Source organism: Pantoea sp. (assembly GCF_028283705.1).
Taxonomy (GTDB): Bacteria; Pseudomonadota; Gammaproteobacteria; order Enterobacterales; family Enterobacteriaceae; genus Pantoea.
The window spans coordinates 114,408-336,713 of the sequence record NZ_JAPWKD010000002.1; the positions used below are offsets into that span (position 1 = coordinate 114,408).

Consider the following 222,306-nt stretch of genomic DNA (forward strand, 5'->3'; position numbering starts at 1 on the left):
TCGCAATTTGCTGAGCAACCTGCTGCCAGCCGAGCGCCAATGTGCGCACCAGCGCATCGTAACCGTCTTCCGTTTGCGGCAACGTCAGATTAAAGCCGTGTTTGATAAGCCGTCCTTGATGTTGCAGCACCCATTCACCGCTCACAATCGCCTTGCCATCATAACGTCCCTGGAAACCGGTCACGTTCACCGTCAGCGTGTCGTGCGTTTCACCCAATGGCGTACCGGATACCAGGCGCCCTGGCAATGCGCGGCTCAGATTATTGATCAGCGTTTGCTGCAATTGCTGGTCGAGCGGACTGGCCCACAGATTATTAGCGGCAATAACGTATTTCACGTCGCTGGTCTGGTACACCAGGCCATTACCCGCCAGATAATCCGGAACACTGACCTGTTGCACCCAAAGCATCGGTTGCCCACTGCTGGCATCGGTGCTGACAGGTGCCATACTGGCACCCGCAGGCAGTTGGTAGTAAGTGGTTTCAATGGTGCTGCTGCAACCTGCCAGCAGCAGCATCGCCCCAATCATCAGCCCTTTCTTCACTGTTTCGCCCTCTTCGGCTGTGGATCCTGGCCCGGTTTGGCTTCAAACACCAGCGCGTTGCTTTTGCTATTCAAGGTCTTCAGCACCGGCTGCAATTCACGCAGCACCTGGTCCAGTCGCTGCATATCGCCCACCAGCTTGTCATAGGCTGGCGATCCCGGCTGCAGCCCTTTCATGCTGCGGTTGAGTTCACGCAGCGTTTGCTGCATATCCGCTGGCAGCGTCTTCATCGCCGGACTACCGGTGATCTGATTGAGGTTGTTGAGCGTTTTCTGCAGCTGCTGCAGCGTGCGCTGGCTCTCCTTCAGGGTGCCGGTTGCCTCATTGATCATCGGATTGAGCGGCAGGTTGTTGATCTTATCGAGCGCTGCCAGCAGTTTCTGTTGAATCTGGCTCAGACCACCACTCACCGTTGGGATCACTTCAAGCCCGGCCACTTTTTCCGGCCCCTGATAAGGCGCAACGTTGTCGTAAAAATCCAGATCGACATATAACGCACCCGACAACAGGTTACCGGTTTTGAGGGTGGCACGCAGACCGCGCTTTTTCCCATCCTGCAAATGCTGTTCGATATTGAAATCACCACCAAGACGACTGATAAAGCGATCGGGTTCGATGCGGATCAGTACCGGTACACGATAATCCGTGTTCAGTGCCTGGTTAACACCAGGGATGGTATAAGGCACCTGCGCCACCGTACCGAGACGAATTCCCCGGAACTCCACCGGCGCACCGACTTGCAGGCCACGGATCGAATCCGTAAAGAACATCAGGAAGTCGATATGGTTGGTATACAGCGAATCCTGGATACTGCGCTGATCGTCAAACAGATGATATTCCGCTTTATTCTCCGCCGCCTGCCCCAGTTCCCAGCCATCCGGTACATCAAAGCTGACGCCACCGCTGAATAGCGTCGTGAGTGACCCCATTTCCACACGCATACCCGAAGATGACATATCCACCGCAATCCCGCTGTCCTTCCAGAAACGGACATTGGTGGTGACCAGCCGGTCATAAGGCGCAGAGATAAACAGCTGATAGGTCATCATGCGTTTTTCCGTATCGAAAGTGCTGGTTTCGACCGTACCGACACGATAACCACGGAACAACACCGGATCGCCCGGATTGAGTTGCCCGGCTTTTTTGCTGTCCAGCGTGACACGAATGCCTTTGGCATCCGGTGGAGCCAGTGGCGGCGCATCCAGCAATTGATAGGATTCCGGCTTATCACCCTTAGTACCCGGCTGCAATTCGATATAGGCGCCGGATAGCAACGTACTAAGACCAGTAACCCCCTCACGGCCAATCTGCGGTTTGACCACCCAGAAAGCGCTGTCGCCGTGCAACAGTTTATCCATACCGGAATTCAGCCGCGCTTTGATCTCCACATGATGCAGATCGTCAGTCAGTACCGCGCTCTCCACCACGCCAACATCCACGCTGCGGCTCTTGATGGTGGTTTTACCCGCTTCTATACCCTCGGCATTTTCGGTAATCAGTGTCACTTCCGGCCCCTGATGGCTGAAGTGGTAAAAAAGAATCCATCCGCCGATTAACAGCGTGACAATGGGTACAATCCAGACCGGCGACCAGCGTTTAATCTGATCGACGTTAGCAACTCCCTGATGATTGTCCGTCAAGACGCGGCTCCTTACGTTCGGTTTTCCGTACACGATCCCAGGTCAGACGCGGATCAAAAGCCAGCGCTGCAAACATGGTGAGAATCACCACCATGGCAAATAACAGCGCGCCTGGCGCCGGGTAAACACTCATCAACCGCCCCATCCGCACCAGTGCAGAGAGAACAGCGATAACAAACACATCAATCATTGACCAGCGGCCAACAAACTCCACCACCTCATAAACCAGGTGCATCTTCTCGCTATCATGCTGCCCGCGTCCACTGGCATCCCAGCACAGCCAGCCAATCGCCAGCATTTTGAGCGAAGGCACCATGATACTGGCGATAAAAATCACCAATGCCACCGGCCAGGATCCGTCACTCCACAGCAAAATCACCCCTGCCATGATGTTGGAGGGATACGCCGTGCCCAGCGTCTCCGTCACCATAATCGGCATAATATTTGATGGGAGATACAACAGCAGAGAGGTTACCAGCAACGCCAGCGTCCATTGCAGGCTGTGAGGCCGTCGGGCGTGAGCCACCACACCACAACGGCTGCACGCCTTACGCTCGATGGGCATGATGGCGGTACAACATGGACAGCGGCGCATCCCCTGCTGTATACCGCTGATACCCGCCTTTGGCGCGTGTGGTAAGGCAGGCAATGGCGCAATGCGCTGCCATACCCAGCGGCGGTCCACACACTGGAAGGCTCGCAATTGCAGCACACAAAACAGGCACCACGCCCAGAAGCTGCTGCCGAGACCAATCTCGCCATAGGCCATCAGTTTGACAAAACTGACCAGAACGCCTGCCATGAAGATTTCCGCCATGCCCCAGTTACGTAACTGGAACAAAATGCGCGCCAGCACCAATCGCAGGTGGTGTGGCATTCTGACCTTATTCACCAGCAGAATGATGGTCACCATGCAAAATGCCGGAATGCCCTGAACAAACAGCAGGAACAGGCTGGCGAGGCTGCTGTAGTCCTCGCGCACCATGACATTCGGAATTTCCGGCAGTGAGATCTCACTGCTCAGGCCTGCAACGTGCATATTGACGAAAGGAAACAGATTGGCCAGCACCAGCATAAACAAAGCCGCGATCGCATAACCGGTAGGCCGCTTACGCGGCTCATGCCAGTTCGCCGTTAATGTGGTGTGGCAGCGCGGGCAACGCGCCCGGCTGCCTACCGGCACAACTGGCAGTTTTACCGTTAAATCGCACTGTGGACAGAGTATCCACGACTGCGCATCATCCGCTGCACACATGCCGGTTTCCTTCTGCATTAAGCGCCGTTTTTCAGCGCTTCCAGTTCTTCCCAGCGTTCAAACGCCGTTTCCAGTTCCTGCTCGGTCTGCGCCAGCGCATCCAGCACCGGCTGCGTTTTGTCATGTGGCTGGCTGAAGAAATCCGGATGGCTCATCTGCGTCTGCAACTCGCCAATACGGGTTTCCAACTGTTCCAGCTTTTGCGGTAACTGCTCCAGCTCACGCGTCAGGTTATAGCTTAGCTTGCCTGAACCCCGTTTGTTGGCATCATTTTTCTCAGCCGTTTTTTCAGCGCTGGCGCTGGTTTTCACCGCCGACGCGGTTTTCAGCTGCTTATACGCCGCACGCTGTTGCTGGGCATCATGATAACCGCCCACAAAGGCACCAATCTCACCGTTACCTTCAAAGATCCAGCATTCGGTGACGGTATTATCCACAAACTGACGATCGTGGCTGACCAGCAGCACGGTGCCCTGATAGCCGTCAATCAACTCTTCCAGCAACTCCAGCGTTTCCACATCGAGGTCGTTGGTCGGTTCATCGAGAATCATCAGGTTGCTGGGCTTGAGGAACAGGCGCGCCAGCAGCAGGCGGTTACGCTCACCGCCCGACAGCGCACGCACCGGCGTCATGGCACGTTTTGGGTGGAACAGGAAGTCCTGCAAATAGCCCAGCACATGGCGCGGTTTACCGTTCACCAGCACTTCCTGCTTACCTTCAGCCAGGTTATCCATCACGGTACGGTCCGGATCGAGTTCCGCGCGATGCTGGTCGAAGTACGCCACTTCCAGCTTGGTACCGGAATGCACACGGCCGCTGTCTGCCTTCAGCTGTTGCAGCATCAGGCGCAGCAGCGTGGTTTTCCCGCAGCCGTTAGGGCCAATCAGCGCAATCTTGTCGCCACGCTGCACCTGCGAAGAAAAATCCTTCACCAGCACTTTGCCATCGACGGCGTAGTCAACATTTTCCAGCTCAAAGACGATTTTGCCGGAGCGCGAAGCTTCACCCACCTGCATATTGGCTTTGCCCATCACGTCACGGCGTTCAGAACGCTCACGACGCAGCGCTTTCAGGGCGCGAACACGGCCTTCGTTACGGGTACGACGCGCTTTGATACCCTGGCGAATCCACACTTCTTCCTGCGCCAGTTTGCGGTCGAACTCGGCATTTTGCAGTTCTTCTACACGCAGCGCTTCTTCTTTGCCCAGCAGATACTGATCGTAATCCCCCGGCCACGAGACCAGCTTGCCACGGTCGAGATCGACAATGCGTGTCGCCATATTGCGAATAAAGGAGCGGTCATGCGAAATAAACACGATGCTGCCGGTAAAGGTTTTGAGGAAATTTTCCAGCCAGTCGATGGTTTCAATATCGAGGTGGTTGGTTGGTTCATCCAGCATCAGCACACGCGGATTGCTGACCAGCGCGCGACCCAGCGCCGCTTTACGCAGCCACCCACCCGACAGCGACGACAACTCGGTATCGGCCTGCAAACCAATTTTTTCCAGCACATCATTGATACGGCTTTCCAGCTGCCACAGGTTCTGGTGATCAAGAATCGCCTGCAGACGCGCCATTTCGTTGAGATTTTTCTCGCTGGGATCTTCCATCACCACATGGGAAATGGCGTGGTAAGCCTTCAGATGCTCGGCCTGTTCTTCCACCCCTTCTGCAACAAAGTCATACACCGAGCCGGTAATATTGCGTGGCGGATCCTGTTGCAGGCGCGCCACGACCAGGTCGGTTTCATAAATAATGCGGCCATCATCCAGCGGTTGTTCGCCGTTAATGATTTTCATCAGCGTGGATTTACCGGCACCGTTGCGCCCCACCAGACAGACGCGCTCGCCTTCTTCAATATGCAGTTCGGTATTATCCAACAGCGGCGCATCGCTGAACGACAGGTAAGCGCCATGGATACTGATCAGTGACATAAAACTTATTCCTTACCGGCGTGGCTGACCAGCCAGCAGTTGTGAATGTGACGGTTGCGGGCAAAATCCTGCGACTGGGTTTTCTGGGTGATATCCTGCGCTTGTAAGCCCAGGCGCTGCAACCCGTCGAGATCCATTTTGAAGCCGCGCTTGTTGTTAGAAAACATAATGGTACCGCCGCGACGCAGCAGACGCTTTAGGTTCTGCATCAGCATCAAATGATCGCGCTGCACGTCAAAATCGTCTTCCATCCGTTTCGAGTTGGAGAACGTGGGCGGATCAATAAAGATCAGATCGAACTGTTCATCGCTTTCGCGCAGCCAGCTCAGGCAATCCGCCTGCATCAGGCGATGCTGACGCCCCGTCAGGCCGTTGAGACGCAAATTGCGCTCTGCCCATTCCAGGTAGGTACGGGACATATCCACCGTGGTGGTGGATTTCGCGCCACCCAGACCGGCATGCACACTGGCGCTGCCGGTGTAAGAAAACAGATTGAGGAAATCTTTACCCTGGCTCATTTTACCCAGCATCTGACGTGCGATGCGGTGATCGAGGAACAGGCCGGTGTCGAGATAGTCCGTCAGGTTAACCAGGAAGCGCGCGTTAAATTCCTGAACTTCAAAGAAATCACCCTTCTCACCCAGTTTCTGATACTGGTTTTTGCCTTTCTGACGTTCGCGGGTTTTCAACACCAGACGATTTGCCGGGATCTCCAGCACGCTGAGCGTCGCGCTGATCACATCAAACAGACGCTGACGCGCTTTGCTCGCATCAACGGTTTTTGGCGGCGCATATTCCTGAATCACCACCCAATCGCCGTAGCGATCCACTGCAACGTTATATTCCGGCAGGTCGGCATCGTACAGGCGATAACAATCAATATTTGACTGACGCGCCCACTTCTCCAGCTTTTTCACATTCTTGCGCAGGCGGTTGGCATAATCATCAGCAATCTGTGCCGAACTTTCGCCACTGCTGGCCGCCAGCTGATAATTTTTCTGCACACATTCCAGCGGACCGTTTTTCGCTTTGAACTGGCGATCGGCACGCAATGACAGGCAACTCAGCAGTTCTGGCGAGGCACTGAACAACGACAGGTTCCAGCCACCAAATTGCTGCTTCATGATGCGGCCCAGCTGGCTGTGCAGCGCAATCAGCGCAGGCTCACTTTCCAGACGCTCGCCATATGGCGGGTTGCTCAGCACCGTGCCGGTCACATCGCCTGACAGCGGATTATGCAGCTTCAGGACGTCCTGCTGGGCAAAGGTAAAGAGATCGGCCACACCGGCGCGGCGCGCATTGGCTCGCGCCCACTCCAGCACGCGGCCGTCGTTATCGTAGCCAAAGAAACGGGCACTGGTCGCTTCCGTTCCCAGACGCGCACGTTGCATCGCTTCGCTACGCAGTTCCTGCCACAGAGTTTGATTGTGTTTTTTCCAGCGGTTAAAGCCCCAGCGTGAACGCAGCAAGCCCGGAGCGCGATCGCAGGCGATCAACGCCGCTTCAATCAGCAACGTACCGGAACCGCACATCGGGTCGACAAGCGGGGTGCCGTTTTGCCAGCCAGAACGCAGCACAATCGCCGCCGCCAGATTCTCTTTCAGCGGAGCCTGCCCGGTTTGCTGGCGATAACCACGCTGGTGCAGGGCATCGCCACTCAGATCCAGTGCGATGCTGACGCGATCTTTATTCAGCCAGGCGTTGATACGAATCCCTGGCTGCTCACGATCAACATTCGGACGCGGCAAATTCTGGCGGGTAAAACTGTCCACGATGGCATCTTTGATACGCAACGCGCCAAACTGACTATTACGGATCACCTCGTTGGTGCCGCTGAAATGAATGGCAAAGCTGGTCTCGCTGTCAAAGATGTCGCACCACGGAATGCTCTGGGCGCCGACGTAAAGATCGAGATCGCTCCAGACGCCGAATTCTCCCAGCGGCAGTAAAATACGTGAAGCCAGGCGGCTCCACAGCAGGCTTTGGTACATCACGCGGTCGTCGGCCTCAAAATGGACACCGCCCTGCACCACCTGCAAATCCTGCGCACCCAGCGCGTCCAGCTCAGTTTTAAGCAGTTCTTCAAGCCCGCGCGCCGTACTGGCAAACAGAGAATTCATATCGTCACTTCTACTCCTGATAAAATTGTTGCGCATTATAGCGAATCAGCGTCCTATGTCATAAAGTTAGCTTCTTTTTGTCCAGCATGACGGCTTTCAGGGAGTGGTGATGATTACGTTGTCCCGTCTGTTTATCCATCCGGTAAAATCAATGCGCGGTTTGCAACTGTCGCATGCCCAGGTAATGGAGAGTGGCCTGGCCTTTGACCGCATCTTTATGGTTACCGAAACCGATGGCACCTTTATCACTGCCCGGCAGTATCCGGAAATGGTGCGTTTTACCCCTGCGCTGCTGCCCGATGGCCTGTTTTTGCAGGCACCGGACGGTAGCCAGGCGTTAATCCGCTTTGCTGATTTTGCTGCCGTAGACGCCCCTACTGAAGTCTGGGGTAACCATTTCACCTCACGCATCGCCCCGGCAGAGATCAACCAATGGCTGAGTGGCTTTTTCCCTCGCCCGGTCCAATTGCGCTGGACCGGATCGCAGCCGACCCGCCGGGTAAAACGCTTTGATCAGGTGCCGCTCAGTTTTGCGGATGGTTTTCCTTATCTGCTGGTCAATATGGCTTCATTGCAGGATCTGCAACAACGTTGCCCGGCCAGCGTTCGTGTCGAACAGTTCCGCCCTAACCTGGTGGTCAGCGGCGCGCAGGCGTGGGAAGAAGACAGCTGGAAAAAGTTAACCATTGGCGATATCACTTTTGAGATGCCGAAGCCCTGCAGCCGCTGCGTGTTTACTACCGTCGGCACCGAAAGCGGGCAGAAACATCCCCAGGGTGAACCGCTGGCCACGCTGCAACGCTTCCGTAGCGCCCAGGATGGCAGCGGTGATATCGATTTTGGTCTGAATTTGATCGCCCTGAACAGTGGCGTGATCCGCGTTGGCGATCAGGTCACCATCATTGAAAAACAGTCCGCACGCCGCTACGGTGCCGGTCAGGTAGTGGAAACCCTGGCCCCTGTGACCAGCAATCTGAGCAACGTCACCATTGGCTATCAGGGCACCGAATTTACCGGAGATAATCAGCAAGTGCTGCTGGAACAGCTTGAAATGCAGGGTTTTCGCATTCCCTACTCCTGCCGCGCCGGTATCTGTGGCAGCTGTAAAATGACGCTGGTAGCAGGTGAAGTGAAAGCCTTAAAGAAAAGCGCAGTGCGTCAGGATGGCACCATCCTGAGCTGTAGTTGTATTCCGGCTGGCGATATCGAGCTGGCGTAACGCGTCACACCGCCCGGGCAAACTGGGCGGAAGATTCGGGCTTACAAGGTTGCAGACGATCGTTCATCACTTTGATCGCATCCCCCAGCACCATGCCTTTACCGGCTACGGTCAGCGCATGTTGTGCCAGCAAACAAAGCGCGGCATTTTCTCCGCTTTCCACCACCAGCAATTGCGCCTGTTCACCGCTGTCTGCCAGGGTCACTGCCACCATATCGCCTGTGACGGGTTGCCAGCTGTGGGCATGGCTGGTGAAGTGCCAGCTTTTCGGCATCAGTGGTTTCAGAAAACGGCTGGCGACCAGCGCATTTAATACCAGCTCGGCGCGATGATCGCTTTTTAATCCACTCTGACGACAACGTTCTTCAAAGGTAAAATAAAGCGCGGCGTCATCAACGCAAAAACCGCTTTCATTAAAGGCATCCGGGGTCAGCATTTTGCGTGAGAAGCGCGAGCGAAATAACATGCCATCGGCCAGATCAAGCATCATCCGGTCATGCTCCGCGTCAAAATACCAACGCCAGTTGTCATCGGGTTTGATTTTCATGATGTGCCCTGTGGTTCATCGCTGCGCAAAATTACGCTTCACAGCAAAAGGAAAATAACGCTAAGGAAAAAGCTGAAAAATACACCAGCAGGACAAAATATAAACGAGCCAGAGGGATAAATAAACCCCCTGGCGCGGGAATGTGGGAAATGTCTTAGAGATGGGTCACGATATCTTTAATTAAGCCAGGACCTTTATATATAAATCCGGAGTATATCTGGACCAGCGTGGCACCTGCGGCAATTTTTTCCCGTGCCGCCACCAGCGAATCAATACCACCCACACCAATAATGGGCAGACGTCCCTGCAACTCCTGTGACAGGCGGCGGATGATTTCGGTGCTGCGATTCTGCACCGGGCGACCACTTAAACCACCGGCTTCTTCGCCGTATTTCAGGCCGCTGACCAGTGAACGGTCGAGGGTGGTGTTGGTCGCAATTACACCATCAATTTCGTGGCGAACTAAACTGTCAGCAATCTGGATCAACTCTTCTTCAGAAAGATCCGGCGCGATCTTCACCGCCACGGGAACATATTTAAGATGCCGTTCCTGCAACTCTTTTTGTTTTAATTTGATGGCTGCCAGCAGATCATCCAACGCTTCACCATATTGCAGCGTGCGTAATCCTGGGGTGTTAGGTGAGGAAATATTGATGGCAATATAACCCGCGTGGGCGTACACCTTTTCCATGCAGGTCAGATAATCATCTTTCCCCTGCTCGACCGGCGTATCTTTATTTTTGCCAATATTGATACCAAGAATTCCTTTAAAATGCGCCTTTTTAACGTTCTCAACCAGGTAATCGACACCCTGATTATTAAATCCCATACGGTTGATAATCCCTTCCGCTTGCACCAGGCGGAACATACGCGGCTTATCATTACCGGGTTGCGGGCGCGGTGTGACGGTACCCACTTCGACAAAACCAAAACCCATCGCACCAAAGGCATTAATGCATTCTGCATTTTTGTCGAGGCCGGCTGCCAGTCCAAGGGCATTGGGAAACGTCAGCCCCATGCAGTTAACCGGACGCGCGGGTAAAGACTGGCGGATAAACCCTTCCAGCGGGGTGCCGCTGATAAAACGCAGTTGATGCAAGGTGAGTTCGTGCGCACGCTCTGGATCGAGCTTAAACAGCGCCGGCCGGACGATAGGATATAACATGCACTCTCCTGAATGGCGGAAGCTTCGTGAAAGTCGGGGTGCACGGGAAATTGTGCGCCAGAATGGTAATGGCCTCTGGCACAAAAGTAAATTGCAGCGCGAGGAAACGCAGGCCGAATTGACCTGCATCATCATTAGCTTGCGGCGTCTTTAATTGGTGTGGTGGTGGCAGAGGGATTACGCAGATACTCACGCAGAATCCCGTGGCGAGCCATCACCCAGAAAATCCCGACGCAGACGAGGAATTCGGCAATCACCATCGACCATGCCGCGCCTATGGCACCGTATTTCCACGCCAGAAAGGCACAGACTGGAATATTGATGACACCCGGGCCGAGCATCACCAGCATACGCTGACGCGCCAGGCCATGGGGGATCAACACCTGTAATCCTGCCGGGTAAGCAATGTTGCCAAACAGGAAACACAACACAAACACACGCAGCACGTCAGCCGAGGCAACAAATTCCGGGCCGAGCAGGATACGGACCACTTCATCAGCGAAGAAATACGTGAAGATCACAATCCCAAAGCTGAGCAGAAACGAGATCAGCAAACTTTTGCGTGTCGCCGCGATGGCTGCTGCCTTATCACGCGCAAACAAATAACTGACACGTGGAAAAAACGCGTTGCCAATCTGTTCCGGCACCGAGTTGGCTGCCTTACGCAGGCGATCGGCCCCGTTATAGATCCCGATGGCATAATGCGAGGTAAAGGCGGCCAGAATCACCACGTTGACGCTGTTAAATAAATTCGCACCGGCGATGGCGATAAAGACGTGCACGCTGTCTTTCAGGCGTTGCATGATTTCACTGGGTTCGAAGCGGTAGCGACCAATCACCTTCATCTTCAGCACAAACCGCAGGGTAATCAGCGCGCTGATAATTGACACCACACCCGGAATCATCGCCGCCAGCCAGGTATCGTTCGGGGTTTTCACCAGCAGAAACGTCAGCGGGATGGCGCAGAAATTGCCAAAGGTGGCAATCACCGCCGTTTTACCGAGCTTCTCAAAGCCCTGCATCAGCCAGCCAAAGGAGAACAACGACCCCAGCAGCGTGGTGCAGTTCGCCAGTACTATCCAGAACAGGAAATGCCAGGACGGATTTAACCAGGTAGCGAGTAACAGCACGCCGCTGGTTGAAAGCATCAGCATCAATTTTGCATTGAAAGTTGACCAGAATATCTGCGTCACCCGGACTTTATCCTCACGATGGTGAGCAATGTCCTTGGTGGTATAAACGTTAAAACCCCAGTCTGAAATGGTGCTGCAATAAAGCACGCAGGCGATGGCCAGCGCCAGCACCCCCATTTGATTGACGCCGAGTATTCGCGCCAGATAGGGTAAGGTGACTAAAGGAAAGAGAAATGACGCTCCCCGATAGGCCAGCAAAGATAAAATATTAATTACTAAACTCTTATCGAGTGTTTTTGCCATGACGCAACAACCTTAATGCTTATACCAGTAATGACTTTCGCACTTATCCCAGGTGCAATCAAACCACCGGAACACTTTTCGGAATAAGGCTGTTTTTCTTCAGCTCTTTAATCACTTTGTAATTTTGCAGACGGATAAAAAGTTCCGGATGATTCAACAGCAACCACTCTTTAAAACCGGCTGGTTTGATTTCACGGCCAAGAAAACGAATAGCATTAATCACGTAATAAGGCACTGGCGTGCGGTTATAAAGCGAGAGGTAAATCATCAGGCGGAAAGAATGTAACAAATATTCTTTTTGTAACTGATTGCGCCGGTTATTTTTTTCAAGTGACGTCATTAAATCGTGATACGCCTGCATAAAAGCGTGGTAACGCTGCAGAAAATAATCACTATTTTTATGTCCATGGGTTAATGACCCCTGACGGACACGTTGCTGATAATAACTTTTCTCACTGACCCAGGCATGGCGACTTTTCAGAAAAGCGCCAAGGCTGAAACAGTGATCTTCATGCACCCGGTGCTGGAAGCGTAGCTGATATTTATCGATAACCGAACGTTTCAACAGGTAGTTCCACGCCGCTGAGGTATAGGTTCCATTGCGTAATAAAGAGGAAAACACCTCGGATGCAGGTTGCAGCCCCGTCAGCTCATGTTTCACTTTTGCTGAAACGCGGTGTGGCAGGTCATGGTCGAACGCCACTGAATTAAAACAGAACAACTCTACCTGCGGATGCGTTTGCACCACCTGCTGTAATTCGCTGACCAACCCCGGCGCCACGCGATCATCCGGGTCACAGAAAAACAGAAACTCCCCCTGCGCCAGCTCAATACCTTTATCACGCGCTAACCCAGCCCCGCCGTTGGGCACGGTAATAATCTGAACCTGTGGCAGGTTGGCATAATGCTGGTTAAGAAGATGCAGCGTGTCATCGGTAGAACTGTCGTTAACGATAATGATTTCATTAGGCGCGGATATTTGCTGTAACAGAGAATCCACACATTCAACAATATATTTTTCTACGTTATAAGTCGGGATGATAACGGAAAGTAGTTTCTCTGACATAAGCACTCTCTTTTTTAACAACCTGGTAAAAAGAAAAACAGCAATCACATCCATGTGCGCCAGAACGCACGGAATGCATCATCAAAAGAATCATTTAGCGCTAGCTTAATCAGAGCTCTGGCGTTTTGACAGTTCCGTTTTTTTCCCGTACCTGACAGCAGGCAATTAAATGATTACCAGCCGTGAAGAATGCAGTTTTTATTTTTATTCTGTTGAGTTGTGGTTTACTTCCTGTTTCGGGCTTAAATCTTGCCATTTGTAATTTAAGACAAAAATACGTGAATATTCATCCCAGACACTTTTTTCTCAGACCAGGAAAAAATGGATGAATTTGATACCAGAAGAAACAAAAAGACATAAGTGCAACACAGAAGGTATCAGTTTGATGATTGTTTTTATGGGAGATTCTCACCAGACTCTTTATATTGTCATGTTTCAATCTGGTATGGTGCAGACATCCCTTCTGCGCGGTGCCGATACACTTTTTATCCTTCTGTACACTAATAAAACCGCCAAAGCGCATTTTATTGCTTAAACGGAATGAATCATTTCTATTTTGTGACCGCAGGGTTTTCGGAATAGTCGTATCGCTCCTCTGCCATCCAATGATTGATAACCCGCCCATTTGCAGATTCCGGCTTACCATTACCGGATAAATCATTTAAGCCCCGCCCCCCGCTCTGTCAGGATTAAGTCATCAGTTCTCAATATCAGATAATCAATAACTTTTAGTTATAAGGAGTGACTATGCGGGTTATTACGCTGGCAGGCAGCCCTCGATTCCCTTCCCGTTCTACGGCGTTGCTGAGCCTGTGCCAGCACGCGCTGGAAGCGCGCGGTGTCGAAGTGATTCCCTGGAATATTCACAACTTTCAACCGGAAGATCTGCTCTATGCACGTTTCGATTCCCCGGCACTGCAGGCACTGAAAGAGGACCTGGCGAGTGCCGAGGGCCTGATCGTCGCCACCCCGATTTATAAAGCTTCCTTTTCAGGCGCGCTGAAAACGCTGCTCGATCTACTGCCAGAGCGTGCACTGGAGCACAAAGTGGTGCTGCCACTGGCAAGCGGCGGAAGCGTGGCCCATATGCTGGCGGTGGATTACGCCCTGAAACCGGTACTGAACGCCCTGAAAGCCCAGGAAGTGCTGCACGGCGTCTTCGCCGACGATAACCAGATTAGCCATTATGACCGCCAGCCCGAGCTGGACCAATTGCTGGCCGCACGCATTGATGAAGCGCTGGATACCTTCTGGCATGCGTTGCATCGCCGCCATCAACCTTATGCTCAGGCCGTATAAAAGGAAGAGATATGAAAAGGACGCTATCGCGCTGGCTGGCTGGCCTTGCAATGGTATTGACGCTGAATGTCAGTGTGCATGCCGCAGAGGCACCCGCCCAGTTTCGTATTGGTTATCAAAAAGGTTCGGTCAGCATGGTGCTGGCAAAATCGCACCAGATGCTGGAACAACGTTTTCCGCATACCCAGATCCAATGGATTGAGTTTCCCGCTGGCCCGCAAATGCTGGAAGCGCTGAACGTCGGCAGTATCGATCTTGGCAGTACCGGCGATATCCCGCCGATTTTTGCGCAGGCGGCCGGTGCCGATTTGTTGTATGTCGGAGCGGAACCGCCCAAGCCAAAAGCCGAGGTGATTCTGGTGCCGAAAGATAGCCCGATCCACAGCGTGGCCGAATTGAAGGGCCATAAGGTGGCGTTTCAGAAAGGCTCCAGCTCGCACAACCTTTTATTGCGTGCGCTGGCGCAGGCCGGTCTGAGCTTCAAAGATATCCAGCCCACTTATCTGACACCTGCCGATGCTCGTGCCGCATTTCAGCAGGGTGATGTCGATGCCTGGGCGATCTGGGATCCCTATTACTCAGCCGCGCTGTTGCAGGGCGGCGTGCGCGTGCTGGCGGATGGCAGCAAGCTGAATCAAACCGGCTCGTTCTATCTCGCCACTCGTAAATTTACCGCAGCCAATGGCAATTTTGTGCAGCAGGTACTGCAAACCTTCAGTGACGCCGATGCTCTGACCCGCAGCCAGCGCGAGCAAAGTATTGACCTGCTGGCACAGGCGATGGGGCTGCCAAAACCGGTGATTGCCAGCTATCTCGATCATCGTCCACCCACCACCATTACGCCGGTCAGCGCCCATACGGCGCAGGCCCAACAACAAACCGCTGACCTGTTTTATGCCAATCATTTGATGCCGGTAAAAGTGAACATCGCCGATCGCATCTGGCAGCCACAGTCCGCCCAGCCTTAAGGAGTCAACAATGAGCGTATCCGTATTCTGGTTTCTTCCTACTCACGGTGATGGTCGCTATCTCGGCACGGCCGAAGGTGCACGTGCGGTTGATCATGCTTATCTGCAACAGGTGGCGCAGGCTGCCGACCGCCTTGGTTTTGGTGGCGTCCTGATTCCGACCGGGCGCTCCTGCGAAGACGCCTGGCTGGTCGCGGCGTCACTGATTCCGGTCACGCAGCGTCTGCGTTTTCTGGTCGCGCTGCGCCCAGGGGTGATTTCCCCCACGCAGGCCGCGCGTCAGGCAGCGACCCTCGATCGCCTCTCCAATGGTCGCGTGTTGTTTAACCTGGTGACCGGTGGCGACCCGGAAGAACTGGAAGGTGACGGCGTGTTTCTTGATCACCGCGAGCGTTACGTTGAGTCCGCCGAATTTACCCGTATCTGGCGTCGGGTACTGGAAGGCGAAACCGTCGATTATGACGGCAAACACGTCAAAGTCCGCGGTGCTCGCCTGCTGTTTAAACCGGTGCAACAACCGCGCCCACCGTTGTGGTTTGGTGGCTCCTCCGATGCCGCGCAGGATTTGGCCGCAGAACAGGTTGATGTCTATCTCACCTGGGGTGAACCACCGGCACTGGTGAAAGAGAAAATTGCCCAGGTACGTGCCAAAGCCGAGGCGCAGGGCCGCAAAGTACGTTTTGGCATTCGTTTGCACGTTATCGTGCGTGAAACCAACGAAGAAGCGTGGCGGGCAGCCGATCAGCTGATTTCTCATCTGGATGACGCCACCATCGCCAAAGCACAGGCAGGGTTCGCGCGTTACGATTCTGTCGGCCAGCAACGGATGGCGGCGCTGCACGGTGGCCGCCGTGACAAGCTGGAAGTCAGCCCGAATCTGTGGGCCGGGGTTGGCCTGGCGCGGACCGGTGCCGGTACGGCGTTAGTCGGTGATGGCCCGACAGTGGCCGCACGCATGCAGGAATATAGAGATCTCGGCATCGAGACCTTTATTCTCTCCGGCTATCCGCATCTGGAGGAAGCGTATCGCGTCGGTGAGTTGCTGTTCCCGCATCTTGACCTCGAAGTGCCGCAGATTCCTCAGCCGCGTAACATTCAGCCGCACGGTGAAGCCGTAGGGAATGACTATATGCCGCAGAAAGTCGCGCAGCGTTGAGGAGCACATAATGTCCAGGAAACAGCTCAGTAACGCCTTCCTGCCGTGGTTGCTGCCAGTGCTGCTGGTGGTGGTCTGGCAGCTGGCATCACAAATCGGGCTACTGTCGACGCGTATCCTGCCATCGCCGGAGAATATTTTGATCACTTTCTGGCGTCTCACCGCCAGCGGTGAATTGTGGCAGAACCTCGCCATCAGCAGCTGGCGCGCGGCGATTGGTTTCGGTATCGGCGGATCCATTGGCCTGGTGCTGGGTCTGATTACTGGCACTTCGCGCCTTGGGGAGCGCCTGCTCGATACCTCAGTGCAGATGCTGCGCAACGTGCCGCACCTGGCGTTGATCCCGCTGGTGATCCTGTGGTTCGGCATTGATGAGGCGGCAAAAATTTTCCTCGTCGCGCTCGGCACCATGTTCCCCATTTATCTCAACACCTACCACGGTATCCGTAATATCGATCGTGGTCTGGTGGAAATGGCGCGCAGCTATGGCCTCTCCGGCTGGAGCCTGTTTATTCAGGTGATCCTGCCCGGCGCGCTACCTTCCATCATGGTAGGCGTGCGTTTTGCGCTCGGCCTGATGTGGTTGACGCTGATTGTGGCCGAAACGATTTCCGCCAACTCTGGCATTGGCTATCTGGCGATGAATGCCCGTGAGTTTTTGCAAACCGATGTGGTGGTGGTCGCCATCATTCTGTATGCCCTGCTCGGCAAACTGGCCGATGTCGCGGCACAACTGCTGGAACGCGTATGGCTGCGCTGGCATCCGGCTTATCAACTGAAGGAGGCTAACGCATGAGCACTGCAACCCTCACCCCGGCGCGCCTGAACAGCGGCACACCGGTGGGCGTTAACGGCGTCAGCAAACAATATGGCGACCGTACCATCCTGAATAATATCGACCTGCATATCCCGGCAGGACAATTTGTCGCGGTTGTGGGTCGCAGCGGCTGTGGCAAAAGTACCCTGCTGCGCCTGCTGGCCGGGCTGGAATCCACCACCCGCGGTGAATTGCTGGCGGGAAATGCCCCACTGGCGGCCGCGCGGGAGGATACCCGCCTGATGTTCCAGGACGCCCGACTGCTGCCGTGGAAAAAGGTGATCGATAACGTCGGCCTTGGGCTGAAAGGCCGCGCCTGGCGTGAAAGTGCACGGGAAGCGCTGGAGGCAGTAGGCCTGGCGGAACGCGCCAATGAATGGCCGGCGGCGCTCTCTGGTGGTCAGAAACAGCGGGTGGCGCTGGCGCGTGCGTTGATTCATCGTCCCGGCCTGTTGTTACTGGACGAGCCTCTCGGGGCGCTGGATGCGCTGACGCGTATTGAGATGCAAGGATTGATTGAATCGTTATGGCAGCAACATAATTTCACGGTGCTTTTAGTCACCCACGATGTCAGCGAAGCAGTCGCCATGGCGGATCGGGTGTTGCTGATTGAAGAAGGCCAGATCGGACTGGATTTAACGGTTGATCTACCGCGCCCACGCCGTCGCGGCTCTGCCCGGCTGGCCGAGCTGGAAGCGGAAGTGCTGGATCGGGTAATGAAGCGCAGCGCCACCGAGCAACCGTTGCGGTTTGCGCAGCAACGTTAATGGAACCTGTAGCGGCGCAATTTATTGCGCTGTTTTAAAAGGCGCGCGATAAATCGCGCCGCTACGGTTAATTACGCATTCAGAGCTTTGGTGATCTTCTCGTACAAATCCCCGGACAGTTTATCCAGCCCTTTCAGCGTCTCCAGCGCCTGACGCATCAGCGCCTGGCGGCCTGCATCGTAACGTTTCAGACGAATCAGCGGCTCGATCATGCGCGCAGCAACCTGCGGGTTACGCGTGTTGAGGTCGGTCAGCATCTCCACCAGGAACTGATAACCACTGCCATCTTTGGCATGGAATGCCGCTGGATTCGCCGAAGCAAACGCACCAATCAGTGAACGGATACGGTTCGGGTTGCCCATGGTGAAAGAACGATGATGCAACAGCGCCCGCACTTTGCTCAGGACGTCAGCCGCCGGGCTGGTGGCCTGCAACACGAACCATTTATCCATCACCAGGCCATCCTGATGCCAGCGCTCGTCATACGCCGCCAGTAACGCATCGCGGCACGGTAACTGAGCGGCAACCGCCGCAGACAACGCAGCCAGTGCATCGGTCATATTGGTGGCCTGCTGATATTGCGCCTGCACCAGCTGGTCAGCCTGTTCCGCATCGGCAAACGCCAGATAGCCCAGACACACATTCTTCAGCGCGCGCTTACCGATTTCCGCATGCTCGATGTGGTATGCGCTGCTCTGATTGGCACGATAAACCGCCAGCAACTCATCACTCAGTTCTTTGGCCAGGGTGCGTACCAGCGCTTCACGGACTTCGGCAATCGCCTGTGGATCAATCACCTCAAACAACTCAGCGATTTCATTTTCTGACGGCAGTGACAGGATCAGCGCCATCAACGCCGGGTCACCCTGCTCATCAAGCAGTACCGCACGGAAAGCATCGGCCACATGCAGCGGCAGCGACAGCGGTTGCCCCTGCTGATGACGCGCCACATTCAGACGGATGTAAGTCGCCAGCAGGCTCTGCGCCGCATCCCAGCGCGAGAAATCGTTACGCGCGTGACGCATCAGGAACGTCAGTTGTGCATCGCTCCATTTATAGTCGAGCTTCACCGGCGCAGAGAATTCACGCAGCAGTGATGGCACCGGCTGGAAATAGACGTTATCAAACACGAAGCTCTGGAACTCTTCGGTTACGTTCAGCACATGGTGCACCGGATGGCCATTATGTTGCAGCGGGATAACCTTGCCTTCGCCATCGTAAAGTTCGATATCCAGCGGGATATGCAGCGGCAGCTTTTCTTTCTGCTCGGCGGTGGGCGGCGTGTGCTGGGTCACATGCAGCGTATATTGCTCCAGCTCCGGGTTGTAATCATCACGCACCGTCAGCACCGGCGTACCCGCCTGGCTATACCAGCGGCGGAACTGCGACAGGTCGACATTGGAAGCATCTTCCATCGCCTGAACAAAATCGTCGCAGGTCGCGGCACTGCCATCGTGACGCTCAAAATACAGCTGCATCCCCTTCTGGAAATTCTCTTCGCCCAGCAGGGTGTGCATCATACGGATCACTTCAGAACCTTTTTCATACACCGTCAGGGTGTAGAAGTTGTTCATCTCAATCACCTGATCCGGGCGGATGGGATGTGCCATCGGGCTGGCATCTTCAGCAAACTGCGCACCACGCATCACGCGGACGTTATCAATGCGATTGACCGCTCGCGAGCCAAGGTCAGAGCTGAATTCCTGATCGCGGAACACCGTCAGCCCTTCTTTCAGGCTGAGCTGGAACCAGTCGCGGCAGGTGACACGGTTGCCGGTCCAGTTATGGAAATATTCGTGGCCGATCACCGCTTCAATGCCGAGATAATCTTTGTCGGTGGCGGTTTCTGCTTTCGCCAGCACATATTTAGAGTTAAAGACGTTGAGGCCTTTGTTCTCCATTGCGCCCATATTGAAGAAATCCACCGCGACGATCATAAAGATATCGAGGTCGTATTCGAGGCCAAAACGCTCTTCATCCCACGCCATGCTGTTTTTCAGCGAGGTCATCGCCCAGTCAGCACGATCCAGGTTGCCGCGATCGACGAAGATCTCCAGCGCCACATCACGCCCTGAACGGGTGGTAAAACTGTCGCGCAGTACGTCAAAATCACCGGCCACCAGCGCAAACAGATAGCAGGGTTTTGGGAACGGATCCTGCCATTTCACCCAATGACGGCCATCTTCATGGCGACCGCTGTCCATCTTGTTACCGTTGGACAGCAGGAACGGATAGCGTGCCGCATCCGCAATAATAGTGGTGGTAAAGCGCGCCAGCACGTCCGGGCGATCCAGATACCAGGTAATGTGACGGAAACCTTCCGCTTCGCACTGGGTACACAGCGCTTCACCCGACTGGTACAGCCCTTCCAGGGCAGTATTTTTATCTGGATGGATGTCATTGATGATGGTCAGGGTAAAGTTGTCTGGCAGCTGGCTCAGCACCAGCGCGCCCTCTTCCTCACGATAATGCGACCAGGCATTACCATCTACCGCCAGTGACACCAGCGTGAGGTCTTCTCCGTCCAGACGCAGCTCGGCCTGGCTATTCCCTAAACGCTTCACCTGGCTTACGGCAGTGACGCGCGTGGTGGCCGCATCAAGCTCAAACGTCAGATCGATATCGGTGATGGTGAAATCAGGCGCACGGTAGTCGTGACGATATTTAATTTGCGGCTGTTGCGTCATAAATCCTTCTCGCATCGTTAAAATGTTTACCCGTCAAAGTCTAAGCGTGTTGTGCCTCAGTTGCCACGCACAATGCGTGCCTTAGCAGAAAATGCTACAATTTATTAACAATGGCACAAATGACCCTCGACCCGCTACCCGCAAATATGGTGTGATCGCGGTCTATTACTGTTTTATACTCCTGCGTCTTTATGACTTTGTTGAACACCGGGCTATGCTCCGCGGAAGAGGATGCTGAAACGCACCATGACAGGACACGCTTCCCCGATTTTGACCACGCTGCTTGATACCGATGCCTACAAGCTTCATATGCAGCAGGCCGTATATCATCGTTATTACGATGTCCCGGTCACGGCGGAGTTTCGCTGCCGTGGCGCTGAGTTGCTCGGCGTCTACGCGGACGAACTCCGTACCCATATCGATGCGATGCAATCCCTCGCCCTGAGCGAAGAGGAATATCGTTACCTTTCTGCCCTGCCCTTCTTTGACGCCGACTACCTCAGCTGGCTGCGCGGTTTCCGCTTTAATCCCGGCCAGGTTGTGGTGCGTAATGACCACGGCAAACTCGCCATTCAGATTAGCGGTCCGTGGCGTGAAGTGATTCTGTGGGAAGTGCCGCTGCTGGCGCTGATCAGCGAAGTGGTGCACCATCATCGTACGCCGGACATCGGCGTAGATCAGGCGGTCACGCATCTGCAGCATAAGCTGGCTGATTTTCGGCAGAAAGTGGGCGATCTGGATATGTCCCGATTCCATCTGATGGACTTTGGCACCCGTCGCCGCTTTTCACAACCGGTGCAGGAAGCGATTGTCAGCACGCTGAAACAGGATTTCCCGTGGCTGGTTGGCACCAGTAACTATGACCTGGCGCGCCGTCTGCAGCTCAACCCGGTCGGCACCCAGGCACATGAATGGTTCCAGGCGCATCAGCAGATTAGCCCGGTTCTTGCCAACAGTCAGCGCGCGGCGCTGCAATCCTGGCTGGACGAATATGATGACCAGCTCGGCATCGCCCTCACCGATTGCATCACCATGGATGCATTTCTGCGTGATTTTGGCCCCGGCTTTGCTCACCGCTATCAGGGCTTGCGCCATGATTCGGGCGATCCGGTGGAATGGGGTGAGAAAGCCATTGCGCATTATCAGCGGCTGGATATCGACCCACGCAGCAAAACGCTGGTGTTCTCGGACAACCTCGACCTGGATAAAGCGCTGGCGCTGTACCGTCATTTTGGCCAGCGCGCCAATGTGGTGTTTGGTATCGGCACGCGTCTGACCTGCGATATTCCAGGGGTGACGCCGCTGAATATCGTGATCAAGCTGGTGAGCTGCAATGGCAAACCGGTGGCGAAACTTTCCGACAGCCCAGGTAAAACCATCTGCCAGGATAAAGCCTTCGTACGGGCGTTGCGTAAAGCCTTTGACCTGCCGCTGGTGAAAAGAGCCAGCTGACCTTTATACAGCAGGGTGCCCGCACCCTGCTGTTCTGCAACAAATCTCCCTCTGACCCGGCAATTTTGCTTGTTTCCTGATGGCTCACAAGTAACATAGCAAAACCCCAAATGGGGGATTACATTACTTCATCTATATAAAGAGAGAAATTTATGAGCGTAGTGCCTGTAGCGGATGTACTACACGGCCGTGTCGCGGTTGACAGTGAAGTCACCGTACGTGGTTGGGTGCGTACCCGAAGAGATTCCAAAGCCGGTCTTTCCTTTATCGCCGTTTATGACGGTTCCTGCTTTAATCCCGTTCAGGCTGTCGTCAATAATTCTCTGAATAATTATCAGGACGAAGTGCTGCGTCTGACCACCGGTTGCTCGGTCATCATTACCGGCAAAGTGGTGGAATCACCGGGTGAAGGCCAGGCGTTTGAATTGCAGGCCACCAACGTGGAAGTAGTTGGCTGGGTTGACGATCCGGACACCTACCCGATGGCGGCGAAACGCCACAGCATCGAATACCTGCGTGAAGTGGCGCACCTGCGTCCGCGCACCAACCTGATTGGCGCAGTCGCGCGTGTCCGCCATACCCTGGCCCAGGCACTGCATCGTTTTTTCCATGAGAATGGTTACTTCTGGGTTTCCACGCCGCTGATCACTGCGTCCGATACCGAAGGTGCTGGCGAAATGTTCCGCGTTTCGACGCTGGATCTGGAAAACCTGCCACGCGATCCGCAGGGCAAAATTGACTTCGATAAAGACTTCTTCGGTAAAGAAGCCTTCCTGACGGTATCCGGCCAGCTCAACGGTGAAACCTACGCCTGTGCGCTGTCGAAGGTCTACACCTTTGGCCCGACCTTCCGTGCCGAAAACTCCAATACCAGCCGCCATCTGGCCGAATTCTGGATGCTGGAGCCGGAAGTGGCATTTGCCACCCTGGATGATGCGGCAGCGCTGGCTGAAGCCATGCTGAAGTACGTGTTTAAAGCGGTGCTGGAAGAACGAGCCGACGATCTGGCGTTCTTTGCCGAGCGCGTAGACAAAGATGCGATTTCGCGCCTGGAACGTTTTGTTAATGCAGATTTCGCGCAGGTGGACTACACCGATGCCATCGAGATTCTGCTGAAAAGCGGCCAGAGCTTCGAAAATCCGGTCGCCTGGGGCGTGGATTTGTCGTCAGAACACGAACGTTATCTTGCCGAGCAACACTTCAAGGCTCCGGTGGTGGTGAAAAACTATCCGAAAGATATCAAAGCCTTCTATATGCGTATGAACGAAGATGGCAAAACCGTTGCGGCGATGGATGTGCTGGCGCCTGGCATTGGTGAAATCATCGGGGGTTCACAGCGTGAAGAGCGTCTGGATGTGCTGGATGCCCGCCTCGCTGAGATGGGTCTGAACAAAGAAGATTACTGGTGGTACCGTGACTTACGTCGTTACGGCACCGTGCCGCACTCCGGTTTCGGTTTAGGTTTCGAACGATTAATCGCCTATGTCACCGGCGTACAAAATGTAAGGGATGTTATCCCCTTCCCGCGTACTCCGCGTAACGCCAATTTCTAAAATCCGCGATTAATTATAAGTAATTCATATATATAACGAGGTCGGCTTTGCCGGCCTTTTTTTATTTTTGTAAATTTAGAGTTCTCTCACAAAGTTCCCGATATTTTACATCTTGTAATACATATTTTCTTTTTGATACTTAATTGCGAGATTAGTAGCATTTTCGAGGTAGAATTACCAACCCCGGGATGGAAAGATGCGTGCAGACACAGGAGACACCAAACTTCTTTCAAGGTTCCCGTAAAGGTTTCTTGACGGCAGTGGCAGGTGTCCAAATAACTCCAATGAGGGTAATAAAAAATGATGAAGCGCAACATTCTTGCAGTGGTTATCCCTGCTCTGTTAGCTGCTGGTGCAGCAAACGCAGCAGAAATCTACAACAAAGATGGCAACAAATTAGACCTGTACGGTAAAGTTGATGGTCTGCATTACTTCTCTGACGACTCAGGCAACGATGGCGACCAGTCTTACGTGCGCTTCGGCTTCAAAGGTGAAACTCAGATCACCGACCAGCTGACCGGTTACGGCCAGTGGGAATACAACATCCAGGCTAACAACTCTGAAGGCGGTTCTGACGCGCAGTCAGGCAACAAAACCCGTCTGGGCTTTGCTGGTCTGAAATTCGCTGACGCAGGCTCTTTCGACTACGGTCGTAACTACGGCGTAGTTTACGATGCAATCGGCTGGACCGATATGCTGCCGGAATTCGGTGGCGACTCCGGTTACTCTGACAACTTCATGGCTGGCCGTTCTACCGGTCTGGCAACCTACCGTAACACCAACTTCTTCGGTCTGGTTGATGGTCTGAACTTTGCTCTGCAATACCAGGGTAAAAACGACCGTACTGACGACCCGCGTCGTGCAAACGGTGACGGCTGGGGTACTTCAGTTTCCTATACCTCTCCGATCGGTATTGGCATCGTAGGTGCTTATGCATCCGGCGATCGCACTAATGCGCAGAACACAATGGCTTACGGTAGTGGCGACAAAGCTCAGCAGTGGGCTACTGCGCTGAAATATGACGCGAACAACGTATACCTGGCAGCGATGTACAGCGAAGCACGTAACGCGACCTACATCTCTAACAGCAACATCACCCTGGCTGACGATAGCAACCCGAACGGTTTTGCTAACAAATCTCAGGTTATCGAATTCGTAGCTCAGTACCAGTTCGATTTCGGTCTGCGTCCGTCTGTCGCCTATGTTCAGTCTAAAGGCAAAGACATCGAAGGTATCGGCGATGCTGACCTGTACAAATATGTTGATGTGGGCGCTACCTACTACTTCAACAAAAACATGTCTACCTACGTAGACTACAAAATCAACCTGCTGAACGATGACAACCCGCTGGGTCTGAACACCGACGATATCGTAGCAGTAGGTCTGGTTTACCAGTTCTAATCTGTCGATTAGCACCGTGTAATACCTTAAAACGGAGCCTTATGGCTCCGTTTTGCATTTCAGTGATCCGCTTCAAAATAAGCAGCATTAATCCCCACCATTGTATTATTTCTTTTTCGTCTCAGCGGTTGGCAAGCGTGCCATCTGACGCTAACCTGATAGCTCATTTTGCTAAAGTTCACGCAACTGGACCTCACTCATGTTTGAATCGATCTCTGCCGCACCCGCCGATCCTATCCTTGGTCTGGCCGACCTGTTTCGCGCCGACGACCGCCCGAATAAAATCAACCTTGGCATTGGTGTGTATAAAGATGAAACCGGTAAGACCCCGGTACTCACCAGTGTAAAAAAAGCTGAGCAATATTTGCTGGAAAACGAAACCACCAAAAATTACCTCAGCATTGATGGCCTGGCTGATTTCGCGCGTTGTACCCAGGAACTGCTGTTTGGCAAAGAGAGCACGCTGGTGACCACTGGGCGAGCCTGCACCGCTCAAACACCGGGTGGTACGGGTGCGTTGCGTGTAGCGGCAGATTTCCTCGCGAATCAGACCAGCGTGAAGCGTGTGTGGGTGAGCAATCCAAGCTGGCCGAACCACAAAAATGTGTTTAACGCAGCGGGCCTCGAAGTCTGTGATTATCAGTATTACGATGCGGCCAACCATACGCTGGATTTCGACGGCATGGTCGCATCCCTGCGTGAAGCCAAAGCGGGTGATGTGGTGCTGTTCCACGGCTGCTGCCACAACCCTACCGGTATCGATCCGACAGCAGAACAATGGCAGCAACTGGCTGCGTTGTCTCAGGCTAACGGCTGGCTACCGCTGTTTGACTTCGCCTACCAGGGCTTTGCCCGTGGTCTGGATGAAGATGCAGAAGGCTTACGCATTTTTGCTGCTTCCCATCAGGAGCTGATTGTTGCCAGCTCTTACTCGAAAAACTTTGGTCTGTACAATGAACGTGTCGGTGCGCTGACACTGGTGGCCGCTAGCAGCGATGTGGCAAAAACCGCGTTCAGCCAGGTGAAATACAGCATTCGCGCCAACTACTCCAACCCGCCTGCCCACGGTGCAGCCATCGTGGCGACCATCCTCAGTAACGATGCCCTGCGTACCATCTGGCAGCAGGAGTTGACTGATATGCGCCAGCGTATTCAGCGCATGCGTCAGCTGTTCGTCAACACACTGGCTGCGAGCGGCGCACAGCAGGATTTCAGCTTTATCATTAAGCAGAACGGCATGTTCTCGTTCAGCGGCCTGACAAAAGATCAGGTGGTGCGTCTGCGTGAAGAGTTCGGCGTGTATGCGGTGAATTCCGGTCGCGTTAACGTCGCCGGGATGACGCCAGACAATATGTCGGCGTTGTGCGAAGCGATTGTGGCAGTGCTGTAAAGATTAACCCGTAGCGGCGCGATTTATCGCGCATGTTTTACCAACATCGCGTGATGAATCAGGCCGCTACGGTAATTTTATTGCAGGAACGGATTACTGATACGTTCGCGGCCCAGCGTGGAAATCGGTCCATGCCCCGGTACGAAGGTCACATCATCGCCCAGCGGCAGAAGTTTGGTTTTAATCGCCGCGATCAAATCGCTATGGCTTCCCTGGGGGAAATCGGTCCGGCCAACGCCACCGTTAAAGATCACATCCCCGGAGATCAGCAGACGACCGGCGCGATCGAAAAATACGATATGGCCCGGCGTATGACCAGGGCAATGCAGCACTTCCAGCGTTACCTCACCGACCTGCACCGTTTCACCCTCTTCCAGCCAGCGATCGGGTGTCAGGGGCGCACATTCCGGCAAACCGAACATCTGGCTCTGCACCGGCAATCCATCCAGCCAGTATTTATCGCGTAACTGTGGTCCGATAATCGGCACCTGAAAATGGGCCGCCAGCTCGGCCGCAGCGCCGACATGATCGAGATGTCCATGCGTCAGCAGTATCTGTTGCGGGGTAATGCCACGCTCTGCCAGCACCGCGATAATGGTGGCGGCGTCGCCACCCGGGTCCACCAGCGCGGCCTGCTGGGTATCATCTCCCCAGATAACTGAACAGTTCTGGGAAAATGCCGTGACCGGAATAATGAGGTAGTTCATAGCGCTCCATGACCGACACACGCAGCGCTGCCGGTATCAGGACCAGTGCCTTACAGGACCAGTGTCAATGTGAACAAAGTTGCTGCGCGGGTAATATCCTACACCACCTGCACGCAGAGATAACGCCGCTTTGCGAACATTGTTCAGGGCAATGCCTTCGATATGAAAATCCATCGCCTGGCCTTTGGTGTGATAACTGTGTTTCGCCACCCCCGGACCGGATTCGCGCAGCATATTGTTGGTGGCGATGGTGCGGTAACCCGACACCAGCTGAATCGGTTTACGGGTACCCAGCAGCGCCTGCAGGCGATAAATCTGGTCAAACAGATGCGGGTCAATCTTTCTCATCTGATTGGCACGGTAGTCACGGAAAAAGTGATTTAAGCGAGCTAACTCATCCTTGTCATAACTCTTGCCGTTAAAAAACTCTGTTTTAAGGCTTTCACCGGTGTGAAGGTTATTGAGCGTCAGAATTCGCGGACGGGAGGTGGAAAGCGAGGCCAGTGCTGAGCCAGGCAGCAGTGACAGGCCTGCGGCTGCCCCTCCGATCAGGAGCAATTTACGACGCTGAGAATCAAAATTAGCCATTAAGCGGGTTTACCTGAGATTAAAGCGATAAAAAATGTGTAAAAAGCACACAAGGCCGAACATTAACCGCAGCAGTAAACTCAGTCAACCCGTGGCCGGGAACAGAAAGGCCAAAACCAGCCCGACATCACTTATTCGGAACTGGTTTTGAAATTTTTAGATAGCGGGGAGTATTGATAAATCAATCACTAGAGCAGCAACTGCCCGGCTTTCACCAATACCTGGCTGCCAGAACGCGCTGGATTATCATAATTGTAAATATCTGTACGATACTGCGGTTGACCATCATCCGCCACCCAGGCCGTCAGATAGTAAAGGTTAACCGGGATCCGGTGGCGAATCGGCACATATCGCGTGTTGCCCTCCTTCAGGGTGTCGGAGATGCGACTGTCATTCCAGCCCGCGTCCTGCAACAACAAATCAGCCAGCTCCGACGCCTTATTCACGCGAACACAGCCGGAACTGAGGGCGCGGATATCACGCTGGAACAGGTTATGGTTTGGTGTATCGTGCAGATAAATCGCATCCGAACTGGGCATATTGAATTTGTAGCGACCCAGCGAATTCATCGCCCCGGGCGACTGCCGTATGCGATACGGAAAGCTGGCAGCCGATACCATTCTCCAGTCGATCATCGACGGATCGATCACCTCAGCATCCTCACTCCAGCCAGACAGCAAGATAAAGCCATGCTTGTAGAGATAGCTCGGATCCTGTTTAACCTTCGGCACAATGTCCTGACGCACCAGTGAGGTTGGCACATTCCACGGCGGATTCAGTACCACGTTATTCAGCGCGCTGCGCATCAGTGGGGTTTTACGATCGGGACGGCCGACAATCACCCGTGATGACAGGATGGTGGCACCGTTGTTGTAGTAGGTCAGCGAATAGTTGGGGATATTCACCATGATGCCGTTATGCATATCATCCGGCAGCAGGCGTAAACGCTGGATATTCAGCGCCAGCAGCGCAGCGCGCATTTGCGGCGACACATTGAGCCATTCACGGGTACGTGGACCAATCGCCCCATCATCAGCCAGTCCCTGCCAGTGCTGGAAACGTTTTACGCCGTCTACCAGCGCCGTATCATAGACATTATTGGTGGACTGCCCCGGGTTTGCCGCTACATTGCCCAACGGCTGCGGTGCCTGGGCGGGCAAATCATTGACGCTGGTAGCCGAAGGGCTGACAGCGACCGGCTGCTCGCTCTGGCTCACCGGCACTGGTGCAGTAGGCACCGCATCGTCTGCTGGCGTTGGCGTCGCGCTATGGCCGGTCAGCATACCGGTACGTTGCAAAATCTCGCGCAGCGCAGGGATATCATTGCTGATCTGGCCGGGACGCAGCGTGCCGCTATCGCGCAACTGCGGCCACGGGCGATTGTCAGTCAGCAGGGTTTTCAGCGCAGCATGCATCGGCCGGTATTGCGGATGCTGTGGCTCCAGCGACGTCACAAAGCTGCGGCTACCACCACCGTTCACCGCATTCTGCCATTGATTAATTACCGCCACCGTCGGCATGGCCATTTTGTAAGGCACGTTGCTGTATAACCAGGTCTCACCCTGGGTGGGGACATTCGAGACAAATTGCAGATAGCCCAGCATGGCATCGCTTAACACAATATCACGCGCCATCCCTTTGATTTCCGGGTTGGTTAACAGTCCCACCCAGCGGGTAAACTGCGGCTGCACGCCGGAAAGTGCCACTTCCGCCAGCTGCTGCTGGAACGCCTGCACGGCAGCCCGGTCCTGCCACAGCGGCGCCATATTACGCGCTGCATAAATGCCTGCCAGACCGGGCAGATAGAACGGTTGTTCGCTGGGGCTGAAAGCCTGCTGAATCTGATGCTGACTGGCCGCAACGGTCATGGTGCGATGCGTTGTGCCGGGCAGCGCCGCGATAATCGCCGCGTGGCTGGTAGCCAGTGGCGACAATACCAGTGACAAACTGAGTGCTATTGCAGCACGATTGAATCTGCTTTTATTATTCAGCAACATCCCTGCCCCCTTCTCGCCTAAGTCACAGCCGACTCGCTTATGCTGTGTACGACCTTATACATATTTTTGAGTATACAAATAAAAACGGCATTTGCATCAGGCTGCAAATGCCGTTTACACATTAACCGTAGCGATGAATTTTAACCAGATTCAACGTTAGGAATTTTCTGTTTCCAGGTCGATATCACTGTTCTCGCGTTTTACCGGTGCCGGATCAGCCGAGAAACCGCGCAGGCCCACCACATGGACATGCTCGGTGTTGTTGAACACCTTACGCACCAGTTTATAGGTAGTCCCTTTTTCCGGGCTGATATTTTCCGGCGCAGCGATCACCAGCTGCATCTCCAGACGCTCACACAGCTCAAACAGAGTGGCGATGGATCGTGCATCGAGACGTGCCGCTTCATCAAGGAACAGCAGACGGCACGGCGAGATATCTTTACCGCGCAGACGGCGAGATTCCTCTTCCCAGCTCTGCACCACCATCACCAGAATCGACATCCCGGTACCGATGGCTTCACCGGTAGAAAGCGCGCCACTTTCCGCACGTAACCAGCCATCGGAGCCACGGTTAACCTCAACTTCCATCTCCAGATAGTTGCGATAGTCGAGCAGCTCTTCACCGATGGTTTGCGGCGTACGCTGGCCCATATCGATCTGCGGATTCAGACGCTGGTACAACTTCGCCAGCGCTTCTGAGAAGGTCAGGCGATTGCTGTTGAACAGATCCTGATGCTGTTCGTGTTCTTCCGACAGCGTATCCAGCAGCATGGAATGGGTTTCGCGCACGTTAACGTTAAGACGCACGCTGCGCACCTGACCGAAGCTGACCGCCTGCAGACCCTGGTTAAGCTGACGAATACGGTTCTGTTCACGCTGAATGGTTTTACGGATGATATTGGCGACGCTGCGCGAACTGATCGCCAGCGTCTGCTCACGCGCCATCAGTTCTTCCGTCAGACGATTCAGCTCAATCTCCATCTGCTCGATGGCTTCCACCGGATCATCAGTACGAATGATGTCCTGACGGATACGCTCGCGCAGATGCTGATACACTGCAATAAAGAACTGAATTTTACGTTCCGGGCGTTTGGGGTCTTCCGACATGCGCAAAACATCGCGCAGATGTTCGTTATCCGCCACCGCCAGACGCAGCGCACCCAACGCTTTATCCGACATGGAACGCAGCTCATCACCGCTCAGGTAGGCCAGTTCACGACGATGCAGACGGCGCTCGACGCCATTTTCTTTCACCAGACGCAATACGGTACACCAGCCCGCTTTGGCGCTCACTACCTGCTCGCGCATCTGATGATAATCGCGCTCCAGCTTACGCAGTTTCTTCTGCAGTCCGTCCATTTCGGCTTCGCAGAACGTCAGCTGTTTTTCCAGCTGATTACGACGCGCACGGTTATGGCTCAGCGCGGTATACAGTTCATCGCGACGGGCGCGGGCGCGTTCTTCCGCGCTGGCATCCGCATGAACACCGATGTCCTGCATCTCCTGTTGCAACTCTTTCAGCATGTCGCGCTTGGCGTCATAAGAGCTTTTCAGTGATGCCAGCACCTGAGAGTACTGCGTCAGCTGCGTCTGATGCTCGCGCAGACGTTCACGGGCGCGGCTGCGCTCGCCTTCCGCCTGCTCAAGACGCTGACGCAATTTCTCGTTCAGGTCGCTGTTGCCGGTCAGCATGCCCGCTGAATCGACATAACTGAAGTGAGCACGACGCTGCACCACTTCGGTCAGCGCAAATGCCTGCTGGCGTGTTTCGCGCTGCAACTGCTGCGCCTGCTGATAGTCGCGCTCCAGCTGATCGTGCTGCTGCGGATCGCTCTGCAACACCGCCACCAGCGGTTCCAGCTTCGCCAGTTTATTACCGTGCTGATGCAGGAAACGTGCGGCCTCCTGGGCTTCATCAACGCGCTCACGGATCTCTTCACAGCGGTCAGCCAGCGTATCGTCCAGCAACAGCGTAACGCGCGGCAACAGGCGATTCAGCTGGGCCACGCCCTCGCGCGCCTGCTCGTACTGCATACGTTGCTGCTGGTTGTTGTTTTCATGCTGACTCAGCGCGCGTTCCAGTTCGCCACGACGGCTATTGAGCTGGCGAATCAGCGCTTCCGGGTCTTCATCAAACGCCACCGCCAGATGGCTGCCGATAAAGCGACTGAAGGATTGGTGCAGACGCTGGGTTTTCTGTACATCAAACGACAGCGTGGCATAGCGTTCCGCCAGCTGATCGCGTTCGTTATTCAGCAGTTCCAGCTGGTTTTCACGCGCAGCGCGGCCAAATAACGGCACTTTCGGGAAGCGAGAGTAGCGCCACTGACGTTCCGCCACCTTCACCACTACCGCGTTTTCCAGCTCATCAACGCCGAATACGCTGTCATCAAATGACTGCGGGTCCCCTTCGATCAGATAGAGATCTTCCGGGCAATCTTCCAGACCATTCAGCAACTCGCGTACCAGTGACAAATCCGGTACCACGATGGCATGGCGTGACGGACCATACAGCGCTGAGAAGTAAGGCGCATCATCCAGCGTCACATCATCATAAATTTCCGACAGCAACACGCCGCCAAAACGCTCGGCCAGCTGGGTCAGACGCGCATCTTCCGCACCGCCAGGCTGGCTTAAGCGTTCGATTTGTTTCTCGATTTCACGCTTACGCGCCGCCACTTCATCACGTTCAACGGTGGTTTCACGCTCGCGCTCCAGCAGTTGCTGCATAAATTCGGTGATTTGCTGGCTGCTGGTCAGCTGCTGGCCGGTTTGTTCGCTGAGCTGGGTCAGGATCTCCTGCGCTGCCAGCCAGTGCGGCGCACGAGCGGTTAACGCGGTGATGCGTTCACGCAGTTGCTCCAGCTCCTGACGCATCAGCATGCGGCGTTCACCGGCATCGGCGACACTGGTACTCAGCTGTTCAATCTGCGCTTCCAGCTCACGCTGCAAGCCTTCCAGCGCATCAGCATCATATTGCTGGCCCTGCCGCTTACAGAATTCCGCCAGCAAACGCTCCGCTTCATTCTGCTCACGCAGGCGCTGCTCCAGTTCATTGAGGCGCAAACGCAGCGACGAAAGTTGTTCCGCATGATGGCGCTGGTTAGCGGCATCACGCAGCAATTCACGGCCAACCTGCCAGGCATCCTGACGGTTTACCTCACCGGCAATGCTGGCGACCAGCGTCAGCGCCTGCTCAAACTGGCTGTGCGCCGCTTCGGCAACGTTCAGCTTCTGTTCCAGGCGCAGCAGTTGTTCCGTCGCTTCTTCTTCACGCGCCTGGAAGGTTTCCTGCCATTCAGCGGCATTGTCGATGGTCAAATCGGCAAGCTGGCATTGCGCACGCGCTTTTTCCAGCGCCTGCAAGGCCTGCTGATACTGAATGGCACGGGTTTGCTGCACATCAAGCGCCTGCTGGAAATCGGCCAGCTGGCTTTTCAGCTCATCGACTTCCACTTCCGCTGCTTCGGCACGCGCTTCATTTTCTTCATGCACTTCACGTGCTTCGGCCACCACCTCATTCTGTTCTTCGAGGCGGTAAGTCAGCTCTTCCAGATCGGCATCGTAGCGCTCGATCTTTTCCTGCTGACGCATCGCCGTCTGTACCAGATTCAGGTGATCGCTGGCAGCCTGATAATCGGTTTCCAGATCGCTTTCGGCACCCGTGTGTTCCGACAACTCGCGCGCCATTTCAATGTGGCGATACTGTTCCGAAGCCAGCTGGTTACGGCTGGTAAACAACTCGTTACGCAGCTGCAAGGCACCATCAAGATGGATGCGACGTTCGTTGGCGTGACGCATGTAGTCCGCTGAAACGTAGCTGGTGGCTTCCGAGATCAGATGCTTAAACAGGTCGCGGTCAGATTGGGTGACGCGAATCGCTTCCAGCGTCATGCGGTTTTCACGCAGTGCGGCTTCCATATCCTGGAAGGCCTTACGCACCCCGCTGTTTTCCGGCAGCAGGTAATCACGCAGCGAGCGGGTAATGGCGCTGGAGATACCGCCGTACAGCGAGGCCTCAATCAGACGATAGAACTTGCTGCGATCGCCAGCAGTACGCAGGCGACGCGGCACCACGCCAAGCTCAAACAGCGTGGCGTGGTAATCGGTTACCGAGCTGTATTGACGGAACTGCACACCTTCCTGCGCTTCCACCCGATCTTTCACTTCCGCCAGCGGCAGGACACGCGCCTGACGGCTACCGAGGATCTCGGTGAGCATATCGGTCGGCTGAGTATCGGTGGGTAAGCCATGAATGCTGAACGGCTTGATATCCACCTTCTTATCACGCCCGGCCACCTGTTGCAGACGCACCCCAACCACCACGCGCTGATGGCGTGAATTGACCACATCCAGCACCGCATAGCAGACACCGGCCCGCAACTTACCGTGCAGACCTTTATCACGCGAACCGGAGGTTGCACCGGCCTCGGTGGTGTTACGGAAATGCAGCAGCGTCAGGTCCGGGATCAACGCCGTGACAAACGCCGCCATGGTGGTCGATTTACCGGCACCGTTACCGCCCGATAGGGTGGTCACCAGCTCATCAAGATCAAAGGTACGGGCAAAGAAGCCGTTCCAGTTAATCAGGGTTAGCGAACGAAATTTACCGCGTTCAATCATGCCTGCTCATCCTCCGCGTTATCACTCGCTTCGCTCTCGGCGTCGTTATCGTTTTCATCGCTGTCCGGGGTGGCGCTGGCGTTTTCCAGCGTCATGGCTTCGCCATCGCGAATCAGACGCAGCTGCGCTTCGCGGGCATCATCACCACTGCGCACATCGGCACCGAAGCGAAACACCGATTCGGTAATGCGAAATTTGCTGCTGTCATTGCCCATAAACCACACCATGCCGAGACGGCGCAGGCGGTTGAGCGATGCGCGCATCTTCTCCTGCAATTTTGCACGGTCAAGGTCAGAGCCGGTGGATCGCTGGTTAACCAGCTTGAGCAATTTGCTCTCGTCCGCCAGCGACAGTAGTTCGTCGTACAATTCCTGCTGGGTGAAGATGCCTTCATTCGCCAGACGTTCCGGGCTGAGATAGAGGAAACAGAGGATTTTCCCCACCATCATATCCAGCTCGGACAGCACCGAACGCGGGATCAGCGTGGTCGAACGCGGGCGCAGGTAGAAAAATCCTTCCGGCGCACGAATCAGTTCCACGTTATAACGCGCGTAAAACTCTTCCAGATATTCCTGGTAATCCATCAGGAATGCATGATTATCCAGCTCTTCGATGCCAATGTGGCGTCCCGCGCGTAACTGGCTATCGAGCGCGGGGAAAATGGGATTTGCCAGTGCCTGAGCCAGTTTGACTGGCATCACTTGTTCAATATTTGTCGATGACATGTGCCTGCACCTTGGCTCCGTATTCATTAATGGTCTGCCATTCCGCAGGCAGACCGGCTAAATCGGCTTCGGCCACGCCGAGGCGAACCGCCTGATCAATCACGATGCGCGCCAGATCAAAGTGGCGGGCACGCGGATATTGCGACAGATAATCGCGCATCACCGTGGCGAGGTTGAGTGGTCGCTGCTCCTGCCGGTACACCTGCAGAGCTTCTTCAATCATTGCGGCCAATTGCTCACGAATTTCGTTAAATTCTTCGTATTCCAGCTCGGGCGGTAGTTCCCCCATCACCTCGTCGTTGCGCAGCGTCATCTCTTCATCACGCATATCAAACAGACGGTCGGCGTTGGCGTAGGTCAGCGCCCACGGCTGGTCGAAATAGTTTTGCACCGACAGACGCAAACGCTGCGCAAATACGCGGTTTTTGTCCATGTCGATGGCAGTACGAATAAATTTATGGACGTGGCGATCATAGCCAATCCACAGGTCAATAGCCTGCTGGCCCCAGCTGATAATACGGTCCAGCTTACTTTGCAGATCAAATACCAGCTTATCGACAAAGCCCAGGTCCGGGCTGCTCAGGGTGGCGTCCTGAATACGCAGCAGATTGGCCTGTAACTTATCGCCCGCCGCTTCCAGCGTATCCTGCAATTCACGCAGCGTGCCGGAGGTTTCTGACAGCAGCATTTCACAGCTGGAAATCGCCGCACGCCAGTCTTTGTTCAGCAGATCGGCGATATCGGTTTTCACCGCCTGCTGCTGTTCATCCATCAGGCGCTGCGTCATATCGATGCTGTCGAAAATTTCCGCCACCGAATATTTCAGTGGCGCAAATACGTTACGGTGCCAGTGAAATTCATCACCATCCTCTTCCGCAGCATCGGCAGCGCGTTTCAGCTCCTGCGCCACAATCGACAGCTGCATCGAAAGACGCAGAGTCGAAAATTCGCGCTGGCGGATGTAATAGTCGGTGATGCCGATGGCCAGTGGCGTCAGACGGTAAATAGCATTACCTTCCGTCAGTTCGCTGGTAAAACGGTTAAGCAGACGCTGCCGCACCATATCGTTGATGGCGTTGTTGGCACGCACCTGTACGGTTTCGTGGGTTTGTTCGAACGCTTTGCTGACATGACGAAATGCGTCAATCAACTCACCTTCACTCATTTCGCCATCCATCCGCTCACCGTTTAAGGTGGCGATAGCCAGCAAAAAGGCCAGACGTTCTACCGGCAGCGCAAGTGAAAAATCGTTCTTGCGCGCCCATGCCACCAGTTCGGGCACCGTCTGGGAAAATTCGCTCATAGTTGGTCCTTCTACCTGGGTTTGCGCGCGGTCACGTGGATATAGCGCCCTAAACTCAAAAAGGGCTCCTGGCGACAGTAGCGCCGTTCCATCTCAATAATGGACTCAACGTCTTTCAGGGCGGCGGCCTGCTCTTTCATGTAGTCACAAAAGACGCGAATGCCAGCGCGCTGTTCAATCTCAAAGCCGCAGTCTGTCAGCCAGCGATACACTTCTTCAGGATCGCGGGGATAATCAGGCGACAGCGTGCGCTTTTTGCGTTTGGACATATTGGCCTGCAGATAGCCAAAATTGCCGAGGGTGAGCAGGCGCAGAGTTAAGGCATGGCGATTAAAAAACATCAGCGACAATACCCCACCCGGCTTCAGGGTGCGCCATAACGCCTGTAATACTTCCTCGGGCTGCGCGACCCATTCCAGCACAGCGTGAAACAATACCAGATCAACTGGCTTATCCAAATGTTCGCCGACCTGTTGTGCGCTAATTTGTTTGAATTGCATGTTGTGGCTCACACCCTCGGCAAGTGCGTGCGCCTCAGCCAGCTTCAGCATCTCGGCAGAAAGGTCGCACAGGACTACCTGATGCCCGCGTGCGGCCAGCCCGCTGGAGATTTGCCCTACACCACCACCCGCATCCAGCACCGACAGCGGCCCAGCGCGCAGCGTCGGCAGTAGCGCATCCAGCTCATCCCACAGGATCGCCTGGCGCACCATGCCTTTTTTGGTGCCATAAATATTCTTTGAAAATCTCTCCGCGAGATCGTCAAAGTTACGATCCTGCATGCTGGTCGCTCCGCTCTGCTGCATTCAACTTGTGCTATTTTGTCACAGGCTCAACAAGAATGAACCTTTCATCCCGTGGTTAGTGTCTGGCTGCTGTTTTTTCGGCCAAAAGGAGCAATTTTCGATGTTTTTCACGTTAAAAAAAGTGATCGGTGGGATGTTACTGCCCTTGCCGCTGCTGCTGTCATTCATGGCAGCTGGACTTTTATTGCTCTGGTTCAGCCGCTGGCAGAAAAGCGGCAAAATACTGATATCAATCAGCTGGCTTCTGCTGCTGTTACTCAGCCTGCAACCGGTGGCCGATCGCCTGTTGCTGCCGCTGGAAAACCAGTATCCGACCTGGAACCGCAGTGAACACGTCGATTATATCGTGGTGTTGGGCGGTGGATACACCTTTAATCCTGCATGGGCACCCAGTTCGAACCTGATTGGGAATAGTCTGCCTCGCGTGGCCGAAGGAGTACGCCAGTGGCGACGTTATCCGCAGGCGAAGATGATCTTTACTGGTGCGGCGGCAGGAGATAATCCGATGAGTAACGCCCGCGTCGCGGCGCAGGTGGCGGAGAGTCTCGGCGTTCCGGCTGATGCCATTATGGTGCTGGATCAACCCAAAGACACCCGAGAGGAAGCACAGGCGGTAAAAATCGCCGTGGGACAGCATCCGTTCCTGCTGGTCACCTCAGCGAATCATCTGCCGCGCGCCATGCATTTCTTCCAGGCCGCCGGTCTAAATCCCCTGGCAGCACCGGCGAACCAACTGGCTATCACCTCACCACTAAATTGGTGGGAGCGAGCCATCCCCTCTCCCTTATGGCTGAGCCATAGCGAACGGGCGATTTATGAAACGCTGGGACAGGCGTGGCAGGCAGTCCGCGGAGATGATATGACCTCACCCCAGCCAGGGGAGTAGCTGTTCCCGTGCACGATCGAAACGCGGGCGATCAAATTGCCCGGTATTTACCAGCGTTTCGATGCAGTCCCATAATTGATACAGCCAGCGCCGCCAGAGGAAACCTTCCGCCACTGGCGCGCGCTGCAAATAGTGTTGCAGCAGTGACGCCTCAGCACCGTTATCCCCCAGCCGCATCAGCTCAAACTCACGTGGTGCCCACAGCACATTGCCGGGCTGGGTCATCGCCACCAGTTGATCGCTATGCACATCCTTCATAATGCTCGCGAGGCGCAGGTTGCCATGAATCAGCACACAGGGATCGTCAAATCCTTCCAGCAGGCGGGGCAACTGCTGACGACTGCGGAACAGAATTTGCCGATCGTCGAGAGTAAAAGACGGGGGTGACAGATACCCCAGGGTTGACCACAGCACTTCAACCCGCTGCTGATACCAGGCGGGCCAGCTGTTTTCCTGAATGCTGTCGATATTACCCACCAGGCCGTGGCTATCAATACGATGCCAGGCCAGCAAGCCCTCAATCACCTGTTCACACAACTGCTCCCAGCGTGCGGCGGTGCGCGATGGCGCTTCGGCAGAAACACCATTGAGGCGGGCCATCAGTAACATTTCATGCACCGGTTTTTGCTGACTCAGCACCAGGCCAAACACCGCAGGAACGGCAATCAAACCATCACGGCCCAGCATCGCCAGCTTTTTGGCTTCCAGCGCGGCGCGCCCCTGATGACGGAAATACTTCGCCACCACCGGCATCGGTTTATCGGCGGCATCGTACAGGGCGTAAAGCCGCGATTGTGATTGTTCACTAATGGTTTCGAGACGGCCGACGCTTTCTCCAAGCACCAGCGCGAGTTCTGAACGGAGCTGTTCCATGCGTCATCCTCCCCAGTCAAAGTGACTTGATTATCCTGGAGGTCACTGCAGCGCAGAGTGATGCGCCAGATCAAAGAACGGCAGAGCCAGCTCGTAACAAGCTGGCCTCTGCGGGATTACCCCTGCATCGCTACGCGCACGCGTTGCAGGTCTTCCGGGGTATCAACACCCACGCTCGGCACGGTTTCCGCCACCGCAACGTGGATTTTTTCGCCGTACCACAACACACGCAGCTGCTCGAGCAGCTCAATCTGCTCAAGCGGGCAAGGTGCCCAGGCAATGTAGCGACGTATAAAGCCTGCACGATAAGCATAGATGCCAATATGACGCAGCAGCGTATCGCCAGCCTGTTCACGCGATTTCGCGTAACGTTCACGATCCCAGGGAATAGTGGCGCGTGAGAAATAGAGCGCATAACCCCGTGCATCAGTCACCACTTTTACCGCATTGGGATTGAAGGCTTCTTCTGCATCGTGAATCGGCACTGCCAGGGTCGCCATCCCCGCTTCAGCCTGAGCGAGATTTGCCGCAACCTGACGCACAATGGCAGGCGGGATCATCGGCTCATCGCCCTGGACATTGACGATAATAGTGTCATCCGGGAACTGATATTTTTCAATCACTTCCGCCAGACGCTCGGTACCTGAATGATGGTCAGGGCTGGTCATGCAGACCTCACCACCAGCGGCTTCGACAGCGGCTGCCACGTCCGGATGGTCGGTGGCAACAATGACACGATCCGCACCGGATTCGCGTGCACGCTCCATCACATGCACCACCATCGGTTTACCGAGAATATCCACCAGCGGTTTACCCGGCAGACGCGTTGAAGCATAACGCGCCGGAATAATGGCGACGAAACTCATGGATGAATCTCTTCAACAGACAAGGTGCGTGCTTCGGTTTCCAGTAATACCGGAATGCCATCCCGCACCGGGAACGCCAGCCCATCAGGTTTGCAGATCAACTCCTGCTGCTCTTTGTTGTAGTACAGTTTTCCATTGCAAACCGGGCAAGCCACAATCTCAAGTAAACGGTGATCCATAATATCCTCCAGTGGATCGATGCGTCAGGCGGTTAGCATACCATAGCGCAGCGCCAGGCAACGTGCCGCAATCCACTACTCGGTTAATATCCAGCGATCTGACCAGGCGGCGCGTAACGCTGCCGGAGCCTGCTCGATCACCACTTCACTGGCACCCTGCCAGTGCGCAAACCGCGAGATGGCGCGCTTTACATCGCTGATAAAGCCAGCCGTCACACGCACACCCTCTTCCAGCCAAAATGATCGGATCACCAGTTGCTGCGCCTGGCGGTCCATTTTTGCATCCAGCCGCCCTTTCAGGCTGCCGCGATGCAAAATAGGCAACACGAAATAACCGTATTTACGCTTTTCTGCCGGGGTATAGCATTCGATACGGTAGTCAAAATTGAACAGTTCCAGCGCCCGACGGCGATCCCATACCACCGGATCAAAGGGTGACAACAGCGCGGTATGGGTCGCAGGCTGCGGTTTCTCCAGTTGTGGCAAGAGATCACGATGCAACCACATGTCGCCCAGTTGCTCAACCTGTACTGGCACGATATCGCCTCGAGCCTCAGCCTCCGCCAGCCAGGGTTGTAGCGCTACGCGTTTCAGACGGTAATAATCGGCCAGCCACGCGGGACGGAAAATCCCCAGGCTGCGCGCGCTGTGGTTCAGCATACTTACCACGGCATCGTCTTCACTCAATGCATGCTGTCCATCATCCCAGTCCGGCATCACGCGCTGGTGCAGGTCATACACCCGCTGAAAATTACGCCGTTCCACCACCATCAGTTCACCGGCGCTGAACAAATTTTCCAGATGGCGTTTATGCGGTTTCCACGCCCACCAGCCCGGTTTACTCTGCTTATCCGCCACAAAATCGGCGGCGCGTACGGGCCCGTTGGCATTGATATGCTCCAGCAAGTCCGAAATTTCCTGCTGATGATCCGCTACCCACTGCGCATTGTATTTCCAGCCCAGACGTGAAGGATCAAGCATGCGATGGCGCAATAGCGAATAATCTTCGCGGGGAATAAAACAGGCTTCATGCGCCCAGTATTCAAATAGCGCCCCCGCAGCCAGCGTCTCTTCCAGCCAATTAATCGGGTAATCGCCCAGCCGGCTAAACAACACCAGATACGGGCTGCGCGCCACGACATTGATGGTATCGATTTGCAGCAGCGACATCTGCCGAATGGTGGCGTGAATATCGGCAAAACGCGCCCGGCGTTTCGGCGGCCTTAGCAGGCCCTGGGCGGCAAGATGAAGGTGACGGGCAGTGGCTAAAGAAAGGGAGTCCGCGTGGGTCATAACTCAGTTTCCCTCCAGAAACTAGCGCGGCTGTGAATGACGCGCTGTGAGACAAAGCTGCGTAATGTCATCCAGCAGCGCGGGCAGCGCCGCGCCGGACAGATGGGCATCAACGGGTAAATACCACCAGTTTTCACCGGCAAAAGTCCGGCACTTAACGGCATCTTTCTCCGTCATCAACAGACATTGCCCTTTCTGGATCAAACTGTTCAGTTCCGCCTGGCTATAGGCATGATGATCGGCAAAGGCCACTTCGGCAATCGGCTGTAGCCCCTGTTGTTTCAGGGTAGTGAAGAAACGCGGCGGATGTCCGATACCGGCCATCGCCACCACCGGAGGTAACTGATCCAGCGTGGCGCTTTGTCCCGTGACCAGATTAATGGCCATGCCGGGTTGCAGCGTCATGGCAATTTCCCGCCCTGTGGCTTCTCCACCATTGACGATAACCGCATCAACCTGCTCAAGACGCGAAGCGCGCTCCCGCATCGGCCCGGCCGGTAACCACCAGCCGTTACCAAAGCGGCGCACACCATCGACCACCACCACCTCACGATCGCGCTGCAAGGCGTAGTGCTGCAAACCATCATCGGTGATGATCACATCCAGCGATTGTTGGGCCAGTAACGCTTCAACGGCAGCACGCCGCTGCGGGGCTACCGCCACCGGTACCTGGGTGCGTTGCGCAATCAAAACCGGCTCATCACCCGCCTGCCCGGTGGGCGTTTCTGCGCTGACCAGCAATGGATAGCTTTCTGCTTTACCACCGTAACCACGGGAGACTACACCCGGACGCAGGCCACGTTGTTGCAATGCCTGCACCAGCCAGATAACCACCGGTGTTTTGCCGTTGCCTCCTGCCGTCAGGTTGCCAACCACAATCACCGGACAGGGCGCACGCCAGCTTTTACGCCAGCCGCGCTGGAAACTGAGGCGAATCAGCCAGCTGATGGCCCCATACAACAGACTGAGCGGCCATAACAGCAGCCATAATGGCGATCGCCCACTCCAGATGCGTTCAATCATTGGCCAAACTGGAGCTTGTGAAGTTGGGCATAAGCACCTTTCTGCGCCAGCAGCACCTCGTGCGTACCACGCTCAACGATACGGCCATCTTCAACCACCACAATTTCATCGGCTTTTTCGATGGTAGAAAGGCGGTGGGCAATCACCAGTGAAGTGCGATTTTTCTGCAACTCGTCCAGTGCCGATTGAATCGCGCGTTCGGACTCGGTATCCAGTGCCGAGGTGGCCTCATCGAGGATCAGGATCGGACAATCACGCAGCAAAGCACGGGCAATGGCGATACGCTGACGCTGACCACCGGAAAGCAGCACCCCATTTTCACCGATAACTGTATCGAGACCGTTATCCATTTTCTTAATGAAATCCATGGCATGGGCCATCGTCGCCGCACGCTCAATCTCTTCACGGCTGTATTGTTCATTGCGCGCATAAGCAATGTTGTTGGCGATGGTGTCATTGAACAGATGGACATTTTGCGACACCAGCGCCACCTGATTACGTAATGAACTCAAGGTGTACTCCCGCAAATCGTGACCATCCAGCAGGATTTCACCTTGCTGAATATCGTAAAAACGGGTCAACAGGCTTGCCATGGTGGATTTACCAGACCCAGAGCGGCCAACCAGCGCCACCGTTTTTCCCGCAGGCAGCGACAGATTGATATCGCGTAACGCCGGAATATCACGGCCTGGATAAGTAAAGGTCACGTTGCGGAACTCGACATCACCTTTAGCACGACCCAGTTCACGCTTGCCGTTATCACATTCCTGCTCGCTATCGAGAATGCTGAATAATGTCTGGCAGGCTGCCATACCACGCTGGAACTGCGCATTGACGTTAGTCAGTGATTTCAGCGGACGCATCAGCGCGATCATCGAGGAGAACACCACGGTGATGGTACCGGCGGTTAACGTCGCCATGACGCTTGGGAAGCTGGCGGCATACAGCACGAATGCCAGAGCCAGAGAAGCAATCAGCTGAATAACCGGATCAGAAATAGATGAAGCGGATACCAGTTTCATGCCCTGCTGACGCATCTTATTGCTGACACGGCCGAAACGCTCTGACTCCACTTCCTGACCACCGAAAATCAGCACTTCTTTGTGCCCTTTGAGCATCTGTTCTGCACTGGTCGTCACCTGCCCCATGGTGTTCTGCATGGTTTTGCTGATATTACGGAAGCGTTTTGAGACGTTACGAATCGCGAATGACACAATCGGCGCCAGCAGGATGAGGATCAAAGACAGCTGCCAGCTGTAGTAGAACATCATAATGAACAGGCCAATGATTGACGCCCCTTCACGCACCACCGTGACCAGCGCACTGGATGATGATGAAGCGACCTGCTCAGAATCATAGGTAATACGGGACAACAGCGTACCGGTGGATTGCTGGTCGAAGAAGGCAACCGGCATCCCCATCATATGGCTAAACAGGCGACGGCGCATATTCATCACCACATTGCCTGAAACCCATGAAATACAGTAGCTTGAAATATAGCTGGTCACGCCGCGGATAAGCATTAAGCCAATTACCGCCAGCGGCATCCACAGCAGTACGGATTTGTCAGCTTTACCGAAGCCATCATCCAGTAAAGGTTTCAACAGGGAGAGCATTAAAGTATCGCCTGCCGCATTGAGTATCAGCGCCACAGCAGACACGAATAAGCCAGCTTTGTGGGGCGCAATCATCGGCCAGAGTCGGCGAAATGTCTGCCACGTTGAGAGATCTTTGTCTTGATGCATCATTTATTCACGCTGTTTGAAATAGCCGCTCATTCTACCTGGATTCACGTTTGACGCCAAACCACTGATGATACCAGCGGGGCATTATTTGCTCTCTTAAACCCTTAATCTGCCAATCACCTGCATTAATCGCGATGTGAATCTGTCCTGATTGCGCAGTGTCATACCAAAGATATCCATTCTGGCGGTAAGCATCGACTACCGTTTTGGCTGGCATTCGCCAGGCGTTGTAGCGCGCCACCGAGGCAATCGCTACCCTGCCTGCGACATTGCGTAACAGCAACGCACTGGAGGATGTGCGGCTGCCATGATGCGGCACTTGCAGGATGGTCGAGGCCAGCGCCTGCTTTTGCTGCGTCACCAATTGTCTTTCCGCTTCCAGCTCAATATCCCCGGTTAACAACAGGCTGACTTTGCCATCATCAACGCGCACCACACAGGAATCATTATTTTCCCCCCGGGTGGCCCCCCGGGGTGGCCATAACACGTTAAAACGTAACTTACCCCAAAGCCACGTCTCCCCCTGAAAACAGGGGAGATGGTGAGTCTCGGGCAGAGCGCTGCGCACCGATGTCTCAGGCATAGCGGCAACAATCGAGTCCAGTCCACCACGATGGTCCAGATGCTTATGACTCAGCATCACTGCACGGAGCGTTTTGTTTTTACGCTGCAGCCAGGGAAGTATGACACGATTACCGGCATCGCCCTGGTTCCAGCGTGGTCCGGTGTCATACAGCACCGCTTCATCCCCCTGGGTGATAACCACCGCCAGCCCATGCCCTACGTCGATCATGTCAATTTGCCATTCTTCACGCGGCGTATTGCTACGCCAGATCAATAGAGCAACCGCGATGCTGCAACACTGTACAGGTGCGCGATAAAGGATCCCGCTACGCCAGGCTAATGTCCCGCCCCATAGCAAACCCATCGCTGGCAATGCCTCTCCCCAGGCCAGCCAGCCCGGAGGAAGCCACGCCAGCCCCTGCATCACCTTATGAACCGACTGGTCAGCCAGCCACCACAAACTACTGGATAACGGTACTACTGGTACCAGCATCGCCAGCAATATCAGCGGCACAGAGATAAAAGAGATGACTGGTACAGCTAGCAGATTTGCCAGCAATGCACTGATACTGATGCCCTGAAACAGAAATATTTGCAATGGTGCCATCAGCAACATCATGCCCAACTGCAAATGCAGCAGCTGCAACACTATCCAGCGACGCCGGGTGCGGAAACCCACCGGTAATGCGAACCAGTGATACCAGATGAGCAATACCGCTACCGCCAGTGCTGAAAGCCAAAAACTCTCGGATAAGACGGTGAGAGGATCAACAAAGAGCAGCAGCCCAACGCATAATGTCCATACCTGCCAGCCATTTAACTGCCAGCCTACAATACGTAATACTATCCAAAGTGTGAGAGCCAGCATCGCTCGTTGTGCAGGGGGATGACTGCCGGATACCCAGCAGTAAATTGCCGCCGTTAACCCACTCGCTATCAAAGGAAACATATAGTTAATGCGTCTGGCGGGGAAAAAAATCTGCAGCATGCGTGCAAGTATCCAGCCGACACTCGCCGCCAGCGCGATATGCATACCCGAAATAGCCATCAGGTGCGCAGTTCCCGTCTCGCGCAATAACCGCCGCTGTTCTTCGGTCATCGCATCGCGCATACCAAATGCCAGAGCCTGCACAATGGCTGGGGACTTCATCTGCGCGAATGCGGGCAAGTGGTATTGAATCAGGCGTGATCGCCAGCTACATGCCTTGTTCATTTCCTGACGCCGAATGATGGTTCCCTGCAACGGCGTATGTTGTGCTACGGCAAAACGTTGTAAATCAAACTCTCCCTCATTGAGCCGGGCATGAACAGGGCGTAAGCGAAGCTGCATCTGCCAGCGCTGTCCTGCACAGAACGGCTCTCCCTCGCCATTATCGTTAAGTGTGGCGAATATCGGGGGAAACTGATAGCGCCCATCAATTTGCAGCAATTGGATCTTCAGCTGTTTGTTGTCTTCACGCACATCGGTGACCCGCACAATAGCATTCACCGGTGCCCTGGTCAGAAGGTCAATACTGGCAGTCATCTGACGGGCTTCGGCCAGCGCCCACAGCATCAGTAGCAAAACGGGTGCAGCAATGCGCAATGAAGGGAGCGGCTGCAACCTTAGCAGCAAAGCAGCCATGGCTATCACCAACAGGATGCCATCACCTGGCAGTTGTGGCAGAAAACCTAAAGGCAACGCAGCAGGGATCATTAACCCTGCCAACACAATCCATGTGGTCGGCATCTTTCTTCTCCGTGAAAGGAGAAAAGAGTGTGCCAGAACTGGCGGTTTTTCTATTGAAGTGAATGGGTGTTTTCTGCGTCAGCTTCCGGGAAATCGTCGAGTTTGCAGCGGTATGACATCTTTTCTGAAGCGCGCTCGCCGGAGCTATTCAGGCAAAAAAAAAACGACACCAGAAGGTGTCGTTTTCAATGTTCGGTAACGGCTTAGCCGTAAATGTTCGCACGGTCACGCAATTCTTTGCCCGGCTTGAAGTGAGGAACGTATTTACCTTCCAGATCAACTTTGTCACCCGTTTTCGGGTTACGTCCGGTGCGCGGTGCGCGGTAGTGCAAAGAAAAGCTGCCGAATCCCCGGATTTCAATGCGCTCGCCCTGTGCCAACGTTGTGGCCATATGCTCGAGCATCTCTTTGACCGCATCCTCAACGACTTTCGCCGGAATATGAGTATGCTGGCCAGCAAGTCTTTCAATCAGTTCTGACTTGGTCATGTAACCTCCGGTTAATCCCTGTTTGGAAAGGTATGACAGCTTTTACCGAAACCGGGTAGCTTACGCCACCCGGTGCCTCGGGTCGATTACTCGCCTTTAGCCGCTTTGAACGCTTCAGCCATAGCGTTAGAGAAGTTGCCTTCTTCCTGTTTGGTGTTAACAGTGTTGATAGCTTCTTTCTCATCAGCCTGGTCTTTCGCACGGACAGACAGACTTACAACGCGGTTCTTACGGTCAACGCCGGTGAATTTAGCTTCAACGTCGTCACCAACACTCAGAACCAGAGTTGCGTCTTCGATACGGTCCAGTGAAGCTTCAGAAGCGCGCAGGTAACCTTCTACGCCATCAGCTAATTCTACTGTAGCACCTTTCGCGTCAACTGCAGTGACTTTACCAGTCACGATAGCGCCTTTCTTGTTCAGGGTGATGTAGTTGTTGAACGGATCTTCAGCCAACTGTTTCACGCCCAGAGAGATGCGCTCACGCTCTGCATCAACCTGCAGTACAACGGCAGCGATTTCGTCGCCTTTTTTGTACTCACGAACGGCTTCTTCGCCAGTCGCGTTCCAGGAGATGTCAGACAGGTGAACCAGACCGTCGATGCCGCCGTCCAGGCCGATGAAGATACCGAAGTCAGTGATTGACTTGATTTTACCTTCAACGCGGTCACCCTTGTTGTGGGTCTCAGCGAACTGCTGCCATGGGTTAGATTTGCACTGCTTCAGACCCAGGGAGATACGACGACGCTCTTCGTCGATGTCCAGAACCATAACTTCAACCACGTCGCCCACGTTAACAACTTTAGACGGGTGGATGTTTTTGTTGGTCCAGTCCATTTCAGAAACGTGTACCAGACCTTCAACGCCTTCTTCGATTTCTACGAAGCAGCCGTAATCAGTCAGGTTGGTTACACGACCGGTCAGCTTGGTGCCTTCCGGATAGCGCTTAGCGATAGCTACCCACGGATCTTCGCCCAGCTGTTTCAGGCCCAGAGATACACGGGTACGTTCGCGGTCGAACTTCAGCACTTTAACAGTGATTTCGTCGCCCACGTTGACGATTTCGCTCGGATGCTTAACGCGTTTCCAGGCCATGTCAGTGATGTGCAGCAGGCCGTCAACGCCGCCCAGGTCCACGAATGCGCCGTAGTCAGTGAGGTTCTTAACGATACCTTTGACTTCCATGCCTTCCTGCAGGTTTTCCAGCAGCTGATCACGTTCAGCGCTGTTTTCAGATTCGATAACTGCGCGGCGAGAAACCACCACGTTGTTACGTTTCTGATCAAGCTTGATTACTTTGAATTCAAGCTCTTTGCCTTCCAGGTGCAGAGTGTCGCGAACCGGACGTACGTCTACCAGTGAACCCGGCAGGAACGCACGAATACCATTCAGCTCAACAGTGAAGCCACCTTTAACTTTGCCGTTGATAACACCGGTAACAGTTTCAGCGTCTTCGTAAGCTTTTTCCAGCGTGATCCAAGCTTCGTGACGTTTAGCTTTTTCACGGGACAGCAGGGTTTCACCGAAGCCGTCTTCTACTGCGTCCAGAGCAACGTCAACTTCGTCGCCCACCTGGATTTCCAGTTCGCCAGCTGCGTTCTTGAACTGCTCTGCAGGGATTGCAGATTCAGATTTCAGACCCGCATCAACCAGGACTACGTCTTTGTCGATAGAAACAACGACGCCACGAACGATGGAACCCGGACGGGTTTCGATTTCTTTCAGGGACTCTTCAAAGAGTTGAGCAAAAGATTCAGTCATATTGATAATCTTCAGGATTCTTCAATTTAACGTCCACCTGACGTCATTGTCGGATGGGGTTGTTTCACATGCCCGGCACCGGATCCGTGGTACAGGGTTATAACAATTCGGTTGCCGAAAAGATTAAATGCCCAGCTTCTGGCGGGCATAATCAAGTGCTTTTTCAATCACTTGCTCAATGGACATACTGGTTGAATCCAGCACCAGAGCATCATTTGCAGGCACTAAAGGGGCGATGGCGCGGTTACGATCGCGGTCGTCGCGTTCCTTTATCTCGGCTAAAAGGCGATCAAAGTTAACACTAAAGCCCTTCTCCTGCAACTGTAGCATACGGCGATGAGCACGCTCTTCTGAACTGGCATCAAGAAAGATTTTTACTGGTGCATCCGGGAAGACAACGGTTCCCATATCGCGACCATCAGCAATTAATCCAGGTTCCTCACGGAACGCCCGTTGACGACGCAACAGCGCCTCACGCACACGCGGAAATGCCGCCACACGTGATGCCGTGTTGCTGACTTCCTGGGTGCGGATTTCCCCGGTGACATCTTCCCCTTCAAGGATCACTTGCATCTCACCCTCAACGGAGAGAAAGCGCACATCAAGATGCGCAGCCATCGGTACCAGCGCTTCTTCAGACTCAATATTCACCTGGTGGTGAAGCGCAGCCAATGCCAGTACGCGGTAAATAGCGCCAGAATCCAGCAAGTGCCACTGCAACGACTCCGCCATCGCTTTGCACAAGGTCCCCTTCCCTGCACCACTGGGCCCATCGATGGTAATAACCGGGGCGATTGCCGTCATTGTCTTCTCCTGTTGCTGGATGCGTATTTTCAGCCTGCACGGCTGTCTGGATTGCGCGGCATTATACGCTGCCCGCGCGAGGTTCGTTACCCCTTAGCGCAGACAGTGTTATAAATTTGAACAGAATCGGAGGAATTTGTGGCAACTCAGGGCCAGCAGAAAGCAGAGTGACCCGGTACATGATGTACCGGGTTGCTACGCATCAGGCCTTGTGACTGATTTTCGCCAGTTGCTGAAAATAGTCGGGGAAGGTTTTCGCCGTACACCCCGGATCCAGGATGGTCACTGGCGTGTCCGACAACGCCACCAGCGAGAAACACATCGCCATACGGTGGTCGTTGTAAGTCCCAATGTCCGCGTGCTGCAACTGAGACGGCGGCGTGATACGAATAAAATCGTGGCCTTCTTCAACTTCAGCACCGACTTTACGCAATTCAGTCGCCATCGCTGCCAGACGATCCGTCTCTTTCACCCGCCAGTTGTAGATGTTACGCATCAGGGTGGTGCCCTGCGCAAACAGCGCCGTTGTAGCGATAGTCATGGCGGCATCGGGGATATGGTTCATATCCATATCGATGGCATTTAATGCACCGCGCGTGCAGGCGATGTAATCATCCCCCCACTCAACCACCGCGCCCATTTTCTCCAGCACATCCGCAAAGCGAATATCGCCCTGCACACTATTACGACCAATGCCGGTGACACGCACAGTGCCGCCTTTAATCGCGGCTGCCGCGAGGAAATAAGATGCGGATGATGCATCGCCTTCCACCAGGTAATCACCCGGTGACTGATACTGTTGTTGACCTTTAACGACAAAGCGCTGGTAATTCTGGTTATCGACTTCAACACCAAAGCAACGCATCAGATGCAAGGTAATGTCGATATACGGCTTCGATACCAGTTCACCTTTAATGGTGATCGTGGTGTCCTGCTGGGCCAGCGGGGCCGTCATCAATAACGCCGTCAGGAACTGGCTTGAAACGCTGCCATCGACACTGACTTCACCGCCATTGAAACCACCATTAAGGCGCAAAGGTGGATAGTCCGTCTGCTCCAGATAATCAATTTTCGCTCCGCCCTGACGCAGTGCATCAACCAGATGTCCAATCGGACGTTCCTTCATGCGCGGTTCACCGGTCAACACAATGGATTGCTGACCCAGGCACAATGCCGCCGCCAGCGGGCGCATAGCCGTACCTGCGTTGCCGAGAAACAGCTCCAGGGGTTGGTCTGAATGCAAAGGGCCTGCGTTGCCGGTCACGATGCAGACCGTGCGATCCGCAGACAGCGTGTAGCTCACACCCAGCGCTTTCAGCGCGTTAAGCATATGCTTAACATCATCGCTATCCAGCAGGTTGGTGAGGCGCGTGGTGCCTTTAGCCAGCGCAGCCAGCAGCAGCGCGCGGTTAGAAACGCTTTTTGAACCCGGTAAATTTACCGTGCCATCAACGCGGGCAATCGGTTGTAAAGTCAGGGAGTCCTGCATGTGAAACCAAATCTCCAGAAAAGACGAAACCCCGTCCGAAAACGGGGCCTGAAACCAGTCAGACTGGTACTAATAAATCATCAGCCGTGGCGACGTTCAAAATCGACCATAAAGTCGGTCAGAACTTTAACACCTTCCAGCGGCATCGCATTGTAGATGGAGGCACGCATACCGCCAACCACGCGGTGGCCTTTCAGCGCATGCAGACCCGCTTTCAGTGACTCTTCAAGAAATACTTTGTCCAGCGCCGCATCAGCCAGCTGGAAAGGTACGTTCATACGTGAACGGTTTTCAGCGGCAACATCGTTACGATAGAAGTTGCTGTTATCGATCACGCCGTAAAGCAGGTCCGCTTTCGCCTGGTTCAGCTTGTCCATTTCCGCAACGCCACCCTTCTCTTTCAGCCATTTGAACACCAGGCCGGAGAGATACCACGCGAAGGTCGGTGGGGTGTTAAACATGGAATCGTTTTCTGCCAGCACCTTGTAATCAAGGATGGAAGGCACATAACTGTGAGCTTTGCCAAGCAAATCTTCACGCACGATAACCAGAGTCAGGCCAGCCGGTCCGATATTTTTCTGTGCGCCGGCATAAATCACACCATAACGGCTGACATCAATCGGACGAGACAGGATGGTTGACGAGTAGTCAGCCACGACAACTTTGTCACCAAAATCCGGCTGTTCATCAATCGCGATACCGTCAATGGTTTCGTTCGGGCAAAAGTGGACATAAGCCGCATCATCGCTCAACTGCCATTCACGCATTGGCAGAATGGCACGTTTGCCGTCGCGGGTGGTTTTTACATCGATGGTATTCGGCGAGCAGAATTTCTCAGCCTCTTTGATGGCGCTGTGCGCCCAGTAACCGCCATCGATGTAATCTGCGCTTTTCGCTGCACCAAGCAGGTTGCCGGGGATGGCAGCAAACTGTGCACGCGCACCGCCATGACAGAATAAAACTTTGTAGTTGGCGGGGATTTTCAGCAGATCGCGAAAGTCCTTCTCAGCCTCTTCCGCGACCTGAATAAACTCTTTACTACGGTGACTGATTTCCATCACCGAGGTGCCTAACCCGTGCCAGTTTGTCAGTTCTTGTTCTGCACGACGGAGCACTTCAACCGGCAGCATCGCTGGACCGGAGCTAAAATTGTAAACCTGCGTCATTTCCCCTCACCACTGTCATATCGAACGGTTATGAATACCCTACCGGTTTTATCATTGCCTCCGGGTGGCTGCAATCACTAATCCATCCGCGATCACATTTCCAGAGCCAGCCCGGCGACAGCTTATGTCATAAATGCAATCCGCAATGGAATATTGTGAGGTTTATCGGCGAACTAAAATCGGATGACAGCCAGCACACCTGAAGCCTGTAATATGCGGGTATAGCGCTGGCCGCGCAAAACCCGTACTATTGCGCGCTTTACGCCCACCTCATTGACTTAGAGAGCGCCATCATGACGCAAACTTTTATTCCAGGTAAAGACGCCGCACTGGAAGACTCCATTTCACGCTTCCAGCACAAATTGCAGGATTTAGGATTCAACATCGAAGAAGCTTCGTGGCTGAACCCGGTCCCGCATGTATGGTCAGTACATATTCGCGATCGCGACTGCCCGCTGTGCTTTACCAACGGTAAAGGTGCCAGTAAAAAGGCAGCGCTGGCTTCCGCGCTGGGCGAATACTTCGAGCGCCTCTCAACCAACTACTTTTTTGCTGACTTCTGGCTGGGTGAATCCATCGCCAACGGCGAATTTGTTCACTACCCAAACGAGAAGTGGTTCGCGCTGCCAGATGACGATAGCCTGCCAGAAGGTATTCTCGACGCCCGTCTGCGCAAATTCTATGATCCTGACGATAGCCTGAGCGCCAGCGAACTGATCGATCTGCAATCCGGTAATGCGGAACGGGGTATTTGTGGGCTGCCCTTTACCCGTCAGTCGGATCAGCAAACGGTCTATATCCCGATGAATATTATCGGCAACCTGTATGTTTCAAACGGCATGTCAGCGGGTAATACCGCAAACGAAGCCCGCGTACAGGGTTTGTCAGAAGTTTTTGAGCGTCATATCAAAAACCGCATCATTGCTGAGTCCATCAGCCTGCCGGAAATTCCTGACGCAGTGATGCAGCGTTATCCTGGTGTGATCGAGGCCATCGCGCGCCTGGAAGCAGAAGGCTTCCCGATCTTCGCCTATGATGCGTCACTCGGCGGTAACTATCCGGTTATTTGTGTCGTATTGTTCAACCCGGAGAATGGCACCTGTTTCGCTTCTTTTGGTGCACATCCTGATTTTGGCGTCGCGCTGGAGCGTACCGTTACCGAACTGTTGCAGGGCCGCAGCCTGAAGGATCTCGACGTCTTCACTCCGCCGACCTTTGATGACGAAGAAGTGGCGGAACATGCCAACCTGGAAACCCACTTTATCGATTCCAGTGGTCTGATCTCCTGGGATATGTTCAAAGACGAAGCGGATTATCCGTTTGTTGACTGGAGCTTCGCCGGTACCACGCAGGAAGAATTTGACACCCTGATGGCGATTTTCCGCGCTGAAGATAAAGAAGTGTACATCGCGGACTACGAACATCTGAGCGTCTATGCCTGCCGCATCATCGTACCGGGCATGTCGGATATCTATCCGGCTGAAGACCTGCTGCTGGCCAACAATAGTATGGGCGCTCCGCTGCGTGAAACGCTGCTGGCACTGCCGGAAAGCCAGTGGGAACCTGAAGCCTATCTGGAGCTGATCACCCAGCTGGATGATGAAGGCCATGATGACTTCACCCGTGTGCGCGAACTGCTGGGTCTGGCGACCGGTAAAGATAACGGCTGGTATACGCTGCGTATTGGCGAACTGAAAGCCATGCTGGCACTGGCCGGTGGTGACCTGGATCAGGCGCTGATCTGGACGGAATGGACGATGGAATTCAACCAATCCATCTTCAGCGCAGAGCGTGCTAACTACTACCGCTGCCTGCAAACGCTATTGCTGCTGGCGATGGAAGATGAACGCGATCCTGTGCAGTACCATCGTGCATTCATTCGTATGTATGGCGAAGCTGCCGTCGACGCTGCTTCTGCTGCCATCAGCGGTGAGGCACCTTTCTATGGCCTGCAGGCAGTAGACCTGGATTTGAAAGCCTTCCCGGCGCACCAATCCCTGCTTGCTGCCTATGAAAAATTACAGGCTGCTAAGCGTCGTTACTGGTCGGCAAAATAAATATCATTATTTTGCAATAAACACCGGCTAACAGATAAAAAGGCACTGAATGAAATCAGTGCCTTTTTTGTAACCGTCGACAACGGTTAATTTCTCTCCATCACCAAGTCACATTTTCGTATCCCTGCAGAGGCTCAGCGATAACAATTTCGTATCATTCCAGATGTCATCTTCAACAATAGTTGTATATTTTAAAAAAAATTTAAACAAATAAATTCAATAAGTTATCTTAATTTTCATCGTTAAAAATCACTTCAGGTTGCCTGGTCTCCAGGCAAATATGATCCACATCAATTCCTGACCTATACTCCTTTGTTAGTATTAATCCCAGATAATTCCTGGAGAGCGTTAGTGTGAAAACTGACAACCCGTTTAATTCATTATTACCGGCTGCAATGGCAAAGGTTGCTGAAGATGCCGGGGTCTACAAAGCAACAAAACACCCCCTAACCACCTTCTTTCTTGCCATTACCGCTGGCGTATTCATTTCTATCGCTTTTGTGTTCTATATCACCGCCACCACCGGCAGTGGTGCTATGCCTTATGGCATGGCAAAACTGATTGGCGGTATCTGCTTCTCTCTGGGATTGATGCTGGTGGTCGTTTGTGGTGCGGACCTCTTCACCTCAACCGTGCTGATTGTGGTGGCGAAAGCCAGTGGTCGTATCACCTGGGGCCAGCTGGCCCGTAACTGGCTGAATGTGTATGTCGGCAACCTGATCGGTGCGATATTTTTTGTGGTTCTTATCTGGCTCTCTGGTGAGCACATGGTTGCTAACGGTGCCTGGGGTCTGAATGTGCTGCAAACTGCCGACCATAAAATGCACCATACCTTTATTGAAGCAGTCAGCCTTGGCACCCTTGCCAACCTGATGGTCTGCCTGGCCGTGTGGATGAGTTATTCCGGCCGCAGCCTGCTGGACAAAATGGTGGCGATGATTTTGCCGGTAGCCATGTTCGTTGCCAGCGGCTTTGAGCACAGCATCGCTAACATGTTTTTAATCCCGATGGCTATCGTCATCCGTGATTTCGCCAGTCCTGAGTTCTGGCAGATGGCGGGCGCCAGTGCATCACAATTCCCGGCGCTCAGTGTCGGTAACTTTATTGTCGACAACCTTATTCCTGTAACCATTGGCAACATCATAGGTGGTGGGTTGTTAGTCGGTTTGACCTACTGGGTTATCTATCTGCGTGGTGATGACCCGGTGCATTAAGCAAGAAATTAGTACGGGCGCGCATCGCGCGCTGAACGTCAAAGTCTCCCTAAATAAGGCAGGTATATCATGACCGAACTGAATGAAAAAATGGCGTCAGCCTGGGAAGGATTTAGCGCGGGCGAATGGCAGAACAATGTCAACGTACGCGACTTCATCCAGAAAAACTACACCCCCTATGAAGGCGACGAGTCATTCCTCGCAGGTGCAACTCCGGCAACCACTAAACTGTGGGATAACGTGCTGGAAGGCATCAAAATCGAAAACCGCACTCACGCACCTGTCGACTTTGATACCGACCTCGCTTCAACCATCACTGCGCACGATGCTGGTTACATCAACAAGTCACTGGAAAAAATCGTTGGTCTGCAAACTGAAGCGCCGCTGAAACGTGCCATTATTCCGTTTGGCGGCATCAAAATGGTGGAAGGCTCCTGTAAGGTTTATGGCCGCGAACTGGATCCATCACTGAAAAAAATCTTCACTGATTACCGTAAAACCCATAACCAGGGCGTGTTTGATGTCTATACCCCCGACATTCTGCGCTGCCGTAAATCTGGTGTTCTGACCGGTCTGCCGGATGCCTATGGTCGTGGCCGTATCATTGGTGACTATCGTCGTGTCGCACTTTACGGCATCGACTATCTGATGAAAGACAAAGTTGCACAGTTCAACTCTCTGCAAAGCGATATGGAAAACGGCGTCAATCTGGAAGCCACTATCCGTCTGCGTGAAGAGATTTCTGAACAGCATCGTGCGCTGGGTCAGATTAAAGAGATGGCAGCGAAATATGGTTGCGACATCTCTGTGCCTGCCACTAATGCGCAGGAAGCCGTACAGTGGACCTATTTTGGCTACCTGGCTGCGGTTAAATCACAGAACGGTGCCGCCATGTCGTTTGGCCGTGTGTCTACCTTCCTCGATGTGTACATTGAACGTGACATCAAAGCTGGCAAACTGACCGAAGATGAAGCTCAGGAACTGATTGACCATCTGGTCATGAAACTGCGTATGGTGCGTTTCCTGCGTACTCCGGAATACGATGAACTGTTCTCTGGTGACCCAATCTGGGCAACTGAGTCTCTGGCTGGTATGGGCGTTGATGGTCGTACTCTGGTGACCAAAAGCACCTTCCGTTTCCTGAACACGCTGTACACCATGGGTCCATCACCGGAACCTAACATGACCATTCTGTGGTCAGAAAAACTGCCGATTAACTTTAAAAAATACGCGGCCAAAGTTTCCATCGATACCTCATCACTGCAATATGAAAATGATGACCTGATGCGCCCTGACTTCAACAACGATGACTATGCCATCGCCTGTTGTGTTAGCCCGATGGTTATCGGTAAACAAATGCAGTTCTTCGGTGCCCGTGCTAACCTGGCAAAAACCCTGCTGTACGCAATCAACGGCGGCGTTGATGAAAAACTGAAAATGCAGGTTGGCCCGAAAGAAACGCCAATCACTGATGACGTGCTGGAATTCGATACCGTAATGGCGCGCATGGATCACTTCATGGACTGGCTGGCAAAACAGTATGTCACCGCCCTGAACATCATCCATTTCATGCACGACAAATACAGCTACGAAGCCTCACTGATGGCACTGCATGACCGCGATGTTTACCGTACTATGGCATGTGGTATCGCTGGTCTGTCTGTGGCTGCTGACTCCCTGTCTGCCATCAAATACGCCAAAGTAAAACCGGTGCGTGATGCTGACGGCCTGGCTGTTGATTTCGAAATCGAAGGTGAGTATCCGCAGTTCGGTAACAACGATGCCCGCGTCGATGACATGGCCTGTGACCTGGTTGAACGTTTCATGAAAAAAATTCAGAAACTGGCAACCTATCGCAACGCCGTACCGACTCAGTCTGTGCTGACCATTACCTCTAACGTGGTTTATGGTAAGAAAACCGGTAACACCCCGGATGGTCGTCGTGCCGGTGCACCGTTCGGACCGGGTGCTAACCCGATGCACGGACGTGACCAGAAAGGTGCAGTGGCTTCACTGACTTCCGTCGCGAAACTGCCGTTCGCCTACGCCAAAGATGGTATCTCTTATACCTTCTCCATCGTGCCGAATGCGCTGGGCAAAGACGACAACGTACGTAAAGCTAACCTTGCTGGCCTGATGGATGGTTACTTCCATCATGAAGCCAACACCATTGAGGGCGGCCAGCACCTGAACGTTAACGTGATGAACCGCGAAATGTTGCTGGATGCGATGGATCATCCGGAGAAATATCCGCAGCTGACCATCCGTGTTTCAGGTTACGCAGTACGTTTTAACTCGCTGACTAAAGAGCAGCAACAGGATGTGATTACCCGTACTTTCACCAAGTCCCTGTAATTCAATCCCGGTAATAAAAGGCTCCTGCGGGAGCCTTTTCTCCAGGTCGTTTTGCCAGAAGGCTTATCTCAGGCACGCTGGCAAAACCGACTTAAACCTCAGAGCACAACAAAGATTGTGCCGCCTGATTTCAGGCTAACCGGAGAACTCATCGCAATGTCAGCCATCGGTCGTATCCACTCCTTTGAATCCTGCGGCACCGTTGACGGCCCAGGCATCCGCTTTATTACCTTCTTCCAGGGCTGCCTGATGCGCTGCCTTTACTGCCACAATCGTGATACCTGGGATACTCACGGTGGTAAAGAGGTGACCGTTGAGGAGCTGATGAAAGACGTGCTGGCGTACCGGCACTTCATGAACGCCTCTGGCGGCGGTGTCACGGCATCCGGCGGCGAGGCTATCCTGCAGGCAGAGTTCGTGCGTGACTGGTTCCGCGCCTGTCGGGCCGAGGGAATAAATACCTGTCTGGATACCAATGGTTTTGTGCGTCGCTACGATCCGATCATCGACGAGTTACTCGAAGTGACCGATCTGGTGATGCTCGACCTGAAACAAATCAATGACGATATTCATCAGATTCTGGTCGGCGTTTCCAACCACCGTACGCTGGATTTTGCCCACTATTTGCAGAAGAAAGGAATCCGCACCTGGATTCGCTTTGTGGTGGTTCCCGGCTATTCCGATGATGACGATTCAGTCCATCGGCTGGGAGAATTTACCAAAGACATGGATAACATTGAAAAGATCGAACTGTTGCCTTACCACGAATTAGGTAAGCATAAATGGATTGCCATGGGTGAAGAGTACAAACTGGAAGGGGTAAAACCGCCCAGCAAAGAGACCATGGAACGGGTGAAGAATATTCTCACCGGCTATGGGCACCAAGTGATGTATTAAATCGTAGCGGCGCAGTCAATTGCGCCGCCACAACGTATGCTTTAGGCGTGGGCCACCGGCGTGGCATGATGATCCGCCTTACGCAGCAACATCACCAGATAAACCAGCGCGACCACTGCAATCATCACAAACAGCAGACGGTCAGAGTAGCTTTGCATCAGCATCGCCGTCATACCCGGCCCCACCAGGCTGCCAATGGTGTAGCTGAATAACAGCGCCTGGTTCATTGCCACCAGTTCATGATGCGGGACCGTTTCACACGCCCAGGACATTGCCACCGGATACAGCGTAAATCCAGCCAGACCCAACACGAACAACGCCGGAGCCATGGCGGCATCGCTGAGCATGGCAATCGCGCCCAGAATCACCACAAACACCTGAACACGCAGCACCAGCAGACGACCGAAGCGGTCGGCCAGACGGCCAACCGGCCACTGCCCCACAATGCCTGAACTCACCAGCAACGCCATCCAGTACCCGACGGTTGCATCGCTCATGCCCTGATGAGCAAGATACAGCGGCATCAGGCCGTAAAGTGAACCCAGCACAATACCGGAAATAATGCAGCCGTTAATACCGAGGCGGGAGCTGCGGCGACGCAACATTGGCCAGATGCGACCCGGTGAAGCGTCTTCGCTGGCAGCACCGGCATTGACGCGCACAAACACCACCGGCAGCACCGCACACAACACCAGCGCCGTGACCCACGGAATGACATGCAGCAGTTCGGTCGATACCCGGCTGACCAGCAATTGTCCGGCAACGGTGCCAAGATAATAAATGATCATATACGCAGCCAGCAGCTGGCCGCGATTGCGCACCGTGCCGCTGCACAACAAGGCGCTTTCAACCACTACCCACATCAGCGCACAGCCAACACCCGCGACAAAACGCAGCAGAGTCCAGCTGTAGAAACCATCCAACAGTACCATCCCCACCGTCGCAACGGCAAACAGCACGGTCGCCAGATAGTAACAACGGTTAAAACCGTAATGCGTGATCAACAAGCCAGCGAGCAGAGTGCCCGCCAGATTACCGGTATAATACGATGAACTGACCATCCCCACCTGCCAGGTCGGCAGTTGATCATGCGTCAGCCATAACGGCACCAGCGTATTAAGCACAGCAATAGACACCGTCAGAAGCAGCAAACCGCAAAGCAGTAGCAGGACGGGGCGCGACCAGGTTGACATAGGGATAAAAACCAAAGAATTGGAGAGAATTGCGCGCAGTTTGCCATTCGCTATTTTAAAGTCAATGTGCAAAAAAAAACCGCCGCACATTTTGCTGCTGAACAATTTAATTTTTTTATCTTCAGTTAGTTAGAGTACGAAAGAACATTCTCTACCGTTTGGCTATCTCTATGAATTTGCATATTTTTAGGCAACAGAGGCGGGATAGTATCGATAACGTTTATTTCTGATTAATCCGCGGCAAAGATTAAACCGCTTTGTACTTAAGAAATAAAAAAACCCGGCATAACCGGGTTTTTAAATACAGCGGAAGATTAACCAATAAATTCAATGCCGCCCATATAAGGACGCAGAACTTCAGGCACTTCAATACGACCATCCGCCTGCTGGTAGTTTTCCAGCACCGCGACCAGCGTACGACCTACCGCCAGGCCAGAACCGTTCAGGGTATGGACCAGACGAGGTTTCTTCTCTGTCTTACTGCGGCAACGTGCTTGCATACGACGCGCCTGGAAATCCCACATATTGGAGCAGGAGGAGATCTCACGGTAGGTATTCTGAGCCGGTAACCACACTTCGAGATCATAGGTTTTGGTGGAACCAAAGCCCATATCACCGGTGCACAGCAGCACTTTACGGTATGGCAGATTCAGCAGTTGCAGCACTTTCTCGGCATGACCGACCAGTTCTTCCAGCGCCTGCATGGAGGTTTCCGGTGCCACAATCTGCACCATCTCCACTTTGTCGAACTGGTGCATACGGATCAAACCACGCGTATCACGGCCATAGGAACCCGCTTCAGAACGGAAGCATGGCGTATGTGCAGTCAGTTTAAGCGGCAGGTTTTCTTCTTCGACGATTTCATCGCGGACCAGGTTGGTCAGCGGCACTTCCGCCGTCGGAATCAGCGCGTAGTTGCTGCTGCCCGCTTCTTCATCCAGCGGTTTGGTATGGAACAGGTCTCCACCAAACTTCGGCAGCTGACCAGTGCCATACAGCGTGTCCTGGTTAACCAGGTAAGGCACATAGGTCTCAAGATAACCGTGCTGCTGGGTATGCAGATCAAGCATAAACTGGCTCAGGGCGCGATGCAGACGGGCAATCTGACCCTGCATGACCACAAAACGTGAGCCGGTCAGTTTCACCGCCGACGCGAAATCTAATCCTTTCGCCTGCTCACCCAGCTCCACATGATCTTTGACCTGGAAATCAAACTTGCGTGGTTCACCCCAGCGTGCAACTTCGAGGTTTTCGGTGTCATCTTTACCCAGCGGGACTTCGTCTGCCGGCAGGTTTGGCAGTGCCAGCGCAAAATCACGGATTTCGTTCTGCAGGGCATCCAGTTCTGCTTTAGCAGCATCCAGGCGTTCGCCCAGCGCGTTCACTTCCTGACGCAGCGGCTCGATGTCTTCCCCACGGGCTTTGGCCTGACCGATGGATTTGGATCGGGAGTTACGCTCAGCCTGCAGATTTTCTGTTTCGACCTGCAATACTTTACGACGCTCTTCATGGGAGCGCAGCGTTTCCAAATCCAGTTTAAATCCCCGGCGTGCCAGTTTTTCTGCGACTGCGTCTGGCTCGTTACGCAGCAGATTGGGATCGAGCATGCTTATCCTGTGTAATTAAGGTTGATTGAACGAATGAAGGGATGCATCCCTCTGGAATGCATTGAATTCCTTGCTCACCTTACCGTAACGTCTTTAGGAGCGGTAGCGTTTTATCGGGCTATTTTGATCCTGTTCAGCCAGCCAGGCGAGTTTTTCGCCAATTTTCCCTTCAAGCCCACGGTTGGTGGGATGATAGTAGCGTGTTTGTGCCATTTCCGGTGGGAAGTAAACTTCACCTGCGGCGAACGCATTCGGTTCGTCATGGGCGTAGCGATACTCTTTACCCAGCCCCATCTCTTTCATCAGCCTGGTGGGTGCGTTGCGCAGATGCTCAGGAACATCGTAATCAGGGAACTCACGCGCATCATGCATCGCCGCTTTGAAGGCGGTATAGACAGCATTACTTTTGGGCGCACTCGCCAGATAAACAATGGCCTGGGCGATGGCCCGCTCGCCTTCGGCTGGTCCTACGCGGGTAAAACAATCCCAGGCAGCAATCGCCACTTGCATCCCTCGTGGATCGGCATTACCGACATCCTCTGAGGCGATCGCCAGCAGGCGACGCGCCACATACAGCGGATCACCACCGGCGGTGATAATCCGCGCATACCAATACAATGCCGCATCCGGCGCGGAACCCCGTACCGACTTATGCAAGGCGGAAATCAGATCATAAAAACGGTCGCCTTTATTATCAAAGCGCGCAGCCCGCTCACCCGAGACCTCATTAAGTAGCTGTGGCGTCAGCTCGCGTTGGCCCTGAGCATTGATCTCCGCCATATCGGACATCATCTCCAGCGTGTTCAGAGCCCGACGTGCATCACCATTCACCAGCTCGGCAATCATGCGCCGGGTATTGTCCGGCAGCAAAATGTCGCTGTTGCCATAGCCTCGTTCCTTGTCCTGCATTGCCTGCTGCAGAACCTGCTCAATATCCGCCGTGGTTAACGATTTCAGCAGATAAACACGCGCCCGCGACAGCAGCGCCGAGTTCAGTTCAAACGATGGGTTTTCCGTGGTGGCACCAATAAAGGTGATGGTGCCATCTTCGATATGCGGTAAAAACGCATCCTGCTGGCTTTTATTAAAGCGATGCACCTCATCCACGAACAGGATAGTGCGACGACCGACCTGACGATTTTGCCGGGCACGTTCAATCGCTTCGCGAATCTCTTTCACCCCGGAGGTCACCGCAGAGATACGCTCGACATCGGCTTTGCCGTAATGTCCGATAATCTCTGCCAGTGTCGTTTTCCCCGTCCCTGGCGGCCCCCACAGAATCATCGAATGCAGATGGCCCGCTTCAATCGCGCGCGGCAGCGGTTTACCGGGTGCCAGTAAATGTTGCTGACCGATGTATTGCTGCAACGTCACCGGCCGCATACGCGCGGCCAGTGGCTGAAATTCATTACTGGAGGAGAAATCCAGGGAAAGGTTACTCACCGTGACCTCACTGACGTTGATCGTCTACCGTTACCCCTTTAGGCGGCGTAAAGGTGAATTTGTCCGGGCTGATAGCACCATTGGTCTGGCTTTTGAGCTGATAGCTGCTGCGCTGGCCATCCTGCTCAATCGCGCTGAACTGATTAATAGTGCCTGACGGCGTTACCGTAATGGTGAATTGCTTGAGATTACCGTCGCTGCTTTTTGGCGTCAGCTCAAAATTATCGCCCTGCTGCTTAATGTTATATTGCTTCCAGTCACTCGGCTGGTTACGGGCAATCAGCATAAACGGCGTGTTGCTGGTGGCATTCTTCAACCAGCTGGCACTGACCTGTTCCACAAAGGGATTATAGAACCACAGCGTTTTACCATCGGAAATGATCACGCTCTCATCCGGAGCCGTCATATGCCAGTTAAACAGGCTCGGACGTTTGACCCACAGTTCGCCTTCTCCATCCTGCACATTCGCACCGCTACCATCGGTGACTTTCTGGCTGAAACTGGCATGGAAGCTGCTCACTTTATTCAGACGCTGCTGCAAATCACTGGACGCATCCGCCAGCACGGAAGCAGAAAGAAAAGAGGCCAGCAGACCACAGGCAATAACGCGTAATTTCATCTGATTCGATTCCTTATTCATTGTTTCCCGACACTTACTGCATAAACGTAGTTGCCGCACTGTCTGTTCGACAGGAGAAAAAGCCGAAAACTCCCGTTGATATGGGGATCGACTGCCAGATAAACAATGGGCCAGTAAATACTGGCCCGGGATTAACGCTGGTACTGCATCGGGTTACATCTCATGCGGTGGTGGCGACAGCACCTCACGGTTACCGTTATGTCCAGGTTCGGACACAATGCCCTGCGCTTCCATCTGTTCGATAATGCGCGCAGCACGGTTATAACCGATACGGAACTGGCGCTGGACACCCGAGATCGAGGCACGGCGTTTCTCCACCACAAAAGCCACCGCCTGATCGAACAGCGGATCCAGCTCTTCGTCACCTTCCAGACCAGCCCCACCACCTTCACTCTCTTCGCCCGCGGTAATGCTATCGATATACTGCGGTCGTCCACGCGCTTTCCAGTCCTGCACGACAGCATGCACTTCCTGGTCGCGCACAAACGCGCCGTGGACACGCATCGGCAGCGACGAGTTAGGCGGCATATACAGCATGTCACCCATCCCCAGCAGCGATTCTGCACCGCCCTGATCGAGGATGGTACGCGAGTCAATTTTACTCGATACGGTAAAGGCGATACGTGTCGGGATGTTAGCTTTGATTAACCCGGTAATCACATCCACCGACGGACGCTGGGTTGCCAGCACTAAGTGGATGCCTGCCGCACGCGCTTTCTGAGCCAGACGGGCGATCAGTTCTTCCACTTTCTTGCCAACCGCCATCATCAGGTCAGCAAATTCATCGACCATCACCACGATGTAAGGCAGTTTTTCCAGAACCGGAGGCGTGATATCCATGCTGTCGCCCGGTTTCCAGAACGGATCGGGAATCGGACGCCCCATCGCTTCAGCCTGCTCGACTTTTTCGTTGTAACCGGCAAGGTTACGCACGCCAAGCGCCGACATCAGCTTATAACGCCGTTCCATCTCACCCACACTCCAGCGCAGCGCATTGGCGGCGTCTTTCATGTCGGTGACCACTTCCGTCAGCAGATGTGGAATACCTTCGTATACGGAAAGCTCCAGCATTTTCGGGTCGATCATGATAAAGCGCACTTCTTCTGGCGTGGCTTTATACAGCATGCTGATGATCATGGCGTTAACGCCGACGGATTTACCCGAACCGGTAGTACCGGCTACCAGCAAATGCGGCATTTTAGCCAGATCGGCCACCACCGGCTGGCCGGCAATGTCTTTCCCCAACACCACCGCCAGTGGCGAAGGATTGTCGCGGAATTTGGCACAATCCAGCACTTCGCGCAGATAAACCGTCTGACGATGTTTGTTCGGCAGTTCCAGACCCACATAGGGCTTGCCAGGAATCACTTCCACCACACGCACTGCCACAGCGGAAAGCGAACGGGCCAGATCGCGCGACAAGTTGGAGATACGCGCGGCTTTAACGCCCGGTGCCAGATCCAGTTCAAAACGGGTGATAACCGGGCCAGGAGAGATCCCCACCACTTCCGCTTTGACGCGATAATCGGCCAGACGGGCTTCCACCAGGCGCGCCGTCTGTTCCAGCGCAAACATATCCACCGGCTCCTCTTCCGCTGGCGGCTGCGTCAGCAGATCGAGGGTCGGCAGCGGCGTAGAAGGACGCTCCAGCGGCTGTTCATGGCGAACCAGGAACGGATGGAACAAGCTATCCTGCACCGGTTTCGCGGGTTTTTCTTCCACAGTGGGTTCAGGCTCAGCAGCGGACCACGGGCTGCTTTCCTCATCAAAGGAAGTCTCCACCTGTGGCTGCGGCGCAACCGGTTGTTGCCACTGTGTGGGCGCAGGAACTTCGGGTTCCGGTGTCGCCGCGATGGTGAACAACGGCTCAGTTGGGCTGTCATCCACCAGATCTTTCATCGGTGAGAAATCAAACGCTGACGAGGTATCGAGGTTAAATACCGGTCCGTCATCAGGCTCAGGCGCTTTTTCTTCCCCATAACGCTGTTGCTGCTGCTCAGCAAACTGGCGCGCCAGCTGTGCCTGTTGCAACGCTTCTTCGTCTTCCGCTGCGGCTTCCGTGTGCCAGCTTTCGCCATAACGCTGCTGTTGCTGCGACTGGAAAGCATCACGCAACTGCGCCTGCTGCAAAGCTTCTGCATCATCAGCCGCAAGCTGATCCAGCACAGGTGACGACACCGGCTGCTCTGTCTCTCTGGCTTTCTCTTCCGCCATCCGCTGCGACGGCAGTTTGATACCATAGGATGCCAGTTCACGTCGTGTCGGCAGTTTCACCGGATTCGGACGAGGCAGTTCCGGGCCAATACCCTGTTTAACCTGCGGATTGTAATCACGCTCCGGCACCACATCGAACGCTGGCATGTAAGGCGCACTGGATGATGCGGCCTTGACCGCTCCGGCAGCCAGGGCGGCGCTGGCCGTGGTGTTCAGCGCTGACGGGACCTGCGCAGCATCCTGCCAGTTACCCATCTGTGGACCATCATCGTCATCCACCGGGGAGAATGCGGGTGTCTCAGCAGGAACCTCAAACCGATACAACGGCGGCTGAGGTGCTGCAACGGGGACGACCGGAGCAGGCTGCGTCGGCTGCACGGGTTGCGTCACAGGCTGCGGCGCAGCTGTTTCTGCTGGCTGGAGCGGAGCCGCTGGCGCAACCTGCGGCTCCTGCAAAGCGGCTTCACTGCTCACGGCAATGGCGGCAGCCGTCGCGGCACTGGCTTTCGCCAGCAACGGATCATCCTGCACATCGGCCAGTGGCGCTTCATTCACCTTACGGGGTTTAGCCAGCAGAACATCATCGTCATCAGACGCAGCGGCACGCAGCGGGGGAACAACGTCATCCGCCTGCTGATGTTCATCTTCGTCCTCATACTCATCATCTTCCTGCCAGGGTTCATCATGACGGGAGCGATTGCTGGCAAACGTCAGCACCCCCATCACCACGCCACCAATTCTTTCGGCAATCGTCAGCCATGACCATCCGGTATAGAGCGTAATGCCCGCAGCCCACACGCACAGCAGCGTTAAGGTGCCGCCTGCCGAGCTGAACCAGGGCGCCATGGCGTTGCTGATCAGACTGCCGATCACGCCACCGGAGGCGAAATACCAGATATCGTCAGCATTTAGTGCCGCCAGACCACAGGTGGTGACCACCAGCGCCAGCACGCCAATCAGACGTAGCCCAACGGCAAAGTAGTCGATGTAGTCGTGGCGATCGCGCTGGCGGAAGGTTATCCAGCATAAGCCGATGATCACCGGAGGAATGGCATAGGCCATCACGCCGAAGATAAACAGCAAGGTATCAGCCAGCCATGCCCCCACGCTGCCACCCAAATTATGGATAGGCTCGTGCCAGGCCGTCTGCGACCAACTGGGATCGGAAGGGTTAAAACTGACCAAAGAAACCATCAGATAGATGGCGAACAAGGCCACAAGGATGAGCAACGCTTCAAGCAGCCGACGTCCGCTGCTCAGCGGTTGTAATGAAACGTCTTTGTCTTCTGTATATTCCTGGCTCAAGAGAACTCTCCAGGTGCCTGTAAATTAAGAAGGCAACAGCGTCGGGCACGCCCGACGCTGGTCCTGTATGAATTCACAGGAGTGTACCGAAATCCTGCAAGTTTTGCACCTGCCCTGCGTTAACGGGTTTTGATCACCAGACGATTGCTCTGTTTGACCTCTTCCATTACCACATAGGTGCGGGTGTCGTTCACGCCTGGCAGGCGCAGCAAGGTTTCGCCCAACAGTTTACGATACGCTGACATATCCGGCACACGGGTTTTCAGCAGATAGTCAAAGTCACCGGAAACGAGGTGACACTCTTGAGTTTCCTCAAGTTTTTGCACGGCGGCGTTAAATTGCTCAAACACATCGGGCGCACCACGATTCAGAGTAATCTCAACAAACACCAGCAGTGAAGCATCGAGATAATGCGGGTTGAGCTGTGCAGTATAACCAAGAATGAAACCCTGACGTTCCAGGCGGCGAACACGCTCAAGACACGGCGTCGGCGATAAGCCCACACGTTTCGAAAGCTCAACATTGGAAATACGACCATCCTTTTGCAATTCGTTGAGGATGTTGCGGTCGATTCGGTCCAGATCTTTTCCGGGGCGCTTCTTATTGTCTACCATTATTATTGTCTCTCTTAATTCCTTCCCTTAACCTGCCACACCCTGAAAACGTTCATTGTTCAGGGCCTTACTCGAAGTGAAGACCATAAGCCTGTGCAGTAATGCGACCATCCGTATGACGCATGTTGTCTGTCCACATCATGCGTCATTACCAATGTCAGGCTGAGTTTATTTGGCGAAACAAACCAAAACAGGCATGAAATTCTGTTTCGAATCGCTAAATCTTCTCTGCTTCTGATAATGTTTTCGCAAATGCGCAGGCGATTGTCAAAGTAAAACATCCAAATTCAGTACAAGATGCCATACAGAGTGCTGGGTTCCTGTTTTCTAATGAGATTTTTTATACAGCTGCACCACAAATTACCGAGCATTGCCCCCTTTTGGCGCAATCGGCGTGCAGAATCACCACTCATCGTCTACGCCGCTTGCAGCGATTGTTAACAAAATCGCTCAAGACTTTTTTTGCGCCGGTAATTTCCCTACAATCATTCGCTATGTTGTCAGACAAGAAACTGAGGAACACATGAGTACGGCCAAACACAGTAAGCTGCTCATTCTGGGCTCCGGCCCTGCCGGTTACACTGCGGCAGTCTATGCCGCACGCGCCAACCTGAATCCGGTCTTGATTACCGGTCTGGAAAAAGGTGGTCAGCTCACCACCACCACTGAAGTGGAAAACTGGCCGGGCGACCCGCACGATCTGACAGGTCCATCGCTGATGGAACGTATGCATGAGCATGCGGAGAAGTTCAACACCGAGATCATTTTCGATCATATTCACACCGTTGATTTGCAGAACCGTCCGTTCCGCCTGACCGGTGACAGCGGCGAATACACCGCGGACGCACTGATCATCGCCACCGGTGCTTCTGCCCGTTACCTTGGCCTGCCTTCTGAAGAAGCGTTTAAAGGCAAAGGCGTATCGGCCTGCGCCACCTGTGACGGTTTCTTCTACCGCAACCAGAAAGTCGCGGTAATTGGCGGGGGTAACACCGCCGTGGAAGAAGCGCTGTACCTGGCGAATATCGCTGCTGAAGTTCACCTGATTCACCGCCGTGACAACTTCCGCGCCGAGAAGATCCTTATCGATCGTCTGATGGAAAAAGTGCGCAACGGCAATATCGTGTTGCATACCGATCGCACCCTGGATGAAGTGGTGGGTGATCAGATGGGTGTGACCGGTTTGAAACTGCTGTCAACCAAAGGTGAAGAGCCAGCATCGCTGGAAGTTGCCGGTCTGTTCGTCGCTATCGGCCATAGCCCTAACACGGCGATCTTCGAAGGTCAGCTGGCGCTGGAAAATGGTTACATCAAAGTTCAGTCCGGTCTGCACGGCAACGCCACCCAAACCAGCATCCCGGGTGTCTTTGCCGCCGGTGACGTCATGGACCATATCTATCGTCAGGCGATCACCTCCGCCGGTACCGGTTGTATGGCAGCGTTGGATGCTGAACGTTACCTTGATGGTCTGGTTAAAAACGATAAGTAAGTTGTTAATAACTTGATCATAATTGCCGGAGGCGACCTGTTTTGGTCGCCTTTTTTATTACCTGCGTGCTACAGTTCATGCGCCTGACCTTGCAGAGGTTTTCCCCTCTCCACGGCTTCTTATCTGGATCATCGAACGGCTTCGCATGAACAAATCGCGACAACAGGAACTTATCCGCTGGCTTCGCCAGCAACGTCATCACGGTGCACGCAGCCTGCGTCTGGTTTCTCTGCTGGGCTTTGCCAGCGCCCTGGTGATCATTGCCCAGGCATGGCTGCTCGCCACGCTGTTACAGGCGCTGATCATCACTCATCTACCCCGCGCTGAACTTATCAGCCAGTTTGCCCTGCTGCTGCTGTGTTTTGTACTGCGCGCCGCACTGAACTATGGCCGTGAGATGGCTGGTCAGCGCGCGGGGATGGCGATCCGCCGGGCGCTGCGGCAGCAAGTGCTGGACCGACTGAATGCGCTGGGTCCGGCCTGGATTCAGGGTAAACCCGCCGGCAGCTGGGCGACGCTACTGCTGGAGCAGATTGAGGAGATGCAGGAATATTACGCCCGCTATCTGCCGCAAATGTCGCTGGCGGTTTTTATTCCCTGCGCCATTCTGGTGGCGATTTTCCCGATTAACTGGGCAGCCGGATTGATTTTGCTGGTCACCGCCCCACTCATTCCGCTGTTTATGGCGATGGTCGGTATGGGCGCTGCCGATGCCAACCGACGTAATTTCCTCGCGCTGGCCAGACTCAGCGGGGATTTTTACGATCGCCTGCGTGGCCGCGAGACGCTGCGCCTGTTTGATCGTGCCAGTGCCGAACAACAGGCCATCAGCCGTACCACCACCGATTTTCGTCAACGCACCATGGAGGTGTTACGTCTGGCCTTCCTCTCGTCAGCGGTGCTGGAGTTTTTCGCTTCACTGGCGATTGCCGTAGTGGCGGTGTATTTCGGCTTCTCCTACCTTGGCGAGCTGAATTTTGGTCATTACCACAGCGGCGTCACGTTGTTTGCCGGTTTCCTTGCATTAATCCTCGCCCCGGAATTCTTCCAGCCACTGCGTGATTTAGGCACCTTTTACCATGCCAAAGCCCAGGCCGTGGGCGGGGCAGATGCACTGGATCGTTTTCTTCAGGACAGCCCCGACACACCCGCATCAGCAGGCGCAGTAGTCACGTTTTCCGCGCCTCTTGAGCTGGAAGCCAGCGATCTGGTGGTGATGACCGCCCGCGGCGAAGCGCTATCTCAGCCGCTGACCTTCCGCCTCGCAGCAGGAAAACGCGTGGCGCTGGTAGGGCAAAGTGGCGCGGGCAAAACTGCCCTGATGAATGTGTTGCTCGGCTTTCTGCCTTATGCGGGATCGCTGAAAATCAACGGTACGGAGTTGCGTGACATCGATCGCGCCAGCTGGCAGCAACAACTGGCCTGGGTGGGGCAAAACCCGCACTTACCTGCTGCCACTCTGCGTGAAAACGTGTTGATGGGACGCAGCGTCACTGAGGCAGAGCTGGAGCGCACGCTGGATGATGCTGGCGTCGCGGAATTTCTGCCACGGCTGCCCCAGGGGCTGGATACGCCTCTCGGTGATAGCGCGACAGGCTTATCCGTCGGCCAGGCTCAGCGTGTGGCGGTGGCCCGTGCGCTGCTGAAACCGGCGCAACTGCTGTTGCTGGATGAGCCGGGATCAGGACTGGATAGTCAGAGCGAACAACGGGTGATGGCGGCCCTGAAACAAGCCGCGACACGACAAACCACCCTGATGATTACCCATCAGCTCAGCGACCTCGCCAGCTGGGATGAAATCTGGGTGATGCAAAACGGTCAGTTGGTGCAGCAAGGTCACTGGCAACAGCTGCATCAGCAGGAAGGGCCATTACGCGAGATGGTGCAGCATCGTCAGAAGGAGATTGCCTGATGCATAGCCTGATGCCTTTTTTACGTTTATGGCGACGTCATCCGTGGCGTCTTGGCCTGGGAATGGTGCTGGCGATTGCCACCCTGCTGGCGAGCATTGGTTTGCTGACCCTGTCCGGCTGGTTCCTGGCTGCCTCTTCGGTGGCGGGCGTTGCCGGTCTGTACAGCTTCAACTATATGTTACCCGCCGCCGGAGTACGAGGTGCAGCGATCATTCGCACCGCAGCGCGTTATTTCGAACGTCTGGTCAGCCACGATGCCACCTTCCGCGTGCTGCAACATTTACGCGTCTTCACCTTCAGCAAATTAATCGCGCTGGCCCCGCAACAGCTGGCGCAGTTTCGCCAGGGGGACCTGCTCAACCGTTTTGTTGGCGATGTCGATACGCTCGATCACCTTTATTTGCGCGTGATCTCACCTCTGGTGGGGGCTGCCGTGGTGATCGTTGCTGTGACCCTCGGCTTAGCCTGGCTGGATGTGCCGCTGGCGCTATTGCTTGGCGGCATCATGCTGGCAACGCTGTTAGTGATACCGCCGCTGTTCTGGCGTTTTGGCGCCAGTGCGGGCCAGCAGATCGCGCAGCATCAGGCTAACTGGCGTTTACAACTCACGAACTGGCTCACCGGACTGGCTGAACTGCAAATCTATGGCGCGGCCCCGCGCTGGCGGGCACAGCTTGACAGTGAGGAGGTCGACTGGCAACAGGCCCAGCGCAAGCAACATCGTTTGCAGGCTGTGGCGCAAAGTCTGTTGTTACTGATTACCGGTGTCACCGTGACGCTGCTGCTGTGGATTGCGGCTGCCGGTGTCGGCGGGGACAGCGCCCCAGGGGCATTTCTCGCCCTGTTCGTCTTTTGTGGCCTGGCGGCGTTTGAAGCGCTGGCTCCGGTTGCCGGGGCATTTTTGCCGCTCACGCAGGTCACCAGCGCGGCACAACGGGTGCAGGAAATTATCGATCAACCTCCGGCTATTCGTTTTCCACCAGCCAGGGTCAACACGCCAGCGGGCATTAGCCTGACGCTGGAAAATATTCAGTTCAGCTACCCGCAGCGTCCGGAAGCCGTGCTGCATAACTTTTCCCTGAGCCTGCAGACGGGTGAACACCTGGCGTTGCTTGGGCCTACCGGATGCGGCAAATCCAGCCTGCTGGCATTGATCACCCGCGGCTGGGAGGCGCAGCAGGGTAGCATCGCGCTGAACGGGATCCCGCTGGCGAACTGGGACGAAACCTCGCTGCGCCAGCGCATCAGCGTCGTCACACAGCGGGTTCATCTGTTCAGTCAGACGTTACGGGATAACCTGCTGCTGGCCTGCCCCGCTGCCAGTGATCAAGAACTTACCGCCGCCCTGCATCAGGTGGGGCTTAGCCATCTGGCTGAACACAGCGAGGGGCTGAATGCCTGGATGGGAGAAGGTGGTCGTCCCCTTTCCGGTGGCGAGATGCGCCGTCTGGCGATTGCACGGGCCTTGCTGCACGGTGGAGACCTCTGGCTGCTTGATGAGCCAACCGAAGGGCTGGATGCCACCACCGAACAGCAAATTCTGATGCTGTTGCAGCAAGTCACCCAGGGGAAAACACTGATAATGGTGACACATCGCCTGAGTGGGCTGGCGCAAATGGACCGTATTTGTGTGATGGATCAGGGACAGATTATTGAATCTGGTTCTCATGACGAATTAATCTCAAAAGAAGGACGTTACTGGCGTTTCCACCAACGCTTTGCGCTATAGTCTTAGCGAACTGCCGTAAGGGTAATTAACGCAATGAGACTGGTACAACTGTCACGCGATTCGCTGCATTTTCCGCCTCCGGAAATGGCGCTACGTGAGCCGAACGGCTTGCTGGCGATGGGTGGAGATCTTTCCCCTGCCCGTTTGATGAATGCGTACCAGCGTGGCATTTTTCCCTGGTTCTCACCGGGCGATCCGATTCTCTGGTGGTCGCCCGATCCCCGCGCCATTATGTTGCCGGAATCTTTCCACCTCAGTCGCAGCATGGCGCGTTTTCACCGTAGCTCCCCCTATCGCGTCACCATGAATCAGGCGTTCGCCCAGGTACTGGAAGGCTGCGCCAGTCATCGTCAGGAAGGTACCTGGATCACTTTCGAGGTGAAGCGTGCCTGGCTGCGCTTGTATGAACTGGGCCATGCCCATTCGGTCGAGGTATGGCATGAACAACGGCTGGTTGGGGGATTATATGGTCTGGCACTGGGCCAGATTTTTTGTGGCGAGTCGATGTTTAGCCGTGAAGAAAATGCCTCAAAAACCGCGCTGTGGGTCTTCAGCCAGCACTTTCTCGGCCACAACGGACGGCTGATTGATTGCCAGGTACTCAATCCCCACACTGCCTCTTTAGGTGCAGTCGAAATTCCGCGTGTCGATTATTTGCAGTATGTACAAACACTGGCGTGGCAACCGGTTTTACCCGGTTGCTGGCAAACACAAACCCTTTTTTGACGGCCCGCGCAGATGTTTTGCACACAATACGCGGCAAAAGTGATATAATAAGCGAGTTTGGTATGTCGTCCGCGCTTCGCTGTGGCGAGCCGGAATTGCCAGGCTGGGAAAGTGACTGTTTTCCCGAAGCTGTTTCAGTTGTGCGCCCGATGCCGATTGCTACAGATTCTTAGCCCGCTAATCCCCCGCAGACGTCAAAAACACCCGAATTTAATCCGTAATGCACGCGCATTGGCGCGACGCACGGCGAAGTGTTGGCAAAATCACCAACGTTTCTTTACATAAATCATGGAATTCGGCATTATCTTGCCGGTTCAACAGTTTGGTAGTTCACCCAGAGGATTCGATGGCCAAAGAAGACAATATTGAAATGCAAGGTACCGTACTGGATACGTTACCTAACACCATGTTCCGCGTAGAACTTGAAAACGGGCACGTGGTTACCGCTCATATCTCCGGTAAAATGCGCAAAAACTACATCCGCATCCTGACGGGCGACAAAGTGACTGTCGAGTTGACCCCGTACGACCTGAGCAAAGGCCGCATTGTCTTCCGTAGTCGCTAAGACGCTACTCATCTCACGCGTTTTCTGAACGCGATAAAAGGCCGGATTCGCATCCGGCCTTTTTCATTTGGTAACGATAAAAAAAACCCCGGTGCAATGCACCAGGGCTTCTAAGACTATACAAAGGGTTTAACCACAACCTGATTAATGCACAGTCCCTTCGGTTTTACGTTTTTCCGCACTGAGGAAATGGTAGGTCAGCTGGTTTTTCTCTTTATCCAGCGCGACGGACACTGAACCCCCATCCACCAGTGAACCAAACAGCAGTTCGTTGGCGAGCGGTTTTTTCAGGTTTTCCTGCACGGTACGCGCCATCGGACGCGCGCCCATCGCTTTGTCATACCCTTTCTCAGCCAGCCAGTCACGCGCATCATCGCTAACTTCCAGCGACACGCCTTTCGCATCCAGCTGTGCCTGCAACTCGACAATAAATTTATCCACCACCTGATGAATCACCTCCGCAGACAGGTGACGGAACCAGATAATGTTGTCGAGACGGTTACGGAACTCCGGCGTGAAGATTTTTTTGATCTCTTCCATCGCGTCGGTGCTGTTGTCCTGCTGAATCAGGCCAATCGACTTACGTTCAGTCTCACGCACACCGGCGTTAGTGGTCATCACCAGCACCACGTTTCGGAAATCCGCTTTACGGCCGTTGTTATCCGTCAGCATGCCGTTGTCCATCACCTGCAGCAGCAGGTTGAACACATCCGGGTGAGCTTTCTCGATTTCATCGAGCAGCACCACAGCGTGCGGATGTTTGATCACCGCATCGGTGAGCAAGCCCCCCTGGTCAAAGCCCACATACCCCGGAGGCGCACCGATCAGACGGCTCACCGTATGACGTTCCATATATTCCGACATATCAAAACGCAGCAACTCAATGCCCAGCGCTTTCGCCAGCTGCACCGTCACCTCGGTTTTACCGACACCGGTTGGACCGGCAAACAGGAAAGAACCAACCGGTTTACGATCCTGGCCGAGGCCTGCACGGCTCATCTTGATGGCTTCAGTCAGAGCTTCAATCGCATTGTCCTGACCAAACACCAGCATTTTCAGACGATCGCCAAGGTTTTTCAGCGTATCGCGATCGGTCGCCGAAACGCTTTGTTCCGGAATACGAGCGATACGTGCTACCACCGTTTCGATGTCAGACACATTGACGGTTTTTTTACGTTTGCTGGCTGGAACCAGACGCGCACGTGCACCGGCTTCATCAATCACATCAATCGCCTTATCGGGCAGATGACGATCGTTGATGTATTTCACCGCCAGCTCCACCGCCGCACGTACCGCTTTGGCAGTGTAACGGACATCATGGTGCGCTTCGTATTTCGGTTTCAGACCATTGAGGATCTGCACCGTTTCTTCCACCGACGGTTCAGTGATGTCGATTTTCTGGAAACGACGCGCCAGCGCCCGGTCTTTCTCGAAGATATTGCTGAATTCCTGATAGGTTGTGGAACCCATCACGCGGATTTTACCGCTGGAAAGCAATGGCTTAATCAGGTTTGCCGCATCCACCTGGCCACCCGACGCCGCACCCGCACCGATAATGGTGTGGATTTCGTCGATGAACAGAATGCTGCTGTTATCCTGCTCCAGCTGTTTCAGCAGCGCTTTGAAACGTTTTTCAAAGTCACCACGATACTTGGTGCCTGCCAGCAGTGAACCGATATCCAGCGAGTAGATGGTGCAATCTTTCATCACTTCCGGCACATCGCCCTGCACAATACGCCAGGCGAGGCCTTCTGCGATGGCGGTCTTACCTACGCCCGATTCACCCACCAGCAGCGGGTTATTCTTACGGCGACGGCACAAGACCTGAATGGCACGCTCCAGCTCTTTCTCGCGGCCGATCAACGGGTCGATCCCGCCGACGCGAGCAAGCTGATTAAGATTGGTGGTGAAGTTTTCCATACGTTCCTCCCCGCCTGCCTGCTCTTCGTTAACCGGATTTTCCGTATTCTGTGCCTGACCAGGCTCGTCTTTACGCGTACCGTGGGAGATAAAGTTCACCACATCGAGGCGGCTCACTTCATGTTTGCGCAACAGGTAAGCCGCTTGCGACTCCTGCTCGCTGAAGATGGCGACCAGCACGTTTGCGCCAGAAACTTCACTGCGCCCGGATGACTGGACATGGAAAACCGCACGCTGCAGCACACGCTGGAAGCTGAGCGTTGGTTGGGTATCACGCTCCTCTTCACTGGTGGGCAACACCGGTGTGGTTTGTTCGATGAAGGCTTCGAGTTCCTGCCGCAGAGCCACTATATCCACCGTACAGGCTTCCAGTGCCTCTCTGGCCGACGGGTTGCTGAGCAGAGCCAGCAACAGATGCTCGACGGTCATAAACTCATGACGGTGCTCACGCGCTCTGGCGAAAGCCATGTTTAAACTGAGTTCCAGTTCTTGATTGAGCATTAGGCACCTCCCCCAATTATCGCTCTGACGACCTTTCCCCTATATGGAGACGGTTTCAGGCTTTTTCCAGCGTACACAGCAACGGATGTTCATTATCTCGTGCGTAATTGTTCACCTGGGCAACTTTGGTTTCCGCCACTTCTGCAGTAAATACACCACAGATTGCCTTTCCCTGGTAGTGAACTTTCAACATCAGTTGCGTTGCACGTTCAACATCATAAGAAAAGAACTTTTGCAGAACGTCAATAACAAATTCCATAGGTGTATAATCGTCATTATTCAGAATGACTTTATACATCGAAGGCGGCTTTAACCCTTCGCGTACTTTGTCTTCGGCCAGATGCTCAAAGTTAAGCCAGTCGTTTGTGTTTGCCATAATGTTCCGTCGAAATTCTGCGTTACGGTTGCGCGCAATTCTGCGCCCACACCTAAAGTTTAACATGCCTGTCAAGCCACTTTTCCCTCATGAAAAACTGGACCTGAAAGCGCATGCGCGACCTGTATCACAAAATTTGCAATAGCGTTAACTGCCTCAAATTTTGATGAATTTCCCCCTGCGCGCTCGGGTCGTTTGCTTGACGATAAGGACCGTTTCTCTACATTCTACTTACACAAGCTGATTGAGTTTTAAACAAGCTCGACTCACAGCTTCAATGACCTCACCTACTTATCAAAATGTCTTGCGAGGGAAGTAAAAGCATGGAGACGGGTACTGTTAAATGGTTCAACAACGCCAAAGGCTTCGGTTTTATCTGTCCGATTGGCGGCGGCGACGATATCTTCGCACACTACTCCACGATTCAGATGGAGGGATACAGAACGCTGAAAGCCGGCCAGCAGGTTCAGTTCGATGTCCATGAAGGGCCGAAAGGCAACCATGCCAGTTTGATCGTGCCGGTGGAAACATCGGTCCAGGCATAACCCTGCGCTTCTTCATCCATTCTGACCACTCCCGAAAAAAAATGCCAGCCAGTGATGCTGGCATTTTTCTTTTGAGAATTTTACGTCCTTTGGCGGCAAGATTTTTCTATAAAATCAATCGGCCTTACCACGCGCCAGCCACATCACCCGCGAGAACAACGTATCCAGCAGTGGCGGAACCGCCCCGGGCCCACGTTCAGCGGCGGCCAGGGCTATGGCAATCGCCAGTTCCGGCTTCGAACTGTGATGAATGGCTTTGGTTATAATACGCCTGGCATTCATCGGTACGTTTAACGGCAGGTGCGCCACCTGATGATAGACATCACTAAATCCCTGCTTATAGAAGAAATTCTCAATATCCAGCGCGGGTAATTGTGTCAGATGATCGTTTTCATGTTCGTGCGGCTGTAACTGGCTACGCGCGGTGGCGGCATACTTCTTACCGGCATCGTCGCCGTCAGTCAGCACATGCCAGGCGATGCCCATACGCCGGGCGAATTTCAGCAGAGGTTTCAGTCCCGACTGGGCAAACTCAATCACTTTGACCCCTTCAGCGGCAAAGTGATGACCGCGCTGACGCGCCAGTTCGTTAATGATCCACACCTCGGTCTCCCCTTCCACCAGCAACCAGCAGCGGGCAAACAGGGCCGACGGACGATTGACGCGAATGTGGAAACCAATGCGACGGCTCTCCTCGGCGCTTAACCCTTCCGGACCAATGCGCCAGGCAGCAAACCCGGCTCGGCTCACGTACCAGACGACACACATGCTCCACCGGCACCTGCGACAGAAGTTCACCCGAGTTGGTGGTGGCAATCTTTTGTACCGGCATCAGATCCAGCAAATTCCACGCCACCGCCAGCATGATGGGATGCAGACGGGTTTCCGGGTCTTCCACCAGCAACAGCGGCCGCGCCCCCGGCGGCAAAGGGGCGCTACCATGCGCCTGAATCAGCAGGGAGAACATACGCAACAAAATCACCTGACGGCTACGTGATTCGGTACCAGCGATAAGATGATTGAGCTGATCCAGCGAACGCCAGCCCTCGCTGCCGTCCCGGACCTCTGGTGCCACCCGCGCCACACTGCCCCCCGGTTGTTGCACCAGAAAATAGTGTTCCAGCAATTGCTGCATGGTGTGCAACCCCTGGCGTAGCAATTCGTCGCTGAGCATTTGCGGCCGCGCGACCAAATCGCGCGTCAGTTTATCCACTTCCAGCGCCAGTTCACTCATAGTGCTGGCGCGCCGCGCCGGATCGTTTTCTGTCTGACGCGCCCGCCGGCTAAAACGGGCATCGCGCACGCGCAACACCGGGTACCAGGTACGCAAATGGGCCAGCGCCTGTGCCGTCCCTTCCAGCGGCAGCACATCCCCCTGGGCATCGATAAAGCGGTGGGTGGTTTTTACCCCCTGCTCCCTGCGCTTGCCGCGTGCGCTGAAGCTGATGTAACGCCCGGCGTTATCACGCTGCCAGAAGGGCTCCAGTAAAGGTTCGTCTTCATGATTTTCGGCACGAAAGCGGAACACCAGTTGAAGCTGATGCATACGCGCTTCAAGGTCGCCGGGGGGAAAATGGAAATCATGTTCGGTGAATAAATAGGATTCGGTCGCGGGTGCCAGCAGTAACGTGAGCGCATCGAGCAGGCTCGATTTACCCCAGGCATTTTCCCCGATCAGCAGATTGGTGGTGGTCAGCGGTAACGAGAGCTGATTAATCCCACGAAAACCATGAATATCGATATGTTCCAGAATCATCGCAGCGTTCTTCCTCTTCTTTGCCTGAGCATGGTCGCCCGCGTTACGTTGGTCAAGTTATCTGGCGGGGAAAAGGTTTACACTTCAGATGTTTTTGGTTAGCGTGACGCCTCTTTTCTCAGGGACGAACTGCCTCATGATGTATACCGGACTGATCATTATCCTGCTGCCGCTGATTATCGGCTGGTTGCTGCCGTTCCATAGCCCGCGTTTGCTGAAGTCGGTCAACCGTCTGCTCGGTAATATCGTTTACCTGATTCTGTTTTTGATGGGGGTAAGCCTGGCGTTTCTCGACAACCTCGGCAGCAATCTGCTGACCATCTTCCACACCGCGTTGATCAGCATGTTGTGTATTCTCGCCTGCTCGCTGGGCGCACTGTGGCTGCTGGAAAAACGCTACCCGTGGCAACACAACCATCGTCCACAAACGCTGCCCTCCCGCTGGCAGATGGCGCTGGAATCGGTGAAGCTGTGCGCGACCGTAGCGGCCGGTTTTCTGCTGGGCCTGACCCATGCCTCGCCGTTGCGACACGCCGCCACCGCCAGCGAGTACGCGCTGATCCTGATGCTGTTTCTGGTGGGCATTCAGTTACGCGGCAGCGGCATGACACTGCGCCAGGTGATGCTGAATCGCCGTGGCATGCTGGTGGCGGCGGTCTCACTGGTAAGCGCGCTGGCAGGCGGCGCACTGGCTGCCACGCTGCTCGGCCTGCCGCTGAAAACCGGGCTGGCACTGGCGAGCGGTTTCGGCTGGTACTCCCTCTCCGGCATCCTGATGACGGAAGCCTTCGGCCCGGTGATGGGCAGTGCTGCTTTCTTCAATGATCTGCTGCGTGAATTATTTGCCATCATGCTGATCCCGCTGCTGGTCACCCGCCATCGCTGTACCGCATTAGGGCTGAGCGGCGCCACCTCGATGGATTTTACCCTGCCGATTCTGCAACGCGCAGGCGGGATGGAAATTGTCCCGGCCGCTATTGTGCATGGCTTTATCATGAGCCTGCTGGCACCGATCCTGATCGCCCTGTTCTCAGCCTGATCCCTTCCCCTGCGGCGTAGCGCATTTTTTCACGGCTACGCCCGGATTCCATCGTCTACCCTTTCTCACTGACGTTAAATTCCCGGAAAGGAGTGTTCGATGAAGCAAACTGTTGCGGCGCTGCTGGCGAAAACGCTGGAAAATGCAGGTGTGAAGCGCATCTGGGGCGTTACCGGTGATTCACTGAATGGATTAAACGATAGCCTCAATCGTATGGGCACCATTAAATGGATGCCCACGCGTCACGAGGAGGTCGCCGCCTTTGCCGCGGGTGCCGAAGCGCAAATTACCGGCGAGCTGGCCGTTTGTGCCGGTTCCTGTGGGCCGGGCAACTTGCACCTGATCAACGGCCTGTTTGATTGCCATCGTAACCACGTACCTGTGCTGGCGATCGCCGCCCATATCCCTTCCAGCGAGATTGGCAGCGGCTACTTCCAGGAAACCCATCCGCAGGAGTTGTTCCGCGAATGCAGCCATTATTGCGAACTGGTGTCGAACCCGGAGCAGTTGCCGCAGGTGCTGGGCATCGCGATGCGCAAAGCGATTCTGAATCGTGGCGTGTCGGTGGTGGTGTTGCCGGGCGATGTAGCACTCAAACCGGCACCAGAAGGCGCACGCGCCGAGTGGTATCCACCGCAGCTGCCGCAGGTGCTGCCCTCCGCCAGTGAAATCAGCCGTCTGGCCGCCACGCTGAACGAGGCCAAAAACATTACCCTGCTGTGCGGCAGCGGTTGTGCTGGCGCACATACTGAAGTGGTGAAGCTGGCTGAGACGCTGAAAGCGCCGGTGGTGCATGCGATGCGTGGCAAAGAACATATTGAGTATGACAATCCCTACGATGTCGGCATGACCGGCCTGATTGGTTTTTCATCCGGTTTTCACGCCATGATGAATGCCAGCACTCTGGTGCTGCTCGGGACACAATTCCCTTATCGACCGTTCTATCCCGCTTCCGCCAACATCATTCAGATTGATATCAATCCTGCCAGCCTCGGCGCGCACAGCCACGTCGATATGGCGCTGGTGGGCGATATCAAAGCGACATTGCAGGCATTGCTGCCACAGCTCAGCAGCAAGAGCGATCGCCACCATCTTGATAGTGCGCTGGAACATTATGCAGAAGCGCGCAAAGGGCTGGACGAGCTGGCCAGCGCCAATGATAAACAGGCGATTCATCCGCAATACCTGGCGCAGCAAATCAGCCATTTCGCTGCTGACGATGCCATCTTTACCTGCGATGTCGGCACCCCGACCGTATGGGCAGCGCGTTATCTGAAGATGAACGGTAAGCGGCGGCTGCTCGGTTCGTTCAACCACGGTTCGATGGCCAATGCCATGCCGCAGGCGCTGGGGGCGCAGGCGATCGATCGTAATCGTCAGGTGGTGGCGCTGTGTGGCGATGGCGGTTTCAGTATGCTGATGGGCGATTTCATCTCGGTGGCGCAACTCAAGCTGCCGGTGAAGCTGGTGATTTTCAATAATAGCGTGCTGGGCTTTGTGGCGATGGAGATGAAAGCCGGGGGTTATCTGACCGATGGCACCGAACTGGAGAACCCGGATTTCGCTGCCATCGCCACCGCCTGCGGCATTAAAGGCATTCGGGTCGAAAAGGCTTCGGAGCTGGATAACGCGCTGGAGCAGGCGTTCGCCCACGACGGCCCGGTGCTGCTGGACGTGATTACCGCCAAAGAAGAACTGGCCATCCCGCCACAAATCAAACTGGAACAAGCCAAAGGCTTCAGCCTGTATATGCTGCGGGCGATTCTGAATGGCCGCGGCGATGAGATCGTGGAGCTGGCGAAAACCAACTGGCTGAGGTAAAACGGGACAGGCAAAAAAATGCGATGCGGGCGCTCAGCCCGCTTTTTCTTTCAGGAGAGCGACGTGATCGATTTACGCAGTGATACCGTAACCCGCCCAAGTTCCGCCATGCTCGACGCCATGATGGCTGCCGAAACTGGTGATGATGTCTACCGTGACGATCCCACCGTCAATGCGCTGGAAGCCGAAGCCGCCTGTATGAGCGGCAAAGAAGCAGCGTTGTTCTTCCCCACCGGCACCCAGGCCAACCTGGTGGCGCTGCTGAGCCATTGTCAGCGTGGCGATGAATATATCGTTGGGCAGCAGGCACATAACTACAAATATGAAGCCGGTGGCGCCGCCGTGCTGGGCAGCATTCAGCCGCAGCCGATCCTTGCCGCAGAAGACGGCACTCTGCCGCTGGCTGATGTGGCTGCCGCGATTAAACCGGACGACATCCACTTTGCGCGCACCCGTCTGCTCAGCCTGGAAAACACCCATCACGGTAAAGTGTTGCCGATCGGCTATCTGGAACAGGCATATCAATTCACGCGTCAGCACCAGCTGGCGTTGCATATCGATGGCGCACGTATTTTTAACGCCGTGGTGGCGCAAAATACCACGCTGGAAGGCATTGCCCGCTACTGCGATACCCTGACCATCTGTCTGTCCAAAGGCCTGGGTACGCCAGTGGGTTCGCTGCTGTGCGGCCCGGCAGCCTACATCGAACAGGCGCGCCGCTGGCGTAAAATGGTGGGTGGTGGAATGCGTCAGGCAGGCATTCTGGCTGCGGCGGGCTTATATGCCCTGCAACATAACGTGACGCGTTTGCAGCAGGATCACGACAACGCCGCCTGGCTTGGTGAACAGCTGAAGAGTCTCGGTGTGGCAGTAGTGAGTCAGCAGACCAACATGTTGTTTGTTAAGGTGCCCGCGCAGCAGATTGACGGGTTGAAAGCATGGCTGAGCGCACGTGATGTGTTGATTAGCGTCGGTCCGGTAACGCGTATCGTGACCCATCTGGATGTCAGTCGTGAGGACCTCACCCAACTGGTCGCACACTGGCAGGCATTCCTGCAACAGGCATGACGGAACGGCGCTATTGCGCCGCGCCGTATTTCGCCAGCAGGGCGCGGGCAATCGCCAGCGTCTCCGCATCCGCCAGGCCACGGTAATCCCGTGGCCTGAAATGCATCTGAAACGCCGTAATAACCTTACGCTGCATCGCTGGAGTACTCGCCGCTGCAACGTCATAACCATAGCGTTGCAGAGCATCCAGCAATTCATCCTGATCAACCGGTGCATCTGCCGCCTCGTTACCCAGATAACGTTGTACCGTTGCGTCATCAGGCCAGGCGCCTAACCCCGCCAGCGCCAGCTGCCGCCAGGGAAACAACGGCCCCGGATCCTGTTTGCGTTGCGGCGCGATATCGCTATGCCCCACCACATTTTCCGCTGGGATGTCGTAACGCGCGCTGATGTCTTTGACTAACGCCTCCAGCGCCGCGATTTGCGTCGGGGTAAACGGCTGCCAGTGCAGCCCCGTCAGGGTACGCTGATAACCGCTGTTCACCAGCTCAATACCAATTGAGGTGTCATTGATCCGTGTGGCTCCGCGCCAAAAACTCGGCCCGGCATGCCACGCCAGCTGGCTTTCCGGCACCAGTTGCCAGACGACGCCCTGCCTCCGGTGCTGCGGCGGTTGTGCCGGAATCAGATAATGGGCGCTGACCTCACGATCGGTGAGCGTCGCCAGCGAGGAAGGAAAATCTTCCGCAGTGTAATGGATCACCACAACTTTGATACGCGGCCTGGCGCCCTGCGCCGGATGCGCGGTATCGACCCAATAACCGTGGCGCGCTTCAAGGGTTGACTGGCAGCCGCTCAGCAACAATAACCCCAGCAACAGCCCACCACGCAGCAAACGAAACGCCATTGCTCTCTCCTTTAGCTCGTACGGCGTAAATGCAAGGCTATACTTTATGCTAAAAATGGTCCTTTGCCAGTGAACAACAAGGAAATAGAGATGAGAAACAAAGCCTTTGCGCTGCTTGTTCCCGCTGCTCTGCTGCTCAGCGCCTGCACCACCGTTGAGCCAGTGATTAAGGATAATGGTCCGCGAACCGCGGCCTGCGTCGATGGCGGTCCGGACAGTGTAGCTCAGCAGTTCTACGATTTACGCGTCAGCCAGCCATTGCAGGGATTGCCGGATAATTCGACGCTGGCAAAATACCGCCCTTATCTCAGCGATCGTCTATATCAGAAACTGTTGCAGGCTAACGGGCTGAGCAATAAACCCGCCGACTGGCGCACTGGCGACCTGTTCTCCAGCCTGGCCCAGGGTCCGACTGCTGCCGAGGTGGCAAGTGCCTCCAGTATCCCAAATCGCGATGCACGCAATATTCCGCTGCGCGTCGATTTAACCCGTGGTGACCGCAAATGGCAGGACGAAGTGTTGATGATCCGCGAAGGCACCTGCTGGGTAGTGGATGATGTGCGCTACGTCGGTGACTGGCCGCGTGCGGGGGGCGGTTCGCTGCGCCAATTGCTGGAAGAGAGTAATTAATTGGAACAGCGCCGCCTGGGCGGCGCTGTTTGTTAATTTCGTATGAAGAATTTGCATCCCATCGGCCACATCGGCCTTGCCTGCCGCGATATTGTGCTACGCTTTTGAGGTTTAACTGCTCTTTAATAAATTTTAACCCACCTCAATTGCATAACTATTCTGGTGACGTTAAGATTCGCGGCATCAATTGCTATTCATTTATTGCGCATGAGTATTCAACTAACCGGCATTAACTGTTTTTACGGTGCCCACCAGGCGCTGTTCGATATCAACCTGGCCTGCCCGCAGGGGGAAACGCTGGTGTTGCTCGGTCCGAGCGGCGCGGGTAAGAGTTCACTCCTGCGCGTGCTCAATCTGCTGGAGCAACCGCGTTCCGGCAGTTTGCAGATCGCCGGTAATCATTTTGACTTCAGCAAAACCCCGTCAGACAGTGCGATCCGCGAATTGCGGCAGAACGTTGGCATGGTGTTCCAGCAATACAACCTGTGGCCGCACCTGACGGTGTTGCAGAACCTGATGGAAGCGCCCTGCCGTGTGCTGGGGTTAAGCAAAGATCAGGCCCGTGCCCGGGCAGACAAACTGCTGGATCGTCTGCGTCTGACGCCCTATGCCGACCGTTTCCCGCTGCACCTTTCCGGCGGCCAGCAGCAACGCGTGGCGATTGCCCGCGCCCTGATGATGGAACCGCAGGTGTTGTTGTTTGATGAACCGACTGCGGCGCTCGACCCGGAAATTACCGCGCAAATCGTCAGCATTATTCGTGAGCTGGCGCAGACGCAGATTACCCAGGTGATCGTCACCCATGAAGTGGAAGTCGCGCGTAAAACCGCCAGCCGTGTGGTGTACATGGAAAACGGCCACATTGTGGAACAGGGCGACGCCAGCCACTTTACACAGCCGCAAACCGAAGCGTTTGCCAACTATCTTTCGCACTAAGTCAGGATGTCTCTAATGAAAAAAGTCGTACTTGCTGCACTGCTTGCCGGTTTAAGCCTGAGCGCTTCCGCTGCGCAGACCCTGCGTTTTGCTACTGAGGCTTCTTACCCGCCGTTTGAGTTTGTCGATTCGGACAACAAAATTCAGGGCTTCGATGTCGACCTGGCAAATGCGTTGTGTAAAGAGATTGATGCAACCTGTACCTTCACCAATCAGGCCTTTGACAGCCTGATCCCGAGCCTGAAATTCCGTCGTTTTGATGCGGTGATGGCCGGCATGGACATCACACCGGAACGTGAAAAACAGGTCCTGTTCACTAAGCCTTACTACGACAACTCCGCGATTTTCATCGCGCAGAAAGGCAAACTGGCGGATGTGGCAGCGCTGAAAGGCAAACGTGTTGGCGTGCAGAACGGGACGACCCACCAGAAATACCTGTCTGACAAACATAGCGACATCACCGTGGTGCCGTACGATAGCTATCAAAACGCCATCCTCGACCTGAAAAATGGCCGTATCGATGCGGTGTTTGGTGACACCGCTGTGGTAAACGAATGGCTGAAGCAGAACCCGAACCTGGCCGCGCTGGGTGACAAAGTGACCGACAAAGCCTACTTCGGCACCGGTCTGGGTATTGCGGTGCGCATGGGCAACACCGAGCTGCAGGAAAAATTCAACACTGCACTGGATAAAGTGAAAGCCGACGGCACCTACAAAACCATCTACAACAAATGGTTTCAGCAGTAATTCCTGATGAATGAAATAATTCCGCTCGCAAGCGCCGCCGGTATGACCGTCGGCCTTGCCGTTTGTGCCCTGATCGCCGGCCTTGCGCTGGCGATGATTTTTGCTGGCTGGGAATCGGTGCGCTGGCAACCGCTCGCCTGGGTCGGCACCGCGCTGGTCACGCTGATCCGTGGCCTGCCGGAAATCCTCGTGGTGCTGTTTATCTATTTTGGCGCATCGCAACTGTTGCTGACGCTATCGGATGGCTTCCATATCAATCTCGGCCTGTTCAGCATCCCGGTGCAGGTACAGATTGAGAATTTCGATGTCAGCCCGTTTTTGTGCGGGGTGATTGCGCTGGCGATGCTCTATTCCGCTTATGCATCACAAACTCTGCGCGGCGCGCTGAAAGCGGTGCCCGTTGGACAGTGGGAATCCGGCCAGGCGCTTGGGATGAAAAAATCGGCGATTTTCTTCCGTCTGATCATGCCGCAAATGTGGCGTCACGCCTTGCCAGGTCTGGGTAACCAGTGGCTGGTGCTGCTGAAAGATACCGCGCTGGTGTCGTTGATTAGCGTTAACGATCTGATGCTGCAAACCAAAAGTATCGCGACCCGGACCCAGGAGCCGTTTACCTGGTATCTGGCGGCAGCCGCCATCTATCTGATTATCACGCTGTTCAGTCAGGCGGTGCTGCGTCGTATTGAATTGCGCACCACGCGTTTCGAGCGGGGGGCCTGATATGCTGCAATATTTACCTGAGCTGCTGAAAGGGCTGCACACCAGCCTGACGCTCACCATCGCCTCGCTGATTGCCGCGCTGGTGCTGTCGCTGCTGTTCACCGTGTTGCTGGCACTGAAAGTCCCGGTGCTGAACACCATCGTGAAAGTGTACATCACGATATTTACCGGTACGCCGCTGCTGGTGCAGATCTTTTTGATCTACTATGGACCCGGGCAGTTTCCCAGCATCCAGCACGTGCCGTGGTTATGGCATCTGCTGTCTCAGCCCTGGCTGTGCGCCATGCTGGCACTGTCGCTCAACAGCGCGGCGTATACCACCCAGCTGTTCTTTGGCGCGGTGCGAGCCATTCCCTCCGGCCAGTGGCAGTCCTGCGCGGCGCTGGGGATGAATCGCAAAGATACGCTGCGCATTCTGCTGCCTTATGCATTTAAACGCGCGCTTTCCTCGTACTCCAATGAGGTGGTGCTGGTGTTCAAAAGTACCTCGCTGGCCTACACCATCACCCTGATGGAAGTGATGGGCCACGGTCAGCTGCTGTATGGCCGTACTTATGATGTCACGGTGTTTGCCGCTGCCGGGCTGGTTTACCTGTGCGTCAACGGCCTGCTGACGCTGATGATGCGTCTGATTGAACGCCGCGCGCTGGCATTTGAACGCAGAAATTAATATCCAGGCGGGTCATCCCGCCTTTTTTAATTATTTATCCAATAATGTTGCATAAAGATTCATTCGATGGCATCTTGTCACGCGTTCGTCCTCAGAGCGTTAGTGATTTACAGGAGTCTCAAAATGAAAAAATGGATCGTTGCTGCGGCACTGGCAACTCTGGCAATGAATGCCTCGGCAGCGGAAAAAATCCGCTTCGCTTCCTCTGCGACTTACCCTCCGTTTGAATCTCTGGATCGTGAAAATCAAATCGTCGGTTTTGATATCGACCTGGCGAAAGCGTTATGCCAGCAGCTGAAAGCCGAATGTACCTTCACCAACAACGCGTTTGACAGCCTGATCCCATCGCTGAAATTCCGCCGCTATGACGCCATCATCTCGGGTATGGATATCACCGACGATCGCAGCAAGCAGGTGGATTTCACCCAGGCTTATTACGCCAATTCGGCAGTGGTGATCGCCCGCAAAGGCCAGTTCAGTGATTTTGCCCAGCTGAAGGGCAAACGCATTGGCATGGAAAACGGCACCACGCACCAGAAGTACCTGCTGGAACAGCATCCGGAAGTGGTCGCGGTGGCCTATGACAGCTATCAGAACGCGATTCTCGACCTGAAAAACGGTCGCCTGGATGGCGTGTTTGGTGATACCGCAGTGGTCAACCAATGGCTGAAGACCAATGCCGATCTGGCACCGGTCGGCGCGCATGTCACCGACGCCCGCTATTTTGGCACCGGGTTGGGGATTGCGGTACGTAAAGGCAACACCGAATTACGTGATCAGCTGAACAGCGCGCTGGTGGCGATCAAAGCCAATGGCACGTACCAGCAAATCAATCAGAAGTGGTTCCCGGAATAAAATAATGGGTCGGCGCAGTGCGAAGCCTGACAGGTTCTGCACTGTCCTCAGTTCAGGATGAACGCTGCGCCGCCCCACCCTGCCCGCGTTTAGTCAGTAGCGTCAGTACTTCAAAATGGGCGGTATGCGGGAACATATCGAACAACTGCACCCGGCTGACATCGTAGTCGCTGAGACGCGCAATATCCTGCGCCATACTCTGCGGATTACAGCTGGAGTAGAGGATGTAATCCGGTGCCATCTGGCTCAGATAATCACATAACTCCGCACCAATCCCACGACGTGGCGGATTCACCAGCACCAGCTGCGGCACCTGATCGCGCCCAGTAGCGAACTGCGTGGAATCCAGCGCGGCAAAACTGACCTTATCCAACCCCAGCTGCTGTGCCGACTGACGCGCACAGGCAATGGCTTCGGCGCTGATTTCAATACCGGTGAGCTGCATCTCCGGGGTGGCGCAGTGCAGGCCAAACCCACCGACACCACAAAACAGATCCCACATGCTGTGCACATCCAGCTGCGCCACCCAGTCGCGCGCCGTGGCGTACAGCGCGGCAGCCACCTGAGGGTTTGTCTGGAAAAAACTTTGCGGACGGATATACAACGGCACGTTGTTGAAGCTTTCCGCTAATGCCTGGTCGGGCGTCAGCGCAATTTCTTCATCACCTTCCAGAATCGCCATATGCACCGGCTGGATATTGGCAGAAATCACCGTCAGCTGCGGCAGCTGCTGTTGCAGCCACGGCAGCGCCGCGCGCAACTGTTCCAGCTTGGCGCTGGAACGCAGTACAAAACGCAGCATCATGCCGCCCTGGGTGCTTTCGGTAAGCAGCAGAAACTTCAGTTCACCACGCTTGCGCGCCACGTTGTACGGCGTTAAACCGGCACGGGCGATAAAGGGTTTCAGCACCGCAAACACCGGGGCAAAGCTGGCGGGATACAGCGGGCAGGCACAGAGGTCGACAGCATCGCCCTCGCGCGACAGCATACCTAATACCGGACGCTCCACGCTGCCACTGACTACCATTTTGGCTTTATTACGAAACCCCTGCTCGGGCGAGGTCACCGGCGGACACCACTCGCTCACCGCCTGTTGCGCCAGCAGTTGTTCCAGCAGCGATTGTTTCTCGTTCAGCTGTTGTGGGTAGGGTTTTTCCAGCCACTGGCAGGAACGGCAGCGACCGGCATCATAAAGCGCGCAATGCATTGTGGAGCCTGTATTCAGAATCGGGAGAAAAAACGGGGGCTGATTGTATCACCGGCGACGGAAAAAAGCGCGGCTGCTGGCCGGGACAAACAACAGCAGCAGCACCATCGCATCCGGCAGTTTCTGAAGCAGCGTATGATGGATGATCTGAGCATTGCTCTCACCGTGGATGCTGAAGATTTCCGGGTATATCCACCCCATCGACGCCAGCAGCATATAGCCCAGCACCACAACCTGGGTGGCGACATAGCCCCAACGGCCCCGGTTACTGCCACGCATCAGGGTAAAGGCGCAACGCAGCTCAAATAAGAAAATCAGTTGGCTGGCGACGAAGATGAGGGTGGAATCCCAGGCCTGGGCACTGCGGTGCACAAAGTTGACCAGCTCGTCATAACCCAGCTCATTGGCGAGCATCAGCACGCTGATGCAGCGGGTGGCGATAATGGCGATCCCTGCCACCGTGACCGGCGCTGGGGTTATAACGGGGACATGCTTCAGGGTTTCCGACATCGACCAGACTCCAAAAGAAAAGCTGGCATCGCCAGCTTTTCTTATATTGGCAAATGTTATGGATTTCAGCCACGTCTTGCTTTCTGAATATCACGCAAACGTTGTTTTTCTTCGTGTGCCATAAAGCGCCAGGCAATAAAGCCCACCAGCCCGACCACAAACAAAATCAGCGACGCCAGGGCGTTGATCTCCGGGTTCACCCCACGACGCACGGTGGCAAAAATTGCCATCGGCAGCGTCGTTGCCCCTGGGCCGGTGACAAAGCTGGCAATCACCAGGTCATCCAGCGACAGGGTAAACGCCAGCAGCCAGCCGGTAATAATCGCGGGTGCGATCATCGGCACGGTGATGACAAAAAACACCTTGAGTGGCGTAGCCCCGAGGTCCATCGCCGCTTCTTCGATGGAGCGATCCAGTTCACGCAGACGTGAGTTGATCACCACCGCCACATAAGCAGTACAGAAGGTCACGTGCGCCAGCCAAATGGTCAGCATGCCACGATCGCTCGGCCAGCCGAGGGTATTCCCCATTGCCACAAACAGCAGCAGCAGCGACAAACCGGTGATCACATCGGGCATGACCAGCGGGGCGGTGAGCATAAACGCAAAACCGTTATGGCCCCGGAAGCGACCAAAACGCACGATAATCACCGCCGCAATGGTACCCAGCACCACCGCCATGGTCGCAGACAACGCCGCGATGGTCAGACTAAGCACCACCGCATCGATCATCGCGTCATCCTGGAACAACACGTGATACCAGTGGAACGAGAAGCCTTCCCACACCGTTACCAGCTGTGAGCTGTTAAACGAGTAGGCCACCAGCAGTAACATCGGCGCATACAGGAACATAAAACCCAGCACCAGGATCGCGGTGCGCCACGGAGAGCGGATTGCAGGTAACTGATTCATTCCTTCTCTCCCAGCTCACGGTTTTGATGTTTGTGGAACCAGACAATCGGCAGGATCAGGATCAACAGAATGATCACCGCCAGCGCTGAAGCCACCGGCCAATCGCGGTTGTTAAAGAATTCCTGCCACAGAATACGACCAATCATGATGCTATCCGGGCCACCCAGCAGTTCCGGGATCACGTACTCCCCTACTGCCGGGATAAACACCAGCATCGAACCGGCAATAATCCCGCCTTTGGTCAGCGGCACAATGACGCTGAAGAAGGTCTTCAGCGGACGCGCGCCGAGATCAAGCGAGGCTTCAACCAGCGAGTAGTCGATACGCGTCAGCGCGGTATAGATTGGCAGCACCATAAATGGCAGATAACAGTAAACAATACCGATATACACCGCAGTGTTGGTGTAGAGGATCACCAGGGGATGATCGATGACCCCCAGCCACATCAGGAAACGGTTCAGGATGCCGTTATTGTTCAGCAGCCCCATCCAGGCATACACGCGTACCAGGAACGAAGTCCATGACGGCAGGATCACCAGCAGCAGCAAAATGGAACGCATCGACGGCTTACTGTGTGCCACCGCCCAGGCGAGCGGATAGCCAATCATCAGACAGATGATGGTGGAAATGGCCGCCACTTTCAGCGATTGCAGATACGCATCGGCATATAACGGATCGTCCGTCAGTTGCAGATAATTCCCCAGATTGAGCACCAGATTGAGCTGATCGTCAGCCCAGGTGATCAAATCAGTGTATGGCGGGATCGCACGCGCAATATCGGCGAAACTAATTTTCAGCACAATCAGGAACGGCAGCAAAAAGAACAGCACCAGCCACACATAAGGCAGTGCGATCACCAGCTTGCGACCATGCTGCATCTTGATGCGCGTGGCCCAGCGTTGCAGCGGCGTGCCCGGCTGTTCGGCTTCCGGGGTGCCGGGTTGAGAAATCTGGCTCATTCCGCCTCCTTAAACCGTCAGAACCACACAGCTGTCAGCATCCCAGCACAAACGCACTTCGTCGCCCCAGGTTGGCGCACCTTTGCGGTAGCGATGGGCATTTTGCAACTGCGCACTGATCATCTGGCCACTCTTCAGACGCACGTGATAAATCGACAAATCACCGAGATAAGCGATATGCACCACTTCGCCCACGGCAAAGTTGCAGCCGTCGGCAGGCACGTCTTCACACAGCATCACTTTTTCCGGACGCAGCGCAACGTGGACCGGGACGTTATCGACGATGGAGACATCGGTCTGCACTTTCAGCGGATGGACCAGGCCAGGGCAGTCAAGTACCAGACCGTCTTCACGCCGCTCACGCAGCAGCCCCTCAAACACATTCACCGAACCGATAAACTCCGCGCTGAAGCGATTGGTCGGATGCTCGTAGATCTCCTCCGGCTCGCCAATCTGCGCGAATTTTCCGCGATTCATAATCGCGATACGGCCCGCCATGGTCATCGCTTCTTCCTGGTCGTGGGTCACCATCACGCAGGTCACACCGACGCGTTCAAGGATATCCACCACCTCCAGTTGCATACGGTCGCGCAGCTTTTTATCCAGCGCCCCCATCGGTTCATCCAGCAGCAGCAGCTTCGGACGTTTTGCCAGGCTACGTGCCAGCGCCACACGCTGACGCTGGCCGCCAGAAAGCTGATGCGGCTTACGTTTGGCAAATTCCTGCATATGCACCAGGGCCAGCATTTCCGCTACGCGGCTGGTGATTTCGTCTTTTGGCAGTTTGTCCTGCTTCAGGCCAAACGCGATGTTCTGCTCCACCGTCATGTGCGGGAACAGGGCATAAGACTGGAACATCATATTGATTGGCCGCTGATACGGCGGCACATGGGAGAGATCCTGCCCATCCAGCACAATTTGACCGCTACTCGGCACCTCGAAGCCCGCCAGCATACGCAGCAGCGTCGATTTGCCGCAGCCCGAAGGGCCCAGCAGAGCAAAAATCTCACCTTTGTAAATGGTCAGACTGACATCATCCACGGCGTGCTGGCCGTCAAAGGACTTGGTCAGATTGCGGATTTCCAGCAAAGGCGTTAACGCCTTTGCATTTTTATTTTGGGGGCGGGGAATCGCGTCGCTCACTAACATATCTCCAACGCTTAACGGCCTTAACCTCAGCCGCTAAAAATGGCACAACAGAGGCCATCACCGCGCCTCTGTTGTCGTCCTAATACAAGTGAATCCGTTCAGAACGAATTACTTACCACTTTTAACTTTAGTCCACGCACGGGTGCGTACACGATCCAGCTTCGGATCCTGGACTTTCAGTACAAACAGCTTGGACATAATATCCGCAGGCGGGAAGATGCCCGGGTTGTTACGTACATCCGCATTGATCAGCGGCAGTGACGCCTTGTTGCCGTTGGCATAGTTCATCTTGTTAGAGATGTCGGCGATCACTTTCGGATCCATGATGTAGTTCAGCCACTGATAGGCTTCGTCGAGATTTTTAGCATCTTTCGGAATCGCCATCATGTCGAAGAACGCCAGAGCGCCCTGCTTCGGTACGCTGTACGCCAGGTTCACGCCGTTTTTCGCCTGTGCCGCACGATCTTTCGCTTGCAGGATGTCACCAGACCAGCCGATCGCCACACAGATGTTGCCGTTAGCGAGGTCATTGATGTACTGCGAAGAGTGGAAATATCGAATGCTCGGACGCAATTTCAGCAGCAGATCGGTGGCAGCGCCGGAATAGTCTTTCGGATCAGAGCTGTTCGGATCTTTGCCTAGATAGTTCAGCACGGTGGCAAAAATCTCTTCCGGCGCATCGAGGAAGGAAACACCACAGCTTTTCAGTTTTTCCAGGTTTTCTGGTTTCAGCACCAGATCCCAGCTATCCACTGGCGCATCTTTGCCGAGGATCGCTTTCACTTTATCGACGTTATAGCCGATGCCAGTGGTACCCCACAGATAAGGGATGGCGAACTTGTTGCCTGGATCGTGCTGTGCCACTTTGGCCATCAGCGCCGGATCGAGGTTTTTGTAGTTTGGCAGCTTGCTCTTATCCAGTTCCTGGAACACGCCGGATTGCAGCTGACGCGCGAGGAAGCTGGAAGATGGCACCACCACGTCATAACCGGTGCTGCCTGCCATCAGTTTGCCTTCCAGCACTTCGTTGGAATCAAACACGTCGTAAACGACTTTAATACCCGTCTCTTTCTCGAAATTCGGGACCGTATCCGCCGAGATATAATCAGACCAGTTATAAACGTGCAGCGTTTTATCTGCGGCCAGCGTACCAGCTGAAGCTGTCATCAGCACACCAGCAACCACACCTGACAACCATTTTTTACGTTGGTTGAACATGTTTTCCTTCCTCCTGAGCGGGTCATCACAACGCTGCATACACGCGATCCGGTCGTTGTGTTTTCTGTTAATACACAGACACACAATGAATCAATATTCAGCGGGAGTTTAATAGTAAAAACCTATACCTGCGCTGAGGTTGCACGTCTCAAGCAGCCCCGCAAGAATAGCCGCCCCGCTTCACCTGCACCAGATCCCAGCGTAAAAAACGCCTTTTAGCGATAAGTATTGCATGTTTCTGCTATGGGGTTCGGCAAAGACGGCATAAAGCACGAGAAATATCTGGCAATAAAGGGCAAAATGCAGAATAAAAAGTGGTGGGGACAAAATGAAAACTGCCGCAAAAAGCGGCAGTTAAGAAAGCGGAAAAATCAGTGCAGCATGGCGCGGCCAACCGAGCTGGGTTGCCGGTCCTCTTCCTCGCCCATCATCAGCAAATTATTGGCGAACGCTTCCATAATCACCATGGAAACCTGTTCCTCGCTTTGCTTCATAAAATACGAGAACTGACCAAAGGTTAACCCTGCGCTGGTACTGAGGGACTGACACACAATCAGCTTCGGCAGATTGTCATCCTGAATGTCGATAAAGGCCTTTACTGTCAGGGAACTGGCGTTGATTTGCGATAAGTCCCCCACCAGCGGAATCAAAGCCGTCGGCTTGACTTCAGCCAGCGCGGAAAACAGGATCACGCCATCCACAAGGTCGATTTTTGCATCAAACACCCCGTCAAAATTCTGCATATGCGGCAGATGCAAAGCCTGGCAGGCATCGCATTCGAACCAGGTGATATTTTGTTGATCCAGCCAGCGACGCAGCACGTCGATGTCAGGAACGACCAGTGAATCCATCGTCATGTCCCGTGGGGTGAAGAAATAAGCGCCTTAGCTTACGGAAAAAATGCAAGCGATGCCATGAAAAACGCTGAAAAGCGCGCCTCAGCCGCCAGTTTTAAGCTTAAAGCCAGGCAGTGCGTGCTGTTCTATCCAGTCAATCATCATGGAGGCGATATTCAACCCGGTGGTGCACTCGATGCCTTCAAGGCCAGGGGAAGCATTGACCTCCATCACCAGTGGTCCGCGTCCGGCACGCAGGATATCGACCCCCGCAACCTCCAGCCCGAGCGTACTGGCCGCTTTCACCGCGATTTCGCGCTCCTGATCGGTGATGGTTACCGGGTGCGCCTTGCCGCCGCGATGCAGGTTGGAACGAAAATCCCCCTCCTTCGCATGGCGCTCAATCGCCGCCACGACCTCACCGCCAATCACCAGGCAACGAACATCGCGTCCCTGCGCTTCCTTGATAAACTCCTGCACCAGAATATGTGCATTGAGACCGCGAAACGCGTCGATCACACTCTCTGCCGCCTGACGCGTTTCCGCCAGCACCACACCAATGCCCTGCGTGCCTTCAACCAGTTTCACCACCAGCGGCGCTCCGCCCACCATGGCAATCAGGTCATCGGTGTCATCCGGGGATGAAGCAAAGCCAGTGACCGGCATATCGATCCCTTCCCGCGCCAGCAGTTGCAGGGAACGCAGTTTGTCGCGCGCGCGGGTGATCGCCACCGATTCATTCAGCGGATAGCTGCCACACAGTTCGAACTGGCGCAGCACCGCGGTACCGTAAAACGTAATGGCGGATCCAATACGCGGGATCACCGCATCAAAGTGCCCCAGCGGTTCACCACGATAATGTATCGCCGGAGATGCCGGGTTGATGTTCATATAACAGGAGAGCGGATCAATAATCTGCACCTGATGGCCACGCGCTTCCGCTGCTTCACGCAGGCGTTTACACGAGTAGAGCTGCCCATCACGGGAGAGAATGGCCATTTTCATCGCAGAGTTCCTTGTGCTTAACGGGTTGCCCAGCCCTGCTGATGCAGGTAGTCCAGCATAAACGGGCGCGTTTCTTTAATGATCAGGCGTTGAATCAGTTCGCTCCAGGTTTCCGCGCGCTGATTGGTATCACGTTGCTGATAATAGATGCTGGTGCGGCTGTCATATTCCGCCAGCACCGCAGCATCGACCGGCTGATAACGGTTCTCATGCACCAGCATCGCCTGTGGAATACGCGGTTTCACATCCGGCTGCGCCGCAGGATGTCCGATACAGAAGCCAAACAGGGGCAGCACAAATTTCGGCAGGCCAAGCAGCGTGGTAACGTCGGCGATATTGTTACGAATACCGCCAATAAATACCCCACCGAGACCGAGTGACTCCGCCGCGATCATGGCATTCTGCGCCATTAATGCCGTATCCACGCAGCCCAGCAATAGTTGCTCCGCGCGCCCAAGTTGCGCATCCGGGCAGATTTGCAGATGGCGATTAAAGTCCGCGCAGAACACCCAGAACTCAGCCGCCTCTCCGACCCACGGTTGGCCGCCAGTCAGTTTAACCAGTTGCTCACGTTTTTCCCGGTCGGTGATACGAATAATAGAGGAGCATTGCAAAAAGCTGGAGGTGGATGCCGCCTGAGCCGCAGCAATAATGGCGTTGCGCTGCGCCTCATCAATGCCCTGTTCGGTAAATGCGCGAATGGAACGGTGGCTGCAAAGTAAATCAATGGTCGGCGTCATAATCCTCTCCGGTTACTTCTTTTTGTCGTGTTGATTGAACAACTGTGGGGCCATCGCTTTGGCCGTTCGCCACATCATCAGCCAGGCAGCAGGCAACATCATCACAATGCCGGTAAAAAACAGCACCGTCGCCAGCCGTTTGGCGCTAATCGCCGCAGGTGCGTCGATCCAGCCATTAATCAGCAACAACGCGCCAATCACAGCAATAACGCCCACTGCCTCCAGCAGTAATACCGGTTTCGGTAATCTGGCCAGGTTATTCATGCGATGGCGTTCCCCCCTGTTCAATCCGTTAAGCCGTCTGTTATAGCGAACCCTGTCGCACTTGCCTAGCTGTGATCCGATTTCCTGACCTTTTTCCATCGAATGATGGCCCCGGTGCCACTCACCCCCGATCTCGGCAGCTTCTTATACTGGCTCAACAATATTACCGGAGGAGTTAAAAAATGAATCTGACGCAAATTCGTAACGCGACCCTGAGGCTGGATTTTGCCGGCACCCGTTTTCTGATCGACCCGATGCTATCGGAGCAGCATGCCTGGCCAGGCTTTGCCGGTACGCCGCGCTCGCATCTGCGTAATCCGCTGGTGCCGCTGCCGGTTGCCATCGACGCACTGCTGGATGTGGATGTCATCATCGTTACCCATACTCATGAGGATCATTGGGATGAAGCAGCCCAGCGCCTGATCCGCAAAGACCAGGTGATCTATACCCAGCATGATCGGGACGCCGCGTTGCTGCGTTCACAGGGCTTCACCCAGGTTCACGTACTGGCAGAGAAAAATAGCATGGGTGGCATCACCGTCAGCAAAACGGAGGGCCAGCACGGCAGTGATGAGGCTTACGCCATTCCGCAAGTGGCCGAGCGGCTGGGGGACGCCTGTGGCCTGGTGTTCAGCCACGCACAGGAAAAAACGCTCTATATTGCTGGCGATACCATCTGGGTTAAACCTTACGAAGATAGCCTGAAAACCTATACGCCCGAGGTGATTGTGCTGAATATGGGTTACGCCAATATTGACGGACTCGGTGCCATTATTATGGGCAAAGAGGATGCGCTGCGGACGCATCAACTACTCCCTTCGGCTGCCATCGTCGCCTCGCATATGGAAGCCATTAACCACTGTCTGCTGAGCCGTGCAGAGCTGCGCGCTTTCGCCGCTGAGAACGCTCTTGAACAACAGCTGTGGGTGCCGGAAGATGGTGAAACGCTGCGCTTTTGACCAGGGTAAGAAACGATGTCCGCTTTACAGGTTGTGGTAATTGCTACCGAAGGTTTCAGCCCCTTCCACTTTTCGGTGCCATTAATGGTATTCGGCAAAGCGATGCCGCAGGATGGATTTTTCCGGGTGACGATTGCCGCTGAGCAGCCGGGGATGATTGCCTCTGACAGCGGACTTTCCATCAGCGTGGAGCACGGTCTGGAGTGCCTGACCGGAGCCGATATCGTGATTGTCCCGTTCTGGCAACATCCCTCACAACAGCCATCAGCCGCATTATCAGACGCGTTGACCCAAGCCTGGCAACGCGGTGCGGAAGTGGTGGGATTATGTCTCGGGGCCTATGTGCTGGCGTATAGCGGATTGCTGAATCGTCGCCGCGCCGCAACGCACTGGGAGTTTGAAAAGGATTTTGCCGCACGTTTTCCGCAGATTCATCTCGACAGTAACGCCCTGTATACCAGTGACGAACGTTTGATTACATCCGCGGGGACGGCGGCCGGTATTGATTGCTGCCTGAACATCGTTCGCGAGCATTACGGTTCCGCACTGGCGAACCGGGTCGCCAGAAGGATGGTGATGCCGCCCTACCGCGAAGGCGGCCAGGCGCAGTTTATTGAGCGCGCAGTGCCCGACACCACGCGTGACAGCCAGATTAACGACCTGATCGATTATCTGCGGCGCAATCTGGATAAACGCCACGATCTGGCTTCGCTGGCTGGCATGGTTAACATGAGCCGACGCACCCTCACCCGTCATTTCTCCCGCGCCACCGGCATGACGCCAGGGGAATGGCTGAGCGCCGAGCGACTGCAACGCAGTCAGGAGCTGCTGGAAACCACCGACCACAGTATCGAAGCAGTGGCAACGTTGACGGGTTATCAATCCCCTATCTCATTCCGGCAGAGTTTTAAGGCACGTTTTAACGTCAGTCCCAGCGAATGGCGTCGCACCTTCCGTGGACCGGCAACGCTGCTTTAAGCCTGCGCACATCGAAGCAACAGGTAATTCCTTCTTTATTTAGCGGGCATGCCCGGGCATCATGTGTGGCATTATTCACGCTGTGATGTGACATTCATCACAAAACAGCAGCGGAAAGGAGAGAAGCAATGTTTGCAGTGATTTTTGGTCGTCCCGGCTGCCCTTACTGCGTGCGCGCCCAGGAACTGGCCGCCAAACTGACCACCGAGCGTGACGATTTTAATTATCAATACGTTGATATTCAGGTGGAAGGCATTACCAAAGCCGATCTGGAAGCCCGCGCGGGTAAACCGGTTACTACCGTACCGCAGATTTTCCTCGACCAGCAGCATATCGGCGGTTACACCGATTTTGCCGCCTGGACCAAAGAGAATCTGGATTTCGCCGTATAAAACATGGGCCGCTCTGGCCCATTTTTCATTTCACGATCGCATTGCCAGCATGATGCGCAGCAGACGCACCAGTAAGGCGCCGCAACCCGCCCAGAACAGCGCACTCAAACCCCAGATAATCAGCCAGCCGCTATGGCTCAGGTTCAGTGCCAGCACTACCCACAACGTCCCCAGCACAGTGCCCGCCACGGCGACCCACAGCGTGCTTTTTAACGGGCTCTCCGGGCGCAGCAACGCTACGACGATCCCCGGCAGTAAAAACAGCAACAACTCCGGTTGACCGCCCACAGCCTGCGCGCCTGATGAGGCCCAGAAGTGATGAGCAAAAATAAACATCAGCGTATATAGCATCACACTCAGCACCGATGCTGGCCAGCGATTAGTACGCTGCGACATAACCATCCTCAACTTCACCGTTAACAATATTGAAACTTTTACCGACCCTGGACACCTGAGTGGAAATAAAAAGAAACAGCTGAATGCGGAAGGAATGAAAACTGCCGATAGCTGAGGGTGCTAATTATGATTAGAATGACGCCGCTTCAAAATTCAGTCCCTGCCATCCCGGCAAAACGGGCACCTGCGGTCGGCACAAGATAGCGAAAAACAACCTTTTCATCAACATGTTACAGGTAAATAAGAAGTTAAAGCGTGAATATTAACGTCGCAGAATTGTTAAGCGGAAATGACGTCCTGTTATTATTTGTTGTTTTAGCACTCGGCCTCTGCCTGGGTAAATTACGTCTTGGTTCTGTCCAGCTGGGAAATTCTATTGGCGTATTAGTCGTATCGCTAATTTTAGGTGACCAACATTTCGCCATTAATACCGCAGCACTGAGCCTGGGTTTTATGCTGTTTATTTTTTGTGTTGGCGTCGAAGCCGGTCCTAACTTTTTTTCGATCTTTTTCCGCGACGGTAAAAACTATTTTATCCTCGCCATCGTCATGGTCGGCAGCGCCCTGCTGCTGGCATTGCTACTCGGCAAAGTGTTTGGCTGGGATATCGGCTTAACCGCAGGCATGCTGGCGGGAGCCATGACTTCTACGCCAGTGCTGGTGGGCGCCGGTGACACGCTCCGGCATAGCATCGCTGACAGCCAGCACCTTACCCTGATGCAGGATCATCTCAGCCTGGGTTACGCCATTACCTATCTGGTGGGACTGGTCAGCCTGATTTTTGGCGCACGCTACCTGCCACGCCTGCAACATCAGGATCTGCCAACCTGCGCACAGCAAATCGCCCGTGAACGGGGTCTGGATGCCGATAGCCAGCGCAAAGTGTTCCTGCCGGTGATTCGTGCCTACCGCGTCGGACCGGAACTGGTGGAGTGGAGCGGCGGCAAAAATCTGCGCGAGCTGGGCATTCATCGCCAGACCGGTTGTTATATTGAGCGCCTGCGCCGTAACGGCATTCTCGCCAGCCCGGATGGTGATGCTCAGCTGCAACTGGGTGATGAAATTTCGTTGGTGGGCTATCCCGATGCCCATGCGCGCCTCGATCCCAGCTTCCGCAACGGCAAAGAAGTCTTCGACCGCGATCTGCTGGATATGCGCATCGTCACTGAAGAGATTGTGGTGAAGAACCATAACGCAGTGAATAAACGTCTCAACCACCTGAAGCTGACGGATCACGGCTGTTTCCTCAACCGCGTGATCCGCAGCCAGATTGAGATGCCGATTGATGACAGCATCATGCTGAATAAAGGTGATGTACTCCAGGTGAGCGGCGAAGCGCGTCGCGTGAAAAGCCTGGCTGACCGCATCGGCTTTATCGCCATCCACAGTCAGATGACCGACCTGCTGGCCTTTTGTGCCTTCTTCATTATTGGTTTGATGATCGGCATGATCACTTTCCAGTTCAGCAATTTTAGCTTTGGCATTGGTAACGCTGCCGGACTGCTGTTCGCCGGGATCATGTTGGGTTTCCTGCGCGCCAACCACCCGACCTTTGGTTATATTCCGCAGGGTGCGCTGACCATGGTAAAAGAATTCGGCCTGATGGTGTTTATGGCGGGCGTCGGCCTGAGTGCCGGTAGTGGCCTGCAACACGGGCTGGGTAGCGAAGGTGCGCTGATGTTGCTGAGCGGCTTGCTGGTCAGCCTGGTGCCGGTGGTGATTTGCTATTTGTTTGGTGCCTATGTGCTGCGTATGAACCGTGCATTATTGTTCGGCGCGATTATGGGTGCTCGCACCTGCGCACCGGCGATGGAAATTATCAGTGACACGGCGCGCAGCAATATTCCGGCGCTGGGCTATGCCGGAACCTACGCCATTGCCAACGTTTTACTGACCCTCGCGGGTACGTTGATCGTCATTATCTGGCCGATTTTGCCTTTATAAAAATTTTTTGGCGGAGTCCAGAACTTTTTTTCCGGGGTGCAGTCTGAATTATTGCCACTGCTTTTCTTTGAAATCCCCAAATTGAGGAGCCCGCCAGTCTCTGACTGACGGGTTTTTTTATGCCTGTCGATCGTGGCTTAAGGTTCTCTTAAGCGCAGACTGACACCCTGCCACCCTGGTTTCGCTCTGTGCAAAAAATCATGCAACTGTCATCCAAATTAAACAATTCAACAACCCACCTCATGATTAAGAACCCTGCTATTTACCCGCTGTCACGACGCTTTTACGCTATCAACTTTATTTTGCTGGCATTTTTAGCGTCTGTGTTCCTGCTGTGGTCGCGCCATGAAAGCCTCGATATCGCCATCAGCCAGTTTTGGTTTGATCCGCTGACGCAGCGCTTCCCGTGGCAGCACAACCGCTGGCTGGACCTGATCAACCATCGCCTGTTGAAGGATGTGATCATCGTCGGTGCCGTGCTGATGCTGTTACGTGGGATTCAGCGCCGCGATGGACGCCGGGTGCTGGTGGCCTTGCTGTTCGGTCTGGGGCCACTGGTGGTCGGAATTCTGAAGGCGCACAGCGCGCACTCCTGTCCATGGGATCTGGCGATGTTTGGCGGCAAAGCGGTGAGCTTTCCCTTACTGGATGCCGTTCCGGCGGATAGCGGTCCCGGTCAGTGTTTCCCCGGCGGGCATGCTTCAAGCGGTTTTGCGGTAATGGGACTGTTTTTCCTGTGGTGGCCGGAGAAGCCACGCCGTGCCCTGCTGGCACTGCTGGCTGGCATCGCGCTGGGCTTGCTAATGGGTTATGGCCAGGTGATGCGCGGTGCGCACTTTTTCTCCCACAACCTGTGGGCGGGCTGGTGGGTCTGGCTGACTCAGATGCTGATTTTTGCTGGCGTTTCTTTTTGGGTAAACAAGACGAGGAACCAGAGAGCGTAATGGAAGAACTCAACCGCACCCTCTTTTTATGGATTAACGCCACACCGGATTCTCCGCAGTGGCTGATAAAACTGGCGACCTTTATCGCCCAGGACCTGATCGCCATTGTGCCGCTCCTGATCGTCGCGTTGTGGCTGTGGGGACCGCGTGAGCAGGTCAGTTCGCAGCGCGCGCTGGTATTGAAAACCGGGATGGCACTGATTTATGCCCTCAGCATTGCCTGGTGCATCAGCCAGCTGCTGCCTCATCCCCGCCCGTTTGTCATCGGCCTGGGACATCAGTTTCTGGTGCATGTCGCTGACGATTCCTATCCCAGCGATCATGGCACTACGATTTTCACCTTTGCCCTGGCGTTTATTTGCTGGCACCGTCTGTGGTCGGGGGTGATTTTACTGCTGGTCGGCAGCGCCATCGCCTGGTCGCGCGTCTACCTCGGCGTGCACTGGCCGCTGGATATGCTCGGCGGTTTCCTGGTGGGTATGCTCGGCTGTCTGGCGTCGCATCTCGCCTGGCAGTTGTATGGAGAGCGCATGCTGGCACTGACGCATCAGATTTACCGCGTCTTGTTTGCGATGCCGATTCGTAAAGGATGGATTCGCGAGTAACGGCGACAACGATAACGGCGCACTAAACCGCGCCGTTATCGCCGCAGATGTGACAATTAGCTAAACCACTTTCCAAACCAGCCGTTGAATTTCATCATAATGAAATCCCAGATACGGCCAATGAAGCCCCCTTCCGCAACATCCTCCATCGCCACCAGCGGACGTTGTTCCACCGTTTTGCCATCCAGCTGAAAATCGATGGTTCCCACCACCTGATTTTTCTTTAGTGGTGCTTCCAGCTGCGGCGAGGTGAGCGTGAAACTGGCTTTCAGGTTTTTCATCTGCCCTTTGGGAAGGGTGATGGCGGCATCCTGGGCGACACCGAGATTGACCAGGCTGCGATCGCCAAACCAGACACGTTGCTGCGCAAAAGGTTTATCCGACTTGATCGGCGTGACCGTTTCATAAAAACGAAAACCCCAGGTGAGAAGCTTTTCACTCTCGCGGAAGCGGATGGCATCGGTCTGCGCCCCGAGCACCACCGAAATCAGACGCATATCGCCGTCAGTGGCGGACGCCACCAGGTTATTGCCTGCTCCCGAGGTGTGACCGGTTTTGATACCGTCCACGTTGAGATTGGTGCTCCACAACAGCCGATTGCGGTTCATCTGCTTGATGTGGTTAAAGGTGAACTCTTTTTCTTTATTCAGCGCATATTCATCCGGCACATCGCGGATCAGCCGCTGACCAATAATCGCCATATCACGCGCAGTACTGTACTGCCCGTCGGCATCCAGCCCATGCACCGTCATAAAATGGGTATTTTGCAGGCCAAAGGCTTTGGCGTAGTTATTCATCAAACCGATAAACGCATCCTGACTGCCCGCCACATAATCGGCCAGCGCGATACAGGCATCGTTACCGGATTGAATCACGACGCCTTTATTTAGCTCGGATACCGGAATGCGATCGCCAGGTTTCAGGAACATCAGCGATGAACCGCGCAGTTTCGGGTTACCGGTGGCCCAGGCATCCTGACCAATGGTCACCAGATCGTTATTGGTGATTTTGCCCGCTTTCAGCGCCTGGCCCACCACATAGCTGGTCATCATTTTGGTCAGACTGGCGGGGTCGAGGCGTTGATCGGCATTCGATTCGGCCAGAACCTTGCCACTGTTATAGTCCATCAAAATCCAGGCTTTGGCATCCAACTGCGGCGCGGCGGGTGCGTCTTCAGCCAGAACGGTAACCGGAACGAGCAGTAATAATAAGGAGGATGCAGCCAAAGGCCGCCAGGCAGGGGTGATAGCGAATTTTCTCATGAGCATGACCAGATGTTTGTCCTTGTTAAATATCGTGGTTCTTTGCCAGCAAGACGCACGTAAACCAGAACGCTAACGGTTCGCGCCGGCGAAAAAAACCGTCTGACCGTAAAGTTTTATAGAGTTTATTAGAGTAACCCTGGCACCAACGCCGCCTCGCTGCCAGCATTGATCTGTCGCCATCTGTGAAAAATTGCGAGAAATTCCGATTTTTCGCAGATCAGTTAAGCCAGTCACAAATTTCCGCTAACCTGATTTCAGTCAGCCTGAGGAGAATCATGATGGACTTAGCCGTGTTCGATCTGGACGAAACCCTGATTTGTGAAGACAGCACCAGCCTGTGGCTACGCTGGCTGGTTTCACAGGGTTTTGCCCCCGCCGATCTGATTAGCGAAGAACAATCGCTAATGACCCAATATCACGCCGGTACGCTATCAATAGAAGAATATATGAACACCACCCTCGCCCCGTTAGCCGGTATGGCCACCATGACGGTATCCGGCTGGGTGCGCCGTTTTATCCACCGCGACATTCTGCCGCGGGTCTTTCCCGCCGCGCGCGAACGCATCAACTGGCATCAGCAGCGTGGCGACACGGTGATGATCATTACCGCCAGCGGTGAACATCTGGCCATCCCGATTGCTGAACGCCTTGGCGTCCACGGTGCGCTGGCGATTGGTGTCGAAATTGTCGATGACCGCTACAGCGGCCAGACCTACGGCACCATGACCTACAAAGAAGGTAAAGTGGCGCGGCTGGGCGACTGGAAAGCGCTACAGCAGGACCATCGTTTCGATCGTACCTGGGCGTACAGCGACTCAATGAATGATTTGCCGCTGCTGGCCCATGCCGATCATGCTTATGTGATTAACCCGGACGCACTGTTGCAACAGGAAGCACAGCAGCGCGGCTGGGAAGTGTGTAACTGGGTACGTTAATTACCCGCGTGGTGCGCTGGCGCTCTCCGCCAGCCCCACTTTCAGCAGCTTGCCGTTGGCCTCATCGGTCAGCACATACAGAAAGCCATCCGGTCCCTGGCGGACATCGCGAATACGTTCACCGCGATCGGTCAGCAAACGCTGTTCTTCCACCACTTTCTCGCCATTCACCTGTAAGCGAATCAGGCTTTTTTCCTTCAATGCGCCAATAAATAACGAATTCTTCCATTGCGGAAAACGTGCGCTGTTGTAAAACGCCATACCGCTAATAGCCGGTGAAACTTTCCAGTAAAACACCGGTTGTTCGGTACCCGGAACCTCGCCACCTTTGGCTTCCGGGACTTTTTGCCCGCTGTAATCTATGCCCCAGGTCGCCAGCGGCCAGCCGTAGTTTTTGCCTTTTTCCGGGATATTCACTTCATCGCCGCCGCGCGGGCCATGCTCACTCTCCCACATCTGCTGCGTCCAGGGATTGAGCGCCAGCCCCTGTGGATTACGCACGCCATAGGCCCAGATTTCACCACGCGCCCCCTGGCGTCCGACAAACGGATTATCCGCCGGAATATTGCCATCGGCAGTCAGACGCACAATTTTTCCCGAGAGTTTATCGAGGTCCTGCGCACTGCTGCTGGCGAAATTGTCACCGAAGGCAATCCACAAAAAGCCCTGCCTGTCGAACGCCAGCCGCGTTCCCAGGTTGGCCCCACTGGAGAGCTTCGGGGTTTGCTCCAGCACCACCTTAAAATCGCTCAGCTGCCGGTTATCGTCGCTCAGGCGACCAAACCCCACTACGCTCCCGGCACGTCCGCCAGCGTCGGCAGTGGTGTAGCTGAGCCACACGCGGCGACTTTGTGCGAAGTCCGGTGCCAGCACCACATCAAGCAGACCGCCTTGTCGATGTGCCCACACGCTGGGTACGCCGCTGATAGGGGCAGATAAGCCTTTGCCCGGCTGCCAGCTACGTAACTGGCCCGATCGTTCGGTCATTAACAGGGTGTGATTATCGGGCAGAAAGGCCACCGACCAGGGGTGATCCAGTTTATCCTGCAAAACCTGAACCTGGACATCCGCCGCCAGTGTCGGCAGGGAACAGCTCAGCGCACCACCGAACAGCAGCGCAGCTTGCAACAATCGCATAGGATTCTCCTTTTTAACCGTCTGCCGTTAAGGGTAGTCAGTTGGTAAAAAAGGATGTGCAGGATTTACAAAACATTAAGCCCGGCGCACCGGGCAGCGTTTTACGGGGCGGAAAAGGAAACTGCATCACGCACCATCTCATCAATGCCTGGGCGGATGTCATTAAGGGTGATAGGGGTTTCACTGTTCGGCAGCGTGCGGCCAAAGGCTTTACGTACCACCTTGATCAGAGGCTTGCCGGTTTGCGCATCGGTGGCTTCCACCTCAAGGTACAAGGCGCTGTTCTGGGTACGATGCCCGGTCGCCGCCATGGTTCCGGCAATCACTGCCCCAACCGGTATGACTTCATAGAACTGTACGCCCTCGTTTTCACCCGCCACAGCGGTGATAGCCGCCCTCACCACCATGGTATTGGGGCCTTTCTGCGTGACGAGATTTTTATGTACGGCTATCCCGTCTTTCAGCTTCTGGTCGGCATATTGTCGTATCTGATCCAGCGTCTGCTGGCTGATACGCTGCGTGGGATGCGCAGCCGGGTAATAAACGATGGGGGTATAAACGACGTTCGGATACTTCGCGCCATGATAGTCCGGCGATATCCAGCGCATCGTCGGTTTACCACTGGCCGACTCCGCCATGGTTAGCTGGCTATAATCGCCGAGAAACCCGGAATATTGTTTAGTATCAGTAACATGAGAGGTACAGCCCGCCGCCAGAAAAGCCAGCGTCACTAATGGAATACCTAGATGTGATCGCATACGAGAGCCCTTATGTTTAGTCATTGCTTTTCAAGCATAGTTAGGGCAATTACGAGCAGTAAGAAAAATTGAAGAAATGTGAATAGCCACCGCCTGGGTTACTGGCGCAACACAGGCGGGCTGAGGGATTATTCGAAGCAGGTTTCAGGATTATCTGACAGGGAAATGAACTCGTCCCCCCCTTTGGTCAGCGCCATAATTTTGCCACTCTCAATATCATAAACCCAGCCATGCAGGCGCAGCGTTTTCTTACGTAACGCCACTGCAACAGACGGATGTGTTTTGATATTGTGCAGCTGCGCGATGACGTTCTCTTTTACCATCTCGGTCAGCTTGGTTTCCGGCGTATCGTACTTTTTGTTTTCCACTACCGCACGTGCGGCATCGGCATAACGCAGCCAGTGCTCCACCGCAGGCATGGTATCCATGCACGAACATTCGGCGATCGCTTTCATCGCACCACAGTTGGAGTGGCCGCAAATGATGATTTCGCTGACACCCAGCGCCACGACCGCATATTCAATCGTCGCAGAAACACCACCCGGCTCCGGTCCGAACGACGGCACAATATTACCGGCATTACGGATAACGAACAGCTGGCCTGGCTCCTGCTGCGTAACCAGTTCCGGCACCAGACGGCTGTCTGAGCAGGAGATAAACAGGGCTTTGGGATTTTGGTTGGACGCCAGGCTTTTGAAAAGATCCTTCCTTTCAGGGAACACATTCTGTTGAAAACTCAGAAAACCTTTGATGATCTCTTTCATTTCTCTGCTCTCACATTATCCACTTCGGCCCTGGCAGTGAGGGATTCACCGTCAGCGACGCACATTTTTTCTAATATCGATAATCACTTATAAATTCCAACCGGGGATTTAAGCAAAATAGCCTGGGGAAGACAACCCCGCCAGCGCTGCGGTTACCCTCGCCCAGCCCGCGACATTGCCCACATCCCGCGTGGTAAGCCGCTTACATAGCCTGGCAAAAAGCCTGACAACTGGCTATACAATTTCCCCGCAGACACCTGTACAATCGCCCCCCTATCCACACTAATGATGATGAATTTTTATTCTTATGAGCCATGTCACCAATCCTCCACGCGTGGGCTTTGTCTCACTCGGCTGCCCAAAAAACCTTGTCGATTCAGAGCGCATCCTGACGGAGCTGCGTACTGAAGGCTATGACGTGGTCCCACGTTACGATGATGCGGAGATCGTCATCGTCAACACCTGTGGATTTATCGACAGCGCCGTGCAGGAATCACTGGAAGCGATTGGTGAAGCGCTGAACGAAAACGGCAAAGTGATCGTGACCGGCTGCCTGGGTGCCAAAGTGGATCAGATCCGCGAAGTTCACCCGAAAGTGCTGGAAATCACCGGACCGCACAGCTATGAGCAGGTGCTGTCGCATGTGCATCACTATGTGCCAAAGCCGGAACACAACCCGTTCCTGAGCCTGGTGCCGCAGCAGGGTGTCAAGCTGACACCGCGCCATTACGCTTACCTGAAAATTTCTGAAGGCTGTAATCATCGCTGCACCTTCTGCATCATTCCGTCCATGCGTGGCGATCTTGATAGCCGCCCGATTGGTTCGGTTCTTGATGAAGCCAAACGTCTGGTGGAAGCGGGTGTGAAAGAGCTGCTGGTAATCTCCCAGGATACCTCCGCTTACGGCGTGGATGTCAAGCACCGTACCGGTTTCTGGAATGGCTCACCGGTGAAAACCAGCATGGTTAGCCTGTGTGAGCAGCTGGCAAAACTCGGCGTCTGGGTACGTTTGCATTATGTCTATCCTTACCCGCACGTAGATGACGTCATCCCACTGATGGCGGAAGGTAAACTCCTGCCATACCTGGATATTCCGCTGCAACACGCCAGCCCGCGCATTCTTAAGCTGATGAAGCGCCCGGGAGCGGTAGAACGCACGCTGGAACGCATTAAACGCTGGCGTGAAATTTGCCCGGAACTGACGCTGCGTTCGACCTTTATCGTCGGTTTCCCTGGTGAAACAGAAGAAGATTTCCAGATGCTGCTCGACTTCCTGAAGGAAGCACGCCTTGACCGCGTCGGATGCTTCCAGTACAGCCCGGTTGAAGGAGCCACTGCCAACCAGTTGCCGGACCCGGTACCGGACGATGTGAAGCAGGAACGTTTCGATCGCTTTATGCAGCTACAGCAGAAGATTTCTGCGGAACGTCTGCAAGAGAAAATGGGTCGCGAAATTCTGGTGATCATCGATGAAGTGGATGAAGAAGGTGCCGTGGGCCGCAGCATGGCCGATGCACCGGAAATCGACGGCGCGGTGTACCTGAATGGTGAGCGTCAGGTGAAAGTCGGTGATGTGGTGCGCGTCAAAGTCGAGCACGCTGATGAGTACGACCTGTGGGGTAGCCGCATCTAACCTCCCCCTCCTCCCCCATGCCCGTCATGGGGGAATCATTTTCCGCCGAAATTATTTTCTGCCGACAGTAAAGCGCCTTTCTTTTACACCGATAACCTCTGTACACGCCCCTTTTTGCGCAGAGATACCAGGATGCTTAAAAGAATGAAAGTCGTGACCGCCATCATCATGATTCTGGTGGTGTTCACAGCCATGCAGGCCGTTTCCGGCTCCCTGTTTTTAACCTCATTAATTTCAGGACAGCGAAACTTCACCACCAGCGATCAACTCTCTCACCAGCAACGCGAACTGGCCGACGGCTGGCAAACGCTGGTCAAAACCCGTGTCACCATTAACCGCGTCGCCATTCGTATTCTGAAGAAGCAAACCGATGCCGCCTCACTGGCTGCCATCGACAAGTTGTTAACCGCCGCCGGGGCGTCACTGGATGAAGCGCAGCAGCACTTCACCCAATACAAGAATCTGCCACGCATCGCCGGGCAAAGTGATGCCGCAGCGACGCTGGTGGACGCGAAGTTCACCGCAATGGCCAATCTGTTGCAGCAGTCCGCGGTATTCCTGAAAGCTAACGATTATCCTTCCTATGGCAATCTGGATGCCCAGCAGGCGCAGGACGATCTCGAAGACGCCTACAAACAGTGGCGGGCGCAGAATGTCGAGCTGCTGGCGCAAGGCAATGCCCAGAATGAAAGCACTTATCACCGTATGATGACCATGGTTGGCGTGATGACACTGGTGGTGCTGCTGATGCTGGTGGCCGTATGGGTGCTGGTGCGCCGCATCCTGCTGACACCGATGAAGTTGCTGCAACAGCAGATGGAACGCTTCGCTGAAGGCGATCTTTCCGGCTCCTTGCAGGTGGAGGGACGCAGCGAAATGGCCGCGCTCGCCACCAGCCTGAACCATATGCAGCAGGCGTTGCTGAGTACCGTCAGCAACGTGCGTGACAGCGCCGACGCGATTTTCAGCAGTGTGACCGAAATCGCCACCGGTAATAACGATCTCTCGGCGCGTACCGAGCAGCAGGCCGCTTCACTGGAAGAAACCGCCGCCAGTATGGAGCAGCTCACTGCCACGGTGAAACAGAACGCCGATAATGCCCGTCAGGCTTCACAGCTGGCGAAAACCGCCTCCGACACCGCTGATAAAGGCGGTAACGTGGTCGAGGGTGTGGTGAAGACCATGCGTGATATCGCGGATAGCTCGAAAAAGATCGCCGATATCACCAGCGTGATCGATGGCATTGCTTTCCAGACCAATATTCTGGCGCTGAACGCGGCGGTTGAAGCAGCGCGTGCCGGAGAGCAGGGACGCGGTTTTGCTGTGGTCGCCGGTGAAGTGCGCAACCTTGCCCAGCGCAGTGCGCAGGCGGCGAAGGAGATCAAGCTGTTGATTGAGAACTCCGTGCAGCGCGTCGATCTCGGTTCGCAGCAGGTCAGCAGCGCCGGTGACACCATGCAGGAAATTGTCAGCGCGGTTACCCGCGTCACCGACATCATGGGCGAGATCGCCTCCGCCTCGGATGAGCAGAGCCGTGGTATTGATCAGATCGGTCAGGCGGTGAATGAGATGGATCGCGTGACGCAGCAGAATGCCACGCTGGTACAGGAATCGGCCAATGCGTCGGCGTCGCTGGAGCAGCAGGCCAGCCGTCTGTCAGCCGCCGTGGCACGCTTCAATACCGGCGCTCGCCAGGTGGCTGCTGCGGTGCTGGTACGTCCGACAGCGCCTGTTATTGCCCCACGTGCTGCGTTGAAAGCACCCACCACCAGCAACGATAACTGGGAAACCTTCTAAGCTGAAAAACGCGCGATAAATCGCGCCGCTACAAACCGCATCCGACCGTAGCGGCGCGATTTATCGCGCTGTTGTGATGCGGTGCGCATTTATACGCACCGGCTTACATTTTCAGTTTCGGATCCAGCGCGTCGCGCAGTCCGTCACCCAGCAGATTAAACGCCAGCACGGTGAGGAAAATCGCCAGGCTGGGGAAAATCGCCACATGCGGGGCAATCACCATATCGGCACGGGCTTCGTTTAACATCGCGCCCCATTCCGGCGTCGGCGGTTGTGCCCCCAGACCGAGAAAGGACAGGCTGGCGGCGGTGATAATTGACGTACCAATACGCATGGTGAAATAGACCACAATCGAGGAAACCGTACCCGGCAGGATATGGCGCAGGATGATGGTCCCGTCCGATGCGCCGATGCTGCGCGCCGATTCGATATAAGTCTGATGCTTCAGGACCAGGGTGTTGCCACGCACCAGCCGCGCAAACGCCGGAATACTGAAAATGGCTACCGCGACAATCACGTTACTCATGCCGCTACCCATAATCGCCACCACGGCAATCGCCAGCAGTATGCCCGGAAAGGCAAACAACACATCACATACGCGCATGGTGATACGATCCCACCAGCCTTCGTAGTAACCCGCCAGCAGGCCCAGCACGGTACCGATCACCGTGCCGATCGCCACCGAGAAGAAACCGGCAATCAGCGAAATACGCGTCCCGACCAGCACCCGGCTAAAAATGTCGCGCCCGAGCGAATCCACGCCAAACCAGTGCACCAGCGACGGGCCTTCATTCAGCCGGTCGTAATCAAAATAGTTTTCCGCATCGAACGGAGCAATCCACGGGGCGATAAACGCCACCACGATCAGCAGCAGCACAAACAATCCGGCTAGCATCGCCACGTGCTGACGACGAAAACGCCGCCAGAATTCGCGCCACGGCGTGCGTACCCGATTCTCCGTCATCGTCGGCATGATTTTCAATGCCGCTTCGCGTCGCCAGTTTTTCATTGCGACTCCTTACCTGTAGCGAATAGCCGGGTTGATCGCCGCGTACAGCATATCGACAATCAGGTTAATCAGAATGAACTCCAGCGAAAACAGCAATACCTCGGCCTGAATCACCGGATAATCACGCATCTCCACCGAATCCACCAGCAGACGGCCCAGACCGGGCCAGTTGAACACCACTTCCACCACAATTGAGCCGCCGAGCAAAAAGCCAAATTGCAGGCCCATCATGGTCACCACCGGGATCATGGCATTGCGCAGCCCATGTTTGACCACCACCAGCGATTCGCGCACTCCTTTGGCACGCGCGGTGCGCATATAATCTTCCTGCATCACCTCGACGAAAGAGGCGCGGGTAAAGCGAGCCATCACTGCCGCCACCGCCGCGCCGAGGGTGATGGAAGGCAAAATATAATGCTGCCAGCTGTCGGCACCGACCGTGGGCAACCAACCGAGATCGACGGAAAAGATTTGCATCAGCAGCATGCCGAGGGCAAACGCCGGAAAGGAGATGCCAGATACCGCCAGCGTCATACCCAGACGGTCCGGCCAGCGATTACGCCAGACGGCCGAGACGATGCCAATCGCCATACCAAACACCACCGCCCATACCATGCTGCTCAGCGTCAGCCACAGCGTGGGGAGAAAACGCGTGGCGATCTCCTCGGAAACCGGGCGTTTCGACACCATCGACTGACCAAAATCCCCCTGCAACGCATTCCAGATAAAATGCCAGAATTGCTGGATCAGCGGTTGATCCAGCCCCAGTTCCTGGCGCACCAGCGCCACCACCGAGGCATCTGCTTCCGGTCCGGCAATCAGCCGTGCCGGATCACCCGGCAGCAGATGGACAAACAGGAACACCAGCACCGCCACAATCAGCAGCGTGGGAATCAGTCCCAGTAATCGTTTGAGAAAATAATTCAGCATGCGAAATCCTGCACGGTATGGCCAGCCGTTACAGGCTGGCCATAAGGGTTACTTCAGGTCGGCCTCATCAAAATTAAATGAGGTATCAGGCATGACGTAAAAACCGCTCAGGTTTTTGTTATTGGCAGAAAGCAGCTGTTCCACCACCAGCGGGATCCACGGATGATCGTTCCAGATGCGGTCCTGGGCATCTTTATACAGTTTGGCTTTCTGGGAGCGATCGGTGGTTTTCAGCGCATCGGCCAGGTCTTTATCCACCTGCGGATTACTGTAAAACGCAGTGTTGAAGATTGCTGGCGGCCATGAGCTGGTAGCAAACAGCGGCGTCAGCGCCCAATCTGCTTCACCGGTAGAGGCTGACCAGCCGGTGTAGAACATGCGTACCCCACTCTCTTTCTGGCCTTTGCTTTCCACTTCCGCCGCACGCTGACCGGCATCCATCGCCAGCAGTTTCACCTTCACACCCACCTGTGCCAGCTGCTGCTGCGTGAACTGCAACACTTTCTGCGCGGTACTGTGGTTGTGTGAAGACCACAGCGTGGTCTCGAAACCGTTGGGATAGCCCGCCTCTTTCAGCAATTCACGCGCTTTGGCCGGATTGTAGGCGATCGCGGGATAGGTCTGCGCGAAGTCGATAGCCGGGGGCACAATGCCGGTCGCCGGGGTGGCATAACCGGCAAATGCCACTTTCGCCAGTGCCTGACGGTTGATGGCGTATTCCAGCGCCTCACGCACCTTCGGGTTGTCGAACGGTTTTTGTGTCACGTTCAGGCTGATATAACGCTGCATAATCGAAGGCGTGGTGACCACATCGAGTTTGCTGTTTTTCTCCAGCAGTTTGGCCTGCTCAAACGGCACCGGGAACGCAAAGGTGGCTTCGCCGGTCTGCAGCATCGCCGCGCGGGTGTTGTTATCCACCACCGGACGCCAGGTGATGCTGTCGAGCTTCGGATAACCTTTTTTCCAGTAGCCATCCCACTTCTTCACTTTCACGAAGTCGGTCTGATTCCAGGTGACAAATTCAAACGGACCGGTGCCCACCGGATGGAAACCGATGTCCTTGCCATATTTCTGCAACGCAGCAGGAGAAATCATCACCGCCGCCGGATGGGCAAGGTTGTTGATAAAGGCGGAGAACGGTTGCTTCAGCGTGATTTTTACCGTCAGCGGGTCGACCACTTCGGTTGAAGCCACGTATTTAAACAGGTTGTAGCGCTTGAGGTGATTATCCGGGTTGCTGGCGCGATCGAGGTTGACCTTCACCGCTGCGGCATTGAAATCGGTGCCGTCCTGGAACTTCACGTTGGGACGCAGTTTGATGGTGTACGTCAGGCCATCACTGCTGGTTTGATAACTTTCAGCCAGTACATTGGTCAGCTTCATATCTTTATCGAAGCCGAACAATCCCTGATAGAAGGATTTCGCTACCGCCTGCGACAAGGTATCGTTGGCATCGTAGGGGTCGAGGGTGGTGAAGGTGGAGGCCACGGCAATCACTGCATCTTTAGCCGCCCAGGCCGGTAACGCCAGCGCCGAACTTAACAACCCGGCAGTGATAACCCCTTTACGCATAATATTGTGCATCGTTATCGTTCTCCTGTAGTCCCTGTCTTAACGCGACACCGCCCGGTGACGCGGATGAGTTGCTGCTGTTCAGGTGCCGCTGATGGCGTGCCGGGCAACAAAATGTCCCGGAGCCACTTCCTGTAAGGGTGCCACTTCCGGCTCTGCACCGAGCGGGCGAATCGGGCTGGGGATCTCATCCACCATTAACGCCCGCTCACGGCGACGGTGTGCCGGATCGGCAACCGGCACCGCGGCCATCAGTTTTTTGGTGTACGGATGACGTGGCTGCTCAAACACTGCCTGACGCGGCCCCATTTCCACGATCTGTCCCAGATACATCACTGCCACGCGATGGCTGATGCGTTCCACCACCGCCATATCGTGCGAAATAAACAGAAACGCGATGCCAAACTCGCGTTGTAAATCGAGCATCAGGTTGATGATCTGGGCCTGAATCGACACATCCAGCGCTGAGACCGACTCATCAGCAATCACCACTTTGGGGTTGAGCGCCAGCGCACGCGCAATACAAATGCGCTGACGCTGGCCGCCGGAAAATTCGTGCGGATAACGCTGCGCATGTTCCGGCAGCAAGCCGACGCGCTCCAGCAACCAGGCAACGCGCTGCTCTGCCTGGCGTCGGCTCATCGTCTGATGCACCAGCAGCGGTTCTATGATGGAAAAACCCACCGTCAGACGGGGATCGAGCGACGCATACGGATCCTGAAAAATGAATTGAATATCGCGACGCAACGCAGCCAGCGCCCGCCCTTCGAGGGCATCAATGCGCTGACCATCAAAGGTGATGGTGCCGCCCTGGCTGGCAACCAGCCGCAGCAGGGAACGGCCCGTGGTCGATTTACCACAGCCGGACTCACCCACCAGCGCCAGGGTTTCTCCGGCATACAGATCGAAGCTCACCTTCTCCACCGCATGCACGCGTCGTTTCACCCGGTTCAGCAAGCCGCCGCGAATATCGAAACGTGTCACCAGGTCGCGCACCTGCAAAATCGGTGGCACATCCAGCCGTACCGTGTCCTGCGGCGTTTCCACTTCGGCACGACCATCACGGTGAATTAACGGAAATTTGGCAGGCAGCGGCTGACCGTGCATCGCCCCCAGTTTGGGTACAGCGGAGAGCAACGCGCGGGTATAGGGTTGTTGGGGATGGTCGAATAACTGTTGTACCGGTGCACGCTCCACCACATCACCGCGATACATCACCTGCACCCGGTCCGCCATTTCCGCCACCACCCCCATATCGTGGGTGATAAAAATCACCCCCATCTGCATCTCTTTTTGCAGCACACGGATCAATTGCAGGATCTGCGCCTGGATGGTGACGTCCAGCGCCGTGGTCGGTTCATCGGCAATCAACAGCGCCGGTTTGCAGGACAACGCCATCGCAATCATCACACGCTGACGCATCCCGCCGGAAAGCTGATGGGGATAGCGTCCCAGCACGTTTTGCGCTTCCGGTATGCGCACCAGATCCAGCATGTGCCGCGCTTCAGCCAGCGCCTGCTGATGGCTTTTTCCCTGATGCAGACGGATCGATTCGGCGATTTGCTCCCCCACCGTGAACACCGGGTTGAGCGAAGTCATCGGTTCCTGGAAGATCATCGCCATATCGGCACCGCGTACCCGCCGCATCTGACTGGCGGAGGCGCGCATCACGTCCAGTAATTCGCCGTTACGCCGCCGCAGGGTGATCTCACCACTCACGTCTCCCCCCGCCTGCTGAATCAACCGCATCAGCGCCAGCGAGGTGACCGATTTCCCCGAACCGGATTCCCCGACCAGCGCCAGGGTTTCACCGCGATGCAGATCCAGCGACAACTGACGCACCGCTTCGGTGATGCGTCCTTCATGCTGAAAACTCACGTTCAGGTCACGTACCGCCAGAACCTGCTCTGGCGTTAACTGCAGCTGCCGATCCGTCATGCCTGCTCCTTAGCTGTCGCGGTAAATGGCTACCTCAACTTCACCACCAACGTAAGCGAATCCCCGGTACATCCCTTCGCTGTTAAATGGCAGGGCCACGTTGCCGTCACAATCCACCGCAATCAGCCCGCCACTACCATCCAGCTCCTGCACTTTATCGTGTATCACGTTGGCGCTGGCCTGTTGTAACGTACGTCCGGCGTAACGCATCTGCGCTGCCACGTCATAGGCCGCCAGCGTGCGAATAAACACTTCGCCGGTGCCGGTACAGGAAACGGCTACGCTGTCGTTGCTGGCGTAGCAGCCCGCTCCCACCAGCGGTGAGTCACCCACACGTCCGGCCTGTTTGTTGGTCATGCCGCCAGTGGAGGTGGCCGCCGCCAGGTTGCCGTGAAGATCGAGGGCTACAGCGCCCACCGTGCCGAATTTACGATCGGGGTCGAGCGGATCGTCGCTGTGACTCTGCGCCGCACCGTCATGATCCAGCACCGCCTGCTGGCTACTCAGCGCACGCTGTAACTGTTCCCAGCGTTCTGGCGTCGAGAAAAAGTCGGCTGCCACCATTTCCAGCCCCTGCTGCGTCGCAAACGCCTCAGCACCCGCGCCGATAAACAACACATGCGGGCTGACTTCCAGCACCGCGCGCGCCGCAAGGATCGGATTGCGGATATGGTTAACACCGGCCACCGCCCCCACTTCCAGCGTTTTGCCGTCCATAATGCTGGCGTCCAGTTCGTGCGTACCCTGGTGGGTAAACACTGCCCCTTTACCGGCATTAAACAACGGACACTCCTCCAGCAGACGGACCGCTTCGGTAACCGCATCCATCGCGCTGCCGCCGTCGGCGAGAATTTGCTGACCGGCTGCGACAATCGCCGTCAGCTGCTGACGATAATATTGCTCTTTTTCGGCGCTCATCGCCGCGCGGGTGATCGCGCCCGCTCCGCCGTGAATGGCGATAACTGCTTTAGTCATACCCGTTACCCTGTCAAGGAATCAGAACCAAAAACACTGATTTAGAATGGTTTTCATTATTTTTTGGCAACTTTCGACTATAGAAAGGCCGTCCAGCCTTGTAAAGCAGAAACTGTGCTGCCGGGTCATAACCTTTTATTGTGGTTTATGCCTTTAAGTTTGACAAAAGCGTGAGCCGCGCCCGGTAAACCGATGGTGGAACACTATACTCACAGCAACGAGGCTACGGGAATCAAGCATGAACACCTATACCCACGCCCTGGTGCTGGTTCAGGGTCACGAAGATGGCTCCCTGCTGCTCCACCAGGCGGTGGTACTGGCGGAGGCGCTGGCGATGAAAATCACGCTGGCGCACATTAGCGACGACTTCAGGGAGATGAACTACGTTTCTGACAGCCTGATGAATGATGTGGTATCCGAAGATATTATCCGGGTGAAATCGCTGATGAGTAAGCTGTCAGCCAGCGTTACTCTGCCTATCAAATGCCATCAGCTGGTCACCGTGCGTCGCTTCGAAGATGTTGAAAAATGTATCGCTGAACAGCACATCGATTTACTGATTGCCGGACATCGCAACCGCTTTATGGGCGTGCTCACCTCCAGTTCGCTGGAGTACATCAATCGCTTAAACATTGATGTACTGATCAAACATTTGCCACAATAATCTGACCAGCCGCATGTGACTCGACAGCTATTTGCCACCATAATAGGCAGCATCTGACACAACCAGGCTGATATGGACATGGAACCCTTTACCGCAGGCTTAATCTCCCTCGAAGACGCACAGCAAAAAATGCTGGCACAACTCTCCCCGATTACCGACTCCTTGCAGGTATCCTTATTTGAAGCTGCTGGACGCATCACCGCCGCGCCGGTGTTATCCCCGCTGGATGTGCCGCCGTTCGATAACGCCGCGATGGACGGTTACGCGGTTCGGCTGGCGGATCTCGCCTCAGATCGCGTGTTGCCGGTGGCGGGTAAAGCCTTTGCAGGTGTGCCTTTCAACGGTGAATGGCCCGCAGGCAGCGTGATCCGCATTATGACCGGCGCGCCGGTTCCCGCTGGCTGCGACGCGGTGGTGATGCAGGAAGAGACCGAACAACGTGATGGTGGCATTGTGATTACCGCGCCGGTGAAGGACGGACAACATATCCGTCGCAGCGGTGAAGATATCCAGACCGGCAAACAGGTACTGGATGTCGGCGTACGCCTCGGGGCGGCCGAGCTGCCGTTACTGGCCTCACTCGGTATCGCCGAGGTCAGCGTGCTGCGCAAACTGCGGGTAGCGATCTTCTCCACCGGCGACGAGTTACAGGCCGTGGGCACGCCGCTGGCGGCAGGACAGATTTACGATACCAACCGCTTCACCGTTTCCCTGATGCTGAAACGCCTCGGCTGTGAAGTCATCGATCTCGGCGTGATTGCGGATGACCCGGAGCAGTTACGCCAGGCATTTAGCGAAGCGGATCGCCAGGCCGATGTGGTGATCAGCACCGGTGGCGTCTCAGTGGGTGAGGCTGATTTCACCAAAGCGATGCTGGAAGAATTGGGTGCCATCACCTTCTGGAAGCTGGCCATCAAACCGGGCAAACCTTTTGCCTTTGGCCGCCTGGCAAACAGCTGGTTCTGTGGCCTGCCGGGTAACCCGGTCTCTGCGGCGGTGACCTTCTATCAACTGGTACAGCCGCTGCTGGCGACCCTCACCGGGCAGAAAACGGCGGTGATGCCACCGCGCCTGCGCGCCAGAGCCGCACAGCGCCTGAAAAAATCACCGGGCCGCCTCGATTTTCAGCGTGGCGTGTTCAGCCGTGGCGCAGACGGTACGCTGGAAGTGCACAGTACCGGACCGCAGGGCTCACATGTCTTCAGTTCATTCGCGCTGGCGAACTGCTTTATCGTGCTGGAACGCGAACGCGGTAATGTTGAAGCGGGTGAATGGGTGGATGTTGAACCCTTTAACAGCCTGCTGGAGGGATAAATGCACGCTGAGCTGAGCGATGAGGAGATGCTGCGTTACAACCGGCAGATCGTGCTGCGTGGCTTCGATTTTGACGGCCAGGAAAAGCTGAAAGCCGCGCGCGTGCTGGTCATCGGTCTGGGTGGTCTGGGTTGTGCCGCCGCCCCTTATCTGGCCGCGTCAGGTGTGGGACATCTCACCCTGCTCGACTTCGATACCGTGGCGCTCAGTAATCTGCAACGTCAGATTCTGCATCGCGACAGCACCATCGGCATGGCAAAAGTGGATTCCGCCGCGCTTCAGTTGGCAGCCATCAACCCGCATTGTTTGCTGGAACCCCTCAATGAGCAGCTCGATGACGATGCGTTGTCAGCGCTGATTGCGCGCCATGATGCAGTGCTGGATTGCAGCGATAATGTCGGCACACGGGAACAGGTCAATCGCTTGTGCTGGCAGCACCAGGTGCCGCTGATTTCCGCTGCCGCCATTCGCATGGAAGGCCAGCTCAGCGTCTTTACCTGGCAGCCCGGTACGCCCTGCTATCGCTGTATCAGCCGTTTGTTTGGCGAGCAGGCGCTCAGCTGCGTCGAAGCCGGAGTGATGTCACCGCTGGTTGGGGTGATGGGTGCCATGCAGGCAATGGAAACGCTGAAAGTATTGACGGCTTTTGGTACACCGGCCAGCTCACGGTTGCTGATGTACGATGCGTTAAGCGCTGAGTTTCGCAGTATGAAAGTGGCGCAGGACGCGCATTGTGAGGTGTGCGGTAAGGGATAATGGGCACATCAACGTCGCGGCGCGATTTATCCTTTGCTGCGGGTAAAAAAACAGCGCGATAAATCGCGCCGCTACACTCAAGGCCAGGTGCGCAAAATGCGCACCTGGTTTTATACAATACCCTGACTACGCAGATAATCTTCGTAGTTGCCGGTGAAGTCCACCACGCGGTCGCCTTTAAATTCCAGCACGCGGGTCGCCAGCGAGCTAACAAACTCACGGTCATGCGACACAAAAATCAGTGTGCCTTCATACATTTCCAGCGCCATATTGAGCGATTCGATCGATTCCATATCGAGGTGGTTGGTCGGTTCGTCCATGATCAGGATGTTCGGCTTCTGCATCATCAGCTTACCAAACAGCATGCGCCCCTTCTCACCACCGGAAAGAACTTTGGCTGGCTTTTTGATATCGTCCTGGCTAAACAGCAGACGGCCCAGAATGCTACGCACCGCCTGCTCATCGTCGCTTTCCTGCTTCCACTGGCTCATCCAGTCAAACACCGTCAGGTCATCGGCAAAATCGGCAGCGTGATCCTGCGCGTAATAACCAATGCGCGCATTTTCTGACCACTTCACCGTACCGCTTTCCGGCGTCAGTTCACCCACCAGCGTTTTCAGCAAGGTGGTTTTACCAATACCGTTGGCACCCAGCACCGCCATTTTCTCTCCCACTTCTAACAGCAGGTTGAGATTTTTAAATAACGGACCGTTATCAAAACCTTTGGTGATGGCTTCCACTTCCAGCGCATTACGGAACAGTTTCTTATCCTGGTCAAAACGGATATAGGGGTTCTGACGGCTGGAGGCTTTCACTTCATCCAGTTTGATTTTATCAATCTGTTTCGCGCGTGAAGTTGCCTGACGTGATTTTGAGGCGTTAGCGCTAAAACGACTGACAAAAGATTGCAGCTCGGCAATTTGCGCTTTCTTTTTCGCGTTATCCGATAATAAACGATCACGCACCTGGGTCGCTGCGGTCATATATTCGTCGTAATTACCCGGATAAACCCGTAGCTCACCGTAATCCAGATCTGCCATATGGGTGCAAACCATATTCAGAAAATGACGGTCATGCGAAATGATGATCATGGTACTGTTGCGTTCGTTCAGTACCTGCTCCAGCCAGCGAATCGTATCAATATCCAGGTTGTTGGTCGGTTCATCGAGCAACAGAATATCCGGATTAGCAAACAGCGCCTGCGCCAGCAGCACACGTAATTTCCAGCCGGGAGCAATTTCACTCATCGGTCCGTAATGCTGCTCCACCGGAATACCCACACCCAGTAATAATTCCCCTGCGCGGGATTCGGCACTGTAACCATCCATTTCACCGTATAGCACTTCGAGGTCGGCCACTTTATAGCCCTCCTCTTCGCTCATTTCCGGCAGAGCATATATCCGATCACGCTCCTGTTTGACGGTCCATAATTCCTGGTGACCCATAATCACGGTATCGAGCACGCTATATTGCTCAAACGCAAACTGGTCCTGACGCAGCTTACCGATACGTTCGTTAGGATCGAGGGAAACATTTCCCGCCGATGGCACCAGGTCGCCGCCCAGTATTTTCATGAAGGTCGATTTACCGCTGCCGTTTGCACCGATTAAACCGTAACGATTACCACCGCCAAACTTAACGGAGATATTCTCAAACAGCGGCTTACTGCCGAACTGCATGGTGATATTGCTGGAAACTAACACGGCATTGACCTTTGTTACGCAGTGGAGGAAAAAACAGCGGGCATTATGCCAGAAGCAGGCCCCAGGACGCCACCACTGAGCCTGTCAGCTTGTGCGGTTGGCCGGTAGCGTATTGTTGCTACGACAGAAATAAAAAAGCCGAAGGTGCATGCCACCTTCGGCTCCCATCGACAAGGATTGTGCAGATTATTTGATCAGGAAGCTGTCGAGGCTTTTGCCAGCATCCAGCGCCTTTTTAATCGCTGCCGGAGTACGACCCTGACCTGTCCAGGATTTCTCTTCACCGTTCTCATCAGTGTAAGAATATTTTGCCGGACGCGGTGCGCGCTTAGCGCGTTTTTTACCGGTATCCAGCGCACCCAGTAATTCGTTCGGATCGATACCATCAGCCAGCAGCATTTCGCGGTATTTAGACAGTTTCTCTTCTTTTTCGCGATTCTGTGCTTCTTCCGCTTCAACTTCGTCACGACGCTCAGTCACTACCACGGTTAATTTTTCCAGAATCTCTTCCAGATCGGTCAGCGGCAGTTCACGAGCCTGCGCACGTAATGTACGAATGTTGTTCAGAACTTTAAATGCGTCACTCATCACAATGTCCTTGCTTAAGGGGTTTAAATAAACTGTAGCGGCAAGACTACCCAATTCAAATAAAAAAACAAATTAATTTTACATCGCGGATAATTCTTAAGTGATGACAATATTGATCACGCGGTTGATTAAATCTGTGAAGCCGCTTTTATTAAACCTGAATTAACCCTATAACTTGTACCACCTGCTGGAACTTGCATCGATTTTAAGCCAGCACGTTGTCTGCTGCAGAAGTGAACACAAAGGTAAACAAAGATTAATAGCCTGACAAAAACATGTTTTACGACGGCATTTTTTATTTATGTAATGGTAACGTCGCCCCAGTCACCTCCGGTTAATTTGCCAGGACAATGTCAGCGATGTTATTTCATCGGAGAGAATACCGCAGATAAAAACCCGCGGTCAGCAGGAGTTATTTCACCGTGGTTGCCGGACCAAACACTGAATAGTCCGGCAAGTTGATGTTCTGATAAGGCTCCCAGCCCCCGCCGAGGGCTTTATACAGCGCCACCAGATCCAGTGCCGTTTGCATCCGCGCCTGGGTTAATTGTGCCTGCGCCTGCGCCAGCTGACGTTGCGCATCCAGCACGTCAAGGAAAGTCGAAATGCCCTGACGATAGCTGTCGGTGGCAAGGTCAAAAGCATGTTGCAACGCATCGGCGGTTTCAGTCAGCGCGGTGACCTGCTGCTGATCGGCGCGGTAACTGACCAGCGCATTTTCCACGTCCTGCAATGCGGTAAGCACCGTCTGACGATACGCCAGCGCCGCATTGGCCTGCTCTGCACGCGCCAGTTTCACGTTCGCCACCAGCTGTCCGCCCTGGAAAATCGGTATCGATAACGAGGGGCCGATGCTGTAAAAGTGGCTGCTCCAGTTATCGAGATAGCTGGCATCGGTGTTGCGTACCCCGAGTTGTCCGGTGAGAGACAGACTGGGGAAAAGTTCGGCCACCGAGACGCCAATGTTGGCCGTTTGCGCGTGTAAGGTGGCTTCAGCCTGACGGATATCCGGGCGACGGCGCGCCAGCGTGGAAGGAATGCCGACCGATACCAATTTGGGCAGCACCGGCAGCGGCTTATCGTTCGCCAGTTCGTTATCCAGCGATCCCGGCGTTTTACCCAGTAACACCGCCAGACCATTCATCGCCTGATGTTCCTGCGCCTGATACTGCGGCAGCTGCGCATTAAGCGAAGCCAGTTGCGCACGGGCATTCTCCACATCGGTGAGCGGAGCCATACCATTGCGCTGCTGGCTTTGCGTCAGCTCAGAGGTTTGCTGTGCGATAGCGATTTGCTGTTGCAGCGTTTGCAGCACCGCCTGCGCGCCGCGCAGTTGCAGATAAGCCCGCGCCACTTCCGCCTGTAGCGACACCAGCGCATCATTGCGTTGCTCAATCGCCGCCTGCTGCTGCGCATTGGCCATTTCCATCTGCCGCCGTACTTTGCCCCACAGATCCAGTTCCCAGCTGGCATCGAAACTGCCCTGATACAAATTCACCGAGTGAGTCAGGCCATTAAGCTGATCTGCCACATCGCTGTCTACCTGATTGTAAACTCCGTTCGATTCCAGCAACCCTTTCAGCCCAAGCTGCTGACGCGTCACCTTCGCGGAACCGCTTAAACTGGGAAATAATCCTCCACGTGCCTGCGCCAGCTGTTCACGCGCCCCGGCAATGCGCAGTACCGCCTGTTGTAGCGTCAGGTTATCGGCGATGGCACGCGTAATCAGACTGTCGAGCTGCGGGTCATTAAAGGTTTTCCACCACAGCGGATTGGTGGCGGCGGATAGCGGTTTTGATACTTCCTGTGACGCTAAATCGTGGTAACTGCCCGGCGTTTGCGCATGGGGTGGCTGATAATCGGGACCGACCGCACATCCCGCCAGCAGCAGCGCCAGAGCAGTCAGTGACGGTGCGAAGCGCAACGGCTTGTTCATTTTAATGTGCTCCTGCACTGCCTTCGCTCTTGATCGGCGAAAGCAACCAACAAAAAGGAATCAACAGCAACGCCACGATACTCAGCCCCATAAACACGTCGATATAGGCAAGAATGCGCGCCTGGGCAATCATCTCCTGATAAAGCTGACCGCTGGCAAGTTGCAGCGGATCACCCACCGCAGTGGTGTAATCACGGATGGCCTGCGCCCAGTGTTGCAGCGTCAGGTTAAAGGGTTCGTTCAGTGGCGTCATGTTATGCACCATATTGGCCGACTGCGTCTGCATACGCTCGGTGATCGCGGCGGTCGAGAGCGAAATGCCAATCGATCCCGCGACGTTACGGAACATGGTAAACAACGCCGCCGCATCAGCATTGAGACGCTGCGGTATGGTGACAAAAGCGATGGTGGTCAGCGGCACAAACAGGAAACCGAGGCCAATCGACTGTGCGCTGCGCATCATTACCAGGGTGGTGAAGTCCACATTCGGAGTCAGTCGGGTGGAATAGAGAAACGCCAGCGTCAGACAGGTGAAGCCAAAGGCGATGATGTAACGCGTCTGCACGATTGGCATCAGCTTTAGCACCAGCGGAATGGTGAGCACAATCAACACCGCCCCGGGCGACAGTACTAATCCCGACCAGGTGGCGGTATATCCCAGATCCTGCTGTGCCAGCTGTGGCAACACCACCGAACTGCCGTACAGAATCATCGCCATACCCGCCATCAGCAGCCCGGCAACCCAGAAGTTGCGATCCTTCATCACCGTCAGATCCACCACCGGTTTGCGCACGTACAACAGCCAGTACACAGCCCCGACAATGCCGACCACCGCCAGCCCGGCGAACAACCGGATAAAGTGGGAAGCGAACCAGTCTTCATCTTCGCCACGATCCAGCATCACCTGCAAACAGCCCAGCCCGATGGTGATCAACCCGATACCGATATAGTCGATCTTCAGGCGACCTTTGCTCCACTTGCTTTCCCACGGTGGATCTTCCAGCAGCTGGTAAATCGCCAGCACCGTCAGAATCCCCACCGGAATATTGATAAAGAACACCCAGCGCCAGCTGTAGTTGTCGGTGATCCAGCCGCCCAGCGTCGGGCCAATCACCGGTGCCACGATGATCGCAATGGAGGAGAGGCCAAACGCCTTGCCGCGATCGGATGGTTTGAAATAGTCGAGCAGCACCGATTGCTGCGTCGGCTGCAAGCCCCCGCCGAAGAAGCCCTGTAGCACCCGGAACAGAATGATTTGCCACAGTTCAGTGGCGATACCGCACAGGAATGAACAGACGGTGAACATCACGATGCAGATCATAAAAAACTGCTTGCGGCCAAACAGGCGGGTAAAGAAGGCCGAGATCGGCAGTACGATGCCATTCGCCACCAGGTACGAGGTCAGTACCCAGGTAGATTCGTCATAACTGGAGGAGAGCGATCCCGCGATATGCGGCAACGCGACGTTAACGATAGTGGTGTCGAGGATCTCCATAAACACCGCCAGCGTGACCATGATTGCGACCAGCCAGGGATTGCTGGCCGGTTTCCAGCTCTGGCTGGCACTCATTCCACCGTCACCCTGGGTTCAACCGACAGCCCAAGCGGCAGCGGGTGATTGGCATCAAGACCTTTATCGATGACAATTTTCACCGGGACGCGCTGGACAATCTTGACGTAATTCCCGGTCGCGTTCTCAGCCGGGAAGGTCGAGAAACGTGAGCCGGTGCCCATTTGAATGCTGTCCACATGCCCCTCCAGCTTCAGGCTCGGCCAGGCATCGACACTGATAGCCACTTTATCGCCCGGATTCATGCGTTCAAGCTGCGACTCTTTAAAGTTGGCAATAATCCAGATATCCGGTGACACCAGCGAGAACAACGCCGTCCCTGCCTGCACCAGCGAGCCAATATGGACGTTACGTTTGGTGACGAACCCATCATAGGGCGCACGCACCTGGGTATAGGAAAGATTCAGCTCTGCGGTGTTCAGCTGCGCCTGCGCCTGTTCCACCTGCTGCTGACGCGCTTCAACGTTGGTTTCCTGTGCTCGGATCTGCAAAGCCACCTGTGACGCCACTTCTACCTGCGCTTTCGCGCTCTGCAGCTGTGCCTCAGCAGAACGTAATTGCACCGTGGCGGTATCGATATTGCGCTGTGAGGTAGCACGCGGATCGACGCCGCGCTGGCGACGATAATCAGCCTGCGCATTGAGCAAATTCGCCTGAGCTTTGGCCTGATCGGCCAACGCCTGGTCGCGTTGCGCCGGGTACTGCACGCGTGACAGCGCCAGCTGCGCCTGGGCCTGATGCAGTTGCGCCTGCGCCAGTCCGAGCTGCGCCTTAGCCTGATCGCGCTGCGCGATGTTATCCCGTGGGTCGATTTCCACCAGCAAATCCCCCTGCTTCACCCGCTGGTTATCCCGTACCAGCAGTTTCACCACATAACCGGCGGCTTTGGGCGCGATCGTGACCGCATTGCCTTCGGTAAAGGCATCATCGGTGGTTTCAATATTGCGGTTGCTGAACCAGAACCAGAAAATCACCAGCAGCATGATTACCGCGACAATCGCGAGGATGATCAGTGGCTTTTTGCCGGGGCGTTTACGTTCCGACTCATTGTTTTCTGACGATTGGGAGTTGGTTTCTGCTGCCTGATGCGGATCCTGCGTGTTGCGCGCTGTCGGCTGATTTTCGTTATCACTCATAAGTTGTCATCTTAATCCTGGCCCCGATCCCCGGGCGTAAACGGTCAAGTTAACCTTAGATAAGAAATTGACAAATTCCAGTGTTTCTTTACAAAACGGCGAACGCGCGCATTTTCGGCAAAAATGCGCGATAACATACTGAATATGCGACGGCTAACCGCGCTATGGGAAGAGAATTCGCTGGGTTAGCGCAGCCACTGGAGCAACAACCAGCCACTCAGCATCGACCACGCCAGCATTGGCAGTGAGAACAGATGGAAGCGCCACCAGACGCGGCTATCCTGCGCCATACGCAACGCGATCAGATTTGCCAGCGAGCCAGGCAATAAACCAAAGCCACCGATATTCACCGCCCAGGCCAGAACGTCAGAAGGCGGCACTTTCTGTAGCAGCAAAATGGTTGAGGGGACATTGCTGATGATTTGCGACAGGCCAATCGCCAGCAGGTATAACCCGCCTTCGCCCAGTTGACCAATTTCCGCGAAATACGACTGTAACCACGGCAGGTGCATCAGCAGAAAGACGTCGATAAACATGGCGACAAACACCAGCAGCAGGCTCCAGTCGATGCTGACCAGCACCTGGCGTGCCAGCAGCAGGAAACATCCCGCCACCAGCAGCAATGCCCAGCCGGTGAGTTTGAGTTCCAGCGCCACCACAAACACCAGATACAGCACCACGCTGAGGATAAACAGCGGCTTTTGCCACTGATGTGCCTCAGTCTGGGCATGTTTCTGGATAGTCCGCGCGGAAAAACTCCACCATGTCAGCGCCATCAGCGTCAGCATCAGCCAGGCCGCAAGTGGCAGCATTTGCAGAATAAACCCCGACACGCTCAGCGTGCCGTGGCTCCACAACAAAATATTTTGCGGGTTGCCCACCGGAGTCAGCAGCGAACCGGCATTCACCGCCAGCGCTTCAAAGATGATCAGGCGCGAAATCGGCAGGCGGGAGAACTTACGTAAAGTCAGCGTCAGTGGCACCAGAATAAACAGCGCGACATCATTGGTGAGAAAGGTGGAGAGCAATGCGGCAGCGCATACCATAAACAACGCCAGCGCACGTTCATGGGAAAAGCGCTGGATCAGGCGCGCGCCTAACACATCAAAATAACCGCTGTTTTCCAGGCCTTTGGTCAACATCAATAGCCCGGTAAGCGTCATGATGGTATGCCAGTCAACGGCACCGGGTAACTGCTGCCAGTGGAAATCCGCCATTGGCAGCAAAATCACGCCCAGCAACAACAGCAAATGCAAAATGCGATCACACATTAACGAGCGAAGCACGATGGGCATGGTGGCGGAAGGCCTTAAAAAAAGTTAGCGACTCTCGTAAAACTTCTGGAAAACAGCGAGGGTTTCATCACTGACATGATGTTCAATACCTTCCGAATCACGACGAGCCGTTTCCGGGCTGATGCCCAGCGCCAGCAGGAAAGTTTCCACAATATGATGGCGTGCACGGCTCTCTTCTGCCAGTTTTTCGCCTTCACGCGTCAGGAAAACCCCCCGGTACGGCACCTGTTCCACCAAGCCGGCACTGCCAAGACGTTTCAGCATTTTCGCCACGGTGGGTTGCGAAACACCGAGGCGGGCAGCCATATCGACCTGACGAGCTTCGCCAAATTCACGAATTAAATCAGAGATTAACTCAACGTAGTCATCAATTAATTCACGACGATGCGCTTCGCGCACCTGGCGAAATCCTTCGACATGCTCCTCAATATCTTTAAGCGGTCCCTGTGGCGGGGTGATGGCGCTCTTGGCACGACGACTCATTCAGCTTCCTCTTTATTATTTGCCGTACCAGAACTGCGGTACGGGCTGGCTGCGCTCATTGTAAACCAGGCACAAATAAGCACAAAATTTTCCTAAATAGCATTGGCTAAAGGGTATAGCCGATGCTATATTCGCTGATAATGTAAGCAGCAATGCTCACAAAGGAGGCAAAAAATGCATGAACCCTATTTGCTGTTGCTCCTTTTCCTGCTGTTCATCGCAGGGCTGTGCTTACTGTTACGTCGTCAATAATCGGGAGGTGAACATGACCACCATGAAAAGCTGCCTCGACTGTGGCAAATGCTTCCAGGCGGAAAAAAGCACATCGGCTTTCGAGCTGAAGTCACTGCTGTGCCTGTTGAGCCGCTCACCGTTTGCGCTGCGTCTGATGCTGATCGAAAAGCTCACCGGCAAAAAAATCGCTGAACGTCCCTGCCCGAATCTGATCTGGCGCGGTTAAGCACTCCCACTGACGTACATTTTCCGACGGCGCGATTATCGCGCCGTTTTTGTTTATCAGCTGAAAAATGCCGGATTAATCGCACCGCGACAAGCATAAAAAAACGGCCCATCGGGCCGTTTTTGTTTGCAACTCTGGTCTAAGCAAAAACTTAGAAGCTGTAACCTACGCCAGCAATCCAGGTGCCTACGTCGACGCTGCGGATGCGGCTCTGCTCGTAGCCCACGTCCAGTGCAACGTTCTGAATCGGGTTGAACTGCAGACCGGCACCGTAAGAGAAACCTACGTCGCTGGTGTCAGACTTCTGACGGTCAACACCGTTAGCCTGGAATTTACCGTAGCCGATACCGACAACACCGTAGATGCTCGCCCAGTCATTCAGACGGTAAGCAGGACCACCGGTAATGCCGTAGTACTGGCCTTTGTTGTACACGCCAGCGTCAGTACGGTTTTTCTCGGTATAGGTGAAAGAACCGATCCAACCCAGCGGGTTAGTACCATCTTCGTAACGGTATTTCAGGTTGAAGCCGTTAGCTTTGTTGGCAACACCCTGCATATCGCTCTGAGCGTAACCACCGGTAACGGTGCTCTGAGCCATGGCAGAACCTGCGGATACTGCCAGTACACAAGCCAGTGCTGAAAGACATGCAATTTTTTTCATAACCACCTCAAATGTGATAAAACTTCTCTCCTGACAACGCTGAAAATATAACAAAAAATAGCGCGAAACTCTGCCGCTATTTTGTTGTCTAACAGATTGTTTGGTGTAACAGAAAGTTAATGAAGTTTCCTATGTCATTCATTTTTCTTATAAAAAACGTCATCTTTTTGCAATGAATTTTCTGTCTCCCAGTTACACCTTTAAGTAAATTCCTAAACTAATCTGACATTTCTTTACTTAACTGGCCCTGGATTTGGCTATTTTCGCATCAGTCGTTTCGCTTATTTTTACCTGCTGTGCGCCTCCTTATTTGCCCTCAATTCCTTTACACTGCTGGCTGTTACTTTGATGTTAATAACAGCAGGAATTGATTCCAGGATGTCCGCACCTCTGACTGCCAAAAAACTGACGCCGGTGTTTTTCCCCATCGCGGTGTTGCTGATTGCTATGCTCTCCCTGCAAGGCGGCGCATCTTTGGCAAAATCGCTGTTCCCCACCGTAGGCGCACCGGGTATCACCGCGCTGCGTCTCGGGCTAGGCACCCTGATCCTCTGCGCCATCTTTAAACCCTGGCGTTTGCGCTTCACGCGTGAGCAGCGCATGCCGTTGCTGATGTATGGACTGGCGCTCGGCTGTATGAACTATCTGTTCTATCTCTCTATCCGCACCGTGCCGCTTGGCGTGGCGGTTGGCCTGGAATTTACCGGCCCGCTGACGCTGGCGCTGCTGGGGTCACGCCGCCCGCTGGATTTCCTCTGGGTGCTGCTGGCGGTAACCGGTCTGTGGTTTCTGTTGCCGATAGGCGAAGGGATGAGCCACATTGATCCGCTCGGTGCGTTGCTGGCCGTCGGTGCCGGGGCCTGCTGGGCGATTTATATTCTGGCGGGACAACGCGCCGGGGCCGAGCATGGCCCGGCTACGGTAGCGATGGGTTCACTCGTCGCCTCGATCATTTTTGTCCCACTCGGATTGACCTTTGCGCATAGTGGCATCTGGCATTGGGAAATTTTACCACTGGCGCTGGTGATTGCCCTGCTCTCCAGCGCTATTCCCTATTCGCTGGAGATGATGGCGTTAACCCGCCTCCCTGCGCGCATTTTTGGCACGCTGATGAGTCTGGAACCCGCCATGGCGGCATTATCCGGCATGTTGTTCCTTGGCGAATTGCTGACGCTAAAACAGTGGGTTGCTTTGCTGGCGATCATTATCGCCTCAGCCGGTTCCACTCTGACCATGAAACAAAAAGCAGCGCAAATTAATGAAGTCGATTTAAATCCGCCACAGTGATCGGCCCTATATTCAGCTGGTCGACGGGTCAGCTGAATATATAAACCGTTCTCATTATCACTTTTTAATTGTTACTTCGACCATTCTGTTATTATTTTGCAACATTGATGAACGATAATTAACAGCCATATTTTATCTGACTGATAAAATTGAATTTTTCCACAAACCCTTCTCGCCAGCGTTTTATCCATTGCCGATGATCAATTTGTGTTTACCTATTCCTGATATTGACTGAATCAATCCTGCATCACAGAGAAGTGCTGCTATACTTAGTCCCGTGCTTGATTAGGACAACCCATCAACGAGAGGACTTTAATGATGAGTACCGCAAAACTGGTTAAAACAAAATCTTCCGATCTGATTTACACCCGCAACGACGTGGCTGATAGTGAGAAGAAAGCCACCATTGAGGTTCTCAACCGTCTGGTCGTGGAGTTTATTGACCTGTCGCTGATCACCAAACAGGCGCACTGGAACATGCGCGGAGCGAACTTTATTGCGGTGCATGAAATGCTGGATGGCTTCCGTACCGCAATTACCGATCATCAGGACACCATCGCAGAGCGCGTGGTACAGCTGGGTGGCGTTGCCCTGGGTACGACCCAGGTTGTCAATGACAAGACACCGCTGAAAAGCTACCCGCTTAACATTCACAGCGTGCAGGATCACCTAAAAGCGTTAGCCGACCGTTATGCCATCGTCGCCAACGACGTACGCAAGGCGATCAGCGAAGTGAGTGACGAAGACAGTGCGGATATTTTCACCGCGGCTTCACGTGATCTCGATAAGTTCCTGTGGTTTATCGAATCCAATATCGAATAATCAGCAAATTCCTAATAAGGCGGGTTCTCCCGCCTTTTTTTATGTCTGTGTAACATTCTGGTGCTTTTTTTGACACCGTTAACAATTTCTTCATCCTTGCTTTCCCTGCCCTGCGCTCTGGTGCAAACTGAGATCTGCACCACAACAGCACTGCGCACTATTTTGGTGCCTCACATTGGTGCAAATTCTTCTATACAAGCAAAATCGTGTCAGCCATGCTATGCAAGCTGCTGATTTCGCGACAAATGAAAAGTTGGCATAGTTTTTTCATATGATTAGCCGCAAATCAGGCCAGCTGGTCTGGAAGGTAATAAGGAAAAATGATGAAGTCACTGATTAAAGTCTCCGTGGCAGCCCTGGCGCTGGCCTTCTCCCTTTCATCCACCGCAGCAGACAAAAAACTGGTTGTCGCCACTGACACCGCTTTCGTTCCGTTCGAATTTAAGCAGGGCGACCAGTACGTCGGCTTTGATATCGATCTGTGGGCAGCTATCGCTAAAGAGCTGAAACTGGATTACACCCTGAAGCCAATGGATTTCAGCGGCATCATCCCGGCACTGCAAACCCGTAACGTGGATCTGGCGCTGGCGGGTATCACCATTACCGATGAGCGTAAGAAAGCCATTGAATTCTCAGACGGCTACTACAAAAGTGGTCTGCTGGTGATGGTGCGTGAAAACGAAAACAACATCAAAAGTATCGATGATCTGAACGGCAAAGTCGTGGCAGTGAAAAGCGGTACCGGTTCTGTTGATTACGCGAAAGCGCACATCAAATCGAAAGATCTGCGTCAGTTCCCGAACATTGACAATGCTTACATGGAGTTAGGCACCAACCGTGCTGACGCTGTGCTGCACGATACCCCGAACATCCTGTACTTCATCCACACTGCGGGCAAAGGTCGCTTCAAAGCGGTTGGCGAATCTATCGAAGCTCAGCAGTACGGCATCGCTTTCCCGAAAGGCAGCGACGACCTGCGTGAAAAAGTGAACGGCGCGCTGAAAACCCTGCGTGAAAACGGCACTTACAACACCATCTATAAAAAATGGTTCGGCAGCGAGCCTAAATAATTCGCATTTTGCTCTATTTTTATCTTTGAAGCAGGGCTGATTCCGCCCTGCTTTTTCCATCGCAACAGATTCTGGAGTTCCACCATGGAGTTTGACTGGAGCGTCATTTGGCCTGCCATCCCGATTTTGCTGGAAGGCGCCAAAATGACCCTGATTATTTCGGTCCTCGGCTTGATCGGCGGTTTGATTATCGGCCTGGTCGCCGGTTTCGCCCGCGCTTACGGCGGCTGGATCGCTAACAACATCGCACTGGTTTTCATTGAATTAATTCGCGGTACGCCGATTGTGGTGCAGGTGATGTTTATCTACTTTGCCCTGCCGATGGCTTTCCCGGATTTACGTATTGATCCGTTCACTGCTGCGGTGGTGACCATCATGATCAACTCCGGTGCCTATATCGCGGAAATCACCCGTGGCGCAGTGCTGTCGATCAACAAAGGCTTCCGTGAGGCCGGTCTGGCGCTGGGTCTGTCGCGCCGCGAAACGCTGCGCTATGTGATCATGCCGCTGGCGCTGCGCCGTATGCTGCCGCCGCTGGGTAACCAGTGGATTGTCAGCATCAAAGACACCTCGCTGTTTATCGTCATTGGCGTGGCAGAGCTGACCCGTCAGGGCCAGGAGATCATCGCCGGTAACTTCCGCGCGCTGGAGATCTGGAGCGCCGTTGCCGTTATCTATCTGATTATTACGCTGGTGTTGAGCTTTGTGCTGCGCCGTATTGAGAAAAGGGTGAAAATCCTGTGATTGAATTTAAAAACGTCTCTAAAAATTTCGGCCAGACGCAGGTACTGCACGACATCAACCTGAAGATTAATCAGGGCGAAGTGGTGGTGATTATCGGCCCTTCAGGTTCCGGTAAATCGACGTTGCTGCGTTGCATCAACAAGCTGGAAGAGATCACCACTGGCGATCTGATCGTTGATGGCATGAAAGTTAACGACCCGAAAGTCGATGAACGCCTGATTCGTCAGGAAGCAGGCATGGTGTTCCAGCAGTTCCACCTGTTCCCACAAATGAGCGCGCTGGATAACGTGGCCTTTGGTCCGATCCGCGTGCGCGGTGCAAAGAAAGAAGATGCGCAAAAACTGGCGCGTGAACTGCTGGGTAAAGTGGGGCTGGCGGAACGCGCGCACCACTTTCCGTCAGAATTGTCCGGTGGTCAGCAGCAGCGCGTGGCGATTGCCCGCGCACTGGCAGTGAAGCCAAAAATGATGCTGTTCGATGAGCCAACCTCGGCGCTTGACCCGGAACTGCGTCATGAAGTGCTGAAAGTGATGCAGGATCTGGCCGAAGAAGGCATGACCATGGTGATCGTGACACACGAAGTGGGCTTCGCCCAGAAAGTGGCTTCACGCCTGATCTTCATCGACAAAGGCACCATCGCCGAAGATGGCAACCCAGACGAGTTGATCACCAACCCGCCGAGCGACCGTCTGCGCGAGTTTTTGCAGCACGTGTCTTAAACCGGCCATTATCGTAGCGGCGCGATTTATCGCGCCGCTACATGCTGGTATACATCCCCCCTTTCAGACTCATCTCCCTCCTGCGCTGTCTATACTTTTCCCTTGTGCCAAAATCAGGGAGAAAGCCATGTCGTTTGCCAGCCCACCATGGCGTCGTGCCATCAGCTGGAGTCTGGGTGTTATTTTCCTGTTGCTGATCACGGCTGCCCAGGCCGTCACCCTGCCACAGGCCGCTGTTGCCGCGCAGCAGTCACCGCCACCCGCCGCAACCACCAGCACCGCGCCAACGCTGGAGGATAAAAAAGCCGCCTATGCCGCGCTGGCTAATATTCTGGAAAATAACGATTCCCGTCAGGAGCTGATTGATCAGCTGCGTCAGGCAGCCAATAGTCCCTCCACCAGCCAGCAACCGATACTGGCCCCGCCGCAGGCGGAAGCAGAAGATCCGACGGTGCTGGAAAGCGTCACCAGCGTCACCCGTGAATATGGCGGAGCCGTCGCATCCCAGTTTGTCCGGCTGCACGACAGCATTGCCAACGCACCACACAAGGCCTTCAACCAGCAAACTTTCCTCAATGCCCTGAAGCATTTTGCCGGACTGGCCGCCGCCGTGTTTGCTTTTTACTGGCTGGCGCGACGCCTGATGGGGCCCATCTGGCAACGTATGGGGCGCTGGGGCCGTAACCACAATCTGGAACGCAGCAAATGGCTGCATCTGCCCGCCACCATTGTGCTGGCTTTTATCATTGATTTACTGCTGCTGGCGTTGACGCTGTTTCTCGGCCAGATCATCAGCGACAATTACCACGGTGATAATCGCACCATCGCCTATCAGCAGGGCCTGTTCCTGAATGCCTTCGCGCTGATTGAGTTCTTCAAAGCGGTGCTGCGCCTGATTTTTTGCCCACGCTTCCCTGCCCTGCGCTTTTTTCATTTGTCCGATGCGCGCGCCCGCTACTGGAACACCCGCCTGAGCTGGCTGAGCGGCATCATTGGTTATGGCTTGCTGGTGGTGGTGCCGATTGTGTCCAATCAGGTGAATATGCAGGTCGCTGCGCTGGTTAACATGCTGGTGATGGGGATCATGACGGTGTGGGCGCTGTGGCTGATTTTTCGTAACAAGCGCAATATCCATGAAGAATTATCGCGGCTGGCTGACCGCAGCCTGAGCTTCTTCGCGCTGTTTATCCGCGCCTTTGGCATGGTGTGGCACTGGCTGGCGAGCGCGTATTTTATCGCGCTGTTCCTGTTCTCCATTTTCAATCCCGGCGACAGCCTGAAATTTATGATGTCCGCCACGGTCCGCAGCCTGGCGATCATCGGTATCGCCGCGTTGATTTCCGGCATGCTGACGCGCTGGATTGGCAAAACCCTGACCCTGTCACCGGACATGCGGCGCAACTACCCTGAACTGCAAAAACGCGTCAACGATTGGGTCAAGGCGCTGCTGAAGCTGGCGCGGGTGATCACCGTATTTGCCACGCTGCTAATGCTACTCAATGCGTGGAATCTGTTTGATCTCTGGCACTGGCTGACGTTCGGTGCCGGACAGAAGATGGTCGATGTAATGATCCGCATCGTGATGATCGTGCTGCTTTCGGCGATTGGCTGGACGCTGCTCGCCAGCCTGATTGAAAGCCGTCTGGCTTCCGATTCTCATGGCCGTCCGATGCCCAGCGCCCGTACCCGCACGCTGCTGACACTGTTCCGTAATGCGCTGGCAGTGGTGATCAGCACCATTACCATCATGATTTTACTGTCCGAAGTGGGGGTGAATATCGCCCCGTTGCTGGCTGGTGCCGGGGCGCTGGGGCTGGCGGTGTCGTTTGGTTCGCAAACGCTGGTTAAAGACATCATCACCGGCATCTTTATCCAGTTTGAGAACGGCATGAATACTGGCGATCTGGTGACCATTGGCAGCATCACCGGCACTGTGGAGCGAATGTCGATTCGATCGGTCGGGGTGCGTCAGGATACCGGTGCGCTGAATATTATTCCGTGGTCATCCATCACCACCTTCGCCAACTTTGTGCGCGGTATCGGCTCGTTTGTTGCCAACTATGATGTCGATCGCAGCGAAGACACGGCGAGAGTGAACGCTACCTTGCAGGCCGCAGTGAAGGAGTTACTGGAAAACCCAGAAATTCGTGGCATGGTAATTGGCGAGCCGAGTTTCGCCGGGCTGGTCGGGCTGACCAGCCAATCCTTTACCGTCCGTGTCTCCTTCACCACCCAGCCCCTGAAGCAGTGGTCGGTGAGGTTTGCGCTGGACGACAAAGTGAAGAAACATTTTGACGCGGCGGGAATCAAAGCGCCGCACCAAACGGTAGAGGTGATGCAAACCGGCAACGACGTGGCATCCGCCGCCAGCTTTCCGGCGCTGCCACCGACGCCGTGAGTTTAGCGTTTCAGCCGCTGGGCACGTCCGGCCTCCGGCAGGAAGGTCCAGGCGAGGAAACGGCTCTGTTTCTGGCCCTGCGCCATTTCGATGATGCGGACCTCGTACGCCTCCGCATCACGCAGCTGGTCGCGCAGCGCGGGTAGATTCTCTTTGCGTGAAACCAGCGAGGTGAACCACACAATGCGGTCAGCAAAAGCGACGCTTTCATCGATCATCCGGCCAATAAACCGTCGTTCGCCGCCGTCACACCACAATTCGTTATGCTGACCACCGAAGTTCAGCGGCGTATTTTTCTTTAAACCGAGGTTGCGCACTTTACGCTGGCTGCCCGCCGCCGCTTCTTCTGCCGATGCATGGAACGGTGGGTTACACAGCACCGCCTGGTAGCGTTCATTTTTGTGCACCACACCGGCGAAGATCGCCTCAGCCTGCTTCTGCCGACGCAGACGAATCCCGCGCTGCAAACCCGGATTGCTGGCAACGATATGGTTAGCCGCCGTGATGGCTTCCGCCGTGATCTCGGTGCCGGTAAAGCGCCAGCCGTATTCCGCGTGACCAATCAGCGGATAGATGCAGTTGGCACCGCAACCTATATCCATCACATCCACATCGCGCGGGATCACGCCGCCATTATCGGTGGCCAGCAAATCAGCCAGCGCATGGATATAATCCGCTCGCCCCGGCACTGGCGGCGTCAGATAGCCTTCCGGCAGCTGCCAGTTAAGGTTGTAGAACAGCTTCAGCAGTGCCTGATTGAGCAACATCACCGCCTGCGGATCGGCAAAATCTACCGACAGCTCGCCATAACCGTTCGGGCGCACTTTGTCCGCCAGCGGCGGATGCGCTGCGGTGAGGGCAGCAAAATCATAACGGCCCTGATGGCGATTGCGGGGATGAAAGGGATTGGCGGCTGGCTTGTTCATAGGATCTCCGATAAATAACGCGGCGTAAGATACCCTTTGCCGGACAAAAAAGAAAATCTCTGCTGATGTAGAGTCAGGATGCTAAATTTGTCGCTGCGCAATTTATTGCGCACTTACCCACGCCAGGAGAGGTTATGACGCGTCAACGCTATTCTTATCAACCGCGTGCCGGTCACGGTTTGCCGCACGATCCCCTCAATGCCATCGTCGGCCCACGCCCGATTGGCTGGATCAGTTCGCAAAGCACCAGCGGCCTGCGCAACCTTGCGCCTTACAGTTTTTTTAACTGCTTCAACTATCATCCGCCGATTATCGGCTTTGCCAGCAGCGGCTGGAAAGACAGCGTGCAAAATATCAGCGAGAGCAAAGAGTTTGTCTGGAACCTGGCGACCCGTCCATTGGCGGAAGCGATGAACGAAAGCTCCGCCTCAATACCGCCGGAGCAGGATGAATTCGCGCTGGCGGGGTTAACCCCGATCCCGGCCTCACAGGTAAAGGTCAGCATGGTGGCGGAAAGTCCGGTCAATTTCGAATGCCGCCTGACGCAGCTGATCCGCCTGCAGGATGTACACGGCAGTGAACTGGAGAGCTGGCTGGTGCTGGGGGAAGTGGTGGCGATTCATATTGATGAGCATCTGCTGGAGGACGGCATCTATCAAACCGCCAAAGCGCAACCCATCCTGCGTGCCGGTGGCCCGTCGGCCTATTACGGTATCAGTGAAGCGTCGCGCTTTGATCTGGTGCGGCCGGATGCGCGTCGTGGTTAAAAACGGGTCGCTTTGAGGACCTGCACGGCTTGCGCCATTTCCGGTGCCAGCCAGCGGTCCTCCTGCCAGTTGGCTACTACCGCCCGCAGGCGACGCAATGCCTGCTTTGTGCCGTCTGCCAGCTGGTTTTCCCCGTGGAAATCCAGCGCCTGCGCCGCCAGCAGATACTCAATCGCCAGAATCTGCCACACATTGCCCGTAAGCTTCAGCAGCTTCAATGCCGCGCCGGTGCCCAGGCTGAGATGATCTTCCTGCAAACCGGAAGTGACAAAGTTATCCAGCACCGCCGGTTGCGCCAGCTGGCGGTTTTCCGCACACAGCGAAGCCGCGACATATTGCGCAATCATCATGCCGGAATTCACCCCCGGCTGGGCCACCAAAAACGCCGGTAGTCCGCTGACCAGCGGATTGACCAGCCGATCCAGCCGACGCTCAGCAATGCTGCCCAGCTCCGCCATGGCTATCGCCAGCAGGTCGCAGGCCATGGCTACGGATTCACCGTGGGGATTAGCCTGTGACACCACGCGCCAGTTATCCGCCGTGCCGAGTACCAGCGGGTTATCCGTACAGGCGTTGAGTTCAGTATTCACCTGGCGCTGCGCATGTTCGAACTGATCCCGGCAGGCACCGTGCACCTGTGGCATTGAACGCAGGCTGAGAGCGTCCTGGGTGCGCACGCCGAGGCTGCTCTGCAACAACGGGCTGTCGCTCAGGAGCTGACGCAGCCGTTCACCGCTGCGCTGCATACCCGGGCTGGCTTTCAGCGCGATGATCTCTGCATCGAACGCCGCCAGTTGCCCACGCAGGGCTTCAAAACTCATCGCTCCGGTCATATCGGCACAATCCAGCAGGCGTGCCGCATCGTCCAGCGCCAGCGAGGCCATGCCGGTCATGCAGGGAGTGCCGTTCACCAGGCTCAACCCTTCTTTTGCTCCTGGGCGGAACGGGGCCAGACCGGCCAGCGCCAGTGCCTGTTCGGCAGGCATCGTTTGCTGCTGATACGTCACCTCGCCTATACCCATCAACGCCAGACCGATATGCGCCATATGGGTGAGATAACCGACCGATCCCTGTGACGGGACCTGAGGAATAATCTGTTGATTGAGTAGCGCCAGCAGTTGCTGCACCAGCGCTACCGATACGCCAGATTTACCGTGGCTGTAGTTGGCGATGGCGGCACAGATAATGGCGCGCACTTCATCCGCTGGCAGCAACGGCCCGACACCACAGGCGTGGCTCAGCAGCGTATTGCGCGAGAGCTGGCTGAGTTGCTCCTCCGGCAAGGTGATGTTGCACAAGGCGCCCAGACCGGTGTTGATACCGTAGGCGATATGGCCGCTGGCGACAATATCATCGACGATTTCACGTCCGCACGCGATACGCTGCCAGGCAGCGACGCTCAGGCTGAGCTCAGCGCCGTGGCGCGCCACCTGTACCACATCCTGCCAGCTAAGGGGGCTGTCGCCCCAAATCACCGTTCCGCTCATGCCGGTTGCTCCGTGCGTTGATGGCTGGAGATAAATTGTTTAAAGCGCAGCGAGCCTTGCTCGCCAAACATCGCTTCCGGGGGACCTTCGCAATCAATGGTGCCCTGGTGCATAAACACCACGCGGTTCGATACGTTGCGGGCAAACCCCATTTCGTGGGTAACCACCAGCATGGTGCGCCCTTCCTCCGCGAGGCTGCGCATCACCTTCAGCACCTCCCCCACCAGCTCCGGGTCAAGCGCGGAGGTGGGTTCATCAAACAGCATCACTTCCGGGTCCATCGCCAGCGCGCGCGCAATGGCAACGCGCTGCTGCTGACCACCCGATAGCTGCGCCGGATAGAAATCTTTGCGATTCAGCAGTCCAACCCGATCCAGCAGCTGTTCCGCCTGGGCAATGCAGCTTTTTTTATCGCGCTTCAGGACATAATGCGGCCCTTCAATCACGTTCTGTAGCACCGTCATATGCGACCACAGGTTGAAACTCTGGAACACCATGCCAAGCCGGGAGCGCAGGCGTTCAATCTGTTTCGGATTCGCCGCCAGCTGATGCCCGTGGGCATGGCGCTTCATTTCAATGGTTTCACCGCCCACGCTGACCACACCGGCATCCGGCGTTTCCAGCAGGTTGATGCAGCGCAGCAGCGTACTTTTGCCGGAACCGCTGGCACCGAGAATCGAAATCACATCGCCTTTGCGTGCCTGTAAATTGATGCCTTTCAGCACCTCCATCGCCCCAAAAGATTTATGGATGTCGGTGGCGGATAAGGTAATCGGGGGTAAATCGTGCATATCACTCTCCGGCAATCGGTTTAACGGCGGGCAACGGCTTTTTTTCGACGCGATGCACCGGGGTCAGGCGGCGCTCAAGCAGCGCATACAACTGGACGATAATAAAGTTCAGAATCAGATAGATAGCCGCTGCACACAGAAACACTTCCATGGTGCGATACGTACGCTGAATAATCTGCTGCGCCACGCCGGTGACATCCCACACCGTCACCAGGCTGGCGAGCGCGGTGGATTTCACCAGCAGAATCGCTTCGGTGGAGTACGCCGGTAAGGCATAGCGCAGCATGATGGGTGCGATAATGCGCCGCAGTAACAGGCCGCGAGACATACCACAGGCCAGCCCGGCTTCAACCTGGCCCGGCGGCACCGCCAGCAACGCACCACGCAGAATCTCAGCGGTGTACGCGGCAGTACACAGCGCCAGCGCCAGCACCGCGCAGGTAAAGGGTTCGCGCAGAAACGGCCAGACAAAACTGTGGCGAATCACACCAAACTGGCCGAGCCCGTAATAAATCAAAAACAGCTGGATCAGCAGCGGTGAGCCGCGAAACACCAGGATGTAGCCGCGCGCAAAACCACTCAGTAGCCGCCAGCGGCTCATACGCAGCGTCAGAATGCCCAGCGCCAGCACCCCGCCGCACAGGAATGAACTGATAAACAGGCCGAGCGTAACCGGCAGCGCGGCGCTCAGCTTGAGAAAGGTGTCAGTGAGAAAGGTAAAATCGAACATCGCGCTGCTCCTTAATGCTGTGCCGCAGTGCGACTTTGCCAGGCACGGCCGAGGCGCGATTCCGCGCGACGAAATGCATGGTTGGAAAGCAGAGTCAGTACCAGATAACAGGCACCGCCCACCATATAGAAGGTGAAGTAGTCACGGGTAGATCCGGCAGCCACCTGGCTGGCTCGCATCAGTTCGACGATGCCGGTGACGGACACCAGCGCCGAGTCCTTCAGGCTCATCTGCCAGACATTCGACATGCCGGGCAGCGCATAGCGCACCACCTGCGGCAGCAGAATGCGCTGGGCGATGCGAAGCCGAGGCATCCCGATGGCGACAGCAGCTTCGATCTCGCCTTTCGCCAGCGCCAGCCGCGCCGCCCGATACACTTCCCCCTGGTAAGAACCTGAGATAAGCCCGATAGCCAGTGCCCCAATCAGAAACGGCGGCGCTTCAATAAAGCCATCCGCCCCGAACATCTGACCGACGAGGGTGATCAAACCGGAGCCACCGAAGTAAAACAGGTAGATCACCAGCAGTTCCGGGATGCCACGAAACACCGTGGAATACGCCTCTCCCAGCCAGCGCAGCCAGCGTTGCGTGGAGAGTTTAGCCGCCGCAACACCCGCACCGACCAGCGCGCCGATCATCAATGCCGCCAGCGAGAGCAGCAACGTGGTTAACGTGGCGCTCAGGATCAGGCGGCCCCAGCCGTCTGCAACAAAACTCAGCAGGCTCATCATGGTTGACCTCACTTACGGGGTTACGTCAGTTTTAAACCACTTCTCACTCAGGGTTTTCACCGTGCCGTCAGCCAGCGCAGCCTGAATGGCGGCGTCGAGTTTGGCTTTCAGATCACTATCGGCCATGCGCACGCCCAGCGCTTCCCCTTCACCCCAGATCGGGCCGCCAAGCTGCGGGCCACTGAAGGTCAGGTTGCTGTTCTCTTTCCGCGCCAGCATCGATTGCGCGAAGGTGACGTCATCAAACACCGCATCGATACGACCGGCCTGCAAATCGAGGATCGCATCGGCAGAGGTGGTGTACTCACGCACATCGGCGACATCTTTGAAGTATTTATCGATAAACGGGGTATAGACGGTGCCGGAGGCGATGCCGATGGTTTTACCTTTCAGCGCGGCCTTCAGCTGCGCAATCGCCGGTTCGATCTCTTTGGCATCATCGTGCAGCTTGATGATCTTGCTATCCGGCGGCAGCAGCGAATCTTTCACGGTGATAAAGGTGGCAGGGGTGGATGCATACGGCGTGGTGAAGCTGACCACTTTTTTGCGATCCGGGGTGATGACGATGGCATCCATGATCACATCATATTTGCCGGCATTCAGTCCGGCGATCATCCCATCCCAGTTCTGCACCACCAGCTTGCACTGAATGCCCATGCGTTTGCACAGATCGGCCATCAGCTCAGGTTCAAAACCGCCCAGTTTGCCGCCCGGCAGGGTCAGGTTCCAGGGTTCATAACTGCCTTCGGTGGCAATGGTGATCGATTTCCATTCTTTAGCCTGGGCAGTCACACCGCAAAGCAACAGGCTGGAAAACAGGGTCGTGAGGCAAAAACGGCGTACTGTGGTGCGGTGCGTCATGCGGCTTCTCCTGGTCGATAATCGTTGTGTGCTGTCTCGGCGATTTTTCGCAGATGACATTTCATGTATATACAAGTTAGCCTGCGCCAGATCATTGTCGGCTTGAGTTTTTTGTGAGCCAGACAGAATAAATCATTAAAATTGCCACGCGGTCTGTACTTGTACATACAACCTAGCAAAGGCTGTGCCAGCTCGAGGTGACGGGGAGAATCAGGGGGATACAAGGGAAGCGGTGCCGGATTGCACCAGAAGGTGGCAGCGAACGCACCAGGTTGTAGCGGCGCAGTTTATTGCGCAGGGTTTACCCGCACCCTGCACCGAATGGCGCGATAAATCGCGCCGTTACGGGTCACTGCGGTTTACCCTGCTGCAAATACGCCTGGAGCAGTGGTTTCAGCACCTGCTGCAACTGCGCAGCACGTTCCTGCTGCCACGCGAATGGCGGCGTTTCGTCCATGTAATTAATCTGTGCCAACTCCAGCTGTACCGCCTGTACGCCCTGTTGTGGCTGACCATAGGCGCGAGTGATATAGCCGCCCTTAAAGCGCCCGTTAATCACCCAGCTGTAATCATCCTGCGCTTCACAGACCGCCTGAATCGCCGCCGTCACCGCTGGCGTGCAGCTGCCGCCGTCGTTGGTGCCGATATTCAAATCCGGTAGCTGGCCCTCAAACAGACGCGGGATTACCGAAGCGATGGAGTGCGCATCAAACAGCAGTGCATAACCATGCTGCGCTTTCAGACGCGCCAGTTCCTGCTGAAGCTGCTGATGGTAAGGGTGCCAGATGTGATCCAGATAGCCCTGACGCTGCTCTGCCGTCGGCGTTTTGTCGGGTGCGAAGGTCGGCGTGCCATCAAACAACGTTTCCGGGTACAGCCCGGTGGTGGCGGTGGTGTACAACGGCTGGTTGTCCGGCGGACGGTTGAGGTCGATAACAAAACGTGAGTAATGCCCGATCAGCACGCTGGCCCCCAAATCGCGTACAAAATCATACAGTAACGGAATATGCCAGTCAGTGTCCGGCAGACCACGGGCCGCATCGCTTAATCCGGCATCGACTTCTGGTGTCAGTTGCGTTCCGGCGTGCGGAATGCTGACCAGTAACGGCAGCGTCCCCTGGGTAAAATGAAACGGTGTCATTGCGCTTCTCCACGATAGATAACCTGGCACGGCAACTCGCCGCCCAGCCAGTAAACCAGTTCCGCCGGACGTGCCAGCGGCCAGTGCACAAAATTTGCCACTTTACCCGGCTCCAGCGAGCCGTGTGTATGCTGTAAACCCAGGGCCTGTGCACCCCATAAGGTCACACCCGCCAGCGCCTCTTCCGGTGTCATGCCAAACAACGTGCAACCCATATTCAGCATCAGACGCAGCGACAGCGCCGGTGACGTGCCCGGATTGGCATCACTGGCAAGCGCCATCGGCACGCCGTACTGGCGGAACAACGCCACCGGCGGCCGCTGGGTTTCACGCAGCAGATAAAACGCCCCCGGCAGCAGGACCGCAACGGTGCCATGCTGTGCCATCGCCTGTGCATCGCTTTCGGTGGCGTATTCCAGATGGTCAGCCGACAGCGCGCCATAACTGGCCGCCAGCGCTGCGCCACCCAGCGAGGAAAGCTGCTCGGCATGCAGTTTGATCGGCATGCCCAGCGCTTTGGCTTTATCAAACACCTGGCTCACCTGCTCCGGAGAGAACGCCAGATGTTCACAGAACGCATCCACCGCATCCGCCAGACCGGCGGCATGCACCTGCGGCAGCAGACGCTCACAGATGATATCCACCCAGCCCTGCGGGTTGTCTTTAAACTCAGGCGGGAAACTATGCGCTGCCAGACAGGTTGCCACTACATCAGCAGGCACGTTTTGTGCCAGTTCGCGGATGGCACGCAGCATGGTCAGCTCGCTGGCTTCATCCAGCCCATAGCCGGATTTGATCTCTACCGTCGTCACCCCTTCCGCCAACAGACGATCCAGCCGCCAGCGTGCCGACGCCACCAGTTCTTCCTGCGTGGCCGCGCGGGTAGCGCGTACTGTGGAAAGAATGCCACCGCCCTGCGCAGCGATTTCGGCATAGCTGACACCGTTCAGACGCTGCTCAAATTCCGCGCTGCGATCGCCGCCAAAGACCAGATGGGTATGGCAATCCACCAGCCCCGGGGTGATGATGCCGCCATCGAAATGATGCTGCTCACGCGCGTGAAATTCCGGCAGTTCACTGCGTGGCCCCACCCACACCAGCTGGCCCTGATCGACTGCCAGCGCGCCGTCGGCAATCAGGTTGTAACGGCCTTCGCGCATGGTCACGATATCCGCGCCCAGCCACAGGCTGTCGATCTGCTTCACTTCTGCCATCCCCAAATCCCCTTACCTTTCGCGATTTACACTGCTCATCAAAGTATGTATATGTATATACAACCAACCGCCGCTAAGGATCAACCATGGCAACTTTTTTTGCCCCACGGGCACTGCTGGCCGATGGCTGGCATGACCAGGTGCTGATAACTATCAACTCTGCCGGGGTGATAACCGCGTTAACCCCCAACAGCGAACCTGGCGAAGCGATTCGTCTGGCAGGATCGGTGATCCCGGCGATTGCCAACCTGCATTCCCATGCGTTTCAACGTGCCATGGCCGGACTGGCCGAAGTGGCGGGTGATCCCCAGGACAGTTTCTGGACCTGGCGCGATCTGATGTACCGCATGGTGCAGCGCCTCTCACCGCAGCAGGTGGGTGATATCGCCGCAATGTTGTATATCGGGATGCTGAAAGGCGGCTATACCCAGGTGGCGGAGTTCCACTATCTGCATCATGACCCCCAGGGCAAGGCCTATCCGCACGATGACATGCTGCAACAGCTGATGGCAGCGGCGGACACCGCCGGGATCGGCCAGACGCTGCTGCCGGTGCTGTACAGTTACAGTGGCTTCGGCTCGCAACCCGCCAGTGACGGTCAGCGCCGTTTTATCCAGCAGACCGAAGCTTACCTGCAACAACAGCAGCGACTGAACCACTGGGTGGCCGACAAACCGCTGTTCAATCACGGCCTTTGCTTCCACTCGCTGCGCGCGGTGAATGAGGCACAGATGCGTGAGGTGCTGGCGGCCAGCCCGGACCATTTGCCGGTGCATATTCATGTGGCCGAACAGGAGAAAGAGGTCAACGATAGCCTGGCATGGAGCGGCGAGCGCCCGGTGGCCTGGCTGATGAATCGTTTTGATGTTGATGCCCGCTGGTGCCTGATCCACGCGACCCACCTTGATGAAGACGAAATTGCCCGTCTCGCAACCAGTGGTGCCGTGGCCGGATTGTGTCCAACCACCGAGGCTAATCTCGGCGACGGCATCTTCCCGGCAGTGGAATATATCGCCCGTGGTGGACGCTGGGGCATCGGTTCCGACAGCCATGTCTCCCTGAGCACGCTGGAAGAGCTGCGCTGGCTGGAGTACGGCCAGCGTCTGCGCGATCGCCGTCGCAATCGCATCACCACCGCTGATCAACCCTCCGTCGGTGACCTGCTGTGGCAACAAGCAGCCCAGGGTGGCGCGCAGGCCTGTGGTATCCAGAGCGGCGAACTGGCCGTGGGTAAACGCGCTGACTGGCTGGTATTGCAGGAGGATGCCTGGTTAAGCAGCGTGGACAGCGCATCGTTGCTCAATCGCTGGCTATTTGCCGGTCAGCGTGAACAAATTCGCGATGTTTACGTCGCCGGTCAGGCAGTGATCGAGCAAGGGCAGCATCCGGCAGAAGAAGCCTGTGCGGCACGCTTCGCTGCTGCTATGAGGGCGCTGCGATGAGAACCCGTTTCGACTACGACGCTTTACCCGTCAGCCGCTGGCGTAACGGTGGCGGCGAAACCCGTGAAATCGTCAGTTATCCGCCGGGGGCGGCGGATTTCGCCTGGCGCGCCAGTATCGCCACCATCGCCGCTGACGGCCCCTTTTCCCCCTTCCCCGGTATCGACCGGGTGATCACCCTGCTGCATGGCGATAGCGTGCTGTTGCGCCACGCGCAGGGCGAACAGCAGCTGCAACCGCATCAGCCCTGGCCGTTTCCGGGCGAATGGGCGATCGATGCAAAAATTGGCGACAGCGCCTGTCAGGATTTCAACATCATGACACGACGCGACAGCTGGCAGGCGCAGGTCGCGGTGCATAAACAGCCGATCGGCAGCGAACATGGCGTCGCCTGGGTGCTGGCGGGCAGCTGGCAAACGGCGGGAGGTGAGGTCTTCACGGTAAATCAGGGGATGTGGTGGCTGGATGAGGTGACGCAGCTGGCACCGCGCTCTGCCGATGCCAGCCTGTTGTTTACCACGCTTAGCCGTGTCCTCTGAAGCGGCCCAGCAACTTGTAGCGTGAGCCGGGATAGAGCAGGCGCGCATAGGTCACGATTTTGTTGTCGCTCCACGTCTGGCGACGGATCAGCAGACAGGGTTCGTGCTCATCCAGCGCCAGATGCTTACGCTGGCGCAGGTCCGGCAGCACCGCTTCGACAATATGCTCACCGGCGGTTAACGGCGCAACCCGCATCAGATAGGTGTAAGGCGTCAGCTGATGGTAATCCTGGCTAAGGTAATCCGGTGCCACCAGCGGGTTTACCAGACGATCTTCCAGCTGCACCGGCAAATCATTCTCGTAATGCACGATCAGCGAATGGAACAGCATCTGCCCGGTGGATAACCCCAGCACCGCCGCCTGCTCCGGGTCCGCCTTCATCTGCCCGAGGGAGAGAATTTTACAGCTGTGGCGATGACCACGCTGGGCGATTTCATCCGCAATGTTGTGCACTTCCAGCATCGCGGTGTAGCCCTTCATCTCAGCGACAAAGGTGCCGACACCCTGCATACGCACCAGAAAGCCTTCGCTGGTCAGTTCACGCAGCGCACGGTTGATGGTCATGCGGCTGACGCCGAGTTCATTCACCAGTTCGCTTTCCGAGGGTACACGTTGATTGGCCTTCCAGTGACCTTCACGGATCTGGCTGATAATCGCCTGTTTCACGCGCTGATAAATCGGCGCAGGCTCATCACCCATGGCCGCGGCCAGTTGTGCTATTGCCGTCTGCTCAACCATATCCTGTTCCTTTTCCTGATAGTGCCCAAAGTTTACTGTCTCAACGCGTAAATGTATATACATCCCGCTGTGCAACAGTCCCGCTTCCTGTGCAGCATTTGCCTTATTACAGTGCAATGCCAGCGGCGATCCGAAGGCCAGGAGGCTCTGCCGCGCCCTGCAAAGAATGTGATCAATCTGGCACAGTGCTTGCTACTTGTATAGACAAGAATAGACACTTATGCTTCACTCGCATTATTCATGGCATCTCCCGCAGCACTTCCACATGCCAGCATCATCCGGGATTGCCGTTTTACTTGTATAGACAGGAGTAGACTATGTCAGGTTCGGTTCAGAATATTCGCCTCGTTCCCGGTGAAGTGGACCTCGCCACACTGCGCGCGATTTACCAGGGTGGCGTCGCATTGACGCTGGCTGATGAGGCACGTGCCGCCATCGATCGTGCCAGCGCAACTGTTGATGCCATCGTCGCCTCAGGCAACGTGGTGTACGGCATCAATACCGGCTTTGGCAAACTGGCGCAGACGCAGATTCCGGCTGGCCGCCTCGCCGAACTGCAACGTAACCTGGTGCTGTCGCACAGCGTCGGTCTCGGTGAGTTGCTGCCTGATAACGTCACTCGCCTGGTGGTCGCCACCAAAATCATCAGCCTGGCGCGTGGCCATTCCGGGATTCGTATTTCCCTGATCGAAGCGCTGCTGGCGCTGTTCAATGCCGGTGTGATGCCATGCATTCCTGAAAAAGGTTCAGTTGGCGCATCCGGCGACCTCGCCCCGCTGGCGCATCTCTCGCTGATGCTACTGGGTGAAGGCAATGTCCGTGTTGATGGTGCATTGATCCCCGCCACTGAGGGCCTGGCACGCGTTGGTCTGACACCGTTTGTATTGGGTCCGAAGGAAGGTCTGGCGCTGCTGAACGGCACCCAGGTTTCTACCGCGCTGGCGCTGCGGGGCCTGTTCGAAGGGGAAAACCTGTTCGCTGCCGGACTGATGGCCGGTGCGCTGTCGCTGGAAGCCATCAAAGGCTCGATCAAACCCTTTGACGCCCGTATCCACCTGGCGCGCGGTCAGCAGGGGCAAATCGCGGTAGCAGCTGCGGTCAGCTCGCTGCTGGAAGGCAGTGAGATCCTCAGCTCACACGCCAACTGTGGCCGGGTGCAGGACCCCTACTCCATCCGCTGTGTACCGCAGGTGATGGGTGCCTGTCTTGATAACCTCAGCCACGCCGCCCGCGTATTGCAGATTGAGGCCAACGCCGCCTCGGACAACCCGCTGGTGTTTAGCGACACGGGCGACGTAATTTCCGGTGGTAATTTCCACGCCGAACCGGTGGCGTTTGCCGCCGATATCATCGCCCTGGCCGTGGCCGAAGTTGGCGCGATTTCCGAACGTCGTCTGGCACTGCTGCTGGATACCGGACTCTCCGGCCTGCCGCCTTTCCTGGTACGTGACGGAGGCGTCAACTCCGGCTTTATGATCGCGCAGGTCACCGCCGCAGCACTGGCCTCAGAAAACAAATCGCTGGCGCATCCGGGCAGCGTCGATAGCCTGCCGACGTCCGCCAACCAGGAAGACCATGTATCGATGGCGACCTACGCTGCGCGCCGTCTAGGCAGTATGTGTTTCAATACCGCCGCCGTGGTGGGTATTGAAGCCATGGCCGCTGCCCAGGGGATCGAATTCCACCGTCCTCTGCAAAGTTCCACCACTATCGAGCAGGAGATGAGCCGCATTCGCGCTCAGGTCGCCTTCCTCGATCAGGATCGTTTACTGGCACCGGATATCGACACCATGCGCCAGTGGGCCAGCAGCAATGCCTGGCCGGAAGCCCTTTCTGCGCTGCTGCCGAGCATGCGCACCACCCAATGTTGAATAAAGGAACTGATGATGAGCGAAACTCTGACCCAGGCAGTTGCCCGTGAAATCCGTGCTCCGCACGGTTCTGAACTCCACTGCGCCAACTGGTTGATTGAAGCGGCTTACCGCATGATCCAGAACAACCTCGATCCCGACGTGGCTGAACGCCCGGAAGATCTGGTGGTGTACGGTGGCATCGGTAAAGCGGCACGTAACTGGGAATGCTTCGAGCAGATTCTGCGTTCACTGCGCGCCCTGCAACCGGAAGAAACGTTACTGATCCAGTCAGGTAAACCGGTTGGTGTATTCCGTACCCATGCTGACGCGCCCCGCGTGCTGCTGGCGAACTCCAACCTGGTGCCACATTGGGCCACCTGGGATCATTTCCATGAGCTGGATAAAGCGGGCCTGATGATGTACGGCCAGATGACCGCCGGTTCCTGGATCTACATCGGCGCTCAGGGCATTGTGCAGGGCACGTTCGAAACCTTCGTGGAAGCCGGTCGTCAGCATTACGATAACGATCTAAGCGGACGCTGGATCCTCACCGCTGGTCTGGGCGGCATGGGCGGCGCACAACCGCTGGCAGGCGTGCTGGCCGGTGCCTGCGTACTGGCGATTGAGTGCCAGGAATCGCGTATCGATTTCCGTCTGCGCACCCGTTATGTCGATCACAAAGCCTATACCCTCGATGAAGCGTTACAGCTGATCGACGAAGCCACCAAAGCGAAGAAAGCCATTTCTGTCGGCCTGCTGGGCAATGCAGCGGAAATTCTGCCAGAGCTGGTGAAGCGCGCCAAAGCGGGCGGCATGAAGCCGGATATCGTCACTGACCAGACTTCAGCCCACGATCCGGTGAACGGTTATCTGCCGATTGGCTGGGATCTCGATCGCTGGCAGGCTGAGAAAGTCAGCAATCCGAAAGCGGTAGAAAAAGCGGCGCGCGCGTCAATGGCGACCCACGTTCAGGCGATGCTCGATTTCTGCCATATGGGTATTCCGACGGTGGATTACGGCAACAACATCCGTCAGGTGGCGCTGGATGAAGGCATAACGAATGCTTTTGATTTCCCGGGCTTTGTTCCGGCTTATATCCGTCCGCTGTTCTGCGAAGGTAAAGGTCCGTTCCGCTGGGTGGCGCTGTCAGGCGATCCGGAAGATATCTATAAAACCGATGCCAAACTGAAAGAATTGTTCCCGGAGCACAAGAACCTGCATCGCTGGCTGGATATGGCGCAGGAGCGTATTGCATTCCAGGGATTACCGGCGCGTATCTGCTGGCTGGGTCTGGGCGAGCGTCATAAAGCCGCGCTGGCATTCAACGAGATGGTACGCAACGGCGAGCTGAAAGCCCCGATTGTCATTGGTCGTGATCATCTCGACTGTGGCTCAGTAGCCTCACCGAACCGTGAAACCGAAGCGATGAAAGATGGTTCGGATGCGGTGTCTGACTGGCCGCTGCTCAACGCCCTGCTGAACACCGCAGGCGGCGCGACCTGGGTGAGCCTGCATCACGGCGGTGGCGTGGGCATGGGCTTCTCGCAGCATGCCGGAGTGGTGATCGTCTGTGACGGCAGCGCCGAAGCGGATGTGCGTCTGGCACGCGTATTGTGGAACGATCCGGCCACCGGGGTGATGCGTCATGCTGATGCCGGTTACGAGCAGGCACAGGCTTGTGCGAAAGAGCACGGACTGAATCTGCCGATGCTGAAATAACCTGTATGGCGGGCGTCAGGCCCGCCATTTCCCTGACCGAGATTGCGTAATTTATCGCTTAGCCAGACCCGCTAAAATTGGCGTGACTCAGGAATTGAGCTGTTGTAAATCGCCTTCGCTCAGACCGGTGAATTTCATGATGGTTTTAACATCTATGTTATCCCGCAGCATACGCTGCGCCACCTGTAATTTAGCCTCCTGAATCCCCTGCTGAAGACCTTCCTGACGCCCTTCCTGACGTCCTTCCTGACGTCCTTGCAGATGAGATTCCTGCCGCCACTGCTGTTCAATCGTCATAATCTGTTCCTTAAGTTGTGGTCTGGCTTGCATCAGTATCTCAACAACCTTATCCCGATCATCAGTATCTCCATGTCGCAGCAGATAGAAGATGACGTCGATGGAAAGATTATCATTGTAATCCACCGACAGTAACGTGGCTATCGGGTCTATGTTTTCCAGTAGATCGCGCAGGCGTATGGCTTTGTGTGCCATTTCCATGCGCGCGATATCACGATGCGCCATGATCTCCTCGTCCGGGATCACCGTGACATCGACGAGCGGAAAAGGATGACAGTAGATCTGCTTTGCCAGCGCCGGAGCACGGAATGAATCAAGCCAGTTCATTGAGTAAGGATAGGGACTGATTTTTCCCTGATAGAACAATACAGGTACCACAATCGGTATTTCTTTATGACCCTCGTCGAGGTGACGCTGCATGGCAGCAATGGTATAGCGCATCATGCGTAAAGTCATATGCCTATCAGGCGTGCTTTGGTGTTCAATCAGGGTATAGATGTACCCTTCGCCGCAGTCCGTCCTCATTGAAAACAACACGTCGGAATAAAATGCGCTGAGGTCCCGTTCAATAAAGGAGGTCGGCACCAGTTGCAACGTATCCAGATCACAGTGCTGGCGTATTGTTGACGGCAAGTGAATGTCCAGAAACTGCCTGGCGAGAGGGGGCTGGCTCATAAATTTTTTGAATAGGGCATCATGTGGCGTTGCGGTGGCGCGCATTAAGCTTACCTGCCATGGGATGAGAGTGCCCGAACGTTACCACAGAGGCTATCCATCTGATATATAAGGAAAGAAAACATCAGAAAACATTAAGAAATTCATGATATTTTGATAAAACAATCAGATTTCGCCGTGCATTGCTGCCTGCAACGAAGGTCTTCACCCCCAGGAATACAATTTGTCTTACAATGGATAAACCTCTTTATTCCATTTAGCTATACGCTATAGCCAAATTCTCCCGTTCTGCGATAGACGCCACCCCGCGCTTGCCACTACAGTGATAACTCAATTTCCTGCGGTATCGGTTTACGGAGGTACTGCTGCTGATGGAGAATTCTGCCTTATGACCCTGCCTGCCGCCCTGCTCGACAACGCCCTGCGCTGGCGTCGTCAGCTACACCAACATCCGGAACTGGGTTACCAGGAACAACGCACCAGCGAAATGGTGGCGCAGGTCCTCAGCGATGCCGGTTTGCAGGTGTTTCGCGGCCTGGCAGGCACCGGGGTGATTGGCACGCTGGAGAACGGTCCGGGGCCGGTGATTGGTCTGCGCGCCGATATGGATGCGCTGCCGATTACCGAAAAAGGCAACCCAGTGTGGAAATCCAGCCAGCCCGGCGTGATGCACGCCTGCGGACACGATGGTCACACCGCAGTGCTGCTGGCGGCTGCCTGTCTGCTGGCCGCCACGCGTCAGTTCAGCGGCACGGTGCATTTTATCTTCCAGCCCGCCGAAGAAAATCTGGGCGGCGCGCGCAAAATGGTGGAAGAAGGCCTGTTCCAGCGTTTCCCAATGGATGCGGTCTATGCCATGCATAACTGGCCCGGTTTGCCGGTCGGCTCACTGGCGGTCAATGCCGGGGCAATGATGGCCTCGCTCGATTCGTTTGAAATCACCCTCAACGGCAAAAGCTGCCATGCGGCGATGCCGGAAAGTGGTGCGGATCCGATGGTGGTGGCGGCTGAACTGATTCTGGCGCTGCAAACCATTCCGTCACGTCGCTTATCGCCTCTCGCGTCGGCGGTGGTGAGCGTCACGCAAATCCACGGCGGCGAAGCGATTAACGTCATCCCGGAGCAGATCGTGTTACGCGGCACGGTGCGCTGCCTGCAAACTGACGTGCGCGATCGGGTACGTGGGTTGATTGAGGATTTTGTCACGACGCTACCGCGCCCGTTCGGCGTCAGCGGCGAGATTCACTGGTATCCGGGCTATCCGGTCACCGCCAATCATGCTGAACAGGCAGATCTGGTGCGCCAGGCCGCCGTCCAGTTACTGGGTGAACAGCAGGTACACTGGCAGGTCAATCCGTCGATGGCCTCGGAAGACTTCGCCTGTATGCTGGAAGCCTGTCCGGGGGCTTATTTCTGGCTGGGTGCCGATGGTGCTACGCCTTCCGCACCGCTGCATAACGCCGGTTACGACTTCAATGATGAGCTGCTGCCGATTGGCATCACCTTCTGGCAGCAGTTAGTGGAAAGCACGCTGGCGAAAGCCTGATCCCTCAGAGCCCAGCCTGGCTGAGACGCGTTTCGGCCGCTGCCAGGCTGGCACTTTCCCCGCTCGCCACCAGGCAACAGGCCAGTTGCAAGCGCAACGCCTGCGGCACCGCACGTTCCCCTGCCAGCACTGCACGAATCCAGCCCGCTGTATCACTGGCGCTTTTTGACGCAGGAAGCTCGACTTCACACTCGGGCTGGCGATCAATCCACACCTCAGACTCACCACCTGCGCCCTGAATATAGTTAATCGCCGGGCAGCGCTGCGGACTGGCGTACACCTCGCCCTCAGTGCCATTAAGCAAAATCGCCGGGGCATCAATATCCTGAAAGAATTTACCCACCCGCGCGACGTATTCGGGATGAGAGACGCTGGCAAGGCGCAGCGCCGCACGTTCGGCAAAGGGTGTCGCCAGTTTTGCCAGCGTGTGGGCGCTATTCCGCACCCCCATACGCCAGCGCAGCGACAGTTGTTTCGCCATCGGCGGGCACAAATTATCGATGGTGATAAACGCCAGGACGCCGCTGTCTAGCGCGGCCTGCGCCTGCTGCGCGCTGGTGACCGGTTGGATCCCCAGCGCCGCCAGCACTTCTTCGCTGGTGACGCGCGTCGGGTCGTCACTGACGCCGTGCATCAGCACCGGAAAGCCGAGTTTTACCAGCAACAGTGCCAGCAGCGGTGTCAGGTTGCCCTGACGGCGTGCGCCGTTGTAGCTGGGGATTACCATCGGCATCGGACGCCCGACCGGGGGTTGCAAACGCATCATTTGCTGCTGCATCGCCTGATAGAAGCCGAGCATCTCCGCTTCCCCTTCCCCTTTGATGCGCAACGCAATCAGCACACCACCCAGTTCCAGGTCCGGCACGTCACCCGCCAGTATGGCGCTGTACAGCGCCACGGCGGTGTCGAAATCGATATCACGCGCGTGATTTTTACCACGCCCGATCTCTTTGATGATTTTATTCAGTTCCATCAGGAGTTTCCGCTTCCAGTGTGCGCCGCATCTCGGCGGCCAAAGAGGTGTTCTGCTGTTGCTGCAAACCGTCTGCCACCTGCTGGCGATCCGTCAGGCTGCGGTTTTGATTGAGTTTCCACTTACCTTCGCGTTGGGTCACGCGAATCTCGATACCCACAATAGCTTTGATCATGCTGTCGATATACGGCGCTGGCGCATCGTTGACCGCCCACGGCTGCGGCATACCCTGCTCCTGCTGTGCGGTCAGTCGCCCGACCTGTTCCCGCAGCCAGTCAGCATTATCGTGGCGCGTCAGCGCGCCACGGCAGTGCAGCGTCAGGTAGTTCCAGGTCGGCACCGCTTTGCCGCTGCGCGCTTTTTCTTCATACCAGGCCGGGGTGATGTAACCCTGCTCCCCCTGGAATACCACCAGCACGGGGGCGTCCTGTTCCAGCGCCTTCAGGTGGGGATTAGCCCGCGACAGATGCCCCTGCAACACCCATTCGCCCTGCGCATCAACCTGCAATAAAAACGGTAACGGGGTGGCGAGCGGGCCGGCTTCGCCATTGGAAATCAGCAATCCCAGCGGATGGCGCAACACCAGTTGACGTTGCGCTTCGGCATCCGGCTGGTTAAACGCCCGGGGCGTGTACAACATGCTCAACTCCTTCTGCTGGCACGCCGTTTGCGCGGCGTGGCCGGTTCAGTGGTGGCCTCGGGCATTGGCGGTTGTTCAATCGGGAACACCGGTAATGCCGCCAGCAGGCGGCTGCCATACGGCTTGCTGATTAAGCGTCGATCATAAATGACGATCTCACCGAAGCATTGATGGCTGCGAATCAGACGCCCTACCTGCTGGATCAGGGTAAAGGAGGCACTGGGTAAACTTTGCACCTCAAATGGGTAGCGTCTGAGGCTCTTCAGCCACTCCCCTTCAGTCAAAATTACCGGACTGTCCACCGGGGGAAAAGCAATTTTGTGGATATGCACCTGCGACAGCAAATCCCCTTTCAAATCCAGCCCTTCGGCAAAGGATTGCAGCCCCACCAGGATGCTGGTTTTACCCTGTTCGACGCGCTGACGATGTAGCTCCACCAGCCGGTAACGCGGCTGATCGCCCTGCACCAGCATCGACAAACGCAGGTCGGTGACATGGGTGAGAAACTGCTGCATGGCACGCCCGCTGGCAAACAGCACCAGCACCCCTTTGTGTTTTTCCTGCGCCATTTGCGCGCGGAAGAAACGTGCCATCTCGGCGATATGCTCCGTCTCACTGTTCATCAGCGGTTCATAACGCATCTGCGGGATCACCAGCTTGCCCTGATCGACATGCTGGAAAGGCGAGTCGAGCGCCACGAAGCGGTCGCCGGCTTTTTCATTCAGCCCCGACATCTCCTGCAAGCGGTTAAAGCTGTTGAGCGAACGCAGCGTAGCGGACGTCACCACCACATGGGGGACTTTGCGCCACAGCAATTTTTCCAGCTGATCGCTGACGCGAATGCCCGCGCAGTGAAACAGCAAATGTGCCTGACCATCGCGCAGTTCGCGCGTTATCCATTTGGATACCGGGGCGTTGGAGGCTTTTTCCAGCGCTGCCAGCCGCCATAATTTACTGATGGATTCGAACCAGCCAAAGTGGCGATTAAGTTGCAAAATCGCTTTATGCAGCCGCATGATATCGGCCTTGCCGGTCTGATCGCCAAGCTCATTCAGCAAGCCTTCCGCCAGGCCTCGCAGCGCGTCGCTGAGTTTGAACAGCCGCGCGCACATCGTCAGCAACTCTTCCGGCAGCTCCCCCAAAACAAAGCGGAATTCGCCCGGCAGGTTTTCGGCAGGCAGCAGCGGATTGAGTGCATCGCACAGTATCTGCAACAGTTCACGCATCTCGTCGCAGTGGCCTTTCAGCCGTTCGGGATTGGTGAGCGGAGGCGGTGATTTCGGACGGAACTGCGCCATGATGGTTTCCACCAGCCGCACAAACAGATCGAGTTGCAGACTGCTCCAGCCAGGGGTGATCTCGGCACTCATCTCCAGTGCGTCGCGCGCCACTTCCGGCAGATGATGGCCTTCATCCAGCACCAGCATCAGGTGTTTGGCGGGAGGTAGCACCGATTCGTTCTCCATCGCCGCCATCACCAGCGCATGGTTAGCCACCACCACATCCGCCTGTTCAATCTCGCGCCGCGCCACAAAGAACGGGCATTCACGATACCAGCGGCAGTGATGCCCCAGGCAATTGGCTTTGTCGGTGGAAAGGCGCTGCCACAGGCTGTCATTGATGGCGACATCGGTGTGGTCGCGCAGCCCATCCCACTGGTAGCGGCTGAGCTGCTTTTCCAGCCCGGCGCATAATTTCTGTTCCTCTTTGGAACCAGTCACCGTCTCATCATCGAGATACAGCAGCAGATCGCCCTGCTGATCTTCGCTCGCCGCCAGTGCCGCGAGGTTGCGCGGGCAAACATAGCGTCCGCGCCCAAAGGCAGCGGTAAAGGTGAGGTCGGGAATGATTTTCTTCAGCAACGGCAGGTCCTTGCTGAAGATTTGATCCTGTAACGCCACGTTGGCGGTACTGATCACCAGCCGCTTCTCTTCCGCGCGGCTGACGGCAATGCCGGGGATCAGATACGACAGGGTTTTCCCCACGCCGGTGGGGGCTTCGATCGCCAGATGGCGGCCTTCATCACCGGCAAGGCTTTTCGCCACTTCGGCGATCATCTGCCGTTGCGGCGCGCGTGGGATAAAGTCAGGAACCTGCTGTTGCAGCGCCTTATACCATTGCGCAATCTGGCTTTTTATCGCTGCTGTCAGGGCCATTATCGTTACTGTTTCCGGGAAAATGGCCTGTATTTTTACACAGTATCGCCACAGCGTCAGCTTTCGCTGCTATTTTTTCGCGCTGGATTCAGGATTTCGCGCATCGCGCGGATCAGCGTTTCACGGGCGCGTCCCCGCCGGAAGGCAAAGGAAAACGGCGCGCGGAACTGAAAATGTTGCGGCAACAGACGACACAGCACCCCCTGCTGTTCCCAGCTGCGCGCGTAATGTTCTGGCAGATATCCAATAAAGCGTCCGCTGAGGATCAACGTCAACTGCGCTTCGATACTCTCCACCGAGGCGTTGCTCTGGCGAAAGCCCCGTTTGTTGAGCTCCTGCTGATTCCAGTAGCCGCGGGTGACCATCCCGGTTTGTTGCACAGTGCGCATATCAGGCGCACCCTGCGCCAGCGGATGCTGCGGGCTGCAATACAGCCAATGCTGCTCCTCATACAGCGGGATGGTGACCAGATTGCTGGCGCGCAGCGGAAAGTGTCCAATCGCCAGGTCGAGTCGATCCTCCAGCAGTTGCTGCTGTAATTCGTTCGGGTCGCGCACGCTGAGGTTAAAAAACACCGCCGGAAAACGCTGATTAAAACGCGCAATGGCGGCAGGCAAATCCAGCGTGCCGTCGGTGACGGTCGCGTCTACCACCCCCAGCGAGAAGGTGCCGCCCTGTGCGCTTTTCAGCGTCTCCACCTGTTCCTGCCAGCCCGCCAGCGTCGCCAACATCTGCTGACTGTAGCGATAAAACTGTTCCCCTTTGCTGGTGAGGCTAAACCCGCCGCGCCCACGCTGGCACAGGATAAACCCGAGCTGGGTTTCCAGCTCACTCATATAGGCGCTGATGGCGGGTGTGGTCATGTTCAGCGCCTGCTGAGCGCGTGAATAGCCCTGATTTTCCACCACGCTAGCAAACACCTGTAGCAGTTTGAGATTGGGTAAAGGTTGCACCGTTTTCCTTCAGAGATTGCTGGCTAAAGTTAAGTAATCTCTGAAGTGATTATCTGCTGTCAAGGATTTTTCCCGCAGGCGAGGCGGGTAATGATGTCAGTCTATTCAGTTTAAGGAGCCGGTAATGACCCAATTTCCCCAACCGCAGGGCGGCAATGAGATGCCGCGTTTCGCCGGACGTGGCACCATGATGCGTTTACCGGCTGCCGAGTCCCCCGCCGATCTGGATGTTGCCTTTGTCGGCATCCCGCTGGATATCGGCACTTCGCAGCGCAGCGGCACCCGTTACGGACCACGAGCGATTCGCGCCGATTCAGTGATGATTCGCCCCTACAACATGGCGACCGGTGCCGCACCGTTCGATTCCCTGCGCGTGGGCGATCTTGGTGATGTGCCGATCAACACTTACAGCCTGCTGAAATCGGTAGATATTATCGAGGATTACTACAGCGAGCTGAATCGCTGGCCACTGATCCCGCTGACCCTCGGTGGCGATCATACCCTCACGCTGCCGATTTTGCGGGCACTGGCGAAGAAACATGGCCCGATGGGGTTGATCCATGTCGATGCCCATACCGATACCAACGACGACATGTTTGGCGAGAAGATCGCGCATGGCACCACCTTCCGCCGTGCAGTAGAAGAAGGTTTGCTGGATTGTCAGCGCGTGGTACAGGTAGGACAGCGCGCGCAGGGGTATGCCGCCGATGATTTTCAGTGGGGCGTCGATCAGGGTTTCCATCTGATCCCCGCCGAGCAGTGCTGGCACCGATCGCTGACGCCGTTAATGGCCGAGGTGCGCCAGCGTATCGGCAGCGGGCCGGTCTATCTTTCCTACGATATCGACAGCTTCGATCCCGCCTGGGCACCTGGCACCGGAACCCCGGAAGTGGGTGGCCTGACCTCCATGCAGGGGCTGGAGATCGTGCGCGGCTGTCGTGGGTTAAATCTGGTGGGAGGCGATTTGGTGGAAGTGTCACCGCCCTATGATCACAGTGGCATGACCTCACAGCTGGCGGCCAATATCCTTTATGAGATGCTGTGCGTGTTGCCTGGCGTCCGTTATACAGAGAAGAAGCAATGACACAAATGAATCTGGTGTTTCCGGCGCGCGTACTGCGTGGTGCGGGCGTAATCAATCAACTGGGTGAGGTATGCGCCAGTCTTGGTAAACGCGCGTTGTTGATCGGTGGTCATCAGGCGCTGCATACGGTAGAAAGCCAGGTCCGCGCCCAATTGCTGGCGGCCGAAGTGACGCTGCTGGCGCAGGAGTGGTTTGGTGGAGAGACCTCAATCAACCATATCAACCGGCTGGCAGCGCTGGCGACCGAGTTGCAGGCGGATGTGATTATCGGGGTTGGCGGTGGTAAATCTCTGGATACCTGCAAAGCGGTTGCTGCACAGCTGGGCCTGCCTATCGTCACCATTCCAACTATCGCCGCCACCTGTTCAGCGGTGACGCCGCTGAGTATCCGTTACGACGATAATGGCAACTTCTTTGACATTTACCCGCTGCCGCAGGCTCCGGCAGCAGTGGTGATCGACAGTGCCCTGCTGGCAAAAGCGCCGCCGCGCTGGCTGGCTGCCGGGCTGGGCGATACCCTGGCGAAATGGTATGAGTTCCGCGCCGTCAGCACGCGTCACCCGGCACGGGAAGGCAATGCCCTGTCGTCACTGGCGCACAGCAAGATTTGTTATGACGTGATTGCTGAACATGGCCCGGCTGCCTATGCCGCCGTGCTGCGCAGCGAGAGCAGCGCCTCACTGGATCAGGTGCTGGATGCGATCTTCACCTGGGCGGGGTTAACCTCGCTGATGAGCAACGGTGCACATGCCGCAGCCTCCCATGCAATCTATGAAGGTTTTACCTTCTGCGATAAAACCCGCGAGTTTGGCCATGGTCTGCTGGTTGGCTTTGGTAACCTGTGTCTGCTGGCGCTGGAGCATCGCAGTGATGAAGAAGTGCTGGAAGAGATGCGTCTGGCACGCGATTGCGGCGTACCGCTGCGGTTGTCTGAAATTGCCGAACTGGATGCGGCCGAACTGGCGCTGATTGTGCGCGAATCGGTTCATGCGCCGGATATGGAGAATATGGCAGAGGCGGTTACCGAAGCACGTTTGCTGGCGGCAATCGCACGGGTTGAGGCGCTGGCCGGGCGGGTATAAAAAAAAGGTCGCCAGCAATGGCGACCCTACAACCTATGACGAGCGGGTCGCTAATAACGCCGTCATCTCACTCACATCAATGATCTCATCCAGCCCCAGACACAACGTCTCCAACAGTACCACCTGTTCAGCCGGCAGCACACGCACGGCCAGGCTGCGGTACTTCGCGACCAGTGCTTCCAGGCTCAGCGGATTGGCAGGTGCACCGGACGGCACTGGCACATGTTGCTGCCATTGCGCCCCCTGCACCGTCTCCAGCCGTACCCAGGGTTCGGCATCCCGGCTCTGTTCAGGATCGATCACCAGTTCGATGCGCGCCATCAGCGCTTCGGCATCCGGATGCCGGCGTTTCGCATCATCATAACTGTCCAGATCCGCTGCGCCATACAGCGCCCGTGCGGTCAGCGCATAAGGCAAACTCATCTGCGCGGCAGCGAGGCTGGCAACGTCACGGGTGCCGCACATTTCCAGCAGGAACGGATTCAGTCCCACCACAATGCGGGCGATATCCGCCGTCGCCACCGCCTGCTGTTGCAGCATGATGCCAAGCGCATCAACCGCCGCATGAGTACCACGACAGGCAGCATAAGGTTTAATCGAACAGCGAGCCAGTTTCCACACCACGCCAAGATCGGCGACCAGCGCCTCTGGCTGCTGCGTCTCAGCCGCCAGGGTTTGCAGGAAACCACCCCAGCGCGCTTCAAATACCGCCGAAGGACCGCTGATACCGCGTTGCGCCAGCAATGCCGCCTGCACGCCGCCTTCTGCCGCCCGCGCCGCATGCAGTTTCTTGGTGTGGGAACCGTCGTGAATAAAGCCCCACAACCCGCCGCTGAAACTGGCCGCGATACCCAGTGCCGACGCACACTGCGCCGGGCTAAGTTGCAACAACGCGCACACCGCCGCCGCCGCGCCGAATACTCCGCAGCTGGCTGTCGAGTGCCAGCCCGCGCCGTTATGTGCTGAATAGCCGCCACAGGCTTCCAGTACGCGGCGGCCAATGTCATAGCCGATGACCATTGCGGTGAGTAGCGCTTTGCCACTCACCGGCGTTGCTGCCAGCGGTAGCACCGCCAACAGCGCCGGGATCACCACCGCACCGGAGTGATCGCAACCGCCGGTATCATCCAGCTCATACATATGCGCCGCCACACCGTTCAGCCACGCCGCCTGACGCGCGTTGACCTGCCCGGCACTACCCCACACCTGTGCCTGCGCGTATCCACCCTCTTCCTTTACCAGTGCCAGACACTCACGCCAGATCGGACTGTCGCTGCCAGCCAGTGCCGCACCGAGCGTATCCAGAAAGTGACGTCTGGCCTGATCCACCAGCGCCTCCGGCAGTTGCTCGAAGCGGGTATCGGCGATAAAACTCGCCAGCTGATTAAGCATTGATCTCTCCGGTAACACGGGTGAACACCTCTGCCGGATGATCCGGCCCATTGTCCGGCTGGCTTTGCCAGTGCGCGGCCACCTGTTGCGCGGTGGCGATCCAGACGTTGTGTTGTTGCAGCGTTTCCAGCAGCGTTCGCAGCAAGCCGATACGTCCGGCGGTGCCGATGATTTCCGGGTGCAGCCGCAGCAGGTAGCACAGACCAAAGCGATGAAAACCGTGGAAATCCTGCGTCAGGTTGGCCAGGGTTTCAGCATAAGGGGCGATACGGGATTGCCCCGGCGGAATGGCCGGGCTGAGGTTAAAGGCAAAATAAGGTTCATCTTCCAGCGTGTAGTGCATCGGCAGTTCCACCAGCCGGGTGCCGGGGTGGAAATACGGCAGATCGTCACCGCGCCAGCTCGATGACCAGCGGATGCCCAGTTCGATCAACGCCTGTGCCAGCCCGGGTTTCCATTGCCCCGCCGGGGTGCGAAAGCCGGTAACCGGCTGGCCGGTTACCGGCGCCAGTTTGTCGCAGCCGCGCGTAACGCTGGCGATCTGCTGTTCCAGCGTCAGGCTGGAGAAATCTTCATGGCGATCGCCGCTACAGGCAATTTCATGGCCGTCGGCGACCATACGTTGCACCAGCTCCGGCTGCTCTTCCGCGACTATCGCCGGTAAGCACCAGCTGGCTTTCAGCTGTTTTTCCGCCAGCAAATTCAGCAGACGATCGACCCCGCGCAGCGTGCCATAGCGCCACACCGACAGGGTTTTATCCCTTCCGGCCACCGCCGGTGCCTGGGTGAGAATGCCGTGAATATCGTTAAAATCGATGGTGAGGATCGCCGCCGACTGGAATCCCAGCGGCCAGCGGGAAGATTCAGTCATGTTGCTGCTCCTGCAAATACCACTGCGCCACCGCATCACAGCGCGCAAACCACACATCATCACGCGCCATCATATGTTCAAACAGCTGCTCCAGCAGCAGCAGACGTCCCGGCTGGCCGGAGATTTTTGGATGGAACAAGGTGGTCAGGCAAAGCCCCTCATCCATCGCCCCATCAAATTCCCGCTGCCAGTTATCACGCGTATGGGCATAGCTGCTGATACGGTCGCCACCTTTCGGGAAGTCAGGCTGGCGCGTATAGGCCAGCGAAGCGTAATCATCCATCTCCCATTTGCCCGGGATCTCCACCAGTGGCGTGTGCCCTGCCACCGCAATGCTGTAGGGACGATCGTCGCCACGCATACTGCTGGAGTAAATCACTCCGGCTTCACGCAGGATCTGCGGGGTTTCCGCATGCCAGTCGCCTGATGGCGTGCGGAAGCCACAGGCGGTGATGCCGAGATATTGTTTAAAAATCGCGGCCGATTGCGCCATCACCGCCCGTTGCTCCTCGGGGGAAATCGCCCAGAAGGATTCGTGGCGGTAACCGTGATAGGCCACTTCATGGCCCTGCTCAACAATCGCCTGACACTGCTGCGGCCACTGCTCCACCACCCACGCGGGAACAAAAAAGGTGGCGGGCAGTTGAAACGCCCGCAGCATATCGAGCAAACGCCCGAGCGCACGGTACGGACCGTAAGCGCCAAAAGTAAAATACTCTGGCGTGGACCACAGGCTGCCATTTAACATGGCATCGCCGGTGGGACCGTCAAGGTCAAATGCCAGCGCCATACAGCCGCGCTTCCCCTGCGGCCAGCGCACTGCGCCCGGTTGTTGCATCGAAGGCCTCCTGTTAGCCCTGGTTCACCGTGGCCTGTGCCACGCCATTGTCGTTCAGACCCCATTTGCTGAGGATCTTCTGGTAGCTGCCATCGGCGATCATCGCATCCAGCGCAGCCTGTACCGCTTTGGTCAGATCCCCGGCATCTTTGCCGATCGCCATGCCGGTGTACTGGAAGGAGAAGGCTTTATCGAGTGGCTTAAAGGTGCCTTTTTCCAGGTTCATGATGTACGGCAGGGTTTCGCTGCCCTGCACCGCGCCATCCAGACGACGCTGACGCAGCTGGGTACGCGCATCCGCCGTCCCTTCTGCACCCACCACGATGATGGCAGGCTTACCAGCGGCTTCGCAGTGCGCCTTGCTCCAGTTGGCGATCTCCTGCGGAAAGGTAGTCCGACGGCTGGTCCCGACGCGTTTGCCGCACAGATCCATTGCGCTGTTGATGTCGTTACGCGCGGATAAGGTGTAGAACTGTGGGCCGGTTTTGAAGTAATCGATAAAGTTGACCACTTTCTGGCGTTCTTTGGTGTCGGTCATGCCGGACATCACCATATCAACACGTTTGGTGACGACCGCATTGACCATCTGTTCAAAGGCAATTTCCTGCCAGTTGACCTTCACGCCCAGCTTCTGCCCAATCGCCATACCGAGGTCGTAATCGACGCCGGTCAGCTGGTTGCTGGCCGGATCTTTGAAGTCCATTGGCGGGTAGTTCGGCATAATCGCCACGGTCAAACCTTTCTCTTTAATTGCCGCTGGTACGGCGATGTCGGCAGCCCAGGCCGTCGATTGCAGCAACAGCGCGGCGCTGATGGCGCTCAGTAACAACTTTTTCATTTATTTCACCCCGGTAGTTAAAGAAGAATCGCGTTGATAAAGTTTTTCATCCGTGGGTTTTGCGGGTTCAGCAGAATGTCTTCTGGCGCGCCCTGCTCGATAATGCGTCCCTCATCCATAAACACCACCTGGTTCGCCACCTCACGGGCAAAGCCCATCTCATGAGTGACCACCAGCATGGTGGTGCCTTCTTTTGCCAGTTGACGCATCACCGCCAGCACTTCACCGACCATTTCCGGGTCGAGCGCCGAGGTGGGCTCATCAAACAGCATTAATTTCGGTTTCATCGCCAGCGCACGGGCAATCGCCACGCGCTGCTGCTGACCACCGGATAACGACTGCGGGTAGTCATGGGCCTTGTGTGCCAGACCAACCCGATCCAGCAGCGCCATGGCTTCTTCGCTGGCTTCACGCTTCGGACGCAGCAGCACCCGGCATGGCCCTTCGATAATGTTTTCCAACGCGGTTTTATGCGGGAACAGGTTGAAGCGCTGGAACACCATGCCGGTTTGCAGGCGCTGACGGGCAATCTGCTTGTCGCTCAGCGGATAGAGTTTGTTGCCATTAATGCGGTACCCCGCCAGTTCGTTATCGACCCAGATACCGCCCTGATCGACCTTCTCCAGCTGGTTAATACAGCGCAAAAAGGTGCTTTTACCGGAGCCGGATGGGCCGAGGATGCACATCACCTCGCCGTAATTCACTTCGAGGCTGACATCCTTCAGCGCGTGGAACTGGTCGAAATATTTGTTCACCTTGACGGCGCGCACGATGTTTCTCATCTCGGACTCTCTTAGTGATGACGGCGGTGGCCGCGTGAGAAGTAGCGTTCCAGCTGGCTCTGGCCGAACGACAGCACCGTCACCACGATCAGGTACCAGATACCCGCCACGAACAGCAGTTCCATGACGCGCGCATTGGCGAAGTAGATGTTCTGGGTGTTGTAGAGCAGTTCGGAGTACTGAATCATGCTCGCCAGACTGGTGGTTTTGATCATGCTGATAAATTCATTGCCGACCGGCGGCAGGATGACGCGCATCGCCTGCGGCAGGATGATGCGTTGCAGCGCCTGCAAGCGCGGCATGCCGATGGCTTTCGCCGCTTCGTACTGGCCGGTGTCCACCGACAGCAATCCGGCGCGCACCACTTCAGAGGTGTAAGCCCCCTGATTGATACTCAGACCCAGTAATGCCGCGAGGAACGGTGTCATAACCGTGACGGTCTGCACGCTAAACACACCCGGTATGCTGATGGTGGGAAAGACCAGCGCGAGGTTAAACCACAGCAGCAGTTGCAGAATCAGCGGCGTGCCACGAAAGATCCAGGCGTAACCGACCGCGATGTAATGCAGCACCGGGTTGGGCGACATATACATGATGGCAGTGATCACCCCAAACAGGATGCCAAAGCCCATCGCCAGCACGGACATGATCAGAGTGTTTACCACCCCGTCGAGAATCGCTTTGGCGGTAAAGAACTGGCCAACGAACGACCATTCAATATTGCCGTGGGCGAACGCATTCACCAGCAACGCCAGCAGGATCAGGATCACCGCCGAAGCGGTGATACGGCCGTAATAACGACGCGGCACCACCTGGTAGCGATCCAGATCGTAATGTGGCTGGCTACTGCTGTTGTTAAGTACAGTCGGTGTCGATTGCGACATAAGCGTCTCCTCAGGCACGCGGGCCAGCATAATCATCAGCCCACTGCTGCTGGGCCTGCATCAGGGTTTGCAGACGCGCCAGTTGCTCGCGCACGCGTTCTGGGGCCGTACCGCCGTAACCGTTACGCACCGCCAGCGCCGACTCCAGCGTTAACGCGCCGCGTACTTCGGCGGTGAGACGACTATCCACCGCCTGAAGTTGTGCGTCGCTGAGGTCCGACAGACCACAACCTTCATGCTCACACAGCTGCACCAGCTGGCCGGTGATTTCGTGGGCTTCACGGAACGGTACGCCGCGCATCGCCAGCCAGTCGGCCACTTCAGTTGCCAGCGTAAAGCCATCCGGTGCCTGCTCGCGCATCACGTCGGTATTGAATTTCAGTGTTGCCATCATGCCCGCCATCGCTGGCAGCACCAGCAGCAGGGTATCAACCGCATCAATCACGTTGCGTTTGTCATCGCTCAGATCACGGTTGTAGGAAAGCGGCATGGCTTTCATGGTGGTAAGCAGCGCCATCAGGTTACCGACCAGACGACCGGAACGACCACGCGTCAGCTCGGCAATATCCGGGTTCTTTTTCTGCGGCATGATCGAGCTGCCGGTGGCGTAGCTGTCGTGCAGCTCCACCCAGCGGAACTGGCGCGAGGCCCACATGCATACTTCTTCGCACAGGCGCGACAGGTTGATGCCAATCATGCTGGTGACAAACAGGAATTCCGCGGCGTAGTCACGGCTGGCAACGGCATCAATCGAGTTCTCGCACGGTGCGAGGTAGGCCAGATCCACCGCCGCCAGTTCCGGCTGGCGCGCAATCGCCGAACCGGCCATTGCGGCTGCGCCAAGCGGGCAGCGTGCGCTGCGACGATCCCAGTCCTGCATACGTTCGATATCGCGGGCGAAGGATTGCGCATGGGCCAGCAACTGATGACCAAACACAATTGGCTGCGCCTGTTGCAGATGGGTAAAGCCCGGTGCCACACTTTCGGTGTGCTGCGCTGCCTGCTCAACCAGCGCCTGTTGCAAACCCAGCAGCGCGGTCACCACCTTACGTCCGTTGTCGCGCAGATAGAGGCGCAAATCGTTGACGGTCTGATCGTTACGTGAACGACCGGCACGCAGCTTGCCACCCAGCGGCCCCAGGCGCTCCGTCAGCGCACGTTCGATAAAGGTATGCACATCTTCGTCAGCGGCGATGGGATGCAGCTGGCCGGCGCGGAAGTCAGCATCCAGTTGATCAATCGCGGCCAGCATGGTGCTCAGTTCTGCGTCGCTCAGCAGGTCACCACGCATCAGTTCGCGAGCATGGGCGCGACAGCCCGCTAAATCGTAAGGAGCCAGGGCAAAGTAGTAATCCGGGCTACGAGACAGCGCAGTTAAACTGGCGGCAGGAGCCGCTTTAAAACGCGCACCCCATAACAGTTCGGCTTTATCAGACATGCAATTTCCCCTTACAGATAATCAATAGCGAGATGAATGGCGTGCCAGCGATAATAAAAACTTATTTTATTTCCGTACTGGTAAACGTGGCACATTTCAGGTTCACTACACTTTCACCGCAATAATTCCGGAGTTGAATAGCAAAGATGGAAAGTAAAGTTTCCCAGTCTGGAAACAATGCAATCAATCGCAGCGATAATGCGGTGCTGGCATTAAGTAATATCGATTTAAAATTGTTGCGTGTATTTAAATGCGTGGTGGAAGCCGGTGGATTAACCGCGGCCAGCCATGAGCTGAATATTGGTCTGGCGGCGATCAGTAAGCAGGTTTCCGATTTGGAAATTCGTCTGGGTATGACACTGTGCAGCCGCGGGCGAGAAGGCTTTGAACTGACGCAGTACGGCATCAATGTCTATCAGGCGACGCTGGAGCTGTTTGTCTCCCTCAATCTGTTCCGTGAACGCCTGCACAACAGCCGCAACGAGCTGCTGGGCGACATCGCCATTTGCGTGGTGGATAACACCATTTCCGATCCACAATCGCCGGTCACCAGCGCGGTGCAGCAGTTGCACCAGAATGCACCAAAGGTGCAAATCCGGCTGCAAACGGCGCAATTAGATGATATTGAACGCGGTATTAGCGAAGGACGATTTCATTGCGGCATCGCGCCAGTTTATGAAATGAAAAGTGATTTCGATTACTTCCCGTTATATAAAGAATATTCGAAATTATATTGTTCCGCGAGTCACCCGCTTTATTCCGGCAGTCGTGATCATAAAATACCAGTGGAATTATTACGTGAACAAAAAGTCATAAATCATTTATATGTCACACCACGTGATGCACGCCGCCTGATTCCATTACACGACAGCGGGGTACAGGCCGTTCAGGTTGAATCCGTTGCCATGCTGATTCTGACCGGACACTTTATTGGTTATTTACCTGAACACTACGCGGCTGCGTTTATTGCGCGCGGTCAGCTGTGTGAATTGGGTGATGAATCGATACGCATGGAAAATCCGTTCTGCCTGATGATGAAGAAAGGCCGCAAAATAAACCCGATTATCCGGCTGTTTATGCAGGCACTGGCGATCCCGGAGACGGAAGCGACGCACTGAAATGGTGCAAAAGCGCGCGATAAATCGCGCCGCCAGGGTATGAGCAGCCCTTTATGACCCCGTAAAAACCTTGCCGAGACACTGCGCCATCTCGTTGCCGACATAATGTCCGAAAGGGGCAATCGGCTGATAACCCTGACGGGCATAAAACGCCAGCGCACGCTGATTCACTTTGCGCGTTTCCAGCCACATCGCCTGATAACCCTGCGCCCGCGCCTGCTGTTCCAGAAACTGCAAAACCGCTACACCGATGCCCTGCCCGCCACTTAACGCATACATCCGCTTCAGTTCGGCGATACCCGGTTGCAGCGGACGAAACGCGCCACAACCCACCGGCCTGCGCTGAGCATCGCGCGCAATGGCAAAGCAACTGCCGGGTTGCTGCATCGCGTCCGGGTCAAAACTGGCGCGCCCGCTGCTGCCAGTGAGCTGCGCCAGCGTAGTGGATAAGCGATCCAGCAGCCAGTCGGCATCCGGCTGTTGAATCGACTCCTGCGCCACCACAATCATGCGGGTGCCCGCAGCGTCTTAAACATCACGGTAGTGGCATCCAGTACGCCTTCCGTGGACTCGGCATAGTACGGAATGGAACCGGCAATCTGCCAGTCAAGCGACAGATAGAGGGCCGTCGCCACATCACCGCTACGCGTATCCAGCACCAGCAAGGTTTTCCCTTTATCTGCCGCCAGTTGTTCTGCCTGCTGCATCAGGCGTCGGGCAATCCCCTGACGACGAGCACGCGGATGCACCAGCAATTTGCTGATCTCGGCACGGTGACGACCATTGGGCATCGCGCTATAGCCCACCATCACCGTCGCCACGATCTCTCCGTGCAGACGCGCCACCAGCAGCTGATTATCGCCACTGGCAAGGCTGAAAATTTTGTCCTGCCAGAAACGCTCAATCACCGCCCGATCGCTGGCGTCGATAAAACCCACGCTGGCCCCATCTGCCACGCAGCCCTGCAAAACATCACACAACGCGCCAATTAAGGGTTGCGCCTGGCTGGCACTAAGCTGTTCGATCTCAATCATGGTTTGCACACCACCAGAATGTAACGTGCCCCGCCCTGCGGGTGCGCGGTAAAGGAAGATTTGCCGTTCAGATGGAAACGCAGGCAGTCACCGGCCTGTAAGGTCCAGCTTTGCGATTCCATGGTGATGGTCAGTTCACCGGATTGTAACCAGATATGCTGCTCCAGCCCCTGCACCGGCGGCGCGTCATAATCGATACGCGACCCCGGTTGCAGCACCGCTTCCACCATTTCTGCTCTAAAATGAGAAGCAGGTGGCGAAACGTTACGGCGCTGAAAGCCGCTCTGCTCATCCACCCATACCGGCTGCTGTTCGGCTGTCAGCAGCAGCAGCGCGTCCTCCTCGACCTCACTCAGTAAACGCGACATGGTGAGACCGTAGGCAACACAGAGCCGGTTAAGCAACGCTGCCGTTGGGCTGGTCTCCGCGCGCTCAATGCGCGACAATGTCGCCCGACTGATGCCGGTGGCCATCGCCAGTTCATCCAGCGACCAGCCGCGTTGCAGGCGTAATTCCGCCAGACGTGCGGCCAGACGGTCTTCGGTATCCGGTTCAGACATGATAACCTCTCATATGTGGATTTTATTTCTCATATGTGAGATAAAGCCTGAAAACATGACCCGCGTCAACTTGTACAATAAAAAATTCATTGTACAAGTTTGCAACCACAGTTATGGTGAGGTATCGCAGGTCAGTAGATTGAGGAAGATATGGCCTTATACAGTATCGGTGACGTTGCCGAACGCTGTGGAATCAATCCGGTAACACTTCGCGCATGGCAGCGACGTTACGGTCTGTTAAAGCCCCAGCGCACCGAAGGCGGTCACCGACAGTTTGATGATGAAGATGTTCAGCGCATTGAAGAGATCAAGCGCTGGATAGAAAGTGGTGTGCCCGTAGGTAAGGTGAAAGCCTTGCTGGAAGGGGAAAGCGTCAATGTGCATGATGGCTGGAACACGCTGCAGGAAGAACTGATGAGCGTGTTGCGCCATGTCAGACCTTCCAAGCTGCGGGCCAAAATCGCTACCATCGGGCGTGAACATCCGGTGGATGCGCTGATCGATCACGTCATTGTGCCGGTGCGCCAGCGTCTCGGGCTGGATCAGAATACCGCACGTACCATGTGCAGCCTGCTGGATGGCGCGTTAATTGACTACGTGACGTTTTGCCTGACCGGCTCACGTAAAAAAGCCGGGAAAGATGCGCTGATGATCGGCTGGGGCGTGGAAGATCGCACACGCATCTGGCTGGAAGCCTGGCGGCTGTCGCAGCTGGGATGGCGGATGGATGTGCTGGCAGAACCGTTGGAACTGCCGCGCCCGGAGTTGTTTCCCGGTCAGAATCTGTTTGTCTGGACAGGAAAAAAACTGACCCGCCGTCAGCATGAGCAACTGGAACACTGGCAGGCGCAGGGCTTTAATATCCACCTGCACGATCCGACGCAGTAAAAACGCACACATCGGCCTTTGCCTCAGCGGATGTGCGCGTTATCATGCCGCCCTCCATGACTTTTTTCAGGTTTCGACATGAACTGGCAAAAAATCTTCATCTCCACCCTGTTTGCCGTGATGGCGCTCGGTGGTATGGGCGGCCTGATGCTGGTTGGCTACAGCCTTATCCTTCACGCCAACTAAGCCAGCGCTGCAACCGCTCCAGCGCGCGATCGCACACCAGCGCCAGCAACGCCACCAGCACCGCCCCCTGAATGATGTAGGCGGTGTTGAATCCGCTCAGGCCGATTATCACCGGCGATCCCAGACTTTCCGCACCAACCGTTGACGCAATCGCCGCCGTACCGATGTTGATCATCACCGAAGTACGAATCCCGGCCATGATCACAGGCGCAGCCAGGGCCAGCTCAATTTGCCATAAACGCCGCCATGGCCCCATGCCAAGACCGGTGGCGATTTCGCGATTGCTGGCGGGTACGCTATCCAGCCCGGCGAGGGTACCCTGCAAAATCGGCAGCAAACCATACAGAAACAACGCGATCACCGCAGGCAGCGTGCCAAATCCCATCACCGGCACCGCGATAGCCAGTACCGCCACTGGCGGAAAAGTTTGACCGGCGGCGGCCAGTGTTTCCAGCAATGGGCGAAAGGGCCGTCCGCTCTGGCGCGTGGCAAACACCGCGCAACTCACCCCGACCACCATCGCCAGTACGCTGGCGCTGACCACCAGCCACAAATGCGCCAGCGCCAGTCGCCAGAAACTGTCCTGCTGATATAAAGGCCGCTCCAGCTGCGGAAACCAGGCGCTAAACAGCGGCGCGCTGTATGGCAATCCCCACAGCAGCAACAGAAATAGCGCCAGCAGCCAGCTCAGCGGATCTTTGAGCCAGCGCATCAGCCCGCCTCGCGCTGGTGCAGCAGATCGCTAAAATGCAGCACCCCAAGCGGTTGCTGATGCTGATCGACCACCGGCAGCTTGTCGGTACGTCGGGCAATGAACTGCGACAGCGCCTCGCGCAGCGTGAGCGCTGCGGCGATCGGCTCCGCCTCCAACCATTCCCCGCGCCGTACTGCGTTCCCGGCCCGCCCCAGTGCCAGCAAACGCACACCCAGTTCACTGTGACCAAAAAATTCGCGCGCAAAATCGCTGGCGGGCTGAGTCAGCAGTTCGATCGGTTTGCCCTGCTGCACAATCTCCCCGCCATCCATCAGCACCAGATGATCTGCCAGCGTCAGCGCCTCGTCGATATCGTGCGTCACCAGCACGATAGTGCGGCCGGACAGCCGATGGATGCGCAGCATCTCCTGTTGCAACGCCTGCCGGTTCACCGGGTCGAGCGCACCGAACGGCTCATCCATCAGCAATAATTCGGGATCGGCGGCCAGCGCACGTGCCACGCCGACACGCTGCTGCTGCCCGCCAGATAGCTGATGCGGATAGCGGGTGGACAGATGCGGGTCCAGATTCAGCAGCGCCAGCAGTTCCGCCACGCGCTCGCGAATGCGCGCCTGCGGCCAGCCCAGCAACGACGGCACGGTAGCGATGTTTTTCGCCACGCTCCAGTGCGGAAACAAGCCGATGGACTGAATGGCATAGCCGATGCGCCGCCGTAACGCGCGCGCATCCATGCGTTCAATCGCCTCACCGGCGAAGCGAATTTCACCGCTATCATGCTCTACCAGCCGGTTGATCATTTTTAGCGTGGTGGATTTACCGGAACCAGAGGTGCCAATCAGCACCGTAAAGCTTCCCTTTGCAATCTGCAGCGACAGGTTGCGCACCGCCGCTTTACCGTCGAAGATTTTATTTACCTGATGAAATTCAATCATGTTGCCTCTCCAGCAGTGCCGCCACTAAACGTAGCAGCGTATCGGCGATGACCGCCAGCGCAACGACCGGGATCACCCCCAGCAGCACCAAATCCAGGGCGCTACTCAGCAACCCCTGAAACAGAATGGCACCAAACCCCCCCGCGCCAATCAGCGCCGCAACCACCGCCAGCCCCAGCGTCTGTACCACCACCACCCGCAACCCGGACAGCCACACCGGCAGCGCCAGCGGCAGTTCCGCATGCCAGAACTGTTGCCAGCGGCTCATCCCCATACCGCGCGCCGTTTCCCGTACCTCTGGCGGCACCTGCTGCAAACCCGCCACCACGCTGCGCACCAGCGGCAGCAACGCGTACAGCACCAGCGCAATCAGCGCCGGTGCCATGCCAATACCGGCAATGCCCCAGCGCCCGAGAACCGGGAAATGGGCAGCCAGCCCGGCCAATGGCGCAATCAGCAGGCCAAACAACGCTACCGAGGGGATGGTTTGAATCAGGTTCAGCACGCTAAAAGCCGCCTGCTGCCCGCGTGTGCGTCGGGCAATGAGGATGCCGAGCGGCAGGCCAATCAGCAGCGTTGGCAGCAGCGTGCCACCGAGCAAGGCCAGATGCTGGCTGAAAGCCGCGTCAAAGGTCGCGCTACGGTTGGCATACTCTTTTAACAGGGAAAGTTGATTGAGATGGCCGCTCAGCAACAGGCCAAGTGGTAACAACCACATTTGCAGATTGAGCAGGATGCGCCATGTGGTTTGCGGGCTGAGCTGACGAATCGCCTCTGCCGCCAGCAGCAGTGCCAGTGCCGCCACGCTCCAGAAACCGCTACCAAAAGCGGTGCGCGCCAGCCGGCTGCCACTCTGCGCCAGGATCGTCGCATGATGTCCACCCAGCCAGATCAGCAACGTAAACAGGCATTCGGCACTCACCAGCAGCAGCAATGCGGTGCGGCGGCCGGGCTGGCACCACAACAACAGCCAGAGTGCCAGCAAAGGAAGCAGCAGCCCTCCCCCCAATGGAATCTGCCACAGCAACAGCGGCTGGCCTGACACCAGCCGATTGGCGGCATAACTGAGCAGCGGCAGCGTGGCAAACGTCAGGCTTAGCAGCACCACCAGCAGCAGAATCACCGGTTGCTGGCGTGGCCTTTGCGTGATCAATGCCACGCGTTACAGCAACTTATTCTGCTGTAGCCACGTTTTAGCCACCTGACTGGCATCCTGACCCTCCACCGCGATCTGCGCGTTAAGCTGTTGCAGCGTCTTTTCGTCGAGTTTGCTGAACACCGGCTGTAGCCAGCTGGCAATCTCAGGATATTGCTTCAGCACGACATCGCGGATCACCGGGGTGGGCGCGTAAATCGGCTGTACTCCTTTCGGATCGGTCAACGTTTGCAGCCCCAGCGCCGCGACCGGGCCATCAGTACCGTAAGCCATCGCCGCATTCACCCCGGAAGTTTGCTGCGCCGCCGCTTTGATGGTCACCGCCGTATCGCCGCCCGCCAGCGACAGTAGCTGTGACTGATCAAGTTTGAAATCATAGGCTTTTTCAAACGCCGGTAACGCATCGCTGCGCTCAATAAATTCTGCCGAAGCCGCCAGTTTGAAGGTGCCACCTTTTTTCAGATACTGGCTCAAATCCGCCAGCGAGGTGAGTTTGTTTTTCTCAGCGACATCGCTGCGTACCGCGATGGTCCAGGTGTTGTTGGCGGGTGCAGGGGTCAGCCAGACCAGATGATTTTTCTCCGCATCCAGGGTTTTGACCTTCTCATAACCCTGCTGCGCATTCTTCCACGCCGGATCTTTCTCATCATTAAAGAAAAATGCCCCGTTACCGGTGTATTCAGGATAGATATCCAGCGCTCCGGCGGTAATGGCACCGCGTACCACCTGGGTGGTGCCAAGCTGAATTTTGTTAACCGTGGGCACCCCGTGCTTGTTCAGCACCTGTAAAATAATATTGCCGAGCAGCGAACCTTCCGTATCAATCTTTGAACCCACCCGCACCGGATCCGCCGCCTGCGCTGCGCCAACACTCATTGCCAATGCTATCAGTCCCAGTAAACCCTGCTTAATCATGCCGTTCACCCTCGGTATTGTTATCGTATGTTGAGTTACAAGCGTAGCCTGGCGAACCGGGATGGGCGCGGTCAAGTGCGCCAGGGGCTTTCACTTCGCTCAATTTCTGCTAGCCATTTCAAATCAGTTATAATCAATTCGCAGTTCATATAACCAAATGGAATTTTTCAGCAGCGAACTGAGGATGTTCGGCATCAAAGATGTTGCACGCGAGTTAAGCTCATGCTCACCAGCACCGGAATGGTGGTGGTAGCGCATTTAGAGGTGATTAGGCCGTGATCTGAAAAGCGTTCAGCGTGGCGGGAATACGCGCGAAGGTGTAGAGAAACCATGGAGTGAACTGAGCCGGTTGCTGGGCGATTTCCTGCTGGATTTGCGCCACGGAACGGTAGCACCAGGCGTCGGCTTCTTCCGGGTTTAGCTCGGGCTGCTCATCGCTGATAGCAAAAAACACGTGACCATATTCATGTTCTGTCAGGCCATTGCTGAGTGGCAGGTTGTAGCTCAGTTCAAATACCGGGGTCAGCGTCAGCGTCAGCCCCATCTCTTCGCGCAAGCGGCGTTCCGCGGCAGCGCGCGTCGATTCCTGTGGATAGGGATGACCGCAACAGGTGTTGCTCCACAATCCACCGCAGTGATATTTACCACTGGCACGTCGTTGCAGTAGCAGTTCATGCCGCGAGTTAAATACGTAAACCGTTACCGCACGATGCAGTAATCCTTTTTCATGAACTTCCAGCTTTTCCATCTTGCCGGTGGGACGATCGAGGTGGTCAACGAGAATAACTTCTATAGCGGACATGACAACTCCTTCAGAAAAATCTCAACCATTGTACACAATCACCACGCAGCGAGCGGCAAAAATTGCGTACATTCCGTGCGTTTCCGTAACGGAACGTTAATCTTAGCAGCCAGCATAAAAAATGGGGAATTTCTGCTTCGAAAGGAGAATCGGCAGCCCGGAATGAGCTGCCGTGCCAGGTAAGGTTAGAGTTTAAAGCTATGCACCACCTGCTCCAGTTGCACGCTCTGTTCTTCCATCGCACGCGCCGCAGCGGAAACCTGTTCAACCAACGCGGCATTTTGCTGGGTGCTGCCATCAAGCTGGGTAATAGCGACGTTAACCTGATCGATGCCCAGGCTTTGCTCGCGGCTGGCAGACATGATTTCAGCCATCAGGGTGGTCACGCTGCTGACGCCCTGCATCAGTTCATCCATGGTCTGCCCGGCCTGTTCCACCAGCTGGCTGCCGGTATCGATATTGGCGACTGATTCCTCAATTAGCTTTTTAATCTCACGCGCCGAGTTCGCCGAGCGTTGCGCCAGATTGCGCACTTCCGATGCCACCACGGCGAAACCACGTCCCTGCTCTCCAGCGCGCGCAGCCTCCACCGCAGCGTTCAGCGCAAGGATATTGGTCTGGAAAGCGATGCTGTCAATGACGCTAATGATATCCACCACTTTGCGCGAGGAGTGGTGAATCTCGCCCATGGTACTTACCACCTGACGCACCACGTCGGTACCGCGTGCCGCCACCTGCGAGGCCCCATCAGCCAGCTGATTGGCATGGGTGGCATTATCGGCGTTCTGACGTACCGTACCGGTTAACTCTTCCATCGAGGCAGCCGTTTCAACTATCGAGCTAGCCTGCGATTCGGTACGCGCGGAGAGATCCGCATTGCCACTGGCAATCTCGCGCGAAGCCGCGGTGATGGCCAGCGCACTGTCGCCCACCTGGCGCATCAGTCCCTGCAAATAGGCGATAAACTGGTTGAAACTCTGCGCTACCGCGTTGAATTCCGGGCTGTTGCTGGCCGGCAAACGCTGGGTCAGATCGGCCCCCCCGGTTGATAACGCTTCGATATTGCGGTTCAGCAGGCTGAGGCGCTTCATCATGGCGCGCACAAAACCGAGCAGCACCAGCAGCAGGATCACCGCCAGCGGGATTTGCACCAGACCAAGGCGCGTCAACATGCTATGGGTTTGAGCATCCAGCAGGCTCGACGGAACATCACTGGCCAGATACCAGGGGCTGCCAGGAATCGCTTGCAGGAACAGGGTATGTTCTCCGTCATCACCTTTGTAGCTGGCCTGGGTCGGCTGCGCCCCCGCTTGCGCCAGTAAGGTTTTCAGGGTCGCTGCCAGCGGCAGTTGAGTGTCTGCCAGATTTTCCAGTTTTGGCGTCCCCTCTACCAGCGCGGCATTACCCACTACTTTGCCATCAGCCTCGACGATCAGCACGCGCCCCTGGATTGCTTCGCCCATTTGCTTCGCCAGCTGGTTGAAAAAGCCGAGAGTGACGTCAATGGTTGCGACGCCCCAGGCCGTGCCATTGCGATAAATCGCCATCGCACAGTTGGTACGCGGCTGCGGGCTGGCTGCATCCTGGTAGGCTTTCGCCCAGGCGCACTGCCCTTTGGCCGCAGCCATGCCATCTTTGTACCACGGCTGCTCCCAGTATTTATCGGCAGCATCGGAGTTCCAGTAGGTATTCACCTGCAGCTGATTACTGGCGTTGCGCGCAAAGAACGAGCTGTCTTTTTCTTTGGCGGGATCGCGGCGATTGGGTAACGGCCAGATGCCGCCGCCAAACACGTTGCTATCCTGATATTGGTTCACCAGCGCGGGCAGCAGCGTATCAATGCTGGCGCTGTCCATCACTCCGGCTGCTTCGGTAATGGCGCGTTGCTGCGCCTGTACGCGGTTCATCTGCTCAACGATGCGTCCGGCCAGGCCGTCCACTTCGTAACGTACCAGTCGGCTCTCATTGTGCGTGAGTTGCGGCGCAATAAACTGGTTGATCACCATCACGGTGACCAGCATCAGGACAACGAAAAACGCGATGAGGGTCGCGGTGAAACGTGATTGTGTGGTTTTTAACATTGGAGTGCCCTTACCCTGGAGTGGCGAGATGCCTGATCCGGGTTAACGGCTTGTTAAGAAGGAACTTGAGGTGCGCGCGATCACAAAGCAATAAAATAGTTGATGCGGGTAATGATCCAGCGGCGCGACGTCTCACGCCGTCAAAGAGGAAGGGGCAAAACTTGTGGTATTCAGGCATTCAGCTGCTGAACGTCACTCTCGCTCAGGCCAGTGAATTTCATGATGGTTGCAACGTCTATTTTGTCCAAAAGCATGCGCTGAGCCACCTGCAATTTACCCTCCAGGAGTCCTTCCTGACGCCCTTCCTGACGCCATTGCTGTTCAACAGTCATAATCTGTTCCTTTAACTGAGGTTTGGTTTGTATCAATGTCGCAACGAGCTTTTCCCGATCATCGGTGTCTCCATGCCGTAGAATATAGTAGATCACGTCGATAGAGAGATCATCATCGTAATCTACCGACAATAGCGTGGCTATCGGGTCAATGTTTTCCAGTATGTCGCGCAGACGAATGATCTTATGTGCCATCTCCAGCCGCGCCACGGCGCGGTGCGCCATGATCTCCTCATCCGGAATTACCGTGACATCAATCAATGGGAAGGGATGGCAGTAAATCTGCTCAGCCAGTTCCTGGTTGCGGAATGAAGCCAGCCAGTTCATAGAGTAAGGATAGGGACTGGTTTTTCCCTGATAGAACAGCATTGGCACCACAATCGGTAATTCGTTATGGCCTTCATCAAGATGGCGCTGCATGGCAGCAATAGCGTAGCGCATCATGCGTAAGGTCATATGTTTATCAGGGGAACTTTGGTGCTCAATCAGCGTATAGATATACCCATCACCACAGTCAGTTTTCATTGAAAGTAAAACATCGGAATAAAAAGCGCTGAGATCCCGTTCAATAAACGTGGTTGGTATCAGTTGCAACGTATCCAGGTCGCAGTGGCAGCGTATTGTTGACGGCAGGTGAATTTCCAGGAACTGCCTGGCAAGAGGGAGCTGACTCATAAATTTTTTGAACAGGGCATCGTGCGGTGTCACTGTGGCGCTCATGAAAACTACCGGCCAGGTTAATGGGAAAGCCCTGACGCTACCATAGAGGCTATATCACTGATATCTAAGGAATGAAATTATCAGGAGGATTTAAGATATTCAGAATAACGTGATAAAACCATCAGCTTTAAACCCTCTCCATCTGCTCTGGCTACGTAAGTTATCTGTGCCTGATGGGGGCTCTCGCCCCCAGACGGTAGCTACCTGACACGCGGGGAAGGTTCTACCACTTCCTGACGAGGGCGAAAAACGTGGTCATTCCCTTCAGCCAGCAGGCGTTGCACCAGCTGCTGGCCGCCGCGTTCGTCGGCTTGTGCGAACTGGCGCTCAGCCTCGGTAATCGGCGTGGACCACAGTAAATTCACCCGATCGCCTTCGCGCTTTGGCAGACGGAACTGCGCGGGTTCCGGGGCCAGTCCATTTGCCAGCAGGAAACTTTCAAACCCCACCGGGGCCACTTCCGACGCCAGCGTATGCCCTTCTCCCAGCCAGGTCAGGCGCGCCCACGGCAGATGGGCAAACTCCGCCAGCGCGCTAGCCATCTGCACCGCGTTGGCTTCGTCCATCACTTCGCCGTCCACCGCCATCGCCAGTTCGATCCGCCGATACTGCGGGGCCAGCTCATCAAACAGGTAATCCACCTGCGGCATCGGACGGATGCACATCCCCAGGGTGAGAAAATACCAGACGCCCTGATGCCAGTGCTGCGAAATCGCCATCGGCGGCCAGTTGCCCTGATCGATGGCGTAATACTTCACTGACTCGCCAAATTGCGCCTGATAGCACTGCATCAGCTCACGCTGCACCGCATCCCACTGATGGCCGTCGTGCCAGTCTCGCCAGAAATGACGCTGTTGTTCTGCGCGCGCGTAGTAATCATTGGTTGATGCGGAACCGAGCGGTGCCGTCAGGCGATTGGCTTTGATGCAACCTGCCGAGAAGCTGACCTGTTTGTCCTGATACAGACTCCAGCCGGGGATCACCGCCAGCAGCTGGCCGTAATACCACAGCGCCGCACCCTCATCGCCCGGCTCCCATATCACCTGTAAACCCGCCGGATCGAGCATCGGCTCGGCTTCCAGCGTGCGGCAATACTCAGCGCTGAGCAGCGGCGCGATACCCTGCTCCATCGCAGCACGATCTTCACTGGCTGGTGCGGGCAGCAGGTTGCGTAGCCAGCACCCGCGCACCGCATATTGGCTGCGGAACAGGTCACTCGGCCAGATGTAAAAATAGGCCGTGCGCGCGTCCTGCTCGACGATGGCCGTTAATGTGTGTTGCTGATTAGGCACCTCAGCAATCAGAGGTTGGTGTGTCATAACGCCTCAACAATGCCTGGAGGGATCCATTTCCCCCGAGAATAGAGCAGGATCGGCACTCGCGCCATGTGACACAAGGGTAAAACTCTCAAAGTGATGCCGGGAAAGGTTGAGGATTGTTGATGTTTCGCTACGGGCATCGCACTCAGACATCAAATTATTTCGCGATTCATTTACTGCTGCGCATGCTATTGTCGCCCCATTCGCATCAAAGGAGTCGCCGTTATGGTGCTGCAAAATCTGGATTTGAACCTGCGTGATGTGGTGATTTTCGCCCTGCTGGTATGGTTGTTTATCCGCTACACCTGGGTGATGTCAGCGCTGACGTTGATCGTTGGCGGCATTGCCTTGCTGGTGATCCTGCCTGCCGATCTTTACTACAGCCTGATACCGCTGGCGCTGATCGGCTTCGGGCTGGGCATGTTGATCCACCACTATCAGTTGCGGCAGTTAACCCTGCGCCGCGAAGCCAGAACGCCACGTACTTACACCAAAACCGGAGATGGGTTTCATCCGTGATGAATCAGCGGCCCATACGTTTCATGGCGCGCGCATAAGCTCCACGCTGGATGGACCAGCGCAACAACCCGGCAATCAGATGAATTTGTCCATCCACCAGCCGTTGCTGCACAGGAGTGATGGTTAGGCCTGCTTGCTGCTGCGCCCAGTCGGGCAGCAGACCCGTCCCCGCTTTCAGCATCACCTTCATCACCGGTTTCGCCTGCCAGCTGGGTGCTGGCGCGTTCATCAGCAGTTGCGTTACTTCACGTGTGCGTTCATCGCACACCAGCTGTGGACGCATCGCCTGCAAATAGTCTTCCACCGCCGCGACACTTTGCGGCACCTGCTCTGCCCCCAGAGATTCAGCAATCAGCGCCGCTTCCTGATAATAACGATCCTGCTCCGCCAGGCTGAGATGGGGATTTTTGTAGCGCAGGTGGGCAGCAAGGAAGCGGCTGGTTTCCGCCACGTGCACCCAGGTCAGCAACTGCGGGTCGCTGGCGGCATACGGATGTCCGGCATTATCAACGCCAGTCACGCGCAGATGAATCCGTTTGACGCGTTCAATCAGCGTATGGGCATCCTGCCGGTTACCAAAGGTGGTGACGGCGATAAACTGACTGGTGCGTCGTAGCCGCCCCATCATGTCTTCGCGGAAGTTGGAGTGATCCCATACACCGGCCAGCGCCGCCGGATGTAGCATCTGCAACAGTAAGGCACTGATGCCGCCGCACATCATGGATGCAAAATCACCGTGCACACGCCAGATAACGCTGTCTGGCCCGAACAGGCCCGGGTCGCCTGGTGGTTGCGAGATGTCGAATTCATTGAGCGAGAGGCCATTCAGGCGAAAGACTTGTTGTTCGATGCGGTTGCGGATGTTCATGTTTTTGTGGTTGTACAGTGGATAACCAGGTCAGCATGAATGCTGCCCCTACGAACGCATAAGCATAACATCGCAGGGGCGGCATTTATGTCAACCTGGTGCGGAACAACAGCTAATCAGAGATAATCGAAACTTGCGTCCTGGGTGCGCACCGAATCCAGCCCAATCATCACATTGAACTTACCTGGCTCTGCCACCTGCTGCATTTTTTGATTCCAGAACTTCAGCGCATCCACATCAATCTTAAAGCTCACCGTCTGCGATTCACCCGCCTTCAGCATGATGCGTTTAAAACCGCGTAGCTCCTCAACCGGGCGGCTGATGCTGGCAACCGGATCGTTAAGATACATCTGCACCACAGTGGCACCGTCGCGCTTGCCGGTGTTGGTTACCGTCACGCTGGCTTCTACCGATCCGTTACGCGGCATGGTTTTCGCGGACATTTTCACCGGCGAGACGCTAAAAGTGGTGTAGCTCTGACCATAGCCAAATGGATAAAGCGGCCCATTGATGGCATCGTAGTAATGCGAGGTATATTTGTTTGGCTTCTCGAAGTTATACGGGCGACCCGTCGGCAGATGGTTGTAATAAATCGGGATCTGCCCCACTGAACGGGGGAAGGAAACCGGCAGCTTACCGGATGGGTTGTAGTCGCCAAACAGCACATCGGAAATCGCGTTACCGCCTTCCGTGCCGCTAAACCAGGTTTCCAGCATCGCATCCGCCTGGCGATCTTCGTTCACCACATTAAGCGGACGGCCGTTCATCAGCACAATCACCAGCGGTTTGCCGGTGGCTTTCAGCGCCGCCAGCAATTTCTGCTGGCTTTCCGGTATCACCAGATCGCTCCGGCTGGAGGCTTCGTGCGCCATACCCTGCGCCTCACCAACCGCCGCTACCACCACATCGGCCTTCTTCGCGATAGCGACGGCTTCATCGATCATCTGCTGTGGACTACGTGGATCGACGGTCACCGCTTTTTCATACAAATTCAGGAAGTTCTGAATGCCTTTGTTATCGGTGATATTCGCCCCTTTGGTGTATAGCAGCGTGCCTTTGCCAGCCATCGCGTTGCGCATGCCCTGCAACAGGGTGATGGATTGACTGGCGACCCCGGCTGCGGACCAGCTGCCCATAATGTCACGCTGGCTATCGGCCAGCGGGCCGACCAGCGCCACCGTGGCATTGCGCTTCAGTGGCAGCGTCTCATGCCAGTTCTTCAGCAGGACGATACTCTTGCGCGCCACGTCACGCGCTTCAGCACGGTGTAACCGGCTTTCGGCGTTGGTATCCTGCGGATCGCTGCCTTTTGGCCCGAGATGGCTGTAGGGATCGTTAAACAGCCCCATATCGTATTTGACGTTCAGCACATGGCGCACCGCATCATCAATTTCCTCCATGCTCACGACACCGCGTTTCACCAGCCCCGGCAAATATTTGCTGTAATATTCATCGCTCATACTCATATCGATGCCGGATTTCAGCGCAATGCGCACCGCGTCCTGCGGATCGCTGGCTACACCATGTTTGATCAGCTCTTTGATCGCGCCATGATCGCTGATGGTGATGCCTTTGAATTTCCACTCGCCACGCAGCAGATCTTTTAACAGCCAGCTATCTGCCGTCGCCGGGGTACCGTTAATTGAGTTGAGCGCCACCATCACACCACCGCTGCCCGCATCCAGCGAGGCTTTATACGGCGGCATATAATCCTGGAACATGCGCTGCGGGCTCATATCCACGGTGTTGTAATCACGCCCCCCTTCCACTGCGCCATACAGGGCGAAATGTTTTACGCTGGTCATGATCGAGTAGCGATCCGCCGGGCTTTTGCCCTGCATCGCTTTCACCAGGGTGCTGCCCATTTGTGAGGTCAGAAAGGTGTCTTCACCAAAGCCTTCGGAGACGCGCCCCCAGCGCGGTTCACGACTGACATCCACCATCGGTGCCCAGGTCATGTTCAGACCATCATCGGCCGCTTCATAGGCAGAAACCCGTCCGACTTCCGCCACCGCATCCAGATCCCAGCTTGATGCCAGCCCCAGCGGAATCGGGAACACAGTGCGCTGACCGTGTACCACGTCATAAGCAAAGAATAAGGGAATTTTCAGGCGGCTGAGCTGCATCACCTGATCCTGCATGGCGCGAATATCCGGACGCGTCACGGTATTGAAAATCGCCCCGACCTGCCCGTGCTGAATCATGTCACGGATGGCTTCTTTTGGGTTATCCGGCCCCACGCTGATTAAACGCAGCTGACCAATTTTTTCATCCAGCGTCATCTTGCCGAGCAGTTGGTTAACGAAGGCGTCACGCGCCTGTTCCGTCATCGGATGGTTACCAAACATGTCGTCCGCCAGCGCGGGTTGAATGGCGAGGGATACAGCGAGGCTAATAGAGCAAATCCATTTCATCAGGTCAGGTTCTCTTAAGTGACTGCGCAATATAAAAATAGCCAAGGAAGTGTGCCATAAGATGAGGATAGCAGGTAGCCACCGATGTCACATCGCCACCGCTTCGCCCCAGGCGTGCTACAGTATTTTTCGCAACGTTAATGACAAGGATAAGCCAATGACCCTCTCTGATTCGAACCTGCTGGGTGAGCTGCGCCGCCTGGTCGGCTCTGCACAACTGCTGACCGACGCCGAACAAACGGCGCGCTACCGCAAAGGCTTTCGCTCTGGCGAGGGTGAAGCGCTGGCGGTGGTGTTCCCTGGTACACTGCTGGAGTTATGGCGGGTATTGCAGGCGCTGGTGGCGGCCGATGCCGTCATTCTGATGCAGGCCGCCAATACCGGGCTGACGGAAGGTTCGACGCCAAACGGTAACGATTATGAGCGTCCGGTGGTGATCATCAGCACGCTACGCCTGGACAAGCTGCAATTGATTGAAAGCGGCAAACAGATCCTGGCGTTCCCCGGCAGTACCCTGTATCAGCTGGAGAAAGCGCTTAAACCGCTGGGACGTGAGCCTCACTCGGTCATTGGTTCCTCCTGCATTGGCGCGTCGGTGATGGGAGGGATCTGCAACAATTCCGGTGGCTCCCTGATTAAACGCGGTCCGGCTTACAGCGAGATGGCGCTGTATGCGCAGATTGATGCCGAAGGAAAGCTGCATCTGGTGAATCATCTGGGTATCGAACTCGGTCATTCGCCGGAAGAGATGCTGGGACGCCTGGATGACGATCGCTGGCAGCAAAGTGATGTTATCTGGGACGATCGCCACGCATCGGATCATGAATATGCCGATCGCGTACGCGATATCCACGCCGATACCCCGGCACGTTTCAATGCCGATGCACGTCGCCTGTTTGAAGCCTCTGGCTGTGCCGGCAAGCTGGCGGTGTTTGCCGTGCGTCTCGATACCTTCACCAGCGAACCGAAACAGCAGGTGTTCTATATCGGCAGTAACGATCCCGCTGAACTGGGGGAAATTCGCCGTCATATCCTCGAGAATTTCCACAACTTACCGGTGGCCGGGGAATATATGCATCGCGATATTTTTGATATCGCCGAAGTGTATGGCAAAGATACCTTCCTGATGATCGACCGGCTTGGTACCGACAAGATGCCGCTGTTTTTCACCCTCAAGGGACGCCTTGATGCCTGGCTGGCGAAGCGTAACTGGATCAAGCCGCACTTTACCGATCGCCTGTTGCAGCGCCTGAGTACCCTCTTCCCAGCCCATCTGCCGAAACGTCTGAAACAGTATCGCGACAGGTATGAACATCATCTGATGCTGAAAATGTCCGGCGATGGCGTGGCCGAGGCGCAGGAATATCTGCACGACTTTTTCCGTGAAGGTGGCGGGGAGTTTTTTGCCTGCGATGCCAAAGAAGGCGCGCATGCGTTTCTGCATCGTTTTGCCGCCGCCGGTGCCGCCGTGCGGTATCACGCGGTCCATGCGGAGGAAGTGGAAGATATTCTGGCGCTGGATATTGCGCTGCGCCGTAATGACCACGACTGGTTTGAGCGTCTGCCACCGGAATTCGATAACGATCTGAGCCATCGTCTCTACTACGGTCACTTTTTCTGTCACGTATTCCACCAGGATTACATCGTGAAGAAAGGCGTGGATGCCCATGCGCTGAAGGAGAAAATGCTGGCGATTCTCAACCAGCGTGGCGCGGAATACCCGGCGGAGCATAACGTCGGGCATTTGTATGCCGCGAAGCCGCAGCTCCAGGCGTTCTATCGCCGCCTGGACCCCACCAACAGTTTTAATCCGGGGATTGGCAAAACCAGTAAGCAGAAAGGCTGGGCAGTGAAGGTGTAGAGAGACAAGCGGTGGCCATAAATGGCCACCCTACGGGATTGTAAGGTCGGGATTCATCCCGACCAGGGTTAAGACAACGGTTCGCTATCACCTGCGGCGGCCTGCTGCGCGCGGCGTTCGATGATCATCGTCTGCGGCGTTGACAGCACAATGCCCTCTTTGCGCAGACGCGTGAGAATATCGAACAGCAAATCACTTTTGGCACCGGAGATCTGACGCTGGCTGGCAACGTTACCGGTTACGCTCAGCACGATTCCATTAGGTGACAGCTCCTTAAACGACACCGACGGCGCGGGCGATTCCAGGATGCGCTCATTCTCCTCATAGACTTCCAGCAGCAGTTCCCGTACCCGCACCGGATCAATATCCAGCGGGAAGGTCAGCGGAATGGTGACCACGCCCTGCGCGTTACCCATGGTAGCGTTGCGCACGTTTTGTGAGATGAATTGCGAGTTTGGCACAATCACCGTCGACTTATCGCTGAGCTGGATCTCAGTGGCGCGCACATTGATGCGGCGGATATCCCCTTCAATGCCGCTGATGGTCACCAGATCGCCCACTTTAACCGGACGCTCGGTCAGCAGAATCAGGCCGGAGATAAAGTTTTTCACTATCTCCTGCAAGCCAAAACCGATACCTACCGACAAGGCGCTGACGATCCACGCCAGTTTGTTCCATTGCAGGCCCATAATCGACAGCGTCAGCAGGATAATCAGTACATAACCGACATTGCTGAACAGCGTCACCAGCGACACGCGCATGCCGGCGTCCATGGTGGTCTTCGGCAGGAACTCTTTATCCAGCCAACGGCGCACCGCGCGCAGCACGTAAATGCCCACCACCAGACACAGAATGGCGTTGACCAGATGAGCAGGAACAATGTTCAGCGACTCCAGCCCTTTACCACCCCAGAACTCAATGACTTTCTGGATCAGTTCAATCGGTGTCGACGAAGCAAAGGTACCGTTAAGCAACGCCAGGGCGACAATGCCAATCAGCGCAGTTTTACCCAGCGCACCGAGCAACGTGGCCGCCTGTTGCAGGTGACGCTCATCAATATTGAGTGAACTCTGAATACGTTTGCCACTGCTGTTTTGCGTCGAAAACAGCGTGTCACAACCGTCGGTGATCAGCTGGCTGAGGAAATAGAACGAACCAAACAGAATTCCACACCAGATCAATTCATAGCTGAGGAAACGCGCCAGTGCGACATAGCCAATAACCAGGAATACCAGGATGGCGAGCGCCGTCAGCGTCAGCCCCATCTGAATCAGGCCTACCAGGGTGGAACGTGCTTCCGGCGGGTTACCCGCCTGCACCATACGGCGACGCACCCGGTTGGTACGCATGCTGATCGCCAGTCCGGTACCACCAATCAGCAGCGCCGTCAGGCCGTTAGCAAAGATGGTGGTATTGAGGCTGGTGCCCACGCTGTAGTTGAATGACTCAACCGTCTGGAAAATAAACACCAGCGCTGCGGTGATCGGCGGGAAGGGTTTCAGCGCCTGCGCCACTTCATTCGAGATGCTGGGTAAACGCCAGCTGGGACGACGCGTTGACAGGAAAGCCCGTCCTAAGCCAGCAATCAGGCCGCAGTAAACGCTGAGCTGTACCAGGCGCAAGATAAAATCCTGCACATCAGCCGACACTTCATCACGGCGGGCAAACGCCAGCGCAAAGAAGTTGAAGGTCAACACCACTGCCGCCAGGGTAGTCAGCGCAATGGCGGTGGCGAGGAAGCTCCGACGCAGACGCCCTTCCGGCATTTTGTGGATACTCACCCACGCGAGAAACTCTTCACCGTAACGACGACCGAGGGTCATGACCAGCATCGCGGCGATCAGCCAGCTAATGGTGCCGAAGCGCCAGCCTGGTTCCCATGACAGCGCAGCGGTATCCTGCAATTCACTCAGGAAGTCGCTGATTTTCTCGCCATCGAGATCCTGAGTGCTGACCAGCGGTGACCAGAAACGCGGGCCGAAAATACTGCCGGAATTCAGCGCCAGCTGACTTTTCAACTGGTCACGGCGCAGGTTAACGATTTGCGACGACAACACCAGCGCACCGTTTTTGATGCCTTCCGCCTGCTTGATTTGATCGTCCAGCTTACTTTTCTGACTCTCAAGCGTGCTGCGCTTACGCGTCACTTCCGGCGTTTCTTTCACACCACTATCGGGCTTCGGTGCCGGACCAAGTACCGCCAGCTGGGCATCCAATTGCTGACGCTGAGGAATCAACGCCTGTCCGAGCGTATCGGCATTGCCGGAGAGTTCCAGCGCCATCTCGTTGAGTTGGTTGAGCTGGTTTTCATTGGTATTTCCCGACACCTGACCTTTTATCTTGTCGAGAATTTTCTGCATTTTAGGCAGCTCGACCGAGGCGTTAACCTTCGGCGTCGTATCCTCTTGCGCAGGCGCGGCAGCACTGTCATCAGCCAGTGCCATCGCCGGTACGGCCAGGGCCATTAACAGCAGGAAAGGAGCAAACAGAGATCGAAACGTAAACATAAGAGTGAGATTCCAGCGCAATAACAGTCTGCAGACGCATCTGATTGTGAGTCTGTGGCGGCTAGTGTAGGCCTTTGGCAATCGTGAAACTATAGGAATGAATGCGTAAAACATGGGTCATAACGATAAGATTTTTTGCAGATGCCACCCGGTCGGATGGCATCTGCGACAGATTATTCGACGTTCTGTCCCTGAGCGCCGTTGCTCGCGGTTTGGGAGGCTTTCTGTTTTTTATACGCCAGCGCCGCCGCCGGTACTGGTGCGGCTTTGCCGGTTTCCAGCCAGTCGCGCAGACGATTGGCATCCGCGAAGTGGGTGTATTTGCCAAAGGCATCCAGCACCACCAGCGCAACCGGGCGATTGTTAATAAAGGTGCGCATCACCAGGCAGTGGCCCGCTTCGTCGGTATAACCGGTTTTGGTGAGCTGAATACGCCAGTCATTTTTGTACACCAGGTGGTTGGTGTTACGGAACGGCAGCGCATAGTTCGGATGTTTAAACACCGCGGTATCTTCTTTGGTGGTACTCAGTTCACCAATCAACGGATACTGACGCGTGGCTTTTACCAGCTTGATCAAATCTTCCGCGCTGGAAACGTTTTGAATCGAGAGCCCTGTCGGTTCCACATAGCGGGTATGGGTCATGCCAAGGGAGCGTGCTTTGGCATTCATCGCGCGGATAAAGGCATCGTAGCCACCCGGATAGTGGTGCGCCAGGCTGGCAGCAGCACGGTTTTCCGATGACATCAGCGCCAGCAACAGCATGTTACGACGGCTGATTTCGCTGTTCAGCTTGACGCGGGAAAACACGCCGCGCATCTCCGGGGTATGGCTGATATCAACCGACAGCATTTCATCCAGCGGTTGTTTGGCATCCAGCACCACCATCGCCGTCATCAGCTTGGTGAGTGAGGCGATCGGACGGACGCGATCGGGATGGCTGGAATACAGCACTTTGCCGCTATCCAGATCGACAATCATCGCACTGCCAGAGGCAATTTGCGGTTGTGCGACAGGTGCCAGATTTGACAGCGCAGCAGGCGCGGCCAGAACAGGTGTAGTCACTGCCGGTGCGCCGATCATCAGCGCCAGCGACAGTAAAGGAATACGCATTTTTACAGACATCGTGTCAAAAAAATCCGGTGAGGAGTTTTGTGCTGTGCTATCGCACAGGCCGCGCGCATCAGGCCAGATGGAATGCGGGCTGGCGACAGCATAATACGTGGTTCTCTGCGAAATTTCCTGGAGAGATTGTTTCCGGGCGTTAAAAATCAGGATGGGATCAAAAAGGGCGGCACAAGGCCGCCCAGGTATGCAAGTCAGAACAACTTCGGTCCGTAGCCCCACAGAATCACGGTTAACGCCAGCAGCACTTCAAACACCAGCACCCCAATCGCCAGCGTCGAGCCGGAGAAACGCAGGCTCTCTTCTTTATCGATATTGAGGAATACCGGGATACCGACGAATAACAGATAGCCGGTGTACACCAGCGCCAGCGTCCCTACCAGCAGGCAGAGCCAGACCAGCGGATAAAGCGCCACCAGGCCGCTCATAAACAGCGGTGTCGCTACATAGCCCGCAAACACGGTACAACGCTGGATGCTGGGGCGTTGCGGATAATTACGCGCCATCCAGTGGATAACACGTCCCATTACCGCCACCCCACCGAGGATGACGAGATAAAACAGAATGCCGAGACCAATACCGGTCAGCATGTTGAGTTGTACAAATTGCCCCTCGCCCAGATTCCAGCCCAACTGTGTGGTGCCGATAAAGGCGCAGATCACCGGGATCGCCGCCATTAGCAGAACATGGTGGGTGTAATGGTGCGAGACGCTCTCGTTTTCCTGCTTGATGTCGCGCATTTCCTGATTAGGATGCGCGATAAGTCCCCAGACATGATTCATAAAATCACTCCTCTGATGCGACGGGCTGCCCCCAACGCTCAGGCTGACCAGCGCAGGCAGCTTCACTTCAAGTATAATCGGCGCTGTCGTTTTTGCGGCAAGCGGCACAAAAAATCACCTGCGGGTGTAGACTGTTACAAGGGTTGATAACAACAGGGAGGACGATTTGCATCTTGATATCAACGGATTAATTAGCCAGTACGGCTACCTGGCGCTGCTGATTGGCTGTATCGCCGAAGGGGAAACCTTTACCCTGCTGGGGGGGGTGGCAGCTCATGAAGGCTTGTTGCACTTCGGCGGCGTGGTATTGGCCGCGATGGGGGGCGGCATTATCGGTGACCAGCTGCTGTTCTGGCTCGGCCGTCGTTTTGGCACCCGTATCCTGCGCCGTTTTAAAAAGCATCAGGACACCATCCACAAAGCCAGCCACCTGATTCAGCGTCACCCCAGCCTGTTTGTGATTGGCGTGCGTTTTATGTACGGTTTCCGCATTGTCGGGCCGATTATCATCGGCACCAGCCGTCTGAAACCCCTGCGCTTTCTGGTGCTGAATGTGATTGGGGCCGCGCTCTGGGCGCTGATCTTTGTCACCCTTGGCTATTTTGCCGGGGAGATCATCACCCCGTGGCTACATAAACTCGATCAGCATTTCAAACATCTGTTGTGGCTGGTGGCGGCGGTGGGATTTGCCATCCTGTTGCGCTACGTCATCCGTCGCTGGAACCGCCGCCGTGTCGATTAATTGTGATACCCCTTAAACTGCGGATTCGCCAGCATAAAGCCACCATCGACAATAAACGATTGTCCGGTAGTGTAGGTGGCCCATTCCGAGCACAGCCAGGCCACTAAACTCGCCACTTCGCGCGTGTCTCCCGGTCGCCCGATGGGGATTTCTGGCATGCGCGTACTGCGCGCCTCCTCGTTCCGCAGGTGATTCATCGGTGTCGCTATCGCGCCCGGTGCCACCGCGTTGACCAGGATATGGTGCGGTAGCAGGCTGAGGGCCATCGATTTGGTCAGGCCGCCAAGGGCATGTTTTGCTGCGGTGTAGGCCGCCGCATCGGGCAATGGCGTGTGTTCATGCACCGAGGTGATGTTGATGATGCGCCCCCCATTACCCTGATCCACCATATAGCGGGCGGCAATCTGACCACAGACAAACGCCCCGTCGACGTCGACACTGAAAACCTTGCGCCAGTCTTCAAAGGTGACATCGAGAAAATCCGCTTTGGTCATCACCCCAGCGTTGTTAACCAGCACATCAATCCGTCCGAGCGATGCAATCAGCTGCACCAGCTGCTGCCCACCGGCCTGGGGATCGGAAAGATCCAGCTGCCGTACCTGTGCCTGCTGACCACGGCTTTCAACCTGCCGCGCGGTCTCATGCGCCCCCTCTTCGTCCGAACGCCAGGTGATACCGAGGGTATAGCCCGCCTCGGCCAGCATGAGTGCACAGCTGCGCCCAATGCCTGAATCGGAAGCGGTCACCACCGCCACTTTCTGTTTTACCAGCGCCATCATGTTCTCCTTTTTGTCGGGTGTCTCCTCAGTATAGAAGTTATCCTTCTGTGCCTCGCCGCAGCCATAAATACCGCTTCGGCTATAGTTAACAACGGAATAGCGTAAAGGAGGCAGGATGAGCGAGATCAAACGCAAAATTGATGACCACGGCGTAATTGGCGATTTACGTACCTGTGCTCTGGTCGCCAGCGATGGCACCATCGACTATCTGTGCTGGCCGGAACTCGATAGCCCGTCCGTGTTTAGCGCCCTGCTCGACAGCGACGAAGCGGGTCTGTTTTCGCTGGCACCGCAGTGGAAAAATGCGCGCCAGCAGCAACTCTATCTGCCTGATACCAATATCCTGCAAACCCGTTGGCTCGGCGATGAGGGCGTGGCGGAGATCACCGATTACATGCCGATCTGCGACGACAGCAGCAAGCTGCCGCGCGTGGTACGCCGGGTGAAAATGGTACGCGGTTCCGCGCGTTTCAAATTGCTGTGCTCACCACGCCACGATTACGCCCGTGCAGAAATCCGGACCGAAGTACGCCCCGGTGGTATCGCCTTCCATGCCGAAGGCCAGCCTTCGCTGCGTCTGAGCGCCAGCGTAGTGATGACGCGGGAAACCCACGCGGCCACCGCCGATTTCACCTTACAGGCGGGCGAGCACGCCGAATTTGTGTTTGGCAGCGATGAAGATCCGCATCTGGACAAGATTGCCACCGAGCACTGCTTCCGTGACACCCTGCACTACTGGCGGCGCTGGAGCCGCCACAGCTCCTATCGCGGACGCTGGCAGGAGATGGTGACGCGTTCCGCGCTGGCGCTGAAAATGCTGACCTCCCACCAGCATGGTTCAATTGCCGCTGCCGCCACCTTTGGCCTGCCGGAAGAACTGGGCGGTGAGCGCAACTGGGATTATCGCGCCTCCTGGATCCGTGATGCGTCATTCAGCATGTATGCCCTGATGCGCCTCGGTTACGTCGAAGAAGCGAAACACTTTACCCACTGGGTAGGCCGCTGTGTTGAACATAGCCATGACGACAGATCGCATTTGCAGGTGATGTATCGCCTGGACAGCAGCACCGAACTGCACGAAACCGAGCTGCTGAATCTCTCCGGCTATGCCAACTCGCGCCCGGTGCGCATCGGCAACGATGCCTGGCGGCAGACGCAGCTGGACATTTATGGCGAACTGATGGATGCCATCTATCTCGCCAACAAATATGGCGAGGCGATTTCCCAGCGCGGCTGGCAGCATGTGGTCAACATGATCAATTACGTGTGCGATCACTGGCAGCAACCCGATGCTGGGATCTGGGAGATGCGCGGCGAGCCGGAGCATTTTCTCCATTCGCGTCTGATGTGCTGGGTGGCGCTGGATCGCGCTTTACGCCTTGGCCTGAAACGTTCACTGCCCATGCCCTACGAGCGCTGGGATCGGGAACGCAGCGCCATCCGCGCCGATATCTGGCAAAACTTCTGGAACCCGGCGCTGGGCCACTTTACCGCCACGCGTGGAGGCCGCTTTCTTGATGCGTCGATGCTGCTGATGCCGCTGGTACGTTTTGTCGGTGCCACCGATCCCGACTGGATCGCGACTCTGGATGCCATCAAAGTCCAGCTGGTGAGCGACGGACTGGTACGGCGCTACAACATCAGCGAAACGCCCGCCGATGCATTGAAGGGTGGCGAAGGTTCTTTTGCCGCTTGTTCGTTCTGGTATGTGGAGTGTCTGGCGCGCGCGGGACGGGTGCACGAAGCGCATTTCGAGTTTGAAAAGTTGCTGAGCTATGCCAATCCGCTGGGGTTGTATGCCGAGGAATTCACCCCGCACGGCATGGCGCTGGGCAATATGCCACAGGCGCTGACCCATCTGGCGCTGATCAGCGCGGCGTTCTTTCTCAACCGCAAACTCAGCGGGGAAGTGACGCTATGGCAGCCCTGAATGCAGGCCAGCGAAAAATAACACAGAAGGGTTATTACAGCTTTTTACGTAAAGTATCATCAACCTGTTAAAATCGTGATTCCCATCACCGCTTCTATGCACATATAATGCGCAGCGGGTCAATAAGACCAAGATGGGTTCGACACACTGACATGCCTGAAACACGGCTATAACGACTTGAAAAACATGAAAAAGAGCATTCGCGCGTTCGCTTCACTCGCCCTCGTACTGGCGGCGTTCAGCCAGTCGGCCTTTGCGGTGGTTTATCCGCTACCGCCTGCTAACAGCCGTCTGATCGGCGAAAACATCCAAATCACCGTGCCTCAGGACAGCAGACTTCCGCTGGAAGCCTTTGCGGCGCAATACCAGATGGGCCTCAGCAACATGCTGGAAGCCAATCCGGGTGTTGACGTCTATCTGCCGAAAGCCGGTACTAACATGGTGATCCCGCAGCAGCTGATTCTGCCTGACGCTCCGCGCGAAGGTATTGTGATCAACAGTGCTGAAATGCGTCTTTATTACTATCCGAAAGGCACCAAAACCGTGGTAGTGCTGCCAATCGGTATCGGTGAGCTGGGTAAAGATACCCCGATCAACTGGACCACCAGCGTACAGCGCAAAAAAGCAGGCCCGACCTGGACACCGACCAAAGCGATGCACGCCGAATACGCGTCACGTGGTGAAATTATCCCTGAAGTGTTCCCGGCAGGCCCGGATAACCCGATGGGCCTCTACGCGCTGTACATCGGTCGCCTGTATGCCGTCCACGGCACCAACGCCAACTTTGGTATCGGCCTGCGCGTCAGCCACGGTTGCGTGCGCCTGCGTGCGGATGACATCAAATGGCTGTTCGACAACGTGCCAGTCGGTACGCGCGTACAGTTTGTTGACCAGCCGGTGAAAGCCTCCGTCGAGCCAGACGGTTCACGCTACATCGAGGTTCACAACCCGCTGTCAACCACTGAAGAACAGTTCAACTCGCGCGAAATCGTGCCGATCACCCTGACTGCTGCGGTGACCAAAGTGATTGCCGATGCCAGCACCAATCAGGATGCAGTGAACAACGCGATCCAGGCCCGTAGCGGCATGCCGACCAAAATTAATGGTCCGGCAGGTGAAGCGCAGCCTGCACCGATCCCGGTACAGGAAACGCCAGACGCGATGCCGAAAGAGGAGCCGATGACGCCGCAGGGCGCCGTGATCCCGACTCCGGCTGCGGCCAATACCGCCACTGCCAATAATAATTCTTAATCCTGACGGATAAGATCAAGCCAGCCTGCGGGCTGGCTTTTTTTTGCCCGCTGCCAAAAAACGCGCGATAAATCGCGCCGCTACGGTTGTGTGCGGTCTGTAGCGGCGCGATTTATCGCGCAAATCCTGCTATCACCGCGGCCGTCGCAGCGCCAGCCAGCCGGCCACCAGGGTAAATGCCAGCACCACCAGCACCAGCAGCAAAAAACCGTGCGGATTACTCGCCAGCGGGATACCGCCGACATTCATACCAAAGAATCCCGCCACGATATTGATTGGCAGCGCCAGTACGGTAATCACCGTCAGCAAAAACAGCGTGCGGTTGCTCTGCTCCATCAAACGGGCGGCAATCTCCTCCTGCAACAGGCGAATACGCTCCATCAGGCTGGCGAGATCGTTTAACGCCACGCTGAACTCTTCGGTAAAAATTCGCAGCTCGCTCAACTGCTCCCGCTTCAGCCAACCCGGTGGCCGGTTGAGCAAACGAAACAATGCCGCCGGTTCCGGTGCCAGCAAGCGCTGAATACGCAGCAACATCCGCCGCAGACGTCCCAGCTCGCTGCGGTTGGCTTTGATCGCCGGACTGAGCAGACGTTCTTCTATGGCATCCACCGCCGCGCTGGAACGGCGCACCACTTGCTCCAGCTGTGCCTCCTGTTCGCCCAGCAACCACAGCAGCAGCGCATCAGGCTGGCGGAACTGCAAGCGATCCAGTTGCTGGTGCATACGTTCAATCATCCCCACCGGCCGGTAACGCGCGCTGACAATAATCTGCTCACGACACCAGATCCACAGGGTGGCGTTCTGCGCACTGCGCTCTTCCTTGCTAAAAGTCACATCATTGAGTACCGCCAGCAGCGCATCATTTTGCTGTGCCAGCCGGGTGCGAGGCGAGGCGGAATGGATCTCATCGAAGAAATCGCTGTCTACTGCAAAATGGACCTGAACCCAGCGCTCAGCCCGGGCGTGGTTAAGGTTGATATGCAGCCAGAGAAAGTGGGCTTCCGGTAACGTCTGACGTGCCAGTTGCGCCGCTTCGCGTGCACTGAGTCGCTGGGGTGGCAGGTCAGGGGTGAACAGGTAACCATGAATCAGCCCGGCCACTTCATTATTGAAGTCGGGCAACGTAGTGAGCGGCAGAACAGGCTGGAGCATAGCGATCAAAAAATCCGGCTGCGGACAGACCCACAGCCTGCGTCAGCAATATGACAGAACGATGACAGCCAGCCCGCGACATCATCATTCTGTCATACAAAGCAGGTATCACACTGCGGGTAACGGTTGCCATTCGGCACCGTCATCCACCATCGGGGTGTGTTATGAGTGATAACAGTTTACCTGCATCAGCGTCATCAGGCGCTGGACGCCCGAATCTGCATCAACGCGGCGGTCGTTTTTCCCGCTCGCTGTTTCTGCTGCTGGTGCTCGCCGGTCTGGCTTTCACCGCCGTCAACCTGTTTAACGATGTTTCCGATACCGGCGCGCCGGTCACAAGTTATACCCCTTTTCTGCTGCTTGGGCTGGCGCTGCTGATCGCCCTTGGATTTGAGTTCGTCAATGGCTTTCACGATACTGCCAACGCGGTGGCTACAGTGATTTATACCCATTCGCTCACACCTGGCGTGGCGGTGGTCTGGTCCGGTTTATGTAACTTTCTTGGCGTACTGCTCTCCAGCGGCGTGGTGGCGTTCGGCATTATCTCGCTGCTGCCGGTGGAGCTGATTTTGCAGGCCGGGAGCGGCAACGGCTTTGCCATGGTATATGCGCTGTTGTTCTCAGCGATTATCTGGAACCTCGGCACCTGGTATTTTGGCCTGCCCTCTTCCTCCTCGCATACGCTGATTGGTTCGATTATCGGCGTCGGCGTGGCCAATGCCCTGCTGCATGGCCGCAGTGGCACCAGCGGTGTTGACTGGGATCAGGCGCTGAAAGTCGGCTACTCGCTGTTGCTGTCACCCGTTGTCGGTTTTCTCTGTGCCGCCCTGCTGATGCTGGCGATGAAGGCGTTAATTCGTAACCGTCAGCTGTATGAAGCGCCGAAGAATGACCAGCCGCCGCCGGTCTGGATTCGTGGCTTGCTGATCCTCACCTGCACTGGCGTGTCCTTTGCTCACGGCTCAAATGATGGGCAGAAAGGCATGGGGCTGATTATGCTGATTCTGGTCGGCACTATGCCCATCGCCTACGCCCTGAACCGGTCGCTGCCGCCTGATCAGATCCCACGCGTCGCTGCTTTAACTCAGGTAACCGAGCAACAACTTCTGTCCCTGCAACCGACGCCCGCGACCATGCCAGCACCGCGTGACGTGCTGACCGAGTTTGTGCGCACCGGACAATCGCGCCCGCAGGTACTTCCGGCGCTGGGCATGATGCTGGGAGATATTGGCGATCAAATCCGGCGCTACGGTTCGATGGAAAACATCCCGGCGCAGGCGGTCACCAACACGCGTAATGACATGTATCTGGCATCCGAGTCCATCAAGCATCTGCAAACCGCCAAAGTCGCGCTGCCGGAAGAGACCGAGCGCAATCTGACGGCGGTGAAACGTGAGCTGGACAGTGCCACCCGCTTTATCCCGATGTGGGTGAAAGTGGTGGTCGCCATCGCGTTGGGTCTCGGCACCATGGTGGGCTGGCGGCGCATTGTGGTGACGGTGGGCGAACGTATTGGCAAAACTCACCTCAACTACGCCCAGGGGGCCAGCGCCGAACTGGTGGCGATGGCGACTATCGGGGCTGCCGACGGCTTTGGTCTGCCGGTTTCCACCACCCATGTGCTCTCGTCAGGCGTGGCGGGCACCATGGCGGCCAACCGTTCGGGCTTACAGCTCGCAACCCTGCGCAACCTGGCGATCGCCTGGGTGCTGACGCTGCCGGTTTCTATTCTTCTTTCGGGCTTGCTTTACGCCCTGTTTATCCATCTTTAACGGTGACTGGATATGGCCACACACGACAATACTTTTCAAAGCGAGACCTTCCACCAACGCCTGCTCCAGGAGTTCTACGATAGCTACGACGAAGAACTCGAAATGGAACTGGACGACCTGCGTTTTGGCGACGGCCAGCCACAGGCCGATGACGAAAAGACCTGGCGACGCCAGTATTTCCGCGAACTGCTGCATTTGCAGGGCGAACTGGTGAAGATGCAGGATTGGGTGATGCGCACCGGGCATCGCATGGTGATTCTATTTGAAGGACGCGATGCTGCCGGTAAAGGCGGGGTGATTAAACGCATCACCCAGCGCCTTAATCCGCGCACCTGCCGGGTCGCGGCGCTGCCTGCCCCAAACGATCGTGAGAAAACCCAATGGTATTTTCAGCGCTATATCGCCCATCTGCCTGCCGCGGGTGAAATGGTGCTGTTCGACCGCAGCTGGTACAACCGTGCCGGGGTGGAGCGCGTGATGGGTTTTTGCAACGATGATGAAGTCGAAGAGTTTTATCGCAGCGTGCCGGAGTTTGAAAAAATGCTGACACGCAGCGGGATTCAGATCGTCAAATACTGGTTTTCCATCACCGATGAGGAGCAGGAGCTGCGCTTCCTCAGCCGTATTCACGATCCGCTAAAGCAATGGAAACTCAGCCCGATGGATCTGGAGAGCCGCCGCCGCTGGGAAGAATATACCGAGGCGAAAGAAGAGATGCTGGCACGTACCCACATCGACGAAGCGCCGTGGTGGGTGGTACAGGGTGTGGATAAGAAGCGTGCTCGTCTCAATTGCATTAGCCATCTGCTGCAACAGGTGCCTTACGAAGAAAGCGAGCAAAAGGCGATTGTGTTACCGGTGCGCGAGCGTCATGAAGACTATCGTCGGGCACCGGTGCCGGATCATATGATCGTACCGGAAAAGTATTAACCCGAAGTTGGCACGGTCGTGCGGCGACCGTGCTGCTGTTGCAGACGGAGCGTAATCAGAAATGCGCCGAGCACCATCAGCGCTGCCGCCAGGTAGACCGATTGCATCCCCCAGTGACTGATCAGCAACCCCGCCACCGGGCCGGTCAACCCCAGTCCCAAATCCAGAAAGGCGGAATAGGTGCCGAGCGCCGACCCCTGATCCTGCTGCTGCACCCGTTTGACCGCCTCCACCCCCAGCGCCGGGAAGATCAGCGAGAAGCCTGCCCCGGTGAGGAAAGCCCCCAGATCCACCAGCCAGGCACTGTCTGCCTGCCAGATCAACAGCAGACCGGCACATTCCAGTACAAAGGAGACCAGCGACACTTTCAGGCCACCGAAACGCGTGATGTAACGGCCAAAGCCAAGACGCACAATGACAAAGCCGAGGCTGAACACCGTCAGCGCAAAGGCTGCCCCGCTCCAGTCACGGCTGGCAAAATAAAGGGTGATAAAGGTGGAGATCACCCCAAAGCCGATAGTGCCGAAACCGAGCGCCAGACCGAACAACCATACGCGGCTGACCACGCGATGGAACGGAATACGCACGCCCGCCGTCACGCTGACCGGAGGTTTTTGATACGCCAGCACAAAACCTACGATGCCCATCAGCACCACCAGACCGGCAAAACCGCTGATACCAAACCATTGATTCAGCAGCACACCGAGCGGCGCACCAATCGCCATAGCAAAATAGGTGGCGACCCCGTTCCAGGAAATCACCCGCGCCGTCTGCAACGGCCCGACAATATTCATTCCCCACAGCGTCGAACCGGTGCTGCTGAAGCTCTCCCCGACGCCGAGAAACACCCGTCCCAGTGCCAGCAGCAGCAGGCTAAGCACCGGCAGGTCACGGCATAACGCGGCGACAATCGACAGCACACCACTCATGCCACAGCAAATCAAGCCAAGCATCACCACACGTTTCGGACCAAAGCGATCCGCCAGGCGACCAGAATGCGGACGGCTCATCAGGGTGGCGAAATACTGAACGCTGATGATCAACCCCGCCATAAAGGAGCTGAAACCGAGCTGGTTATGCACAAATCCCGGCAGCACCGCCAGCGGCAGCCCCACGGAGAGATAGCAAAAAAAGGTGAAAATCAGGACGGAGACAATACGTTTATTTAACTGAGCATTACTCAGTACGGCGGCGTCAGACATGAGCGGTGGCGTAGCGTAACTGGGTGAAGTTGAAGCACTACTATACCCTTAGCCTGCTAATGGGTCGCGCTTTTTTTACCCTGGATTAACCAGTGGTTACTGTTTCCATTTGATAGAAACAGTCGCTGCGCTCTGACGAGTTAATCGAACGATGAATTACCCTCACTTAGCCAAACATGCAAGTTGCTGAGCTAAAGTGTGGCTCATCTCATAAAAACAAAATCCTCCTCCTTCCGGCGATAAAAAAATCCATCCTCCGTGTTATTGTCACCATGAGAAACAAATGGACATTCGTACTTATGCGACATGGAAGGGTAAATATGAACAGTTTATTTTTAAAAGTAGAGGGTGTTGCTGGTGAATCAAAAGATGCATCCCATCCAGGTTGGATCGACATAAAGAATTACAGCTGGGGTGCATGGCGTTCCGGTAATGGTCCGGGGATGGGAAATTACCGGAATCTTATCGTACATACACAAATCGATAAAGCGACACCCGCATTGATTCTGATGACAACCAACGGAAAAAAAATACGCAAAGTTGAGATGTCTGCCTGCAAAGCCGGTTTTAATCAGGCCGAGTATTATCGCATCACTCTGGAAAATGTTCTGGTCTTTGAAGCCCAGCTTCGGGATGACAGCCACACGACCCATGTTGAGTATGAGTTTCAGGCCGACATCGTCAAAATTCAATATTGGGAACAAACATCGGCAGGAATTAAGGGCGCTGAAACCCGTTCTGGCTGGAATATTAAGGAAAACAGGTCAGAATTTTAACAGGGAAGTTAAATGATGGAAATGCTAAGCAGCCCCATCGGACTGTTCAGTTCGAGAAATAAGCGCAATGATTATCGCGCTGACGATATGTTTTGCGGAGATTTAACCACCGAAGATTGCATCAAAAAATATAATCTGCGGGATATTTCTGTTCATCTGAACCCTTATACTCGTCAGCGGATCGGTGCACTCGCTAACACCCCACTACCAAAAGATGAAGTGAATCGGATTCTGTTTAATGAGTTTAGGGAGTTGTCAAAATTATATGCATTTTACGGACCTTATAAGGAAATAATCATTAGGTTGATTGATCATATGCAGGAGAACAGCGGCAGACCCTATGAATCATCACTGTTAAACTCAGCGTTTCGGGAGTTGATTTTGGATGAGCAGGGAGAAAAAAGCATGTACCAGGCAATAAAAAAAGAATTAGTTGATAATTTTCGCGACCTCAACCGTCAAAGAATTAATAGTTTAAAGGGAGAAATTATGGACAGAAGGATGCCAATGTTTGCCAGAAAAATTGACGCATTTAATGGCATGGGCATCAGTATTCATCAAATACACTCAGTCAACATCACATTAGAGTCAGTCAAAATTTCCGCTCAGCGTTTCAATGCAATATTAAAATTCAGAGCTCAGGACCACTTTGGTCTTGATGAAAGAGACATAATCCATCCATTCTATAAGCAATTTAGAATATTCAGAATTTGGTTTATATTACAGCGCCATAGAGATTATGCGTTTAAACCGTTCCTTACCAATATGGATGCCACTATTCATGTTAATGAACAGTAAGAAAAAGAAAACCCTCCTCTGTACAGCGTTGCTTTTTTGTGTTTATAAATTCGTACAGCCATTTTTTCTGACACCCGTAATAATCGACAGCTTTTACGTTGAGGGCGTTCTGAGAATCATTATTAAAAACCCACCACCTACAGCTAAAACCTTCGTTTCATGGTGGATGAAAAATAAAGACTCAACCCTAAAAAAACACGCCATTTCTGAAATTAAGCAATTGAGATATATAGTATTTATTGATTATGGAGAAGGATTTGTTGAACTTCCTGGCACTGAAAACTTTTTTACCGGAGCAAGCGATAACGACTATTTCTGTTTTGATGAAATTAAAAATAAGAAAAATTGTTTATATCGAGATTTCCCTTTGAGAATTCATATTGAAAAACAACAATATCGTATAATATATCAGGGTGATAAAAATTATCTTATTGATTTAAAATCAGAAAAAATCGAAAGGGATGATAAGTAACCTCCCCCCTTTAATCATATTTTACCCAGCGTCCTGGCATGACGCTCAATCGCCGTGGCAATCTCTGCCGAGACTTTCAATGTGCGAATTTCGCTGAACAGCCCATCGGCCTCGTGATACGCCTTACGCAGATAGCCCAGCCATTGCTTAATTCGTGCCACATGATACAAACCGGTATCGCCCTGCTTTTCCAGCTGAGTGTATTTCTGTAACAGCGTCACCACATCCGGCCACGCCATTGGGGCTTCGTTATACTTCACCACCCGGCTCAGGTTCGGCACGTTGAGCGCGCCGCGTCCCAGCATCACTGCATCGCAACCGGTGATACGCAGACAATCCTGCGCATCCTGCCAGTTCCAGATTTCACCATTGGCGATCACCGGAATGCGCAGACGCTGACGAATTTCGCCAATCGCCTGCCAGTTGATGCTTTCGGCCCGGTAGCCTTCTTCTTTGGTACGGCCATGCACCACCAGTTCGCTGGCACCCGCCTGCTGCACCGCATCGGCGATTTCGAAACAGCGCTCGCTGGAGTCCCAGCCGAGACGCACTTTGACCGTCACCGGCAGATGATCCGGCACGGCTTCCCGCATCGCTTTAGCTCCGCGGTAAATCAGTTCCGGATCTTTCAGCAGCGTAGCGCCACCGCCGCTGCCGTTAACCAGCTTTGACGGGCAGCCACAGTTGAGATCAACCCCCCAGGAACCCAGCTCCACCGCACGCGCGGCGTTTTCTGCCAGCCACTCGGGATATTGTCCCAGCAATTGCAGCCGCACGCGCGTACCAGACGGCGTACGGCTGTGGTATTGCAGTTCCGGACAGAGACGATAGAAGGATTTTACCGGCAGCAGCTGATCGACCACGCGCAAAAACTCGGTGATGCAAAGGTCATAATCATTCACTTCCGAGAGCAGCTCGCGCACCAGCGAATCGAGCACGCCCTCCATCGGCGCCAGTAACACCCTCATGGTCTTAGACGTTTCCGCTTTTCTTCGCTGCCGGGCGACGTGAACGAGCCGGTCCCTGACCCTGGCCTGCGCTCTGTCCCTGACGACGCGGTCCACGGTTTTCACCCTGCGGACGCGGCGGACGGCCTTCGCCCTGCGGACGTGGGTTACCACCCTGCCCCGGACCACGGCCACGACCGCGCTGCTGTTGCTGCTGACGACCATTCTGGATCGGCTCCGCTTTGATGTTCGGATCCGGTTCAAAGCCTGGCAGCGCAATGCGCGGAATTTCGCGCTTCAGCAAACGTTCGATATCACGCAGCAGTTTGTGCTCGTCAACGCAGACCAGCGACAACGCCGCGCCGGTTGCCGCCGCACGGCCGGTACGGCCAATACGGTGCACATAATCTTCCGCTACGTTAGGCAGCTCGTAGTTCACCACGTGCGGCAGTTCTTCGATATCAAGACCACGCGCCGCAATATCGGTCGCTACCAGCACACGAATGCCGCCGGTTTTAAAATCGGCCAGCGCGCGGGTACGTGCGCCCTGGCTTTTGTTGCCGTGGATCGCCGCAGCGGTGATGCCATCTTTATTCAGCTGTTCTGCCAGATGGTTAGCACCGTGTTTGGTACGGGTGAACACCAGCACCTGCTGCCAATTATCGCGACCGATCATCAGCGACAGCAGCTCGCGCTTGCGTTTCTTATCAACAAAATGAACCTGCTGCGAAACCTGCTCAGAAGCGGTATTGCGGCGTGCCACTTCCACCTGCTCCGGGTTGTTGAGCAGTTTTTCTGCCAGGGCTTTGATCTCGTCCGAGAAGGTGGCGGAGAACAGCAGGTTCTGACGTTTAGCCGGCAGTTTTGCCAGTACACGACGAATATCGTGGATAAAGCCCATATCCAGCATGCGGTCCGCTTCGTCCAGTACCAGGATTTCCACCTGGGACAGATCAACCGCATTCTGGTGCGCCAGGTCGAGCAGACGGCCCGGTGTCGCCACCAGCACATCTACGCCGCCGCGCAGTTTCATCATTTGTGGGTTAATGCTGACGCCACCAAATACCACCAGCGAACGCAGGTCAAGGTACTGGCTGTAATCACGTACGTTTTCACCGACCTGAGCAGCCAGCTCACGGGTAGGTGTCAGGATCAGGGCGCGTACCGGACGACGTCCGCGTGCCGGAGCCGCTTTCGCGGACAGACGCTGTAACAATGGCAGCGTAAAACCAGCTGTTTTACCGGTGCCGGTCTGGGCGCTCGCCAGCAGGTCACGACCAGCCAGCACCACGGGAATTGCCTGACGCTGAATTGGCGTCGGTTCGCGATAGCCCTGTTCTGCTACCGCACGCAAAATATCGGCGCTCAGGCCGAGAGAGTCAAAAGACATGCAGGTGTATTACTCCGAACCGCCCTGATCGCCGCAGGCGATGTAGTTTTCAGGGGGGATATGACGCAAGCCTGAGGCTCACGTGTGAAAAGGGCACAAACTACCATGCGTAAGGGCGCGAGTGTAGCAGCTTTGCGCCAGCAGCGCGACCCGCAAATAGCCATACATCATCGGCATAAAAAAAGGAGCCATCAGGCTCCTTTTCGTCAGAAGTGCGCAGTTAGCTGCGTTTCTTCTCCACGTGCTGCGCGGGCTCTTTGGCCAGTAGCGATACCAGCGCCGGTCCCACCAGCATCACCACACCCAGGCAACCCAGCAACAGGTTGTTATGGATGATGCGTGAAACCAGGAACAACGTCAGCATGGCTGCGCCGAAGTAGTAAGTGGTAGTCACCTCTTCCAGAGAATCGCCAAGCATACGCAAACGGGCACTACGCTGCGTGACCAGCATGGTGATAAACACCACAACATAAGCCGCCACCAGGGTACTGCTCACTTCAACCAGCGCCTTATGTTTCCAGCCCCAAACCAGCGCAGCAATGACCAGCAGATGCATGGCAATATGAACACAGGTTTGTCCGGTAACAATCTGAACACGATTAGACCATTTCATTCTCTTCTCCTGGCAGACCCAACAGGTCGCCCAAGTGTATCTGGCGCTAGCCAGACGGATTTCCTCAATGTAAAGCAAATTTCGGATAACGCCCTAATTTTCTGCTCTTTTCGCCACCCATTTGTGACAAAGACTACACTTTATTCTGTTGATGAAGAAAAGGAGCGCGTCCGAGTATGCCACAAAATGCGCACAGATTTTCATTTAAAGTCCTGACGATCAATACCCATAAAGGGTTCACCAGCTTTAACCGCCGCTTTATCCTGCCGGAATTACGCGACGCGGTACGTGCCACCTCGGCGGATATTGTCTTCCTGCAGGAGGTGATGGGCACCCATGCCATCCATTCATTACATATTGAAAACTGGCCGGAAACCTCACATTACGAGTTTATCGCCGACAGCATGTGGCACGATTATGCCTATGGTCGCAACGCCGTCTATCCCGAAGGACATCATGGGAACGCGATATTGTCACGTTTTCCGATTATTGCGTACGAAAATCGCGATATTTCCGTTGCTGGTGGTGAAAATCGCGGCATGTTGCACTGCAAAATCAGCCTGCCAGGGCAACCGCTGCCACTGCACGTCATCTGCGTCCACCTTGGCCTGCGTGAACCGCATCGCCGGGCGCAGATGCGTATGATGAGTGAGATGATCGCCTCGTTGCCGCCCGATACCCCGCTGGTGGTGGCCGGTGATTTTAACGACTGGCAGGTTCGCGCCAATAAGTTTCTCAAACGCCACGCCGGACTGGACGAGGTATTCAGCATTAAACATGGCCGTCCGGCGCGGACTTTCCCGGCGCGTTTCCCGCTGCTGCGGCTGGATCGTATTTATGTGCGCAATGCTTCCATCAGCCAGCCGTGGGCGTTACCAGTGCGGCCCTGGTCGCATCTTTCCGATCATGCACCGCTGGCCGTGGAGATCTCCCTGTGAATTTCAACTGGCGTGATGGCAATCAGCTACGCCTGCTGGAGAACGGCGAAGCCTTCTTTCCCCGCGTGATGGCAGCGATTCAGCGTGCTGAACGCACCTTGCTGCTGGAGACGTTTATCCTGTTTGAAGATCAGGTGGGTACGGCGCTCCATCGCGAACTGCTGGCGGCGGCCCAGCGCGGGGTCAGGGTCGAGGTGATGGTGGACGGCTATGGTTCGCACGAACTTTCCGCCAGCTACATCAATAGTCTGACCGCTGCTGGTGTGCGTTTTATCTTTTATGATCCCCGCCCGCTGGTGCTGGGGATGCGTACCAACGTGTTTCGCCGTCTGCACCGCAAAACCGTGGTGATTGATGAAACCATCGCCTTCGTCGGGGGGATCAATTTCTCCGCCGAGCACAATAGTGACTATGGACCGGAAGCCAAACAAGATTACGCCGTCGAAGTGAAAGGACCGGTGGTGCTGGATATTGCCCGCTATGTACAACAGGCTATCGGCAGCAAGCAGGTGACCCGGCGCTGGTGGGGAACGCGCTCGCATCGTCCGGCTTTGAATGCCCTGCCCGGCGATGCGCAGGTGTTGTTTGTCTTTCGCGACAACGATGACCACCGCGATGATATCGAACAGCATTACCTCGATATGCTGCGCAAAGCGAAACAAGACGTGATCATCGCCAACGCCTACTTCTTCCCGGGTTATCGCCTGCTGCGCGAGATGCGTCACGCGGCACAACGTGGCGTGCGCGTGCGGCTGGTGGTGCAGGGAGAGCCGGATATGCCGATTGTGAAAGTCGGCGCCGAGCTGCTTTACAACTATCTGGTCGATGCTGGCGTGGAGGTGTACGAATATTGCCGCCGCCCGCTGCATGCCAAGATTGCAGTGCAGGACAGCCAATGGTCAACGGTGGGGTCCAGCAATCTCGACCCGCTCAGCCTGTCGCTGAATCTGGAAGCCAATCTAATGATCCACGATCGCCGTTTCAATCAGACGTTGCGCGACAACCTGGAACAGTTGCTGCAACAGGATTGCGAGCGGGTACGCGATGATAAGCTGCCGCCGCGTACCTGGTGGCAACTGACCAAAAGCGTGATGGCGTTTCACTTTTTGCGCCACTTCCCGGCGATTGCTGGCTGGTTGCCCGCCCATACGCCACGTCTGGCGCAGGTTGCTCCCCCGGTACAACCGGAGCTGGAAACCCAGGATCGGGTAGAAACCGATAACGAAGGAGCCAAGCCCTGATGAGTAAAAAACATTCTCGCTGGCAGCGGGTGAAGAAAATTCTCACCTGGCTATTTTTCATCGCGGTGATCGTGCTGCTGGTGGTGTACGCGCGCAAAGTGAACTGGGACGACGTTATTGATGTGATCGTCAATTACAACCGCACGGTGATCCTCACTGCCGTCGGGCTGGTGGTGGTCAGTTACCTGACCTACGGCGTTTATGATTTGATTGGTCGCGCTTACTGCGGGCACAAGCTGGCCAAACGCCAGGTGATGCTGGTGTCGTTTATCTGTTATGCCTTCAATCTGACGCTCAGTACCTGGGTCGGTGGCGTGGCGATGCGCTATCGCCTTTACTCGCGGCTGGGTTTACCGGGCGGCACCATCACGCGGATTTTCTCGCTGAGCATCGCCACCAACTGGCTGGGTTATATCCTGCTGGCGGGTGTGGTATTTGTCGCAGGGATGGTTCCGATTCCCCAGGGCTGGTTTATTGGCGGCCAGACGCTGCGCATCATTGGCGGTTGTCTGCTGACTGGTGTCGCGCTGTATCTGTGGGCCTGTGCCTTTGCCAAACGACGTCGCTGGACGGTAAAAGGTCAGCACCTGCAACTGCCTTCACTGCGTATGGCGCTGTTTCAGTTCGCGGTATCCTGCGCCAACTGGATGGTGATGGGGGCGATTATCTGGCTGCTGCTGGCGCAACGGGTTGACTATCCGGTGGTGCTGGGTGTGCTGCTGATTAGCAGTATCGCGGGGGTGATTATCCATATTCCGGCCGGGATTGGCGTCCTGGAGGCGGTCTTCCTCGCGCTGCTCAGCGGACAACATGTGTCGCACGGCACCATTATCGCGGCGCTGCTGGCTTATCGCGTGTTGTATTTTATTTTACCGCTGCTGCTGGCACTGGTGTTGTATCTGTGGCTGGAGAGTCGCGCCCGGCATTTACGCCAGCAGAATGAACGTCGGATGGCGGAATCGACACCCTCGGAGAACGGCACCTGAACCCAGGTGCCGTTTTTGCCTAGCGGCGGTTACCGAAAATCCGTAGCAGCATCAGGAACAGGTTGATGAAGTCGAGATATAACGTCAGCGCGCCCATAATTGAGAAACGACGCAGGTTCTCTTTATCATCCACGTTGACCGTCTCACCAATCGCTTTCAACTTCTGGGTATCGTAAGCAGTCAGGCCAACAAACACCACCACGCCGATATAGGTGATGGCCCACATCAACGCCGGGCTTTTCAGCCAGAAGTTAACCAGCGACGCCAGCAAAATACCAATCAGCGCCATAAACAGCAGGCTACCAAAACGGCTGAGGTCACGTTTGGTGGTGTAGCCATAAAAACTCATGGCACCAAACATCCCGGCAGTCACAAAGAAGGTGCTGGCGATAGACGAATAAGTATAAACAAGGAAAATGCTGGCGATCGTCAGGCCGGTAAGCGCCGAATACAGCATAAACAACGCGGTTGCCACCGCGCCGCTCAGACGATGCACCATCCCGGACAGCACAAACACCACTGCCAGCTGCACAATGATCAGGCCAAAGAAGGTGATGCGGTTAGCAAACACCAGCTCCATCACTGCGGGTGTGCGAGCGGCGAACCAGGAAACAAACGCCGTCAGCAGCAAACCACAGGTCATCCAGCCATACACCTGCGCCATATAGGTTTGCAGCCCGGCCGAGGCCTGCTGCACGATTGAATCGTTACGTGGATATCGGTCCATGATGCACCTCTTAGTAGTTAGACAAACTCTGTAAGTGTGGAGCTTACGCCCCGCCGCGTCAACGGCGCGTCAAACACTGTTGATAACGGCTATCTACGCGCTGGGCAAACCAGGCGGTGGTGAGATTACGGGTAATTTTCGGGCTTTCCAGTTTAATGCCTGGCAGCATTTCACGCGGCAGACGTTTGCCCGCCATTTTGTCCGCCAGGGTGAAGAGCTGTTGCCACAGCACGCTGTCGCTGAAGTCGGGTTGCTCCCCCTTCTCCAGGTCGCGGCGAATTTCGCGGTTGCTCATATCCAGCTGCTTACTCAGCGTGCGCACCGCCAGCTCGGTTGATCCGGCCGCATCGCTACCGTATTGAATCAAATCACCGTCCAGCGCCAGTTTGATGCCGCTGGCGCGTGCCACTGCTGCCTGGAAAGCCGCGTTGCGGCTGGCGTACCATCCGGCATTGAAATCGGCAAAGCGGTACAGTGGCGCGGAGTAATCCGCCGGATAGCCCAGCAGATGCATGATGCCAAAATACATGCCACCGTGCCGGGTAAAGACTTCGCGACGAATTGTGCCATCCACCGGCCACGGATAACCTTTGGCGTGCGCCTCGGCAAAGGCGATGCTGACCTGCATCGGCCCTCCGGTGTGAATCGGGTTGAGGTTGCCAAACAATTTCTGGCCCATCGGCACCATATCGATAAAGTCATCAAAAATAGCGCTGAGCTCTTTCTCGCTGCGGACTTTGTCGAGACGCGCGGCATAGCTTTCACCGCTGGGGGATTTAATCAATAACGCGGTACGCACCACAAAGGCCGGAATATGTAGCTTCGCCGCGCGGCGATCGATTTCGCCCCAGGCGATTTTCGGCAGCCCCGGAACATTGGCATCCGCGCTAAAGTTGGATTCCTGATCGGCGATGGCGATCACCGCACACAGGTTACTGACGCTGGGATCCAGTTGCTGCGTGCGAAAGGCCGTATAGATATCGTCAGCCCAGTCGGCTTTCTGCGTGACATGACTGGGCAGCAGCTGGCGGATTTGCGCCTTGACGTCCGTTGGCTGGCGTACCGGTGCCTGCGGTGGCTTTTTGGTGCTACAACCCGCCAGCACCAGCAAGGCCAGTAACGCGGCGCGGTTGAGGATCACAGTGGTTTTCATCTCGTTCCCTGACGCAAACAAAAACCTTACCTTAACGTTTTCAGTGGCCTGCCGCCATCAGAGCCGGATGGTTTTGCGCGTTACTTCCAGCGCTCCGCTGCCTGATGGTCGCTATCACGCGCATCCACCCAGCGCTCACCTTCGGTAGTGGCTTCCCGCTTCCAGAATGGCGCGCGGGTTTTCAGGTAATCCATGATGAATTCTGCCGCCGCAAAGGCGGTGCTACGATGCGCACTGCTGACACCGACAAACACGATTTCGTCGCCAGGGAAGAGCGCGCCGACGCGATGAATCACCGATACCTGTTGCAGCGCCCAGCGCTGACGGGCCTCATCGACGATTTCCTTCAGCGCTTTTTCCGTCATGCCCGGATAATGCTCCAGCGTCAGTGCTGCCACGCTGTCGCCGAGATTGTGATTGCGGACTTTGCCGGTGAAGGTCACCACGGCGCCATCGCTGTCATGCGCCGACAACCAGGCATACTCCTGTGCCACGCTAAATGCCTCGTGACCGACACGAATGCGGGTTTCCATCATTAACCTCCGGTCACCGGCGGGAAAAAGGCCACTTCATCACCGGCGCGCAGCGGGTGGCTCATCGGCACCAAGGTTTGATTGACCGCCGCCAGCAATTTGCCGGATTCCAGCGCCAGCGCCCAGCGATCATTTTTCGTCGCCAGCGCATGGCGCAAAGCCGCCACATCAGCATATTCAGGCGTCAGTTCCAGCGCGCTGGTGCCGGTCAGCTCACGGACCTGAGCAAAAAACAGCACCTTAATCATGCTGCACCGCCTGAAAATCACCGGATTTGCCGCCGCTTTTGCTCAGCAGGCGCAGCTGGTCGATGACGATATCTTTTTGTACCGCTTTGCACATGTCATAGATGGTCAGGGCCGCGACCGACGCAGCGGTCAGCGCTTCCATTTCGACACCGGTTTTACCGGTGAGACGGCAGCGCGAAGTGACGCGCACCCGGCTGTGTTCCGACTCAGCCACCAGCGTCACCTCGACTTTGCTTAGCATCAGCGGATGGCACAGCGGGATCAGTTCCCAGGTGCGCTTGGCGGCCTGAATACCTGCGATGCGCGCAGTCGCGAACACATCGCCTTTATGGTGGCTGCCATCGATGATCATTTGCAGCGTTTCCGGTTTCATCAGCACCAGCGCTTCCGCCTGAGCTTCACGCACCGTTTCGGATTTGCCGGAGACATCCACCATATGGGCTTCGCCAGCGGCATTGATATGAGTTAACGAGGACATGCTTACAACTTCTTCAAATGAGAGACAAAATTACAGGGACGGGTACGTGCATCCAGTTGATCGACAATGATGCGTTCCCAGGCACTGCGGCAGGCGTTGCTGGAACCGGGTACGGCAAAGATCAGCGTTTGATTTGCCATACCCGCCACCGCGCGTGACTGTAAAGTGGCGCTGCCGATCTCTTCGTATGAGATCATGCGGAACAGCTCGCCAAATCCTTCGATTTCGCGATCAAACAGCGGCAGCAGCGCTTCTGGCGTACTGTTTTTGCTGTTAAAACCGGTGCCACCGTTGACGATCACCAACTGGACATCGTCGCTGGCAATCCAGCGCGACACCGTGGCGCGAATACGATAACGGTTATCCGGTACGATCGCGTGATCAACCACCTGATGCCCAGCTTCAGTTAGTGCTTCACGCAAATAATCACCTGAGGTGTCGGAACCCGCATCACGGCTGTCAGAAACGGTCAGCACCGCAGCGTTGATGGCAACAAAGTCGCCGGAAGATTTACCCATGGCCATAACTCCTTTGTTAGCCACCAATGAAGGAAAGATTTTGCGTAATACCGGTGTTGCCCTGATGCAGAAAATGCGTCTGTTTTTTCTGCCCAAGGCTGTAGGCGATGCGTGCCTGTAGCTCGTCCTGCTGATCGTCGGATGCCAGCAGATCACGCAGCGGGACCCCGCCGTCGCCAAACAGGCACAGATGCAGGTTACCGATCGCCGACACACGCAGGCGATTGCAGCTGGCACAAAAATCTTTGGCGTACGGCATGATCAGACCGATCTCGCCCTGATAATCGGGATGGCGAAACACCTGCGCCGGGCCATCGCTCCGACCGCGCGGCTGGCGCTGCCAGCCCTGCATAATCAGCTGGTCGCGGATCACCTCGCCCGAGATATGATGACGGCGGAACAGATCGCCGCCCTCGCCGGTTTCCATCAGCTCGATAAAACGTAGCTGGATCGGTCGGGTACGAATCCACTGCAAAAAGGTGTCAAGGCTGTGGCTGTTGACATCGCGCATCAGCACGCTGTTGACTTTCACCTGCGCAAAACCGGCCTCAAAGGCGGCATCAATGCCCGCCATGACCTGATGAAACTTGTCCTGCCCGGTGATGGCGTGAAACTGGCGGGCATCAAGGCTATCGACGCTGACATTAAGGGCCGTCAGCCCGGCAGCACGCCATTCGCGAACATCACGCGCCAGACGATAGCCGTTAGTGGTAACGGCTATCTGACGAATGGCGTCATTTTCGCGCACTGCGGCAATGATGTCGGTGAAATCACGACGTAAGGAGGGTTCGCCACCCGTCAGGCGCACTTTTTCAGTGCCCGCGGCCGCAAAGGCACGCGTCACGCGACGGATTTCATCAAGCGAGAGAAAACTTTTATTGCGCGTCCCCTGAGGTTTGTAGCCCTCGGGCAGGCAATAGGTACAACGGAAGTTACACACGTCCGTGACCGACAAGCGCAGATAATAAAAGCTGCGCGCGTAGCTATCTGTAAGTTGTGACACCTGAACACCTTTCCAAATACGGGAGATGCAGTCATTTCTTTCTGCACCCTGGCAGCTCTGGGCTGCGGCCTGGGCACCGTATCCGAAGACTTAGGTACACAGGCTAGAGTGTATGTTGCGACTCAAAGCAACACGGTTGCATGAATGTTAGCGCGATTTGTTGTTCGCTTCCATCAAGGATTTTCGCTATATATATTGATACATAACGTTTTTTCACCGCATTTTCGCGACAGGATACGTTAAAATAGCCGACAGATTTTGATACATATCAGTTTAACTGCTGCTCAACGGTTGAGCGTCAGTCATAAGGAGCAACATGAATCGTACCCTGGCAGATTTGGATCGTGTGGTGGCGCTGGGCGGCGGCCACGGTCTGGGTCGTGTGATGTCGGCGCTGGCACCGCTTGGCTCGCGTCTGACTGGTATTGTTACCACCACCGACAACGGCGGTTCGACCGGACGCATCCGCCGTTCAGAAGGCGGTATTGCCTGGGGCGATATGCGTAACTGCATCAACCAGTTGATCACCGAACCGAGCGTCGCTTCGGCGATGTTTGAATATCGCTTTACCGGCAATGGCGAACTGGCCGGTCACAACCTCGGCAACCTGATCCTGAAAGCGCTTGACCATCTCAGCGTTCGTCCGCTGGAAGCCATCAATATCATCCGCAACCTGCTGAAAGTGGATGCATTTTTGATTCCAATGTCCGAGCAACCCGTCGATCTGGTAGCCCAGGATAACGAAGGCAATATGGTGTACGGCGAAACCGCAGTTGATGAGATGAAGCAAGCCCCGCAGGAGTTGATGCTGCATCCCAACGTCATACCCACTCGTGAAGCGCTGGATGCGATTGGCGAAGCGGATTTGATCCTGATTGGTCCCGGCAGTTTCTACACCAGCCTGATGCCGATTCTGCTGATGGAAGAGATGGCGCGCGCATTGCGTCGCACCCCGGCAACCATGGTGTTTATCGGCAACCTGGGCCGGGAACTCAGCCCGGCCGCCGCCAGCCTGACCGTGGCGGACAAACTGGTGATCATGGAAAAAGCGATTGGTAAACGGGTGATTGATGCAGTGATCGTCAGCCCGGCGGCGGATATTCGCGGCGTAGAGGAGCGTTTAATCGTGCGCGAACCGCTGGAGGCCGCCGACATTAAATACCGACATGACCGCCAGCTGCTGCGCGTGGCGCTGGAGCATGCCATCCAGGCATTTTGACCTGAAAATTGCGCGACAAAAGGGGGCTCCGGTTATCAGGAGGCAGCGATAAACAGCTCGCGTAGTTCATGCAACTGGTCGCGTACCCGCGCTGCCTCTTCAAACTCCAGATTCTGCGCGTGCTGCTGCATCTGCCCTTCCAGCTCATGAATTTTCTTCTGCATCGCCTGCGGCGTGAGCGCCAGATAGCTGGCCTCGGCTTCAGCGGCGGTGCGCGATGCCGTTTTACCCTTGCCACGGGTTTTGACCACGTTTTTACCCAGTTCGAGAATATCGGTGATCTTTTTGTTCAGCCCCTGCGGCACGATGCCGTTTTCTTCATTGTAGCGCTGCTGTTTCTCGCGACGGCGTTCTGTCTCCCCAATGGCGCGAGCCATCGACGGCGTGATCTTATCAGCGTACAGAATTGCTTTACCATTGATGTTACGCGCAGCACGGCCAATGGTCTGAATCAGTGAACGTTCGGAGCGCAGGAAGCCTTCTTTATCGGCATCAAGAATCGCCACCAGCGACACTTCCGGCATATCCAGCCCTTCACGCAGCAGGTTAATCCCTACCAGCACGTCAAACTCACCCAGGCGCAGGTCGCGAATGATCTCCATACGCTCCACCGTGTCGATATCCGAGTGCAGATAACGCACCTTTTCGCCGTGCTCTTCCAGATACTCGGTCAAATCTTCCGCCATGCGCTTGGTCAGGGTGGTGACCAGCACACGTTCATTGATCTCTACGCGCTTGCGGATTTCCGACAGCAGGTCATCCACCTGGGTGGTCACCGGACGCACTTCGAGGATCGGATCGAGCAGGCCGGTCGGACGCACCACCTGATCAATCACTTCATTACCGGATTTCTCCAGCTCGTAGTTACCCGGCGTGGCCGAAACATAGATGGTTTGCGGGGCCAGCGCTTCAAATTCTTCAAAGCGTAGCGGACGGTTATCCAGCGCTGACGGCAGGCGAAAGCCATATTCCACCAGCGTCTCTTTACGCGCGCGGTCACCGCGATACATGCCACCAATCTGCGGAATGGTGACGTGGGATTCATCAACCACCAGCAGGCCATCGGCCGGGAGGTAGTCAAACAGCGTCGGCGGTGGCTCGCCCGGCCCACGTCCGGAGAGATAGCGCGAATAGTTTTCGATACCTGAGCAGTAACCCAGCTCGTTCATCATCTCGAGGTCAAACTGGGTACGCTGGGTAATGCGCTGTTCTTCCAGTAATTTATTGTTTTCCAGCAGCACCTGACGGCGTACCACCAGCTCCTTTTTGATCTCTTCCATGGATTGCAGGATGCGTTCGCGCGGTGTGACATAGTGGGTTTTGGGATAGACGGTAAAACGCGGCACCACCGAAACCACCTGGCCGGTGAGCGGGTCAAACAGTGACAGCCGCTCCACTTCTTCATCAAACAGCTCCACGCGCAGCGCGATATCGTCAGATTCGGCCGGGAAGACATCAATCACCTCGCCGCGCACGCGGAAGGTGCCACGCTGGAACACCTGGTCGTTGCGGCTATATTGCAATTCCGCCAGGCGGCGCAGAATACTGCGTTGATCAATGATCATGCCGCGCGTCAGATGCAGCATCATTTTCAGGTAAAGATCGGGATCGCCCAGGCCGTAGATCGCCGAAACCGACGCCACCACAATCACGTCACGCCGTTCCAGCAGCGCTTTGGTGGCCGACAGACGCATCTGCTCAATATGCTCATTCACCGACGCATCTTTTTCTATAAAGGTGTCGGAGCTGGGCACATAAGCTTCTGGCTGATAGTAGTCGTAGTAGGAGACGAAAAACTCCACCGCGTTATCCGGGAAGAACTCCTTCATCTCGCCGTAAAGCTGAGCCGCCAGCGTCTTGTTAGGAGCCAGTACCATGGTAGGCCGGTTAAGATCGGCAATCACATTGGCCACGGTAAAGGTTTTTCCCGAACCGGTCACCCCCAGCAGCGTCTGATGCGCCAGGCCATCCTCCAGCCCCTCTTCCAGACGACGAATCGCCTCAGGCTGGTCCCCTGATGGTTTAAAAGCGGAGTTGAGTTTAAAGGCTTTACTCATGGTTTTGCGGTTCCTGCTGGAGAAGTCGGCGGGCAGGCTGCTAATTCTACTCTGCCAGCGCGAATTTGCCAGTAAAAAATACTGGATATATTTACATATATGCTGCACGATTACGGGGAGGCGTGGCGACTCGCCGCAGTGCAATTTTAACAAGGACAGGTAACACCTTGTGGTACAAGGTTATCCCCAGAAAGGAGATGCTTTTAACATTTGTCAATAGAGCGTCATAAAATTGCAGTCTGATGACGAGCAAGATAATTCTCAGGCTTGATTTTAACTAACATGTTGATTTGTCAAATAATCGCTAAAAAGCCCAGTTTCTCAGCATAATGTATGCAGGCCGCGTATTTCCTCGCTTGCGCTCTGTTTTCAGTCTCTAATACACAAGGTTATCCACAGGAATAGTGGATAACTGATGGCAGCCCCGCCCCCATCGCCTGTGCATAATTTTCTCCGGCTTGTCCTGACGTGCGAAAAATTTTTTTTTGCGTTTATTTTTCTCACAACCCGCGCGGCATTAACTATTCTTTTTCCGTGCTGTGGGGGGGCTGCTGGATGAAATTTCCAGTAAATAAGGCCACTTATTCCTGCCGGTTCTGCCTTATGCCAGATCGGCTGCACCAGAATCGTTAAGCATTCAGCACCGCTAAAGTGCAGCCTTTTTATCACTCCGTGGAATTGTTAAGCGTTACTCAACTTTTAAGCCTGATTTTTGCCCGCCATTGATGCATTTTTCATCGCATCGGCAACCTGGCCTGAGAATTGCAGGTTTATCGATAGAGCATTTGTAACAACTCACTGATGGTGAGAGTGGCAATGATGAATCGTGTTTGACTGTTTGCCAGACGACACAGAGCGGAAGCATTCAGGCTAATTATCTGGAAGGAGAATGTCAGATGCTGAGTTTACGTTCGGTGAATCAGTTTTACGGTCAAAACCATATTCTGTGGGATGTGGATCTGGATCTGCCGCCCGGCACCTGCACTGGCGTGCTGGGGAGTCCGGGGATGGGGAAAACCACGCTGGTCAACTGCATTATGGGGCGGCTGCCAATCAACAGCGGCTCGATGACATGGCAGGAAGATGGCTCGCCACCCGAAGACTTATTGCTGCAACCGGCGGAGCAACGTGCACGCATGGGCATAGGCTATGTGCCTCAAGGACGTCATATTTTCTCGCAGATGAGCGTAGAAGATAACCTGCTGATTGCGTTGATGGCGGCGCAGGATGAGCGCAGCCGCGCTATCCCGGAAATGGTGTTTGATTTGTTCCCGGCGCTCTACTCACTGCGTCACCAGCGCAGTGGCGAGCTGCCGATGGATCAACAACAGCAGCTGGCTTTGGCACGTGCGCTGGTACTGCAACCGAAGCTGTTAATCCTCGACGAACCCACTGAAGGGATGTCACCCTGGCTCGAAGAGGAGATGGGTAACTTAATCCGCCGTCTGAACCGTGATTATGGCCTGACCATCCTGCTGCTGGAGCAACACGTCTCCTTTATTCGCCGCGTCGCTGACTACTTTCTGTTGCTGCATCGGGGTCGTAATGTGGCACAGGGCAAAGTGGCACAGCTGGATGATGTCACCATCAACAAATGGCTGACGGTGACCTGAGGGTTTTACTGTGGCAGTGTCAGGAAACGTCCGCACTCTGCCTGCTGAGCGTCATCCGTCAGGTACGGAATTTCGCCCAGGCAGGGTGCATCAATACGCTGACGCAGGGTTGCCAGATACTCCTGGTGACGTTTGCCCGGTGGCTGAATATCATTAGCGATCCAGCCGGCCAGCGATAAGCCACTGGCGCGCACGGCTGCGGCTGTCAGCATCGCATGGTTGATGCAGCCCAGTTTGATTCCGACCACCAGAATGACCGGCAGTTGTTCAGCGATCACCCAGTCGGCATAAGTCTGGGTGGCGGACAACGGGGTAAACCAGCCGCCAGCTCCCTCTACCAGCACCCATTCAGCCTGCTGCTCCAGCTGGCGCAATCCCGCTGACAGCTGAGCGAATTCGATGGGTCGCCCCTCTTCCGCACTGACGATATGCGGCGACGTTGGCTCGATAAAGGCCAGCGGATTGACCTGCTCATAACGCAGCGCCAGCGAACTGTAACGCTGCAAAGCCAGCGCATCGCTGTTACGAATCCCCTCGGCGGTGACCTCGCAGCCGGAAGCCACTGGCTTGTAGCCTGCGGTGTTCAATCCGGCTGCACTGGCCGCCTGCAACAGCGCCCCACTGGCCACCGTTTTTCCTACTTCGGTATCGGTGCCCGTAATAAACCAGCGTTTCATGGTGTTAATACTCCAAACATCAGGTGATAGCTGAGGCGATAACCCGCCTCATCTTGCGGCCAGCCCTGCTCCAGCCGGGCCAGTTGCGTGCGCGTCAGCAATCCTCCCGGCCGCCCGTCATGCAAATGGGTTGCGCCGATGCCCTTCAGTGAACGCATCGCGCTGAGCGCGCTGGGAAAGTGCAGCGTGATGGTCTGCTGCTGGCGTTTAAGCGAGAGATCGTGAGTGGCAGCGGCAATCTGCGTTGCACTGAGGAAACGGTTGGCATGCTGACGCCCATCCAGCTGCGCCCACGCCTGATGCACCTCGTGCAATGAACCGGACAACAGCGTGGAAAACAACACCGTGCCGCCCGGTCGGGTGACGCGTAAAAATTGCTGCAAAGCGGTGCGCAAATCGCTGCTCCACTGCACCGCAAGATTGCTCCACACGCCATCAACACAGGCATCCGGCAGCGGTAACGCATCAATATCGCCCTGCACATAATGCTGCGCCGAGTGCTGCTGTGCAGCGCTATCCAGCATGGCTTGCGACAAATCAAGCGCGGTCACTTCGCGCCCACGGTCACGCCAGTACCGGCTGTACCAGCCGGTGCCACATCCGGCATCCAGCAGGTGCGGACCAAACCCGGCCGGGGCCAGTGCCAGCAACGCATCGCCGCTCTGGCGTTGCAGTTCAGCATGCTGTTCATAATGCTGCGCTGCACGACCAAACGCCTGCGCAACCGCCTGTTTATTGACCTGTAGCGTCATACAGCGCCTCCAGCAGACGATCGATATCATCCGGGTGATGCGCGGCGGTTAACGTGATACGCAGCCGTGCGGTGCCCGGTGGTACGGTTGGCGGACGAATGGCGCTAACCCAGCACCCCGCCGCCTTCAGTCGTTGTGATAACGCCAGGGCTGCGCTGTTCTCACCCACCACCAGCGGTTGGATAGCGCTGGCCGAAGGCATCAGCTGCCACGGTAAATCGGCTGCACCGGCGCGGAAGCGAGCGATGTTGGCGTGCAGACGCGCGCGTAGTTCATCACCCTGTCGAATTTGCTGCAATGCGGCCTGCAACGCGCAACATTGCGCCGGAGGCATCGCCGTGGAATAGATCAGATGGCGGGCAAACTGTTCAACATAATCGGCAGTGGCGTCATCGCATAGCAACGCCGCGCCGCTGACGCCGAAGCCTTTGCCAAAGGTGACGATCAACAGTTCCGGTCGCACCTGCTGCTGCCAGCAGCTGCCGCGCCCCTGTTCGCCGGTGACGCCGATACCATGCGCATCATCCACCAGCAACCAACCGTTGCCACGCCGCGTTTCCGCTGCAATCTCTGCCAGCGGCGCGCTGTCACCATCCATGCTGAACACCCCCTCCGTCACCACCAGCGTGTTGCCCCCAACCGGCGTTGCCAGCATTTTTGCCAGGCTTTGCGGCTGGTTATGGGCGAAACGACGCAACAGCGCCGGGCTGTGGCTGGCAGCATCCAGCAATGACGCGTGCGCCAGCTTGTCGGCAAGGATGCGATCCGGTTTTTCCGCCAGCAAATGGATCACCGCCTGATTCGCGGCAAAACCGGAGATAAACAGCAACGCACGCCGATAGCCCAGCCAGTCGGCCAGCTCCTCTTCCAGCTGCGCATGATGGCGGCTGTAACCGGTCACATGGCCTGATGCCCCTGCTCCCGCACCCGACTCCGCCGCCCCCTGCTGCCACGCGGCAATCACCGCCGGATGCTGGCTCAGGCCGAGATAATCGTTACTGGAAAAGTGACAATAGCGCTGTCCGGCGACCGTCAGTTCGCGCACGCTGTTGTGCTCAACGCGCACGCGCTGACGCCAGCCATCAGCGGCGCGTCGCTCTGCCAGCGCCTGTTCGATGCGTTGCAACCAGCTCATTACACCGCCGCGTTGTAGAACTGTGGGGTATCAGCGTGCAGCAGTTGCTCACTCAGCTGAGACTGCTGTTCGTTATCACCGGCAGTGGTGGCGGTATGCTCCGGATTCAGCCCCAGTTTACGGAACAGAATCAGGTCTTTGTCTTCTTCCGGGTTCGGCGTGGTGAGCAGCTTGCAGCCGTAGAAAATCGAGTTCGCCCCGGCCATAAAGCACATCGCCTGGGTCTGTTCGCTCATCTGCTCACGGCCTGCCGACAGGCGTACGTGAGAAGATGGCATCATGATGCGCGCC

At 55.6% G+C, this 222,306-nt stretch carries 195 protein-coding genes, 2 pseudogenes and 1 riboswitch (1 of these 198 cut by a window edge); of the genes and pseudogenes, 75 read left to right on the plus strand and 122 right to left on the minus strand.

The features are described 5' to 3' along the window. The 5 genes in view from pqiC to rlmKL are tightly spaced (at most 17 nt apart) and all read right to left on the minus strand, a layout consistent with a single transcriptional unit that may run on beyond the window. Positions 1 to 544, minus strand: partial view of a membrane integrity-associated transporter subunit PqiC gene (gene pqiC / locus PW844_RS01620; RefSeq protein WP_299446046.1) — the 5' portion only. It extends 23 nt beyond the left edge of the window; 544 of the gene's 567 nt are visible here — the first part of the coding sequence; its start codon is at positions 542 to 544; its stop codon lies off the left edge, out of view. Beyond that, positions 541 to 2,184: an intermembrane transport protein PqiB gene (gene pqiB / locus PW844_RS01625; protein ID WP_299446048.1), complete on the minus strand. Its 1,644-nt coding sequence runs from the start codon at positions 2,182 to 2,184 to the stop codon at positions 541 to 543. Before pqiB ends, pqiC begins: the two co-directional genes overlap by 4 nt. Continuing rightward, positions 2,156 to 3,439: a membrane integrity-associated transporter subunit PqiA gene (pqiA, locus tag PW844_RS01630; protein ID WP_299446784.1), complete on the minus strand. Its 1,284-nt coding sequence runs from the start codon at positions 3,437 to 3,439 to the stop codon at positions 2,156 to 2,158. The genes pqiB and pqiA overlap by 29 nt, the downstream gene beginning before the upstream one ends. Positions 3,440 to 3,456: 17 nt before the next feature. Next, the gene (locus tag PW844_RS01635; RefSeq protein ID WP_299446051.1) at positions 3,457 to 5,373 is read right to left on the minus strand and encodes an ABC transporter ATP-binding protein; all 1,917 of its coding nucleotides are present in this window, start codon (positions 5,371 to 5,373) and stop codon (positions 3,457 to 3,459) included. A gap of 5 nt (positions 5,374 to 5,378) precedes the next feature. Next, positions 5,379 to 7,493, minus strand: a complete 2,115-nt coding sequence (gene rlmKL, locus PW844_RS01640) for a bifunctional 23S rRNA (guanine(2069)-N(7))-methyltransferase RlmK/23S rRNA (guanine(2445)-N(2))-methyltransferase RlmL (protein ID WP_299446054.1) — start codon at positions 7,491 to 7,493, stop codon at positions 5,379 to 5,381. Between the two features lie 109 nt (positions 7,494 to 7,602). Here rlmKL and PW844_RS01645 point away from each other — a divergent pair, with 109 nt between their 5' ends. Further along, the gene (locus PW844_RS01645) at positions 7,603 to 8,712 is read left to right on the plus strand and encodes an MOSC N-terminal beta barrel domain-containing protein (RefSeq protein ID WP_299446058.1); all 1,110 of its coding nucleotides are present in this window, start codon (positions 7,603 to 7,605) and stop codon (positions 8,710 to 8,712) included. A gap of 4 nt (positions 8,713 to 8,716) precedes the next feature. Here the strand turns inward: PW844_RS01645 and PW844_RS01650 are convergent, their stop codons facing one another. The 4 genes from PW844_RS01650 to PW844_RS01665 all read right to left on the minus strand — a co-directional run bounded on the left by PW844_RS01650 (position 8,717) and on the right by PW844_RS01665 (position 12,926). Beyond that, positions 8,717 to 9,259, minus strand: a complete 543-nt coding sequence (locus PW844_RS01650) for a cell division protein ZapC (protein WP_299446061.1) — start codon at positions 9,257 to 9,259, stop codon at positions 8,717 to 8,719. A gap of 154 nt (positions 9,260 to 9,413) precedes the next feature. After that, a complete protein-coding gene (pyrD, locus tag PW844_RS01655; RefSeq protein ID WP_299446064.1) occupies positions 9,414 to 10,424 on the minus strand; it encodes a quinone-dependent dihydroorotate dehydrogenase in 1,011 nt (336 codons plus the stop codon). Between the two features lie 134 nt (positions 10,425 to 10,558). Beyond that, the gene (locus tag PW844_RS01660; RefSeq protein WP_299446067.1) at positions 10,559 to 11,860 is read right to left on the minus strand and encodes a flippase; all 1,302 of its coding nucleotides are present in this window, start codon (positions 11,858 to 11,860) and stop codon (positions 10,559 to 10,561) included. Between the two features lie 58 nt (positions 11,861 to 11,918). After that, positions 11,919 to 12,926 (minus strand): glycosyltransferase family 2 protein, encoded by a 1,008-nt coding sequence (locus tag PW844_RS01665; protein WP_299446070.1) that lies wholly within the window; start codon positions 12,924 to 12,926, stop codon positions 11,919 to 11,921. A 325-nt stretch (positions 12,927 to 13,251) separates the two neighbouring features. Between PW844_RS01665 and PW844_RS01670 the strand changes: the two genes are divergently transcribed. The 6 genes from PW844_RS01670 (at position 13,252) to ssuB (ending at position 17,933) form a co-directional block, all read left to right on the plus strand. After that, positions 13,252 to 13,461, plus strand: coding sequence for a hypothetical protein (locus tag PW844_RS01670; protein WP_299446073.1), 210 nt, complete (start codon positions 13,252 to 13,254; stop codon positions 13,459 to 13,461). A gap of 212 nt (positions 13,462 to 13,673) precedes the next feature. Further along, on the plus strand, positions 13,674 to 14,225 hold the full coding sequence (ssuE, locus tag PW844_RS01675) for an NADPH-dependent FMN reductase (protein WP_299446075.1): 552 nt from the start codon (positions 13,674 to 13,676) through the stop codon (positions 14,223 to 14,225). 11 nt (positions 14,226 to 14,236) lie between these two features. Beyond that, positions 14,237 to 15,193 (plus strand): sulfonate ABC transporter substrate-binding protein, encoded by a 957-nt coding sequence (locus tag PW844_RS01680; RefSeq protein ID WP_299446078.1) that lies wholly within the window; start codon positions 14,237 to 14,239, stop codon positions 15,191 to 15,193. 10 nt (positions 15,194 to 15,203) lie between these two features. Further along, entirely contained in the window at positions 15,204 to 16,349 is a 1,146-nt protein-coding gene (gene ssuD / locus PW844_RS01685; RefSeq protein WP_299446081.1) for an FMNH2-dependent alkanesulfonate monooxygenase, read from the plus strand. Between the two features lie 10 nt (positions 16,350 to 16,359). After that, a complete protein-coding gene (gene ssuC / locus PW844_RS01690) occupies positions 16,360 to 17,145 on the plus strand; it encodes an aliphatic sulfonate ABC transporter permease SsuC (protein WP_299446084.1) in 786 nt (261 codons plus the stop codon). Further along, the gene (gene ssuB / locus PW844_RS01695; protein ID WP_299446087.1) at positions 17,142 to 17,933 is read left to right on the plus strand and encodes an aliphatic sulfonates ABC transporter ATP-binding protein; all 792 of its coding nucleotides are present in this window, start codon (positions 17,142 to 17,144) and stop codon (positions 17,931 to 17,933) included. Before ssuC ends, ssuB begins: the two co-directional genes overlap by 4 nt. A 71-nt stretch (positions 17,934 to 18,004) precedes the next feature. On the opposite strand, the gene pepN is transcribed toward ssuB, so the two are convergent. Next, a complete protein-coding gene (gene pepN, locus PW844_RS01700) occupies positions 18,005 to 20,620 on the minus strand; it encodes an aminopeptidase N (protein ID WP_299446090.1) in 2,616 nt (871 codons plus the stop codon). A gap of 231 nt (positions 20,621 to 20,851) precedes the next feature. Here pepN and pncB point away from each other — a divergent pair, with 231 nt between their 5' ends. From pncB to PW844_RS01720, 4 genes are all read left to right on the plus strand, one after another. Further along, complete coding sequence (gene pncB / locus PW844_RS01705) at positions 20,852 to 22,072, plus strand: nicotinate phosphoribosyltransferase (protein ID WP_299446093.1); 1,221 nt, start codon at positions 20,852 to 20,854, stop codon at positions 22,070 to 22,072. A gap of 152 nt (positions 22,073 to 22,224) precedes the next feature. After that, positions 22,225 to 23,625 (plus strand): asparagine--tRNA ligase, encoded by a 1,401-nt coding sequence (gene asnS / locus PW844_RS01710; RefSeq protein ID WP_084873720.1) that lies wholly within the window; start codon positions 22,225 to 22,227, stop codon positions 23,623 to 23,625. A 300-nt stretch (positions 23,626 to 23,925) separates the two neighbouring features. Further along, on the plus strand, positions 23,926 to 25,026 hold the full coding sequence (ompF, locus tag PW844_RS01715; protein ID WP_299446100.1) for a porin OmpF: 1,101 nt from the start codon (positions 23,926 to 23,928) through the stop codon (positions 25,024 to 25,026). Between the two features lie 199 nt (positions 25,027 to 25,225). Beyond that, positions 25,226 to 26,416 carry an amino acid aminotransferase gene (locus PW844_RS01720; RefSeq protein WP_299446103.1) on the plus strand — a complete coding sequence of 397 codons (1,191 nt, stop codon included), beginning with the start codon at positions 25,226 to 25,228 and terminating at the stop codon, positions 26,414 to 26,416. A gap of 77 nt (positions 26,417 to 26,493) precedes the next feature. On the opposite strand, the gene PW844_RS01725 is transcribed toward PW844_RS01720, so the two are convergent. The 7 genes from PW844_RS01725 to cmoM form a co-directional block, all read right to left on the minus strand. Continuing rightward, positions 26,494 to 27,123, minus strand: a complete 630-nt coding sequence (locus PW844_RS01725) for an MBL fold metallo-hydrolase (RefSeq protein WP_084873717.1) — start codon at positions 27,121 to 27,123, stop codon at positions 26,494 to 26,496. Between the two features lie 36 nt (positions 27,124 to 27,159). Beyond that, positions 27,160 to 27,711 (minus strand): YcbK family protein, encoded by a 552-nt coding sequence (locus PW844_RS01730; protein ID WP_299446108.1) that lies wholly within the window; start codon positions 27,709 to 27,711, stop codon positions 27,160 to 27,162. 188 nt (positions 27,712 to 27,899) lie between these two features. Then, positions 27,900 to 29,708, minus strand: coding sequence for a L,D-transpeptidase (ldtD, locus tag PW844_RS01735; RefSeq protein ID WP_299446111.1), 1,809 nt, complete (start codon positions 29,706 to 29,708; stop codon positions 27,900 to 27,902). 156 nt (positions 29,709 to 29,864) lie between these two features. Then, entirely contained in the window at positions 29,865 to 34,331 is a 4,467-nt protein-coding gene (gene mukB / locus PW844_RS01740; protein WP_299446114.1) for a chromosome partition protein MukB, read from the minus strand. Further along, the gene (mukE, locus tag PW844_RS01745) at positions 34,328 to 35,056 is read right to left on the minus strand and encodes a chromosome partition protein MukE (protein WP_084873713.1); all 729 of its coding nucleotides are present in this window, start codon (positions 35,054 to 35,056) and stop codon (positions 34,328 to 34,330) included. The genes mukB and mukE overlap by 4 nt, the downstream gene beginning before the upstream one ends. Then, entirely contained in the window at positions 35,037 to 36,359 is a 1,323-nt protein-coding gene (gene mukF / locus PW844_RS01750; RefSeq protein ID WP_084873712.1) for a chromosome partition protein MukF, read from the minus strand. Before mukF ends, mukE begins: the two co-directional genes overlap by 20 nt. Before the next feature lie 11 nt (positions 36,360 to 36,370). After that, entirely contained in the window at positions 36,371 to 37,141 is a 771-nt protein-coding gene (gene cmoM / locus PW844_RS01755) for a tRNA uridine 5-oxyacetic acid(34) methyltransferase CmoM (RefSeq protein ID WP_299446123.1), read from the minus strand. A gap of 124 nt (positions 37,142 to 37,265) precedes the next feature. Between cmoM and elyC the strand changes: the two genes are divergently transcribed. Continuing rightward, positions 37,266 to 38,051, plus strand: a complete 786-nt coding sequence (elyC, locus tag PW844_RS01760) for an envelope biogenesis factor ElyC (RefSeq protein WP_299446126.1) — start codon at positions 37,266 to 37,268, stop codon at positions 38,049 to 38,051. On the opposite strand, the gene PW844_RS01765 is transcribed toward elyC, so the two are convergent. The 12 genes from PW844_RS01765 to serC all read right to left on the minus strand — a co-directional run bounded on the left by PW844_RS01765 (position 38,031) and on the right by serC (position 52,030). Further along, positions 38,031 to 38,924, minus strand: coding sequence for a YcbJ family phosphotransferase (locus tag PW844_RS01765; protein WP_299446129.1), 894 nt, complete (start codon positions 38,922 to 38,924; stop codon positions 38,031 to 38,033). The two genes, elyC and PW844_RS01765, sit on opposite strands and share 21 nt — an antisense overlap. A 116-nt stretch (positions 38,925 to 39,040) precedes the next feature. Further along, positions 39,041 to 39,790 (minus strand): 3-deoxy-manno-octulosonate cytidylyltransferase, encoded by a 750-nt coding sequence (gene kdsB / locus PW844_RS01770; RefSeq protein ID WP_084873708.1) that lies wholly within the window; start codon positions 39,788 to 39,790, stop codon positions 39,041 to 39,043. Then, on the minus strand, positions 39,787 to 39,969 hold the full coding sequence (locus PW844_RS01775) for a Trm112 family protein (RefSeq protein ID WP_084873707.1): 183 nt from the start codon (positions 39,967 to 39,969) through the stop codon (positions 39,787 to 39,789). Before PW844_RS01775 ends, kdsB begins: the two co-directional genes overlap by 4 nt. 75 nt (positions 39,970 to 40,044) lie before the next feature. Then, positions 40,045 to 41,262 carry a winged helix-turn-helix domain-containing protein gene (locus PW844_RS01780; RefSeq protein ID WP_299446141.1) on the minus strand — a complete coding sequence of 406 codons (1,218 nt, stop codon included), beginning with the start codon at positions 41,260 to 41,262 and terminating at the stop codon, positions 40,045 to 40,047. 21 nt (positions 41,263 to 41,283) lie between these two features. Then, positions 41,284 to 42,285 carry a tetraacyldisaccharide 4'-kinase gene (lpxK, locus tag PW844_RS01785; RefSeq protein WP_299446144.1) on the minus strand — a complete coding sequence of 334 codons (1,002 nt, stop codon included), beginning with the start codon at positions 42,283 to 42,285 and terminating at the stop codon, positions 41,284 to 41,286. Continuing rightward, complete coding sequence (msbA, locus tag PW844_RS01790) at positions 42,282 to 44,030, minus strand: lipid A ABC transporter ATP-binding protein/permease MsbA (protein ID WP_299446786.1); 1,749 nt, start codon at positions 44,028 to 44,030, stop codon at positions 42,282 to 42,284. Before msbA ends, lpxK begins: the two co-directional genes overlap by 4 nt. A 34-nt stretch (positions 44,031 to 44,064) precedes the next feature. Further along, positions 44,065 to 46,323 carry a DNA internalization-related competence protein ComEC/Rec2 gene (locus PW844_RS01795; protein ID WP_299446147.1) on the minus strand — a complete coding sequence of 753 codons (2,259 nt, stop codon included), beginning with the start codon at positions 46,321 to 46,323 and terminating at the stop codon, positions 44,065 to 44,067. 203 nt (positions 46,324 to 46,526) lie between these two features. Then, on the minus strand, positions 46,527 to 46,811 hold the full coding sequence (ihfB, locus tag PW844_RS01800; RefSeq protein ID WP_003849360.1) for an integration host factor subunit beta: 285 nt from the start codon (positions 46,809 to 46,811) through the stop codon (positions 46,527 to 46,529). A gap of 86 nt (positions 46,812 to 46,897) precedes the next feature. After that, positions 46,898 to 48,571 carry a 30S ribosomal protein S1 gene (rpsA, locus tag PW844_RS01805; protein WP_208714512.1) on the minus strand — a complete coding sequence of 558 codons (1,674 nt, stop codon included), beginning with the start codon at positions 48,569 to 48,571 and terminating at the stop codon, positions 46,898 to 46,900. A 123-nt stretch (positions 48,572 to 48,694) separates the two neighbouring features. Then, the gene (gene cmk, locus PW844_RS01810; RefSeq protein WP_299446179.1) at positions 48,695 to 49,375 is read right to left on the minus strand and encodes a (d)CMP kinase; all 681 of its coding nucleotides are present in this window, start codon (positions 49,373 to 49,375) and stop codon (positions 48,695 to 48,697) included. Between the two features lie 202 nt (positions 49,376 to 49,577). Then, positions 49,578 to 50,864 carry a 3-phosphoshikimate 1-carboxyvinyltransferase gene (gene aroA / locus PW844_RS01815; protein WP_299446182.1) on the minus strand — a complete coding sequence of 429 codons (1,287 nt, stop codon included), beginning with the start codon at positions 50,862 to 50,864 and terminating at the stop codon, positions 49,578 to 49,580. Between the two features lie 80 nt (positions 50,865 to 50,944). Continuing rightward, positions 50,945 to 52,030 carry a 3-phosphoserine/phosphohydroxythreonine transaminase gene (gene serC / locus PW844_RS01820; RefSeq protein WP_084873701.1) on the minus strand — a complete coding sequence of 362 codons (1,086 nt, stop codon included), beginning with the start codon at positions 52,028 to 52,030 and terminating at the stop codon, positions 50,945 to 50,947. Positions 52,031 to 52,323: 293 nt separating this feature from the next. Between serC and ycaO the strand changes: the two genes are divergently transcribed. From ycaO to pflA, 4 genes are all read left to right on the plus strand, one after another. Beyond that, entirely contained in the window at positions 52,324 to 54,087 is a 1,764-nt protein-coding gene (ycaO, locus tag PW844_RS01825) for a 30S ribosomal protein S12 methylthiotransferase accessory factor YcaO (RefSeq protein WP_299446187.1), read from the plus strand. A gap of 353 nt (positions 54,088 to 54,440) precedes the next feature. Continuing rightward, a complete protein-coding gene (gene focA, locus PW844_RS01830) occupies positions 54,441 to 55,301 on the plus strand; it encodes a formate transporter FocA (RefSeq protein WP_299446190.1) in 861 nt (286 codons plus the stop codon). A gap of 69 nt (positions 55,302 to 55,370) precedes the next feature. Beyond that, positions 55,371 to 57,656 (plus strand): formate C-acetyltransferase, encoded by a 2,286-nt coding sequence (gene pflB / locus PW844_RS01835; RefSeq protein WP_299446193.1) that lies wholly within the window; start codon positions 55,371 to 55,373, stop codon positions 57,654 to 57,656. 156 nt (positions 57,657 to 57,812) lie between these two features. Further along, entirely contained in the window at positions 57,813 to 58,553 is a 741-nt protein-coding gene (pflA, locus tag PW844_RS01840) for a pyruvate formate lyase 1-activating protein (protein ID WP_299446196.1), read from the plus strand. A gap of 41 nt (positions 58,554 to 58,594) precedes the next feature. Here the strand turns inward: pflA and PW844_RS01845 are convergent, their stop codons facing one another. The 6 genes from PW844_RS01845 to lrp form a co-directional block, all read right to left on the minus strand. Further along, on the minus strand, positions 58,595 to 59,746 hold the full coding sequence (locus tag PW844_RS01845) for an MFS transporter (RefSeq protein ID WP_299446198.1): 1,152 nt from the start codon (positions 59,744 to 59,746) through the stop codon (positions 58,595 to 58,597). Positions 59,747 to 60,060: 314 nt separating this feature from the next. Further along, positions 60,061 to 61,353: a serine--tRNA ligase gene (gene serS / locus PW844_RS01850; RefSeq protein ID WP_299446201.1), complete on the minus strand. Its 1,293-nt coding sequence runs from the start codon at positions 61,351 to 61,353 to the stop codon at positions 60,061 to 60,063. Between the two features lie 93 nt (positions 61,354 to 61,446). Next, a complete protein-coding gene (locus PW844_RS01855) occupies positions 61,447 to 62,796 on the minus strand; it encodes a replication-associated recombination protein A (RefSeq protein ID WP_299446204.1) in 1,350 nt (449 codons plus the stop codon). Between the two features lie 7 nt (positions 62,797 to 62,803). Beyond that, on the minus strand, positions 62,804 to 63,415 hold the full coding sequence (gene lolA, locus PW844_RS01860; protein ID WP_299446207.1) for an outer membrane lipoprotein chaperone LolA: 612 nt from the start codon (positions 63,413 to 63,415) through the stop codon (positions 62,804 to 62,806). Positions 63,416 to 63,589: 174 nt separating this feature from the next. Next, positions 63,590 to 66,955, minus strand: coding sequence for a DNA translocase FtsK 4TM domain-containing protein (locus PW844_RS01865; protein WP_299446210.1), 3,366 nt, complete (start codon positions 66,953 to 66,955; stop codon positions 63,590 to 63,592). A 119-nt stretch (positions 66,956 to 67,074) separates the two neighbouring features. After that, positions 67,075 to 67,569: a leucine-responsive transcriptional regulator Lrp gene (gene lrp / locus PW844_RS01870; protein ID WP_006118610.1), complete on the minus strand. Its 495-nt coding sequence runs from the start codon at positions 67,567 to 67,569 to the stop codon at positions 67,075 to 67,077. A gap of 523 nt (positions 67,570 to 68,092) precedes the next feature. On the opposite strand from lrp, the gene trxB reads away from it, so the two are divergent. The 5 genes from trxB (at position 68,093) to infA (ending at position 73,991) form a co-directional block, all read left to right on the plus strand. Then, entirely contained in the window at positions 68,093 to 69,058 is a 966-nt protein-coding gene (gene trxB, locus PW844_RS01875) for a thioredoxin-disulfide reductase (protein WP_299446221.1), read from the plus strand. Positions 69,059 to 69,203: 145 nt separating this feature from the next. Next, on the plus strand, positions 69,204 to 70,970 hold the full coding sequence (gene cydD, locus PW844_RS01880) for a cysteine/glutathione ABC transporter permease/ATP-binding protein CydD (protein ID WP_299446224.1): 1,767 nt from the start codon (positions 69,204 to 69,206) through the stop codon (positions 70,968 to 70,970). Then, positions 70,970 to 72,700: a cysteine/glutathione ABC transporter ATP-binding protein/permease CydC gene (gene cydC, locus PW844_RS01885; RefSeq protein ID WP_299446227.1), complete on the plus strand. Its 1,731-nt coding sequence runs from the start codon at positions 70,970 to 70,972 to the stop codon at positions 72,698 to 72,700. The genes cydD and cydC overlap by 1 nt, the downstream gene beginning before the upstream one ends. 33 nt (positions 72,701 to 72,733) lie before the next feature. Beyond that, positions 72,734 to 73,426, plus strand: a complete 693-nt coding sequence (gene aat / locus PW844_RS01890) for a leucyl/phenylalanyl-tRNA--protein transferase (protein ID WP_299446230.1) — start codon at positions 72,734 to 72,736, stop codon at positions 73,424 to 73,426. 346 nt (positions 73,427 to 73,772) lie between these two features. Next, complete coding sequence (infA, locus tag PW844_RS01895; RefSeq protein ID WP_002211347.1) at positions 73,773 to 73,991, plus strand: translation initiation factor IF-1; 219 nt, start codon at positions 73,773 to 73,775, stop codon at positions 73,989 to 73,991. 144 nt (positions 73,992 to 74,135) lie between these two features. On the opposite strand, the gene clpA is transcribed toward infA, so the two are convergent. Both clpA and clpS read right to left on the minus strand, forming a co-directional pair. Beyond that, positions 74,136 to 76,412: an ATP-dependent Clp protease ATP-binding subunit ClpA gene (clpA, locus tag PW844_RS01900; protein ID WP_084873688.1), complete on the minus strand. Its 2,277-nt coding sequence runs from the start codon at positions 76,410 to 76,412 to the stop codon at positions 74,136 to 74,138. A gap of 55 nt (positions 76,413 to 76,467) precedes the next feature. Next, complete coding sequence (gene clpS / locus PW844_RS01905; protein ID WP_021182586.1) at positions 76,468 to 76,788, minus strand: ATP-dependent Clp protease adapter ClpS; 321 nt, start codon at positions 76,786 to 76,788, stop codon at positions 76,468 to 76,470. 323 nt (positions 76,789 to 77,111) lie between these two features. On the opposite strand from clpS, the gene cspD reads away from it, so the two are divergent. Continuing rightward, positions 77,112 to 77,333 carry a cold shock-like protein CspD gene (gene cspD, locus PW844_RS01910; RefSeq protein WP_084873687.1) on the plus strand — a complete coding sequence of 74 codons (222 nt, stop codon included), beginning with the start codon at positions 77,112 to 77,114 and terminating at the stop codon, positions 77,331 to 77,333. A gap of 114 nt (positions 77,334 to 77,447) precedes the next feature. Here cspD and PW844_RS01920 read toward each other — a convergent pair. Further along, a pseudogene (locus tag PW844_RS01920) lies at positions 77,448 to 79,089 on the minus strand (DUF2813 domain-containing protein). A 139-nt stretch (positions 79,090 to 79,228) separates the two neighbouring features. On the opposite strand from PW844_RS01920, the gene PW844_RS01925 reads away from it, so the two are divergent. The 3 genes from PW844_RS01925 (at position 79,229) to ltaE (ending at position 83,017) form a co-directional block, all read left to right on the plus strand. Then, entirely contained in the window at positions 79,229 to 80,128 is a 900-nt protein-coding gene (locus tag PW844_RS01925) for a lysine exporter LysO family protein (protein ID WP_299446789.1), read from the plus strand. 99 nt (positions 80,129 to 80,227) lie between these two features. Then, positions 80,228 to 81,949 (plus strand): ubiquinone-dependent pyruvate dehydrogenase, encoded by a 1,722-nt coding sequence (gene poxB, locus PW844_RS01930; protein WP_299446407.1) that lies wholly within the window; start codon positions 80,228 to 80,230, stop codon positions 81,947 to 81,949. Between the two features lie 63 nt (positions 81,950 to 82,012). After that, complete coding sequence (gene ltaE / locus PW844_RS01935) at positions 82,013 to 83,017, plus strand: low-specificity L-threonine aldolase (RefSeq protein WP_299446410.1); 1,005 nt, start codon at positions 82,013 to 82,015, stop codon at positions 83,015 to 83,017. Positions 83,018 to 83,027: 10 nt separating this feature from the next. Here ltaE and PW844_RS01940 read toward each other — a convergent pair whose 3' ends face one another. Continuing rightward, on the minus strand, positions 83,028 to 83,852 hold the full coding sequence (locus PW844_RS01940; protein WP_299446792.1) for an N-acetylmuramoyl-L-alanine amidase: 825 nt from the start codon (positions 83,850 to 83,852) through the stop codon (positions 83,028 to 83,030). A 102-nt stretch (positions 83,853 to 83,954) separates the two neighbouring features. On the opposite strand from PW844_RS01940, the gene PW844_RS01945 reads away from it, so the two are divergent. The 6 genes from PW844_RS01945 to artJ (PW844_RS01970) all read left to right on the plus strand — a co-directional run bounded on the left by PW844_RS01945 (position 83,955) and on the right by artJ (PW844_RS01970) (position 88,422). After that, positions 83,955 to 84,494, plus strand: coding sequence for a lipoprotein (locus PW844_RS01945; RefSeq protein ID WP_299446413.1), 540 nt, complete (start codon positions 83,955 to 83,957; stop codon positions 84,492 to 84,494). Between the two features lie 207 nt (positions 84,495 to 84,701). Then, positions 84,702 to 85,430 carry an arginine ABC transporter ATP-binding protein ArtP gene (gene artP / locus PW844_RS01950; RefSeq protein ID WP_084873681.1) on the plus strand — a complete coding sequence of 243 codons (729 nt, stop codon included), beginning with the start codon at positions 84,702 to 84,704 and terminating at the stop codon, positions 85,428 to 85,430. Between the two features lie 15 nt (positions 85,431 to 85,445). Next, positions 85,446 to 86,177 carry an arginine ABC transporter substrate-binding protein gene (gene artJ, locus PW844_RS01955; RefSeq protein WP_299446419.1) on the plus strand — a complete coding sequence of 244 codons (732 nt, stop codon included), beginning with the start codon at positions 85,446 to 85,448 and terminating at the stop codon, positions 86,175 to 86,177. A 6-nt stretch (positions 86,178 to 86,183) separates the two neighbouring features. Then, positions 86,184 to 86,897, plus strand: coding sequence for an arginine ABC transporter permease ArtQ (gene artQ, locus PW844_RS01960; RefSeq protein WP_084873679.1), 714 nt, complete (start codon positions 86,184 to 86,186; stop codon positions 86,895 to 86,897). Position 86,898: 1 nt separating this feature from the next. After that, a complete protein-coding gene (gene artM, locus PW844_RS01965; RefSeq protein WP_299446424.1) occupies positions 86,899 to 87,567 on the plus strand; it encodes an arginine ABC transporter permease ArtM in 669 nt (222 codons plus the stop codon). Positions 87,568 to 87,690: 123 nt separating this feature from the next. Then, on the plus strand, positions 87,691 to 88,422 hold the full coding sequence (gene artJ, locus PW844_RS01970; protein WP_084873677.1) for an arginine ABC transporter substrate-binding protein: 732 nt from the start codon (positions 87,691 to 87,693) through the stop codon (positions 88,420 to 88,422). A 52-nt stretch (positions 88,423 to 88,474) separates the two neighbouring features. Here artJ (PW844_RS01970) and rlmC read toward each other — a convergent pair whose 3' ends face one another. The 10 genes from rlmC to PW844_RS02020 all read right to left on the minus strand — a co-directional run bounded on the left by rlmC (position 88,475) and on the right by PW844_RS02020 (position 97,221). Beyond that, entirely contained in the window at positions 88,475 to 89,629 is a 1,155-nt protein-coding gene (rlmC, locus tag PW844_RS01975; protein ID WP_299446428.1) for a 23S rRNA (uracil(747)-C(5))-methyltransferase RlmC, read from the minus strand. Between the two features lie 48 nt (positions 89,630 to 89,677). Next, positions 89,678 to 90,139 carry a YbjO family protein gene (locus PW844_RS01980; protein WP_299446431.1) on the minus strand — a complete coding sequence of 154 codons (462 nt, stop codon included), beginning with the start codon at positions 90,137 to 90,139 and terminating at the stop codon, positions 89,678 to 89,680. A gap of 65 nt (positions 90,140 to 90,204) precedes the next feature. Then, positions 90,205 to 91,050, minus strand: coding sequence for a putrescine ABC transporter permease PotI (gene potI / locus PW844_RS01985; RefSeq protein ID WP_084873674.1), 846 nt, complete (start codon positions 91,048 to 91,050; stop codon positions 90,205 to 90,207). Continuing rightward, positions 91,047 to 92,009 (minus strand): putrescine ABC transporter permease PotH, encoded by a 963-nt coding sequence (potH, locus tag PW844_RS01990; protein ID WP_084873673.1) that lies wholly within the window; start codon positions 92,007 to 92,009, stop codon positions 91,047 to 91,049. The genes potI and potH overlap by 4 nt, the downstream gene beginning before the upstream one ends. Positions 92,010 to 92,018: 9 nt before the next feature. Then, on the minus strand, positions 92,019 to 93,152 hold the full coding sequence (gene potG, locus PW844_RS01995; RefSeq protein ID WP_299446438.1) for a putrescine ABC transporter ATP-binding subunit PotG: 1,134 nt from the start codon (positions 93,150 to 93,152) through the stop codon (positions 92,019 to 92,021). A gap of 114 nt (positions 93,153 to 93,266) precedes the next feature. Then, a complete protein-coding gene (potF, locus tag PW844_RS02000; protein ID WP_208714480.1) occupies positions 93,267 to 94,376 on the minus strand; it encodes a spermidine/putrescine ABC transporter substrate-binding protein PotF in 1,110 nt (369 codons plus the stop codon). 371 nt (positions 94,377 to 94,747) lie between these two features. Beyond that, entirely contained in the window at positions 94,748 to 95,227 is a 480-nt protein-coding gene (locus tag PW844_RS02005) for a YbjN domain-containing protein (protein ID WP_084873670.1), read from the minus strand. A gap of 87 nt (positions 95,228 to 95,314) precedes the next feature. Further along, positions 95,315 to 96,217 carry a 30S ribosomal protein S6--L-glutamate ligase gene (gene rimK, locus PW844_RS02010; RefSeq protein ID WP_209904568.1) on the minus strand — a complete coding sequence of 301 codons (903 nt, stop codon included), beginning with the start codon at positions 96,215 to 96,217 and terminating at the stop codon, positions 95,315 to 95,317. A gap of 17 nt (positions 96,218 to 96,234) precedes the next feature. Then, complete coding sequence (gene nfsA / locus PW844_RS02015; RefSeq protein WP_299446446.1) at positions 96,235 to 96,957, minus strand: oxygen-insensitive NADPH nitroreductase; 723 nt, start codon at positions 96,955 to 96,957, stop codon at positions 96,235 to 96,237. A 12-nt stretch (positions 96,958 to 96,969) separates the two neighbouring features. Further along, positions 96,970 to 97,221, minus strand: coding sequence for a DUF1418 family protein (locus PW844_RS02020; protein ID WP_299446449.1), 252 nt, complete (start codon positions 97,219 to 97,221; stop codon positions 96,970 to 96,972). Between the two features lie 182 nt (positions 97,222 to 97,403). Between PW844_RS02020 and PW844_RS02025 the strand changes: the two genes are divergently transcribed. From PW844_RS02025 to PW844_RS02035, 3 genes are all read left to right on the plus strand, one after another. Further along, the gene (locus tag PW844_RS02025) at positions 97,404 to 98,180 is read left to right on the plus strand and encodes an MBL fold metallo-hydrolase (protein ID WP_299446452.1); all 777 of its coding nucleotides are present in this window, start codon (positions 97,404 to 97,406) and stop codon (positions 98,178 to 98,180) included. Between the two features lie 15 nt (positions 98,181 to 98,195). Beyond that, positions 98,196 to 99,158: a GlxA family transcriptional regulator gene (locus PW844_RS02030; protein ID WP_299446455.1), complete on the plus strand. Its 963-nt coding sequence runs from the start codon at positions 98,196 to 98,198 to the stop codon at positions 99,156 to 99,158. A gap of 128 nt (positions 99,159 to 99,286) precedes the next feature. After that, entirely contained in the window at positions 99,287 to 99,550 is a 264-nt protein-coding gene (locus tag PW844_RS02035; RefSeq protein WP_013508468.1) for a GrxA family glutaredoxin, read from the plus strand. 30 nt (positions 99,551 to 99,580) lie between these two features. Here PW844_RS02035 and ybjM read toward each other — a convergent pair whose 3' ends face one another. Next, a complete protein-coding gene (gene ybjM / locus PW844_RS02040) occupies positions 99,581 to 99,946 on the minus strand; it encodes an inner membrane protein YbjM (RefSeq protein WP_299446460.1) in 366 nt (121 codons plus the stop codon). A gap of 255 nt (positions 99,947 to 100,201) precedes the next feature. On the opposite strand from ybjM, the gene PW844_RS02045 reads away from it, so the two are divergent. The 3 genes from PW844_RS02045 to ybjG all read left to right on the plus strand — a co-directional run bounded on the left by PW844_RS02045 (position 100,202) and on the right by ybjG (position 103,439). Beyond that, positions 100,202 to 101,890, plus strand: coding sequence for an aspartate:alanine antiporter (locus tag PW844_RS02045; protein ID WP_299446462.1), 1,689 nt, complete (start codon positions 100,202 to 100,204; stop codon positions 101,888 to 101,890). A gap of 200 nt (positions 101,891 to 102,090) precedes the next feature. Next, complete coding sequence (locus PW844_RS02050) at positions 102,091 to 102,834, plus strand: phosphatase PAP2 family protein (protein ID WP_299446465.1); 744 nt, start codon at positions 102,091 to 102,093, stop codon at positions 102,832 to 102,834. Then, a complete protein-coding gene (gene ybjG, locus PW844_RS02055) occupies positions 102,834 to 103,439 on the plus strand; it encodes an undecaprenyl-diphosphate phosphatase (protein WP_299446468.1) in 606 nt (201 codons plus the stop codon). Before PW844_RS02050 ends, ybjG begins: the two co-directional genes overlap by 1 nt. Before the next feature lie 56 nt (positions 103,440 to 103,495). On the opposite strand, the gene PW844_RS02060 is transcribed toward ybjG, so the two are convergent. Continuing rightward, positions 103,496 to 104,701: a serine hydrolase gene (locus PW844_RS02060; RefSeq protein ID WP_299446471.1), complete on the minus strand. Its 1,206-nt coding sequence runs from the start codon at positions 104,699 to 104,701 to the stop codon at positions 103,496 to 103,498. A 281-nt stretch (positions 104,702 to 104,982) separates the two neighbouring features. Between PW844_RS02060 and PW844_RS02065 the strand changes: the two genes are divergently transcribed. Continuing rightward, positions 104,983 to 105,639, plus strand: coding sequence for an HAD family phosphatase (locus PW844_RS02065; RefSeq protein WP_299446795.1), 657 nt, complete (start codon positions 104,983 to 104,985; stop codon positions 105,637 to 105,639). Here the strand turns inward: PW844_RS02065 and PW844_RS02070 are convergent, their stop codons facing one another. The 3 genes from PW844_RS02070 to PW844_RS02080 all read right to left on the minus strand — a co-directional run bounded on the left by PW844_RS02070 (position 105,640) and on the right by PW844_RS02080 (position 108,298). Then, a complete protein-coding gene (locus tag PW844_RS02070) occupies positions 105,640 to 106,776 on the minus strand; it encodes a PQQ-dependent sugar dehydrogenase (RefSeq protein ID WP_299446474.1) in 1,137 nt (378 codons plus the stop codon). Between the two features lie 101 nt (positions 106,777 to 106,877). Next, positions 106,878 to 107,534, minus strand: a complete 657-nt coding sequence (locus tag PW844_RS02075) for a DUF3313 domain-containing protein (RefSeq protein ID WP_299446477.1) — start codon at positions 107,532 to 107,534, stop codon at positions 106,878 to 106,880. Between the two features lie 128 nt (positions 107,535 to 107,662). Beyond that, on the minus strand, positions 107,663 to 108,298 hold the full coding sequence (locus PW844_RS02080) for a carbonic anhydrase (protein WP_299446480.1): 636 nt from the start codon (positions 108,296 to 108,298) through the stop codon (positions 107,663 to 107,665). A 307-nt stretch (positions 108,299 to 108,605) separates the two neighbouring features. Here PW844_RS02080 and rimO point away from each other — a divergent pair, with 307 nt between their 5' ends. Both rimO and PW844_RS02090 read left to right on the plus strand, forming a co-directional pair. Beyond that, positions 108,606 to 109,931 (plus strand): 30S ribosomal protein S12 methylthiotransferase RimO, encoded by a 1,326-nt coding sequence (rimO, locus tag PW844_RS02085; RefSeq protein ID WP_299446483.1) that lies wholly within the window; start codon positions 108,606 to 108,608, stop codon positions 109,929 to 109,931. Between the two features lie 132 nt (positions 109,932 to 110,063). After that, positions 110,064 to 111,728 carry a methyl-accepting chemotaxis protein gene (locus tag PW844_RS02090; RefSeq protein ID WP_299446486.1) on the plus strand — a complete coding sequence of 555 codons (1,665 nt, stop codon included), beginning with the start codon at positions 110,064 to 110,066 and terminating at the stop codon, positions 111,726 to 111,728. Positions 111,729 to 111,831: 103 nt separating this feature from the next. Here PW844_RS02090 and gsiD read toward each other — a convergent pair whose 3' ends face one another. The 5 genes from gsiD to PW844_RS02115 all read right to left on the minus strand — a co-directional run bounded on the left by gsiD (position 111,832) and on the right by PW844_RS02115 (position 118,152). Next, positions 111,832 to 112,737 (minus strand): glutathione ABC transporter permease GsiD, encoded by a 906-nt coding sequence (gene gsiD / locus PW844_RS02095; protein ID WP_299446489.1) that lies wholly within the window; start codon positions 112,735 to 112,737, stop codon positions 111,832 to 111,834. A gap of 9 nt (positions 112,738 to 112,746) precedes the next feature. Next, positions 112,747 to 113,667, minus strand: a complete 921-nt coding sequence (gene gsiC, locus PW844_RS02100) for a glutathione ABC transporter permease GsiC (protein ID WP_299446491.1) — start codon at positions 113,665 to 113,667, stop codon at positions 112,747 to 112,749. 48 nt (positions 113,668 to 113,715) lie between these two features. Continuing rightward, on the minus strand, positions 113,716 to 115,251 hold the full coding sequence (gsiB, locus tag PW844_RS02105) for a glutathione ABC transporter substrate-binding protein GsiB (protein WP_299446494.1): 1,536 nt from the start codon (positions 115,249 to 115,251) through the stop codon (positions 113,716 to 113,718). A 69-nt stretch (positions 115,252 to 115,320) separates the two neighbouring features. Then, a complete protein-coding gene (gene gsiA, locus PW844_RS02110) occupies positions 115,321 to 117,177 on the minus strand; it encodes a glutathione ABC transporter ATP-binding protein GsiA (protein WP_299446497.1) in 1,857 nt (618 codons plus the stop codon). A 9-nt stretch (positions 117,178 to 117,186) separates the two neighbouring features. Continuing rightward, positions 117,187 to 118,152 carry an isoaspartyl peptidase/L-asparaginase gene (locus tag PW844_RS02115; RefSeq protein ID WP_299446500.1) on the minus strand — a complete coding sequence of 322 codons (966 nt, stop codon included), beginning with the start codon at positions 118,150 to 118,152 and terminating at the stop codon, positions 117,187 to 117,189. A 238-nt stretch (positions 118,153 to 118,390) separates the two neighbouring features. Here PW844_RS02115 and PW844_RS02120 point away from each other — a divergent pair, with 238 nt between their 5' ends. The 3 genes from PW844_RS02120 to moeB all read left to right on the plus strand — a co-directional run bounded on the left by PW844_RS02120 (position 118,391) and on the right by moeB (position 120,886). Further along, positions 118,391 to 118,816 (plus strand): universal stress protein, encoded by a 426-nt coding sequence (locus PW844_RS02120; protein ID WP_299446503.1) that lies wholly within the window; start codon positions 118,391 to 118,393, stop codon positions 118,814 to 118,816. A gap of 78 nt (positions 118,817 to 118,894) precedes the next feature. Further along, positions 118,895 to 120,130: a molybdopterin molybdotransferase MoeA gene (gene moeA / locus PW844_RS02125; protein ID WP_276329374.1), complete on the plus strand. Its 1,236-nt coding sequence runs from the start codon at positions 118,895 to 118,897 to the stop codon at positions 120,128 to 120,130. Then, complete coding sequence (moeB, locus tag PW844_RS02130) at positions 120,131 to 120,886, plus strand: molybdopterin-synthase adenylyltransferase MoeB (RefSeq protein ID WP_299446506.1); 756 nt, start codon at positions 120,131 to 120,133, stop codon at positions 120,884 to 120,886. Positions 120,887 to 120,996: 110 nt separating this feature from the next. On the opposite strand, the gene PW844_RS02135 is transcribed toward moeB, so the two are convergent. From PW844_RS02135 to mntR, 7 genes are all read right to left on the minus strand, one after another. Further along, entirely contained in the window at positions 120,997 to 122,589 is a 1,593-nt protein-coding gene (locus PW844_RS02135) for an ABC-F family ATPase (protein WP_084873645.1), read from the minus strand. Positions 122,590 to 122,775: 186 nt separating this feature from the next. Further along, positions 122,776 to 123,177 (minus strand): H-NS family nucleoid-associated regulatory protein, encoded by a 402-nt coding sequence (locus tag PW844_RS02140; protein ID WP_299446511.1) that lies wholly within the window; start codon positions 123,175 to 123,177, stop codon positions 122,776 to 122,778. A 412-nt stretch (positions 123,178 to 123,589) separates the two neighbouring features. Then, a complete protein-coding gene (locus PW844_RS02145; RefSeq protein ID WP_299446514.1) occupies positions 123,590 to 125,113 on the minus strand; it encodes an efflux transporter outer membrane subunit in 1,524 nt (507 codons plus the stop codon). A 1-nt stretch (position 125,114) separates the two neighbouring features. Then, positions 125,115 to 126,683, minus strand: coding sequence for a DHA2 family efflux MFS transporter permease subunit (locus PW844_RS02150; RefSeq protein ID WP_299446517.1), 1,569 nt, complete (start codon positions 126,681 to 126,683; stop codon positions 125,115 to 125,117). After that, on the minus strand, positions 126,680 to 127,819 hold the full coding sequence (locus tag PW844_RS02155) for an HlyD family secretion protein (RefSeq protein ID WP_299446520.1): 1,140 nt from the start codon (positions 127,817 to 127,819) through the stop codon (positions 126,680 to 126,682). Before PW844_RS02155 ends, PW844_RS02150 begins: the two co-directional genes overlap by 4 nt. Before the next feature lie 185 nt (positions 127,820 to 128,004). Next, the gene (locus PW844_RS02160; RefSeq protein ID WP_299446522.1) at positions 128,005 to 129,114 is read right to left on the minus strand and encodes an SLC13 family permease; all 1,110 of its coding nucleotides are present in this window, start codon (positions 129,112 to 129,114) and stop codon (positions 128,005 to 128,007) included. A gap of 24 nt (positions 129,115 to 129,138) precedes the next feature. Then, positions 129,139 to 129,597 (minus strand): manganese-binding transcriptional regulator MntR, encoded by a 459-nt coding sequence (gene mntR, locus PW844_RS02165; RefSeq protein WP_299446524.1) that lies wholly within the window; start codon positions 129,595 to 129,597, stop codon positions 129,139 to 129,141. A 265-nt stretch (positions 129,598 to 129,862) separates the two neighbouring features. Between mntR and PW844_RS02170 the strand changes: the two genes are divergently transcribed. Next, on the plus strand, positions 129,863 to 130,057 hold the full coding sequence (locus PW844_RS02170; RefSeq protein ID WP_299446526.1) for a hypothetical protein: 195 nt from the start codon (positions 129,863 to 129,865) through the stop codon (positions 130,055 to 130,057). A 151-nt stretch (positions 130,058 to 130,208) separates the two neighbouring features. On the opposite strand, the gene ompX is transcribed toward PW844_RS02170, so the two are convergent. Continuing rightward, the gene (gene ompX, locus PW844_RS02175; protein WP_299446529.1) at positions 130,209 to 130,718 is read right to left on the minus strand and encodes an outer membrane protein OmpX; all 510 of its coding nucleotides are present in this window, start codon (positions 130,716 to 130,718) and stop codon (positions 130,209 to 130,211) included. Between the two features lie 378 nt (positions 130,719 to 131,096). Here ompX and rhtA point away from each other — a divergent pair, with 378 nt between their 5' ends. From rhtA to ybiO, 6 genes are all read left to right on the plus strand, one after another. After that, positions 131,097 to 132,005, plus strand: coding sequence for a threonine/homoserine exporter RhtA (rhtA, locus tag PW844_RS02180; RefSeq protein WP_299446532.1), 909 nt, complete (start codon positions 131,097 to 131,099; stop codon positions 132,003 to 132,005). 318 nt (positions 132,006 to 132,323) lie between these two features. Continuing rightward, a complete protein-coding gene (gene dps, locus PW844_RS02185) occupies positions 132,324 to 132,827 on the plus strand; it encodes a DNA starvation/stationary phase protection protein Dps (RefSeq protein ID WP_036624544.1) in 504 nt (167 codons plus the stop codon). Between the two features lie 323 nt (positions 132,828 to 133,150). Continuing rightward, a complete protein-coding gene (gene glnH, locus PW844_RS02190; protein ID WP_084873635.1) occupies positions 133,151 to 133,897 on the plus strand; it encodes a glutamine ABC transporter substrate-binding protein GlnH in 747 nt (248 codons plus the stop codon). Between the two features lie 84 nt (positions 133,898 to 133,981). Next, a complete protein-coding gene (glnP, locus tag PW844_RS02195) occupies positions 133,982 to 134,641 on the plus strand; it encodes a glutamine ABC transporter permease GlnP (protein ID WP_084873634.1) in 660 nt (219 codons plus the stop codon). After that, positions 134,638 to 135,360: a glutamine ABC transporter ATP-binding protein GlnQ gene (gene glnQ / locus PW844_RS02200; RefSeq protein WP_084873633.1), complete on the plus strand. Its 723-nt coding sequence runs from the start codon at positions 134,638 to 134,640 to the stop codon at positions 135,358 to 135,360. Before glnP ends, glnQ begins: the two co-directional genes overlap by 4 nt. A 127-nt stretch (positions 135,361 to 135,487) precedes the next feature. Further along, entirely contained in the window at positions 135,488 to 137,758 is a 2,271-nt protein-coding gene (gene ybiO / locus PW844_RS02205; RefSeq protein WP_299446538.1) for a mechanosensitive channel protein, read from the plus strand. 2 nt (positions 137,759 to 137,760) lie between these two features. On the opposite strand, the gene rlmF is transcribed toward ybiO, so the two are convergent. After that, positions 137,761 to 138,684 carry a 23S rRNA (adenine(1618)-N(6))-methyltransferase RlmF gene (gene rlmF / locus PW844_RS02210; protein ID WP_299446541.1) on the minus strand — a complete coding sequence of 308 codons (924 nt, stop codon included), beginning with the start codon at positions 138,682 to 138,684 and terminating at the stop codon, positions 137,761 to 137,763. 134 nt (positions 138,685 to 138,818) lie between these two features. Between rlmF and PW844_RS02215 the strand changes: the two genes are divergently transcribed. Further along, positions 138,819 to 139,451 carry a flavin reductase family protein gene (locus PW844_RS02215; protein WP_299446544.1) on the plus strand — a complete coding sequence of 211 codons (633 nt, stop codon included), beginning with the start codon at positions 138,819 to 138,821 and terminating at the stop codon, positions 139,449 to 139,451. Here the strand turns inward: PW844_RS02215 and hutH (PW844_RS02220) are convergent. The 7 genes from hutH (PW844_RS02220) to hutI all read right to left on the minus strand — a co-directional run bounded on the left by hutH (PW844_RS02220) (position 139,448) and on the right by hutI (position 146,406). Beyond that, positions 139,448 to 140,938, minus strand: coding sequence for a histidine ammonia-lyase (hutH, locus tag PW844_RS02220; protein WP_299446547.1), 1,491 nt, complete (start codon positions 140,936 to 140,938; stop codon positions 139,448 to 139,450). The two genes, PW844_RS02215 and hutH (PW844_RS02220), sit on opposite strands and share 4 nt — an antisense overlap. Next, complete coding sequence (locus PW844_RS02225) at positions 140,935 to 141,729, minus strand: ABC transporter ATP-binding protein (protein WP_299446550.1); 795 nt, start codon at positions 141,727 to 141,729, stop codon at positions 140,935 to 140,937. Before PW844_RS02225 ends, hutH (PW844_RS02220) begins: the two co-directional genes overlap by 4 nt. 1 nt (position 141,730) lies before the next feature. Then, a complete protein-coding gene (locus PW844_RS02230; protein WP_299446553.1) occupies positions 141,731 to 142,459 on the minus strand; it encodes an ABC transporter permease subunit in 729 nt (242 codons plus the stop codon). An 11-nt stretch (positions 142,460 to 142,470) separates the two neighbouring features. Next, the gene (locus PW844_RS02235) at positions 142,471 to 143,190 is read right to left on the minus strand and encodes an ABC transporter permease subunit (RefSeq protein WP_299446556.1); all 720 of its coding nucleotides are present in this window, start codon (positions 143,188 to 143,190) and stop codon (positions 142,471 to 142,473) included. A 12-nt stretch (positions 143,191 to 143,202) separates the two neighbouring features. Then, positions 143,203 to 144,051, minus strand: coding sequence for a transporter substrate-binding domain-containing protein (locus tag PW844_RS02240; RefSeq protein WP_084873625.1), 849 nt, complete (start codon positions 144,049 to 144,051; stop codon positions 143,203 to 143,205). 349 nt (positions 144,052 to 144,400) lie between these two features. Beyond that, the gene (gene hutG / locus PW844_RS02245) at positions 144,401 to 145,192 is read right to left on the minus strand and encodes an N-formylglutamate deformylase (RefSeq protein ID WP_299446562.1); all 792 of its coding nucleotides are present in this window, start codon (positions 145,190 to 145,192) and stop codon (positions 144,401 to 144,403) included. Continuing rightward, entirely contained in the window at positions 145,189 to 146,406 is a 1,218-nt protein-coding gene (gene hutI, locus PW844_RS02250) for an imidazolonepropionase (RefSeq protein WP_299446565.1), read from the minus strand. The genes hutG and hutI overlap by 4 nt, the downstream gene beginning before the upstream one ends. Positions 146,407 to 146,492: 86 nt before the next feature. Between hutI and PW844_RS02255 the strand changes: the two genes are divergently transcribed. Both PW844_RS02255 and PW844_RS02260 read left to right on the plus strand, forming a co-directional pair. Further along, on the plus strand, positions 146,493 to 147,848 hold the full coding sequence (locus PW844_RS02255; RefSeq protein WP_299446568.1) for a formimidoylglutamate deiminase: 1,356 nt from the start codon (positions 146,493 to 146,495) through the stop codon (positions 147,846 to 147,848). Further along, entirely contained in the window at positions 147,845 to 148,387 is a 543-nt protein-coding gene (locus tag PW844_RS02260) for a HutD family protein (protein ID WP_299446569.1), read from the plus strand. Before PW844_RS02255 ends, PW844_RS02260 begins: the two co-directional genes overlap by 4 nt. On the opposite strand, the gene hutC is transcribed toward PW844_RS02260, so the two are convergent. After that, positions 148,371 to 149,126, minus strand: coding sequence for a histidine utilization repressor (hutC, locus tag PW844_RS02265; RefSeq protein ID WP_208714432.1), 756 nt, complete (start codon positions 149,124 to 149,126; stop codon positions 148,371 to 148,373). The genes PW844_RS02260 and hutC overlap by 17 nt on opposite strands. 317 nt (positions 149,127 to 149,443) lie before the next feature. Between hutC and hutH (PW844_RS02270) the strand changes: the two genes are divergently transcribed. Continuing rightward, on the plus strand, positions 149,444 to 150,997 hold the full coding sequence (gene hutH, locus PW844_RS02270; protein ID WP_299446574.1) for a histidine ammonia-lyase: 1,554 nt from the start codon (positions 149,444 to 149,446) through the stop codon (positions 150,995 to 150,997). Positions 150,998 to 151,012: 15 nt separating this feature from the next. Then, a complete protein-coding gene (gene hutU, locus PW844_RS02275; RefSeq protein ID WP_299446809.1) occupies positions 151,013 to 152,698 on the plus strand; it encodes a urocanate hydratase in 1,686 nt (561 codons plus the stop codon). Between the two features lie 87 nt (positions 152,699 to 152,785). Here hutU and PW844_RS02280 read toward each other — a convergent pair whose 3' ends face one another. Then, positions 152,786 to 153,715: an Rpn family recombination-promoting nuclease/putative transposase gene (locus PW844_RS02280; RefSeq protein ID WP_299446577.1), complete on the minus strand. Its 930-nt coding sequence runs from the start codon at positions 153,713 to 153,715 to the stop codon at positions 152,786 to 152,788. A gap of 343 nt (positions 153,716 to 154,058) precedes the next feature. Here PW844_RS02280 and PW844_RS02285 point away from each other — a divergent pair, with 343 nt between their 5' ends. Continuing rightward, entirely contained in the window at positions 154,059 to 155,216 is a 1,158-nt protein-coding gene (locus tag PW844_RS02285; RefSeq protein WP_299446580.1) for a M20 aminoacylase family protein, read from the plus strand. A gap of 4 nt (positions 155,217 to 155,220) precedes the next feature. Here PW844_RS02285 and ybiB read toward each other — a convergent pair whose 3' ends face one another. Genes ybiB through PW844_RS02305 form a run of 4 tightly spaced genes read right to left on the minus strand, consistent with a single transcriptional unit; the run spans position 155,221 to position 159,938 of the window. Beyond that, positions 155,221 to 156,189: a DNA-binding protein YbiB gene (ybiB, locus tag PW844_RS02290; RefSeq protein WP_299446583.1), complete on the minus strand. Its 969-nt coding sequence runs from the start codon at positions 156,187 to 156,189 to the stop codon at positions 155,221 to 155,223. Then, a complete protein-coding gene (locus PW844_RS02295) occupies positions 156,176 to 156,829 on the minus strand; it encodes an FMN-binding negative transcriptional regulator (protein ID WP_299446586.1) in 654 nt (217 codons plus the stop codon). The genes ybiB and PW844_RS02295 overlap by 14 nt, the downstream gene beginning before the upstream one ends. Before the next feature lie 2 nt (positions 156,830 to 156,831). Next, entirely contained in the window at positions 156,832 to 158,985 is a 2,154-nt protein-coding gene (dinG, locus tag PW844_RS02300) for an ATP-dependent DNA helicase DinG (RefSeq protein WP_299446589.1), read from the minus strand. A 56-nt stretch (positions 158,986 to 159,041) separates the two neighbouring features. Beyond that, positions 159,042 to 159,938, minus strand: coding sequence for a LysR family transcriptional regulator (locus PW844_RS02305; protein WP_299446592.1), 897 nt, complete (start codon positions 159,936 to 159,938; stop codon positions 159,042 to 159,044). 124 nt (positions 159,939 to 160,062) lie between these two features. Here PW844_RS02305 and speB point away from each other — a divergent pair, with 124 nt between their 5' ends. Further along, on the plus strand, positions 160,063 to 161,022 hold the full coding sequence (gene speB, locus PW844_RS02310; RefSeq protein WP_299446595.1) for an agmatinase: 960 nt from the start codon (positions 160,063 to 160,065) through the stop codon (positions 161,020 to 161,022). Next, positions 161,019 to 162,104, plus strand: a complete 1,086-nt coding sequence (locus PW844_RS02315; protein WP_299446598.1) for an iron-containing alcohol dehydrogenase family protein — start codon at positions 161,019 to 161,021, stop codon at positions 162,102 to 162,104. The genes speB and PW844_RS02315 overlap by 4 nt, the downstream gene beginning before the upstream one ends. Positions 162,105 to 162,137: 33 nt before the next feature. On the opposite strand, the gene PW844_RS02320 is transcribed toward PW844_RS02315, so the two are convergent. Genes PW844_RS02320 through argH form a run of 7 tightly spaced genes read right to left on the minus strand, consistent with a single transcriptional unit; the run spans position 162,138 to position 169,147 of the window. Next, complete coding sequence (locus PW844_RS02320; RefSeq protein WP_299446601.1) at positions 162,138 to 163,496, minus strand: MmgE/PrpD family protein; 1,359 nt, start codon at positions 163,494 to 163,496, stop codon at positions 162,138 to 162,140. Then, complete coding sequence (locus PW844_RS02325; protein ID WP_299446604.1) at positions 163,489 to 164,367, minus strand: polysaccharide deacetylase; 879 nt, start codon at positions 164,365 to 164,367, stop codon at positions 163,489 to 163,491. Before PW844_RS02325 ends, PW844_RS02320 begins: the two co-directional genes overlap by 8 nt. Further along, positions 164,360 to 165,205: a polysaccharide deacetylase gene (locus PW844_RS02330; RefSeq protein ID WP_299446607.1), complete on the minus strand. Its 846-nt coding sequence runs from the start codon at positions 165,203 to 165,205 to the stop codon at positions 164,360 to 164,362. The genes PW844_RS02325 and PW844_RS02330 overlap by 8 nt, the downstream gene beginning before the upstream one ends. Positions 165,206 to 165,218: 13 nt before the next feature. Beyond that, entirely contained in the window at positions 165,219 to 166,043 is an 825-nt protein-coding gene (locus PW844_RS02335; protein WP_299446610.1) for an ABC transporter substrate-binding protein, read from the minus strand. A gap of 17 nt (positions 166,044 to 166,060) precedes the next feature. After that, positions 166,061 to 166,825, minus strand: a complete 765-nt coding sequence (locus tag PW844_RS02340; RefSeq protein WP_013508406.1) for an amino acid ABC transporter ATP-binding protein — start codon at positions 166,823 to 166,825, stop codon at positions 166,061 to 166,063. An 11-nt stretch (positions 166,826 to 166,836) separates the two neighbouring features. After that, positions 166,837 to 167,709, minus strand: a complete 873-nt coding sequence (locus PW844_RS02345) for an amino acid ABC transporter permease (protein WP_299446615.1) — start codon at positions 167,707 to 167,709, stop codon at positions 166,837 to 166,839. A gap of 10 nt (positions 167,710 to 167,719) precedes the next feature. After that, positions 167,720 to 169,147, minus strand: a complete 1,428-nt coding sequence (argH, locus tag PW844_RS02350; protein WP_299446618.1) for an argininosuccinate lyase — start codon at positions 169,145 to 169,147, stop codon at positions 167,720 to 167,722. Between the two features lie 146 nt (positions 169,148 to 169,293). On the opposite strand from argH, the gene PW844_RS02355 reads away from it, so the two are divergent. Continuing rightward, a complete protein-coding gene (locus PW844_RS02355) occupies positions 169,294 to 170,265 on the plus strand; it encodes a LysR family transcriptional regulator (protein WP_299446621.1) in 972 nt (323 codons plus the stop codon). Positions 170,266 to 170,316: 51 nt separating this feature from the next. Here PW844_RS02355 and PW844_RS02360 read toward each other — a convergent pair whose 3' ends face one another. Genes PW844_RS02360 through PW844_RS02370 form a run of 3 tightly spaced genes read right to left on the minus strand, consistent with a single transcriptional unit; the run spans position 170,317 to position 171,859 of the window. Then, positions 170,317 to 170,775, minus strand: coding sequence for a GNAT family N-acetyltransferase (locus tag PW844_RS02360; protein WP_299446624.1), 459 nt, complete (start codon positions 170,773 to 170,775; stop codon positions 170,317 to 170,319). Further along, complete coding sequence (locus PW844_RS02365) at positions 170,772 to 171,299, minus strand: GNAT family N-acetyltransferase (protein WP_299446627.1); 528 nt, start codon at positions 171,297 to 171,299, stop codon at positions 170,772 to 170,774. The genes PW844_RS02360 and PW844_RS02365 overlap by 4 nt, the downstream gene beginning before the upstream one ends. After that, on the minus strand, positions 171,296 to 171,859 hold the full coding sequence (locus PW844_RS02370; RefSeq protein WP_299446630.1) for an XRE family transcriptional regulator: 564 nt from the start codon (positions 171,857 to 171,859) through the stop codon (positions 171,296 to 171,298). Before PW844_RS02370 ends, PW844_RS02365 begins: the two co-directional genes overlap by 4 nt. 150 nt (positions 171,860 to 172,009) lie before the next feature. On the opposite strand from PW844_RS02370, the gene PW844_RS02375 reads away from it, so the two are divergent. Next, complete coding sequence (locus PW844_RS02375) at positions 172,010 to 172,747, plus strand: MerR family transcriptional regulator (protein WP_299446633.1); 738 nt, start codon at positions 172,010 to 172,012, stop codon at positions 172,745 to 172,747. 166 nt (positions 172,748 to 172,913) lie between these two features. Here the strand turns inward: PW844_RS02375 and PW844_RS02380 are convergent, their stop codons facing one another. The 8 genes from PW844_RS02380 to PW844_RS02415 form a co-directional block, all read right to left on the minus strand. Further along, positions 172,914 to 173,645 (minus strand): ABC transporter permease, encoded by a 732-nt coding sequence (locus tag PW844_RS02380; RefSeq protein WP_299446636.1) that lies wholly within the window; start codon positions 173,643 to 173,645, stop codon positions 172,914 to 172,916. Beyond that, entirely contained in the window at positions 173,645 to 174,580 is a 936-nt protein-coding gene (locus PW844_RS02385) for an ABC transporter ATP-binding protein (RefSeq protein WP_299446639.1), read from the minus strand. Before PW844_RS02385 ends, PW844_RS02380 begins: the two co-directional genes overlap by 1 nt. Then, positions 174,573 to 175,739 carry an ABC transporter permease gene (locus PW844_RS02390; protein ID WP_299446642.1) on the minus strand — a complete coding sequence of 389 codons (1,167 nt, stop codon included), beginning with the start codon at positions 175,737 to 175,739 and terminating at the stop codon, positions 174,573 to 174,575. Before PW844_RS02390 ends, PW844_RS02385 begins: the two co-directional genes overlap by 8 nt. Before the next feature lie 3 nt (positions 175,740 to 175,742). Further along, positions 175,743 to 176,651, minus strand: coding sequence for an ABC transporter substrate-binding protein (locus tag PW844_RS02395; RefSeq protein ID WP_299446645.1), 909 nt, complete (start codon positions 176,649 to 176,651; stop codon positions 175,743 to 175,745). 268 nt (positions 176,652 to 176,919) lie between these two features. Then, complete coding sequence (idi, locus tag PW844_RS02400) at positions 176,920 to 177,453, minus strand: isopentenyl-diphosphate Delta-isomerase (protein ID WP_299446648.1); 534 nt, start codon at positions 177,451 to 177,453, stop codon at positions 176,920 to 176,922. 185 nt (positions 177,454 to 177,638) lie between these two features. Further along, the gene (locus PW844_RS02405) at positions 177,639 to 179,534 is read right to left on the minus strand and encodes a methyl-accepting chemotaxis protein (protein WP_299446651.1); all 1,896 of its coding nucleotides are present in this window, start codon (positions 179,532 to 179,534) and stop codon (positions 177,639 to 177,641) included. A 170-nt stretch (positions 179,535 to 179,704) separates the two neighbouring features. Continuing rightward, the gene (locus tag PW844_RS02410) at positions 179,705 to 180,586 is read right to left on the minus strand and encodes an Rpn family recombination-promoting nuclease/putative transposase (protein WP_299446654.1); all 882 of its coding nucleotides are present in this window, start codon (positions 180,584 to 180,586) and stop codon (positions 179,705 to 179,707) included. Between the two features lie 200 nt (positions 180,587 to 180,786). Next, a complete protein-coding gene (locus PW844_RS02415; protein WP_299446657.1) occupies positions 180,787 to 181,905 on the minus strand; it encodes a suppressor of fused domain protein in 1,119 nt (372 codons plus the stop codon). Between the two features lie 225 nt (positions 181,906 to 182,130). On the opposite strand from PW844_RS02415, the gene PW844_RS02420 reads away from it, so the two are divergent. Further along, complete coding sequence (locus PW844_RS02420) at positions 182,131 to 182,424, plus strand: hypothetical protein (RefSeq protein WP_299446660.1); 294 nt, start codon at positions 182,131 to 182,133, stop codon at positions 182,422 to 182,424. 4 nt (positions 182,425 to 182,428) lie between these two features. Here the strand turns inward: PW844_RS02420 and PW844_RS02425 are convergent, their stop codons facing one another. Beyond that, the gene (locus PW844_RS02425; RefSeq protein ID WP_299446664.1) at positions 182,429 to 183,292 is read right to left on the minus strand and encodes an oxygenase MpaB family protein; all 864 of its coding nucleotides are present in this window, start codon (positions 183,290 to 183,292) and stop codon (positions 182,429 to 182,431) included. Between the two features lie 116 nt (positions 183,293 to 183,408). Beyond that, positions 183,409 to 185,706, minus strand: coding sequence for a beta-glucosidase BglX (bglX, locus tag PW844_RS02430; protein WP_299446667.1), 2,298 nt, complete (start codon positions 185,704 to 185,706; stop codon positions 183,409 to 183,411). A gap of 157 nt (positions 185,707 to 185,863) precedes the next feature. Here bglX and dld point away from each other — a divergent pair, with 157 nt between their 5' ends. Beyond that, on the plus strand, positions 185,864 to 187,567 hold the full coding sequence (gene dld, locus PW844_RS02435; protein WP_299446670.1) for a D-lactate dehydrogenase: 1,704 nt from the start codon (positions 185,864 to 185,866) through the stop codon (positions 187,565 to 187,567). Between the two features lie 68 nt (positions 187,568 to 187,635). Here dld and PW844_RS02440 read toward each other — a convergent pair whose 3' ends face one another. From PW844_RS02440 to PW844_RS02450, 3 genes are all read right to left on the minus strand, one after another. Beyond that, the gene (locus PW844_RS02440; RefSeq protein WP_299446673.1) at positions 187,636 to 190,074 is read right to left on the minus strand and encodes a DUF3772 domain-containing protein; all 2,439 of its coding nucleotides are present in this window, start codon (positions 190,072 to 190,074) and stop codon (positions 187,636 to 187,638) included. A gap of 173 nt (positions 190,075 to 190,247) precedes the next feature. Beyond that, positions 190,248 to 191,198: a D-alanyl-D-alanine endopeptidase gene (gene pbpG, locus PW844_RS02445; protein WP_299446675.1), complete on the minus strand. Its 951-nt coding sequence runs from the start codon at positions 191,196 to 191,198 to the stop codon at positions 190,248 to 190,250. A gap of 194 nt (positions 191,199 to 191,392) precedes the next feature. Continuing rightward, positions 191,393 to 191,980: a Yip1 family protein gene (locus PW844_RS02450; RefSeq protein WP_084878368.1), complete on the minus strand. Its 588-nt coding sequence runs from the start codon at positions 191,978 to 191,980 to the stop codon at positions 191,393 to 191,395. 166 nt (positions 191,981 to 192,146) lie between these two features. On the opposite strand from PW844_RS02450, the gene PW844_RS02455 reads away from it, so the two are divergent. After that, positions 192,147 to 192,722, plus strand: coding sequence for a DedA family protein (locus PW844_RS02455; RefSeq protein WP_299446680.1), 576 nt, complete (start codon positions 192,147 to 192,149; stop codon positions 192,720 to 192,722). Here the strand turns inward: PW844_RS02455 and PW844_RS02460 are convergent. After that, entirely contained in the window at positions 192,719 to 193,498 is a 780-nt protein-coding gene (locus PW844_RS02460) for an SDR family oxidoreductase (RefSeq protein WP_208714400.1), read from the minus strand. The genes PW844_RS02455 and PW844_RS02460 overlap by 4 nt on opposite strands. A gap of 118 nt (positions 193,499 to 193,616) precedes the next feature. Between PW844_RS02460 and PW844_RS02465 the strand changes: the two genes are divergently transcribed. Beyond that, positions 193,617 to 195,431 carry a glycoside hydrolase family 15 protein gene (locus PW844_RS02465; RefSeq protein WP_299446683.1) on the plus strand — a complete coding sequence of 605 codons (1,815 nt, stop codon included), beginning with the start codon at positions 193,617 to 193,619 and terminating at the stop codon, positions 195,429 to 195,431. 186 nt (positions 195,432 to 195,617) lie between these two features. Then, positions 195,618 to 196,682: a L,D-transpeptidase family protein gene (locus PW844_RS02470; protein WP_299446686.1), complete on the plus strand. Its 1,065-nt coding sequence runs from the start codon at positions 195,618 to 195,620 to the stop codon at positions 196,680 to 196,682. Positions 196,683 to 196,814: 132 nt separating this feature from the next. Here the strand turns inward: PW844_RS02470 and PW844_RS02475 are convergent, their stop codons facing one another. Beyond that, entirely contained in the window at positions 196,815 to 197,837 is a 1,023-nt protein-coding gene (locus tag PW844_RS02475; protein WP_299446689.1) for a CorA family divalent cation transporter, read from the minus strand. A gap of 164 nt (positions 197,838 to 198,001) precedes the next feature. Here PW844_RS02475 and PW844_RS02480 point away from each other — a divergent pair, with 164 nt between their 5' ends. Next, positions 198,002 to 199,609 carry an inorganic phosphate transporter gene (locus PW844_RS02480; protein ID WP_299446692.1) on the plus strand — a complete coding sequence of 536 codons (1,608 nt, stop codon included), beginning with the start codon at positions 198,002 to 198,004 and terminating at the stop codon, positions 199,607 to 199,609. A gap of 12 nt (positions 199,610 to 199,621) precedes the next feature. Next, a complete protein-coding gene (gene ppk2 / locus PW844_RS02485; RefSeq protein WP_299446695.1) occupies positions 199,622 to 200,539 on the plus strand; it encodes a polyphosphate kinase 2 in 918 nt (305 codons plus the stop codon). Here the strand turns inward: ppk2 and PW844_RS02490 are convergent. After that, positions 200,536 to 201,741: an MFS transporter gene (locus PW844_RS02490; RefSeq protein ID WP_299446698.1), complete on the minus strand. Its 1,206-nt coding sequence runs from the start codon at positions 201,739 to 201,741 to the stop codon at positions 200,536 to 200,538. The genes ppk2 and PW844_RS02490 overlap by 4 nt on opposite strands. Before the next feature lie 320 nt (positions 201,742 to 202,061). Here PW844_RS02490 and PW844_RS02495 point away from each other — a divergent pair, with 320 nt between their 5' ends. From PW844_RS02495 to PW844_RS02505, 3 genes are read left to right on the plus strand one after another with little or no spacing between them, the layout of a single operon-like run. Further along, entirely contained in the window at positions 202,062 to 202,517 is a 456-nt protein-coding gene (locus PW844_RS02495; protein WP_299446701.1) for a type VI secretion system tube protein Hcp, read from the plus strand. Positions 202,518 to 202,529: 12 nt separating this feature from the next. Then, the gene (locus PW844_RS02500; protein WP_299446704.1) at positions 202,530 to 203,315 is read left to right on the plus strand and encodes a DUF3289 family protein; all 786 of its coding nucleotides are present in this window, start codon (positions 202,530 to 202,532) and stop codon (positions 203,313 to 203,315) included. After that, positions 203,299 to 203,787 (plus strand): DUF943 family protein, encoded by a 489-nt coding sequence (locus tag PW844_RS02505; RefSeq protein ID WP_299446707.1) that lies wholly within the window; start codon positions 203,299 to 203,301, stop codon positions 203,785 to 203,787. Before PW844_RS02500 ends, PW844_RS02505 begins: the two co-directional genes overlap by 17 nt. A 14-nt stretch (positions 203,788 to 203,801) precedes the next feature. Here PW844_RS02505 and dusC read toward each other — a convergent pair whose 3' ends face one another. From dusC to PW844_RS02520, 3 genes are all read right to left on the minus strand, one after another. Beyond that, complete coding sequence (gene dusC, locus PW844_RS02510; RefSeq protein ID WP_299446710.1) at positions 203,802 to 204,755, minus strand: tRNA dihydrouridine(16) synthase DusC; 954 nt, start codon at positions 204,753 to 204,755, stop codon at positions 203,802 to 203,804. Positions 204,756 to 204,759: 4 nt separating this feature from the next. Continuing rightward, positions 204,760 to 206,124, minus strand: coding sequence for an ATP-dependent RNA helicase RhlE (rhlE, locus tag PW844_RS02515; protein ID WP_299446713.1), 1,365 nt, complete (start codon positions 206,122 to 206,124; stop codon positions 204,760 to 204,762). A gap of 220 nt (positions 206,125 to 206,344) precedes the next feature. Next, positions 206,345 to 206,737, minus strand: coding sequence for a YbhQ family protein (locus PW844_RS02520; protein ID WP_299446716.1), 393 nt, complete (start codon positions 206,735 to 206,737; stop codon positions 206,345 to 206,347). A 176-nt stretch (positions 206,738 to 206,913) separates the two neighbouring features. On the opposite strand from PW844_RS02520, the gene PW844_RS02525 reads away from it, so the two are divergent. Genes PW844_RS02525 through PW844_RS02535 form a run of 3 tightly spaced genes read left to right on the plus strand, consistent with a single transcriptional unit; the run spans position 206,914 to position 209,902 of the window. Next, entirely contained in the window at positions 206,914 to 207,675 is a 762-nt protein-coding gene (locus tag PW844_RS02525; RefSeq protein WP_299446719.1) for an endonuclease/exonuclease/phosphatase family protein, read from the plus strand. Then, entirely contained in the window at positions 207,672 to 208,916 is a 1,245-nt protein-coding gene (gene clsB / locus PW844_RS02530; protein ID WP_299446722.1) for a cardiolipin synthase ClsB, read from the plus strand. Before PW844_RS02525 ends, clsB begins: the two co-directional genes overlap by 4 nt. Further along, on the plus strand, positions 208,916 to 209,902 hold the full coding sequence (locus tag PW844_RS02535; protein ID WP_299446725.1) for a lysylphosphatidylglycerol synthase domain-containing protein: 987 nt from the start codon (positions 208,916 to 208,918) through the stop codon (positions 209,900 to 209,902). Before clsB ends, PW844_RS02535 begins: the two co-directional genes overlap by 1 nt. A gap of 19 nt (positions 209,903 to 209,921) precedes the next feature. Here the strand turns inward: PW844_RS02535 and PW844_RS02540 are convergent, their stop codons facing one another. The 7 genes from PW844_RS02540 to moaA all read right to left on the minus strand — a co-directional run bounded on the left by PW844_RS02540 (position 209,922) and on the right by moaA (position 214,562). Further along, on the minus strand, positions 209,922 to 210,629 hold the full coding sequence (locus tag PW844_RS02540) for a Bax inhibitor-1/YccA family protein (protein ID WP_299446728.1): 708 nt from the start codon (positions 210,627 to 210,629) through the stop codon (positions 209,922 to 209,924). A gap of 58 nt (positions 210,630 to 210,687) precedes the next feature. Next, positions 210,688 to 211,782, minus strand: a complete 1,095-nt coding sequence (locus PW844_RS02545; RefSeq protein WP_299446731.1) for a DUF1615 domain-containing protein — start codon at positions 211,780 to 211,782, stop codon at positions 210,688 to 210,690. 80 nt (positions 211,783 to 211,862) lie between these two features. Beyond that, complete coding sequence (gene moaE, locus PW844_RS02550; protein ID WP_299446815.1) at positions 211,863 to 212,315, minus strand: molybdopterin synthase catalytic subunit MoaE; 453 nt, start codon at positions 212,313 to 212,315, stop codon at positions 211,863 to 211,865. 2 nt (positions 212,316 to 212,317) lie between these two features. Then, positions 212,318 to 212,563, minus strand: a complete 246-nt coding sequence (gene moaD / locus PW844_RS02555; RefSeq protein WP_299446733.1) for a molybdopterin synthase sulfur carrier subunit — start codon at positions 212,561 to 212,563, stop codon at positions 212,318 to 212,320. Next, on the minus strand, positions 212,556 to 213,041 hold the full coding sequence (gene moaC, locus PW844_RS02560; RefSeq protein ID WP_299446736.1) for a cyclic pyranopterin monophosphate synthase MoaC: 486 nt from the start codon (positions 213,039 to 213,041) through the stop codon (positions 212,556 to 212,558). The genes moaD and moaC overlap by 8 nt, the downstream gene beginning before the upstream one ends. A 2-nt stretch (positions 213,042 to 213,043) precedes the next feature. Continuing rightward, a complete protein-coding gene (moaB, locus tag PW844_RS02565) occupies positions 213,044 to 213,559 on the minus strand; it encodes a molybdenum cofactor biosynthesis protein B (protein WP_299446739.1) in 516 nt (171 codons plus the stop codon). A gap of 16 nt (positions 213,560 to 213,575) precedes the next feature. Then, positions 213,576 to 214,562: a GTP 3',8-cyclase MoaA gene (gene moaA, locus PW844_RS02570; RefSeq protein ID WP_299446742.1), complete on the minus strand. Its 987-nt coding sequence runs from the start codon at positions 214,560 to 214,562 to the stop codon at positions 213,576 to 213,578. Further along, positions 214,553 to 214,685, minus strand: a riboswitch (molybdenum cofactor riboswitch). It overlaps the preceding gene by 10 nt. Before the next feature lie 193 nt (positions 214,686 to 214,878). On the opposite strand from moaA, the gene yvcK reads away from it, so the two are divergent. Further along, a complete protein-coding gene (yvcK, locus tag PW844_RS02575; protein WP_299446745.1) occupies positions 214,879 to 215,781 on the plus strand; it encodes a uridine diphosphate-N-acetylglucosamine-binding protein YvcK in 903 nt (300 codons plus the stop codon). A 35-nt stretch (positions 215,782 to 215,816) separates the two neighbouring features. On the opposite strand, the gene uvrB is transcribed toward yvcK, so the two are convergent. Beyond that, entirely contained in the window at positions 215,817 to 217,838 is a 2,022-nt protein-coding gene (gene uvrB / locus PW844_RS02580; RefSeq protein ID WP_299446748.1) for an excinuclease ABC subunit UvrB, read from the minus strand. An 896-nt stretch (positions 217,839 to 218,734) separates the two neighbouring features. Here uvrB and PW844_RS02585 point away from each other — a divergent pair. Further along, on the plus strand, positions 218,735 to 219,451 hold the full coding sequence (locus PW844_RS02585; RefSeq protein WP_299446751.1) for an ABC transporter ATP-binding protein: 717 nt from the start codon (positions 218,735 to 218,737) through the stop codon (positions 219,449 to 219,451). A gap of 5 nt (positions 219,452 to 219,456) precedes the next feature. On the opposite strand, the gene bioD is transcribed toward PW844_RS02585, so the two are convergent. The 4 genes and pseudogenes from bioD to PW844_RS02605 all read right to left on the minus strand — a co-directional run. Further along, positions 219,457 to 220,128 carry a dethiobiotin synthase gene (bioD, locus tag PW844_RS02590; RefSeq protein WP_299446754.1) on the minus strand — a complete coding sequence of 224 codons (672 nt, stop codon included), beginning with the start codon at positions 220,126 to 220,128 and terminating at the stop codon, positions 219,457 to 219,459. Beyond that, on the minus strand, positions 220,125 to 220,880 hold the full coding sequence (bioC, locus tag PW844_RS02595; protein WP_299446757.1) for a malonyl-ACP O-methyltransferase BioC: 756 nt from the start codon (positions 220,878 to 220,880) through the stop codon (positions 220,125 to 220,127). The genes bioD and bioC overlap by 4 nt, the downstream gene beginning before the upstream one ends. Beyond that, positions 220,861 to 222,015, minus strand: coding sequence for an 8-amino-7-oxononanoate synthase (bioF, locus tag PW844_RS02600; RefSeq protein WP_299446760.1), 1,155 nt, complete (start codon positions 222,013 to 222,015; stop codon positions 220,861 to 220,863). Before bioF ends, bioC begins: the two co-directional genes overlap by 20 nt. Beyond that, positions 222,015 to 222,306 (minus strand): annotated as a pseudogene (locus tag PW844_RS02605) (biotin synthase); the annotation flags it as partial. The gene bioF and the pseudogene PW844_RS02605, both read right to left, overlap by 1 nt.

Excerpts from the sequence above, each read along its gene's own strand:
- pqiA (WP_299446784.1), bottom strand. The coding sequence starts at position 3,439 with ATGTGTGCAGCGGATGATGCGCAGTCGTGGATACTCTGTCCACAGTGC.
- PW844_RS01635 (WP_299446051.1), bottom strand. The coding sequence starts at position 5,373 with ATGTCACTGATCAGTATCCATGGCGCTTACCTGTCGTTCAGCGATGCG.
- rlmKL (WP_299446054.1), bottom strand. The coding sequence starts at position 7,493 with ATGAATTCTCTGTTTGCCAGTACGGCGCGCGGGCTTGAAGAACTGCTT.
- PW844_RS01645 (WP_299446058.1), top strand. The coding sequence starts at position 7,603 with ATGATTACGTTGTCCCGTCTGTTTATCCATCCGGTAAAATCAATGCGC.
- PW844_RS01650 (WP_299446061.1), bottom strand. The coding sequence starts at position 9,259 with ATGAAAATCAAACCCGATGACAACTGGCGTTGGTATTTTGACGCGGAG.
- pyrD (WP_299446064.1), bottom strand. The coding sequence starts at position 10,424 with ATGTTATATCCTATCGTCCGGCCGGCGCTGTTTAAGCTCGATCCAGAG.
- PW844_RS01660 (WP_299446067.1), bottom strand. The coding sequence starts at position 11,860 with ATGGCAAAAACACTCGATAAGAGTTTAGTAATTAATATTTTATCTTTG.
- PW844_RS01665 (WP_299446070.1), bottom strand. The coding sequence starts at position 12,926 with ATGTCAGAGAAACTACTTTCCGTTATCATCCCGACTTATAACGTAGAA.
- PW844_RS01670 (WP_299446073.1), top strand. The coding sequence starts at position 13,252 with ATGAATTTGATACCAGAAGAAACAAAAAGACATAAGTGCAACACAGAA.
- ssuE (WP_299446075.1), top strand. The coding sequence starts at position 13,674 with ATGCGGGTTATTACGCTGGCAGGCAGCCCTCGATTCCCTTCCCGTTCT.
- PW844_RS01680 (WP_299446078.1), top strand. The coding sequence starts at position 14,237 with ATGAAAAGGACGCTATCGCGCTGGCTGGCTGGCCTTGCAATGGTATTG.
- ssuD (WP_299446081.1), top strand. The coding sequence starts at position 15,204 with ATGAGCGTATCCGTATTCTGGTTTCTTCCTACTCACGGTGATGGTCGC.
- ssuC (WP_299446084.1), top strand. The coding sequence starts at position 16,360 with ATGTCCAGGAAACAGCTCAGTAACGCCTTCCTGCCGTGGTTGCTGCCA.
- ssuB (WP_299446087.1), top strand. The coding sequence starts at position 17,142 with ATGAGCACTGCAACCCTCACCCCGGCGCGCCTGAACAGCGGCACACCG.
- pepN (WP_299446090.1), bottom strand. The coding sequence starts at position 20,620 with ATGACGCAACAGCCGCAAATTAAATATCGTCACGACTACCGTGCGCCT.
- pncB (WP_299446093.1), top strand. The coding sequence starts at position 20,852 with ATGCTGAAACGCACCATGACAGGACACGCTTCCCCGATTTTGACCACG.
- asnS (WP_084873720.1), top strand. The coding sequence starts at position 22,225 with ATGAGCGTAGTGCCTGTAGCGGATGTACTACACGGCCGTGTCGCGGTT.
- ompF (WP_299446100.1), top strand. The coding sequence starts at position 23,926 with ATGATGAAGCGCAACATTCTTGCAGTGGTTATCCCTGCTCTGTTAGCT.
- PW844_RS01720 (WP_299446103.1), top strand. The coding sequence starts at position 25,226 with ATGTTTGAATCGATCTCTGCCGCACCCGCCGATCCTATCCTTGGTCTG.
- PW844_RS01725 (WP_084873717.1), bottom strand. The coding sequence starts at position 27,123 with ATGAACTACCTCATTATTCCGGTCACGGCATTTTCCCAGAACTGTTCA.
- PW844_RS01730 (WP_299446108.1), bottom strand. The coding sequence starts at position 27,711 with ATGGCTAATTTTGATTCTCAGCGTCGTAAATTGCTCCTGATCGGAGGG.
- ldtD (WP_299446111.1), bottom strand. The coding sequence starts at position 29,708 with ATGTTGCTGAATAATAAAAGCAGATTCAATCGTGCTGCAATAGCACTC.
- mukB (WP_299446114.1), bottom strand. The coding sequence starts at position 34,331 with ATGATTGAACGCGGTAAATTTCGTTCGCTAACCCTGATTAACTGGAAC.
- mukE (WP_084873713.1), bottom strand. The coding sequence starts at position 35,056 with ATGTCATCGACAAATATTGAACAAGTGATGCCAGTCAAACTGGCTCAG.
- mukF (WP_084873712.1), bottom strand. The coding sequence starts at position 36,359 with ATGAGCGAATTTTCCCAGACGGTGCCCGAACTGGTGGCATGGGCGCGC.
- cmoM (WP_299446123.1), bottom strand. The coding sequence starts at position 37,141 with ATGCAGGATCGTAACTTTGACGATCTCGCGGAGAGATTTTCAAAGAAT.
- elyC (WP_299446126.1), top strand. The coding sequence starts at position 37,266 with ATGTTTTTCACGTTAAAAAAAGTGATCGGTGGGATGTTACTGCCCTTG.
- PW844_RS01765 (WP_299446129.1), bottom strand. The coding sequence starts at position 38,924 with ATGGAACAGCTCCGTTCAGAACTCGCGCTGGTGCTTGGAGAAAGCGTC.
- kdsB (WP_084873708.1), bottom strand. The coding sequence starts at position 39,790 with ATGAGTTTCGTCGCCATTATTCCGGCGCGTTATGCTTCAACGCGTCTG.
- PW844_RS01775 (WP_084873707.1), bottom strand. The coding sequence starts at position 39,969 with ATGGATCACCGTTTACTTGAGATTGTGGCTTGCCCGGTTTGCAATGGA.
- PW844_RS01780 (WP_299446141.1), bottom strand. The coding sequence starts at position 41,262 with ATGACCCACGCGGACTCCCTTTCTTTAGCCACTGCCCGTCACCTTCAT.
- lpxK (WP_299446144.1), bottom strand. The coding sequence starts at position 42,285 with ATGATTGAACGCATCTGGAGTGGGCGATCGCCATTATGGCTGCTGTTA.
- msbA (WP_299446786.1), bottom strand. The coding sequence starts at position 44,030 with ATGCATCAAGACAAAGATCTCTCAACGTGGCAGACATTTCGCCGACTC.
- PW844_RS01795 (WP_299446147.1), bottom strand. The coding sequence starts at position 46,323 with ATGCCGACCACATGGATTGTGTTGGCAGGGTTAATGATCCCTGCTGCG.
- ihfB (WP_003849360.1), bottom strand. The coding sequence starts at position 46,811 with ATGACCAAGTCAGAACTGATTGAAAGACTTGCTGGCCAGCATACTCAT.
- rpsA (WP_208714512.1), bottom strand. The coding sequence starts at position 48,571 with ATGACTGAATCTTTTGCTCAACTCTTTGAAGAGTCCCTGAAAGAAATC.
- cmk (WP_299446179.1), bottom strand. The coding sequence starts at position 49,375 with ATGACGGCAATCGCCCCGGTTATTACCATCGATGGGCCCAGTGGTGCA.
- aroA (WP_299446182.1), bottom strand. The coding sequence starts at position 50,864 with ATGCAGGACTCCCTGACTTTACAACCGATTGCCCGCGTTGATGGCACG.
- serC (WP_084873701.1), bottom strand. The coding sequence starts at position 52,030 with ATGACGCAGGTTTACAATTTTAGCTCCGGTCCAGCGATGCTGCCGGTT.
- ycaO (WP_299446187.1), top strand. The coding sequence starts at position 52,324 with ATGACGCAAACTTTTATTCCAGGTAAAGACGCCGCACTGGAAGACTCC.
- pflB (WP_299446193.1), top strand. The coding sequence starts at position 55,371 with ATGACCGAACTGAATGAAAAAATGGCGTCAGCCTGGGAAGGATTTAGC.
- pflA (WP_299446196.1), top strand. The coding sequence starts at position 57,813 with ATGTCAGCCATCGGTCGTATCCACTCCTTTGAATCCTGCGGCACCGTT.
- PW844_RS01845 (WP_299446198.1), bottom strand. The coding sequence starts at position 59,746 with ATGTCAACCTGGTCGCGCCCCGTCCTGCTACTGCTTTGCGGTTTGCTG.
- serS (WP_299446201.1), bottom strand. The coding sequence starts at position 61,353 with ATGCTCGATCCCAATCTGCTGCGTAACGAGCCAGACGCAGTCGCAGAA.
- lolA (WP_299446207.1), bottom strand. The coding sequence starts at position 63,415 with ATGAAATTACGCGTTATTGCCTGTGGTCTGCTGGCCTCTTTTCTTTCT.
- lrp (WP_006118610.1), bottom strand. The coding sequence starts at position 67,569 with ATGGTAGACAATAAGAAGCGCCCCGGAAAAGATCTGGACCGAATCGAC.
- trxB (WP_299446221.1), top strand. The coding sequence starts at position 68,093 with ATGAGTACGGCCAAACACAGTAAGCTGCTCATTCTGGGCTCCGGCCCT.
- cydD (WP_299446224.1), top strand. The coding sequence starts at position 69,204 with ATGAACAAATCGCGACAACAGGAACTTATCCGCTGGCTTCGCCAGCAA.
- cydC (WP_299446227.1), top strand. The coding sequence starts at position 70,970 with ATGCATAGCCTGATGCCTTTTTTACGTTTATGGCGACGTCATCCGTGG.
- aat (WP_299446230.1), top strand. The coding sequence starts at position 72,734 with ATGAGACTGGTACAACTGTCACGCGATTCGCTGCATTTTCCGCCTCCG.
- infA (WP_002211347.1), top strand. The coding sequence starts at position 73,773 with ATGGCCAAAGAAGACAATATTGAAATGCAAGGTACCGTACTGGATACG.
- clpA (WP_084873688.1), bottom strand. The coding sequence starts at position 76,412 with ATGCTCAATCAAGAACTGGAACTCAGTTTAAACATGGCTTTCGCCAGA.
- clpS (WP_021182586.1), bottom strand. The coding sequence starts at position 76,788 with ATGGCAAACACAAACGACTGGCTTAACTTTGAGCATCTGGCCGAAGAC.
- cspD (WP_084873687.1), top strand. The coding sequence starts at position 77,112 with ATGGAGACGGGTACTGTTAAATGGTTCAACAACGCCAAAGGCTTCGGT.
- PW844_RS01925 (WP_299446789.1), top strand. The coding sequence starts at position 79,229 with ATGTATACCGGACTGATCATTATCCTGCTGCCGCTGATTATCGGCTGG.
- poxB (WP_299446407.1), top strand. The coding sequence starts at position 80,228 with ATGAAGCAAACTGTTGCGGCGCTGCTGGCGAAAACGCTGGAAAATGCA.
- PW844_RS01945 (WP_299446413.1), top strand. The coding sequence starts at position 83,955 with ATGAGAAACAAAGCCTTTGCGCTGCTTGTTCCCGCTGCTCTGCTGCTC.
- artP (WP_084873681.1), top strand. The coding sequence starts at position 84,702 with ATGAGTATTCAACTAACCGGCATTAACTGTTTTTACGGTGCCCACCAG.
- artJ (WP_299446419.1), top strand. The coding sequence starts at position 85,446 with ATGAAAAAAGTCGTACTTGCTGCACTGCTTGCCGGTTTAAGCCTGAGC.
- artQ (WP_084873679.1), top strand. The coding sequence starts at position 86,184 with ATGAATGAAATAATTCCGCTCGCAAGCGCCGCCGGTATGACCGTCGGC.
- artM (WP_299446424.1), top strand. The coding sequence starts at position 86,899 with ATGCTGCAATATTTACCTGAGCTGCTGAAAGGGCTGCACACCAGCCTG.
- artJ (WP_084873677.1), top strand. The coding sequence starts at position 87,691 with ATGAAAAAATGGATCGTTGCTGCGGCACTGGCAACTCTGGCAATGAAT.
- rlmC (WP_299446428.1), bottom strand. The coding sequence starts at position 89,629 with ATGCATTGCGCGCTTTATGATGCCGGTCGCTGCCGTTCCTGCCAGTGG.
- PW844_RS01980 (WP_299446431.1), bottom strand. The coding sequence starts at position 90,139 with ATGTCGGAAACCCTGAAGCATGTCCCCGTTATAACCCCAGCGCCGGTC.
- potI (WP_084873674.1), bottom strand. The coding sequence starts at position 91,050 with ATGAATCAGTTACCTGCAATCCGCTCTCCGTGGCGCACCGCGATCCTG.
- potH (WP_084873673.1), bottom strand. The coding sequence starts at position 92,009 with ATGAGCCAGATTTCTCAACCCGGCACCCCGGAAGCCGAACAGCCGGGC.
- potF (WP_208714480.1), bottom strand. The coding sequence starts at position 94,376 with ATGTTCAACCAACGTAAAAAATGGTTGTCAGGTGTGGTTGCTGGTGTG.
- PW844_RS02005 (WP_084873670.1), bottom strand. The coding sequence starts at position 95,227 with ATGGATTCACTGGTCGTTCCTGACATCGACGTGCTGCGTCGCTGGCTG.
- rimK (WP_209904568.1), bottom strand. The coding sequence starts at position 96,217 with ATGAAAATGGCCATTCTCTCCCGTGATGGGCAGCTCTACTCGTGTAAA.
- nfsA (WP_299446446.1), bottom strand. The coding sequence starts at position 96,957 with ATGACGCCGACCATTGATTTACTTTGCAGCCACCGTTCCATTCGCGCA.
- PW844_RS02020 (WP_299446449.1), bottom strand. The coding sequence starts at position 97,221 with ATGAATAACCTGGCCAGATTACCGAAACCGGTATTACTGCTGGAGGCA.
- PW844_RS02025 (WP_299446452.1), top strand. The coding sequence starts at position 97,404 with ATGAATCTGACGCAAATTCGTAACGCGACCCTGAGGCTGGATTTTGCC.
- PW844_RS02030 (WP_299446455.1), top strand. The coding sequence starts at position 98,196 with ATGTCCGCTTTACAGGTTGTGGTAATTGCTACCGAAGGTTTCAGCCCC.
- PW844_RS02035 (WP_013508468.1), top strand. The coding sequence starts at position 99,287 with ATGTTTGCAGTGATTTTTGGTCGTCCCGGCTGCCCTTACTGCGTGCGC.
- ybjM (WP_299446460.1), bottom strand. The coding sequence starts at position 99,946 with ATGTCGCAGCGTACTAATCGCTGGCCAGCATCGGTGCTGAGTGTGATG.
- PW844_RS02050 (WP_299446465.1), top strand. The coding sequence starts at position 102,091 with ATGCAACTGTCATCCAAATTAAACAATTCAACAACCCACCTCATGATT.
- ybjG (WP_299446468.1), top strand. The coding sequence starts at position 102,834 with ATGGAAGAACTCAACCGCACCCTCTTTTTATGGATTAACGCCACACCG.
- PW844_RS02060 (WP_299446471.1), bottom strand. The coding sequence starts at position 104,701 with ATGAGAAAATTCGCTATCACCCCTGCCTGGCGGCCTTTGGCTGCATCC.
- PW844_RS02065 (WP_299446795.1), top strand. The coding sequence starts at position 104,983 with ATGGACTTAGCCGTGTTCGATCTGGACGAAACCCTGATTTGTGAAGAC.
- PW844_RS02070 (WP_299446474.1), bottom strand. The coding sequence starts at position 106,776 with ATGCGATTGTTGCAAGCTGCGCTGCTGTTCGGTGGTGCGCTGAGCTGT.
- PW844_RS02075 (WP_299446477.1), bottom strand. The coding sequence starts at position 107,534 with ATGCGATCACATCTAGGTATTCCATTAGTGACGCTGGCTTTTCTGGCG.
- PW844_RS02080 (WP_299446480.1), bottom strand. The coding sequence starts at position 108,298 with ATGAAAGAGATCATCAAAGGTTTTCTGAGTTTTCAACAGAATGTGTTC.
- rimO (WP_299446483.1), top strand. The coding sequence starts at position 108,606 with ATGAGCCATGTCACCAATCCTCCACGCGTGGGCTTTGTCTCACTCGGC.
- PW844_RS02090 (WP_299446486.1), top strand. The coding sequence starts at position 110,064 with ATGCTTAAAAGAATGAAAGTCGTGACCGCCATCATCATGATTCTGGTG.
- gsiD (WP_299446489.1), bottom strand. The coding sequence starts at position 112,737 with ATGAAAAACTGGCGACGCGAAGCGGCATTGAAAATCATGCCGACGATG.
- gsiC (WP_299446491.1), bottom strand. The coding sequence starts at position 113,667 with ATGCTGAATTATTTTCTCAAACGATTACTGGGACTGATTCCCACGCTG.
- gsiB (WP_299446494.1), bottom strand. The coding sequence starts at position 115,251 with ATGCACAATATTATGCGTAAAGGGGTTATCACTGCCGGGTTGTTAAGT.
- gsiA (WP_299446497.1), bottom strand. The coding sequence starts at position 117,177 with ATGACGGATCGGCAGCTGCAGTTAACGCCAGAGCAGGTTCTGGCGGTA.
- PW844_RS02115 (WP_299446500.1), bottom strand. The coding sequence starts at position 118,152 with ATGACTAAAGCAGTTATCGCCATTCACGGCGGAGCGGGCGCGATCACC.
- PW844_RS02120 (WP_299446503.1), top strand. The coding sequence starts at position 118,391 with ATGAACACCTATACCCACGCCCTGGTGCTGGTTCAGGGTCACGAAGAT.
- moeA (WP_276329374.1), top strand. The coding sequence starts at position 118,895 with ATGGAACCCTTTACCGCAGGCTTAATCTCCCTCGAAGACGCACAGCAA.
- moeB (WP_299446506.1), top strand. The coding sequence starts at position 120,131 with ATGCACGCTGAGCTGAGCGATGAGGAGATGCTGCGTTACAACCGGCAG.
- PW844_RS02140 (WP_299446511.1), bottom strand. The coding sequence starts at position 123,177 with ATGAGTGACGCATTTAAAGTTCTGAACAACATTCGTACATTACGTGCG.
- PW844_RS02145 (WP_299446514.1), bottom strand. The coding sequence starts at position 125,113 with ATGAACAAGCCGTTGCGCTTCGCACCGTCACTGACTGCTCTGGCGCTG.
- PW844_RS02150 (WP_299446517.1), bottom strand. The coding sequence starts at position 126,683 with ATGAGTGCCAGCCAGAGCTGGAAACCGGCCAGCAATCCCTGGCTGGTC.
- PW844_RS02155 (WP_299446520.1), bottom strand. The coding sequence starts at position 127,819 with ATGAGTGATAACGAAAATCAGCCGACAGCGCGCAACACGCAGGATCCG.
- PW844_RS02160 (WP_299446522.1), bottom strand. The coding sequence starts at position 129,114 with ATGCCCATCGTGCTTCGCTCGTTAATGTGTGATCGCATTTTGCATTTG.
- mntR (WP_299446524.1), bottom strand. The coding sequence starts at position 129,597 with ATGAGTCGTCGTGCCAAGAGCGCCATCACCCCGCCACAGGGACCGCTT.
- PW844_RS02170 (WP_299446526.1), top strand. The coding sequence starts at position 129,863 with ATGACCACCATGAAAAGCTGCCTCGACTGTGGCAAATGCTTCCAGGCG.
- ompX (WP_299446529.1), bottom strand. The coding sequence starts at position 130,718 with ATGAAAAAAATTGCATGTCTTTCAGCACTGGCTTGTGTACTGGCAGTA.
- rhtA (WP_299446532.1), top strand. The coding sequence starts at position 131,097 with ATGTCCGCACCTCTGACTGCCAAAAAACTGACGCCGGTGTTTTTCCCC.
- dps (WP_036624544.1), top strand. The coding sequence starts at position 132,324 with ATGAGTACCGCAAAACTGGTTAAAACAAAATCTTCCGATCTGATTTAC.
- glnH (WP_084873635.1), top strand. The coding sequence starts at position 133,151 with ATGAAGTCACTGATTAAAGTCTCCGTGGCAGCCCTGGCGCTGGCCTTC.
- glnP (WP_084873634.1), top strand. The coding sequence starts at position 133,982 with ATGGAGTTTGACTGGAGCGTCATTTGGCCTGCCATCCCGATTTTGCTG.
- ybiO (WP_299446538.1), top strand. The coding sequence starts at position 135,488 with ATGTCGTTTGCCAGCCCACCATGGCGTCGTGCCATCAGCTGGAGTCTG.
- rlmF (WP_299446541.1), bottom strand. The coding sequence starts at position 138,684 with ATGAACAAGCCAGCCGCCAATCCCTTTCATCCCCGCAATCGCCATCAG.
- PW844_RS02215 (WP_299446544.1), top strand. The coding sequence starts at position 138,819 with ATGACGCGTCAACGCTATTCTTATCAACCGCGTGCCGGTCACGGTTTG.
- hutH (WP_299446547.1), bottom strand. The coding sequence starts at position 140,938 with ATGAGCGGAACGGTGATTTGGGGCGACAGCCCCCTTAGCTGGCAGGAT.
- PW844_RS02225 (WP_299446550.1), bottom strand. The coding sequence starts at position 141,729 with ATGCACGATTTACCCCCGATTACCTTATCCGCCACCGACATCCATAAA.
- PW844_RS02230 (WP_299446553.1), bottom strand. The coding sequence starts at position 142,459 with ATGTTCGATTTTACCTTTCTCACTGACACCTTTCTCAAGCTGAGCGCC.
- PW844_RS02235 (WP_299446556.1), bottom strand. The coding sequence starts at position 143,190 with ATGATGAGCCTGCTGAGTTTTGTTGCAGACGGCTGGGGCCGCCTGATC.
- PW844_RS02240 (WP_084873625.1), bottom strand. The coding sequence starts at position 144,051 with ATGACGCACCGCACCACAGTACGCCGTTTTTGCCTCACGACCCTGTTT.
- hutG (WP_299446562.1), bottom strand. The coding sequence starts at position 145,192 with ATGACACCGTTTCATTTTACCCAGGGGACGCTGCCGTTACTGGTCAGC.
- hutI (WP_299446565.1), bottom strand. The coding sequence starts at position 146,406 with ATGGCAGAAGTGAAGCAGATCGACAGCCTGTGGCTGGGCGCGGATATC.
- PW844_RS02255 (WP_299446568.1), top strand. The coding sequence starts at position 146,493 with ATGGCAACTTTTTTTGCCCCACGGGCACTGCTGGCCGATGGCTGGCAT.
- PW844_RS02260 (WP_299446569.1), top strand. The coding sequence starts at position 147,845 with ATGAGAACCCGTTTCGACTACGACGCTTTACCCGTCAGCCGCTGGCGT.
- hutC (WP_208714432.1), bottom strand. The coding sequence starts at position 149,126 with ATGGTTGAGCAGACGGCAATAGCACAACTGGCCGCGGCCATGGGTGAT.
- hutH (WP_299446574.1), top strand. The coding sequence starts at position 149,444 with ATGTCAGGTTCGGTTCAGAATATTCGCCTCGTTCCCGGTGAAGTGGAC.
- hutU (WP_299446809.1), top strand. The coding sequence starts at position 151,013 with ATGAGCGAAACTCTGACCCAGGCAGTTGCCCGTGAAATCCGTGCTCCG.
- PW844_RS02280 (WP_299446577.1), bottom strand. The coding sequence starts at position 153,715 with ATGCGCGCCACCGCAACGCCACATGATGCCCTATTCAAAAAATTTATG.
- PW844_RS02285 (WP_299446580.1), top strand. The coding sequence starts at position 154,059 with ATGACCCTGCCTGCCGCCCTGCTCGACAACGCCCTGCGCTGGCGTCGT.
- ybiB (WP_299446583.1), bottom strand. The coding sequence starts at position 156,189 with ATGGAACTGAATAAAATCATCAAAGAGATCGGGCGTGGTAAAAATCAC.
- PW844_RS02295 (WP_299446586.1), bottom strand. The coding sequence starts at position 156,829 with ATGTTGTACACGCCCCGGGCGTTTAACCAGCCGGATGCCGAAGCGCAA.
- dinG (WP_299446589.1), bottom strand. The coding sequence starts at position 158,985 with ATGGCCCTGACAGCAGCGATAAAAAGCCAGATTGCGCAATGGTATAAG.
- speB (WP_299446595.1), top strand. The coding sequence starts at position 160,063 with ATGACCCAATTTCCCCAACCGCAGGGCGGCAATGAGATGCCGCGTTTC.
- PW844_RS02315 (WP_299446598.1), top strand. The coding sequence starts at position 161,019 with ATGACACAAATGAATCTGGTGTTTCCGGCGCGCGTACTGCGTGGTGCG.
- PW844_RS02320 (WP_299446601.1), bottom strand. The coding sequence starts at position 163,496 with ATGCTTAATCAGCTGGCGAGTTTTATCGCCGATACCCGCTTCGAGCAA.
- PW844_RS02325 (WP_299446604.1), bottom strand. The coding sequence starts at position 164,367 with ATGACTGAATCTTCCCGCTGGCCGCTGGGATTCCAGTCGGCGGCGATC.
- PW844_RS02330 (WP_299446607.1), bottom strand. The coding sequence starts at position 165,205 with ATGCAACAACCGGGCGCAGTGCGCTGGCCGCAGGGGAAGCGCGGCTGT.
- PW844_RS02335 (WP_299446610.1), bottom strand. The coding sequence starts at position 166,043 with ATGAAAAAGTTGTTACTGAGCGCCATCAGCGCCGCGCTGTTGCTGCAA.
- PW844_RS02340 (WP_013508406.1), bottom strand. The coding sequence starts at position 166,825 with ATGAGAAACATCGTGCGCGCCGTCAAGGTGAACAAATATTTCGACCAG.
- PW844_RS02345 (WP_299446615.1), bottom strand. The coding sequence starts at position 167,709 with ATGTCGCAATCGACACCGACTGTACTTAACAACAGCAGTAGCCAGCCA.
- argH (WP_299446618.1), bottom strand. The coding sequence starts at position 169,147 with ATGTCTGATAAAGCCGAACTGTTATGGGGTGCGCGTTTTAAAGCGGCT.
- PW844_RS02355 (WP_299446621.1), top strand. The coding sequence starts at position 169,294 with ATGGAAAGTAAAGTTTCCCAGTCTGGAAACAATGCAATCAATCGCAGC.
- PW844_RS02360 (WP_299446624.1), bottom strand. The coding sequence starts at position 170,775 with ATGATTGTGGTGGCGCAGGAGTCGATTCAACAGCCGGATGCCGACTGG.
- PW844_RS02365 (WP_299446627.1), bottom strand. The coding sequence starts at position 171,299 with ATGATTGAGATCGAACAGCTTAGTGCCAGCCAGGCGCAACCCTTAATT.
- PW844_RS02370 (WP_299446630.1), bottom strand. The coding sequence starts at position 171,859 with ATGTCTGAACCGGATACCGAAGACCGTCTGGCCGCACGTCTGGCGGAA.
- PW844_RS02375 (WP_299446633.1), top strand. The coding sequence starts at position 172,010 with ATGGCCTTATACAGTATCGGTGACGTTGCCGAACGCTGTGGAATCAAT.
- PW844_RS02380 (WP_299446636.1), bottom strand. The coding sequence starts at position 173,645 with ATGCGCTGGCTCAAAGATCCGCTGAGCTGGCTGCTGGCGCTATTTCTG.
- PW844_RS02385 (WP_299446639.1), bottom strand. The coding sequence starts at position 174,580 with ATGATTGAATTTCATCAGGTAAATAAAATCTTCGACGGTAAAGCGGCG.
- PW844_RS02395 (WP_299446645.1), bottom strand. The coding sequence starts at position 176,651 with ATGATTAAGCAGGGTTTACTGGGACTGATAGCATTGGCAATGAGTGTT.
- idi (WP_299446648.1), bottom strand. The coding sequence starts at position 177,453 with ATGTCCGCTATAGAAGTTATTCTCGTTGACCACCTCGATCGTCCCACC.
- PW844_RS02405 (WP_299446651.1), bottom strand. The coding sequence starts at position 179,534 with ATGTTAAAAACCACACAATCACGTTTCACCGCGACCCTCATCGCGTTT.
- PW844_RS02410 (WP_299446654.1), bottom strand. The coding sequence starts at position 180,586 with ATGAGCGCCACAGTGACACCGCACGATGCCCTGTTCAAAAAATTTATG.
- PW844_RS02415 (WP_299446657.1), bottom strand. The coding sequence starts at position 181,905 with ATGACACACCAACCTCTGATTGCTGAGGTGCCTAATCAGCAACACACA.
- PW844_RS02420 (WP_299446660.1), top strand. The coding sequence starts at position 182,131 with ATGGTGCTGCAAAATCTGGATTTGAACCTGCGTGATGTGGTGATTTTC.
- PW844_RS02425 (WP_299446664.1), bottom strand. The coding sequence starts at position 183,292 with ATGAACATCCGCAACCGCATCGAACAACAAGTCTTTCGCCTGAATGGC.
- bglX (WP_299446667.1), bottom strand. The coding sequence starts at position 185,706 with ATGAAATGGATTTGCTCTATTAGCCTCGCTGTATCCCTCGCCATTCAA.
- dld (WP_299446670.1), top strand. The coding sequence starts at position 185,864 with ATGACCCTCTCTGATTCGAACCTGCTGGGTGAGCTGCGCCGCCTGGTC.
- PW844_RS02440 (WP_299446673.1), bottom strand. The coding sequence starts at position 190,074 with ATGTTTACGTTTCGATCTCTGTTTGCTCCTTTCCTGCTGTTAATGGCC.
- pbpG (WP_299446675.1), bottom strand. The coding sequence starts at position 191,198 with ATGTCTGTAAAAATGCGTATTCCTTTACTGTCGCTGGCGCTGATGATC.
- PW844_RS02450 (WP_084878368.1), bottom strand. The coding sequence starts at position 191,980 with ATGAATCATGTCTGGGGACTTATCGCGCATCCTAATCAGGAAATGCGC.
- PW844_RS02460 (WP_208714400.1), bottom strand. The coding sequence starts at position 193,498 with ATGGCGCTGGTAAAACAGAAAGTGGCGGTGGTGACCGCTTCCGATTCA.
- PW844_RS02465 (WP_299446683.1), top strand. The coding sequence starts at position 193,617 with ATGAGCGAGATCAAACGCAAAATTGATGACCACGGCGTAATTGGCGAT.
- PW844_RS02470 (WP_299446686.1), top strand. The coding sequence starts at position 195,618 with ATGAAAAAGAGCATTCGCGCGTTCGCTTCACTCGCCCTCGTACTGGCG.
- PW844_RS02475 (WP_299446689.1), bottom strand. The coding sequence starts at position 197,837 with ATGCTCCAGCCTGTTCTGCCGCTCACTACGTTGCCCGACTTCAATAAT.
- PW844_RS02480 (WP_299446692.1), top strand. The coding sequence starts at position 198,002 with ATGAGTGATAACAGTTTACCTGCATCAGCGTCATCAGGCGCTGGACGC.
- ppk2 (WP_299446695.1), top strand. The coding sequence starts at position 199,622 with ATGGCCACACACGACAATACTTTTCAAAGCGAGACCTTCCACCAACGC.
- PW844_RS02490 (WP_299446698.1), bottom strand. The coding sequence starts at position 201,741 with ATGTCTGACGCCGCCGTACTGAGTAATGCTCAGTTAAATAAACGTATT.
- PW844_RS02495 (WP_299446701.1), top strand. The coding sequence starts at position 202,062 with ATGAACAGTTTATTTTTAAAAGTAGAGGGTGTTGCTGGTGAATCAAAA.
- PW844_RS02500 (WP_299446704.1), top strand. The coding sequence starts at position 202,530 with ATGATGGAAATGCTAAGCAGCCCCATCGGACTGTTCAGTTCGAGAAAT.
- PW844_RS02505 (WP_299446707.1), top strand. The coding sequence starts at position 203,299 with ATGTTAATGAACAGTAAGAAAAAGAAAACCCTCCTCTGTACAGCGTTG.
- dusC (WP_299446710.1), bottom strand. The coding sequence starts at position 204,755 with ATGAGGGTGTTACTGGCGCCGATGGAGGGCGTGCTCGATTCGCTGGTG.
- rhlE (WP_299446713.1), bottom strand. The coding sequence starts at position 206,124 with ATGTCTTTTGACTCTCTCGGCCTGAGCGCCGATATTTTGCGTGCGGTA.
- PW844_RS02520 (WP_299446716.1), bottom strand. The coding sequence starts at position 206,737 with ATGAAATGGTCTAATCGTGTTCAGATTGTTACCGGACAAACCTGTGTT.
- PW844_RS02525 (WP_299446719.1), top strand. The coding sequence starts at position 206,914 with ATGCCACAAAATGCGCACAGATTTTCATTTAAAGTCCTGACGATCAAT.
- PW844_RS02535 (WP_299446725.1), top strand. The coding sequence starts at position 208,916 with ATGAGTAAAAAACATTCTCGCTGGCAGCGGGTGAAGAAAATTCTCACC.
- PW844_RS02540 (WP_299446728.1), bottom strand. The coding sequence starts at position 210,629 with ATGGACCGATATCCACGTAACGATTCAATCGTGCAGCAGGCCTCGGCC.
- PW844_RS02545 (WP_299446731.1), bottom strand. The coding sequence starts at position 211,782 with ATGAAAACCACTGTGATCCTCAACCGCGCCGCGTTACTGGCCTTGCTG.
- moaE (WP_299446815.1), bottom strand. The coding sequence starts at position 212,315 with ATGGAAACCCGCATTCGTGTCGGTCACGAGGCATTTAGCGTGGCACAG.
- moaD (WP_299446733.1), bottom strand. The coding sequence starts at position 212,563 with ATGATTAAGGTGCTGTTTTTTGCTCAGGTCCGTGAGCTGACCGGCACC.
- moaC (WP_299446736.1), bottom strand. The coding sequence starts at position 213,041 with ATGTCCTCGTTAACTCATATCAATGCCGCTGGCGAAGCCCATATGGTG.
- moaB (WP_299446739.1), bottom strand. The coding sequence starts at position 213,559 with ATGGGTAAATCTTCCGGCGACTTTGTTGCCATCAACGCTGCGGTGCTG.
- yvcK (WP_299446745.1), top strand. The coding sequence starts at position 214,879 with ATGAATCGTACCCTGGCAGATTTGGATCGTGTGGTGGCGCTGGGCGGC.
- uvrB (WP_299446748.1), bottom strand. The coding sequence starts at position 217,838 with ATGAGTAAAGCCTTTAAACTCAACTCCGCTTTTAAACCATCAGGGGAC.
- PW844_RS02585 (WP_299446751.1), top strand. The coding sequence starts at position 218,735 with ATGCTGAGTTTACGTTCGGTGAATCAGTTTTACGGTCAAAACCATATT.
- bioD (WP_299446754.1), bottom strand. The coding sequence starts at position 220,128 with ATGAAACGCTGGTTTATTACGGGCACCGATACCGAAGTAGGAAAAACG.
- bioC (WP_299446757.1), bottom strand. The coding sequence starts at position 220,880 with ATGACGCTACAGGTCAATAAACAGGCGGTTGCGCAGGCGTTTGGTCGT.
- bioF (WP_299446760.1), bottom strand. The coding sequence starts at position 222,015 with ATGAGCTGGTTGCAACGCATCGAACAGGCGCTGGCAGAGCGACGCGCC.